Here is a 230,686-nt window from a genome sequence, read left to right on the forward strand (position 1 = left end):
AGTCGATGCACATCGGATGCCTCCATGCCGCCGTACTTTGACTTCCAGGCGTAGTACGTCGCCTCGGAAATGCCCAGCTCCCGGCACATATCTTTGACCTGCCTGCCGCCTTCGACCTGCTTCAGCGTCGCGACGATCTGGCTCTCGGTGAACTTGCTCTTGCGCATCGTGGGTCTCCTTGGGGATATTTTGCCCGGAGACCTCGGTTTATGTCTGGAGTAAGTTTACGGGGAGTCGACAATATCGCTGTCGTATCACGACCAGTTCGCCGCCATCGCTCAAAAACCGTCGGGTGGAACCATGGGTACTGCATCGGCACCGACCATTGACATTGCGAGATCCACTGCGCTGACCCAATGCCGCGATTCATCTTGCCGAGTTGCCTATACTGGCTGCAGCATGTCGGAACTAGTGAACTGACCGGGAGCTTTTGCAGGCATCGGCAACAACGACAGGACGACAGCGTACCCCTGCAACTGGGTTGCATCGGCCTTGACACCGATGCTGATTGCCATAGCACCGCCGATGGCCGCCGCATGCTTCCAGGGCATGCTGGGTCACGTTGCGTCGTACTCGTCGTTCAGTGGCGTCGGATCCCAGCTTGGTGGGCAGGATCAGGCGGCCATTGCTCACGGTAAGCAGGCTGCGGTGACTACGCCGCCACCTCAGCCTGCAAATACCATTGTGGAAAATAGGCACGATGGGCAGTCTAGCTATGATTCGCTCGATTCCGCCGCATGTTCCGGAGCGAGTAGCTCCCGATTCGTCCAGGACGGCAGTAAATTTACGTCACTCACCGGAACCGGAAAGACTCCACAATGATGAAACAGCTCCTGGCATTCGTTAGCGCGACACTGATGACTTGCGCGGTGTGGGCGCAGTGTGCTCCTGGAATCCCAGGCGCTGGCAACCCGGGCTGCGTACCTCCTACCCAACAGGGATCGCCTTATTATCAGGGGAGCGATCAGCTTCCGGCCCAACCTGCTCCGACTGCCAGATGGGAAGACAGATGGGGGGCGGTCTCGGTCGACCCACGGGGACACGTAGGTATCGTTACCGGGGCAGTGAGTAAGTCTTCCGCCGAACACGACGCGCTCCAGAAGTGCAGTTCAAGTGGCGGGACGTCGTGCGACATCGCAGTGTCGTATTACAACCAGTGCGCGGCGATCGCGCAGAAGCCATCCGGCGGAATCATGGGCACATCAACTGCGCCAACCGTCAGCATGGCAAAATCGAACGCACTGACCGAATGCGGCGATTCATCTTGCCGCGTTGTTTATAGTGACTGCAGCATGCCGGAACGAGTGAACTAACCGACTGCGTTCGCGTCACAGCTTTGCCTGGTAAGTCGTCGCAGCCGACAGTTCGTGCCCATGCGTATCGACGTGGATATGAACGTCAAGATATTGGTTTTTCGGGTGGCGAACGCTTGTTACGCAGAATTCGGAAGCACTCGGGGACTCGGGGACTCGGATCAAGCATGAACAAGCACTTCTTGCACGCTCCACACGACGGATCGTGGTCAAACCGACGGCCAACGGACGAACACATCCGATGGGACATCGAATGATTCCGAACGGTTGCCAAGCCGCGCTGTTACTCGTACTGCTTTCACCTCTGGCACCATGGGCACAGTGCGACGCCGGCATTCCTGGCGCTGGCAATCCAGGATGCATCCCTCCAACAGTACCGGGTTCTCCGCAAATCAGGAACGACTGCCACGTGATCTATAGCAAGTGCAGCGCCCCCACCCCGTACGCTAAAAGCGCGAGATCCAGGTCGGATAAGTATCGTCGAAGCACTACAGCAGGTCGGCGTCGGTCTCTTGCTTTCCACTTTCATCGTCATGGCGCCGCCGATGGCTGCCGCACTCTTCCAGGGTAAGCTGGGGCCATTTGCAGCGTACTCGTCGTTTGATACCGTGAGCAATCCTAGCTCGGTGGCAAGATCAAGTGCCAATGCTCAGCGTCGGCCGGATGCAATGAGTACGCGTGCGCCGGGTTTGAGCGGTAACACGCAGCCCGCGCAGCGGGATCAAGCGCGGCCGGTGACTCACGTTGGGTCATGTGGGAATAATCGACCCACCAATTCAGATACGGTGAAAACCGGCAGCTCCACGTAATTTGGGAAATCGCGTGATGAAACAGGCTCTGCCCTTCTTGCTATTTGCTTGCGCCTATGCCTCGTCAGCCTGGTCGCAATGCGCGCCAGGAATCCCGGGCGCTGGTAACCCAGGCTGCATTCCGCCAACGGCGCCGAATTCGCCGTATTCACAAGGTTCTGACAGCGGTGCGTCAGGTATCCAGTCCGTCGGCCCCCAACCGGTATGGGAGGAGACATGGGGGGCGTTCGCTATGGATGACGTCACCGGTGAAGCGGGAACTGTAGAAAACAGGCAATCCCGCAGTGAAGCTGAGCGATTGGCCGTTGAAACGTGCGCCCGCGGAGGCGGCGTAAAGTGCGAAGTGATATTTGCTTTTCACAACCAATGCGCGGCGTTGACCCAAAAGATAAACGGGGGCGGCCTGAACTGGGACACTGGTGAATCCACCGGAGTTGCGGAACAGCGAGCACTTTCTGCCTGCCGGGGGACCTGCCAGGTTATTTACAGTAAATGCACGGTACCCCGGCGAGTATACTAATAGCGTAACCGTCTGGACCAGTGGATTTTCTCGCGCGGCCGGGGCGCCGCGCATTGCGTGGTTGCAGATCAGAAAATACTTTCCACGTGCTCTATAGCAAGTGCAGTACCCCTAGAACCTACGCTAACGTCGTACGATGTGTTCGGATCACTGTCGTCGATTATCAGGATAGGAACCATGTTCGCGCTCGTCGTACGGTCCAAGATAGTCACTACAGAGATGCAATTGATGAAGGCCATCGCCGCCGCGAGATACCTCGCGACGTTCGCTGGGTTCGGCAGCACTGACGGCCCGCCCCCGAATGGGTGGCCAGGATGTAGCACGCAACCCAGGCGGGTCGACTCGCACCATCCACGTTAGCCCATTAGAGCTTGGGGGCGGGATCCCCACCGCGAACACCTCGGAGATGGGCACTCAGAACTCCGACTGAGCTTAAAGTGTGAAGTCCAAGACCCTACTATGGTTTCTGATGGTGGCTTACACCCCGTTTGGGTCGGCACAGTGCGGTGCCGGCAATCCCGGATGCATCCCTCCAACGGCACCCGGCTCTCCGTACGAGCAATCAGGCAATCCGAATCTTCCGCGTACCAACGCAGGTCCTGCTCCCGTGTGGGAGGACCGTTGGGGTGCGATCGCCATCGACTACCAAGCGACGGACTGGCCTATCCGGCCACCACGACAGATACGAATGAGGCATCCACGCGGGCTCCTCGTCATTGCGGTAACGGCAAGGATTGCGAAGTGACGTCTACGCTATGTGCACATCCTGTACGCGTTCGATAAGCGCCTTCGCTGATAATGGCGTTAACTTGTTTCCCAGCGTTTGACCAATCACGTTCTGCGTCCGACTTCATGCGGCGCGATTGCTAAAAGCTTCAAAGCAAGCGCTCAAGGCGCTGCCGACGAGCGCGCAAACCGAAGAAAGTCGTCCGCACCGCACCCGCGTGGGGCTTTTATGTTTCAGAACGAGTGAACTGACCTAAAGCCTGCGCTAGCATCGGTAACACCGACGACATCAGCAGCATGGTTCTGCAACCCTCGAGGGCAATTTCAGCCCTTATAATGCGCTTGCGGAAACTGCCCCTACTCAAGGAATACCAACAGGGTGAGGCGGTGCCGACCGAAGCTTATGAAAGCCCTGCTACTGACAATCACACTATTTGCCTCGCAGCGCCCGCGCTAAGCTCGCCACCAACCCGAAATTGCGGGGGGCGCACGGTTTTAGCCTCCAAAAAAATCTATACTCGGTAAGCGCTAGGCCTGAATCGCGGGCCCCTGAGGCATCGATCGGCATGGACTGGCGCCATGGGGAAATACGGCAAGACGCTGAAGACAGCAGCGTACCTGTGCTAAAAAGGCACAGGGTACTTCGCTGAGGCGCCCCGCGACATCCCATCAGGACGGCGGGATCGGCCAGCAGGAGGCAAAGCCAGGCGATCATCAAACAGGAGTTACACGTGACGATTGACCGTTCCAGGCCGGTGCACACCGGCACTGCGCCCGTGCGCGCGCTTCTTCTCCGCTTGAGCATGCCGATGCTCGCGGGCGCCTTTGCTGCGCCAAGTTCACCTCAAGCCGTTTCAGCCCGCATTTGCCGGCACCGTTATCCGTCCTACGGATAGGCGCGGTTCCTCGTGCCAACCACTTACCCGTTCGTCAAACAGGAGCTACACATGACAATCGATCGTTCAGGCAAGCGCGTACGCACCATGGCCCTCGCGGCTGCTCTGGTCGCCCAACTGGTTTGGGTCCCGATGCTCGCGCACGCTTACGATGCAGCCCCAGCCGCGGCCACGGCAGCTTCGGTTGTGACGGTGCCCAAGTCCTTCAGTGCTTACGGATCGACCCCGTTCAACGGCGGCGAATGCGTGGCAGGCGCCGTCACAAAGGAAGGCATGAATGGGCGTGCCACCGTCTATGTAGACGACCCGACGTCCCATCAGGTCAAGTGGATCAAGTCGATTCCGTTGCCGCCCCGGCGCTACCAGAACCGCGCGACACACTGCGTCGCCATCGGTGACTCATTGTTCGTGCTGGTTCAGACGGACATGCACCAGCAGACCTCGCTGAACCAGACCCTGCTCAGCGTTGTCGAGCTTTCGGCCACCGACGGCACGATCAAGACCACGCGGGATGAAGAACTCCCGGGTGTGGAGGACGCGTACTCGGCGTGGGTCGACAAGGGCACCGAAGGCTTTCACGAGGTATCCGGCCAGCTGAAGATTTCAGGCCAGTACTTCCTCATGAACGATGCGAACAAGCGCATCCCGTTCACGATGTCCGTGCCCGCGCACGAATCCCATTGATCGCCGGACACAAGGAGCCACGTGATGTCGACACCACAGCAGCAGTTCATCGCCGAAATCTATCCCTCGATTCATAAAATCGCGCAGGAAACCGGTGTTTCCGAGCGACTTCTTCTTGCCCAGGCCGCCGCGGAAACGGGCTGGGGCCAGAAGACCCTGCACGGCACCCACAATCTGTACAACATCAAGGCCGACTCCAGCTGGCACGGCGAGTCGAAGTCGGTGACCGCCTGGGAGCACAAGAACGGCAAGGACGTCATGGAGACGTCGAAGTTCCGGGTGTACGGCTCGTATGAAGAGTCGATCAAGGACCGCATCAAGTTCGTCCAGGAAAACCCCACTTACGCGAAGCATGGCCTGTTCGATCCCGGCGTAAAGGGCAACCTCGAGGGTGAAGCAAAAGCACTACAGGCGGCCGGCTACGCCACCGATCCTAAGTACGCCGCCAACCTGATCGAGATCGCCAACGGCCCCACCATGCGCAAGGGCATCGCGCTCGCGACGGGTCAGGCCGAACCCGACCATGCGCAGGGCAAGAGCCACGCGCAGCCGAAGGACGACTACCTGCGGATGCATAGCGTCGGCACCCCCGTCACCGAGCTTCAGACGTCGCTGAAAAACCTCGGCTATACCAACCCCAACGGTACGCCGCTCGGTACGGACGGCAAGTTCGGCGGCAACACCGATCTTGCCCTGAAAGCCTTCCAACGCGACCATCACCTGAAGGACGATGGCGTCGCCGGCCCCAGGACGCTGGAAGCGATCAAGGAAGCGCAGCAGAAGGCGCCGGCCACAACCATGGCCGATCCGAAGCACGAGGCTCATGGCATGTTCAAGCAGGCGGAAACCGGCGTGAACAAGATCGACCGCGAGCATGGTCGCGAACCGTCGCTGCAGAGTGGCCAGCTCGCGGGCTCGCTCGTGGCCTCCGCTGCGGCCGCCAACATGTGCCGAATCGACCACGTCATGCTCAACGACAACGCCAGCAAGCTGTACGGCGTTCAGGGCGATCTGAACTCGCCGTTCAAGATGGTCGCCGAGGTGGATGTGATGCGCGGCCTCAATACACCACTCGCCCAGAGCACCCAGGTCGCGGACGAGCACCTCTTCCGCAACGCGGCACAGGGCCAGACCCAGCAGGCCGCGCAACAGAACCAGGGGCAGGCACAGCAGGCTGCGCCGGCACCGCATCACGGCCCGTAGCTCCTGATCCATCGCTCATGGCTTCCGCCACGGACGGCGGAGTTGCCAGGCCCCAAGGAGCACGACGGCATAGGAGCTAACCAGGAGTTGTAGATGCCGCTTGACCGCGAAACCCAGGTGCTGACGGATGCGACGGCCGCAGGGATCACCCACCCGAGGGAACTGGCCAACTTCATGGCCCAGGTCACTCACGAATCCAACGGGCTGAACCGGCTCGAGGAGAGTTTTCGCTATACGCGAAACATCTCCCAGATCCCGGTGCCCGAAGCATGGCGCGAGGGCAACGACGCCCTGGACGCCGCGCGCAAACAGGCCCTGATGGGCAAGCCAGAGCAATTGGCCGAACTGATGTACGGCGGACGGCTCGGCAACGACGAGCCGGGCGACGGATGGAAGTATCACGGCCGCGGCTACGTCCCCCTCATCGGTAAGGACAACTACCGCGCCGCTGGCGAAGCGCTGGACCTCGATCTGGTCAGGCAGCCGGACCTCGCGGCCGACCCGCAGCACGCCTCGAAGATCGCCGCGTGGTACTGGGAGAAGCAGGTGCCGCAGGACGCCCGAGAGGATGTCCGCGCCGCTACCCAGGCACTCAACGGCCGACCAGCCGGGCTGGACGACCGCGAGAACCGCTTCGAGGACTGGCAGCGACGACTGACGCCCGAAGTGATGCAGCGTCTCGCGGACGGGAACGTGGGCCAGCCCCAGGAGACGCCACCTGCCTCGCAGACCCAGATCAGCCCTGCCCGCCTGGACAACCCCGCTCACCCCGACCATGCACTCTTCGAAACGACGCGCGCCGCCGTCCATCGCCTCGATGCTCACTACGGACGCACACCGGATACGCAGAGCGATCAGCTCGCCGGTTCCGTCGTGCTCGAAGCAAAGAAACAGGGCCTGACGAAGATCGACCACGTCGTACTCAGTGACGATGGCAGCCGTGCGTATGGCGTGCAGGGCGACCTCAATTCACCGCTTAAACGCATGGTGGAGGTGGATACGGCGAAGGCCGTCAATACGCCCGTTGAGCAGAGCAGTGCCGAGGTGGCAAAGCTGAGCTCCCCGACGGCTGACGAACAACGTCCGAAGCAAACGCCAGACGCCCCAACACCCGGTCGCTGAGAGCGCCCCCTTCCTCCATTGACGGAACTTCCCGGAAATCCATGATGCTAAATCGCAACCCCGACCACGCCACCGCACCATCCGTCCCGAGGTCGGCATTGACCTTCCTCCTGGCCCTGCTTGTGCCGATGGCGCAGACCATGGCTTCCGGCGCTCCTGCGGCTCCAGAGCTTACGCCCGCCGCGCTCCAGGCACGCTTGGCAAAAATGGACAACTCGTCCACTGTGGAATGTCACACGGATAAGTACGGCAATCCCGCCTGCACAGCCGGTGGCTATGACGTCGATGTGACCGGGTGCGACGATCGCGGCGACAGCTTCTTCGGTCAGGTGCTTCGTAAGCCGGGAGCGACCCTCGGCGACGCGATTGCTCCCGACAAGGCAAAACCGGTGGCGCAACTCGCTGACGGGCAATTCCTGTGCATTGCTGCGACCGCGGAGAAGGAGGGAGCCACTACTCGCCTCTACGTTGAGGCGCTTCCCATCGAGCGTGTCGCGGCGTGCAAGGGCAACCATCTGTGCGCCTCGCATGCCGTGCAATGGATCGCGCCGAAGCCAGCCGACGAATGCAAGTGGATCGGCCACGATGGCGATTTTTCGGGTGGTTGCGCCGCAGGATGGGTAGACGAAGACAAAGTCGAACAGTTCTCCATGGGCATGCATTGACGCATAAGGAAGACCGCAATGAGCAAAGACATCCTCGACGCCGCCGAAGAACATTTTTTCCGCTCCGGGCTCAAGTTCGAGTACGGACGACCGGATATGCGCCACAGCAACAGCCGCGGCAACCATCTGATCGACTCCAGCCGCACGGAACAGGATCTCGATGGCGACGGATACCGTGGCGTCGACTGCTCCTCCTTCGTCTGGCGAGGAATGAAGAACGCGGGTTACGACGTGGGTGATCAGCCTTTTAGTACGCACACGCTGTACAACGGTAAACACACGACCGCGTATGCGGAAAAGCATTTCGATGTGATCTCGAAGACCGACGCGGGAAAGACGCCGGGCGACCTGCAGCCCGGCGACGTCCTCATGCTGAAGAGCAAGCATGGCTCTGACCAGCACGTCGCCATATTCAAGGGCTACGACGCCGAGGGCCACATCCAGTTTATCGGCTCCCAGACCTCGACCGGCCCCGCTCCCGTCACGATCATGCCGGACAAGTTCTGGGGCAAGGACATGGAGATCGTCGGCGCCCTGCGCGCCAAGCCTGAATTCCGTACCCATGAACCGGTTCACGGCAAAGCCCGGGCCGACACAGCCGCCCCGGTCGCAACGCACGCAAAGGCGGAGCCCTCCCACGCGGTCGCAAAGGCTGCAAACACTCCGACTGATCATCCCGACACCCTGAGCAAGGGTGACGAGAGCACCAAGGTCACGGCTCTGCAGGAATCGCTGAGCCGCCTCGGTTACAAGGACGAGAACGGCCACGCGATCAAACCCGATGGTCACTTCGGCGAACACACCAAGGCAGCGGTGGAGAAGTTCCAGCGTGCGCACGGCCTCGAAGCCGATGGCATCGTCGGCAAAGCCACGATGCAAGCCTTGCACACGGCGACGCCACGACTAGATAGCGCGGCGCACCCCGCCCACCCCGTCTTCCAGACGGCGCGTGACGCAGTACATCGTCTCGACGCGCAGCATCAGCGCACGCCCGATGTACAGAGCGACCAGATCGCTGGCGTCCTTACCGGCAAAGCCATCGCACAGGGCATGACCCGGGTCGACCATGCCGTCCTCAACGAAGACGCCAGCAAGGTCTACGCCGTCCAGGGCGAGCTGAACTCGCCGTTCAAGCAGGTTGCCGAAGCGTCGACACAGCAAGCGGCAAACACGTCTCTTGAAGAAAGCGGCAAGCAGGCATTGCAAGCTTCGGCTCAGCAGTCGCAGCTCGCAACTAACGTCCCGACGCAGGCGACGCCCTCCCATGCGCCGAGCCAGACCGCCTGAGGCCTTCCGGCCGTCAGCAAGGATGTAACTATGACTATCGCCAGGCATCGCCTCGCCCTCCTCCTCTGCGTCGCCGCACCACTGCTAGTGACGGCCGCACCGGCTTTCGCCGCCAAGGCCGATGCACAGAACTACCAATCGCTGCTGCAGTCGTCTTCAAACGGTTCCAAGGTGGCATGCGGCAAGGATTCGTACGGCAACGTCGCCTGCACTATCGATGGCGAGGCTGTCGACGTCGGCGATGACTGCACGTCGAACCTGGCCTTCGGTGGCATCGCTAACGATAAGGGAACGATGCTGCAGGACAACTTCAGGAGCGCCGGAGCCAGACCGGTCGCGCACGTCGGCAAGAACCAGCTCGTATGCCTCCTCGCGTCTCAGCGCAAAGAAGGCGAACTCATCCGCGCATTGGTAAAGGTGGGCCCCACGGCCACCGTGAAGAACTGCAAGGGCAACGACGCCTGCAAGGACGCGGATACGCATGTGGAGTGGAAACGCCCGGTGAGCGGCACCGCTTGCACGCTCAAACCTGATGGCCACTACGCGGGCGATTGCGCGACAGGATGGATCGACGGCAAGGATCTCGAGGAATACTCGATGGGGCTGAAACCCGAAGATACGGGCGCGTGATCGCGCCCGTCCTATGAACAGCATTCGCATCAACCGTTTCGCGCGATTCGTCCCTGGCGCGTTTACCTGGGCTACCCCCGCAAGGGTGGCCCGGAAAATCGTGCAGGTCGCCGTCCCCGGCCTGTTTCTCTTGCTGACTGCATGTGGTGGAAACATGGAAGAGCCAAAGATCGAACTAAATCCGCATCCGGCGATGCATTACGCCCTGGCCGTGGTCATCGACGGCGCGCCTGGGGCGTTCGATAGCGTCGACGCGTCCGCAGACTATGGAGTGACAGACTACGGTTGTGTGCCGGAGCAGCCCATATCGGGTGCACGGCATCTTCCCGGCAAGCACGTCCCGCTGCGGCTCGTTAAGGCAAGCGATACCACTTACACCACGGAAATATATGTCGACTTACTCAAAGACGAAGACTATTTCGGCAAGGGTGTGTGTCACTGGAAGCTGGCAGGCATTACTGCTGAGGCCGCCAAAGGACGCATGAGATTTATCACCCCGGTGTCCGCAAGAACCTTTGCGGAACGGAAGAGCGAGACCCGATATTTCTCGTTCGATGCCTACCAGAACGACGAGTTCGAAACTCGAAACATGGGTAACAGGGATCGTCACGCGTACCCGTATTCTCATAAAACGTTTTCAATTAGTGTCACTGCAAAGGAAATGCAGCCGTGAACCTATCGACCAGTGATTATGCTTTTCTTGCGAACAACGTTTACTCGACAGGCCCGATGGAGCGGACCATCACAAATGGCGACCGAACGTTCTCCATAGAAGACACGGCGATGGATGGAGCATCGGGCTTCTTCGCGACCGCGTATCGCGACGTCGACACAGGGCAGGTCGTCATTGCCTACCGCGGAACGGATGATCCGCTGGACGGCATCGTCGATATAACCATGGCGTCATCGCGTCTGGATATCCAACAGCTGGAGTCCGAGCTCTTCACACGGGACGTACTGGCTCGCGCTGCACGGGATGCCAAAGCCGCAGGGAAACAACCCGACGTCACCCTGACCGGTCACTCCCTGGGCGGTGGCCTGGCCGAACTCAACGCAGCAAAGTTCGGCCTCAAAGGCGAGACCTTCAACGCATACGGCGCCGCAGGCCTGATAGGTGGCGCACCTGAGGGAGGCACCCAGGTCATCAACCATGTTCGCGCCGGCGACCCCGTCAGCGCCGCGAACCGTCATTTTGGCGAAGTGCGCGTCTACGCGACAGCCGATGACATCAGCACGCTGCAGCGGGCTGGTTACGGCCGTGAGAACACCACCTTGGGCGGCACGGTAAGCGCGATAGCGCTCAAGTCGCATTCCATGAGCAACTTCGTTCCGAGGGAGGGAGAAACGGCGTTGATCGGCCCTGAGGGTGAAGCGCGTTACCGGGCCAACAGCGGGATGGTCGACCGTTACCGGTCCGATGTCCTTCGTGCGCGCGAGGCGTACACGCACGCCTTGGAGAACCCGGCCATCGTCGGCCCGTCCCTTGCCGTGCACGCCGCGGCGTTGTACGCCAACCGCGTCGAACGGGATCTCCACGAACTCGCCGACCGCTCCGCGCTAGCGGCACGAGCGGCTGGACAGGGGGCCATCGAAGCCTCCCGGGCGATTGACGCAGCTGCAAGCCACGTCGCTGCCGCAAGCGTACACGGCGCCCGCGCGTTCGACATGATCCCCGAGTCAGTTGCACGGAGCGTGTGGGGTTCAGACACGGGCTCAGCCGAGCTCGATCGCCTGCTCCATCCCCCAAGGCTTACCGACGCGAGTCACCCAGACCATGCCATGTATACCGATGCACTCAAGCGAGTGCATGCGATCGACGCCAGCACCGGCCGTAAGCCCGATCACATGAGCGAAAACCTGGCCGGTGCGCTGACAGCCGAAGCACGCCTGCACGAGCTTAGCCGGATTGACCATGTCGTGATGAACGACGACTTCAGCCGTACGTTCGCCGTCCAGGGCGATATGAACTCCCCTTTCAAAAAGATGGTGGAGGTGCCGACAGAAACAGGCATATCCACGTCCATCGATCGAAGCACCGCCGTGCTTCAGTCCGTCGCCGCGCAGGTGCCCCAAGTAGCGCACCACAACCCGCCGACAATGCAGCAAACCGCGCAGACCGAAACGCCGACGATTCATTACGGCTCCGCCATGGGCCGATAGGAGCACGAGCCAACCATGAACCGACGACTCGCCCTACCCTTTCTTTCTTTATTCGCCATCCATCTCAACGCTTACGGTGCCAACATGACCCAGCCCGACATCAAGCAGAATCCGGCCCCCAAAATGCGGTACGAGATCACCGCGACGATCGATGGCGCGCCGGGTCCGTTCGACCGAATCCACGGCATCGCCGACTATCGCGTCACGAACGAGCTGTGCGTCCCGCCGACGCCGGTCATGGGCGCGCGCATCGTCCCTGAAAAACGCGCCGACATCGAATTCCGTCACGATCACGACAACATCTATCGCGCGACGGTATATCTCGATTTGCTCCAGGATGAAGATTACTTTGGCAAGGGCACCTGTCACTGGGCGCTGATGGCGGCAGGTATCGAACTCACCCATGCGACGGTAACGTTCAGCGCATCGTTGTTCCATGACGATCTCCTTGCCGGAAATGCCATCCCTCGCTACTTCGCGGAAGGTTCGTACACGAAGTCGCAGACGGTCCGAGTCGACACCGGTATTGCCGACCGCAGCCAGTTCCACGGAGCCGGCCGTTTGTTCTCGGTCACGATGAAGGCTGAGGAGCGCAAGCCATGACATTCAAGTCGACCGATTACGCCTTACTCGCACAGGACGCATATAACGACCCGGTGCTCGACAAGAGCACCATCCTGGACGGCGTCGAGTACAAGGCCATCGACACCATGAACAATCCGCGGACCGGCTTCCAGGCCACCGCGTACGAGCGCGTGGACACCGGCGAGGTCGTGATTGCTTATCGAGGCACCGAGTTCGATCGCGAACCGGTCCAGGATGGTGGTGTCGATGCCGCCATGGTGCTTACGGGCATCAACCTTCAAACCGCGGACTCCGAAGCATTTACGAAGCGCGTACTTGCGGCGGCGAAGGAAAAGTCAGAGACCTATGGCACGCCTCTGAATGTCACCGTCACCGGCCATTCGCTGGGCGGCACGCTGGCCGAGATCAACGCGTCGCGGTTCGGCCTGCACGGCGAAACGTTCAATGCTTACGGCGCGGCCGGCCTGAATCAGGGCATTCCGTCAGGTGGCTCGCAGGTCATCGACCATGTTCGCGCCGGCGACGTTGTCGCCGCAGCGAGTCCGCACTTTGGGGAAGTGCGTGTCTACGCGACCGAGAAGGACATCGACACCCTAAGCAAGGCGGGATACCGCGACGACAGCACGCTGCTGAGTCCTCGCAACCCGGTCAAGGCCATCGATTTCGATGCGCATGCCATCGACAACTTCACGCCGATCAATCCGCGCCTCGGTCACTCCATCATGGATGCGGAAAGCCAGGCTCGGTATCGCGCCCACGAAGGCATGGTCGACCGCTATCGCAACGACGTCCGCGACATCCGCATGGGCTTGTCGGCCGCGTGGGAAATTCCCAAGGCGATCGGCGAGTTCAAGGACGCCGTTGAGCACCGCGTCGTCGACGCCGTTGGCGCAGGCGTATTGGCTGTCGAACACGGCTTCGAGCACCTGAAGGAAGGTGTCCAACACGTTGGCCACGAAATCTCCCAGGGCATCCACGCTGTCGAGGAAAAAGCCCACAGCGCCTGGAACACCCTCACCCACCCCGGTTCCTGGTTCGCGCACGACAAGCCGAGCGTGCCCCTGAACGACCCGGATCACCCCGACCATCCGATGTTCAGGCAGGCGCGCAGCGCCGTTCACGAACTGGACCGTGCCCAGGGACGTCAGCCGGACGGCATCAGCGAGAACATCGCCGGCAGCATGGTGGTCAAGGCGCGGCAGGACGGGCTTGAGCGGATCGACAAGGCGGTGCTCAGCGACGACGCCTCGCGCATCTATGGCGTGCAGGGCGCGATGGAGTCGCCGCTCAAGCGCGTCGCCGAGTTGCCGACGGAGCAGGCTGCCCGCACCAGCGTGGCCGAGAGCAGCGACGCCTGGGTCGCCGCGGCACAAGCCGCGCAGGGGCGGCAGAACGCGCAGGTGGCGCAGCAACAACCGCCGTCGCGCGATCCCTCCCAACCGAGCCATGGACTTTGAGATGAGCCCATGCCAAAAACCAATCGCAACGTTACACTTCCGCCCGCAATCCAACCGTGCCAGGAAGGTAGATAGAGCATGAGTAAGACCAGGGGATATTGGGCCGCCGGCCTGTTCGTCATCGCGCTCCTCGCAGGTGAGGTGCTCTCGGGGTACCTGACCCTGCTGTTTCTCGGCCTTGGGCAGATTCCGCTGAGGTTCGCCACCTACTACGAATACGTCCGGGCACTGGGCCTGCCGCAGGTCGCGCCCTATGCGTGGAAGATCAAGACCGCAGGTGGCCTGGGCTTCGGCCTGCCGCTGATCCTGTGGTTCGTGGCGCTTTATTTCCTCATGAAGAAGAAGCAGCAAGCCATGCACGGCGACGCACGCTTCGCCCATGCGTCGGACCTGCGCAAGCAAAAGATGCTCTCCCCCGCGGACAACGGCATTCTCGTCGGCAAGTTCAAGGGAGACCTCGTCCGCCTGCCGGGGCAGCAGTTCGTCATCCTCGCCGCCCCGACCCGTTCGGGCAAGGGCGTGGGCGTGGTCATCCCCAACCTGCTCGACTACCAGGAATCCATCGTGGTCCTGGACATCAAGCAGGAAAACTTCGACCTGACCAGCGGATGGCGTAAATCCCAGGGACAGGAAATCTACCTGTTCAACCCGTTTGCGGAAGACCGTCGCACGCACCGCTGGAATCCTTTGAGTTATGTCTCAAAGGACCCCGCCTTCCGCGTGTCCGATCTGATGAGCATCGCCACGATGCTGTACCCGGACGGCTCCGATGACCAGAAGTTCTGGGTCAGTCAGGCGCGTAACGCCTTCATGGCCTTCTCGCTTTACCTCTGCGAGAAGTGGGAGTTCGACGAGAAGAACAACCTGCCCTTGATGCTGCGCAGCAAGCCCACGCTCGGCATGATCTATCGCCTGTCGTCGGGCGACGGTACCGACCTGCGGGAGCTGTACACCACTCTGTCGAAGCAGCCGTTCCTGAGTTCGAATGCCCAGTCGGCCTTCGCCAACATGCTTTCGCAGGCGGCCGAAACGTTCGCCTCGATCCTCGGTACCTTCAAGGAGCCGCTGAACGCCTGGATCAACCCGGTGCTGGACGCGGCCACCAGCGAAGACGACTTCCTGCTGACCGATGTCCGCAAGAAGAAGATGACGATCTATATCGGCATCCAGCCCAACAAGCTGTCCGAAAGCCGACTGATCGTAAACCTGTTCTTCAGCCAGCTGATCAACCTCAACACGAAGGAACTGCCACAGAACAACAAGGAGCTGAAGCATCAGTGCCTGTTGCTCATGGACGAGTTCACTTCTATCGGCAAGGTCGAAATCATCGCCTCGGCCGTTTCGTACATGGCCGGCTATAACATCCGTCTGCTACCGATCATCCAGAGCATGGCGCAGCTGGACGCGACCTACGGCAAGGACGTCTCACGCACGGTCATCACCAACCATGCCTTGCAGATCGTCTTCGCCCCGCGCGAGCAGCAGGACGCCAACGACTACTCCGACATGCTGGGCTACACCACGGTGCGTCGCGAGAACATCACCAAGAGCAAGAAGGGTGACGTCTCGACCAGCCATACCGAAGAGAAGCGCGCGCTCATGCTGCCGCAGGAACTCAAGGCGATGGGCACGGACAAGGAAGTATTCCTCTACGAAGGCATTCCGCATCCGGTCCTCTGCGAGAAGATCCGTTACTACGAAGACAAGTACTTCACCTCGCGGCTGATGGAAAAAGCCAAGGTCGAGCCACTTAACATCTGAGGTCGGCGCGAACTTCCCGCCACCACGTCATCCAGGAGTCGAGTTCCACCATGAAGACCTATGCAAACGCGTTTCTGCTCGCCGCCGCACTCATCGCCCCCGCTATCGGCGCTGCCGCGCCCGCGCCGACGATGTGCGCCAAGGGCGACAAACCGGTGTTTTCGTGCCCGCTTGCCGGAGGCGGCAAGACGGTCTCCATGTGCGCGGCGGGCGACGTTACGCACGGCAGCGGCCATTTCTACTACGCCTACGGACGCGATGCGGCAAAGCCGGAGCTCACCTATCCCGCTGCCAATGCTCCGGCCGAATTCACGCGTACTCACCTCGGCTTCGGTGGTAATACCGGCGGTTATGCGTATTCGTTCACCAACGCTGGGTTCAAATACCTCGTTTATTCGGTTTCAGGCTCGAACAACCTGCAAGAGGGCGGGTTGGTGGTACTCAAGGACGGCCAGGACAAACCGGTGAAACAGAGCGCTTGCCAGGCGGGCAAGGTCACCGACACGGATGACGATGCACTGATCGACGCGACGCTCAAGCTCAAGAGCGATCCGGCGATCGAGAAGAACGGCGTCCCGGGGCAATAAGCCGCGGACGACCTTCCCTTTTAAGTCAACCAGGAGTTACACCATGTCCGCGAAAGAAAACGCCGACTATCTGATGGACGCCGCCACGAAGGCGGGCATTAACGACCCCAGGGAACTGGCCAATTTCATGGGCCAGATGCAGGTGGAGTGCGGAGGCTACTCGAGCATGAACGAAGGCCTGGGGTACTCCGGCAGTCGCCTGCTCGAAGTCTTCCCGGGCCGCAACGGGATGAACACACTCGCCGAAGCCAACAAGGTCGCCGCGGGTGGTCAGGAAGCGATCGCCAACGAAATCTACGGCGGTGCCTGGGGCAAGAAGAACCTCGGGAACACCGAGCCGGGCGACGGCTGGAAATTCCACGGTCGCGGCTATGTGCAGCTGACCGGCCGTGCCAACTACGAAGCCGTCGGCAAGGAGCTGGGACTCGATCTGGTCAACCATCCCGAGCTGGCCGCCGATCGCGACGTCGCCGCAAAGATCGCCATCCACTACTGGAAGGATCGCGTCCAGCCCCACGGTCATCAGACCGATGTCACCGGTGCCTGCAAGGACATCAATGGCGGCCACAACGGCCTTGCCGAGCGTAAGAACGCCGCTCAGGCGTGGGAAGGCGCGCTCGACAAGGGATACAAGCCCGGCGGTCCGGATCCGATCCCGCTGGCCGGTGGCGGCGGCCACCGGATGAGCAAAGAGAAAGCCGAGCACGTCCAGACCCTCCTCAACGCCCATGGCTACACCGACACCAACGGCAAGCCACTGGTCGTGGACGGCCACGCCGGCAAGGAAACCAAGCTCGCCATCGAGCGGTTCCAGACAGACCATCATCTCAAGGCCGACGGCATCGTCGGACCGGCCACGCTGAAGGCGCTCGAACAGAACCCGCAGCATGACAAGGCGCAGCCCGCCGCAACGCCGGCAGCACCGGCACCGGCACCGGCAACACCCTCCGCAACACACTCGCCGACGGCAGCTTCGCTGCGCGAAGGCGCCACGGGCGCGTCGGTCGAAGCGTTGCAAGCCCACCTGCGCGATCAGGGCCTCTCCGGCTCGAACGGTCGCCCGCTTGCCGCCGACGGACACTTCGGCACGCAGACCAAGGAAGCGCTGCAGTCTTTCCAGCGTGCGCATGGCCTCGAGGCCGACGGCATAGCAGGCCCGAAGACCTTCCAGGCGATCGATAGCGCGCAACGCCAGGCGGGCGTACCGTCACTCGCCGACGCAAGCCATCCCGCCAACGGTATGTTCCGTCAGGCGCTCGACCGTGTGCAGGGGCTCGATGCACAGCATGGCCGCGAGCCCGGCCCGCACACCACCAACATCGCGGGCTCGCTCACGTCGGCGGCGACCGTCGCCGGGATGAGGAGCATCGATCAGGTCGTGCTCAACCAGGACGCAACCAAGGTGTACGCCATGCAGGGCGCCGAAAACTCGCCCTTCAAGCAGCATGCGGAGGTCGATGTGATGAAAGCGGCGAACACACCCCTCGCGCAAAGCAGTGCCGAGGCATTCGTTGCCAGCGACCTGGCGCGCCAGCAGCCTCAGCCTTCGCAGACGATTACGCAGAGCCAGGAAGCCGTGCAGAGCGCGCCCTCCCGGACATGACGGGGCGGCAGCGGCGAGGGACGGCTTTCAATAAGCGGATGCCGTTCACAGCAGGTCGTCCGTGCGTACCTCACAATGCACATAAATGGCACGACTGGGTTGACCAGTCGTGCCAGCTGGTCGCGCATAGCGAACAAAACCAGACGCCCCCTCCGGGGGCGTCTTCACATGTGCGGCCTAAAGCCGAGCCGAAGTCGGCCGTCAATGAGCACTGCATCACACTTAAGTAGTAAAATTCGGCAAAATCACCTAAATCGATCCAATCGCACGCCGGACAGGGGTTACGCGACTCATGGACTATCTGGAAGCAGAAAACGCGCTTCTTCGTGAGGGAATACGAGCCACCCGGCTCGGCCTCTGCATCACCGACGCATCGGGTCGGGTCGTACAGACCGCCGGTGATTTCGCTGATCGGCTGGGTATCCAAGAGAAGGACCTGCTCGGCGCGGAGCTGCGCCTTCGCATGCCGGCCACCCTCATGCTGCCCCAGGCTGCCCCCTTGCTGGACATCGACAGTGCGGAGCTGAGCACCGAAGGCCAGCTTCGCCGCGATGGCGCGATTGAGAAATTTCTTCTTTTCCAGGCACGTACCGTCACTCAGCGGGGCGAGCGCTTCCGCGTCATCAGCGTCATGGATGTCAGTCTTTTCGGCGTCAGCCGCGGGCGTCTCAGCGATCTGCAGAGCACGCTCGAGGCGATCGGTGCGGGCGTCATCATGGTCGACGCACAGGCGGTCGATCAGCCCATCGCTTTCGTCAACCGTCGCTTCGAACAGCTGACCGGCTACACAGCCGCGGAGTGCATCGGGCGCAACTGCCGCTTCCTGCAGGGTCCGGATTCGGATCCCCAGGCGATTTCGGCGCTGCGTCGTGCGATCGCACTCAAGCAGGCCACCCAGGTCGTGGTCCGCAATTACCGCAAGAATGGCGAAGCGTTCGACAACGAGCTTTACGTCTCGCCGGTGTCGGACGATCACAACGAGGTGCGCTGGCTCGTGGGAATCGTCCGCGAGCGTCGCGACCGCACTCTGGTCGGGACGGGGGCCGCATGAGCAAGGCCGCCCTCGCCATCGCCTTTGGCCCCATGCCGCTGAGCGACGCCATGTTGCTACGTGCCGGGCTCCGTCTGGCGGGCATCACGTGGCACACCGCGCCACGTGAGAAATGCGACGTGTTCTTCGCGGTAAGCCTGGGCGACCTCCCCCCCGCCGTCCGTGGCGGCCCGCGCTGTGTCATCGCGGGTCCGCGTCGCGCCTCGTCGGTTCCCGCCATCTTTCTGGATCGCTGGCCCAACATCAGCCAGATGTCCGATGTGATGTCGCTGCTACGCGCGCCCACGCGCGAGCTGCCCGCCGCCGCGAATTCGCCCCACATGACCGCGGCCCTCCCACCCAGCCCGCTCGACCGCTGGCTGGACGAAGTGGCGCGCGCGGAAACCCGCGATCGCATGATCCACGTGTCAACGGCATCGGGCCCGACCGCGCTGCTCGACCCGGCCAATCGCTGCGCCTGGCTGGCGCCGTCGGCCGTAGGTCGCCTCGCCGAAGTACTTGGCGAGGGTCAGGTGATGCTGTCCAGCGTGCCACGCGGCATTCCGCCGTCGACGGCCGTACGCTCATCGCTCGCGCACGTGTTGTGGGCGCTGGCGCTGACCGGCAACTGGCAACCCGACGCGCTGGGCATCCCCGGCGACCGCCGCCTCAAGCTGCGTCGCTGGCCGGACTTCGGTTCGCTCGAGCGACGCGACACCTTTCTTCATGTAGCGTCCCGCCTGACCCGTCAGCCGACCTCGCTGCATGCCCTGCTCACGACCTTTTCGAAAGATCGCGACGATCTCCTCGTTTTCCTCGCCGGCTGCCGACTGTGCGGATGGCTGGAGGTCACCGCCGACATCGACGACACACCACCCCCGGTCGTCGCTGCCGCACCGAGCCGCCTGTATGCGGCGGTCGGTGCGATCCGCCGCGCCCTGGGCATGAAGGAAGCGAGCCGATGAGCAAGGATTACAAGCTCGTCTTCATCGGTCCCATGGGGGCTGGCAAGACGACCGCGATTACCGCGATCAGCAGCAAGCCACCGGTCGTCACCGAGGTGCGCAATACGGACCGGGAGGCGCACGCCAAGGCGTCGACCACGGTCGCTCTGGACTACGGCGAAGTGGTGATCGAAGGCGGCGGTCTGTTGCGCCTCTATGGCGTGCCCGGACAGACCCGCTTCTCCTTCATGTGGCCCATGGTCGGCAAGGGCGCGCTGGGGGCGGTCCTGCTGGCCGACGCCGCAGCGCCCGACGCACTGGCCGCCCTCGACCCGTTCCTTGAGGCTTTCGGGCACCTGCTGCGCGATCAGCGAGCCGTGCTCGGTGTGGGTCGTGGTGACGTGCCCGGTGCCGTCCCGACGGACGACTTCATCGAACATCTCGCCTCCCGCGGTTACACCACCCCGGTTTTTTCCGTAGACGTGCGCCAGCGCGCAGACGTCCACCTGCTTCTCGACGTACTGTTCGTGCAGTTGGAAGGCCGCACGGACGGCGCTGCCCTGGAACTCGCCCCATGAACACCTCATTTGCTGCGCCGATGTCTTCGTTGTCCCGCACTCAGCGTTTCGTGCTCGAGCAGTTCCTGTCGGGGATGATCGAACGGATCAATGGGGCCGAAGGGGCGATGCTGGCCACGGCTGACGGGTTTCCATCGGCCTTCTCGGGTGCGCTGGACGAGACCATGCAGAACCGTGTCGCGGCCGTGATGAGCTCGCTTTGCGCGCTGGGTGAAGCGGCCGGCGCGCAGATCGATGCGGGCGGGCTGGAAATCATCAGCCTCCAGTTCAGCGACCGGCAGATGCAGGTCGTTTCCATCCGTGGCGAACGAAGCGACTACGTACTCGCACTCGTCGCCCGCGCGGACGTGCTCCTGGGCAGCAGCCTGTGGGCTATCCGCGAATGCGCCACCCAGATCCGCGAATCGCTCCGGCCCTGACCGGAACAACCTACGAACACAAACAAGGGGAAACACCATGGCTACTCTGCAAGAATCGCTCGCCGAACTGATGACCACCGATGGCGCCGTCTGCGCCGCGCTGGTCGACTCCAACAGCGGCATGTGCCTCGGCACCGCCGGCAACACCGGCACCTTCGACCTCGACATCGCTGCCGCCGGTAACACCGAAGTGGTCCGCGCGAAGATGAAGACGATGGCGTCGCTGGGCATCAAGGAAGCGATCGAAGACATGCTGATCACGCTGGAAAAGCAGTACCACGTGATCAATCCGGTCGCGAAGTACCCGGGCCTGTTCCTGTACGTGGTGCTCGACCGCGCCAAGTCGAACCTGGCGCTGGCGCGTCGCCGTACGGCTGACGTGTCGGCGGCTGTCGCGATCTGATCGAATCCACTCGGATCGATGAAAAAACGGCCGCCCAAGGGCGGCCGTTTTTTGTCAGCGCTGCGGACCGGAAGGTGCCGCGGGCTGATTTTGCTGCTGGGCCTGCTGCTGGGCCTGCCCTTGCTGCGACTGACCCTGCTGTTGGCCCTGTTGAGCCTGCTGGGCGGCCTGCTGATGCGGTTGCTGCCACTCCGCACTGCTCTGTGCCAGCGGCTTGGCCACCGCCTGCGCGACGTCTACCTCGGCAATTTTCTTGAACGGCGAATTCAGCTCACCCTGCACCGCATAAGCACGCTTGGCGTCATCGCTGAGCACCACATGGTCGATACGGGTAAGGCCTTGCTCGTGCGCCTTGTTTGCGAGTGAACCGGCGATGTTTCCACTCAGCGCATCCGGCACTCGTCCCTGCTGCGAATCGACCGTGTGCACGCCTTCCAGTGCCTGCTTGTACATCGTGTTGCCGGGATGCCTCGCATCCGCCAGGCCGGGGGCCGCAGGATGCTGCGCGGTCTTCAACGCATCCATCGTCTTCGAGCCGGCGATGCCATCGTCGGTCAATTGATGGTCGCGCTGGAACGACTGCAGCGCGTGCCTTGTGTTGCCACCAAAATCGCCGTCCGGATGCAACGCCTTTCCGTTCGCGCCTTTGTAACCGAGCGTCGCCAGCTGGGTCTGCAGAGCCTGTACCTCGGGCGCGTGATCGTGCTCTCGAAGCGTACCCGCACGCTGAACGTGGTCACCTGTCGCCTGTGCCGGGGTGGCATGCGCGGCAGGAGCATGCGCAGCGGGAGCCGGGGTAGCATGCGCCGCCGGCTGGCTACGCACGTTGCCGGCATGCGTGACATGCAACAGCCGCTCGTCGGCACCGTTGCGATGCACGTTCACGTCGAGCGACTTGTCGGCGTTGACGTGCGTGGAGATGTCGCGGGTGTTGAGCGTGTTCCACTGACCGTTGACCAGGGCCTGGGCATGGCCGGAGCGGTCCCATGTTACGAGGTCATGGCCTTCGGCGACAAAGCCGCGGTGGTTGTTGGTGTTGGCGTAGGAGCCGCCATTGCCCAGCGCCTGCACCATGCCACGCGCATGCCCCGGATCCGTGAACGCGTCGCGGATCGCCGCGTACTCGTGCGGCAGGTTGGGATGCGTCGGGTCGTTGCCCAGCTGTGTCGGGTTGACCGTCGGGTTGGCGACCACGTTATCCCAGGCGGGACGCAACGGATGAGTCGCACCGGTGGCGCGCATATCGTTGAAGAGCGCCGTGCCTGCAAGCGCATGATCGCGACCGTCACGCACGTAGTCGGCATAACGGTCGATGGAACGACTGACGTCATCGACGCTGTGGTGCTGGTTGTGCTGCAGCTGGTCGACCAGGCGGCCACCGTAGACTTCGCTCTGGTTGTAGAGCTTGGCGGTCATGGTGATCAGCTTGGCCTGATCCTGCTCGGACGCATGCTGGTAAAGCGAGGTCTGCTGTAGCGGTCCGATGGCCCGGGTCATCAGCCGGTCCACCTGCGCCGTATCGCGCTTGTGGACGAAGTTGACGCCGGCATCGCTGGCCATGAACGAGTCGAGATGCGACTTCACCGTGGCGTCCATCGGACGACCGTGCTGGGCCGTGATTTCGTGGCCGTTGCGTCCCAGATCGGCGATCGTCTGTGTGCGCTGTGCGGCATTGAGCGTCCAGTCCGGATGCTCGGTACGCGCCCACGTCTGGTACGCATCGGTGAGCTGGGTGGCCACTTCCGGATGCTGACCCAGATCGGTCTGCAGCGTGCCGATGGAGAAGCCGCTGTTACCGATGGGGTGCATCACGGGGTTGCCGTGGGCATCATTGCGGACATTGCCCGCGAAACTCAGCTTATAGGCGACATCGCCGCCTTCGGAACTCACACCAATGGCGAAGTACGACAACGCCCTGGCTTCGTTATCAGTCAATCCTGGCATTTTCTAACTCCTGGTTAATGGTCGGTCTTACTGGCCGTCCTTGCACGGCTTGTCGAGTGGCGCCCTGCCACCCTTCGGCACGCGATCCAGCGTGACGTATTTCGAAAACGTGCCTTCGCTTGCGGGGCCGTCCACCTGGAACCATGCCAGGCGCTTGCCTTCGGGTGCGACATAGGCGGCCACATCGCTGAAGGCCGGGCAGACAGGGTAACCTCCGCGCTCGGCGTCTTCCGCGCAGAATCGGAGGTACAGCTTGCCCTGGCGCCATTCGCCCTTGAACTTCCCCTGGTTGCCGGAAACGCGCGTGCCATCCGACCAAGTGCCCTCAGCGGCTGTCGCCGACGATGCCGTGACGCCCAGCTGGGCCGAGTGTCCGAGGTTGCAGTCGCTGCGGTAACCCCAGTCACCGGTGATGGACGTACCGGCGGCAGACGAGGCCGTTGCCGAACTGGCGGGTGTGGCTTGTTTCAGTCGCGAGGTGAGCTCGTCAGCACGGAAGCTGGTCTGCGTCGTCGTGCATTCGTTCTTGACCGCCGTGCCTGCGGGGACGCCGCACGACTGATCGCGGCCGGCGATCCACTGGCGCTCTTCAGCGCGCAGGGCCTGACGACCCGCGTCGTCCAGCGACTGGGACAGCGCCTTGTAAGCCGTGTTGAGCCGCGCGTCCTGGGCGTCATACGCCTGCGCCGCGGCATCCTGAGGTGCCGGTGCTGCGCCAGCCATCTGGCAAGACGCCAGGGCCACCGCAGCCGCCAAACCGATGTGGACGCAACGCGCCCGGGTCATATCCTTCCGCCTGCCAAGCATTGTAGCTCCTGTCGTCGGGTCACCCTGCTTCCCCGCGCGGGAGGGTAGCAGCAGATCGCAAAAAATTCGTGCATTGGGTCGCGTTGCGGAGCGGCGGTGCCTGGCGCAGGCTCCCTATGCGCCTGCCGGTTGCACTAACACCCTTCTCTGCTTGATAGCCTCGCGGAACGAGTGCGTAGTCACAGCCCAGTCGACGACATCCACTTTCCAAGGCAGGTCCGACTCGGAAAATCGATCTGCCAGTTCCGCCCTTACGTCCAGCGACAGCGGCTCCTGGGTAACGACCGCCAGATCCAGATCGGAATATGTCTTTGCTGTACGTTTTGCCCGCGAACCGAAAGCCCAGACTTCGTACTGAGGGACACAGGTGTGGAGAATCTCCCGGACGATAGCCCAGTGCTCGGGGCGGATATCGATATCGGGGATGCCTCCGCCAGTCATGCCTGGGCTTCTTGCAGTTGCCGTAGCAGGTGGGCGGCTTCTTCCAGGAAATCGGGAATACCGGAGACGACCTGTAACGCCACGTCTTCCGAATACGTATGGCTCGTACGTGCACGCATATCCCGATACTTACGCCAGGCAGGCCAGTCACTACGCAGCAAACCGCGCTCATTACCCGTACGAATCTGGTCCTGAAAACTCATGGCATCCAGTTCGACCGGGTTCGCCGAGGTCATCTCCAGGAATCGCTTGAGCATCTTGTGGCTGATTTCATACGTGAACTCGAAGCGCTGGATCAGACCATCACGGATCTGCGTATCGGTAATGTCCTGATGATAGCGAACCCAGCCTTCCCGCAGGCGAGCCACCGCCCGCTCCAACGGCGTCAGGTCCAATGCTTCGGTAGTCATTCCTGCCATCCTCCATCAGCTTACGATCACTCGCCTCATAGTGTCAGGCATCCGTCACCAGATGTCATAGGTTGACGCCTCTTCTGAAGGAACCGCGCGGCAGCGGTATCATGCACGGCCAGCGCGCCGTCACAGGCGCCCTGCCCCATCGCAACCCCTCGGAAAATCATGGCTTTACCAGACGACGACCGCTCGGCCGCCGGGCATACGCCCTTCATGCGCCAGTACCTCGGGGCGAAGGCGGAGTATCCGGACATCCTGCTGTTCTTCCGGATGGGCGACTTCTACGAGCTGTTCTACGACGACGCCCGCAAGGCGGCGCGGCTGCTCGATATCACCCTGACGCAGCGCGGCCAGTCGGCGGGCGCCCCCATTCCGATGGCCGGCGTGCCCTATCACGCGGTCGAGAATTACCTGGCGCGCCTGGTCAGGCTGGGTGAGTCCGTGGCGCTGTGCGAACAGATCGGCGATCCGGCCACCTCCAAGGGGCCCGTGAAGCGCGAGGTCGTCCGCATCGTCACCCCGGGTACCGTGACCGATGCGGCGTTGATGGAAGAGCGCCGCGACAATCTGCTGCTGTCCATCGCCGCTGGCCAGACAGGCTATGGCCTGGCATGGGTCGACCTGTCGACCGGGCGTTTTCTGCTGACCGAAGTAGGCAGCGCCGAAGGTCTTGCCGCCGAACTCGCACGCCTGCAGCCGGCCGAAACGCTGGTCGGTGAGGACGTCGCATGGCCGAAGCTGGTCTCCTCGCTGCCGGGCCTGCGCAAGCGGCAGCCGTGGCATTTCGACGGGGATGCCGCCACGCGTGAGCTCTGCCGCTTCTTCAGAACGCGCGACCTGCGTGGCTTCGGTGTCGACGGTATGCCGCTTGCCGTTGCCGCCGCGGGTTGTCTGCTTGGCTACGTCGAAGAAACCCAGAAGGCCGCCCTGCCCCATCTCACCGGCATGGCCGTGGAGAACGCGGGCGAGACGATCGCGATGGACGCCGCCACGCGCCGTAACCTGGAAATCGACACGCACCAGAGCGGCCGCGTCGAGAACACGCTGCTCGGCGTGCTCGACGAGACGGTGACGCCGATGGGTGCGCGTCTGCTGCGTCGCTGGCTCAATCGTCCGCTGCGCGATCGCACCGTCCTGCGCGGACGCCATCAGGCGATCGGTAGCCTGATCGATACGCGCCGTCATGCGACGCTGCGCGAACGCCTTCGCGGCATCGGCGACCTCGAGCGCATCCTGGCGCGCGTGGCACTGCGCTCCGCGCGTCCGCGCGATCTGTCCACCTTACGCGACGGCCTGGCTGCCGCGCCGGCATTGCGCGAAGACATCGCCGGCCTGGACAGCCCCTTGCTGCACAGTCTGGTTGAGCGTATCGGCGACCACGCGGACACCGCCGCCCTGCTCGCCCGTGCAGTGATCGCGCAACCGCCGGTGCTTCTGCGCGACGGCGGCGTGCTCGCCGAAGGCTATGACGACGAGCTCGACGAACTGCGCCAGCTGTCCACCAATGCCGACCAGTTCCTCGTCGATATGGAGGAGCGCGAAAAGGCGGCCAGCGGCATCGCCACGCTGAAGGTCGGCTACAACCGCGTACACGGCTATTACATCGAAATCTCCAAGGCGCAGTCCGAGAAGGCGCCACAGCACTACACGCGGCGGCAGACGACAAAGAACGCCGAGCGCTACATCACCGAAGAACTGAAGCAGTTCGAAGACAAGGTGCTGTCGGCAAAGGAACGGTCGCTGATGCGCGAGCGAGCCCTGTACGAACTGCTGCTCGACAAGCTCACCGAACGCCTGCCGGAACTGAAGATCGCCGCCTCGGCGATGGCTGAACTGGACGTACTGGCGGACCTCGCCGATCGTGCGGAGACGCTCGACTGGGCCGCGCCCGAACTCACCGACGTGCCCGGCATCCGCATCGACCGCGGCCGCCATCCCGTCGTGGAGAAGGTGCGCGACGAGCCTTTCGAGCCGAATGACCTCGCACTGGACAGCGATCGTCGCATGCTCGTGATCACCGGTCCGAACATGGGCGGTAAGTCGACCTACATGCGCCAGAACGCGTTGATCGTCCTGCTCGCGCACGTCGGCAGTTACGTGCCCGCGTCGGGCGCGACGATCGGACCGATCGATCGCATCTTTACCCGTATCGGCGCGGGTGACGACCTGTCGCGAGGCCAGTCGACCTTCATGGTCGAGATGAGCGAGACCGCGAACATCCTGCATAACGCGACCGAGTGCAGCCTCGTACTGATGGACGAAGTGGGTCGCGGTACCAGCACGTACGACGGCTTGTCGCTCGCGCGCGCTGCAGCGGTGCATCTTGCGGCGACGAGTTGTGCGTACACGCTGTTCGCCACGCACTACTTCGAGCTCACGGAACTGGCCGGCGATTACCGCACGATCGCCAACGTGCATCTCGACGCGGTCGAATACGGCGAGCAGCTGGTCTTCATGCACACGGTGAAAGATGGCCCGGCCAATCGAAGTTTCGGATTGCAGGTGGCCGCGCTGGCAGGTTTGCCCAAGGCCGTGATCGCGGACGCGCGTCGCTACCTGGCCGCGCTCGAGCAGGGCCACGAGGTCACGGCGGCCGTCGCGACGCCGCCTGCCGCGGCGCCGCAGATGGGGTTGTTCGCGCCTCCGTTGCCATCGCCGGTCGAGGAGGCACTGCGGGCGGTCGATCCGGATGACCTCACACCCAGGGAGGCGCTGGACCAGCTTTACAGGCTGCGGAAAATGCTGCGCTGAACCATTGAAGCACCCTATGGGATCGATCTGAACAATCGAATTCCACTGAGCGACGTCTGTTCTTATAGTGGGATCGTTCCATTTCACGGAGTCTTACGACTCTCCATCTTCGGCTCCGTGACGCCCCCCGCTCCCATCCCGAGTCAGCAGCCCGGGGTTGGAATTCGGGGGGCGGTTTTTATCTACCTGCCTTTCAGAGCGTAGCGCGTCGCCCAACCGGACTCGAACGTACCTGGCTTCTGAGGCAGGGCGCTAACGCCGGCACCGAGCGTCAGCCTGGCAGGCTTCGCCGCGCGGAGCAGGTCAGCCAGCGATGGAGCAAGCAAACCGCTTCGCTGCCATTCCGCAACGTGCTCAGCCGTGGCGGGGATACGCAACAGGTTGAACGACTTCAGGGCGCAGGTCGCCATGTCGCCATCGGACTGCCTGCATGCGTCGTGATCGATGACGACACTGGCGCCGTCCACGACAAAGCCATCGACATAAACCACATCGCCCTTGCCGACCCGGAACGACGCAAACGGATGCAACAGCTGCGTCGTGACCAGCAACCCGCTGACTTGCTTGTCGCGCAGCACGGTCTGGTATCCCCCTGCGGTCACCTGCTTCGAATAGCTTCGGGTGCCGACGTCGAAGCCGGCGCATCCGCCCGTCGTGGCATCCATGAGGGCGCAATAGGTGCCGGTATAACTACCGTTTTGATACGTGGCGCTCTGCCACACCTGGGTTTTGTAGTACTCGGTATCCTGCGTGGACACAAACGATGCCGTGCCCAACGGCGACTTCGCCGAGGCAGCCTTCCCCGACATGTCCGGCATGGGCGAACGGCGAAACTCTGCGCTGGTGCCTTTCAGGTCATAGGTGCCGGGATCCACGATAAAGAGGCCATACTCCGAGTTGCCGCTGCCGCCCGGGTATCTGTACGCAAACCCATGTAAGCCCTGCTCGATCATGCTCGACATGGAGCCCGTACGCAGTACATCGGCCGGATCATCCGTACGACGCCACTCAGTCGTAGCCGTGAGGTCGATCCAGTAATTGACCAGTTGTTCCTCCCTGAGCTTGTCGACTCCCATGGCCTGGTATTTCTTGGATACGAACAGGGATGGCACAGCGACAAACGCCTTGCCGGCATGGATCGCACGCACGAACAGCGCTTCGATACCATCGTTTCGGCGTTTCAGGTCATCCGTGCGTTTCGCCATCGCAGGATCTTCGGCCTGCTTGAACGGGTTTCGGAACCGCGAGGCACTCCCAGTGCGGCTGGGTGATGACGGGGCGGCGCCAGCCACTGCGGCTGCCACCATGGCGCAAGCCGCAGTGCGAAGCACGTCGCGCGACCCTTGCTGCTTCGAGAACGTACGAAGCACGAGAGATGCCGCCCCCATGTCGCCATCGAACTCCACTCGCACGGGAAACGGCCTGACATCGGGCACATCCATGATCGTCGAGCGAACGTAGGCGGCACTAGTGAGCGCAATGTCCATGGCGCCCTTCTTGCCGCGATACTCCTCCCGAACCATGCGCGCGTCCGGGGTCTTGGCGAGGAACGCCTTGAGACGAGCCAGAGCTTGCCGCGCGTCTTCTCCGGACGAGGTCAATGTCCACGTACCGAAGACGGAACGGGTTCCACCGACCACATCGGTTTCGTCTGTGAAGTTCGCCTCGCAGAGGCGTGTGGAATCCTCTGGGGAAAGGGGGTTGGGTAACGCGCCCGATCCACTTTGTAGCGCCGGTGCGCCGGAAATGCCTGCAGCCGCGACGGACGGCTGTGATCCGCCGGACTTTACTCGCGCAAGAATGCCGCACATCGACGCGCGCATGTCCTTTTCACTGGCCCCCATCCCGGCGGGCAGACTGGCCTTCAGTACGAGTTGCCCGTTGTCATCAGCTGAAAACTCGACAGGAAATCCTCGCGCATTGGCCTGCGCCTTGTTAATGAGAGCAAGCGTGGCAGTCGATCCGGTCAGCGTGTCCTGGCCGACTTCAAAGTCCTCGCCCGGTGCGATGGCCTTCATCTGCGCGACTGCGCCCTGCGCCGTGACGCCAGGAGCGATCGAATGTGCCTCGAAAACCTTCCCGGAAAACAGACTTCCGGAGGACTTGAACGTGGACTCACACGTGTCCGCAGCCCGAACGGCAGGACAGAGTGACAGAAAAACTAGCGCCGCCACGCCCGATAGGCACGTTGAAGCGATGGATCGAGGGGATCGCTCGCGTAGACCGTAAAACATCATGCTGTCCTTGTTCCCTGAAAATGATCCTGCCAGCCGGCATCCGCCGATTGGACACTGAAAGGGTCACGGGAACAAGCGGCGCCGATCCCAGAGGTCAGTCAAGGCTCATCGAAGTTTTTTCCGCCGCCCTATCACCCTGCCATGACCGATGGGAACGGTTTTTACAGGGTTTTCTTCAGGTCCTGGATCAGGCGCCGTGCGTGCTTGTCAGGGCGCGAGTCCGGGCGCAGCAACGCACCGCCGGTGAGGCGGCGATCCTCGCGCTGACGTTCGCGTTCGGCAACGCTTTCGTCGGTTTCCGTATAGAGCTTGCGCGCCTCTGGTGCGGGTCCGCGTTTGCCCGACAACGCGGCGACGATGCAGGTCAGGCGTTCTTCCCCGCGGGTGATCTTGAACGTGTCGCCGACGGCCACTAGCTTGGCGGGCTTGCAGGTGCCCTCGTTGAGCTCAACCTTCCCGCCTTCAATCGCCTGCTTGGCCAGGCTGCGCGTCTTGAAAAAACGCGCGGCCCACAGCCACACATCGGCACGCACACCTGCGGAACTGGTCTGATCGGTCATGCGAAGAGTGTGCGGACGCCCCGCCCGAAATCCAAGCGGTCAGCCGGCGGGGAGAAACAGGTTGCCCAGCGGAATGGTCACGAGTGACAGCAGAATGCCTGCGCCCAGGACGGTATTCGCCAGACGCGGCTCCAGTCCGTGCTGGTCGGCGAGAATCGCCGCCGAAATCATCGGAGCCATGGCTGCCTGCAGCACGCCCACGGTGAGTATCAGACCGCTTACGCCGACGGCGAGGCCGATACCCAGGACGATTAACGGCGCCAGCAGCAGCTTCCAGCCGAGGCTGGCGGCGAGAGGCCCGGCCTCCTCCCTTCGCAGGTGCAGCTTGAACTGCAGGCCGACGGAGAAAAGCGCCAGCGGCGTCAGGGTCTGACCGACTTGCAGAAGAACCTTCTCGATCGCCGACGGCCAGCCCCCAGACACGCTCACGACGATACCCACGAGCAAGGCCAGAAAGGCCGGAAAAGTCAGTACCCGCCGGACGATGGTCGGAACACTCGCACCCTTGCCGGAGTAGATCGACGCGACCACGATGCCGCCCGCCGCCAGCAAGGGGAAGCAGCCCAACTGATCGGCGATGACCGCGATCGACAGACCCGGCTTACCGTGCAGGGCTTCCATCAACGGATAGCCCATGAACGAGGTGTTGCCCAGGCCGCTCACCAGCGTGAGGCAGCCGATGCGCTGCGCCGACCAGCCCAGGACCCGGCCAAGCAGCGCGAAAAGCGCCCATGCACCGAAGAAGGTGACGTACATCCCGACCACCGGGAACCACAGGTGCGCATCGACCGTCACATGCGGCACCAGCGCGAGAACCAGCGCTGGCAGCGCGACGTTCAGCACCCACCAGTTGATACCGGGAACCATCCCCTCGGGCAGGCTGGCGTAACGCCGGCAAAGGATGCCGAGCGCCAGACAGACGAAGAGGATGAGCAAGGCTGACATGGGGCGAACGATAGCAGCCCACCCCGTCAGATGTAGGAGCGCCTCGCGCGCGACACGTCTCACCATCGGCACGTGGTCGCCAGGTGTGTCGCGCGCAGGCGCGCTCCTACATTTTTCGGCGCGTTTAGCCCAGCAGCACCCGGTTCATCCGCTGCACGAAGGCGGCGGGGTCGGACAGCTGCGCACCGGCGGTGATCTCGGCCTGCTCGAGCAGCAACCCGGCGAGATCGGCCGCCCTGGTGTCATCGGCTTCCGCGGCGAGACGCTTCACCAGCGGATGCTCGGGGTTGAGCTCGAGCACCGGCTTGGATTCCGGTACGTCCTGCCCTGCTTCGCGAAGCAGACGAGCCAGATGCGGGGCGAGGTCGAAGTCGGCGAGCGCGAGGCACGACGGCGAATCGGTAAGACGAGCGGACACACGCACATCACCGACGCGGTCGCCGAGCAGCGCCCTGGCGCGATCGATCAGCGGCGCGGCGGCTTCGCTGGCGGCTTCCTGCTTGGCCTTGTCGGCTTCGTCCAGCGGGAACTCGCCCTTGGCCACGTTACGCAGGCGCTTGCCGTCGTACTCGGTGAGGTAGCCGAGCATCCATTCGTCGACGCGGTCGAACATCAGCAGGACTTCGATGTCCTTCGACTTCAGCGCTTCCAGCTGCGGGCTGCCGGCGGCGGCCGCGTAGCTATCGGCAGTGACGTACCAGATGGTGTCCTGACCGACAGCGGCACGGTTGATGTACTCATCGAACGACACCGTCTTGGCCGAGCCCTCGCCCTTGGTGGACGCAAAGCGCAGCAGCTTGGCGATGCGGTCGCGGTTGGCGGTGTCTTCGACGATGCCTTCCTTGAGCGTGTTGCCGAAGCCGGCGAGGAACGTGGCGAACTTCTCCGGCTCGTCGCGCGAGATCTTTTCGAGCAGGTCGAGTACGCGCTTGGTGCAGGCCGCCTTGATGCGCTCCAGCTGACGGTTCTGCTGCAGGATCTCGCGGCTGACGTTCAGTGGCAGATCGTCGGCGTCGACCACGCCGCGCACGAAGCGCAGGTAGTTGGGCAGGAGTTCTTTCGCGGCGTCCATGATGAAGACGCGCTTGATGTACAGCTTGAGGCCTTTGGGCTCTTCGCGGCTGCCACCGCCCATCAGGTCGAACGGCGGCTGTTCCGGCACGTACAGCAGCGTGGTGAAGCTCTGGCTGCCCTCGACGCGGTTATGCGTCCAGGCCAGCGCGTCGTTGAAGTCGTGGCCCAGCGCCTTGTAGAAGTTCTGGTATTCCTCGTCCGTGATCTCGCTCTTCGAACGCGACCACAGCGCGGACGCCGAGTTGATCGTGGTCCACTCGGTCGGATCCGGCTTGCCGTCCCTCTCGACGGGCATCTTGATCGGGAACGCCACGTGGTCGGAATACTTGGTGACCAGCGAGCGCAGCTGCCAGGCCTTCAGGAATTCGTCTTCGTCGGCCTTGAGGTGCAGCACGACGGTGGTGCCGCGCTCGGTGACGTTGGTGTCCTCGAGCACGTACTCGCCCTTGCCGTCACTCTCCCAGCGCACGCCTTCCACGTCCGGGGCGCCGGCACGGCGGGTGATCACGGTGACCTTGTCGGCGACGACGAAGGCGGAGTAGAAGCCCACACCGAACTGGCCGATCAGACGCGCGTCGGCCTTCTGCTCGCCGGACATGGCTTCGAGGTAGCGACGGGTGCCGGAGCTGGCGATGGTGCCGATATTGGCGACCACTTCGTCCTTGCTCATGCCGACGCCGTTGTCGCGGATGCTGATCGTCCGCGCATCCGGATCCCAGGTGATCTGGATGCGCAGGTCGGCATCGTCGGCGGTCAGCTCGGGATGCGACACCGCCTCGAAACGCAGCTTGTCGCAGGCGTCCGAGGCGTTGGAGATCAGCTCGCGCAGGAAGATTTCCTTGTGCGAGTAAAGGGAGTGGGTGACCAGATGCAGGACCTGGGCGACCTCGGCTTCGAACTTACGGGTTTCCTGGCTCACGATGCCGTTCCTTCATGGGATGGACTGGCAGCGGATTATGGGGGCGGCTCCGTGAGGAAAAAAGGTTAGGCCGCCTTCTGAAGCGCCGCGATCCGCTCCTCGATCGGCGGGTGGCTCATGAACAGCCGCTTGAAGCCCGAGGCCAGGTGGCCGGAGATGCCGAAGGCCTGGATCGTCTGCGGCAGGGAGGTATCGCCATGGTTGCCCGACAGGCGCTGCAAGGCCGAAACCATCGACGCGCGCCCCGCCAGGCTGGCGCCAGCGGCGTCGGCGCGGAATTCGCGCCAGCGGGAGAACCACATGACGATCATCGAGGCGAACAGGCCGAAGACGATCTGCAGCACCATGACCACGACGAAATACCCGATGCCGCCCTCCCCGTCGCGCTCGCGGCCGCCGCTCATCCAGCTGTCGACCACGCGGCCGACGATCCGGGCCAGCACGATCACGAGCGTATTCAGGACGCCCTGGATCAGGGTGAGGGTAACCATGTCACCGTTGGCGACGTGCCCGATCTCGTGGCCGAGCACGGCGGAGACCTGCTCGCGGTCCATCTGCTGGAGCAGACCGCTGCTGACCGCCACCAGGGCGTTGTTGCGGCTCATGCCCGTGGCGAAGGCGTTCATCTCCGGGGCGTCGTAGACCGCCACCTCCGGCATGCCGATACCGGCTTTCTCGGCGTGACGGCGGACGGTCTCGACGAGCCAGCGCTCGGTCTCGTTGGCTGGCTGCGTGATCACCCTGGCACCGGTGCTCATCTTCGCCGTCCACTTGGAGATGGCCAGCGAAATGAAGGCGCCGCCCATGCCGAAGACGGAGGCGAAGACGATCAGGCCGCCGATACCCATGCCGCGCTGCGCGGCCAACTGGTCGATACCCAGCACATGGGTCACGCACATCAGCAGAAGGATGACGGCGAGGTTGGTGGCAACGAAAAGAGCGATGCGTTTGAACATGGGTTTCTCTCTTATGACGGCTGGCTGTATGGCGCCGCCCTGGCGAAGTTTTCGGGGCAGACGCTGAACGATTCAATGCCCGCGTGCGCCGCGTTCAGCCGGGCCGCGCCCCGACGCGGGTCCGTCGGCGGCGTCATCGCCTACACTGAGTCATCCGCGTCCCGCACGCCTTGAGAAACTGCTCAACTTTTCGTGTCATCGAACCCTCCACGCTACCGGGGACGCTTCGCTCCCTCTCCCACCGGCGCCCTGCATTTCGGCTCGCTGGTGGCAGCCGTGGGTAGCTGGCTGATGGCGCGGCGCGCGGGTGGTGACTGGCTGGTGCGCTTGGAGGACATCGATCCGCCACGCGAGGTTCCCGGATCGGCCAGGTCGATCCTCGCCACGCTGGAGGCGTTCGGCCTGATCGCCGACGAAGCCCCGGCGTACCAGTCGCGCCGGAACGACTTCTATGAGTCCGCCTTCGCACGCCTGCAGGCGGCCGATCGGGTCTTCCCCTGCTGGTGCAGCCGTGCCGACCTGGCCACCCACGGAGGCATTCATCGGGACGGACGTTGCATCGCGCCACCGGACCGGGCGCGCCCGCCCGCATGGCGCCTGCGCACGCCCGACCGGACCGTCACGTGGCACGACGAACTCCAGGGACCTCAGCGCGAAAACCTCCGGGAAACGGCGGGCGACTTCGTGGTCCGCCGTGTGGAGGGGCTCTGGTCATATCAGCTGGCCTGCGTCGTGGACGACGGCGACCAGGGCATCACCCAGGTCGTGCGTGGCGCCGATCTGCTCGACTCGACGGCCCGGCAGATTCATCTCCAGGGCCTGCTGGGCCTGCCCACACCGGCTTATCTGCATTTGCCCCTGGTGCTCGACGCGGAAGGCCGCAAACTGTCGAAGTCGGCTGCGTCCCTTCCGGTCGATGCCGGAGATCCGTTGCCCGCCCTCCGCAGCGCCCTGGCGTGGCTGGGCGTGGACATCCGCTCCGCAGCGACCCGTCCGGAGCGGATCCTGCGCGATGCGCTCGATGGATTTTCGCCTGCGTCGCTTCGCCGCAGTAGTCTTACCCCCGCCCCGACGCTATAAAAGTCGTTTGCCCGCAAAACGGGCCACCATCGAAACAGGTCAGAAATGAAGCAAGGGATCACGCAACGCACGGCCCTGGTCACCGGAGGCACCGGCGGCATCGGTACGGCGCTCGTGCGCTACCTTGCCCGCCAGGGTCATCGCGTGGCGACCAATTACCGCGACGAAGCCCGTGCCGCCGCCTGGCGCGAGGACATGATCCGCGACGGCATCGACGTGGTCATGGTGCCCGGGGACGTCTCCGAGCCGCACACCGCCGAAGCCATGGTCCGCGAGGTCGAGGCGCTGGCCGGTCCGGTCGAGATCCTGATCAACAATGCCGGCATTACCCGCGACACCACCTTCCACAAGATGGACTACCAGCAGTGGACCGAGGTGGTGAACACCAACCTCAATGCCTGCTTCAACGTCACCCGCCCGGTGATCGAAGGCATGCGCTCGCGTCAGTGGGGCCGTATCGTGCAGATCAGCTCGATCAACGGCCAGAAAGGCCAGTACGGCCAGGCCAACTACGCCGCGGCCAAGGCCGGCATGCACGGTTTCACCATCTCGCTGGCTCAGGAAAACGCGCGCTTCGGCATCACGGTCAACACGGTGTCGCCGGGCTACGTGGGCACCGACATGGTCATGGCCGTGCCGGAAGACATCCGCGCCAAGATCGTTGCGCAGATCCCCGTAGGACGGCTGGGCCGTCCCGAGGAGATCGCCCATGCCGTGGCGTTTCTCACCTCGGAAGAATCCGGCTGGATCACCGGATCCAATCTCGCGATCAACGGCGGCCACTACATGGGTTGGTAAGGCCTAGAGCCTGAGGTCGTCCAGCGAGTTCGGCTCACCGATCGTGCGGTGATTGTGGTGAGCGCGAAACTTCGCCATCACCATGTACGCCACGCGCCGCGCACGCATCACCGAACCGAGTGGGCGATGTGCGGCCACGCCGTGCCACGGACTGAAGGACAGGCCATCGTCGATCGCCTGCTGGCGCACTTCGTTCCATGCCTCCTGCGGCTGAAGCACGATGCGCGCCACGTCGATGTACGGGCTCTTTTCTTCCGACCAGGCCACCGAGGCGTCCTCGATCGGCATGCTCTCGGCATCGGTACAGAACTGGACGCGCAGATCCCACTCACCGCCTTCGCGGGCGAAGTGCTCGACCATCGCGTCACGCAGGCCGTTGGGCTTGCCGTTGACGTTGAGCTCCGCACCCGTGAGCGCGGTCAGGTTCGGTGAGTGCGGCGCGACCGACACCTTCACCACGTAGTCGCCGAAACGAATCGGCGCCTGGCTGTAGTAGGTGTCGCCCAGCGGGTGGGTTTCCGGCTGACCGCCCAGGGCAAGCAGCGTGGAACTCTTGCCGCCAAAGGCCTCGATCACGCGCTCGGTACCGCGCAACACGGCTGACAAGGCTTTTTTCGCGCCCTCGGCACGATCGGTCGTGGCAGCCACGAGCTTCAGCGTGCCGGCGAACTTCTTCGCGTTTGGCGCGGAGAACGCCGGGCCATTGACCATGACGAAGTCCTGCGTGGCGTCGCCGACACTGCCGGGAAGACGTTCGCCTTCGACACCCAGGATCTTGATCGCCATGCCGCGGGGCGTCGAAACGCTGTCGTCGAGGATGTCGCCCGGCACCGTGGAAAGGCGCATGACCAGCGGATACCGTCCGGGCTTCGAAAAAATGCCCTGCGCCAGTTCCACGGGGAGATCGTCCGGGACGATCAGCTCACCGGTGAGCAACCCATGGCTTTTCGCGTGCACCGAGCGGAAAGCGTGCTTCTTGTGCTCCAGCGTGGTCTGGTTGATCTTCGTCAGTGTCTCGACGAGCTGCTCCGCGGTCTCCGGCTCATCCGCCTCGATGTGCTCGAGCGATTCGTCGAAAAGGATCGGCGGCGGGGTCAACGAGAGGGGCATAGGGCGGCTTCCGGTCAGGTGGCGTCGGTGGATCGTGCCGCCGCCGCTGTGAACGTCCGGTCGGCACGAGGCACGCCACGTGAAGGCGCATCGCCGCCGCTACATCAGCTTGTAGCTGAAGGTGAGGTTCCACCGGGTCTTGCGGTCGTCGCTTTCCGGGGGACGGTCGCCCGTCGGCCTGGCCAGAGCGAAATCCAGGGAGTAGTGCTTGTTGTCCGACACGCGCACGCCAACGGCCGCCGAATCCAGCTTGTCGATCAGCGGACGTGAGCCATTGAGGTAGACGCGAGCGGTCTGGTAGACCAGATAAGGCACCACGGACTTGATCCACTTCGTACCGGAGACAAAGCCGCGATTGACCTCGGCCGACGCCGCCCAGCCGCTGTCCCCCGCGGCATCGCCCGGGTCGTAGGCATAGGCGTAACTCGGGCCGCCGAAGTTGATCTGCTCGGTCGAGGGCAAGGCGTTGTCGCTGTACTGGCCGGTCCCGCGAACCACGGTACCGAACTTGTGTTTCCACTGCTCCGACCAGGCGAAGTTCATGGTGTAGTGGGTGAAGCTGACGTCGGGGGTGGATATCGCCAGCGGTCCGTTGTTGCTTACCGCACGCGAGTACGCACCCATGCCGGCGAAGCCATGCGCCGCCGCAATGCTGAACTGCCCGGTGCGCTGCGTGCCTGCCTGAAGCCATGCCAGTTCCGCGTTGAGTACCCGGATGCTGGACTGCAGCGCCACCATCGCACCATTGTCCGTGTTGCGATAACGATCGTCCTGTCTGGACGCATAAATGCCCATCGTGAGGCTCAGCCGCCGGGTATTGGTCAGCACGATGGGGTAGACGGTGGAGAGCGCCAGACGATCCTGCGTCAGCCGGTGATCGAGATACGCCGGCAACTGGTTATCGGTGTCGGGGGAGCCCCAATAGCGGGTCGCATCGATCTTGCCCTGCCAGCCTTCCGAGCCGAACGGCTCCATATAACCGAGCGAATAGAGTCGCTGCCCTCCCCCGTTCGGGAACAGCGTGGACAGGCTGAGCTGCTCACCGAGCGGTGTCGCTCCGTTTTCCAGCAGGGTGAAGACACCCTGCGCGCCAGGATGGTTGAAGTCCATACCGTAGTTGACGTCGTAGCGCTGGCGTTTGGCGACGAGCTCGAGCTTCGTCGCGCCATCCGTCGTCGTCGGCGGGGGGACGTTGGCACCGACCGTGAGCCCGGGCAGTTGCCCGAGCAACTGGGTATAGCGCTCGAAGGTCTCCTGCCGCAGCGGACGCTCGCCGACGACGTGCGATGCGATGGCGCGGACGCGTGAATCCATGTTGCCGGTGTCGCCGGTCACGCTGACCTCGGAGACGTAGCCTTCGACCACCGCGATGTGCACGACGCCGCCGGCGAAGCTCTGGTCCGGCACGAAGGCGAACGACAACGCGTAGCCGGCCTGCTTGTACATCGCCGTGACACGGTCGGCCGCGGCGATCAGTTCGCGCACCGAGGTGTCCTTGCCACGCATGGGTGCGAATTCCGCCGCGACTTTCGCGAACGGAATGGACCTGACACCGGTCACGTCGAAACGCGTCGGTGTCAGGTGGCTGGCGAGCAGAGCTTCCATAGCCTGCGTGGGCGCTTCCACGTTGACCTTCACGGGCGCCTGCTTCGGCGCTTCCGTTCGGGGAAGGGTCTGCAACGGATTGGCAGGGGCGCGGACCTGCCCTTGCGCGGAACACACGACGGTCATGCCAAGAAGGCACCCGAACCATCGATTCATGGACTTTCCCCTGATTTTTTTCCATGTTGCTACGACAACGGGCGGCGCGTGTGCGCCGCCCGTTTTTCCCACGCTTTCAGTTTTCAGCGGTTGCCACCACCCAGCAGGCCTCTGAGGCCGAGCTTCGGGTTGTCGTTGTTGTTCTGCAACGCACCGCCGGTGAGGCCACCGACCAGACCGCCGACCGAGCTGCCCACGGTATTGGTCACACCGGCCAGCGCATTGCCGAGGCCTGCCGAACCCGTCGAGCCGCCACCTGCGGTGGCACCCACGCCAGTGGCGGCGGCCACGGTGTTGACGACCGTGCTGACGCCGCTTGTCACGCCTGACAATGCGCCGCCGCCAGAGACCGCCGCCGTGGCGCCGTTGCCGACGGTGGTGACCGTATTGCCCAGACCCGTGGTAACGGGCGCCAGCGGAGCGAGCGCGCCGGTGCCGAGACCGGAGACCGTGGCGCCCACGCCGGATACGCCACTGGTCACACCCGCGAGCGTCGTGCCGACCGTGTCGCCTGCGCCAGTGCCCGCCTTGCCCAGGCCGTTGGAAAGCCCGCTGCCGATCGGAGCCAGCGCCGCTCCCACGTTCTGTACCGCCGTTCCCGCTGTCGTGGTGAGGCCACCGGCCGCGCCCGGTGCCTGCACCGCGGCGATACTGGCGCCCAGGGCACTGACGCCCGTGCTCGTGCCACTGACAAGATTGCCGCCGCCCGTACCGACCGCCGCGACCAGGTTGCCCGAGTTGATCGGCGACGCGCTGTCACCCAAAGCCATCGCAACCGGCGTGACGACATTGCTGAGCGTTTGCGTCAGCCCATTGGCCGAGTTGGAATTGAGCGCGCCACCCAGCGACGAACCGAGCTGCTCGACGCCCGTGCCGACCATCGAGACCGCCGTGCCGACCGCCGCCGTGATCGGGGTGATCGGCGTGCCCGCGCCCACCGTGCTGACACCGCCACCCAGATCGTTCACCGCGCCGCCCACCTGGGTCACGACGTTGCCCAGCGTATCCGTGGTGGTACCGACCGGATCCGAGGTATTGCCGATCTGACCGAGACCGCTGGTCACGCCGTTGCCCAAAGTGGTAACCGCTCCACCAAGGCCATCGACAGCGTTACCCAGACCGTCCGTGAGGCCCGTGGTGCCACCCAGGACGCTCACGCCGGGAATGGTCGAACCGACGTCCGACACCGTGTTGCCGATGGCGGCAATGATGCCGCCAAGCCCCGACGCCGCGGTGCCCGCGGTGGTGCGAACGACCGGAGGAGGAACCGTACCGCCGCCACCGGTTCCGCCGCCGGTGCCACCGCCGGTACCGCCACCATCGCCGCCGCCGGTGCCGCCGGTGCCGCCGGTGCCACCCGCTCCGCCGCCGCCCGCTCCACCACCGCCGGTACCCCCGGTGCCTGCGCCACCCGTACCGCCGCCGTTGTCGCCGGTGCCGCCGGTACCTCCCGTGCCGCCACCGTTATCGCCGCCACCGCCGGTTCCACCTTGCCCGCTCGGATTGACACTGGTACCCGACCCGCCGCCGGAACGCGTCGAACCATGACCGCTGCATGCCGTCATCGACACCGCGCCTGCAAGCAGGCAGCTGACGAAGAAAGTACGGGTGAGAACCTTGCTGAATTTGTGCTCGCTCATGATTCACTCCTCGAGCGCACGGCGCTCTGGGTAGTGCCCCCTGCCATGTGGGAGCTGAACATCGAATGTGACCCACGTCACAGCCGGTGAATTCATGAGACTCGCAGGCCCGGTGCCGAAATACGCAAAATTGGCGGATAAATGGGCATCTTCGACGCGATTTCGGCCAAATGTCGACGGGTGCCAAAGCCACGACGCGCTGGATCGAGCGAAACGCTAAATTCGTGTAAGCGGCGTTTTTTCCGTCGGAAAATCGGCTGGCGGATGGGGGAAGCGACGTGTTCTTCGTCGGGCTCGGCTTCGCCGTCGCAATTCACCGGGCCACAAAAAAACGCCCCGGCAAGCCAGGGCGTTTCCGTGAAACCGAAGCCGGTCTTTGAGCCGCTTTTAGTGCACGGTGAAAAGCTTATCGAAGCCAGCGATGCGCAGCGTATTACGCAGGTCGGCACCGGCGTTGACGATGCGGATCTCGGCGCGGTCGCCGCCGGCGTGCTCGCGCAGAAGCATCAGCATGCCCAGCGCGGAGCTGTCCATGCTGGTGACCTGCTCGAGGTCCAGCACGTAGCTGCGGGCCGCTGCCACGTCGCCCAGGCAGGCATCGTGGAAGGCACGATGGATGGAGAAGTCGAAGCGCTCGCCCAGGTGCAGGGTCAGGCAGCCGTGATCGGTATCGTTGTGGACGTTGATGGCCATGGTGTCTTCCCTCAGAACAGGTCGATGTCGCCGGCAGCCATCGACTGCTGGAGGGCGGGGCCGCGGGCACGCAGGCGGGCGCGTTCACGCTGTTCGGCCAGTCGCGAGCGGACGCGCTGGGCGCGGGCGCCGAGCTCGGACGGATCGGACGGCGCGCAGGCGAGTTCTTCGATGTCACGCGTGCAGTCGGCGGTGATTTCCTGCAGCTCGACAAGACGCGAGCGCGTCTGGTGCAGCAGCTGGCTGAGGATATCCTCGAACTGCAGCGAGCGGATGGTGGTCGAGACGTCCGTGCCGAGGCCGCGGTTGATCATGGCCGCCTCGTCCGCCGCGGCGCTGGTGCGCTGGTTGGACTCGGTGATGGTCGACATCATCTGGTCGATGTCGCCCTTGGCGGACAGCGCCACGTTCATGTCCTGCGAGGCCATGTGGCCGACCAGCTCGCGCAGCTGTTCCATCGCGGTGCGCGAACGCTCCACGTGGGTACCGATCTTTTCGTTGAACTGGTTGCTGTGCTGGGCGAGGTTGCGGATCTCGCCGGCCACCACCGCGAAGCCGCGGCCGGACTCACCGGCACGTGCCGCTTCGATGGCCGCGTTCAGCGCCAGCAGGTTGGTCTCTTCGGCGATCGTGTTGACGTTCTTCAGTAGCGCGAACACGGCGTCCATTTCCTTCGCCATGCCGTCGATGCGGTAGACGATGCGCAGGCTCTCGCGCGACAGCTGGACGATCAGGCCGACGAAATGCTCGAGCAGTCCGGCGGTGCGATCGGCGAAGTCCTGCACCGAGATGCCCTGGCCGCCGCTTTCGATGATCTGGCTGAGCAGCTTCTGCTGCTTGCCGGTCTTGTGCGACAGGCCGTTGAAGCCGCCGCCCAGTTCGGCGACCGCGTCGCGGACCAGGTCGAGTGCCTGATGGAGTTCGCGGCTGGCGTGACCGAGCTCGTCGACGATGGCGCTGCGAACGTCTTCCATCGCTTCGCGCACGGACGCTTCGTCGTTGGATGCCGTCGAGCTGAGCACGACCTCGACGTCGGGCAGCGGTGCGGGCACGAGGCTGATCGCGATCCAGGTGGCCGTCAGCAGCGCCACGACGACCGGGGCGACCCAGGCGGCGTGGAACACCAGGACGGTGACCAGGGCGATGGCACTGGCGATGAAGCCGATGCTGCGTTCGTTCTTGGGATTGACCATGATGACGTCTCGTTCTTCAGGTGCCGACGCGCGCGGCGGCGGAAACGGGGGTTTGGGCGAGCGCGAGCAAGCGCGCGGCGATGGCGTCCAGCGGCAGCATCTCGCTGGCGGCACCGGCTTTCCAGGCGGCACCCGGCATGCCCCAGACGACCGAACTGGCTTCGTCCTGGACCAGCGTGGGTGCGCCGATTTCTTTGAGTTCACCGAGGCCGCGTGCACCGTCATCGCCCATGCCGGTCAGCAGCACGCCGATGGTGGCGGCGCCGACGCTGGCGGCCATGGAGCGGAACAGCACGTCGACCGCCGGCTTGTGGCGATTGACCGGGGGGCCGTCGTGCAGACGACACACGTGCCTGGCTCCGTCCCACATCACGAGGAGGTGCTGGCTGCCCGGCGCGATGTACGCGTGGCCAGGCTGGATCGGCTGCCCGTCGCGGGCCTCGCACACGCGCATCGCCGAGCAGGTATCCATGCGCGCGGCGAACGGACCGCTGAACGCTGCCGGGATGTGCTGGGTAATGACGATGGGTGGTGCGGTCGGCGGCATGGCCGCGAGCACCACACGAATGGCTTCGGTACCGCCGGTGGAGGCACCGATGGCGATGATGCGCGTGCCGCCACGGCTGCCGGCGGTCTGTGCGCGCGGCAGCACCGCGTCGGCGGAAAGGCGCGGCGGCACTTCGAGGCGAGCGGCGTCGTGACGCGGTTCGTGGCGCGGATGATCCAGCTGCATCACCTCGGAGCGCTCGCGCGGCTTGGCGCCGGCGGCAAGACGAACCTTGGCGCAGATCTCCGGCGCGTGCTCCATGAAGGTGTTGGCGAGGTCCGCCGACGGCTTGGTGAAGAAGTCGATGGCACCGAGTTCGAGCGCGCGCAGCGTGACGTCCGCGCCCTTCTCGGTCAGCGTCGACACCATCACCACCGGCATCGGACGCAGGCGCATCAGGTTTTCGAGGAAGGTCAGGCCATCCATGCGCGGCATCTCGACGTCGAGCGTGAGCACGTCGGGATTGAGCTGCTTGATCTTCTCACGCGCGATCAGCGGGTCCGCGGCGGTACCGACCACCTCGATGCCCGGATCGGACTCGAGCATGGTCGACAGCACCTTACGCACCAGGGCCGAATCGTCGACGATGAGAACGCGTACTTTCTGCATGGGCTCTGGCAACTCGGGTGGCGTAACGTCCCTGTCGGTGGACCGACCGGCACTGAATGTCTTGAGGAAAGCTTTCCGCGCGGCGCGTCAGAAAAGCTCCACCTCTCCCTTTATCGGATCGTCAGCCAATCGCTTGAGGTATCGTTTCTCGCGATCGGCAAGATTGTTGTCGTGTGCGGCACGCAGCTGGCGCACACGCACCTTGCCGCTGACCGGGAAGAACTGCACCTGACGCGGGTAGATGTCGCCGACGTCGGCCGCGCAGAGGCGCAGCTTCTCGGTGGCGATATAGCGCTGCACGAAGGCGATATTGCGCTGACCGATATCGGTCATGGTCGCCAGCACACGCCCGCCGCCGAAGATCTTCACTTCGAGATCGTCACGACGGCCGCCGGCTTTCAGGATCGAGTTGATCAGCTGCTCCATCGCGTCGTTGCCGTAACGCGCGGCACGACCGACGGTGGAACTCCAGCTGTCACGCTCGCCCGCGGGCTCGGGCAGCATGAAATGGTTCATGCCGCCGATGCGCTGTTTCGTGTCGCGCACGCAGGCCGACACGCACGACCCCAGTACGGTGGAGATCATTTCTTCCTGCGTGCTGACGTAGTATTCGCCAGGCAGAATCTTGACCGTCACCACTTCCTGCGCGGGATCCCAGAACCGGCGGACGTGTTCGAACCCCGGCAGCACACTCTTTGGATCGAAGCCGACGAACGTGCGTGGCAGGGTCGCGAACGCGTCTGTCATGTGCGTTTCCGATAAACGGTTCGACCGATGAGGTCGAAGTCTTCGGACAGTCCGTACATGGATTCCGAGTGACCGAGGAAAAGGTAGCCGCGGCTTTCCAGCATGCCGGCATAACGGGAGAACAGGCGCTGCTTGGTCGGCTTATCGAAATAGATGACGACGTTGCGGCAGAAAATGGCGTCGAACTTGCCCTGCATGGGCCAGTCGTGAAGCAGGTTGAGCGGCTGGATGGTGACGAGCTCGCGCAGGCGCGGGTGCACCTGGGCGAAACCGTCGAACGAACCCTCGCCGCGCAGGAACCAGCGCTTGCGACGCGCTTCGCTCACGCCCGTCAGGCGGTCGACCGGGTAGACGCCCTTGCGTCCGAATTCCAGCGCCTGCGGTGACAGGTCGGTCGCGAGAATCTTCGCGTCGATGTTGACGCCCATCCGCTCCATGGCCTCGGCCAGCACCATGGCGATGGCGTACGGTTCTTCGCCCGTGGAGCAACCGGCCGACCAGATGCGCAGGCGTCCACCGTTGCGCTTTTCTTCAAGCCAGCGTGGCAGGAGCTCGTCCACGAGCAGGTCGTAATGGTGCATCTCACGGAAGAACGAGGTGACGTTGGTGCTGATGCAGCTGGCCAGTTCACCCAGTTCGCCGTCCGGATCGCGACGAAGCAGATCGCAGTACGCCGAGAAACCGTCGAGGCGAAGCGTGCGCAGCCGGCGGAGCAGACGCCCCTGGACCAGCTGGCGCTTATGCTCACCGAGCGAGATACCGCAATGCTGAAGCACGAAGTCGCGGAGGAAGGCGAAGTCCGCGTCGCCCAGGCTCGGGCCCGCTGCGCTCGCCGGTACGACGCTGTCGCCGTTGTTGACGAGCGCGTTCATCGATCAGAACTCCTTCCACACGCCGGAGTCGGCCGACTCGGCGGGACGCGACGGTCGCGCGGGGGCGGCCGGCGTGCTGCGCACCGCGGCGAACACCGTTTCCATCTCTTCCTGCGTGGCGTCCTTGCGCGGCGCCCTGGCGGCCGGCGCGGAAGCCACGGTACCGGTGACCTGGAAGAACGACACCTGACGGCTGAGCTCGGTCGCCTGCTCGTGCATGGCGCGGGCGGCAGCGGCGGATTCTTCCACCAGCGCGGCGTTCTGCTGGGTCATTTCGTCCATCTGCAGCACGGCGTGGTTGACCTGGTCGATACCGGCCGACTGCTCGGAGCTGGCGGCGGCGATCTCGGCGACGATGTCGGTCACCTTCTTCACGCTCTCGACGATCTCGGCGAGCGCCTTGCCCGACTGGTCGACCAGCTCGGAACCGGCCTTGACCTTGCTCGCGCTGTCGTTGATGAGGCCCTTGATCTCCTTGGCCGCGCCCGCCGAACGCTGGGCGAGGTTACGCACTTCCGTAGCGACCACGGCGAAGCCGCGACCCTGCTCACCCGCACGCGCGGCTTCCACCGCGGCGTTGAGCGCCAGCAGATTGGTCTGGAACGCGATTTCGTCGATGAGGCTGACGATGTCGGAAATCTTCTTACTGGAGCTGTTGATCTCGCGCATGGCGACAACGGTCTGGGCAACGACTTCGCCGCCCTTCTCCGCCTGCTCGCGTGCACCGCGGGCCAGCTGGTTGGCGTGGCTGGCGTTCTCGGCGTTCTGCTTGACAGTCGAGGTCATTTCTTCCATCGACGAAGCGGTTTCTTCCAGGCTGGACGCCTGTTCCTGCGTGCGCTGCGAGAGGTCGTCGTTACCGCGCGAGATCTGCTGCGCGGCGGTGCTGACCGACGAGGAACCGTGACGCACTTCGGTGACGATGGCGCTGAGGCGCTCGTCCATCGCGCGGAACGCGCCCTGCAGCTGGCCGAGTTCGTCCTGACGGGTGACCTGCACGTCGTGACCCAGCTTGCCTTCGGCGATCTGGTTGGCGACGTTCACGGTGACCGACAGCGTGCGGAGGATCGAGCGGATCACCAGCACGCCGATCAGCAGGCTGACGATCAGGCCGAGCGACAGCGCAATGATGCAGAAGGCACGGATCGTCTTGTACTGGGCTGCCTGCTTTTCGTAGATCGCCGCGGCTTCGTCGCGCTTGGCGGTGACCAGCTTGGCCAGCTGCGCCTGGCGATCCATGAGGATCGGGCGGACGGACATCTCCATGACGTCGAGCGCGCCCTCGTCACCCTGCTTGAGGGCGTCGAGCATGTCGTTCTTGGCCGAGTTGTACTCGTCGTTGGACGACTGCCAGCGGTCGTAGAGCTTCTTGATCTCCGGCGACATCGGCATCTTTTTGTAATCGTCCTTCAGCTTGGCCATCTCGTCCTGGAGCTTCTGGAACTCGGCAAGCTTCTGGTTGACCTGATCCTTCTCGGACACCTTCGCCGCAGCTTCACCCATGACCACGAAGGCCATCAGGGCGCGCGTGCTCACCTGGCTGAGCATCTCGGACGGAACGAGTTCTTCTTCGTAGACCTTGCGCAGGCCTTCGTTCTGAAAGTACATGGCGCCGAGGCCGACGGCGGCGCCGCCGATCAGCATGACGCCCAAAAGACCGAGCACGCCGTAAAGGCGTCCACGGACGGTCAGGGCGGGCATCTTGAACTTGAACTTATTCATTGCGATTCCAATCGGCAAAGTGCGGCAGTGGCAAACCGGGCATCTCACGCCACGGCGACCGAAGCCGCCACGGCGCCTCTACGCTCAGGCGACGGCTTTGACGTCGGTGGAAGCCAGCGCGGCTTCCAGCATCTGGGCGTCCTGCGGCTGCAGGAGACGGTCGACGTCGAGCAGCAACACCATGCGCTCGCCGACGGACGTGAGGCCCTTCAGGTATTCGGTATCGACGGTGGTGCCCATGTCGGGAACCGGACGGATGCCGCCGGGAGCGACCTCCACCACGTCGGAGACGGCATCGACCACCACGCCGAACTGGCGGCCGTTGACCATGACGATGACGGTCACGGTGGTGGCGGTGTATTCCTCGCGCGCCAGATTGAAGCGCAGGCGGAGATCGAGCACCGGCACGATCGCGCCGCGCAGGTTCAGCACACCCAGCACATAGGACGGTGCCTGCGGGATGCGCGTCACCGGTGTCCAGCCGCGGATTTCGCGGACGGCGAGAATATCCACCGCGTATTCCTCGTTACCGAGGTTGACGGTCAGGTACTGCGCGGCCTCGTCGGACGCGTCGATGGCGGTATTGGCTGCTTGATTCATGTCGTTCCCACGGCGGATCGGATCGGCGGTTCGGGACCCCTTCCCTTGGGGTATCGGCTATTCCGGTGGGGACTTGAGGGGGAATTTTGCGGTGCCGCATCCGGTGGGGAGTGCGGCGGGATGGGGAGCCGGAGGGTGCCGCTTCATCGCTTTGTGGGTTTTTCGCGCGCAGGGCGCGCTCCTACCAAGGGGGGTACCGCATGGGGCACCGCGCGGGGAGACCGGGCGGGGGTAACGCATGGGGCCGGACGGGGGCACCGCGCATGGGGTACAGCACGGGGGCACCCCGCGAGGTTGCCGAACGGGGTACCGCGCGGCGGGGATGGCCGGCTGTTGTAGGAGCGCGCCTTGCGCGCGACCCCGTTCAACCCACGGCGATCAGGCCGCCTTGCGACGCGCCTGCAGACGCACCAGCCCGGCCACGTCGGCGATCAGCGCGACGGAGCCGTCGGCCAGAATCGTCGCGCCGGAGATGCCGGTAACCCGGCGATAGTTGGCTTCCAGCGACTTCACCACCGCCTGCTGCTGGCCGATGAGTTCGTCGACGAACAGACCGATGCGACTGCCCTCGCCTTCCACCACGATGACGATACCGTCGTCGATGGCACGGCGCTGACCGGCGCAGCCGAACGCGTCGAACAGCCGCACGATGGGCAGCCAGTGATCGCGGAAGCGGAACAGCTCGCCGCCGCCCGCCACGCTGCGAATCGCATCCGGCTTCACCTGCACGGATTCGACGATGGAAACCAGCGGCACGATGTAGGTTTCTTCACCCACCGCGGCCGTCAGGCCGTCGATGATCGCGAGCGTCAGCGGCAGCGTGATGGTGAAGGTGGTGCCTTTGCCCTGCACGCTGCGGATACTGACCGTACCGCCCAGGTCCATGACGTTGCGACGGACCACGTCCATGCCCACGCCACGGCCCGAGAGGTCGGTCGTGGCGGCGGCGGTGGAGAAGCCCGCTTCGAAGATGAGGTCGGCCACGGCGTCGTCGGACATGTGATCGCCCGAGGCGATGATGCCGCGCGAGACCGCCTTGGCGACGATGGCGTCGCGGTTCAGACCCGCACCGTCATCGGCCACTTCGACCACGATGGAACCGCCGCGGTGGAAGGCTTCCATGCGCAGCGTGCCCGTATCGCCCTTACCAGCGGCCTGGCGTTTAGCCGGTACTTCGAGGCCATGGTCGATCGCGTTGCGGACCAGATGCACCAGCGGGTCGCCGATCTTCTCCAGCACCGTCTTGTCGAGTTCGGTAGTTTCGCCGCGCATGTCGAGCACGACTTTCTTGTCCAGCTTCTGCGCGAGGTCGCGGACCAGACGCGGGAAGCGGTTGAACACCGTGCTGATCGGCAGCATGCGGATGCTCATGACGCTTTCCTGCAGTTCGCGCGTATGGCGACCCAGCTGGGCCAGCCCCTGGCGGAACATTTCCAGCTGCGAGGCGTCCACACCGTCGTTGAACTGGGTCAGCATCGACTGCGTGATGACCAGTTCGCCGACGAGGTTGATCAGGGTGTCGATCTTTTCGATGCCGACGCGAACCGAGCTGGCCTCGCTGTTGACGGCGGGCTCGCGCACGGCACGGGAGGCGGCCGGGACCGCGGCCACGGCGGCAACCGGTGCGGCGGCGACCGGAGCGGCCGCCGCGATGCGCGGCGTCGCCGTCAGCTCGCAGTCGCCATCGACCCAGTCGAATACACCTTCGACGGCGGCACGCTTGGCACCGGCGGCGAGATGGAGTGTCCAGCCGAGGTAGGACGATTCGGCGTCCATATCGGCCAGCGCGGGAAGCTTGCTCGCGTCGCAGGTGACCGAGAGCGGGCCCATGGCCTCGAGCTCACGGAACATGCGCGCGGGATCGTTACCGGTCTTGAGCAGGTAATCGAACGGACGGAACGCGATATCCCAGCCTTCGATCGCCTCGACCGGCGCGGCGGCCTTGACCGCCACCGGTGCCGCCACAGGCGCACCGGAGACCATCGCCGAGAGCTCGGCCAGCAGGGCCTGGCTCTCCGCCGTGGCGGCCGGCTGGCCCGCCATCGACAGCGACAGCATGTCGCGCACGGTATCGCCCGAGCGCAGCAGCAGTTCCACGACGGCCTTTTCCATCGGACGGCGGCCGCTGCGGACCTCGTCCATCAGGTTTTCGGCCACGTGGGTAAACGCCGCCACATCGGTGAAACCGAACGTGGCCGCGCCGCCCTTGATCGAGTGGGCGGCACGGAACACGACATTGATCAGTTCCGGATCCTCGGCGCCTTCGTCCAGCGCGAGGAGCGCCTGCTCCATGGCGTCGAGACCGTCGAGGCTCTCTTCGTGAAACGCCTTGTGGAATTGCGCCAGATCGACTTTGGACATGGAAGTAACCCTGGATTACCGGAACTTGAGGAAGAGCCGTTTACGAAGAATCAGCCGAGCACGCGGCCGACGGTGGCCAGCAGCTGCTCCGGATCGAACGGCTTGACCAGCCAGCCGGTCGCGCCGGCCGCCTTGCCTTCCATCTTCTTTTCCGGATTGGACTCGGTGGTCAGCATGAGGATCGGCACGCCACGGTAGTCCGGACGGGTGCGGATCTCGCGGACCATCGTGATGCCGTCCATCACCGGCATGTTCACGTCGGCCAGGATCAGGTCGAACTTGTGCACGGCAGCCGAATCGAGCGCCGCCTGGCCGTTATCGGCCTCTTCGACGTCGTGGCCGGCGCCACGCAGGGTGAAAGCAACCATGCTGCGCATGGAGGCCGAGTCGTCTACCGCAAGAATCTTAGCCATCGAAGCACCTTCAGTTCACGCCGGCGCGAGCCGGCAGTTCAATCAAACCGTTGAGACCCAGCACGGCTACGCCGCGCTGGAGGGGGTCGCTGACGCCCGTCCAGGTGACCGCATGCCCCGCCGCCTTTGCGTCGCGGGAAAACGCGGCGAGCAGCTGCAGGGCGGCGGTGTCCACCTGGGCCACCGCGCCGCCGTCGATGTCGACCGAGCCGCCGGTGGCGAGCGCCGCCAACAGGGTATCGCGCAGCGCAGGCGCCGCGGCGATGCGCAGGTCGGCATCGAGCGTGAGCGGCGCGCTGGTCGCGTCTTTGGAGGATTTCTTCGCCATCGTCCGTACCGTGGGTGGGTCGTTCGATGGGCTTATCGGCCCAGCCGGGCAAAGCTTTAGGCCAGGGCGGCTGCCTTGCCGCTTATGCGGGCGTCGCTGCCGGGTAGATCAGCATCGCGTCGCCGTAGGAGAAAAACCGGTACCGCTGGAGCACCGCATAGCGATAGGCGTCGAGGATCGTTTCCTTGCCGGCCAGCGCCGAGACCAGCATCAGCAAGGTCGACTGCGGCAGGTGGAAATTGGTGATCAGCGCGTCGACGCTGGTGATCTTGTAGCCGGGGAAGATGAAGATCTGGGTCTCACCGGCGAAGGGGCGAAGCACCCCTTCCACCGTCGCGCTCTCCAGTGCGCGGACTACCGTCGTCCCCACCGCGATGACCCGACCGCCCGCGGCGCGCGTCGCACGAATCTTCTCGACCAGCGCCGCGCCCACGTTCAGCCACTCGCGGTGCATCACGTGGTCACGCACGTCGTCGGCGCGCATGGGCTGAAACGTGCCGGCGCCCACGTGCAGCGTCACGTAACCCATATCGACGCCCACGTCGCGCAGGCGCTGTAACAGGTGCTCGTCGAAATGCAGGCCTGCGGTAGGTGCCGCGACCGCACCGGGCTCACGAGCGAACACGGTCTGGTAACGCTCCATATCCGACTGATCGGCGGTGCGCTCGATGTAGGGCGGCAGCGGCATCTCACCCAGACGCGACAGCAGGCGCTCCAGCGGTTCTTCGGACTCGAAGCGCAGCAGGAAGAATTCGCCTTCCCGGCCGAGCACCGTGATCATGCTGCCGTCGGCCAGTTCGATCCTGCCGCCTTCCTTCGGTTTCTTGCTGACACCCAGCTGCGCCCGGGCCTCATGGGCTCCGGTGACACGCTCGATCAGGATCTCCACCGCGCCGCCGGACTCCTTGCGGCCATAAAGGCGTGCCGGCAGGACACGGGTATCGTTGAACACCAACAGGTCGCCCGGGCGCACCATTTCCGGGAGTTCGTCGAACTTACGGTCCTTTTTGCTGCGCGCGGCGACATCGACCACGAGCAGCCGACTGCCTGAGCGCCTGGCCAGCGGGGCCTGGGCGATCAGGTCGGGCGGGAGTTCGAAGTCGAAATCGGATTTCTTCACGGCAAGGGCAGCATCGGGTAACGGGTGGGGATTATCGCCCACACCCGCCTCGGGGGCGACCTCGTCAGACGCGGGGCTTCCGTCGACGCCGGACGATGACCCAGCCGAAGCCTGCGGCAACGAGCGCCAACACGATGATTTCGGTGATCAGATGCTTACGAATGAAGTGTTTGACCGCCCTCACCTGCTGCGCACGCTTGAGTTCCCGAGCCCGATCGAAATCCGGCTGCTCGCACGTCCGACCGAAGTCGTCGGCCCATTCGACGTACGGGCCCTGCTTCACGTAACGCGCGTAGTAAGCCTCGGCGCGACGCTGACGTTCGCTGACCGGTTTGCCTGCCTCGCCCTCTTCCGGCTCGTCGTAACCGGGCGGACCGTCGAGCATCCATTCTGCGGCGACGCACAGGCTCGCGGCGAAGGCCTGGGAGCGCGGCGGCAGCAGGTCGGCGGCGGATACGGCTTCATCGGCCGCGACGTAACGGTAATGGAAGCGCTGGTCGGGTTGCGCCGTGCTATCCGCGAAGCGCTGACGCTCCCCGCCGGTTACCAGGTCGCCCTTCAGCGTCGCCGCCGTCTGGCCGCTGCCGCCCGGGTAGCTGCCGCCTTCGTCGCGATAGTCCGGGCCCTGCTCGTAACCGAGCAGTTCCATGCCGTGCTCGCGGGCGATCCTCGCCGCCGCGAAACGCGCCTCGGCCTTGCCGATATCGGTCCAGCGGTGATCGCCATCATGCAGGTCGCCGGCGTAGGCCTTCGCGGTGGCGCGCAGGTCGACCTCCGCGTAACGCTTGTCCACACCGCTGGGGAAATACGTATAAGCATCGTCGAAACGACCGGCACGCATCAGGCGACGCGCGAGCATCCAGCGCAGGCGATCGCCCAGCGTGAGCGAGTACGGCGACGCGAGCGCAGCATCTTTCTCGTCGGCCTTCGGCGCGGGCGTCGCCGTGGGCGCGTTCGTATCCACGAAGCTCTTCAGTTCATCGACGGTGAGAACGCGCTCGCCGATGTACATCGTGTCGTTGCCGTAGCCTGCGCCGACGCCCTCGCCATCTTCGCCATAAACGTTGCCGTCGCCACCGACGGCGGTGGAAGCCTCGTACATGCGCGTCATCGCTTCGACGTAGTCGCCGCGGGCCAGCGCGAGCACGCCGCGTTCGCCCATCAGCTGGTGCACGCTGGCGGGCTCGAGCGCGGCCTTGGGATCGTCGGCGCGAGGGAAGGCCTTCGCCGCCTCCGCATAGGCCCCGGCGGCCGCGTTGCGATCGCCGGAGCGCAATGCCAGCTTGGCGCGAACCCAGGCGGCGAGCGGACCGTCCGCGTGCGCAACGAGTTTCCCGGCGTCGTCGTACCTGCCCAGCGAGTACGTCAGCGAGGCCAGGCGATCCGCCGCGGCGACCTTATCCGGCGCCACCTTGCCGATGGCATCGATGAGCGCGCCGAGTGTGGGGTCGGGCTGGCCGTCGGTCGTCTGAGGGGTGACCCGAGCCAGCGCGTAGGTAACGAGCAGGCGCTGTGAGATCGGACCGTCGACGAGTGCCTGCGCCTGCTCCGGCACGGCGAGGACCGCGCCGGCCAGGGCGGCAAGCGATTCGACCGCGATGCCGGAGCCGTGACCGGCTTGCGCTGCGTACAGCGCGATCGCGTGTTTGAGATCGGCGGCCGGGATATCGGCGATGCAGCCGTCGCCGCTGACCATCTCGGCCCAGAGGCAAGGTTTCCCACCGGCATACAGGCTCTGGCGTGCCTCTTCACCGAAACTGGCGACCGCCAGGCCCTGAGCATCCGAGGCGCCGGCGAGCACGCGGGCACGCGTGTCCTGGAAGGCCTTCACCGCCGCCGCGCGTTCGGCGGCGAACGCGGGCGTACCGAACGCCTTGCCAGCGCGCAGCGCGTGAACCTCGCCGAGCATGTAAGCCGCCCACGCGCCGCGCGCTTTTGCCTGGTCCGGTGCCAGTGCCGCCACCGCTTCGAACTGGCCCTGAGCCTTGGCGAGCGCGTCGCCGTCGAAGTCGGTGCAGAGCGGCCGGCCGGCGACGTCCGGATAGTTGACCTCCGGAGCCTCCGGGCAGTCGGCCACCGCGTGCTTCCAGTCGACGGCGCCGGCCACGTAGCCGCGCACGTCCTGAGGGAGACCCTCTCCCGCGACGAAGGCGTCCGCGCCGCTCGCCGATGCCATGAGCGTTTTCACCCGCTCGGCCTGATCCGGCGGAAGATCGGGCTTCGTATCCGGTTCGCCGTAGCGGCTGGCTTCGACCGCGACCAGCGAATCGGTCGACGGCAGCAGATGGGCGGCCTCGAACGCGAACGTGTTCTGCGGCACGGCCGCCAGAGTGGCGGCGCGGTCGTCCAGCATCTGGGACGGGAACCACGGGCCGCAGGCCAGGGCGACCGCGCCTGCCAGAGCCAGCGCCGTGCCGACGGCCAGCGAATGGGACTTCATCATGAAAGCGGCGCTCCTTCAGCGCGGATGGATAAGGTGACGGGCGAACCGGCCGGGCAGCGCGCCCAGCCGATCGGCCGCTGAACGTGTGCGGGCAGTGGACGGGCTTGCCGTGAAACGAGTTCGAGGCCGTCGTCGGTGCGACGTACGACATATCCGTCGACACCATCGGCGACATCGCAGCCATGCGGAAGCCGCACGGCGACGGGCGCGACGGCGTCGATACCGCCGGGGTTGTCGATGAGCACGTCGGCGGCCGCGTCGCCGGTGCCGGGACGAAGCGTGGCGCGCAGCGCCGGTGCGTCCAGTTTTCCCGTCACCACGCCGCGCCATGTGGCGAGGCTCCAGGCACGCGTGTCCTCCGGTGTCGGAAGGCGGAACCACGTCACGCCGACCAGACCTGCCGGCCGGGCGCGAGCGAGTCGGTCGACCACCCCGCGCACCGCGACGGGTGAGGCGTAGAGTTCGGAAGCGATGGCACCCGCGGCGCGTGCACCCTGCTCGCTTTCGACCGCGAGCAAGGTGCCGTCGGCGTTCCAGCTCACCCGGGACCCATACGTGGGCAGGGCGACCCGGAACGGCTTATGGGTATGTCGGGCGAAGTCGTCGATCCATCCCATCGCCACATCCGGATCGAACAGACCCGCTTGCGGTGCCTGCACGGCGTGGACCTGCAGGACGGACTCGTCGGGCACCGCGAGCACGGTGTCGAGCTCGGGTGACCCTATCCAGGTGGGAAGTGCGGTGATCGATAGTGGCACGCCGCCAAGTTCGCCTTTCAGATGGCGCAGAAAGCTGGCATAGGCCGGCAGGCGCGCCGTGGGGCAGTCGTAGTCGATCTCGACGCCCGCCGCTGTCGCCGTCGTTTCGCGCACGAGCGTGACCACCCGGGACACCAGAGACGCCTCGTCGAAACGCGAAAGACGGCCGTCGATACGCACCACGAACACCACCGGCCGTCCGGTGGCGGCCAGCGCGGCGCGATCCGGGGTGAAAACATGAAAGCTGCCGTCGTTGTCGGCCTGTGCGACCAGTACGCGCCAGTCGCGAACCAGATCCGCCGAGGAGGCCACGGACTCACGCAGCGAAGGGGTCCACTGACGCTGCCAGATGTAGGCGTCGTGGGTGAGTGGCGCGGACGGGTGGGTGCAGGCGGACAGAAGCGTCCACAGCGCCAGAGCGATCGCCGGACGAAGACGCGCAGACCTCGACCTGTTCATGCGTGTGTTCGCGAGCAGGCTCGCTCCTACATTGGGCCCTGAGTGCCGCCGCATGCGAGTGGATCTCCGTGACGCCGGCTGGCGTGGGCAGGTGCATTCTACCCGGCGGATCGCCTCTCAGAGCCACCCTTTTTGGCGGGCCAGGCGGTAGGCCTCGATCCGGTTCGCGGCGCCGAGTTTACCGATAGCTTCTGACAGGTAATTCCGAACCGTGCCGTGGGACAGGTTCAGCTGCGTACCGATGTCGCTGGCCGACTGCCCCTCCCCGGCGAGGCGAAGGACCTGCCGTTCGCGATCGTTCAGCGGGTCGGCATCGGACCAGGCTTCCAGCGCGAGCTGGGGATCGATGGCGCGACCGCCGCGATGCACGGTGCGCAAGGCATCGGCCAGGTTCTCCGCCGGTGCGTCCTTGAGCAGATAGCCACTGACGCCCGCGTCGAGGGCACGACGGAGGAAGCCCGGACGAGCGAACGTCGTCACGATGACGACCTTGATCGGCAGCTCATGCCGGTGCACCCGCTGCGCGATCTCCAGCCCGGTCAGCCCGGGCATCTCGATGTCGGTGACCAGCACATCGGGCTTCAGACGCTGGAGCTCGCGCCAGGCCGTCTCACCATCGGCGGCGGTACCGAGCATTTCGATATCGGATTCCAGGTTGAGCAGCGCCGACAACGCGCCACGTACCATCGCCTGATCTTCCGCAAGGAGTACCCGGATCATGCGGAGCGCTCCAGCAGGCTACGGGCGCGTGGCAGGTCGATCGCGAGCAGCGTGCCCTGGCGCGCCGGGGACTCGATGGCCAGCCGGCCACCGATCCGCCGGATGCGTTCGCGCATGCCCGATACGCCGTTGCCATGGGCCGCCAGTCCTCCGCAGCCGTTGTCCGTGATGCGCATCGAAAATTCCTCTCCATTCCGGGTAATGACGACACGTGCCTCGGTGGCACTCGAATGTCGGTGAATATTGGTGACGGCCTCGCGCAGGACGAGGGCCAGTTCGGCCTCCGCCGTGGGCGCGAGATCGAAGCGATCGGGTAGCTCGGCGGACAAGGCGATACCGGACGCCTCCAGCATGACGCGTGCGGAAACGATTTCCCCGGCGAGATCGCCGGCACGAAGACCGGTCACCGCGCTGCGAACCTCGGCCAGTGTATGCCGCGCGACGCGCTCGACTTCCTCCATTTCCTGCTGCGCCCGCACCGGATCGGCCAGCGCGAGACGCTTCGCCAGCTCGGACTTGAGGGTGATCAGCGACAACGTATGGCCCAGCAGATCGTGGAGGTCGCGCCCGATGCGCTCGCGCTCGGCCAGCGTGGCGAGACGCTGCACCTCGTCCTGCGAAAGCCGCAGCGCCGCATCGCGGCGGGCGCCGCGCACGTAGAGGTAGTTGCCGCAACCTGAGATCAACCCGGCGGCGAACACGATCGATACATGGAGAAAAGGGATGCCGAAGGCGAACGCCCAGGTCAGGGTCATCGCCGTGGCGGCCAGCGTGCCCACCAGCCAGAACCACGGTCGACGGGCGTACGCCAACAGGGACACGCCGAGCACGACGTAGCCCAACGAGATGGGATTGACCAGCCACAGGACGAAACCGAGTGCGACGATGGCAGCGGCGTAAAACGGCAACCGGCACAACGGGCCGATGAAAACGCCCACCGTACAAGCCACGTAGACCACGATCGAGGCAAGTGTCGGCGCCATCCACGACCACTGAAAACCGTGGACGGCCAATGGCCCCTGGACCAGGCCGATCAGCCAGAACATCTGCACGCCCGCCTGCCAGCGCAAGTAGGTCGGGGAACGGAAACTCGCCAGCAGCGAATCCGGGTGGGTAGCCGGCCAGTACTTCATGACGCGAGACGCTGGTTACCGGGCAGCGCGCCCGGCAGTTCGCCACGAGGCGGCGTCACCAGACGGTCGCCGGGGTTCAACGGGACCGTGATGCGCACGCGCGTGCCGGCACCGCGAGCCGACTCGAACGAAAGCGTGCCCCCCAGCTTGCGCACGCGCTCGCGCATGCCGCAGATACCGTTGCCTTCATCCGATACGCCACCCTTACCGTCATCGATGACGGTGAGTACCAGTTCCTTGCCGTGCACCTCGACGCGCGCTTCGGCGATCGACGCACGCGCGTGACGATGCACGTTGGTGACCGCCTCGCGCAGGACGAGAGCCAGCTCGGCTTCGATCCGCTCGGAAAGGACGGGCAGTTCGGTGGTGTACTCGAAGCCGACCATCGACGCATTCAGCAGAAGACGCGCCGAGGCCAGTTCGGCGGCGATGCCCGAGGCGCGGATACCGGTGACCGCGGAACGCACCTCGGCGAGGGCATGCCGGGCCACGCGCTCGGCCTCCTCCATCTCGCGGCGCGCCGCCGCTTCGTCCTTGTCGAGCAGCCGGCGCGACAACTCGAGCTTGAGCGTGATGAGCGACAACGTATGACCGAGCAGGTCGTGCAGGTCGCGCCCGATGCGCTCGCGCTCGGCCATGGCGGCAAGGCGGCGGACCTCGTCATGCGACAGCTTGAGTTCCGCGTCACGCTGCGCGTTGTACCGGTAGATCACGTTGATCGAGCCGACACACAACGCAATGAAGGTGATGCCGGCGATGATCGCCGGAGGCCACGAATAGACGTACCAGCCCACGAGGACAAACGCACCGAGCACGCCGCCCATGCCACTGAAGGACCGTTTTGGCGAACCGTCGAAGCCGACCATCGCGCAGGCATAGATGACATAACAGCCCCCGGCGCTCGCATTGACCCCCATGACGGCAAAGCCCAGCAGCGCGGCCGCACCGCCAAGCCAGGGCGACCATCTCAGCGACCGCGTGTAACAGAGCGCATACAGGCCGAGGAACACCGGAAACGAAGTCGCCGTTACGAGCCACCAGTGCGGCGAAAGCGTCCTTGCGAACGCAAGATCGCCGAAGACGTAGACCGTCCAGACCAGATGAAACAGGCTGGCAACGCGCAGGCGCGGCTTGTCGCGGAAGCGATTCCAGAGCGAGTCCGGTGCTGGCGTGAACCACGAGCGGGCCATACGGGTATCCGAGGAAAGGCGTGGCGTCATGCTACTTCAACCGTAGCGGCGCAGGCGGCGCGTCGCGATCAGGAGAAACACCGCGGTGAACCCGACCAGCACAAGCGCGTGGATCGCGTCACCGCCCTCTCCCAGACCCACCACCGAGAGCGCCAGCCGGTCGAGATGATACGCGGGCCACAACGGCGCGATGGACTGCAGGAACGACGGCAGCACCGGCAGCGGAATCCACAGGCCCGACAGGAACGCCATCGGCAGGTAGATCAGGTTGACCACCCCGGGCGCGCCCTGCCCCTTCACCAGCGTACCGATCAGCAGGCCCAGCGCGCAGAACGGCAGGACGCCGAGCACCTGGAGTACGAAAAAGGCGGCGATGCGCGATGCGGGCAACGACACGCCCGCGACGAAGGTCGCCAGGCAAAGCAGGATGATCGAGATGATGGCGGCCACCAGCACGGCCATGCACATCTTACCGATGAGGTATGCGCCGGGAGGCATGGGCAAAGCGCGCTTGAGTGTCAGTAGCCCGGTATCGCGCTCCAGCGCCAGCGACACGCCGAAGCCGAAGAGCCCCGGCGCCATGACACCGAACGTGCCGTATGAGGCAAGAAGATAGCGTGGCGCATCGGCGCTGTTCGAATGCGCGAGGAAGATGCCGAACATCACGTAGAACACCGACGGAAACAGCAGCGTCGGCAGCAGGAACCCGGGATTGCGCAGGTAACGCAGGCATTCCGCCCGGGCTTCCTGGAAATAAGCGTTGATCAGGCGCCCGGCGGTCATCACCGGCACGGCGGTACTTTCGATCGTGTTCATGCGGCCTCCCGGGCGACGTCGCCGGCTTCGGATTCGCGGGTGATTTCAGTGAAGGCCTCCGCCAGACCGGCACGCTGCACTTCCAGTTCGGACAGTGTCGGATCCGCTTCGAGCAGGCGGCGCACGACGCCTTCCGCCAGCGTCGTGGCGATGGTCAGACGCCCCTGATGCGTGTCGACCGAGGTCACCCCGGGCCACTGCGCGATGATGTCCACCGGTGTCGTGGTATCACAGCGAACACGGCGCACAGCCACATGCGCGCGTAGCGCATCGACCGTCCCTTCGGAGATCACCTTGCCTTTGGCGATGACGCAGACGCGGTCCGCCAGCGCTTCGGCTTCTTCCAGATAGTGCGTGGTCAGCACCACGGCACAGCCGCCGGCGACCAGCGTGCGGATAGCGGTCCACAGCGCCTGGCGGGCCGTGATATCCATGCCGACCGTAGGCTCGTCGAGAAAGAGGATTTCGGGACGCCCCGCCAGCGCCATGGCGAACTGCACACGGCGTTGCTGACCGCCCGACAGATCGCTGTACTTCCGGCCCAGCAAGTCGACGATGCCGGCCAGGGCGGCGGACTCCGGGACGGGGCGCGGCTCCGGGTAGTAGCTCGCCGTGAGGGTGAGCAACTCGCGCACCTTCAAGGTGGGCGGCAGACTCGCCGACTGCAACATGACGCCGATACGCCGACGCGCGTCGATGTCCTGCGGATCGCGGCCGAAAAGGCTGGCGGTACCGCTGTCGGCGCGGATGAGACCCAGCAGCAGACCGATGCTCGTGCTCTTACCGGCCCCATTAGGCCCGAGCAGTGCCAGCAACTCGCCGCGGTGGATGGAGAGATCGATGCCGTCGAGCGCGACGAGGTTGCCGTAGCGCTTGCCGACATGGTCCAGACGTGCAATGCAGGTGTCGTTGTTCATGAGTGCCCTCCCTTGCGTCGCACCATATTCGGACGCAACCCGTTGGTGGCAGTCGCTTGCGTCATTGTGCGAGTGTGACAAGCGTCACCCGGGGGTTACGGGGCCAAAAACCGCATGCTATGCTGGTCCATTAAACCCTTTACATATAAACACTTAGCGGTCGAAGGAGTGCGTTATGGACGTTATCGGTCATCTGCGTGAGCTGCGTGAATTCGGTGGCTCGGCGCGTACGCGGGGCCTCCCGGATACGACCATCGCCCGCTTTGCCTCCTCCGACCCCGCGCTGGTCCGTGCCATCGAAGAGGCGGTTGCCTATCACCGCGCGCTGCGTACCGACATGGCCGACTTCCTCCGCCTGGACGAAGCCGAGCAGATCCACCAGCTGCAGTCGAGCCTAGTCAACTTCTATCCCGACGACGGTCTCAACCCGTATGTGCCCGCCGCGGCTCGCGGCCCGTGGGTCGTCACGCTGAAAGGTGCGGTGGTCCACGACAACGGCGGCTACGGCATGCTCGGCTTCGGTCATAACCCGGAGGCGATCATCGAAGCGATGTCGCGTCCGCAGGTCATGGCCAATGTGATGACGGCCAACGTCTCGCAGACGCGCCTCTGCGCCGCGCTGCGCAAGGAACTCGGTCGCACACGCGGCGGCAGCCCGTATACGCATTTCCTCTGTCTCAACTCCGGCTCGGAATCGGTCACGCTGGCCGGCCGCATCGCCGACGTCAACGCACGCCTCATGACCGATCCGGGCGCGCGTCACGCGGGTCGCAGCATCAAGCGTCTCGCCGTGAAGGGGGCCTTCCACGGCCGCACCGAGCGCCCGGCCCTCTACTCCGATTCCTCGCGTCGCAACTACCAGCAGCACCTGGCCAGCTTCCGTAACGAAGACTCGCTGATCACGGTCGAGCCCTATAACGTCGCGGGTCTGAAGGCCGCGTTTGCCGAAGCCGATCGCCAGGGCTGGTTCATCGAGGCGATGTTCCTCGAGCCGGTCATGGGCGAAGGCGATCCGGGCCGTGCGCTCACGCCGGAGTTTTACGCCGCCGCACGCGAACTCACCCGCGAGCACGGCACCCTGCTGCTGGTCGATTCGATCCAGGCTGGCCTGCGTGCGCACGGCGTGCTGTCGATCGTCGATTACCCCGGATTCGAGTCGATGGAAGCGCCGGACATGGAGACCTTTTCCAAGGCGCTCAACGCTGGCCAGTACCCCCTCTCCGTCCTCGCCGTCACCGAGCGCACCGCCGGCCTGTATCGCAAGGGCATCTACGGCAACACGATGACCGCCAACCCGCGTGCCCTCGACGTCGCCGTCGCCACGCTGGCCGAACTGACCGACACGGTGCGCGAAAACATCGTGGCGCGTGGCCGTGAATTCGTGCAGAAGCTCGAGGGTCTCAAGAACGAACTCGGCGGCCTGATCACCAAGGTCCAGGGCACGGGCCTGCTGTTCTCATGCGAGCTGGCGCCCGAGTTCAAGTGCTACGGCGAGGGCTCCACCGAGGAATACATGCGCGAGCGCGGCATCGGCGTCATCCATGGTGGCGCCAACTCGCTGCGCTTCACCCCGCACTTCCAGGTGACCAGCGCCGAGGTGGACCTCATCATCGAGGAGATCCGCCATGCGCTGAAGGAAGGCCCGCGCCGGGCGGAATCGTCAACCAAGGCGGCGTAACCCCCTGTAGGAGCGCGCCCTGCGCGCGACCTCATGCCGCGACTGCGCGGCCCGAAAAATCGCGCGCGAGGCGCGCTCCTACAGGTTAAGCTCGGACCGCCGGATTGGCCCGGCGTCACGTAGGGGTTCGCCATGCGTACGCAGATTCGTGTCCTTGCCGTAGCTTCGCTTCTCGCCTTCGCCACAGGCGCCATCGCGGCCTCGCCGCAGGCGCCCGCCAAAAAGGAGCTCACGCCGCAGCAACAGCGGATGAGCACCTGCAATACGCAAGCCACCGGCAAGAAGGGCGACGAGCGCAAAGCCTTCATGAGCAGCTGCCTGAAGGGTGAGCAGCCGGCCAGGGCGACGCAGCAGGACAAAATGAAATCGTGTAACGCCGACGCATCGGCAAAGAGCCTCAAGGGCGACGAACGCAAGCGCTACATGAGCACCTGTCTCAAGGGCTGATCAACAGACCGGGCGCCGCGTGCGAGAATGGCGCGTCGCCCACTGCCCTGTTTCCGTCCATGAAAATCGTCGAAGTCCGTCACCCCCTCATCCAGCACAAGCTCGGCCTCATGCGCGCCGCGGGCATCAGCACGAAGGAATTCCGTGAGCTGGCCTCCGAGGTCGCCGCGCTGCTGACGTACGAGGCCACGGCCGACATGGAAACCGAGTGCAAGACCATTCAGGGCTGGGCTGGCCCCGTCGAGGTCACCCACATCAAGGGCAAGAAGGTCACCATCGTTCCGATCCTGCGCGCGGGCCTCGGCATGCTCACCGGCGTGCTCGAGATGATCCCGGCGGCGAAGGTCAGCGTGGTCGGTCTTCAGCGCGACGAGGAAACGCTCGAGCCTGTCGCCTACTACGAAAAGCTCAGTGGCGGCATGGACGAGCGCACGGCGATCATCGTCGATCCGATGCTGGCGACCGCGGGCACGCTGGTCGCCACCGTCGACATGCTCAAGGCGGCCGGCGCGAAGCGGATCAAGGGCCTGTTCCTGGTCGCCGCGCCCGAAGGCCTCAAACGCATCGAGGCCGCACATCCGGACATCGAGATCTACGTCGCCTCCATCGACGACCATCTCAATGAACTGGGTTACATCCTGCCCGGCCTCGGCGACGCGGGCGACAAGATCTTCGGCACCAAGCAGAAGACCTGAGTCCTGACGAACGTCGCACCGCGAATCAGCCGGTGACGGCTTCGCGGGCGTCGAGCGCGGCGGCCAGCCGGGAGGCATGCTGCCGCGTCGTGTAAAGCATCTGCCCGAGTCCCGAGTGAGTACCACCGGCGACGCAGACGACGACATCGAGATGCTCGCTGCGCGCCTGGCAAAGCACGACGTGCCCTCCTTCCGCTTCGATGCATACGTGCCGGCACGCCCCCAGATGCGCTTCGTGACTGCCCAGCTCGCCGAGCGCGGCGAGCGAGCCCGCGACGGCGGCCAGCCGGGCTGGATCGTCGCCCGGTTCGACCCGGCATGCCAGCTGCAAGCCATCGCTCGTGGTCACGATCACGGCGCGTACGCCCCGGACGTCACGCAGCAGGCGATCGGCCGTCCGTTCGCATAATGTGCGGGATTCCTCGTCGACCGTCAGCACGCGACCTCCGCATGGGCGGTCAGCTGCCAGAGCAGCAGATCGATCAGCTGCAGGACATCGTCCTTGCGCGTCGCGTTGGCCGCGATCACCGGACAGGTGACGCCGTGGCGTGCCGCCACGCGGACGAAGGCATCGAGACCCGGCAGCGGATGCCCTTCGGTGCGGCCGATGCCCACCACGCAGGGTGCCGTGCGCAACAGATCGGCGAAGCCGGCGAGGTAACGGGAAAAATCCTCAAGCGGGGCCGGCCGGCTGTTGTCGATGAGGATGATCAGACCGAGCGCGCCGCGGCCGATGATCTTCCACATGAAGTCGAAACGTTCCTGGCCCGGCGTACCGTAGAGGCGCAGCGTCTCGCCATCGGCGAGCACCAGTTCGCCGTAATCCATACCGACCGTGGTGGTCGCCTTGGCGAAACCCGCATCCATGTTGCGTGCTTCGGTGGCCATCGGCGCGACGTCACTGACCGCGGCTATCGCGGTGGTCTTGCCGGCGCCGGTCGTGCCCGTGAACACAAGCTTGAATTCAGGCATCGCTATCAGAGCCCCAGTCGTGCACGGATACGCCCGATCACGCCGACGCGCTCACGCACGGTCAGGCTCGACAGAAACGGATTCTGGATATCGCGTTTTCCGGCGGCGAGCGGTTCGCTGGACAGCAACCCCGCGTCATGCAGGTCGGTGAGCAACTGGCGGCATTCGCCGGCGGTGCAGCCGATCATCCGGGTGAGCTCGCCGGCGCTGACGTCCGCACGCAGCAGGACCGCGGACATGCGCATGCGCTCCCGCGTCGCGACCAGTCCGGCTTCGGGCCAGTGACGCAGCCGAAAGCTGTTGGTCGCCATCGCATGACGGTCGATGCGTGAGGGCAGCGCCGGCGATGCCTGCTCGAGCAGGTCGCCCAGGTCGTTCAACGCATCTTCGAGCATGTGATAGTTGAAGGGGAACGCCAGCACCCGGCTGTGTTCGGTCGCATCCGCGTAGGCACCCCGTCCGACAGGCTGCAGTGCGATGCGATTGTCTTCGCTGCGCACCACCAGATCGCCTTCGACCGCCGTAGCGGTCCAGCGCTGACGAAGCCGGCCATCGATCACCCGCATCAGCGAGCGCAGCACCATTTCATGTCGCGTCTCGACGTCCCGGCATTCGAACGTCAGCCCTCGCCGTTCCTGCCGGAAAAGCGCATCACTGTTCACGAAATCCCCCGATAACGCGCTGAAAACGGTGTTTTCGCCACCGTGCTGGGAGTGAGATTAGCCAGCACGGCAGGCGAATAGCGCGACATTCGTCACACATCCGGTGCGTCACATTCCGCTGTCATAAATTTGCGTCAGACTCCCCGGTACGGACCTTCACGGGGGGAACGTCGCGCGAGGACCGGGCGACGCTGTGGGTCGCGTACAACCAACGACTCGAGGGGACATTCGAATGCGTTTGACCACGTCACAGCGCGCCACATGGGCGGCGCTGGCAGGCCTCATGGCCGTCCTTCCGCTGCAGGCGGCGGACCTTTCCATCACCCAGTTCCGCGTACGCGGGCCCGCCGGCGGCAACGACGAATTCGTCGAGGTGCAGAACACCGGCACCGCCGCGCTGGACGTGTCCGGCTACAAGTTCAACGCGTCCAACGCGAGCGGCACGACCGGCACACGCTTCACCTTCCCTGCCGGGACATCGGTCGCTCCGGGCTGCTTCCTGCTGCTTTCCAACAAGGCGGCATCGGGCTATTCGGGCACGGTTACGCCTGACCTGAGCTACTCGACAGGCGTCACCGACGACGGCGGCCTCGCTCTGCTCGACGCTTCGGGATCGGTCATCGATCAGGTCGGCCTCAGCGCGGGTTCGGCGTACAAGCTCGGCACGGCGCTGACGACGCTGGGTACCGGCAATTCGGACCAGGGTTACCAGCGCAAGGTCAACGGCGCGGGCCTGCCGCAGTCCACCGGCGACAACTCGGCGGACTGGGTGAAGGTCGCGCCGACCGCGCCGCGCGCAAGCACGTCGCCGTGTACCGTCCAGGGCACCAGCCTGTCGATCGCCGATGCCACAGTGAGCCTGCGTAACGGCGACGACGTGCCGATGCCGTTCACCGTCACGCTGAGCGAGCCGGCGGACACCGACGTCACCGTGTATGCCCGGACCGCGGACGACACCGCCACCGTGGCGGCCGGCGACTATGACGCCGTGGATACGACGCTGACGATTCCGGCCGGTTCGACCACGACGACCCTCACGGTGAACGTGCACGGGGCCAGGGCCGCCGGTCCGGACAAGGCGCTGCGCGTGAATCTGTCCAACGCGACGGGCGACGTGACGCTGGCGAAGGACACCGCGGTCGGCGCCATCCTCAATCAGATCCCCATCGCCGCTGAAATCTGGCAGGTCACCGGTCGCGGTCAGGTCTCGCCACTGGTCGGCAAGCGTGTCGCCACGACGGGTAACGTGGTGACCGCCGTCGGCCCGGCGGGCTTCACCATCCAGACGCCGGACAACCGTGCGGATGACGACCGCCTCACCTCCAACGGCATCTATGTGTTCACCAGTTCGGCACCGACGGTAAAGATCGGCGACCTGGTGAACGTGGAAGCGACGGTCGACAATTATTACAACCTGCCGGAACTGAAGAGCGCCACGGTCGTCACGACGATGCACGGCGCGAAGCTGCCGGCCGCCGTCGTCTTCGGTGACAAGATCCCGTCGACGGATCCGAACGCCCTCTCCTGCGGCGACACCAACTTCCAGTGCTACGTCGGCATGCGCGTCGCCATCGACAACGGCATGATCACCACCGGCAACCTGCGCTTCAGCAACGAACCGTTCGCCGAGGTGTACATCACCGCCAACGGCCAGCGTTCGCTGCGCAAGCCGGGCGTGCGCTACACGGTAGCCGTGCCCGATGGCGTCAACCTGCCGAACTGGTCGGGCAACCCGGAAGTGTTCAAGATGAACACCGCCGACTACGGTGCCGTGCCAGCCAACACGCCATTCAACGCGGGCACCACGTTCCGCGCGGAAGGCGTCATGTCGTACGCGTTCGGTGCGTATACGCTGATCCCGACCAAGGTCACGGTGAAGAAAGCGGTCGATCTGCCGCGTCCCGTGGACTCGCGTGCGTTTTACGCGGTGCGGGTGGGCGCGCTCAACACCGAGCGTTTCTGCGACACCAACTTCAACACGACCTTTACCTGCAGCGGCGGCGACACCGAGCCGACGGCGGATCAGGTCAAACTGAAGACGCAGCGCCTGTCCGCATACATCGGCGGCGTGCTCAAGCTGCCCGACATCCTCTCTGTGGAAGAAGTGAAGAGCCTCGCCGTGCTGCAGGGCCTCGCCAGGCAACTGGGTGACGACTACCCGGCACAGTACGAAGCGTTCCTGCAGGAAGGCCACGATCCGAGCGGTATCAACGTCGGTTTCCTGGTGCGTACCGACCGCGTACGCGTGCTCGACGTGCGCCAGCTGGGCGCGGATGAAACCTGGCAGGATCAGGGTTCGACCGCCTTCGTGCACGACCATCCGCCGCTGCTGCTGACCGCCGAAGTGCCGTCGATCATCGGCAAGATGCGCATCAACGTGATCTCGGTGCACCCGAAGGCACGCCAGAACGTGGACAAGACCGGCACCACCGCCGATCGCGACCGCGAAAAGCGCTTTCTGCAGGCGAAGTCGCTGGCGACCCAGGTCCAGGCGATTCAAACCGACCGCAAGAACCTCCTCGCGCCGCTGCTGGTCGTCGGTGACTTCAACGCGTATCAGTTCAGCGATGGCTTCACCGACGTGGTCGGGCTGATCTCCGGTCGCTACGACGACAGCCAGAACCTGCTGAAGCTGGGCAAGAACCTGGTCAGGCCGGCACTGTGGAACGCCGTGGATTCGGTACCGGCGAACGATCGCTATTCGTTCCTGTTCACCGAGAACTTCGGCAACATCCAGGGCCAGGCCCCGCGCTCGGTGCCGACGCACCAGGTACTCGACCATGCGCTGCTCAACACGGTGGCCCGTGGCCTGTTCCTCAAGATGCAGTACGGCCGCGGCAACCTCGACGCACCGGTACAGACGCTGGACGATTCCGCGTCGGCGACCGATGTGAAGAAGGCGCTGGGCTCATCGGACCACGATGGTTTCGTGGTCGACATGGTGACGCTGCCACTGGGATTGTTCTAAAACCCTTGTAGGAGCGCGCCTCGCGCGCGAAAGGCTCCGTGCGACGCTCTGTCGCGAACGGGCTTTTCGCGCGCGGGGCGCGCTCCTACCTGTTTTGTCAGCCGGCAAACCGATCCGTAGCCCGTACCAGCTCCTTGATGATCCCCGGCTCGAACGCCGAATGCCCCGCGTCCTGCACGATCTTCAGATCGGCTTCCGGGAACGCGCGATGCAGATCCCATGCGCTACGCACGGGACACACCACGTCGTAACGTCCCTGCACGATCACCGTGGGGATATGGCGAATCTTGCCCACGTCGCGCAACAGCTGGCCGTCGACCTCGAAGAAGCCGGCATTGACGAAGTAGTGGCATTCGATCCGGGCGAACGCGAGCGCGAACTCGTCCTCGCCGCTCGACGCGATATGCCCCTCGTCCTGGTACAGGTAGCTGGTCGCGCCCTCCCACACCGACCACGCCCGTGCCGCGGCCACGCGGACCGCCGGGTCTTCACTGGTCAGCCGGCGATGGTAGGCGCTGATCAGGTCGCCGTGCTCCGCCTGCGAAATGGCCGACAGATACGTCTCCCAGGCATCGGGATAGAGCTGGTCGCAACCACCCTGATAGAACCACTCCAGTTCCGAACGACGCAGCATGAAAATGCCGCGCAGGACGAGTTCGCTCACGCGATCCGGGTGCGTCTCGGCATAGGCCAGCGCCAGCGTGGAGCCCCACGAGCCGCCGAAGACCTGCCACGTGTCGATACCCAGATGCTCGCGAAGGCGCTCGATGTCGGCGACGAGGTCCCAGGTCGTGTTGTCGGTGAGTTCGGCATGCGGTGTGGACTTGCCACAGCCACGCTGGTCGAAGAGCACGATGCGGTACTTCTTCGGATCGAAGAAGCGACGGCAACGCGGATTCGTGCCGCCACCCGGGCCGCCGTGGAGAAAGACCACCGGCTTGCCCTGAGGATTGCCGCTTTCCTCGAAATAGAGCGTGTGCAGCGGCGAGACCGCGAGCGTGCCGCTGTTGTAAGGCTCGATCGCGGGGTAGAGGTCGGGGGAATCCTGGGCCATGGGGGCACGTCTCTGGGGTGCGGGGAAAGCCCAAGGCTAATGCCCCTGCCACCGCCTGCCAACCTCCTCCAGCTGAGCTACGACCGCGCCGTGCGCGCGACCAACGAACTACGCGCGCGCCAGGGTGCCACTGCGTCACCGCGTTGTTGGCTTTTCGCGCGCAGGGCGCGCTCCTACCGGCTCGCTAAAGTAGCTTGCCCGGATTCATGACGTTATTCGGGTCCCACACCGACTTGATCCCGCGCATCAGGGCGATCTCGGCTTCGCTGCGGACACTACCCAGCCAGGGCTTCTTGACCAGGCCGATACCGTGCTCAGCGGAAATACTGCCCCCGTGGCGCTGCAGCGTGTCGACCAGCAGCGAGGTGACGTGCTCGCACTGTTCGACAAAGGCCGCATTGTCGAGATCGGCCGGCTTCAGCACGTTGATATGCAGATTGCCGTCACCGATGTGGCCGAACCAGACGACATCGAAGTGGGGGTATTCAGCGGACAGCAACGCCTGCATCTCCGCCATGAACGCCGGGACCGCGGAGATCCGCACCGAGACGTCGTTTTTATACGGTTTATGCGGCGCCAGCGACTCGGTAATCCCTTCGCGCAGACGCCACAACGACGCCGCCTGAGCATCGCTGGAGCTGATCGCGCCATCGACCACCCAGCCTTCGCCCAGACAGAACTCGAAGAACGCCAGTGCCGCGGCTTCGGCGGCCTCGTCCGGGGTGTCGAATTCGGTGACGACGTAGAACGGATATTCCCCGTCGAATGGACGCTGCGCGCCGTGCGCCGTCACGTGCAGCAATGCACGATCGGTAAAGAATTCGAACGCGCCGAGTGTTAGACGGTGACGTGCCTCGGCGAAGACTTTCATCAACGCATCCATCGCCGGAACCGCGAGCAGCATCACTTGCGAGGGCGGCGGCGGTGACGTGAGGCTCAGGGTGGCTTCGACGACGATGCCGAGCGTGCCTTCCGAGCCGATCACCAGATGGCGCAGGTCGTAGCCGGACGCGTTCTTGATCAGGCCCCGGTTGAGATCCAGCAGCTCGCCGGTCCCGGTGACGACCTTCAGACCCGCGACCCATTGTCGCGTGTTGCCGTAACGGATCACGCGGATGCCGCCGGCGTTGGTCGCGATATTGCCGCCGATCTGGCAGGAGCCCCGCGCGGCGAAATCCACCGGGTAAAGCAATCCGCGTTCCTTCGCCGCGTTGTGCACGGCCTCCAGGGCGATGCCCGGCTGGACGGTCAGGGTGCGGTCGATCGGGTCGAAGTCGAGCACGCGGTTCATCCGGTCGAGGGTCACCACCAGCTCGCCGTTGGCCGCCACGGCACCGCCGGAAAGGCCCGTCCGGCCGCCCGAAGGCACCAGGGCCACGCCCTGCCCGCTCGCCCAGCGGACGATGCCCTGCACCTCTTCCACGGTCGCCGGGTAGGCAATGGCGAGCGGCGCGGGCGTCCAGCGACGGGTCCAGTCGCGGCCATGGTGCTCGAGGTCGCCCGGATCGGTCGACAGCCTGAGTTCGGGAAGGAGGCGGGCCAGTTCGGCCAGGCGCGGGTCGGTCATGGGAGTCTCGCTCGGGTATCCACCGAGGGTGCCAGTCCGCCGGGTGCGCTGCAACATGGGCGTCACGATCTGGCATAGTGGTCAGCCCTGAATCCGCGAAGCAGAAGCGTCAGCCATGAAGCGCACGTCGTACCCGAAAGAAGACATCAAGGTGCTGCTCCTCGAAGGCGTCAGCCGCAGCGCGCTCGACACCTTCCGCCAGGCCGGCTACTCGCAGATCGAGTTTCACGAGAAGTCACTGCCCGAGGACGAGCTGAAAGAGCGCATCGCCGATGCGCACATCGTCGGCATCCGCTCGCGCACGCATCTCTCCGCCGACGTGCTGGCCGAAGCGCGCCGCCTGATCGCGGTGGGGTGCTTCTGCATCGGTACCAATCAGGTCGATACGGTCGACGCCGAGCGACTGGGCGTGCCGGTCTTCAACGCGCCCTACTCCAACACGCGCAGCGTGGCGGAGCTGGTGATCGCCGAAACGATCATGCTGGTCCGCCGCATCCCGGAAAAGAACGCCGAGTGCCACCGCGGCGGCTGGTCCAAGTCGGCCGCCGGCAGCTTCGAGGTCCGCGACAAGGTGCTCGGCATCGTCGGTTACGGCCACATCGGTACCCAGGTCGGCGTGCTCGCCGAATCGCTGGGCATGCGCGTGATTTTCCACGACGTCGAGCCGAAGCTTTCGCTGGGCAATGCACGCCCCGCGGCCAGCCTGGACGACCTGCTCGAGCGCGCCGACGTCATCACGCTGCACGTGCCGGAAACACCGCAGACGAAGAACCTCATCGGCGCCGCCGAGATCGCCCGCATGCGTCCCGGCTCGATGCTGATCAACGCCTCGCGCGGCACCGTGGTGGATATCGACGCACTGGCCGACGCCCTGCGTACGAAGCACCTCGCCGGTGCCGCGATCGACGTGTTCCCGGTGGAGCCTAAAGGCAATACCGATCCGTTCGTCTCGCCACTGGTCGGCATGGACAACGTCATCCTGACCCCGCACGTCGGCGGCAGTACGGCCGAGGCGCAGGAGAACATCGGTATCGAGGTGGCGTCCAAGCTGGTGCGTTACAGCGACAACGGCAGCACGCTCTCGGCGGTGAATTTCCCCGAAGTGTCCCTGCCCGGCCACCCGACCAGCCGCCGCCTGCTGCACATCCATCGGAACATTCCGGGTGTGCTGTCGCGGGTCAACGAGGTGTTCTCCAAAGCGGCGGTCAACATCGACGGCCAGTATCTGCAGACCTCGCCGCAAGTCGGTTATGTCGTGATCGACGTGACCTTCAGCGAGGAGCATGCCGTGGCGCTGCGTAACGAGCTGGCGGCGATCGAGGGTACGCTTCGGGCACGCGTGCTTTACTGAAGGCACGACGCCATGCCGGAACCCAGGAGACGACAGGCACGCGTCAGGTGGCTGGGCATCGCCACCTGCTGTTTGGCCGGCATGGCGCAGGCCCACGTTCAGCCTGCACAGGAAGCACCCCAAACCGATGACACCACCCTGCGCTGCAAGGATGCAGGCAAAGTCGTCAATGACTACTACGGTTTCACCGCCCTGTTTCCAGGGTCGCTGCACGCCTACCCGGATTCACCCATCGACATGACTGACCACGGCTGCGTGGTCAGTCTGGACGACAACGCAGGCAGCGACCGCAGCATTGACTTGTTCGCTGCCTATAACGCGGCGCTCGACGATACCGTGCGGCAGGCCACCGACGAGCGCATCGACGGCATGACCCACGACGAGACGATCGATCATGTGATCCTTGTCTCGCGTCGGGGGATGTCGCTTGGTGGTCTGAAAGCGGAGCGCAGCGTCATCCGTTACCGTGAAAAGTCGACGGGTCGGCCGCACGTTTCCGACGTGGTGACCGCCTTACGTCATGTCGTGAAACCGTCCGACGGATTTTCACACACCTATACGGTATCCCTGACCACGACTGAGGAGGCTTATCAAGGCGACCGGGTCACCTTCGAGGCCATCCTTGCCAGCTGGCGGACCATTCGCGCGGAAGACAGTCCCTGACAGTGCGGTGATCAGCAGCCGTCGGCGACGACACGGGCGCGGCCACGCTCTTTAGCGCTGTACAGACGCTGGTCCGCCCGACGAATGAAGGCCGACAGCTCATCGCCCTCCTTAGGCACGATGCTGTTGACGCCCGCGCTCATGGTGATGCGCTTGCCCGAACCGATGCCCGCATGCGGGATCAGTGCCTTGTCGACCAGATCGAGGCAGCGCCATCCCAGCGCCAGCGCTTCGGCCTCGTCGGTATCCGGTAACAACAGCACGAACTCCTCACCACCGAAGCGGCACAGGAGGTCGGCGGGTCGACGCACGATGCCGGACAGCGCCGAAGCGACGCGTTTCAGGCACTCGTCGCCTTCCAGATGCCCGTAGTGATCGTTGTACTGCTTGAAGAAATCGATATCGAGGACGACGAGCGAAATGGGCTTGTGAGTGTCTTTGGCGTCGCGCCATTCCGTCTCCATCATCGTGTCGAAACGACGACGGTTGGGCACGCCGGTCAGGCCATCCTTGAAGGAAAGCTCTTCGAGCTCGCGCTGCATGTTGAGCAGCTTTTCTTCAGTGCGCTTGCGCTCGCTGATGTCGAACATGAAGCCGACCAGCGCATTCGGGGTGCCGTCCTCATTGCGCACCACATGCACGACATCGCGAATCCAGACGAAGGTGCCGTCCTTGCGCAGCGCGCGATAATCGGCCTCGTGATCGATGCCCGCCATCGACTGCGAGACACAGAAGTCGAAAACCCACGCGCGGTCCTCGGGGTGCATGCGATCGACCCAGTCCTGCACGGTCATCCAGGATTCCGGTGCCCAGCCGAGCAGTTCCTCGATCTGCGGTCCCACATAGGCAAAACGCAGCGTCGCCCAGTCGATCTTCCATGGAATGGCGCGCGTCGATTCGAGCAGCGTCTTGTAGACCGCGACGTCGTCGTCGCGAACGATGTCCTGGATACTCATGCATTCCCCCCATGCGGCAGGCTCGCCGCGGACGGAATGATCGCCTGCCGTCGACGTGGGCGCTAGTGGATCCTTCACTCGACGCCCCGCAGGCACCTCAGCCAGATCATCTATGCCATCTGGCCGGGGTAGAGCCGCTTCAGGACGCCACGGAATCAGGCGCCGGAAGCTCGGCCTTCCGCGCGAAGTCGCGCAAGGCGAACGCACCGCGGACGCCGTTGAGGAAAGCCATCCAGATGATGATGGCCATGATCAGACCCGCGACGGCTTTGGGCTGGGTCGCGAACTGATACACCTTCTCCAGTGTGAACAGACCCAGACCTGCAAAGGCGGCAATCATCGAATAACGCCAGATGCGCCAGCCCACTAGGGCAAAGACGGCGCCATCAATCACCGCGGCACCGGTCAAGCCCAGCGCATGCGCGCCCGGCCCGGAAAAGAGGAGGAACAGACCTAAGGCCAGGTTAACGAAGGCGACGAACCATGAGGCGATGGCGGCCCCTTTCATAGCCTGCTGCGCGTCGGCGCGGTTACCAAACGTGGGCCAGTACCAGTTGGAAGTGTTGTCCTTTCTTGCCACGAGCCATGTCTCCTTTCCATTGGATACGGACGATAAACTCCCACGCTTCAGCGCAGGCAGGTGGATGTCCGGTATTTCCCCCTGAGCGCCGTGATCTGCGCTCGTGGACGAAGGATAGAAGGGAATCGCGGGGGCTACCAGAGTGACCAACTGTTCAACGCCCTGCCGCCCATGGGGGGGGGTGAACCGCTCACGAAATAAAACGCGGTACGCGCGGCACATGTGTGCTGCGGCGCAATCTAGCGCGTATGCCTCACTGCGAAGGCTCTCATGCAATTATTTCCGCATTGCAGCATAAGGACCCGCCACGAGCGCCTGCCTGACAGGAAATTATTTCGTTCAGGCGCAGCGACCGCCTGCCTAGCATCCGGCAGGTTTTTCGTTTCGATGGTCCAGCATGCCCACTCCGATCACCTGCGTCGCCGACCTTCGGGATCTCGCCCGCAAACGTGTGCCTCGCGCGTTTTTCGACTACGACGATCGCGGCTCCTATGAAGAGGTGACGCTGCGCGACAACCGCGCCGTCTTCGACCGCATCCACCTGCGCCAGCGCGTCATGATCGATGTCGATCGCCGTGATCTGACCACCGAAGTGATCGGCCAGCCGCTGTCCGTGCCGCTGGCGATCGCGCCGACCGGCCTCACCGGGCTGACGCACGGCTCGGGTGAGATCCTCGCCGCCCGCGCCGCGGCGGCCGCGGGCATTCCCTTCTGCCTGAGCACCATGTCGATCTGCTCGGTCGAACAGGTCGCCGCGGCGGTGAAGGACCCGTTCTGGTTTCAGATCTACGTGATGCGCGACCGGGGCTTTACCAGGTCGCTCATCACCCGCGCCCGCGAGGCGGGCTGCTCCGCGCTGATGGTGACCGCCGACCTGCAGATCCAGGGTCAGCGCCATCGCGAGATCAAGAACGGCATGACGGTGCCGCCCAAGCTGACGATGCGCAACCTCGTCGACATCCTGGGCAAGCCACGCTGGGTGAGCGGCGTCCTGTCCGCGCCGAGTCGCTCGTTCGGCAATCTGGCCGGGCAGATCGACGGGGCGGATGGCCTCACTACCCTCGCGCAGTGGATCGGCAACCAGTTCGATCCGCGACTGACCTGGGACGACATCGGCTGGATCCGCGACCTGTGGCCGGGCAAGCTGATCCTCAAAGGAATCATGGAGCCCGATGACGCACGCTCAGCGGTCAAGGCGGGCGTCGACGCGATCGTCGTCTCCAACCATGGCGGGCGGCAGCTCGATGGCGCCGTCGCTTCCGCTTACGCCCTGCCCCGTGTCGTCGACGCCGTCGGCAACGACATCGAGGTCCTTTTCGACGGTGGCATCCAGACCGGCCAGGCGCTTCTGAAATCGCTGGCCCTCGGCGCGCGTGCCGGCCTCATCGGCAAGGCCTTCCTCTACGGCCTCGGTGCCATGGGCCAGGAAGGCGTGACCAGGGTGATCGAGATCCTGCGGCGCGAGCTGGATGTCAGCATGGCGCTGACCGGCAACACCTCGGTGCGCGCCCTCGATCGTTCGATTCTTCTCGACGAACGCGGTGAGCCCTGGCTCCCGCTTCGCCCCACCGCTTGAACACCCCGCGCCGCAAGGCGCGCGTACCCAAGGAAACGACATGAGCAGCAGCTACCAGAATTACATCGGCGGACGGTTCGTCAGCGACTCGTCCGATGGCAGCGTCGAGGTCACCAACCCGGCGACGCAGGCCGTGCTCGGCCATGTGCCGGAAGCCTCCGCCGGTACCGTGGCCTCCGCCGTGGACGCCGCGCGCAAGGCGCAGCCGGCGTGGTCGAAGCTGCCCGCCATCCAGCGCGCCAATGCACTGCGCGCGATCTCGGCCAAGGTGCGCCAGCATCGCGAGCGCCTGGCCGCGCTGATCGTCGCCGAACAAGGCAAGACGCAGGGTCTCGCCGCGGTCGAGGTCGACTTCACCGCCGACTACATCGATTACATGGCCGAATGGGCGCGCCGTCTCGAAGGCGAGGTGCTCACCAGCGACCGCCCGGGCGAAAGCATCTTCCTGCTGCGCAAGCCGATCGGCGTCGTCGCCGGCATCCTGCCGTGGAACTTCCCGTTCTTCCTGATCGCCCGCAAGATGGCTCCCGCACTGGTCACCGGCAATACCGTGGTGATCAAGCCCAGCGAAGAGACGCCGCTCAATGCGTTCGAATTCGCGAAGCTGGTCGCGGAGACCGACCTGCCCGAGGGCGTGTTCAACCTCATCGGCGGCACCGGTGCCAAGGCCGGTGCGGCACTGACCGACAACCCGGGCGTCGGCCTGATCAGCTTCACCGGCAGCGTCGAGACCGGCAGCCGCATCATGCAGACGGCGGGCAAGCACCTCACCCGCGTGAACCTGGAACTGGGCGGCAAGGCGCCGGCGATCGTGCTGGCCGATGCCGACCTCGACCTCGCCGCGAAGGCCATCACCGATTCGCGCGTGATCAACACCGGGCAGGTGTGCAACTGCGCCGAGCGCGTCTACGTCGACCGCAAGGTCGCCGACGAATTCGTCGAGAAGCTTCGCCGGAACATGGCCGCCACGACCTATGGCGATCCCGGCGCGGATGCATCCGTCGGCATGGGCCCGCTGATCAACAAGGCAGGCCTGGACAAGGTACGCGGTGCCGTCGAGCGAGCCGTCGCCGCCGGCAACGAAGTGATCACGGGCGGCAAGGTCGCCGATCTCGGCCAGGGCTTTCATTACGAGCCGACCGTGCTGATCGCCAAAGACAACGATCAGGAAATCATCCGTAAGGAGACCTTCGGTCCGGTCCTGCCGATCGTGCTGGTCGACGGTCTGGAACAGGCGGTCGCCTACTCCAACGACTCCGACTACGGCCTTACCTCGTCGCTGTATACGCGCGATCTCAACAGCGCCTTCCGTGGTGTGCGCGATCTCGAATTCGGCGAAACGTACGTCAACCGCGAAAACTTCGAAGCCATGCAGGGCTTCCACGCCGGTCGTCGCAAGTCGGGCATCGGCGGCGCCGACGGCAAGCACGGCCTTTACGAATACACCGAAACGCACGTCGTCTACATCCAGCACGACTGATGGCGCGACACACGAGGGGAGACACCATGAAACCAGCAAGCGGAAAGCCAGCCCGGTTCCTGACGATGACGACGGCACTCGCCCTCGTCCTCGCCGGCGGGTCCACCACTTTTGCCCAGGATGCCGCCAGGGGACCGGCCGCCGTCGACGGCGCGCGCATCGTCAATGCCGACAAGGAACCCGGCAACTGGATGACCACCGGACGCACGTACGACGAGCAGCGCTATAGCCCGTTGAAGCAGATCACCGACAAGAACGTCGACAAGCTCGGCCTGGCATGGACGTACAAGATCGACATCGATCGCGGCGTCGAAGCGACACCCATCGTCGTCGACGGTGTGATGTACACCACGGGCCCCTTCTCCATCGTTTACGCACTGGACGCGAAGACCGGCCAGCTGAAATGGAAGTACGACCCGAAGTCGGACCGTGCACGCGCAGGCGAAGCCTGCTGCGACGCGGTGAACCGCGGCGTGGCCGTGTGGAATGGCAAGGTCTACGTGGGCGTGCTCGACGGCCGCCTCGAGGCGATCGACGCGAAGACCGGCACGAAGGTCTGGTCGGTCGATACGCGCTACGACACCACGCGCAGTATCTCGATCACCGGCGCGCCACGCATCGTCGAAGGCAAGGTGATCATCGGCAACGGTGGCGCCGAGTACGGGACGCGCGGCTACATCACCGCGTACGACGCCGAGACCGGCAAGCAGGACTGGCGCTTCTGGACGGTACCGGGCGATCCGGACAAGCCGGCCGAGAACAAGGCGATGGAAATCGCCCGTCCGACGTGGACCGGTCGTGCGTTCGTCACGCAGGGTGGCGGTGGTACCGTATGGGATTCGATGTCGTACGACCCCGAGCTGAAGCTGCTCTACATCGGCGTGGGCAACGCATCGTCGTGGAATCCGAAGTTCCGCAGCGAAGGCAAGGGCGACAACCTGTTCCTGTCGTCCATCGTGGCGATCCATGTGGACACCGGCGAGTACGCCTGGCACTACCAGACTACCCCGGGCGACGCCTGGGACTTCACGGCGACCGCGCACATCATCCTTGCCGACATAAAGATCGACGGCAAGGTGCGCAAGGTAGCCATGCAGTCGCCGAAGAACGGCTACTTCTACGTCATCGATCGCACCAACGGCAAGCTGCTGTCGGCGAAGAACATCATCCCGCTCAGCTGGTCCAGTGGCGTCGACATGAAGACCGGTCGTCCGAAGGTCAATGAAAGCGCCGAATACTGGAAGGATCCGGAACACAAGCCGCACCTGGTACAGCCTGCGTTCTGGGGCGCGCACGACTGGCAGCCGATGTCGTACAGCCCGGATACGGGTCTGGTCTACATCCCGACGCACATCATGTCGGCGTACTACCAGGATCTGGCCAAGGAACCGCCGCGTCGCAAGTTCAAGAGCGCCTATCAGCTCGGTGCGGATGCCGGCATGGTGCCCGAGGCGGAGAAGGAGCTGCGCGAACTGGCCAACACCTGGAGCGGCAAGCTCACCGCCTGGGACCCGAAGACCCAGAAGAAGGTCTGGGAAGTCCCGTACAAGACGATCTTCAACGGTGGCGTGCTGTCCACCGCGGGCAACCTCGTCTTCGAGGGCACCGCCGACGGTCGCGTCGTGGCGTACTCCGCCGACAAGGGTAAAAAGCTCTGGGAGCAGCCGGCCAACACGGGCGTCATGGCCGCACCGATCACCTATACGGTGGACGGCGAGCAGTACGTGACCTTCATGGTCGGCTGGGGCGGCGCGTTCTCGACGTTCGAGGGCGGTATCTCGCTCAATGCCGGCGTGCTGCCTAATTCACAGGTTCTCACCTATAAGCTCGGCGGCACCGCCAAGCTGCCGGACTTCAAGTACAAGTACGCCGACCACAAGCTCGATCCGCCGCCGCTCACCGGTACGCCGGAACAGATCGCCGAAGGCCAGAAAGCGTTCGGTGCCAACTGCTCGCAGTGCCACGGCATCAACGCGGTCTCCGGCGGCGTGCTGCCCGACCTGCGCCTGCTGTCGAAGGAAAACCACGCGCGCTTCGCCGCCATCGTCTACGGCGCCCGCGTCATGGACGGCATGCCCTCGTTCGCCGACGGCCTCACCATGCAGCAGGTGGAAGAGGTGCATCAGTACCTGATCAAGCGGGCCCACGACCTGAAGGACTCGCCGACCAGGGAACCGCGCGCCGCCCAACAGCCGTAACAGCGACGTAGGAGCGCGCCTTGCGCGCGATGCTTTTCCACACGGAACGGTGTCGCGCGCGGGGCGCGCTCCTACATTTGGGTCATCGCGCTCACGGCCTTTGCGCCTCCACGCAGACCTCCCGCAACCACGCGATAAACGCACCTCGCGCCTCGTCGGGCTCCGCCACGCGGTGCCAGCAAAGATGATAGGCATACGCCGGTTCCGCTTCGATCGCGAACAGCTTGATCAGCTTGCCGTTCTGCAGATGACGCCGCGCAAGACTCCGCCGCACGAGCGCCACCCCATGACCATTCAGCGCCGCCTCCATCAGCATGCCGAGGTCCATCAGCCGATGGCCGTCCGTCGGTTCGGCGGTATCGCCCTGCCCCGTCTCGGTGCGGGCGGCACGCATCCATGGGCCCCACGGCTCGAGCGGACAACGTAGCAGGATGGCGCGACGGATCATGTCGGCAGGCGAGTCGAAGCGAATCTGCGCCAGATAAGCCGGACTCGCCACGGGAAAGACGGTCTCGCTTGTGAGGCGCTCACTGTCCACGCCCTCGAAGCGCCCATCCCCGAAGCGTACTTCCACGTCCCAACCCGGCGCCGTGATGTCGAGATACGGGATGGACGGCATCAGCTCGAGTTCGATGTCCGGATACCGCTGAGTGAAAGCATGCAGGTGCGGGACGAGAAGATCGCGCCCGAACGTCGGTGGCGTGGCGACACGCAGCCGTCGACGTGATGATGAATCGCGGCGGTGATACGCGGAGCGTGTCAGCAGACCGAGCGCGACGTTGACCTGCTCGAGGTATTCGCGGCCGATAGCGGTGGGCTCGACGCCGCGGCCTGTGCGCGAAAGCATCTTTACACCGAGGAGAGACTCGAGTCCGGCGACGCGTTTGGCGACGGCGCTGGGCGTGACTGCCAGCTCGTAACTCGCGCGTTCGAAAGAGCCTAATCGCGCAGCGGCTTCCAGCGCCCGCAGATGCGCCGTCGAAGGCAGACGTACGTTGTTCTGCTCGAGCGAGTGCAGCCGGTGATCGAGCCCGTCGTTCGACGGACGGCGTGGAAAATTCATCCGCGGGCCTCTGTTTTTCAGGGCTCTAGATTAGCAGCCGGGCGCAAGTTCTGACGCATCAGGACGCGACTCGTCAACCTATCCGCCTAGCCGACGTTGGAGATCCATGCCCAACGTGAGGACGACCTCGATGCCCGATTCCCTACCTGCCCTCGCCATGCGTGGTGTGACCCTTGCATGCGCCATCGCACTCGCGTCATGCGCAAGTAGCGGCGTTCGTCTCGCTACCGCGCCTGTCCACCCCTACTCGTTCGATGGCCACTGGGTGGTGGATCCCTCGCGAAGCGAAGACCCCGATGCTGCCGGCGCTGCGGCAGGTGGCGGCCGAGGTGGCATGGGCGGCGGTCACGGCCATGGTGGCGGGATGGGTGGCGGAGGGATGGGAGGTGGTGGTGGCATGGGCGGAGGCCGACATGGTGGCGGCGGTGCAGGCTCCGGAAGCAGCCCGGGAGGTAGCCCTGACAGTGGCGGTAACGGGAACACGATGCGTCGCGCCCTTCTGCTGCCAGACACGCTGGACATCGCCCTGCGGCCTGACACGCTTTCGCTAACCGCCGACGGGCATCCGCGTAGCGTTCCCATGATCACGACTCAGGACGCGCATGCGAATGCCACACGCGCAGGCTGGGACGGCGACAGTCTCGTAATCGTGATTCACGCCGATCCGAAGCGCGGGGACATCGTGCAGCGCTATGAGGTCGCGCCGGATCATTCGCGTCTCGTGGTGACAACGGAATTCAAGGGCAAGTCGAAGAAGGTTTCTGTGGTCCGGGAGTTTACGGCTGCGCCTGCCGCCACTAAGGACTAACGAGAAGCCCGGCATTGCCGGGCTTCGTTTCGTCGTACGGGCAGCAGTGCTTCTTCAGGCAGCAAACGTCTTGTCGTTCTTCGTCAGGCTCCACGCGCCAAGCGTCATGCCACCCTGCCCGCCATCGAACGTTTGCTTCACATATTTCCACTGGATCGCGGCATATCTGAGCGCGAGCGTTTCCATCGGTAGCGGCCTGTCGTCGATGCCGAGACCGATCTGCGCGATCAGAACATGTTTGAGTTGAATCTCAAGATATTTGACGCGTCGTCCGTCACCCGCGTCCCGATACATGTCGATCTGCGCGGACTGAAACGTCGTTCCGCCTGAGAGCGCCTGATAGAGCGCCGGACTCGACGAGTCGATCTCCTTCCTCACCCCGATATCGCCATGCACGGTGCGCCCGACCGCGTGGCCACCCGCCGTCGACGAAGCCAGGGATGTGGGTTGGTGCATCTGATGGTGCAAGGAGTTCAGCTCGATCCACTGCCCATGATCCTTATCCGCGGATTCGCCTTTCAGGTCGGGGCCGTTCAACTTCAGGTAAATGCTTTTCATCGAAATCCTTGATGTGGTCATACAGGCTGTCGCTGCCTATCGGAGGCGAACGACGAGGCTTTCTACCGGATTCGAAAAAGATATGTTTGAGAACGAAGGACACCGTTTTTCTTGGCTTCAATTGCGTTCATCTACCCACGTAATTTCATGAACGCGTGACTTACATGACGGGGTAAGTGGTCGCTCCGACAACTACACTGCGCGCCGCATCGGTCGGGTCGCATACGACTCGACTACACAGGAGCGCAACGCGATGGAGACGTTCGACATTGTCTGCATGGAGACGTAGGCGCGTTTACGTAGCAAAGGAGCAGGTCTATGAATGGAAATCCAGCCGCACTGGAAGACGCGACGTCGGCGATAGATAAAGTTGAATCGATCCCGCGTGCCATGCGACATGTGGGATGGATGGTCGCCGCCGACCTGATGGAACGGTGGCTTCATTCGTCGGCGTGGGTGCTTCCCGACGTGTGGAAATCACCAGATGCGCCGGATCCGCGAACGCTTCCGGCTTCTTCGCTCGACGAACGCATCGTGCGCATGAGCTGGGCGATGGCGAATCCGCGTGTCCGCATTGGCATGGAGAGGCTGAGGGAAAAAATGGCGAATGGACCTGCCAAGAAGCTGCTTCAACGAAGGGCGACGAAGCTATCCTGGGGGGCAAACGGACGCGCCGATTTTGGCAGTCAACACGATAGCGCCGTCCAGTTGGACTGGAAGTGCCAGTCCAATTACGAAGTAATCGGCGGGAAGCTCGACACGATGGACGACCTCTACGGAGCCCTCGGCTCAGCTGCGCTGAAAGTTGCGTTGGTTGGCGAGGCCACCCGGGACGCACAGAACGGAAAGATCAGCCTCCGAGTTACACACGCTGGCTTCTACATTCGCGACACGTACGACTTCAACGGCCCTCAGACACTGGGAACCTGGACCAAGGATGGCGTCCTCAACAAGAAGCAGATATTCGCGAATGCGGTGATGAACGGACTATCGTTCCAGTGGGGCATACCGTCTGGACATGTATCGAACGCCGACTTCGAACAGTATCGGATCGAGACCGGGCTGGGCGGCGATTTCGTCATCTACTCCGACGTCTACTGGGAGCGCACGGATTTCGTGCTTGATCTGGGCTGATGGATATCAAAGCCCTCATCGGGGTCATCCTGGTCGTTGCTGGAGCCGCGACTTATCAAGCTTCGGAGTGGTGGGAGCGTGCTTATGCGACGTACATCTCGTCGCAGACAAGCCCTGACGGCTGCCTGCGTGTAGACACCTACAAGGCGTTTTGGGTGCTCCCATCATTCCTCCATCGCATACCGGATCCCGATCCCGAAAACAGAAACGATTTGGGTAGAGACTGGGACGGCGCCTTCTTCAAACGAGCTTACGAAGTCAGCACAGGCGATTTTCTGGGTGAAACGGTCGTGTTCGACGCATCCGCTTCGTTCAACATGATGTTCTGGAACGACTCGAAAGAGGCGGGCCGACGCATCGTCCTGGCTAACGGATTCCCGATGGTCGATACCGATCGGTGTGCCGACAAGGCGACGCTGGCGACGCTCGAAGCGTTCTATGAAAAGGAGCGTGAGGAATTTCGACCGATTCAGGAGCGCTGGGAGCGAGATCGAGAACGGGATCGCGAAGAGGAAAGGCTACGGGAGCAAAATCAGCCGGATGAACGCCAGGCTTCGGGGGCGGCGGCAAGCCCACCGGGTGGCGGAAGGTTGGCGGGGCGGTAACGAAAAAAGGCGCCCCGTGAGGGACGCCTTTTCGAATAATGGTCGGGGTGGCGAGATTCGAACTCGCGACCACTACACCCCCAGCGTAGTGCGCTACCAGGCTGCGCTACACCCCGACGAGCAAACGATTGTAACAGCAACGCCGCGATCTGCGGAAGCGGGTCAGCGACGAAGCAGGGTCAGGACTTCTTCGAGCTCCAGGCGGACCTGGCGGACGATCTGGTGCGACATGCTCGCTTCCATACGGGCCTGGGGGCCCTCGAGGCGTGCGCGCGCACCCGTAATGGTGAAACCCTCGTCGTACAGCAGCGAACGGATCTGGCGGATCATCAGCACGTCGTGACGCTGGTAGTAGCGGCGGTTGCCACGGCGCTTGACGGGCTTCAGGGCCGGAAATTCCTGCTCCCAGTAGCGAAGGACATGCGGCTTGACGCCGCAAAGCTCGCTTACTTCACCGATGGTGAAGTAGCGCTTCGCCGGGATCGCCGGAAGTTCGGTGTTATTCCCTGGATCCAGCATAGCCCTCGACTCTTACCTTGAGTTTCTGGCCAGGACGGAAGGTGACGACCCGCCGGGCAGAGATGGGAATTTCTTCGCCGGTCTTGGGATTGCGACCCGGCCGCTGATTTTTCTGACGCAGATCGAAATTGCCGAAGCCCGACAACTTGACCTGCTCGCCCCGCTCGAGAGCTTCACGAACGACTTCGAAGTACGCGTCAACGAACTCTTTGGCCTCACGCTTGTTGAGACCTACGTCGAGGAAAAGCCGCTCGGCCATTTCCGCCTTGGTCAGCGCCATCTTATCCTCGCAATCTTGCCTTGCATGTCTTCTCCAATGCCCCCACCGCTTCTGCCACACGAGCGTCGGCATCTTCGTCGGTAAGGGTGCGTGAAGCGTCCTGTAAAATCAAGCCCATAGCGAGACTCTTTCGCCCTTCGTCGATCCCTTTCCCGGCGTATCGGTCGAACAGGCGGATCTCACGCAGGACCTCGCCGAGGGCGCCACGAACGGCTGCCTCGACGGCCGACCAGGAGACGTCCTCAGGCAGTTCGACCGCGATATCGCGACGCACGGCGGGGAACCGGGCCACGCGCGCCGCGCTGGGCAGGCGTCGGGCCAGTACCGGCTCGAGGGCCAGCTCCATCACATGAACATCCGGACCGAGATCCAGGGCTTTCGCGAGTGCCGGGTGCAGGGCACCTAAGTAACCGGCCGGCAGTCCGTCGCGGAGTACGCGTGCGCCACGACCGGGATGCAGCCAGGACGGCAGATCGTCGGTGTCGACCGACCAGCGGGCCGGCTCACCCGTGTGAGCGATCAGCGCGTCGAGGTCGCCCTTGAGGTCGAAGAAGTCGACCGTGCGGGACGCTTCGCCCCACTGCTCCGCCCGTGCATTGCCTGAAGCGACGACGGCCACCCGGCCGATCTCGTCCGGGGCACCGCCCGTCGCGTGGAAGCTGCGCGCCAATTCGAACAGACGAACGCGCTCCTGCTGGCGGGCACGATTGTGACGCAGCGCTTCGACCAGGCCCGGCAACAGCGAGGTACGCATGACGGCGAGGTCGGCCGACAGGGGGTTGGCGAGCGGTACCCAGGCGTGATCCACGCCCCAGGTTTTCAGGAGGTCGGCGCTGAGGAACGAGAGCGTGACCGCCTCGAAATAGCCACGCGCGGCCAGCTGGTCGCGCAGCGCCATCTCGCTCAGGCGCGCCTCCGGCTCCGACCGCAGGGCGATCTGACCGGCGGGGATATGGGTCGGGATGCGCTCGTAACCATGAATACGGGCGACCTCTTCGATCAGGTCCTCCTCGCGCTCGATGTCGAAGCGGCTGCTCGGTGGCGTGACTTTCCAGCCGTCCGCGATTTCCTCGACGCCCATGCCCAGCGCGGTGAAGATGCGGGTCACTTCGGCGGCGGCGACATCGATACCGAGGATGCGACGCAGACGCGCATGACGGAGAACGACAGGCGCGTGCTCGCGCAGGTCTTCGAGTCGCTCGGCGACCGTCACCGGACCGGCCTGGCCGCCGGCAATCTGCAGCAGCAGTTCGGTGGCGCGTTCCATCGCACGCTTCGGCAGGGCCGGGTCGACACCGCGTTCGTAGCGATGCGAGGCATCCGTATGGAGGCCGAGCTTGCGTGCGCGACCCATGATGGCCGACGGCGCGAAGTGCGCAGCCTCGAGAAAAATATTGCGCGTGGCATCGGTGACGCGCGAGTCGAAGCCGCCCATGACACCGGCGACGGCAAGCGGCGCCGCCTCGTCGGCGATGACGACGAACGACGGGTCGAGCTTCGCGTCGCTGCCATCCAGCAGCTTCAGGGTCTCGCCCTGCCCCGCATGACGGACGACGATCGAGCCCGTCAGCTTGTCGTTGTCGAACGCATGCATCGGATGACCGAGTTCGAGCATCACGTACTGAGTGACGTCGACCACCGCGCTGATCGGCCGGATACCCGCGCGGCGCAGACGCTCCGCCATCCACAACGGCGACGCCGTGCTCGCGTCGATACCTTCGATGATGCGACCGAGGTAGCGCGGCGCGTCGGCACCGGCTTCGAGACGGACCGGACGCGTGGCGCTGGCGGTGACGGCGACGTCGCCCACACCGATCGCTTTGACGCGGCTGCCGAAAAGCGCCGCCACATCGTGCGCCAGACCGTTGAGGCCGAGTACGTCCGGACGGTTCGGAGTGATCTTCAGCTCGATGCTGGCGTCGGGCAGACCGAGGTATTCCGCCAGCGGCTTGCCGACCGGCGCATCGGCCGGCAGTTCGAGCAGACCGGAGGCATCCGCATCGAGGCGAAGCTCTTTCGCCGAGCAGAGCATGCCGAACGACTCGACGCCGCGCAGCGTGGCCGCCTTGATGTGCACGTCGCCGGGCAGCGTGCTGCCGACGGTGGCCAGCGGTACGCGGATACCCACGCGTGCGTTAGGCGCGCCACAGACGATCTGCACCAGCTCACCCGTGCCGGCGTCGACCTTGCACACCTGCAGGCGATCGGCTTCGGGATGTTTGGTGGCTTCGACGATCCTGGCGACGACCACGCCGTCGAGACCATCACCCAACTCGGTGACTTCCTCGACTTCCAGGCCGGACATGGTGAGTGCGTGAACCAGCGCCGCGCGATCCGCGTCGATGTCGACCAGCTCGCGCAGCCAGTTTTCGGAGAATTTCATGGGAGCGACTCTCTAATCCGGAGGGCTATCAGGCGAACTGACGGAGGAAGCGCAGGTCGTTCTCGAAGAACGCGCGCAGATCGCCCACGCCGTAACGCAGCATCGCGAAACGCTCGACGCCGAGACCGAAAGCGAAACCCGTGTAACGCTCAGGATCGATGCCGCAGTTCTTCAGCACGGTCGGGTGGACCATGCCGCAGCCCAGCACTTCGAGCCAGCGCGTGGAGCCGTCTTCGGCGTCCCAGCGGATGTCCACTTCGGCCGAGGGCTCGGTGAAGGGGAAGTAGCTAGGACGGAAGCGCATCTCGAAATCGCGCTCGAAGAACGCGCGGATGAATTCGGCCAGGGTGCCCTTCAGGTCGGCGAAGCTTGAGGTCTCATCGACCAGCAGGCCTTCGATCTGATGGAACATCGGCGAATGGGTCTGGTCGGAATCGCTGCGATAGACCTTGCCCGGGGCGATGATGCGGATCGGCGGCTGGCGCCCCTGCATCGAACGGATCTGCACCGGCGAGGTATGCGTACGCAGCAGGCGACCGTCACCGAAATAGAAGGTGTCGTGCATCGCGCGCGCGGGATGGTGCGGCGGGAAGTTCAGCGCCTCGAAGTTATGCCAGTCGTCCTCGATCTCGGGACCGTCGGCACGCTGGTAACCGAGACGACCGAAGATATCGGCGATGCGCTCGAGCGCGCGGGTGATCGGGTGGATGCCACCGTACTCGCCGTCGCGGCCCGGGAGGCTGACGTCGATTCGCTCGGAGGCGAGGCGGCGATCCAGTTCGGCCTGTTCCAGCGCCTGCTTGCGGGCGGCAATGGCGTCCGTGAGACGCTCCTTGACCCGGTTGACTTCGGCGCCACGCGCCTTGCGCTCGTCACCCGACAACTGACCCAGGGCTTTCAGCGCGGCGGTCACCGCACCGTTCTTTCCCAGCAGGGCGACACGCACGGCATCCAGCGCCTCGAGGGAGGCCGCCGACTCGATGTCGCGCAGGGAGGCGTCGATATGCTCGATCGATTCCATCGGTTTTCCTGACTTTTTCGAGGCACACAAAAAAGTGTGGGGAGAAGGCAAGGCCTTCTCCCCACGTCATCCATCTTCGCGCGATAAGACTACCGCGCGTTTAAAGCGGATTACGCAGCCAGACTGGCCTTGGCCTTCTCTGCGATCGCGCCAAATGCCTTGATGTCGTGCACGGCGAGGTCGGCGAGGACCTTACGGTCGACGGCGATCTCAGCCTTGGCCAGACCGTTGATCAGGCGGCTGTAGGACAGACCGAACTGACGGGCGGCGGCGTTGATACGCACGATCCACAGCGCGCGGAACTGACGCTTACGCTGCTTGCGGCCGATGTAGGCGTACTGACCAGCCTTGATGACGGCCTGGTTGGCTACGCGGAAGACCTTGCGACGGGCGTTGTAATAACCCTTTGCACGGCCGAGGATTTTCTTGTGACGACGACGGGCGGTAACGCCACGCTTAACACGAGCCATGGTTCAACCCTCCCTTAGAGATACGGCAACATGCGAGCTACACCCTTGGTGTCGCACGCTTTGACGTGGTTGGGAGCGCGCAGGCCGCGCTTACGCTTGGTCGACTTCTTCGTCAGGATATGCGACTTGAAGGCGTGACCGGCTTTGAACTTGCCGGATGCGGTCTTGCGAAAACGCTTCGCTGCCGCCCGGTTGGTCTTGATCTTGGGCATCGGAATGCTCCGTATTCGGTGACTGACTGATCCGGCGGCAAGCCCTTGCGGGACAAGCACTTTCCTTCCTGCCGGGTACGGTGATTCGGCCCATCCATACGGGCCGAGCCGGCGATCATACATGAATTCAAACGAAAAAGGGCGCCGGAGCGCCCTTCTCGTTCGATCAGATCTTTTTCTTCGGTCCGATCATCATGACCATCTGGCGGCCTTCGAGGCGGGGGAAGGACTCCACCACACCGTCTTCGCCGATGTCCGTCTGAACCCGGCGGGCCAGATTCTGGCCGAGGTCCTGATGGGACATTTCACGACCGCGGAAGCGGATCGTGACCTTGACCTTGTCGCCTTCTTCCAGAAATTCGCGCATCTTGCGCAGCTTGATCTGGTAGTCGCCCTCGTCGGTGACGGGACGGAACTTCACTTCCTTGATCTCTACCTGCTTCTGCTTCTTCTTGGCAGCCGAGGCCTTCTTCTGGGCTTCGAACTTGAACTTGCCGTAATCCATGATCTTGCAGACCGGCGGATCGCCGTTCGGCTGGATTTCGACGAGATCCATGCCCAGCTCTTCAGCGGCCTTGATGGCGTCATCAGTCCGCATGATTCCGAGCTGCTCGCCTTCCGCGCCAAGCACGCGGACCTGCGGGACACGGATGTCTCTGTTCTTGCGATTGCCCTTGTTATCGGTCGTAGCGATACCGCTATCCTCCAGAAGAATGATCCAAATACCGGGCCCCCGCTCAGCGGCGGGTCTCGGCTTCCAAACGTTCGACGAACTGGGCCACGGTCATGCTGCCGAGGTCCTCGCCGCCGCGGGTACGTACGGAGATGGTACCCGTTTCTTTCTCGCGATCACCGACCACGATCAGATAAGGCACCTTCTGCAACGTGTGCTCGCGGATTTTATATCCGACTTTTTCGTTGCGCAAATCGGAGTTTACCCTGAACCCTTGTCCGACAACGGCTTGGGCCACGTCCTGCACGTAATCGGCCTGAGCGTCCGTAATGCTGAACGCAACTGCCTGAATGGGGGCGAGCCAGGTCGGAAGCAAGCCCGCGTGGTGCTCGATCAGGATGCCGATGAATCGCTCCATCGAGCCGACGATGGCCCGGTGCAGCATGACCGGGTGCTGGCGCTGGCTGTTCTCGTCCACGTACTCGGCGCCCAGACGCTCGGGCATCATGAAATCGACCTGCATCGTGCCCACCTGCCAGGCGCGGCCGATGGAGTCCTTCATGTGGTACTCGATCTTGGGACCGTAGAAGGCGCCCTCACCCGGCAGTTCCTCCCACTCGACGCCAGCCGCCTGCAGGGCCGCCCGCAGGGCGTGCTCGGCCTTGTCCCAGACCTCGTCGGCACCGATGCGCTTGTCGGGACGCAGGGCGATCTTCATGGCGATGTCGCTGAACCCGAAGTCCTCGTAGACCTTCATGGCCTGGGCGTGGAAGGCCGCGACTTCGCCCTCGATTTGCGCCGGGGTGCAGAAGATGTGGCCGTCGTCCTGCGTGAAGGCACGCACGCGCATGATGCCGTGCAGCGCGCCCGAGGGCTCATTGCGGTGACAGCCGCCGAACTCGCCGTAGCGGATCGGCAGGTCGCGGTAGCTGTGCAGGTTGGTGTTGAAGATCTGGATGTGGCCCGGGCAGTTCATGGGCTTCAGGGCGTACGTGCGCTTCTCCGACTCGGTGAAGAACATGTTTTCCTGGTAGTTGTCCCAGTGGCCGGACTTCTTCCACAGGCTGACGTCCATGATCTGCGGACCACGGACCTCCTGGTAACCGCTCTTCTTGTACACGCCGCGGACGTACTGCTCGACGGCCTGCCAGATCGCCCACCCCTTCGGGTGCCAGAAGATCATGCCCGGCGCCTCTTCCTGCATGTGGAAGAGGTCGAGCTGCTTGCCGATGCGGCGGTGGTCGCGCTTTTCGGCTTCCTCCAGTTGCAGCAGGTAGGCCTTGAGGTCCTTGTCGTTCAGCCACGACGTACCGTAGATGCGCGTCAGCATCTCGTTGTTGGAATCGCCGCGCCAGTAGGCGCCGGCGACCTTCATCAGCTTGAACGCGCGGAGCTTGCCCGTGTTGGACACGTGCGGCCCGCGGCAGAGATCGGTGAACTCACCCTGCGTGTAGAGCGAAAGCTCTTCGTTCGCCGGGATGCTCTCGATGATCTGGGCTTTGTACTCTTCACCCAGACCGCGGAAGAACGTGATCGCCTCGTCGCGGCTCTTGACCGAGCGCGTGACCGGAATCTGTTCCTTGACGATCTTCTCCATCTCGGCCTGGATGGTCTCCAGGTCGTCCGGCGTAAACGGGCGCTCGTAGGCGAAATCGTAGAAGAAGCCGTTGTCGATGACCGGGCCGATCGTGACCTGCGCGCCGGGGAACAGGCGCTGCACGGCCTGACCCAGAAGGTGGGCCGTGGAGTGACGCAGGATATCCAGCGCCTCGGGGCTCTTTTCAGTGACGATCTCGAGGGCGGCGTCGTGATCGATCGTGAAGCTGGCATCGACCAGCTTGCCGTCGACCTTGCCCGCGAGGGTGGCCTTGGCGAGGCCGGCACCGATCGAGGCGGCGACGTCCTGCACGGATACGGGGTGATCGAACGGGCGCTGGCTGCCGTCGGGTAGCGTGATCTGGATCATGAATGCGAATTCCGGACAAACAAAAAGGGCGCCATGCGCCCTTCGACAATGACGAAGACGTGGCGGGGGGTCAGATTGAAGAGCGCGTAGTCCGCATGTCGCACACTCGGCCAGCGTTGCCGCGGGCCACCTTCGTCGGTTGGATACCCGTAAAAGCTAGATCAGGGGCGCTGCCGTGTCAATCCGGGCGTCCGCTACAATGGGCGACTCGCTCCACTGGCAGGACATCCCCATGCGCATCCTGGTCACCGGCACTGCCGGCTTCGTCGGCTCGGCCCTCGCCGAGCGCCTCCTTGCGCGCGGCGATACCGTGCTGGGATTCGACAATCACAACGATTACTACGACCCGGGCCTGAAAGAGGCACGCGTCGCCCGTTTCGTGGATCACCCGAATTACACCCATGTCCGCGCCGACCTCGCCGGGCAGGCGGCCGTGGATAAGGCTTTCGCGGAGTTCCAGCCCGAGCGCGTGGTCAACCTGGCCGCGCAGGCCGGCGTGCGTTATTCGCTGACCCACCCGCATGCTTACGTGCAGAGCAACCTGGTCGGCTTCGTCAACATCCTCGAGGCCTGCCGTCGCCACGCCGTGGGGCATCTTGTCTATGCCTCGTCCAGTTCGGTGTACGGCGCGAACCGGAAGATGCCGTTCGCCGTCGAGGATGCCGTGGACCATCCGGTCAGCCTTTACGCCGCCACCAAAAAATCCAACGAGCTGATGGCGCATACCTATAGCCATCTCTTCGGATTGCCCACGACGGGCCTGCGCTTCTTCACCGTGTATGGCCCATGGGGTCGTCCGGACATGTCGCCGATCCTCTTCGCCAACCGCATCGTGCGCGGCGAGGCGATCGACGTGTTCAATCACGGAAATCACAGCCGCGATTTCACTTACATCGACGATATCGTCGAGGGGGTGATCCGTACGCTGGACCATCCGGCGCAGCCTGACCCCACCTACGATCCCGTGGATCCGCATGCGGGAAGTTCGGCGGCTCCGTATCGCGTCTACAACCTGGGCAACGATGAGCCCGTGCAGCTGCTCGATTTCATCGGCCTGCTGGAGAAGCACCTCGGGCGGACGGTGGAGAAGCGACTGTTGCCGATGCAGCCGGGCGATGTACCGGATACCTGGGCCGACGTATCGGCGATTCGCCGGGATGTGGGTTACGCACCATCGACGTCGATCGACGAGGGGCTGCGGAAGTTCGCCGAGTGGTACAAGGACTTTTACAAGGTCGGATGATCAGATAAGACGACGCAACAGTCCGGAAGCGCGGCGGGTCTTGCGAGCGATGGCATAGCCGAGGATGTCGGCCGATGCCAGCAGGGTGAATGCCTTCCGCGCCCGCGTCACACCGGTGTAGACGAGTTCGCGCGTGAGCACGGGAGACGGTTCTGGCGGCAAAGCGAGCGCGGTGTGCTCGAATTCCGAGCCCTGCGATTTGTGCACGGTCATGGCGAATACCGTATCGACGGCGGAGAGCCTGCTCGGAACCACGAAACGGATGCGCTCGCCCGCCTGCTCGTCCGCGACGGAGAACGCCACGCGCAACGCCATGGCGCCCTGCCCGTCCGGCACCCACAGCGTCACACCCACGTCGCCGTTCATGAGACCCAGCGCGTAGTCGTTGCGCGTCACCATGACGGGACGGCCTTCGTACCAGCCCGTGACGGCATCGATCAGGCCACGCTCGAGCAGTCCTCTGGCGATACGTTCGTTTTGTGCGTCGACGCCGGTGTCGCCATGGCGGGTAGCGCACAGCAGCTGAAAGCGCGCGTACGCCGCGAGTGCCCCGGCGCCCCACGCCTCGAAATCACCGAACGCCGCATCGAGCGCAGGCCGTCGCTTTTCGATCCAGTCCAGATAATGCCGGTATCCCGGTGCCTGCCCGCGCCCCTCGATGGCCAGGCTGGCGATGGCGGACGTCGATGGCGGAAGCATCGCGAGATCACCCGACGCGGCTGAAAAACTGGCCATCGCGCCGGCCATCTCACCCCGATTTATCCCGAGCGCCAGTGCGCCGATGCCACTGTCGGCACCAAAGCGGCGACTGCGACGAAGCATGGTGACCTGCTGGTCGAGCGGCCGGGCGTCGTCTTCGACGGTCCAGGCGGTGACGTCCACACCGGCCACCTCGCTCAGCCACTCGCGCGTACGCTCGTCGTAGTGCCCGCGGTCGGCGCGCGCGCAGAGGTCGCCGAGGACGGCGCCCGCCTCCACCGACGAGAGCTGATCCTTGTCGCCCAGGAGAATGAGGCGCGCCTGCGGAGGCAAGGCATCGAGCGTCGCGGCCATCATTTCGAGGTCGATCATCGACGCCTCGTCGATGACGAGCACATCGAGGTGAAGCGGATTATCGGCATCGTGGCGGAACCGCCGACTGTCCGGACGACTGCCCAGCAGACGATGCAAGGTCGTCACTTCCGCGGGGATCGCCTGCTTCACCGCCTCATCGACCCGCAACTGCTCGATCTGCAGGGCAATGGACGCGTTCAGTCGCGCCGCCGCCTTGCCTGTCGGCGCCGCCAGACGAATACGCAGGCGAGGCTGACCGGCGCGATGCGCGATCGTCTGGAGCAGCCCGAGCAAGCGGATGACCGTCGTGGTCTTGCCGGTGCCCGGCCCACCCGTGATGACGGCAAATGCGGCGCGCGCCGCGATGGCACACGCGATTTTCTGCCAGTCGGGACCGTCGTCACCGGCGGGGAACAGCCGGTCCAGTTCCCCGGCCAGATCGTCCGGGACCGCCACACGCGTCAGACGACTCATGATCGATTCGGCCACCCGCGCTTCGTCACGCCAGAAACGGCGCAGGTAGAGCAGGTGTCCATCGAGCACCAGCGGTGCGGCCGGATCGCCTTCGGGCCCCGCCACCAGCGGAGACATGGCGAGCGCGGCGTCGACGCCCGTCAGCGCATCGCCGCCTTCCGCCCAGTCGCGTACGTCGACGCAGATATGTCCGTCGCCGAGCTCGCGACTCAGCAGCGCAGCCGCCAGGAGAACCCGGCGGTCACCCTCCGGGTCCAGCGTGAGGAGAAAACGGGCGAAAGCACGGTCGACCGCCCGGAGGCGGCCTTCCGCCACCCCGGTGTCGAGCCAGCCGATGGCGTCGACCAGACTGACCTCGGTCGTCATGCGACGCCTCCTTCGAAAAGCGCATCCAGTGCGTCGATCATGGCCCGGGGCGGCCGTTCGACGTGCACACCGTGACCTCGGCCATCCACGCCCCGCAGGTACAGGTAGACCGCTCCGCCGATGTGGGTGTCGTAGTCGTAGACGTCGCCGAGGCGCGCACGCAGCTGGCGATGCAGGGCAAGGAGATAGAGCGCGTATTGCAGTTCGTAGCGCGCGTCGAGGATGGAGCGACGCATGGCCTCGGGCGTGTACGACGCCTCATCCGGCCCCAGCCAGTTGGATTTGTAATCGGCGACGTACCAGCGCCCCTCGTGTTCGACGATGAGATCGATAAAGCCCTTGAGCATGCCATTGACGCGGTCGGCGGCGAGCGCGGGACGGGCCGCGCCTTCCAGCGTATGCGTCCGGACGATACGGTCCAGTGCGAGGGTATCGACACTCTTCGCCTCGAAAAGGAACTCGAGTTCCGCGCGATAACGGGCGGGGTCGTCAAGCGCACTCAGTGTCAGTGAACCCCCGTCCGGCAGCGGAAGCGGCGTGGCCAGCAACACGAGCAACCAGTCGGTCAGAAGGTCGATGGCATGCGACCAGCCACGCCGTTCGCAACGACGCGCGACCATGTCGCGCAGGCGCGCGGGATCGGCGGCAATCGTGGCGAATCCTTCTTCAGCGATCCATTCCAGCAGGTCGTGGAGAAAGGTACCGGCTTCCGCGCCGCGCTCGAACCCGTGAATGCCTCCGCCCGCGACCGGGGCGGGCACCGCCATCGGCTCGGCCGTGTATTCGACGATGACGTCGTCGGTGGCCGTTTCCGGAGCGACGATCTCATCTTCCGCGTGTCGCAGCGCGCTGTAGCTTGCGATCCACCAGCGCTCCGCGCGCGAGGCGCGCGCCGTCCGTGCAGGCAGGGGACGCTCGATCCGCGAGGGCGGTGTGTAAGGACGGTCCTCGGGCGCGGGCATATAATCGACGTTGATGAAGGGCTTGCCGTCGGCAAGGCGGCGCAACAGCCCCTCGATGGCGCCGTTGTCGATTTCAGCGCCGCCCGTCAGCAGGTGCCCCAGCGCCGCCTTGTGCAGCTGAGGCTTCTTCGCCGCCTGATGACTGACCGGCGCGACGCCGACCCAGCAGGCGTGGCGGGCACGCGTCAGGGCGACGTAGAGCAGGCGAAGGTCTTCCTGCAGCGCGGCGCGCTCGGCGGCGTCCTTCGCATCACGCACGGAATCACCGGCCCCTTCCTGACTGGCCGAGAGCAACTCGAGCTGCGCGCCGGTGCCGTCGTGATAGCGGTAGCCCTGCCCGGCCCGGACGCCCGCGGCGGCGGCGGCGAAAGGCAGGAATACCAGGGGGTACTCGAGACCTTTCGACTTGTGAATGGTGACGACCTTGACCAGATCGTCGTCGCTTTCCAGCCGGACGATCTGATCGTCCCCGGAGTGCGTCGAGGTATCGGCGATACGTTCGGCCAGATGGCGAATCAGTGCCTGCTCGCCGTCGATGGTCGACGACGCCTGCTGGAGCAACTCCGCCAGGTGGAGCAGATTGGTCAGACTTCGCTCGCCGCCCCGTTTTGAAAGCAGTCGTGCCGGCAGGTCGAAGACGTGCAGGAACCGGTGCAGCATGGCAAGCACGCCGCCACGTCGCCACGTCTCCCGCAACTCGAACAGTTGCTGGCCGCGATGCTCCCAGTGCCGCTCGTCGACGTTGAGCCGCTCCAGTTCGCCATAGCCCAGGTCGAGGCTGCGCGTGGCCAGCGCGGCGCGCATGGCCGTGTCCGATGACGGCTCCGCCACAGCCCTCAACCAGAGCACGACGTCATGGGCTTCGATGCCTTCGAGGACGGAATCGCGATCGGAAAGGAACACGCTGCGAACGTTACGCGCGGACAGCGCATCGCGGATTTCGGCCGCTTCGTTGTGACTGCGCACGAGGACGGCGATATCGGCCGGCTTCAAGGGCGTGAGCACACCCTCGCCACCGACGAACCCGCAGTCGCCGCGCTCCGCGGCCGTCAGCAGATCGACGATACGGGTAGCGCACGCGCCAGCCATCTGCTCGCGATAGATCCGGACGCCTACCGGTTGTTCGTCGTCGAGCAGCCAGACCTGGAGTGCGGCGGGTGTCGCACCATCGACGACGAAGCGCTCCGCACGGCCACGCGCCCGCACCGGCACAAAGGGCAGACCCCGGTCGGCGAAGTGGAAAGCGCCCGTCGCGTGCGCTTCCGCGTGGCCGAACACGGCGTTGACCGCCGCCACCATGCCCTCGCTGGAACGGTGGTTCGTATCCAGGCTGTAGTGTGGCGCGATCGCCTCCGCACGCGCGGCCAGATACGTCTGGATGTCGGCGCCGCGGAATGCGTAGATCGCCTGTTTGGGGTCGCCGATGAGCAGCAGACCCGTCTCTTCCCGGACAGCGTAAATGCCGCGGAATATCCGGTATTGCAGCGGGTCGGTATCCTGAAACTCGTCGATCAGCGCCAGGGGAAACTGGCGGGCGATGGTGTCGGCGACACCGGCGCCGGCGTCCGATGCGAGTGCCTGATCGAGGCGCAGCAGCAGGTCGTCGAATCCGATCTGCGCGCGACGGCGCTTCTGCGCGGCGAAGCGCTCGCGCACCCAGACGAGGGCATCCGCCAGTACGAGGTGTCTGATGCTGACCTTGCCGGCCTGCCACTCCTGCCAGTGCTCCAGCGCCGCGAAAGCCGGGTGTTCCGGCCGGCTCTTGCCCTTGCCGGTGGCGCGGCCCAGGCGCGTTACCGAATAACGGGCGATATCGAAGTCGGCCCGCTCCGCGCCTTCGGCCCAGCGCCGCATGGCGGCGAGGTCGGCAGGCATGCGGTCGGGCTTGTACCAGCCGTTATGCAGAATCTTGTCGCGCACGGCATCGACGATGATGGATTCGATGCGTTCGCGATCCGCCAGCCAGCTGCGCGCGGCCTCCTCGTTCCGACGCCGGTCTTCCTCGTCCCACGCCGCGCGCTCGGCCAGCGCGGCATCGGTATCGCCACCAGGCGCGAGCACCTCACCATTGACGCGCAAGGTCGCCTCGCCACCGAACAACAGCGGTCGCAGCGCACGGGCGAGCGCATCGGGGGTACGCCACTCTTCCAGAATCGGCGCGAGCCGGGCCTCGTCGAGAGGATAGAACGCCTTGCGCCAGTAATCGCGAACGCACTCGGCGAGCAGCTCGCTTTCGTCAGGTTCGAGCGTCTGCGCGAAGGCGTGACCGCTGCCGAACGCGTGCTGCACCAGCATGCGCTGGCTCCAGCCGTGGATGGTGAAGATCGCCGCCTCGTCCATCCACTGGGCCGCGAGGTCGAGCCGACGCGCGCATGCGCCGTGCAGATCCGGCGCGTACGCCTCCAGCAATTCGCCGAGAAAAGGCTCCGCCGCGTGTCCCGTGCGGAACGCGGCCGCGGCCTCGACGAGACGCGCCCGGATACGCTCACGCAGTTCCTGCGTCGCGGCCTCGGTAAAGGTGACGACCAGAATCTGTGGTGGAAGCAAAGGCTGCGCCAGCCCGTGACCGAGCACCGCGCGCACGTAAAGCGCAGCGATCGTCCAGGTCTTGCCGGTGCCGGCGCTCGCCTCGATCAGGCGTACCCCGTCCAGGGGCATCGAGAGGGGCCGCAGGGGCTGAATATCGATGCTCACGACCGGTCCACCCGCAACAGACCGAGAAGATCGCGGTAGGGCTGCAACCAGCCAGAGAAGCCCGCCTGCGCCAGGGCATCGAAGTTCGGCCAGGCACGTGTCAGATAGGGGTCGCCGTCGACTTCGCCACGCGCGCGATCGTGTACGCCGTCATAGGCGGTTCGTGCCGCCTGCAGGGCACCGTCCTCCGGCGCGGAAAGCGCCGCGATCGCCGTGCGCGCGGCGACCGGCAAGGGCGTGCGCATGCCTTCGCGCCAGGCCTTCACCAGGGTGTGCAGCATCGCGGTGGCGGGATCGAGCGGGACGGGAGCGAGGACGATCGTCGCGTCCGGTCCGACATACCGCGTCTCGACGGCCAGACCCGCTGCCTGCGCCACGAGGTGATCGATCCAGGGCATGACCAGCCGGTGCGCACGCGGGCTGCCGTCCACATCCAGCACGTTCGACGGCGACAGGAGAAACGACGCGAGGTCGCCCTGCTCGTTCGCGCGCAGATCGGCGAGCCAGTCCTCGATGATCACGCCATCCACTTCGACACGAATCTCGCGTTTACCGGCATCGACCGGCCATGCGCGGCGCTCGGTGACGAACCTGCCGAATACCGCGGAAGCCGCCGCCGTCAGATCCCTGCGCACGGGGGCGGCAAAGGCCCCCATCGGCAACAGGCCGCTGCGTTGAAGACGCGACGCGGTCGCATCGATCGCACCCGTGGCGTCACGCTCGTCGTGAAGGGCTGCACGCAGCAACGTATCGGTCATGCCGAAGCGACCGAGCGCATCGACCGCAAATGGCTCCAGGTCATCGCCCGCGACGTCCGCCAGTTCGAACCGCACGCCCAGCCTTGCCTGGAAAAACTCTCTGACGGGGTGACGAAGAAACCGGCGAAGCACCGCCAGGCCGACCGGACGCTCGACCGCCAGAGCGGGAAGTTCGACGTGGTCCGCATGCGGCGCCGCGTCGTGCGCCTGACGCCATTCGCTGGCGTAGGTGAACAACCGCGCATCGCCCTCGCGAAAGTAGGCGCGACTGAACGGCTGCAGCGGGTGCTCGACGGAGAGCCGGTTCAGCAGGGTCTCCCCGACGGACGACGCGCGCCAGGCCGTGGCCAGGTAGTCGCGCAGCTGGCCCACCAGCACCGAAGGCGCGCGCTCGCTGTTGTCGCGGGCGCTGCGCGCCACCCAACCGATGTGCAACGCATCGCGTGCCGAAAGCAACGCTTCGAGGAACAGGTAACGATCGTCCTCGCGCCGCGATCGGTCGCCGGGGCGCCAGGCGCCGGCGCGCGACATCAGGTCGAAGTCCATCGGCGGCCGCGCGCGCGGGTAGTCGCCGTCGTTCATGCCGAGCAGACAGACCACGCGGAACGGAATGGCGCGCATCGGCATCAGGGTGCCGAAGCTCACCGCGCCAGCGAGGAATCGCTTCGACAGGCCGGCGTCGTCGAATTGCCCGAGCCAGGCCTCGCGAACGACGTCCACCGGGAGCGCCTCGTCGAAAGCGGCTTCGGCGCAGGCACCCTCCCATACGTCCAGGGCGTCGAGCAGGCGCTCGACCAGCTTTGCATCGTCGGCATCCGAACGGTCGAAGAAGTCGTCCAGAAGCTGGCGCAGGCGTGTGGCCCACACCGTCGGCGGTGCGGGATCCGCCATGTGACGCCAGTGACGGCCGAGCGCGTCGAGCAGGTCGGCGAGCGGGCCCACGAGCGCCGCGTCGAGACCGCCCACCTCGTCGAACGGCTCGATGTCGCCCCATGCCTCGCCGGCACCGACCGCGTAGCCCAGGAGCATGCGACGCAGCCCGAACGTCCACGTGTTCTGCCCGAGCGCCGGCAAACCCAGTGAACCGCGCTGGGCGGCGTCCAGTCCCCAGCGAATCCCCGCGCCCTCGATCCAGCGGTGAAGCAACGGCAGGTGATCTTCCTTCAATCCGAAACGGCGACGCACCGACGGAACGTCGAGCAGGTCGGCCATCTCCCCTGCCGCGAAGCGCGACTCGGTCATGCCCATGAGCATGTCGAGCGCCATGACGAGGGGAACGGTGCCGCGCGCCGCCCGATCGGCGACGCTGAAGGGTATGAAGCGCGGATCGTCGCGCGGCACGCGCCCGAAGACCGCATCGATATGCGGGCCATAGGTTTCGATGTCGGGCACCATCACGATGACGTCGCGGGGCAGAATGGGATCGCCCCGGTCCGCCGACGCCTCGAAACGCGCGAGCAGCTGATCGTGAAGGATCTCCACTTCGCGCTGGGGACCGTGAGCGAGATGGAAAACGATGGACGTGTCGTCCGTCGCGACGGGTCGCGGTTCGGCCGGTAGCGGCTCGAGGTCGAGAATCGCTGCCTGCACCTGGCCGAGCAAGCTGTCGGAGGCAGGCTCGGCGAACAGGTCGATCCGCTGATCCCACGCCGTGAAGCGCTCACGGTAACTTTCGGGATGATCGAATTCATCAAGGAGACGAATGTAATCCCGGCCCTGCTTGCCCCAGGCGGCCAGCAGCGGATTGGCGTAGAGATGCATGTCGGCGTCGGACGGCAGAGCCGGCATGCCCGGCTTCGCTTCCTGCCGGCGACGCTCGGCGCGAAGGAGCTCGCGGTCGTCGACGATATCGGCCCAGTAGTGCCGACAGGGGTTCATGACCACGAGAACGACCTGCGACCAGCGCGCCAGTGCGGAAAGCGCTTCGAGCGTCTGTCGCGGCAGCGTGGACATGCCGAATACGACGATGCGCCGCGGAAGCGCCGGGGGCCTCTCGCTCGCGGCGGCCACGGCGCGCAGGAATCGCTCATGCACCGCGGCGCGATGACCGTCGGCCTCCCCGGGCCCTACATCGTCGAGCAGGCGACGCCAGAGCAGGGCCTGCCACCGATCGCCATCGGCCATTGCCGGCGCCGCGCCACGCGCGTCACGCAGCACATCGCGTCCAGCGGCCCAGTCGTCGAGCCAGTCGGCGCGATACACCTGATAGCCGTCATAGAGATCGGCGAGTCGCTCGGCGAGCTGGTGGCATTTGCGCGCGTCGCCATCCGAACCAAGGAATGCGGCCAGGGGCGCGAACCCGTCCTCGCCCGCCAGCGACGGCAGCAGCCGCATCAGTCGCCAGACGAGCCGCGACTTGTCGAACGGCGATTCGGGCGGTACCGCGTCCTTGCCGAGCACGGCGCGATACGCCACCCATAGGAAACGACCCGGCAACTGCACGTTGACGGCGGCGGCGATTCCGAGGCCACCGTCTTCGACCGCGCGCGCCAGCGCCAGACGGAACCACTGCGCGATACCGTTGGACTGGACGAGGACCCACTCGTCTTCCAGCGGGCGCAACGGCGCACGGCGAAGCCACGCGACCAGAACGTCACGTAGCTCTTCCAGTCGGTTGCCATGCAGGACCATGAGGCCCGGGGCGACGTCGTTCCCTGCGCTCAAGGTCGGACTCCGGTGAACAAGGGGGCGGCACGAAAGCTCAGAACGGTTTCCCGACCACGAGGTAGACGATGCCGAGCAGGACGAGCACAGGCAGTTCGTTGAAGATGCGCAGCGTTCTGGACGGCGGCAGCGCCCCGCCCGCCATGCTCCGCTTCAGGAGACGCCCCGACCAGATGTAATACGCCAGCATGACGGCGACCAGCGCGAGCTTGGCGTGCAGCCAGGCGCCGTAGATATGAAAATAGAACCACAGCACGAGCCCGAAGAGAACGGCCATGCCAAACATGCCGTGGCCGAACTTATAGAGCCGCCGACCCATCAGTTCGAGCCGCGCTTTTACGGCCGGCTCGTTGCCCGCCTCGACGATGTTGATCAGGATTCGGGGCAGGTAGAACACCGTCGCCATCCAGGCGATGACGAAGACGATGTGCAGGGATTTGATCAGCAGGTAGCCCACGGATGCCGCTCCACTGGAAATAGCGTGAGTGTAGCGACTCTCCGTCGCGGCGACCGGCGGCGTGAGGACGCATCGATGCCACGACACTTACGCCCATAAGCCCGGGAACCGACGGGCCGCGCCGGGAACTGCCGCAGGCGTCGCACGCGATAGGGAGAATCCGGAAAACAGGCACAAAAAAAGGAGCCTCAGGCTCCTTTTTTCAGCTTCTTCGTGCCACTTCCACAAAAAAGAAAGTGGTGGGCGGTACAAGGATCGAACTTGTGACCCCTACCATGTCAAGGTAGTGCTCTACCGCTGAGCTAACCGCCCGAAGAGCTGCGCAGTTTACCGACGCCCGCACGCGTCTGCAAGAGGTTCGGGTGAAATATTTCACCCGAAGCTTTCCGGCGGCTCAGCGCAGGGCGCGCTCACGCAGCTTGTGGATCTCATCGCGGAGCTTACCCGCCTCCTCGAACTCGAGGTTCTGAGCGTGCTTGTACATGCGGGTCTCCAGCTTCTTGATCGTGGAGCCCACCTGCTCCGGCGTCAGCGAGCTGTAGTCGGCCTGTTCCTCGGCGACCTTCTTCGCTTCCTTGCCCTTGCGCCCCTTACCGCCTCGCGAGCCCAGATCCGAGCGAGCCCCCTCCATGATGTCCGCGATGCGGCGGACGACGGTCGTCGGGGTGATGCCGTTGGCCGTGTTGTACTCGATCTGCTTTTCCCGGCGGCGGGCCGTTTCTTCCATCGCCTCCTTCATCGACCCCGTGATGGTGTCGCCATAAAGGATGGCCTTGCCACGCACGTTACGGGCTGCCCGGCCGATGGTCTGAATCAGCGAACGGTTCGAGCGCAGGAAACCTTCCTTGTCCGCATCCAGAATCGCCACCAGCGAGACCTCGGGCATGTCGAGGCCCTCACGAAGCAGGTTGATGCCTACCAGCACATCGAACTCACCCAGACGCAGGTCACGGATGATCTCCGTGCGCTCGACCGTATCGATATCGGCATGCAGGTAGCGCACGCGCACGTCGTGCTCGGACAGGTAGTCGGTCAGGTTTTCCGCCATGCGCTTGGTCAGGGTGGTCACCAGCACCCGGTCGCCCATCGCCACGCGCTTGTGAATCTCACCAAGCAGATCGTCGACCTGGGTGCGCACCGGGCGCACTTCGACCTCGGGATCGATCAGGCCCGTCGGACGGACGACCAGCTCGACGATGTTGTCGTCGGAGCGATCGAGCTCGTACTTCGCGGGTGTCGCCGATACGTAGATCGCACGCGGCGCCCTGCGCTCCCACTCCTCGAAACGCAGCGGACGGTTGTCCATCGCCGACGGCAGACGGAAGCCGAATTCCACAAGGGTTTCCTTCCGCGAGCGGTCGCCCTTGTACATGGCGCCCAGCTGCGGCACGGTGACGTGCGACTCGTCCACGACCATCAGCGCGTCCGGCGGCAGGTAGTCGAACAGGGTCGGCGGCGGCTCGCCGGCACCCCGACGCGTCATATGCCTGGAATAGTTCTCGATGCCCTGACAGAACCCGACCTCCGCCATCATTTCGAGGTCGAACCGCGTGCGCTGCTCCAGCCGCTGCGCCTCGACGAGCTTGTTGTCCCGATACAACTGCTCCAGACGTTCCGATAGCTCGATCTTGATCGTCTCCATCGCGTTGAGCACGCTCTGGCGGGTGCTGGCGTAATGCGTCTTCGGATAGACGGTGTAGCGAGGCACCTTGCGCAGCACTTCACCCGTCAGAGGGTCGAAAAGCGAGAGGTTCTCCACGTCGCCATCGAACAGCTCGATGCGCAGTGCCTCCGCTTCCGATTCCGCCGGAAACACATCGATCACCTCGCCCCGCACGCGATACGTACCGCGCCGCAACTCCATTTCATTGCGCACGTACTGCAGCTCGGTCAGCTGCTTGATGAGCGCACGCTGGGCGATATGCTCACCACGCGACAGGATCAACCGGAGGCTCATGTAGTCCTCGGGGTCACCCAGACCGTAGATCGCCGACACCGTCGCCACGATCAGTGAATCGCGGCGTGAAAGCAGCGCCTTCGTCGCGGCCAGCCGCATCTGCTCGATGTGGTCATTGATGCTCGAGTCCTTCTCGATGAAGGTGTCCGAGGCAACCACGTAGGCTTCCGGCTGGTAGTAGTCGTAGTAGCTGACGAAATACTCCACGGCGTTATGCGGGAAGAACTCCTTGAACTCACCGTACAGCTGCGCCGCCAGCGTCTTGTTCGGCGCCAGCACGATGGTCGGCTTCTGAATCTGCTCGACCACGTTGGCGATCGTGTAGGTCTTGCCTGAGCCCGTCACGCCGAGCAGGGTCTGCGCGGCCAGGCCGGACTCGAAACCCTCGGTCAGGCGACGAATGGCCTCGGGCTGGTCGCCGGAGGGCTTGTACGGGGAAACGAGCTGAAAGCGATCGGTCATGGCTGACGATATGCTGGTTCGGAGGTCGAGTTTAAAGCTCCAGCGCCTACACGACGTGACGTCTTCCCCCTACAGCTGACAGCAGGTGTCAGCAGTCACGATCAGGCGCCCCCTCCCGGACGCGAGCCGCCATGCCTCCCTGGCCCCCAAAGGGTTTCACCCTGCCGGAACTGATGACCGTCCTGGCCGTGACCGCCGTGCTTGCCGTGGCCGCGATATGCGGTGCCGGGGAGGCCATCGGGCGATATCAGCTCAGGGCGACCGGGGATGCCCTTTTCGGTTCTCTGGAGCGGGCCAGGGCCACCGCCATCCGCCGCGGACATTCCACCCGTGTGTGCGCCAGTGCGGATGGGCGGACCTGTTCGTCCGCTTCGGGCTGGAATCATGGCTGGATTTCACGCGACCGGGATGTCCTCGCTCTTTTCGACGCGTCCGACGTTGTCCCAGCGCGCATCGCATCCGCCCGACACGGCAAGCCGCCCGTGATCGACTTTCAGCCGGATGGAAGCGCTGGCGGCGGCAACCAGCGGATCACCCTCTGCCTGCGCGGCAAGCCGCAGACAGCGCTCAGCATCGTCATATCCAATGCGGGTCGCGTCCGGCGCGACACCGCTCCGTCGGACGATGCCACCGCCTGCTCCCGCCGTCCTTCACGAAATGCTTAGAGACGCTTGACAGCCCCCACCGTTATCAACAAAATACGTGGCTCCCCGCCCGAATAGCTCAGCCGGTTAGAGCACTTGACTGTTAATCAGGGGGTCGTTGGTTCGAGTCCAACTTCGGGCGCCAGGTTTTGAAAGGGTCTGCAGCGATGCAGGCCCTTTTCTTTTGGCGGCACGATGTTCGCCTACGGACAAGCGAAAACTGCGCACCTATAATCGGGTCTCGCACACACACAAGGAGAGCGCGCGGACATGGACACTTTTGCCAACGACCGGAATGCAGCCGCGAATGGCGAGTCGACCACCTCCCGAGGTCCATTCCTGACCGACAACACCGCGGCGTCCATCCTGCTTCAGATCAAGGATGCGATTCCGCGCATCGAGACCGAGCTCAGATACCTGAAAGACCTGGCAGCGGCGACGAAAAAAGACGTTGACGATCTGAAAACGTGGAAATCGCTGATTTTGGGTGGCGCCGGACTTCTGGCCATGCTGTTCGGGCTCTACAAAGCAGCATCCGGCTCCATCCACGTCACATTCGGAGATACGCCACCGGTCGCCGCGATGGTCCGAAACGTCTCTTAAGCGTCGGCGCGCCCGACGCCGACTTCGATAAGGCGATCGCACAGGGCGCTTCGGCCATTCGTCCCATGGAGGAAAAGCCCTGGGGTCAGCGCGTCGGCCATCTGCGTGACCTCAACGGCGTGATCGTCGAGATCTGCTCGCCCATGGGCGCCTGACCGGGCACGACGCGCTTAGAGCGCCATCCCGCCAGCTACCTCGATGCGCTGCCCGTTGACCCAGCGATTCTCGTCACCGAGCAGCGCGGCGATCATCTCGCCGATATCGTCCGGCTGCCCGATCCGCGCAAGCGCCGTGTTCGCGATCACCATCTTCTGCACCTCGGGGTTGTCGCGAACCATGCCGCCGCTGAAGTCTGTCGCGATGGCGCCGGGAGCCACCGCGTTCACGGTTATACCGCGCGGACCCAGCTCCTTGGCCATGTACCGTGTCAGTGACTCGACAGCGGCCTTCATTGCACCGTAGGCGGCCGTCGGTGCCGCCGAGACGCGTGCCAGACCGGACGACAGGTTGACGATGCGTCCACCGTCGCGAATCAGCGGCAGCAAGGTCTGCGAGAGCAGGAACGTACCTTTGAAGTGGACGTTGAACACCGCATCCAGTTCGGCCTCCGTGGTCTCGGCAAACGCCTTGTGCAACGAGATGCCCGCGTTGTTGACGAGGTAATCGAAGCGATCGGCGCCCAGGGACGACAGCGTCGAAGCCAGCTCGGTTGCGAAGGCGCCGAAGGACGACGCCACTCCCACGTCGAGCGGGAGCGCCATGGCCCGCGAACCGAGGTCGGCGACAGCGGCGACCACGGCCTCGGCATCCGCCCGACGGCTCTGGTAGGTGAACACGCTGTCGACGCCGCGCCTGGCAAGGGCGAGCACGGTCGCACGACCCAGGCCACGGCTGCCGCCGGTCACCACCGCGATACGGCGGGCACTGTTATTGTCTTTTGAAGTCATGACGCCATGTCCATCAGGGAAAGAGTCATCACAGCTTAGGCAGACGGGGCGTTGCCCTGAATGCCGGAACCCACCCGCTTCCTGCCCGATCCTGCACGACGATTCCGGAGCCCCCATGCTTGCAGCCCTGCGCGACGCGATTCTTCACCAGACCGATCGCGCCATCGGGCAAAGCCCTCTGTCGACGGGCGTACCGGGCCTAACGTTGCTACGCTCGCATCGCGAGAAGATGCCCGCCCTGCTGATCTACAAGCCCGCGCTCTGCATCGTCGCCCAGGGGTCCAAATGGGCGCTGTTCGGCGACCGCCACATCGAGTACGGCGCGGGACAGGCGCTGGTGGTCAGTGTGGAAACACCCGCTCTCGGGCGCGTTACTGCCGCCAGTCCGGACGAGCCGTATCTGGGCGCCATCGTGGAATTCGATCTGGGGATCCTGCGCGACGTCCTCGTGGCCATCCAGCCGCCGGATGACGGCGACGAGGAAGCAGGCGTCTTCGTTGCCGACCTGGACCGCGGAATCGGCGACTGCGTCACCCGGCTCATCCGCCTCATGGACACCCCCGCAGCCATCCCCGTGCTCTATCCGGCCATCATGCGCGAGCTCAGTTACTGGCTGCTCGCAGGGCCACAGGGTGGTGCCATCGCACGACTCGCATTGGCCAACGAGCATCAGGCCTCGATCATCGGCGCGATCCACGCACTGCGCGACCGCTACGCGGAAACGGTAAGTGTCGACGACCTCGCCGATATCGCGCGAATGAGCGCGTCCGCGTTCCATCGGCAGTTCAAGCGCATGACCTCGATGACGCCGTTGCAGTACCAGAAGCAGCTGCGGTTGTTCGAGGCGCGACGGCTGATGCTCGCCGAAAACAGCAATGTGGAAACCACCGCGTACCGTGTCGGCTACGAAAGCGCTTCGCAGTTCAGCCGCGAGTACGCGCGCATGTTCGGGGCACCGCCGCGGCGCGACGTCGAGCAGCTTCGTAGCAGCGCCGCCTGACCGGCGCGACGATCAGCTGTCGATCTGCGTGATCGAGCAACGGCCGTTGACGGTCTCGATCTGCACGGACTTACGGCCGTTGAAATACTCGAGACGATAGCCTTCGAGCCCGCCGGAAGACGATTCGATCGGCGTTTCGCGATCAGGCTTACCCGCGACACTGCGAAGGGAAGCTCATTCGCTGCGCTCAGGCACGCGAGACGTTGACATTCCCCGCGACGAACCAGCGCCATAACAGATCCGTACCCTCACGGATGCCGATGCGCGCGGAGCCGGGCACCTCATCGGGAGGCGGCGTGCCGTCGTCCAGGATCGTGTAACCGTCTCGCGCCGCGACAAGGTCGATACCGTTCTGCTCGCCGGTAATGCCCATCGCCTGGGTCAGTCGTGCGGGGCCGCTGCACAGTTCGCGATCCTTGCGTATGCGCGGGCGCGCGGCACGCATGCGTTCGATGCCGTCGATGGGTTCCAGCGCGCGAATCAGCACGCCCGAGCCCTCGCCTTCGTCGCCACACACCGTGTTGCAGCACCAGTGCATGCCATAGGTGAAGTACACATACATGTGGCCCGGGGGGCCGAACATCACCGCATTGCGCCGGGTCTTGCCACGAAAGGTATGCGCGGCGGGATCAATCGCTCCGACATAAGCCTCGACCTCGACGATGCGCCCGGCGCGCCCGTCGTCGCTGGCGAGAAGTTTGTTCAGAAGTTGAGGCCCTACCTCGCGTGCATCGCGATGGAAGAAGGATCGCGGAACGATATCCCCAGGCCAACGATGGCGACGAGCCAACTTTAAGGCTCCACCGGCGCGCCGTCGGTATCCGGATCGGGCCCTGGACGCCTTACAGGCTCAGGGTCGTAGGGAGGCGGCGCGGTTCGCGGTGGCACGCTGTCGGTGTCGGGAACGGGTCGATGAGGTCGATGCATGACATTCTCCGGTGGTCGGTGCCCGCGTCTGGCGGGCACCGACGACGCGAAGCCCGATCAGAATACGCCGAGCAACCAGCAAATGAGGACGATGGCGAGAATGACGCCGATACCGCCGCTGGGACCGTAGCCCCACGAGCTCGAATAACCCCAGGTCGGAAGACCACCGATGAGGGCGAGAACCAGAACGATGAGCAGGATGGTGACAAGCATGGTGACTCTCCGGGCAGTGGTGCGTGGGAGCCATCGTCGCTTGTGGAACCGTCTAGAACATGTGACGCGGAAGCCGCGCTCCCACGTCACGTTCAGCTAACGGCAGGCCGGATCGCCGCGGGCGAATCCGGCCTGAAAGTACTTAAGTAGCGACTTCAGGTACGCACTACGTAGCACGGCTCGTACGCCGTACCGCCGGGCAGCTTCATACGGTGCTGCTCGACGAACGCCTTCAGCATCTCGTCGAGTGCGCGCATGATTTCCGGCTCGCCGTCGATCACGAACGGACCGAACTGTTCGATCGCACGCACGCCCTCTTCCTTGACGTTACCGGCGACGATGCCCGAGAACGCGCGACGCAGATCCGCCGCGAGTTCATGCTTCGGCCGGTCGCGATGCAGGGCCAGACCGGCCATCGCCTCATGCGTCGGACGGAACGGCTGCTGGAACGGCAGCGGGATGTCGAGCGCCCAGTTGAAGAAGAACGCGTCCTTGTTGTCGAGACGATGGTTACGCACCTTCTCGATACCCGACACCATGGCATGCGCGACCGCCGCCGGATCGTCGACGATGATCTTGTACAACCGGGACACGTCGTCGCCGAGCGTCAGACGAAGGAAGCGATCGATCTGCTCGAAGTAAGCGGCGGAATTCTTCGGGCCGGTGAAGATCAGCGGGAACGGAATGCCCTTGTTCTTCGGCAGCAACAGAATGCCGAGCATGTAGAGGATCTCTTCCGCCGTACCCACGCCACCCGGGAACACGATGATGCCGTGACCCAGACGCACGAACGCTTCGAGACGCTTCTCGATGTCCGGCATGATCACCAGGTTGTTGACGATCGGGTTGGGTGACTCGGCCGCGATGATGCCTGGCTCGGTCACACCGATGTAGCGGTTGCCCTTGCGACGCTGCTTGGCATGCGCGATGGTCGCGCCTTTCATCGGGCCCTTCATCGCGCCCGGGCCGCAACCCGTGCAGATGTCCATGCCACGCAGGCCGAGCTGGTAGCCCACGCGCTTGGTGTACTCGTACTCATCGCGCGAGATCGAGTGACCGCCCCAGCAGACGACGAGATTGGGATCGACCTGTGGACGCAGGATGCGCGAGTTGCGCAGGATCTCGAACACCGCGTGCGTGATGCCCACGGTGTCGTCGAGATCGAACGCACCTGTTTCGAGCTGGGTCGACACGTAGACGATGTCGCGCACGACGGCGACCAGCAACTCGTTGATGCCGCGGATGATGCGGCCATCGACAAACGCCTGTTCCGGTGCGTTCTTCAGTTCGATCTTGATGCCGCGGTCTTCCTGCAGCACCTGGATGTCGAAATCGGGGTACTGCTCGAACAGCGTGCCGGGATCGTCCGACAGGTTGCCCGAGGTCAGCACGGCCAGTGCGCAACGGCGCAGCAGCTGATGCAGGCCGGAGCCGCTGGCGTCGCGCAGGCGCGCGACCTCATTACGGGACAGGATATCGAGGCCGCCGGCCGGGGACACCCGCGCGCTGACTGTCCTGCCGTTGACCGGATCCCCGAAATGGATGGCATTCATGGAGTTACTCGTCCTTCTGACCGCGAATTAGCGGCGAACCCCGCTCCGGATCGGGAGCGGACCGCCTAGGATCACCGTCCGGCGGCGGAGGGTCAAGACCGGGCCCGGGCGGCGCAAAAAAAGGCCGGCACCCTCACGGGTACCGGCCTCGGGATCGAGCAGCGAATCCTTCGCTTAGAACGTGTACTTGACGGTCAGCATGGCGGACCAACGCGAGACCGGGTTGACCTTGGTCGCGCTGTTGTCGGTCGGGGCGTCATACACCGCCTTCGTGCCCGGCTGGTAGTTGCCGTTGGCGTCGGTCGGCAGGTTGTAGATGTACTTGCCCGTGGCCGGATCCACGCCGCCGAAGGCCGCGAAGTTACGGGTGTACGGGAAGCCGACGTACGACTGCTGGCCCCAGTCCTTGTTCACCAGGTTCAGGAAGTTGTAGACGTCGAGACGGATCTCGCCCTTGTTGCCCTTGAAGATGCCCGGGATTTCCTGGCTGATGCCGAGGTCGATCTGGTTGACCCAGGCGGCCTTGGTGGCATTACGGCCGGCGATCTTGCCCTGACGCTTACGCAGGTAGTTGTCGTCCTGGATGTACTGGTAGAACTGGTCCTGCAGCTGCTGCGAGGCGCCCGCCGTGCCGGCCGCGTTACGCAGAATCACGTCGCCACGGTTCGGGATGTACGCCAGGTCACGCGAGTAGCTGTCGCCGTTGGCATCGTTCGAGAACACCCAGCTGTACGGCACGCCGTCATGACCGTCGTAGAACGCGCTGATGGTCGTGGCGTAGTCGCCGAAGAACTTGTGCTGCCACGTCAGCGACGCGTTGAGGCGCTTGCCGATGTTCGTGTTCGACGTCGACGCGATGTCTTCGTTCGGGTTGGTCCACGCGTTGTTCGAGTAGTTCGAGCTGGCCTGGCTGGAGGTGCCCGGATTGACTTCCGTGGCGTGGCCGCCGGTGGCCGACACGCTCCACGCCCACCCGTTCTCCATCGCCTTGCTGAACGACAGGGTGACCGAGTCCGCCTTGCCCTTCGAGGTGTTGGTCAGGTAGGTAACGGCCTGGGCGAAGCGGTTATCCGAACGCGAGCGAGCCGTGTTGGTCGTGCTCCCCGCGGAAGGCGCGCCCGCCGGGAACGCCGCACAGTTACGGCCGGTGGCGCCGCCGACGGCCTGCGCACCGCCGATGCAACCGAAGTACGTGTTGCGACCGTCCGGCAGGATACCCGTCGGATTACCGATGTTGAGGTTCTGATAGAAGATGCCGTCGCGCGTATCGAGATGCTGCCATTCGATGCTCGCGATGATGCCATCCCACGGCAGTTCACGATCGAACGCCAGCGACGACTTCCACACGCTCGGAAGCTGGAAGTCCTTGTCGACGGTATCGACCGCCATCTGCGGAACCGTGCCCGCGCCGCTCGTGTTCTGAGCGAGCGGATTCGCGCTGAACGCCGGGCAGGGAATGGCCGGGCCATTGCCGAGCGTGCAGTTGTTACCCTGACGGTTGTACGAATAGGTAACGATATTGATACCGTTGTTCTGGTACGGGTTGGTCATCCACACGGTCGGCGGATCGGACTGGAACAGGCCGACGCCACCGCGCAGCTGAGTCTTGTATTCGCTGTCGAAGGTGTAGTTGAACGACAGACGCGGCTCGACGAGCTGGCTGCCATTGATGGTGCTGGCATTGCTGAAGCCGTACTTCGACGCGAACGTCGCGTTGTAGAGCGGCTTGTCGTCGGTCAGGTACTTGTTGACGCGCACACCGAACTGCACCGAGAGGTTGTCGCTCGCCTGCCAGGTATCCTGCAGGAAGAACGTGTTGCGACGCAGTTCCCACTGAGCGGCGATGTCGTTGAGCGAATAGCCCGGCGCCGGCTGGTACAGCGAATAGTTGGTGTAGCGACCGGCGGCGAGGTTGGCGTAACCGTCGTAGAGGTACGAACCGAACTCGGTACGACCGAACAGGTTGTAGATACGGTTACGTTCCCACTCGAAACCACCCTTGATCGTGTGGTCGCCGAGGTACAGGGTGCCCGCCCACATGGCGTTCAGCGTCTTCACCGACGCCGAGTTGTAGTGGCTGAACTGGTCTTCGCCGAGGTAGACCGACGGACCCGACGTGCCGACGCCCTGGTTCAGGCGAACCTGGACCATCGGCTGCTGCTGATCGACCGAACGGTTCAGCGAGTAATCGCTGTAGCCGACCTTGGCCTCCGACGAGAACACGTCGTTCCAGTCGTCGAACGACTGCAGCGTGTAATTCTTGATGTCGGTGTTGACGGTGTACCAGTAGCTCGAGAGACCGACGCTGTTGGTCGAGTTGCCCTGAGGATTGGGCTTCACTTCCTTGGTACGCGAGTACGCAAGGTTCATGCGGTGACCGTCGGTGATGTTCCAGTCGATCTTGGCGATGTAACGCTTGTCGGTCAGCGTACCGGCGTTCGCGCCGGTCGTGCCGGGCGAAAGACCGCGACCGGTGGCGGCGGCGATGGTGCGATCGAGATCCGTCTGCGAGATCTTGTTGGCCGTGGAAAAGCCCGTCAGCGTCGGGTCGAGGCCGGTGACGGCGCCCGAGCTGAGGCCCGTGACTTCTTCCTTCTCATAGCCGGCGAAGAAGAAGAGCTTGTCCTTGATGATCGGACCGCCGACGGTGGCACCCGCCGTCCAGTTGCGGTCGAACTCGGTGTAGTCCTTGCCGCGGTCGAGCCAGCCGGCTTCGCCGACCATGCTGCTCGCGTTCTTGAAGCCGTAGTAGGCCGAACCGTGGAAGTCGTTGGTACCCGACTTGGTGACGGCGTTGATTTCCGCACCGATGGTGTCGGAGCCGACGTCATAGTTGGCGGTGGAGATGTTGAACGAGTCGATCGTGTCCATCGACACCGGCGAGCCGACGGTCGGCATGCCGGTGGAGTTCAGACCGAACGGGTCGCCGACGCCCAGACCGTCGACCTTGATCGAGTTCAGGCGGGTGTTCTGGCCGTTGGCCGAGATCGCGCCGGTGCCGTGGTCGACATTGACGCGCGGATCGAGACGCGCGATGTCCGCGATGTTGCGGCTCGGCGACGGGGTGTTCTTCAGCTGCTGCTGCGAGATGTTCGTGCCCAGACCCTTGTTCTCCGAAGAGAACTGGCCCGACACGGCCGACACGGTGACCGCATCCAACGCGGTCGCGTCAGCCGCGCTGGCGGCGGTGCCGGCGCTCAGGTTGACCGAGGTGTCCGAACCCAGCTGCAGGTAGACGTTGTCCTGGCGAGCCGACGGCGTGCCGTCCTTCGTGGCGGTGACGTCGAACGGGCCGCCGACGCGCAGACCCTGGGCCGAATAACGGCCGCTCGCGTCCGTGGTGGTGGTCTTCGTCGTGCCCGACGGCTCGTGGACGATGACGACGGTAGCGTTGGCCACCGGCTGACCGGCGGCGTCGAGCACGCGACCGCTGATCGTGGAGGACGTTTCCTGCGCAAATGCAGGTGCCGCGAAGAGCGAGGCGATCGCCAGCGGCAGGAGTTTGGCGCGGATTCGGCTATTCATCTAATGGTCGACCCTGTGGCTTGCAACGAAAAAAGTTTTTGCCAAACGAAGGGCGGCTCGGCCGGAGCCGGGCGGTGCGATTCGCTTGAGCTTTCCCCAATCTGTGGCTGTGTCGTCTCGTGTGACCCGGTTCACATCCTTGCGACCGGTGGCGACAGTTGTTAAGCCAACTTTAACGGCATTGTATGACAGATTTGTAACGTTTTCACGCCAGTTTGATAAATACCACTTTTTCCTAGGCAGGCCGTTTTGTTGTCTAACTTGCCGTTTTTGGTCGATATTTATTTTTCAAAGGCAGGTTACGCGAGCTTCGTGTAAGAACCACTACAGCCGGTCGCAACGAATCGCGGTCATGTGAGTCGCAACAACACATGGGCGCGTCGTGGATTGTCACGATCCAAATCGCGAAACGCTGCGGTATCCGGCCCAACACGAATCCAACCGGCTCTTGTAGGAGCGCGCCCTGCGCGCGATCGAGGGTCCCGCTAGCACCGGTCGCGCGCAGGGCGCGCTCCTACCAAAAGCCGAATCCGGCGCACGGGGAAAAGCCGACTCGGGCGATCGGGCCAAAGCCGCATCGGGCAAGCGGGGAGAGGCCGGAACGGCGCAAACGCCACGCAAAAAAAAATCGCCCCTCTTTCGAAGGGCGATCGTCGTGTCGCTGAGAAGGGAGGGCGGTATCGCCCTCCCCCGGCTTTCGTCAGAAGAACGAAGCGCCGACCGTGACCATGAACGTGCGGTCCTGCAGCACCGAGTAGTACGGAGCCGAGGTGAACAGCGTGGTGCCGTTCGCGTCCTTGATCTTGTTCGGGTTGCTGGCGAGGAAGGCGCCGGCGTTGCTGGCATACGTAAGCGCCTGACGGTTGGTCAGGTTGTACACGTTGATCTTGATGAACGGCTTGCGGAACGTGGTCGAGAAGTCCGGGAAATCCCAGCCCGCGTTGAGGTTGAGGGTGGTGTAACCACCGACCTTTTCGGTGTTCGACCAGTCACCCCAGATCGCGCCCTGGTACTTCGCGTTCAGCGCAGCCCAGAACGGGCCATTCTTGTAGTTCAGCGCGACGTAGGCCGCATTGCGCGGGGCATTCAGCAGGGTCTTGCCCTTGGTGTAATAGATGCCGTCGCCCAGCGAGTCGAGGTTGTCTTCCATGCGCGACTGCAGGTAAGTGTAGTTGGCGTACACCGACCAGTTTTCGTCGAACTTGAAGCTACCCTCGAGGCTCATGCCGCGGTTGTGCACCTTGCCCAGCTGCGTGTAAACGCTGAGGCCGGTGACCTCGTCGTAGCCCGACACCTGCTTGTTGTTGAAGTTGGCCGCGAACGCGTCGACGCTGAGCGACGCGCGCTCACCGTAATAACGCCAGCCGAGGTCGGCGCTGGTCGACGACTCCGGCTTGTTCGGCAGCGCGCCAGCGTTGGCCGTGCCATAGCCGTACAGCGAGTTGCTCAGCACCGCGCCGTTGATCGGCGCACGGAAGGTCTTGCCGATGCCGAAATACAGCTGGTTCTCGTCGTTGAGCTGGTACTTGGCGCCCGCCGTCGGCGTCCACTTGTGGAACGTGTCCACCGGTGACGAACCGTAACCGACGTTGGTCGGGGTGACGGTGACCTTGCCGGCGGCATTGATCGCACCGGCCGAGCCGGGGAATTCCGCCACTTCGCCATCACGCTTGGACCAGATGTACGCCACGCTGCCGGTCAGGGTCAGCTTGTCGGTCGGGTTCCAGTTGTCGGTCACGAACGCCTTGGCGTTGGTGGTCGTCGTGTACTGGCTGTACGCCTTCTGCGTGCTGCCGTCCGGGTACTTGATGCGCGAGCCCTTCTCGGCCCACGTATCGATCGGCACGCCGGTGGCATAGTCGACCGGGACGAAGACCTGACCCTGGCTCTGACGCGGACGCTCGGCCCACACGCCGTATTCCAGGCTGTTGCTGTCCGACAGATCCTGGTTGAACTTGGCGATGATGCCGGGACGGTAGGTCGTCGAGTAGCTGTACGAGTTGACCAGCTGCGTGCCGCTGATCTTGCCGTCGCCGTTCAGATCGTACGGCACCGACTTGTAGTAGTTGCCGGTGGCGAGCGGGTTCTCGGTGAAGGTGGAGCCGGAACCGCCGCCGCCCAGGCCGTACTGGAAGTACGGGACCACGGACAGGCGCAGGTTGTCGGACAGGGTGAACTCACCGTCCAGGCTGGCCAGGTAGTTACGGAACGGGTTCTGGTGCAGCGCGTAATAGTTGCTGCTGGTGCTGCCCGGGGTGTAGGTGCCGAGGTAGCTCTGCTTGTAATCGGCGGCGGCCTGAGCCTTGGTCAGCGACTCGTAGTTGGTCTTCACTTCGCGGTTGTACTGCACCGAGAAGGTCACCGAGTTCTTGTCGTCGATGCGCCAGACCGACTTCTCGTCGACCTTGGTCACCTTCGACTTGCCGCGGCCACGCCACAGGTTGGTCTCGTTGTCCGAGTACGACAACCACGAACGCACCGGACCGATGTCACCGGTGTTCAGACGAATGAAGGTGCGGTGGTAGCTGTTGCTGCCGCCCGACTGTGCGACGTCCAGACCGGCCGTGTGCGACGGATCGACCGTCACCCACGCGATCGAGCCACCGGCCGCGCCGGAGATCGGGGTGCTGTTGTCTGGAAAGCCCTGCTGTACGGTCACGTCGCCCATGTTCTCGGCGTCGCCGTACTCCGAGGCGTAGATCTTGTAGTTGCCGCTGTCGTTGATCGGCGCACCGTTGACGGTGACGCCCACTTCGTCGAGACCGAAGCCGCGAACCGAGGCGTTACCGTCGTTCAGACCGGTGTAGTCATCGGTGGACGACACGACGCCCGGGATCGAGTCGATCGCCTGGGTGAAGTTGACGCCGGGAGCCGCCTGAATGATGGCATCGCGGGAAACCGTGGACACGGCCTTCGGTGCGTCCTGTATCGACATCAGACCACCGCCGAGCGACAGCGAGTCGGCCTTCACCTGCACGGCTTCCATCGCCTGCGAGGCGCGACGGGTCGCGTTGTCATTGGAGGTGTTGGACGTGCTGGTGGCCGTGGCGCGCTGGCTCTGCGTGCTGCTGGCCTGGGTGCTCTGGGCGTCCTGGGCCGAAGCGGCGCCGGTAGCCACAAGAAGGGTCAAGGCGATCGCGGCCGAGAGTGAGTTACGGGTCATCGCAGTTTCCTGAAAGAACGTGGTTTTGAGGGTGAAATCGTGAGTTCGCGCCGCGCACCCCTCGTGCGCGTCGCGGCAGTCAAGCCAAAAGCCTTCCCTGACGAGCCTCTCGCGAGGCCGTTATTTAATTTCCGCGTTTATGCAATTAATACCCTGATCGTAATTAAGTTCGATTATTTCTTTTCGATATTTATTACGATCACCGCAAGAAAAAACGTTTTGACCGGCCACAGCGAATCGCCCACTTCAACGAGCGGGACGAAAGGAAACGACCGGATTGGGGAGCCTTCAGAGCCGTTGCGCACCAAGCGCAGCGACCGGAGCGCTAAGCCTCACCTTAGCCTCACATAATGACAGTTTAGCGATTATCTGACCTTTTTTTACAGATCGGGAATAGGCATTTTTCCAGCGCGGCAAATCAGCGCGGCCATCACCCCGTAACCCCGGCTAATTATTACCCCGCGCCGCTCTGTAGGAGCCAGCCCTGCTGGCGACCGCCAACGCAGCGAAGAATCAGCGACAAAAAAAACCGCCCAGTCTCCCAAGCGGTTCTCCAGGCGACGTTCGCAAGAGGACCCAGTCAGCCCTTCCCCAGATACCTCGACCGCTTCGCCGGCTTCAGCGACGCCAGATCCAGCATCACCAGTCCATCCACGCAACCGGCGAAGTCCGGGTCTTCACCGAACGCGAGGAACTGCACGCCCGTCGGCTCCACCAGATCGACGTACTGTCGGTAGAGCACCGGCAAGGTGACACCCAGGGCATCGAGGCGATGCTTGAGGCGGCCCAGGCCGCTCGCCGGATCCAGTCCCTCGAGCTCCGCGCGCACCGATTCGATGGTGGACTGCGGAATCACGAACGGCTGGCGGGCCGCCGCGAGCCCCTGCACACCGAAGAAATGCTGGTGGGCGGCAGCGATCCACTCACGCGCCTCGCGCGGCATGCTGACCGACATGCTCACCGGACCGAACAGGTAACGCACGTCGGCATGGCGCTGCAGGTACAGGCCGATGCCCTGCCACAGCTGATCCAGCGCACGTGAGCGCCAGTAAGCGGGAGCGATGAAACTGCGGCCAAGCTCGAGGCCCTGCGCCAGACGCGACTCCAGCGCCGGGGAGTAATCGAACAGGCTCGACGTATAGAGCGAGGTCATGCCGCGCTCGGCGATCAGGCGACCGCCGTGACCGAAGCGATACGCACCCACGATGCGCAACGCCTTGGCGTCCCACAACACCAGGTGCTCGTAGTACGGATCGTAGGCATCGAGGTCACGGCGCTTGCCGGTGCCCTCGCCCACGCGACGGAAGGTGAGTTCGCGGAGACGCCCGATCTCACGCAGCGCGTAGCTGTCCGACGAGCCCTGCATCAGCAGGATGCGCTTGCCATCGGCCAGTTCGGCCAGCAATTCGGCCTTGTCCAGCTCCGCAGCGACACGCTCGACGGGCTCCGGATGCGCCAGCGGGGTCTGCCCGCCGAAGACCAGATCGCGGCCGCGGCCGACACGGTAAACGTGGCGGCGCATGAGTTTGGCGGCCTGCTCGGCCGACCCACCACTGACCTGCTTGAGTTCATCGGCATCGACCAGCTTGCCGATGCGGAAGGTCACGCGCTGGTGGCCCGACGTGGCTTCGCGCGGAAGCATGGCGGTGCTCAGCGGCTTGGCCAGCATCGACAGGCCGTAAAAGGCGACGGAGTTGCGCGCTGCGATGTGCACCGGCAGCACGGGCACGCCGGACTTCATCGCGATGCGCGCGAAGCCATCCGACCATTTGCCGTCACGCACGCCGGAGGGACCGACACGCGACACTTCGCCCGCCGGGAACATGACCAGCACTTCGCCGGCCTGGATGGCGCGGAACACGTTGCGCATGCGCGACGCCGAGCCCTTGCCGAAGACGTCGACCGGCAGCAGCAGCGGGCCCAGCTGCGGTACGGCAGCCAGTACGTCGTTGCCGAGAATGCGGACATCGCGGCGCACCGAGCCGATCATCTGCAGCAGCGCGATCGCGTCCACCATGCCCAGCGGGTGGTTGGCGACGACGATCAGCGGGCCTTCGACGGGAATGTTCTCGCGCTCTCGCTCCGTGATGCGACAGCTGACCCCGAGGTAGTCGAGGGTGCGTTCGCAGAAGTCGAAGCCCAGGGCGGCGCCGGCGTGATCCAGCGTCTTGTTGAAGCGGGTCTCGTGCGCCAGCTTTTCCAGCATGCCGACGAGCGGCTTGCGGATCAGCGGGTGCTGGGCCAGCCAGGGCAGACGTTCCTGGAGGGTCTGATCGATGCTCAGCATGACTTAGGCTCCCTTGACGTCGAACGGATCAAACCGAACGGGGCCGGTGCGCAGTCGTGGTTTCTCATAAGCCTTCGAACGTCCTCAGCTGCCCCTCGTCAGGGCCATCGACGCATGCCCCGGACGGACCGCGCCCGTCCCGTGCATGCTCGCGGGCAATTATGACAGCAACCCTACCGCCGCGTACGTTCCTGCGACAATGGGCGGAAGGTCACACGGCAATGTGCAGGTAGGCGGACAGCCCGGTCAGGAACATCTGCACCGACAAGGCGATCAGCAGCATGCCCATCAGCCGCTCCAGCGCGGTCAGGACGCTCTCGCCCAGCCACTTGAACAGGAAGGTGGAGCTGAGCAGGATCACCGAGGTGGCGAGCCAGGCCAGGAACAGGGCGATGCCCCACTCCGCCGTACGGCCCGGCTGGGAATTGGTCAGCAACAACAGCGCCGCCATGGCCGACGGACCCGCGACACCGGGGATCGCCATCGGCACGATGAAGGGCTCACCTTCGCCCGGCTTGCCGAATACGCCACCTTCCACGGGCGGGAAGACCATGCGGATGCCGATCAGAAACAGCACGATACCGCCGCCGATGCTCACTGACTCCTGGCGCAGCTGCAGCACCTTGAGGATGTACTGACCGCCCAACAGGAAGCCGATCAGCACGCCGAGGGCAATGAGCAGTTCGCGCACCATCACCTTGCGGCGGCGCTGGGGGGGCACATCCTTGAGCAGGGCCAGGAACAACGGGATGTTGCCCAGGGGGTCCATGATCAGGAAAAGCAGGATGCCCGCGGACAACGTCGTCATCTGCGCTTCCATGGGGTAACTCCTATAACGCGGTCAGTGGGTCGGGCGAAGATCGAGTACGGTGCCGCGGGTTTCCGCGCTGGCACCGGACAGAAGATAGACGATGGCCTCCGCCGACGCGGTCGGCATCGGCTTGTCGAGGGTGTTTTCGCCGAAGTACGCGGCGCGGCGCAGGGCCGTACGCATCGGCGGCGGCAGCACGGCATGCACGCGCAGGGCGCCACGCGCGTTCTCCGCATGGAGCACCGACGCCATGCGCTCGACCGCCGCCTTGGACACGCCGTAGCCGCCCCAATGGGCGCGGGAAAGCAGGTCCGGGTCGTCGAGCACGAAGACCACCGCGCTGTCCCCGGCCTTGCCCAGCAGGGGCATGCAGGCCTGGGTCAGCGCGAACGGCGCCGAGACATTGACCTGCATCGCGCGCAGCCAGTCGTCCGGCTTGTGCATGGCGATCGGCGTCAGTTCATTGAAGTGCGCGGCGGCATGCACGATGCCGTCCAGGCGACCGAATTCCTTTTCGATACCCTCGGCCAGCGACGCGTAGTCGGCCGGCGTGGCGCTTTCGAGATCCAGCGGATGGATCACCGGCTCAGTACCGCCGAGCGCGACCAGCTCGTCATAAAGCTTCTCGAGCGCACGCACCTTGCGGCCCGTGATCACGACGGAGGCGCCAGCGCGGATCGCCGCCTTCGCCGTCTCGCCGCCAAGGCCGCCCGTGGCACCGGTGATCACCAGCACACGACCCGCGAGCAGGCCCGGCGCGGGAGACCAGTCGTCAGGAAGACGCGTTGACGGCAACGAACTCACGAATCGGCTCCGGCGACGTCGGCCGCCATCCGCTTGAGTTCACCGGCCGAATGCAGGTCTTCCACGATGTCGCAGCCGCCGATGAATTCGCCCAGCAGGAACAGCTGCGGGAAGGTCGGCCAGTTCGAGTAATGCGGCAGGCCGGCACGGATGCGCGGATCGGCCAGGACGTTGACCGGAAAGAAGACCGCACCCGCGGCGTCGAGCGCTTTCACGGCGCGATCGGAGAAGCCGCAGGTAGGGAATTCCGGCGTGCCTTTCATGAAAAGCACGATCGGATGGGCCGCCACGATGGCCTTGATCTCGTCTACGACGTCCATAGGTCGGGTTTCATCATTAGAATGCGATTAGTTGCGTAGTGTAGCAGTGTGGGCCCCGCGCCCCTCGCCACGCCCTTCCCCCCCAGCCACCGCTAAGGAGTCCCGCTATGGCGTTCGAACTTCCCCCGCTCCCGTATGAAAAGAATGCCCTGGAGCCGCACATTTCCGCTGAAACGCTGGAGTTCCATTACGGCAAGCACCACCAGACCTATGTCACGAACCTCAACAACCTGATCAAGGGCACCGAGTTCGAAGGCAAGAGCCTGGAAGAGATCGTCAAGTCGTCCTCGGGCGGCATCTTCAACAACGCCGCCCAGGTGTGGAACCACACCTTCTATTGGAACTCGATGCGCGCCCCCGGCGGCGCCGAGCCGCCGGCCAAGCTCGCCGACGCGCTGACCAAGGCCTTCGGTGGCGTCGACAAGTTCAAGGAAGAGTTCGCCAAGCAGGCCGCCGGCAACTTCGGTTCGGGCTGGACCTGGCTGGTGCAGCGTCCGGATGGCTCGCTGGCCATCGTCAACACGTCCAACGCCGCTACCCCGATCACCGGCAGCGACAAGCCGCTGTTCACGGCGGACGTTTGGGAGCACGCCTATTACATCGATTACCGCAACGCGCGTCCGAAGTACCTGGAAGCGTTCTGGAATCTGGTGAACTGGGACTTCGCGGCCAAGAACCTCGCCTGAGGTTTATCCTGCTGCGATGAAAAGGCCAGGTCGTTTAGACCTGGCCTTTTTTGTTTGCCGGGAGCGGGGCTCCGATGGTTTTGCTTCCGGGGCTCGGCTCGCGCCACCGCTCGACCGGTTAGCCGAGCAGCTCGACCGCCGGGGCCACCTGGCTCTCCCGTCCAAGGCCGACACCGACCTCGGCCAGCTTCGCCCGCAGGCTGCCGGCATCCGCGGCGCACAGCGTCGCGTGGCCCACCTTACGGCCCGGACGGGCCTCCTTGCCATAGTCGTGCCAATGGCCATCGGCCACGGAAAGCACCGGCGCGGGATCCGGCATGTCGCCGATCCAGTTGAGCATCGCACTCGCGCCGCGTACACCGGTGTCACCCAGCGGGAGGCCGAGCACCGCACGGATGTGGTTTTCGAACTGGCTCGTGTGCGCGCCTTCGATCGTCCAGTGGCCGGAGTTGTGCACGCGGGGCGCCATCTCGTTGCCAAGCAGGTCGCCGCCGCGGACGAACAGCTCCAGCGCGAAGACTCCGACGTAATCGAGCTTCTCGGCGATGGCGCGGGCATGCGCCGTGGCCGCCTGCTCCAGCTCGTCGGACGTACCCGGCGCGGGAGCGAGGCTCAGCGAGAGCACGCCGTCGACATGCCAGTTGCGCGTCAGCGGCCATGCGCGGAACGAGCCATCGCGGCCACGCACCGCCACCACCGACAGCTCGCGATCGAACGGAACGAAGGCTTCCAGAATCAGCCCGTGCTTACCCGCCGCGTCGCCCAGGGCGGCCCAGGCCGCGTCGATGTCGTCGGCCGTCTTCAGACGGAACTGGCCCTTGCCGTCGTAACCGAGCCGACGGGTCTTGAGAATGGCCGGGGCGCCGATACGGGCCACCGCGCGAACCAGGTCCTCTCGGGTGTCGACCGTTTCGAACTCGGGCGTGTCCAGGCCGGTCTCACGGAACAGCGTCTTCTCGCTGAGACGATCCTGCGCCACGGCGAGCGCACGCGGATTGGGGAAGACGTCGACCAGCCCGGCCAGACGCTCGGCGGCGGCGGCGGGAACGTTCTCGAAATCGAAGGTGACGACGTCGACCCGCCGGGCGAAATCAGCCAGCGCGGCGTCGTCGGACCAGTCGGCGACGATCAGTTCGGCCACCTGGCCGGCGCAGGCGTCGGACGTACCGTCGACCACCAGCGTGCGGATGCCGAGGGGTGCCGCGGCAAGGGTCAGCATGCGCGCCAGCTGCCCGCCGCCGAGGATACCCACCGTGGGGAGCTTGCGGCTCACGAGCGCGGATCCGGGTTATCGAGGACGGTGCGGGTCTGGTCGCTGCGGAACGTGTCGAGGGCCGTGGCGACGGACGGGTCGTGCAGCGCCAGGACCGAGGCGGCCAGCAGGGCGGCATTGGTCGCGCCGGCACGGCCGATCGCCAGGGTACCGACCGGGATACCGGCCGGCATCTGCGCGATCGAAAGCAGGGAATCCATACCGTTCAGCGCTTTGGACTGTACAGGCACCCCGAACACCGGCAGCGCGGTCTTGGCGGCGATCATGCCCGGCAGATGGGCGGCGCCACCGGCACCGGCGATGATTACCTGGATGCCACGGCCACGGGCCGCTTCGGCGTAGCTGAAAAGCAGGTCGGGGGTGCGGTGGGCGGAGACCACCTGGACCTCGTGGACGATGCCCAGACGGGACAGCGTGGCGGAGGCATGCTCCATCGTTTCCCAGTCCGATCGCGAGCCCATCACCACGCCCACGCGCGGCGCGCTCGCTTCGTTACCTTCGTTGGAAATCATGGCCCGGGCACCCAAAAGTCGCTATTGTAAGTGCATTCCCGATCTACAGGTTGGCCTCCGCGGCCGCTCTCATGGACAAGCGTCTCCTCGATATCCTCTGCTGCCCGGTCAGCAAGCGCCCCCTGCGTCCGCTGACGGCCGCCGAGCGCGACAACCTCAACGGCGCCATCCGCGCCGGCTCGGTCGACACCGTCGCCGGGGAAAAAGTGGCCGAGCCACTGACCGAAGGCCTGATCACCACCGACGGCCAGCTCGTCTACCGGGTCGAGGACGGCATCCCCGTCATGCTCCCCGAAGCGGGTATCGGCACCCTCCAGTTGACGGGCTTTACTCCGGAATCCGGTCTCGCGCAGAATCCGTGACGTCCGTCACAATTTAAAGCATTCGTTCCCGCACAATGGCCCCTCAGGCGGGGGCCGTTGAATCCAGAGATGCGCGATGAGTAACGCGAGCGAGCCGTCCAATGTGATCGATCTCAGCCAGCGCCTGGATCCGCGCAGCGAGAGTGTGGGCGCGCTTCTGGTCACCGTGCGCGGCCTGGCGACCAAGCGCCTGCACGCGCTGGCCACCAACATGTTCGAGAACATCGACGACGCCCTGTTCGATCTGGCCGAAAAGGCCGAGAACAACGCCGCGCAGACTCAGTTTTTCGATGGCATGCGCGAGGTCCGCAAGAAGCGCGCCATTGTCGAGCGCACGTTTCTGGGCCAGGTCGCCCGGGATCTGGCCGATTTTTCCGCCGGGCGCACGCGCGCGCCGGACGCCGACGCCCACGCCCGCCCTCTCGCCAATATCGAGCTCAGCCTCGTTGGCGAGAACGAACTCGAAGAATCCCTCGCGATCACCAGCATGATCGGCAAGAACGAGCAGCGTCTTGCGCGCGCCCTCTTCGCCGTCAATCAGCGCCTGTCGGTGATCTGCGGCGGCGCCCGGATGGACGACGCGTCCAACCCCGTAGGCCCCGCCTCGCTGGCCGCCGCGTTCCGCCAGGCCATGCGCGAGCTGATGGTCGAGGTCCGGGTCAAGCTGATCATCTACAAGCTGTTCGATCGCTATGTGCTGGCCGGCATCGACGAACTCTACGAAGACATCAATAACGAGCTGGCCGCCGCGGGCGTTCTGCCGCAGCTGCGCCATGAGATCGTCACCCGTCGCAGCGATGCGCCCGCGCCGACAGGCCCAGCCTCGTCTGTGGTCGCTCCACAGACGGCCGCGCCGGTGACCGACGCCGCGGCGGCGGAGTTCATGCAGTCGCTGCACGCCATGTTCTCGGCGCGTCGCGGCACCACGGTGGGTACAGAGGGCTTCGCCGGAGGCGCTCCGCTGCCTACCGGCCCGCTGCCCAGCGCGACGGAGCTGCTCGGTGCGCTGACCCTGCTGCAGAGCCAGATCGCCGGCATGCCCGGGACCGCCGTACCGATGGCGAGCCAGGCCGATGTCACGCGCGACGTCGCCCAGCTGAAGGAACAGCTGCTCGCGCAGATCGGCCAGTTGCGCGGTCAGCAGACCGCACACGTGTCCGGCGTGGACGAGGACACCATCGACCTTGTCGGCATGCTGTTCGAGTTCATCCTCGAAGATCACAACCTGCCGGCCGAGATGCAGGTCATGCTCGCGCGCCTGCAGATCCCTTACCTCAAGGTCGCGCTGCTCGACCGCCGGATGTTCGCGCAAAAATCGCACCCGGCGCGTCAGTTGCTCGACGCGCTCGCCGATGCGGCCAAGGGGTGGTCCGCCGAAGCCGATCGCGACGGTCGCCTGTTCGACAAGATCAAATCCATCGTCGAGCGGCTGCTGCACGACTTCGACGACGATGTCGCCGTCTTCAACCGCCTCGCGGCCGAGCTGCAGGACTTCCTCGACATCAGCCGCAAGCGTGCGGAACTCGCCGAGCAGCGTGTCGCCGAATCCACCCGCGGTCGCGAAAAGCTCGAGCACGCGCGCCGGCGCGCCGCCCAGGAAATCGTCGGCCGCGTCGACGGTGCCGCCCTGCCGCCCCTGATCTACGGCGTGCTGACGAGGGCCTGGGCCAACTATATCGTGCTCACCCTGCTGCGTCAGGGCGAAGAAGCCCAGGAATTCCGCGACTCGCTGCGCTTCATCGACGATTTCATCGCCAGCGCGCGTCCCGTTTACGACCTCAACGGCCGACGCGACCTTCGGGCCATTCTGCCGTCGATCGAACGCTCGCTGCGTCGCGGTCTCGCCGCCGTCGCCTTTCAGGAGGCCGACACCGAGCAACTGCTCGCCCAGCTGCACGCGTTCTATCGCCAGCAGCTCGGCGAGTCCGTGCCGGAGACGGAATCGGGCACGCTCGTCACCAGCGTGATGCCCTTGCCCGAGGCCATCCAGGCGATCGAAGAACCAACGGTCGAACCGGAGCCCGAGGACGAATCGCTCCCTGACGAAGCCTTCGACGAGCGCAATCTCGCTCAGGCCCGTGAACTGAAAGTCGGCCAGTGGCTCGAGTTCACCGCCGAAGACGGCAGCACCGATCGCGCGAAGCTTTCGTGGGTCAGCCCGATCAGCGGCCGCTATCTCTTCGTCAACCGTCGTGGCCTGAAGGTCGCCGATCACAGCCTCGGCGGTCTTGCGCAGGCCTTCGCCAGCGGCCATGCCCGCGTACTGGATTCGTCGATGCTGTTCGATCGTGCGATGGACGCGATCGTCGAGCGGCTGCGTACGCCCGAGGCCGAAGCCAGGCCCTGACCCGACCCGCGCGGGTTACACCGCGCACGGGTGAGTCTTGATAAGGTAGCGCCCTCTTCCACGGGCGCATCCTTCCGATGACCTCCACCGCTTCGCCATCGCTGACCGACGCACTGCCGCCGGCGGCCGACATCCTTGCCGATATCGATCGCGCCTTCGCCGAAGACATCGGCCCCGGCGACGCCACGGCCGACCTGCTCGATCCCAAGGCCACCGCCACAGCCGTCCTGACCTGTCGCGAGAATGCCGTGATCTGCGGCACCGCCTGGTTCGACGCCGCGTTCCGCAAGCTCGACCCGGATGTGCGCATCGAGTGGCTGGCCCACGACGGCGATCGCGTGACCGCCGGCTCGCCCATCTGCCGTCTCGCCGGGCAGGCACGTGCCCTGGTCACCGCCGAGCGGACGGCGCTCAACTTCCTGCAGCTGCTCTCGTCGACGGCGACGGTGACCTCGCGCTATGTCGACGCGCTGGCCGGCACGCCAACTCGTATCCTCGACACCCGCAAGACGCTGCCGGGCCTGCGTCGCGCGCAGAAGTACGCCGTTCGCTGTGGCGGCGGTACCAACCACCGCATCGGCCTGTTCGACGCGATGATGCTCAAGGAAAACCACATCATCGCGGCGGGCGGCATCCGGCCGGCGGTCAACGCGGCGCGCCTCATTCACCCCACGCTGCCGCTGATCGTCGAGGTGGAGACCATGGACGAGCTGGCGGAAGCCATCGCGGCGGGTGCCGATCGCGCGCTGCTCGATAACTTCACCCCGGCAATGCTGACCGAGGCCGTGGCGTATACCGCCGGGCGGATTCCCCTCGAGGTGTCGGGTAACGTGGAGCTGGACACGATTCACGCGATCGCGCGGACCGGCGTGGATTTCATCTCCAGCGGCGCGTTGACCAAGCATGTGCGGGCGATCGATCTGTCGCTGCGGCTGGATGTGAAGCATCCGGGGGATTGAGTTGGCTTTTCGCGCGCAGGGCGCGCTCCTGCGACGGAGCGCCCTGTCGTGCGCTCCTGCGGCAAGCTTCCAGCTCAGGGACTTGTAGACACGCGGAATCGGCCACACACTGACGCCATGGCATCTTTCAGCGATCTTTTCTGGCTTCTCGTCCTCGCAGGCGGTATCGCGAGCTGGTACCGACTGACGCGAGCCAGGGAAGTCGCCGTACGCGCCGCGACGGGGCTATGCAAACGCTACGGCCTGCAGCTGCTCGATCAGTCGGTCGGGCTGCGCGGCGTGCGGCTCCAGGGGGTCGATGGCGTCCGCCGCCTCGAGCGCTGCTACGGCTTTGAAGTAAGTATTGACGGCCAGTCGCGGCAGATGGCGCGTCTCTGGATGGCGGGGAACGAGATCGCCAGCTATTCGCTGCCGGGAACCGATTCGCCCGAGCTGGAGACCGTGGTGGCTACCGATTCGATCGTGCATGGGGCGAACGTGATTTCGCTGGCGGACCGGCGGCGGTTGCACTGACGGGTTCGGAATCGCCAGCAGGGCTGGCTCCTACCGGAGCTGGCCTGTCGCCCGGCACAAAAAACCCGCCTCCCGGCGGGTTTCTTTTATTTGACGACCCGAAGGTGCGGCGCGCCGCGCTTGGGCCGGTCATCGTCACCACCGGTGGGCGGTGGGGCGTCGGTGTCGTCGACCGCTTCGATCGCCGTGGCCGGCGCGGTGTCGTTCTCGTCGACCGGGAACATCATGCCCTGGCCGTTCTCCTGCGCGTAAAGCGCCAATACGGCCTGCACGGGGATGACGATCTGCTGGCTGACGCCTGAAAAACGGGCCTGGAAGCCGATCCGGTCGTTGCCCAGATCCAGATTGGCCACCGCGCGCATGGCGAGGTTCAGCACCACCTGGCCGTTCTTCACGACGTGGGCGGGCACTTTGACGCCCGGCTGCCCGGCGTCGACGAGGACGTACGGGGTCAGACCGTTGTCGCTGATCCAGTCGTAGATGGCACGCAGCAGGTAAGGCCGATTGGAGGTCATGCCTGCGGTTTCATTGGTATCCATGACGACAGTTTAAGGGATACGCGGCGAAAGACGCTAACCGGGCAGGAAATTGAAGTCCGGGCGCATGTCGCGCTCTTCCGGGGTGAGACTGCGGGCGAATCCCTGGCTGTGGAACAGACGCTCGCCGTAGTCCACGATCGCCTTGCCTTCCTTGCCCAGGTCCACACCCAGGTGCGGCAGACGCCAGACCACGGGGGCGACGAGGCAGTCGATCAGGCTCATTTCCGGATTGAGGAAGAACCGCGAGGCGCGGAACAAGGGTTCCGACAGCAGCAGATGCTCGCGCAACCGCTTGCGCGCGCCCTCCGCCGCCTTACCGCCCTCCCCGATCGTCTCGATCTCGGGCAGCCAGTCGTTCTCGATCCGCCACGTAGCCAGGCGCAGACGCGCCCGGGACAAGGGGTCGATCGGCATCAGCGGCGGGTGCGGATAGCGTTCGTCGAGGTATTCGACCACGACCAGCGTGTCGTAAAGGGTCAGGTCGCGGTCGACGAGGGTCGGCAGCGTGCCATAAGGGTTGAGATCGAGCAGGTCGGGCGTGGGCTCGTCCGCCTTGAGGATGATCCGGTCATAGGCCACCCCCTTCGCGGCCAGGACCAGGCGCGTCCGGTGACAATGGATGTCGTCGGCGCTGGTGTACAGAGTCAGCGCCGCACGCGAACGAGCATTCTGGACCATGCATCGACCTCCCTAACTTAATGTTCTTCGTGAACGTCTTTCCAGTACTCGTGCTTCACCAGGTACAGGAGAAACGTGAGGCCAGCCAGGAAGAGGATCACCCACACACCGACCGACTGGCGCTCGAGTGCGGCGGGCTCGGCCGTGTACTCAAGGAAGGTAGCGAGATCGCGCGTGGCGCCCCTGAATTCGTCCGGCGTCATGCGACCCGGACGTTGCAGCTCGAGCTTCTCGACCGTGGCTTCCTGTCCGGGCTTCGCTTCACCGTGCACCGCGACCTGCAGGCCCTGCAATTCCCACAGGGGATTGGGCATGGAGGCATTCGGGAACACCGTGTTGTTCCAGCCCACCGGTCGGCTCGGATCGAGGTAGAACGCGTTGAGGTAGTTGAAGATGAAGTCCACGCCCTTGGCGCGCGCCTCGAGCGAGAGATCCGGCGGCTCCTTGCCGAACCAGGCCTTGGCGCCGTCGGCAGGCATGTGCGAGAGGACCGGTTCGCCGAACTTCGCACCGGTGAAGTTGAGGTTGGACATCACCTCGTCTTCGGACAGGCCGAGGTCGGTCGCCAGGCGCGAGTAGCGCACATACTTCAGCGAGTGGCAGCCCACGCAGTAGTTGAAGAAGAGCCTGGCACCGCGCTGTAGCGCGGCCCTGTCGTTGACGTTGGTGCCGGCGGACGGCAGGTCCTCGCCACCTTCGGCGGCAAGGACAGGCAGCGTGGCGACAAAGAGACCCAGAGCAAGAGCGACTGAGAAAACATAGCGCTTAATCATGCATCGTCACCCGTTCCGGAACCGGCTTGGTCTTCTCGAAACCGAAGCGCGTGTAGACCCATACGAAGAGGAAGAAGCCGAAGTAACCCAGCGCCATCAGGCGACCGAAGGCGTTCTCCCACGTGGTGACGTCGGCATGCGGGAACCAGGCGGGAATCAGCTCCGCCGTGACGCCCGCACCCACCGCGCCCAGGGACAGGAAGGACACCACGAGCACGCCCAGGGCGATGCGGAAACCGAGGCCGCGGTAGCGCACAGAGCGCACCGCTCCCTTATCGATCCATGGCAGCAGCGCCAGCAGCAGGATCGAGCCGAACATGCCGATGACGCCCCAGATCGCCGTGCCGAAGAAGGACGGGATCATGCGGAGGATCGCGTAGAACGGCGTGAAGTACCACGACGGTTTGATGTGGCTCGGCGTCACCAGGTTGTTGGCCGGCGTGAAGTTGTCATGCTCCAGGAACCAGCCACCGAAGGTCGGCGCGAAGAAGATGATGAACGCCGCGATGGTGAGGAAGAAGCCGACGCCGAAGAGGTCTTTCACCGTGTAGTACGGATGGAACGGCACGGCGTCCTTCGGCTTGTCGGCGTCCCAGCGATTGCCCTTCGGGCCATGCTTGACGTCGACGCCGTCCGGGTTGTTCGAACCCACCTCGTGCAGCGCGGCGAGATGCAGCACCACCAGCAGCAGGAGCACCAGCGGCAGCGCGATGACGTGCAGCGCGAAGAAGCGGTTCAGCGTGGCGTCGGCGGGCAGGAAATCGCCCATGATCCATTCCACCAGCGACGAGCCGATATAAGGAATGGTGCCGAACAGCGAGATGATGACCTTCGCGCCCCAGAACGACATGTTGCCCCAAGGCAGCACGTAGCCCATGAAGGCCTCGGCCATCAGCACGAGGAAGATCAGCATGCCCAGGATCCACACCAGCTCGCGGGGTCGCTTGAACGAGCCGTACATGATCCCGCGGAACATGTGCAGGAACACCACCACGAAGAACAGCGACGCACCGGTGGAATGCATGTAGCGGATGAGCCAGCCCCACTCCACGTCACGCATGATGTACTCGACCGAGTTGAACGCTTCGAGCGCACTCGTCTTGTAGTTCATGGTGAGGAAGATGCCGGTCACGATCTGGTTGACCAGGACGAGCATGGCGAGCGAACCGAAGTAGTACCAGAGATTGAAGTTCTTCGGCGCGTAGTACTCGGTCATGTGCTTGCGGAACGTCGGCGCCAGGTTCGGCGCGCGTTCGTTGACCCAATCGAAAAGGCTGGCCATCAGCTTTTGCCCTCCGGGTCGACACCGATCTGGATGTGCGAGTCATCCACGAAGTGATAAGGGGGCACCGGGAGGTTCTTCGGGGCGGGAACGCCGGCGAAGACGCGGCCCGACAAGTCATAGCGTGACTTATGGCAGGGGCAGTAGAAGCCGCCCTTCCAGTTCGCGTCGAACGGCTCAGGCTTGATGTCGGGCACGAAGTCCGGCACGCAGCCCAGGTGGGTGCACAGGCCGATGACGACCAGCCACTCGGGCTTGATGGAACGGTTCTCGTTGGTCGCGTACTTCGGCTGCTGCGCCGAATCGGACGACTGCGGGTCCAGCAGACGGGGCTCGAGGCCCTTCAGCTGGGCCAGCTGTTCCTTGCTGCGATTGACGACGAAGACCGGAAGGCTGCGCCAGGCGAAGGTGACCTTCTGGCCCGCCTCGATGGCACTGATGTCGACCGTAACAGGCGCTCCTGCTGCCTTTGCCCTTGCGCTTGGTTCCCACGACTTAATGAAGGGCACGATCGCCGCGACTACCCCGACTCCGCCAACGACCGCGGTCGTTGTGGTGAGGAAGCGACGGCGGCCGTGATCGACGAATTCGTTCGCCATCAGGCTCTCCGGAACTTATGCCATTGAGAATGCGGACCCCTATCGCCGGCTCGTATCGGAAATCGGCTTCCGCTAAATCGAGTCAGTGTAACGGCAGCACCAGCCACGTACAATAAACTGAACCTTCCCCTGTCCCCCATGACGGATGGGGCTGCCAAGTGCCCGCCAGGATGCGGAAAATTCGGCAAAACCGGACGACAGGACCCCTCGCTACTCCATGAACCACGCCGCTCGTACGCTTGCCTTCGTCGCCCGTTTCGTCGTGCTCGGCCTTGCCGTCGCCTTCGTCATCGGCCTGTTCTGGCCAGGCAGCGGCGCTTTTCTTCGTGAGCGTTTCACGCCGCCGGTCATCGAACACGAGCCTGCCGCGGTCGAGCCGGCCGCTCCCGGGGCGGGCACGGGTCCCGTGTCGTATGCCGATGCCGTGGCCAAGGCCGCGCCGTCGGTCGTCAACATCTATGCGAACAAGCTGGTGACCGAGCAGCCGCGCGAGCTCTACTCCGATCCCGTGTTGCAGCGCATCTTCAGCGTGCCCACCGGCCCGGCGCGTACGCGGCGTCAGCAGAACCTCGGCTCGGGCGTCATCGTCAGGGAAGATGGCTACGTCCTGACCAACAACCACGTGATCGCCAACGCCGACGACATCCAGCTGCTGCTCTACGACGGCCGGGTGGCCAAGGCCCGGGTCGTGGGCTCGGACGATGAGACGGACCTTGCGGTACTCAAGGTGGACGCGGGCAACCTGCCGGCGATCCACATGACCGACGCCGAGAGCCGTCCACGGGTCGGCGACGTGGTGCTGGCCATCGGCAACCCCTTCGGTATCGGCCAGACGGTGACCATGGGCATCGTCAGTGCCATCGGCCGCCAGCTCAATCTGTCCAGCCTGGAAAACTTCATCCAGACCGACGCGGCGATCAACTTCGGTAACTCGGGCGGCGCGCTCGTCAATGCGCATGGCGAGCTCGTCGGTATCAATACATCACTGATCGGTCAGGCGGTCGGCGCCGAAGGCATCGGCTTCGCCATCCCCGTGCAGAGCGCACGCGAGGTACTGGACCAGATCATACAAACGGGCCACGTCGTGCGTGGCTGGATCGGTGCCGACTACGGCGCCGTGCCGGTCTCCGCCGACAGCGGTCTGCCTTCGGCGGCGCGCGGTGTCGTGGTCAACGACGTATCCCCGGGCGGCCCCGCCGCGCTCGCGGGCATCCAGCAACGCGACGTGCTGCTGCGCATCGGCGATGAGGACATCCTCGACCCGTCGGATCTGCGCCGGCACGAGGCCTCGCTGAAACCGGGCGATCCGGTGCAGGTCTCCGGGCTGCGCAACGGTGCGGCGTTCAACACGACCGTGACGCCGGCGCAGAGGCCGCCCACGGCGCCGATGCAGGCGCTCCAGGGCGCGGCCCGGTAGGAGCGCGCCTTGCGCGCGATGTCTTTTCGCGGCGGGGGATGGGGGGAGGTGGGGGATAGCGGCTTCTGGGCTTCGTTGGCTTTTCGCGCGCGGGGCGCGCTCCTACCACGCGCGGGGCGCGCTCCTACCACGCGCGGGGCGCGCTCCTACAACGCGCCGGGCGCTTCTACAACGCGCGGGGCGCGCTGCTACATTCGGTTGTCGGCCAGGGGGACGCCGGTGCTGGGGCGGCTTTTCAACATGTCGCCGTAGCGCTTGCGCAGCACGCCGACGCGCTCGACATAGACCTGCGTTTCGTCATAAGGCGGCACGCCGTTGTACTTCTGCACCGCACCGGGTCCGGCGTTATACGCCGCCGCGGCCAGGCGCTCGTTGCCGTTGAAGGTCTTCAGCAACAGCGCGAGATAACGCGCGCCGCCGCGAATATTCTGATTGGCGTCGAAGGCATCCAGCACGCCCATGTCGCGCGCGGTACCCGGAATCAGCTGCATCAGGCCCTGCGCGCCAGCCACCGACAGCGCGCGCGGGTTGAACGCGCTTTCGGCGTGAATGATCGCGCGCAGCAGCGCCTCGTCCACGCTGAACTCGCTGCTCGCCGAGCGGATCGCGTCGCCGTACGCGACCAGATTCAGACCGACGTTGTTCCAGTCGACCTTCGAATGCACGTCGCAGGCGGCGCAGGTGGCGATATAGGTAAAGAGCATCTTGATGCTCGATCCCTGACCGCCGCCGCCCGGCGGAATATTGGTGTACTCGACGCCGCCGTCCGCCCGGGTGATCCGGTAGACCGCGCCACGCAAGACCCGGGAGCCCTGAGGTGCGGCAGGCGCAGCCGCCGCCGTTAAATCGGTACTCGCCGACTCCTTATAGTCCCACTGCCCTTTCGGCGCGGTCACGGGAGGCAGGGCCAGCGGTTCGCGCTCGGTACCATCCGCTCCGCCGACCACACCGCCGGTCACGCCGGCCAGCGAAGGCACGGCGGCGGCGGGCGCCAGCACCACGGAGCCGATCACACCTTTGAGCGACGGGGGGCCGGCGACCGGTTCGAAGACGGCCTTCTGCGGCGCGGCGGGCAATGCGACGGGCCGCGCCGGACGCGAGGGGGCCGTGCTGCCGATGCGCTTACAGTCCTTGTAGCCCGCGGTGCCGCCGGAGAAAACCGTCTCGCCCGTACTACCGATGCAACGGTAAAGCGCACCCGCCGACGCCGGCCCGGCCAGCAGTCCCAGCAGCAGGACGCAGGCGCCCGCGACCCTTCGCAGGGCCGTCCGGGAGGTCAGGAAACGGCGGGCGTGATGGCCGGCGCTTTCCCCTGGCGTCGCGTCGTCAACCATGGGCGCGAGTTTGCCCGAGCACCCCAGCGCTGCCAAGGGCCGCAAACGTGACGTTCTTCACGCAAGTCATTGATCCACGGCGGCCAACTGGCAACGGAACCGGGGGCAGAGTAAACTGCGCGGTTCGGAAACTCCCCACGAAACACGGTAACCCGGCTCATGAGCGGCAAGCTTTTCATCAAGACCCACGGCTGCCAGATGAACGAGTACGACTCGGCCAAGATGGCCGACGTGCTCGCGGCGTCCCATGGACTGGAACTGACGCAGAACGAGGACGAGGCCGACGTCATCCTCGTCAACACGTGTTCCATCCGCGAAAAGGCGCAGGAGAAGGTCTTCAGCCAGCTTGGCCGCTGGAAGGCGCACAAGGCCAACGGCAAGCCCGTACTGATCGGAGTCGGCGGTTGCGTCGCCTCGCAGGAAGGCGACGCCATCCTCAAGCGCGCGCCGCACGTCGACCTCGTCTTCGGCCCGCAGACCCTGCACCGCCTGCCGCAGATGATCGAAGCCCAGCGCGCCACCGGCAAGTCGCAGGTCGACATCAGCTTCCCGGAAATCGAGAAGTTCGACCGCATGCCGGAACCTCGCGCCGAAGGCCCGACGGCGTTCGTCTCGATCATGGAAGGGTGCTCGAAGTACTGCTCGTATTGCGTGGTGCCTTACACGCGCGGCGAAGAAATCAGCCGACCGTTCGACGATGTGATCGTCGAGGTGGCCCAGCTCGCCGAACAGGGCGTACGCGAGGTCAACCTGCTCGGCCAGAACGTCAACGCGTATCGGGGCCCGATGCACGACGGAGACGTCGCCGACCTGTCGGTGCTGATCCACGCCATCGCGCAGATCGACGGTATCGGCCGCATTCGTTTCACGACATCGCATCCGCTGGAGTTCTCGGACTCGCTGATCGAGGCCTACGCCAACGTGCCGCAGCTGGCCAACTATCTGCACCTTCCGGTGCAGGCGGGCTCGGACCGCATCCTCGCGGCCATGAAGCGCGGCTACACGGCGCTGGAATTCAAGCAGCGCATCCGCAAGCTGCGCGCGGTGCGACCGGATATCTGCGTGTCGTCGGACTTCATCGTCGGCTTCCCCGGCGAGACGGACGACGACTTCGAGAAGACGATGAAGCTGATCGACGATATCGGCTTCGACCAGAGCTTCTCGTTCGTCTTCTCGTCGCGACCCGGCACGCCGGCGGCAAACCTCGCCGACGAGACTCCGGCCGAGGTGAAGCACGCGCGCCTGAGCCGGCTGCAGGCGGCCATCAACGAGAACGCGCGCAAGATCAACGAGGCCATGGTCGGCACCGTGCAGCGGGTGCTGGTCGAGAAGCCCAGCCGCCGCGATCCCAACGAACTCAGCGGGCGGACGGAAAACATGCGCTATGTGAACTTCCCGGGACATCCGCGGATGATCGGCCAGTTCGTGGACGTCACGATCACCGAGGCGATGAGCAACTCGCTGCGTGGCCGGGTGCTGCTGGCGGACGAGGTTGCGGTCGCATGAATCCTGGTCTTTCGCAACGCGATTTCACCCTCGATCCCGAAGACAACACCCGCCTGGCGAACCTGTGTGGCCCGCTGGATGAACACGTGCGCCAGATCGAACTGCGCCTGGGCGTCGAGGTGGACCATCGCGGCGCCATCTTCCGTGTCATCGGTGACGAAGGCTCGGCCCGCGCGGGCGAGAAAGTCATTCGCGCGCTGTACGCCGCGACCGAAACCGAGGTGCTCAACGGTGCCGCGATCAATCTGCACCTGGCCGAGTCGGGCATCGACGCGATCAACGACGAGTCGGCGGAGTCCTCGCAGGAAGTCGTCATCAAGGTCAAGCGCGGCGTCATCAAAGGCCGTGGCGCCAACCAGGCGCGCTACCTGCACGCCATCACCACGCACGACATCAACTTCGGCGTAGGTCCGGCCGGTACCGGCAAGACCTATCTGGCCGTGGCCAGCGCCATCGAGGCACTGGAAGCCAACCGCGTACAGCGCGTGCTGCTGGTGCGCCCCGCGGTCGAGGCCGGCGAAAAGCTCGGCTTTCTGCCCGGCGACCTCAGCCAGAAGATCGATCCCTACCTGCGCCCTCTGTATGACGCGCTGTACGAGATGGTCGGCTTCGAGAAGGTCGGCAAGCTGATCGAGCGCAACGTGATCGAGATCGCGCCGCTGGCGTATATGCGTGGCCGCACGCTCAACGATTCCTACGTCATCCTCGACGAAGCGCAAAACACCACCGTCGAACAGATGAAGATGTTCCTCACCCGTATCGGCTTCGGCTCGGTCGCGGTGATCACGGGCGACGTCTCCCAGGTCGACCTGCCCCGCCACATCCGCTCGGGTCTTCGTCACGCGGTCGAAGTGCTGCGCGGCGTGGACGGCATCAGCTTCACGTTCTTCACCTCGCGCGACGTGGTCCGCCATCCGCTGGTGGCCAAGATCGTCCGTGCTTACGAGGCGTTCGAAGACAAGCAGGACGCCGCGAAGTGAGTCAGCTGGACGTGGCCGTCGGCTATGCCACCGCGCGCAAGGGTGTGCCGGCTCCGGCCAGCTTCCGGCGCTGGGTCGAGGCGGCGTTGAAGGGCGCGCGCCGTCGTAAGGGCACCGAGCTATCGATCCGCATCGTCGATGCGGAGGAAGGCCAGTCGCTGAATCTGCAGTACCGCGGCAAGGACTACGCGACCAACGTGCTGTCGTTCCCGGTGGAGCTACCCCCGGGCGTCGACCTGCCGCTGATCGGCGATCTGGTCATCTGCGCGCCCGTGGTGACGCGCGAGGCGGCCGAGCAGGGAAAGAAGGCGACGGATCACTGGGCGCACCTGACGGTGCACGGGACACTGCATCTGCTGGGGTACGACCACATCGACGAGGCCGAGGCCGAGACGATGGAAGCGCTGGAGACCCGCGTGCTGGCGGGTCTGGGAATTGCGGACCCCTACGAGACCGTGTAGGACCCCGCCCTGAATCGTCACAGGAATTCCGTTAGACTGACCGTTCCGCTCATTTCGGGCAGAAACGCAAAGAGTGATGAACGAGGAACCTGGTAGTACCCATGGCCCGACTCACCGATCCTGGTGGGACCGTCTGGGCCATATGTTTTCCGGCGAGCCACGCAACCGCGACGAACTGATCGAGGAACTGCGTACCGCCCAGGCCAACGGCCTGCTTTCCAACGACACCCTGACCATGGTCGAGGGTGCCATCAAGGTGACCGAGCTCAGCGTCGACGATGTCATGGTGCCCCGCGCCCAGATCGTCAGCCTCGCCGCCGATGCCTCCCTCCCCGAGATCCTTTCCGCCGTCGTCGAGTCCGGGCACTCCCGCTTCCCGGTCCACGGTGAAGACAAGGACGAAGTGCTGGGCATCCTGCTGGCGAAAGACCTGCTGAAATATTATGGACAGAGCGAAGGCGGCGATGTGCGCGCCCTGCTCCGTCCGGCCGTGCTCATTCCCGAATCGATGCGCCTGAACGTGCTGCTGGCTGAGTTCCGCCTGACGCGCAATCACATGGCGCTGGTGGTGGACGAATACGGCGGCGTCGCCGGCCTGATCACGATCGAGGACGTTCTGGAGCAGATCGTCGGCGAGATCGACGACGAGCACGACGACGAGGAAGATCCGGTCCTGGTCCAGGCACTGGAAGAAGGCGGCTTCGCGGTGAGCGCCCTCACCCCCATCGCCGACTTCAACGAGATAGCGGGTGCACGGTTCTCCGATGAGGAGTTCGATACCATCGGCGGCATGATCACCTCGGAGTTCGGCCACCTCCCGGCGGCCGGCGAAGAAATCGCCATGGGCGACTTCCTCTTCCGGGTTACCGAAGCCGACGACCGTCGCGTCCAGCAGTTCCACGTCGCGCACGCCAACGGCGGCGCATGACGTCACCGCCGGCCGTATGGCCGGCGGCCCCTGACAGCCATGCCTGCGGGCAAGGATCCAAGCCCGACCATGCGCCACGCCCTGCTCTTCCTGCTCGCCCTCTGTGTCGTTCCCATGGCCCGCGCCGGCATCGTCGATGCACCGGCCTCGGATCTCGATATCTCCCTGATGACCTACGGGCCGGGCGACATCTACTGGGAACGGTTCGGACACGACGCACTGGAGATCCGTGACCGCGTCAGCGGCGAAGCGATCGCATTCAACTACGGCGTATTCGACTTCGATCAGAAGGGCTTCATCCTCAACTTCGCGCGCGGCATCATGGCCTACCGCATGGATGCCGAGACCACGCAGTCCGATGTTGAGTTCTACGCGGGCGAAGGGCGCTATGTGCACCGCCAGCACCTGAGCCTGGATATCGCACAGAAAGACGCACTGCGCCGTTTCATGCTGTGGAACATCCGCCCGGAGAACGCGGGCTATCACTACGACTACTACACGGACAACTGCACGACACGCGTGCGCGACGCACTCGACACGGCACTCGGCGGCGCGCTTGGCCGCCAGCTGGGCTCCTGGGGCGGCGACATGACCTACCGCGAGCACACCTCGCGGCTGATGAGCAACCAGACCTGGCTGATGCTTGGCATGGACCTGGGCCTCGGGCCGTACGCCGACCAGCCGATGACCGCCTGGAAGGAAGCTTTCCTGCCGATGGAGCTCGAAGCCGAACTGCGTCGTGTGCGCATCGGCGACGGCGCGAACGAACGTCCTCTCGTCGACGGCGAGGAAATCCTCGTGACGGGCCGACTGCTGCCGCCGCCATTCGAGGCCCCGGACCTCCGCTGGCCCCTGCTGATCGCAGGGCTGCTCCTCGCGATTCCGCTGGCGCTGCCCGCGTTCACGCGGCATCGCGAGGCACGGTTCACGTTCGTGATCGCCGGCACTTTGTTCAGCGTCTTCGCTGGCCTGGCCGGTCTGTTCATGATCGGACTGTGGGCCTTCACATTGCACCGCTCGGCCTGGGGCAATTTCAATCTGCTTGCCTACCAGCCGCTGGCGTTTCTACTGATACCCGGCATCTGGCGCCTGCGTCGCGCCGGTCGCCCGATGGGGCGTTTCAGCACACGCATCGCAGCAATCTCGTTCGCCGCCTGCATCATCGGTCTGCTGCTACATCTATGGCCCGATTTCCCGCAGCGCAACATGCCGTGGCTGCTTTTCGCACTGCCCTGCTGGGCCGCATTGTTCGCCACATTCGGCCGTCGCCACGACTGACCCTCCCTCTTTCGGGTAATTGACGCCACCGCGTCAAAGCACGCAAATAGACGGCTAATTCCAGACGAAGCCCAGGGCATGAACGCAGCCTGACGAGGCTTCGCCGCACGCGGTTGTGCGACGCAGGTCACGGACATCCCCCTCCCTGACTCTGACGGCCGTCGGTCACCGACTTCGTGCATGGCGAAAACGCGAAGTCCATCGCAAGAACGCATTCCATTCGACACGGACGGCTGCGTATGGTCGGTCATGACTGTCAGGATGTCACAGTTGCCCGTCACGCTCGGGCCAGGTTTACGCAACTGCGGGTGGACGATGTCATGACCGATGTATCCACGTATAAACCCCGGCACGGAAGGAATTTGCGTTAGCGATGACGTGACCCACTTCACGCATCGAATTGACTGACAAATAGCCGCAGCGCAACCCCAGGGTGCGTTTGCTCTCCCGCCACCTGCGCGCTTCCCCGACGCGTTTGACCAGCGGTATCCATGAATCTCAAACCGAGCGACCTGCCCCTACTCGTCTCTCTCGACATGCTGCTGGAGGAACGTAACGTCACCCGCGCGGCGTCGAAGCTTCACGTGAGCCAGCCTGCGCTTTCCGCGCAACTGGCGAGGCTTCGCCGCCTGTTCAACGATCCACTGCTCGTTCCGTCCGAAACGGGGCGCGGCATGGTGCCCACGCCCAAAGCCGAAGAAATGGCTGCGCCGCTGCGCGACGCGCTTTCACAACTCGGCACGCTGGCCGACCCCGGCGGTGTCTTCGATCCCGTGCGGGATGCGGCCACGTTTCGAATCGCCGGCTCGACCAGCGCCGTGGGGACCTTCGCGCTTCCCCTCATTCAGTCCTTTCAGGAAAAAGGCAACCGTGCCCTCAAAGTGGCGTTCCGCGCGGGATACGAAGACCAGGACGTGCTTGGCCTGTTTGAAAGCGGCGAGATCGACATCCTGCTCGTTCCGAACGAGGACGTACCCAGCTCCCTGAAAATGCGCCAGCTGATGGCCGACGAGTTCGTCATGGTGCAGCGTGCGGGGCACCCGCGTGGCACGCACCGTCTCTCCGTCGAGGAATACTGCTCGCTAAGCCATATGGTGGTTTCCTCCTCGGGCCGCCTCGAAGGTCTGCTGGACCAGCACCTGAAGCAACGGGGCCTGACGCGCGACGTCCTGGTGTCCGCATCCAACGGCGAAAGCATCGGCCCCATGCTCAATGCGACCGATCTCGTCTGTACGGTGCCCCAGAGCATGTTCGATTCGCTCGGCCCGGGTATCGAAGCTTACGCATTGCCTTTCGACATCCCCGACACCGCGCTGGCGATGGCCTGGCACAGCAGGCTCGACAAGCAACCGGCCCACCGATGGCTACGCGAGGAGCTCACGCGCATCAGCCGTGGACTGCATCCCACGCGGCATACGGGCGGCCAGATCTACCCCTTCCCTCCACTGGAGCATCTCCGTGACGGATACCACTGATCACCTGCTGGAACCGCTGGACGCCGAAGCGCCATGCGGCCCCAATCTCGAATACGACGCCGCCTTCCTCACGCTGGAAAGCCTGGCGGCACCCCGGCCGGAGCGCGCGATCGGCGATACCGTGAAGCAGGCCGAGGAACCCGACTGGCGCGACGTCGCGCGACAGGCCGAACAGGTCGCCGGGCGTACGCACGATCTGCGGGTCGCCGTTCACCTGGGCAACGCGCGGCTGAAGACCGCCGGTGTCGTGGCGTGGGCGGCGAGCATCGGCCTCATCGCCGGGTTGCTTCAGCGCTACTGGGACGACGTGCACCCGCGCCTCGACGGCGACGATCCGACGGAGCGGATCAATGCGCTCGCGTCGCTCTCCGCGGTGGATGGCACCGCCGGTTATCTGCGCGGCACTCCTCTTCTGCGCGCCGAACGCATCGGCGCATTTTCCCTGCGCGACCTGCGCCTGCTCAACGGAACGCTGAAGCCAGGCGACGCACCGACGGTGGACGACGGGGCGGTCTCGCAGGAGATCGTCGACGCCGTCGTGCAGCACGTCGACATCGCGGAACTGCTGGCGACGGACGGTGCGATTGCTGAGGCCGTCTCACAGGTACAGGCGATCGGACACGTGTTCGAGACGCGCACGCCAGGTGCCGGCCCCGACCTCGACACGCTCGAACGCGACCTGCGTGAGTTGCATCTGTTTCTGCGTGCACAGGTCGCGTCGCGTGCACCGGAAGCCCTTGCCAGCCAGGACGCGGAGGCCACGGGAGAAGGCGACGCCATCCGTCCGGAGACGGAGCATGTCGCCGCACGCGGTCCCGTGCGCAACACCGACGACGTACTACGGATGCTCGAAGAGATCTGCGCGTGGTACGCGCGGCACGAGCCCTCGAGTCCCGTACCGCCTTTACTCCGCCGCGCCAGTCGCCTGGTGGGACTGAGTTTCGCGGAATTGCTGCGGACGCTCGCGCCGGGTGGTCTGTCCGAATTCCAGTCGCTGGCGGGGGACGACGAAAACCCGTGACGTGCGTGGACCCGGCGTCAGAATGGCGGAAACAGCAGCAGCCAAACGACCGCTCCAGCACCCACGACCCCCGCGCCCACCCACCAGGCGATGCCGCGCAGACTTCGCCGCGAGTGCACCATCGCGCGGCGCGTCGGCATGTCGCGAACGGCGCGGATGCTCAGGGACGTCGCCGCGGCGGGGCGGCGCAACGTATGCGATGCCGTGCCCTCCTGCCGCAACGTCGCGTTGAGCAGCGCACGGCGCCGACGGCGGTACTCAGGCGTATCGATACGCGCCGCGCTATGGGCGTCGTTGAGCTCGCTCAGCTCGCGATTGACGCTCCGCTCCCATGCCGTCATTTGATGTCCCTCACCAGCCGGAAGCCGACATCCCGTTCCGGCGAGCCGTTGCTCGGGCGCACGCTGGCGACGGAACAGACCGCCGGACCGCTTCGGAAACTGCCACCATGCACCACCAGCGCGTCGCCGCGGGTCACCCATTCCCAGACACTACCGGTCATATCGATCAGTCCCCATGGATTGACGATGCCCTTGCTGGTCAGTTCGTCGCTGCGCATCAGCCGTCCCAGGCCCGATGACGAAGCGCCGCAGTTGGATTCCTTCGCATCCCAGTTCTCGCCCGCACGCGCGGCCAGCAGCCACTCGTCTTCGCTAGGCAGGCGATACACGTGCCCGCTGACCTGCGACAGCCACGCCGCATAGCGGCGGGCGAAGGCCGCGTCGATCGAGCGCGCGGGATCGGTCAGCGGGTTGTCCTTCTTGATCGCGCACGTCCGCGTGGCACGGCAGAACTGGTCGAGATCGGCGATGTGTACCTCGGTACGCATCATCGCGAACGGCTTGCGGCCACGAGGTACGACGACCATGGCCGGGCCGTGGGCGCCAGCGGAAAACGTGTCGAAACATTCGCGCCCGCTGCCTGCCAGCCCGCGCAGTGCGCACGGATCGGCGACCGGCGCCACCGTCCGCAGTTTCTTCACCACATTGGCCAGCGAGCCGTCCGGAAGCGCTTTCGACGCGGCCATGGCCGCTTCCAGATCCTTAAGGCCTTCCGGATCCTCCTTGCCCATCGCTTCGACCCGCTTACGCAATCCGTCCTGATCGGCCGCCGTGACGGTCGGCGCTCTGGCAGCCGTCATCACCGCGAGCGCCAGCTGGTAGCGATTGTTCGCGGCGACCAGGTCGGCGCGCCCCGAAAGCTGGGTAACGCCCGCGGCGATACGATCGGCGGCTTCTTTCCAGTGGCCGGCGGCGCAGGCGGCACGGGCCGCCCCCAGATAGGCATGCGCCAGCAGATCGGCGGCTTCGTCTTTGACGCTTCCCGTGCCGTCCTGCGTCGCGCGGAGCTGGTGAAAGCTGTCGCTGGCCTTGTCGAGATCGCCCGCCGCCGAAGCGCGTCGCAGCGACTCCAGCCTCGACGCCTGCTCCGCGGCGCGGATATCAGGCGACGTGGGCGTTGGCGCCGCGGTCGACGCCGGTGCGACCGCGGCGAGTTTCAGTTTCAGCTCCGGGCTGGAAAGCAAGGGGCTCGCGGGATCGATGGCGCGGATTCTGCTCAGGATGGCCGGTACCGCGTCGTCGCTCGTGCCGGTAAGCCGATTGGCCAGCATGGCCTGGCTCAGTGACGTATCCAGTCGATTGAGCGCGTCGTCGCGTTCGTGCGCCACCTCTTCGCGGCGACGGTCCAGACGCGGTGCGAAGGTCTTCAGTTCACCGCGCAGACGGAACGCTTCCTGGGCCCCCGCGTAGTCGTAGCGGCCATGCGCGGGATCCCAGTCGTTCGCCACCAGCCGGACAAGGAAACCGTCGATGGCGTCCGCACCGTCGACCACGACACGCCGACGCTCGTCGCCATCGAGCGCCGCCAGGGCGACGCGTGCATCGTCTTCGTTGCGGAAACCGTCCGCCTGACCGGGACCGAAACGCCGCAATGTGTCGACGACATGCTGCTGGTGGATCCGCATCGCGCCATACCAGGCGAAGCCCACCGCGACCACCGTGAGCAACACCGCCCCGGCGAGCCACGGCGTCGCGCGTTCGCGCCAGCGCCGCTTGCGCAGGCCGGCCAGAAGGTCGCCGATGTCGCGCGTGCGCTTATCCGCCGTAAACGCCAGCCCGTCACAGAGCGCCTTGTACTGGCGCTTGTCCAGTCCCGGTACCGCGGGCGGACGACGCCCCGCGTTCATGGCTTCTTCCGCGCTTTCCTTGTCGAAAGGGTGGCGCCCGGTGAGCAGTTCGACCACGACACAGGCGAACGCATACACATCGTCGCCGGGGGTCGGCGACCTGCCCTGGAGCATCTCCAGGCTGGCGTATGCGGGGGTCATCGCACCCAGCGTGCCAGCATCGAAAACGGTGCGGTCGTCGGCCGCTTCGAGGCCGATCTGACCCGCGCGCGCGATGCCGAAGTCGAACACCTTGGCAACGCCGGATGGCGTGATCATCACGTTACCCGGCTTGAAATCCGAATGCACGATACCCGCCGCGTGCGCGCGGGACAGCGCTTCGCCCATACCGTCGATCAGGGGCCACGCCTGATCGAACGGCATACCGTCACGCGCGCGCGAGCGGATGACCGTGCGCAGGTCGTCGCCCTCGACGTACTCCATCGTCATGAAGACGTTACTGCCGTCCTTGTCGAAGTCGTACACACGGACGATGTGGTCGTTGCCCAGATGCTGCGCACGGCGCGACTCGCGTTGCAAGGCGATCAGTGCGTCCGGATGCTTGCGGAATTCGTCGTTGAGCACCTTGATCGCGACATACGGATCGCGGTCGCGTGCTTCGACCTTGCGCTCATCGCGCGCCAGGTACACCACGCCCATCCCGCCACGCCCGAGTTCGCGCTCCATGAGGAAGCGACCCTTGAGCAGGCTGCCGACGGCGATGCGCTCGCCTTCGGCCATGCCGGACATGCGGCGCCAGGTATCGCCGGTGCCCTGCGATGCGGATGCCGTCGTGGCCACGGACGATGCCGCGCCGTCACCGGCCTGGGTATGCAGCGGCTTGAACACCGTCGCGTCATCGTCATCGTCCGCACGGGACGGTGTCGACGGCGACAGCGGGAGCACGCGGGTTTCGTCGTCGCCAGGATGCTGCGTCATGGGTGCGACTCCTCGTAATCGTCCAGTCGTATCGCCACGGCGGATACGTTGTCCCTGCCGGCGCGATTCAATGCCGTACCGACCAGCGCATCGATCAGGCCGGCCGGGTCGGAATGACGCCGACAGTGCACCTCGATCTCCGCATCGGTCAGCTCCTTGTTGATGCCGTCCGAACACAGCACGAAACACGTGCCCGGACGCCGTGGATGGACCACCCAGTCCACAAACAGGTGATCTTCCGCGCCGACCGCGCGCGTCAGTGCACCGGCGTTTTTCTGCGCCGTCTGTGCGCCGAACCGTGTCTCGTCGGCGCGGTCGCCGTGCACGTGGTCGTGGGTCACCTGCCACAGACGTCCGTCTTCAAACGCGTACGCCCGGCTGTCGCCTACCCAGCCGACCACCACCAGATCGCGCGTATGTACGAGCACCACCACCGTCGAGGCGACGGCGTCCACGCGCCTGTCGCTGGCGAGCGCGCGCAGACGCTGATTGATGCGCAGCAGTTCGTCTTCGACCGCGTCCATCGTGTCGGTCACGTCGTGCGCGAGAGGCAACGCGCGCAGCCGCTCGGTGATCAGCGAACTGGCGACGTCGCCGGCGCTGTGGCCGCCCAGTCCATCGGCGACGGCCCAGAGGCCACGTTCTTCGGCGACGAGGATCGCGTCCTCGTTATGACGACGCACATGGCCGGTCTCCGTCCGGCCGGCGGATACATAGGGCATGCTCACGCGAAAGGCTCCAGGCGGTCGACGCCGAGCAGGCGCAGGTAATCGGGAACACCGGGAAGACCCGACATGGCGATGCCGTCACCAGGGACGTCGTCGCGCCACCAGAGACTTCGCGCGTGGTCGGGCATGCGGGGCAGATCGTGCGGGCCCGCGACCGGCTCGGGAAGCATGGCGACCACCGCGTCGAAGATCGACACACTGACCGCATCACGCGAGCGCTCCATCGCGGCGTCGAGCGCGTGGAACCACGCGGGACGAGGCGGCCGCGGCCATCCGTTCTGTCCGCGCGGCACGGGGGCGCCGAGCATCAGCGGGAACGGCCGGTCGACGCGGTCGTGCGAAGACGCGATAACACCGGCCCACGCCAGCGGCCCGCATACGTGTGCGGCCAGAACGAATCGCCAGGATGGCGCCGCGCCGAAGCGGTCCTTCCAGCCCTCGCCCAGCGCCTCGACGATACCGGCCAGTGCCGCCTGCATCGCGGTATCCCAGCGATCCACGAAGCCGACCGGCAGACGGCGCTGCACGAAATCTCCCGCGCAGGGCAGCTTGCCGTGGAAACCTACAAGTACCCGCGTCATGTCGGACACCGGAAGCGGCGCACGCTGGTGTCGCCGAACGGATTGCGCAAGCTGGACGCCTCGATGTCGACATTGGCCCGCACGCTGCCGAAGCCGAAGCTGGCACCGAAGCGGGTCTCCGTACGCCGCTGGAGCGACGCGGCATCGAGTGCGTGGAACCAGCCCCACTCGCCGGGGTACTCGAGGACCGGCAGCGGATTGCCGGCGGTATCCCAGGCGCTGACGCGCGTGCTTCCCGGCGTCGGTCCCGGCCAGCGCATCGCGACCGGCGCGCTGTCCTCGCCCGCCTTGTACTCGAACTTCTGGCCGTCGATCTCCACCAGCAGGCGACCGATACCGGCCGGCGGCGTCGTGATCGACAGCGTGAAGCCGACCTGTGGCGCGGGGCCGTCGCGGAAATACGCCTGCCGGATCGCGTCGGCGAGCTGCGCCTGCGCCAGCACGGCACCGCCGGAGCGGGCACCATCCGCGTCGCGGAACGTCCATGTGCCGCCACTGCTGTCGACCGCGCGCGAGAGCGTCTGCTTGAAGAAGGTGTCGAAGCGCCCCCCGTTACCGAACAGCTCGGCAAAGTTCTGCACCGGGATGTCGGATCGGCTCTCTGCCGAGAACGGATAGCGCCCCTGCACGAAGCGGGAGCAATCCCCGCCCGCCGCCTGACGGAACCCATCGGCGAGCGCGCCGTCGGCGCCTTTGCTCACCAGGTTCTGGCTCGAACCAACGAGACTGCCCAGCCACGCCGAGAGCGGCGGAGGCAACTGACCGGCCTCCTGCCGCGCCACCGCCAGAGCGGGGTCGGGTTGTCCGAAGGTGTCCACACCCGGCCGCAGCGTCAGCAACGTCTTGCTCATCTGGTCCAGCACACCGAGCACGCGATCCACCGGCATGCTGCCGGGCGTGCCATCGGTCAGCTGATTGAGCGTGGCGAAATGATCGGAAATGGTCGCGTCGGGACGTTGAACGGTCGCGCGCTCGGCCGGTGCGCTGCCTTCGGCGATCACACGCGCAATCTCGCTGCGACTCTTCACCCGGTCGACCACCCGGCGTTCGGCCACCGTCGCCACCTTGCCGCCGCCGTCCGGTGCGGCCTGGCGCAGCAGATCGCTGGTATTGTCGCGGACCAGCATCAGCAAGGCCTTCAGCGGCGATCCCGGCCCGGCCAGACGTGCCGCCACACCACTGGCTTCCTGTACGTTGGCCACCGGCTGCAACTGCAGGTCGCCGATGAGTTCGTCCCACGCACGGATGTAGTCGGCGACGTATAGCGTCTGCACCTGAGCGACGAGCGAGGCACGACGCAGGGGATCCGCCGTCGTCGCACCGAACACCCAGTCATCCTTCACGAAACGATCCACCGCTTTCGCGATCCCGCCCTGCGTGCCCAGCGCGGCACTGCCGCCCTCCTGCACGAGGTTGGCGAACACGGGGCGCGTGTAGAGCGCCGGCAGCGGCCTGGCCAGGGGCGCACCGCTACGGCGACGAAATACATTGCCAAGCAGCCCGAGTGTGCGATCCAGGCGTACCGGCATGTCCTGACGCGTCTCACTGTCGAGCTTCAGACCGCCGTAGATCAGCGTCGCCAGGTCCGCCGCGCGCAACGAGGCACGCGCCGCTTCCACCAGCGCGGCGTCGACAGGCAAGCTGCGCAGCCCGTCGTACCCGTCGAACAGCAGACGGAAGTGTCCTTCGAGCGCATCCGCCAGCCCGTCCTCATCCGGGAATACCTCACGCCAGCGCTCGCGTGCCAGCAACGACAGCGCTTCGCCATCGCGGTGCTCCGGCTGGCCCAGCATGAGGTAGCCCTTCAGCACGTAATAGAGTCGCTGCGGATCGCCCGCCGCATCGCGCAGGCCGTCACGGAACTGCAGCGCCAGCCCCGGTACGACGCTCGCATTGATCTCGCGCACGTGCGCGGCACGCACTTCATCGAACAACGCGTCGCCCTGGAACAGGCCGAAGCGCATCGACCACGGCCGTTCCGTGCGTACCTGCGCCGCCACCTGTTCGGTGCGGCCAAGTGGATCGAGCCGCTGCAACGCCTGCGCATCGTACTGACGCAACGACGACGGCACCGGCACGCGCGAGTCGTCCGGATAATCACGTAAGGCCTCGTCGACACGGGCGATAAAATCCGCGTTGCGCGCGGCGCTCGTGAACATGCCGATCAGCAAGCCGGCCGTCAGCACGGCAATCGCCGCGATGGCGCCGGCTTCTGCCAGGCGGCGACGGCGCAGCCGCTGCGGGTCCGACCCCGCGAAACCCGCCTCGGGAAGAATCACGTCGTTGAGCAGTCGTTCGACGAAGAAGGTGCGCCGTGGCGAACGCGTGGTGCCCTGAACCGACGAACGAATACCGAACGAATGACCGACCACCGAAAGCACGCGATCGATCGGCGTGCCCTCCTGGGTGCCGGACGTCAGGTACATGCCACGTAGCACGGGCGCACGCCCGTATGCATGACTGCCGAAGATGGCGGCGGCCAGCGGCACGGCCAGTTCGCGCAGGTGACGCAACTGCTGCGGGAAGGAAAGGATCCTCGCGCGACGGCGCACGTCGCGTTCGGCGTGCATGCGTTCGATCGTCCCCGCATCGATGCGCTCCAGCAGCGCATCGAACTCGCCGCCGAGCAGCGACGAGGCACCGCCGTCGAGGCTGCGCTCCGGCGTGAACGTCACGCCCCACACCTGTGCGCGTCCCGCGGCATCGAGCGTGTCGACCGCTTCGAGGAAACCGGCGACCAGATCGACCTTGGTGAAGACCAGATAGACCGGCAAGGTCACGCCCAGCCAGGTGCCCAGTTCGTCGAGACGCTCGCGCAGCGTGTCGGCGAGACGTTGCCGCCCCGCCACGTCCATCGTCAGCAGTTCGGTGACACTGACGGTGAGCAGTACGCCGTTGACCGGGCGTCGACGACGGTACCGGCTCAGCAGCCGCAGGAAATCGTGCCATGCCGGTGCATCCACGCCGGGATCGGAATCCTGTGTGGTGTAGCGGCCGGCGGTGTCGAGGAACACCGCCTGATCGGTGAACCACCAGTCGCACTGGCGTGTGCCGCCGACGCCGGCCAGGGACTGCTTGCCCGCCGTGCTGGCCAGGGGAAAGTCGAGCCCGGAATGCTCGAGCAAGGTGCTCTTGCCGGAGCCCGGCGCGCCGATCACGACGTACCAGGGCAGGTCTTCCAGCTTGCCGCCACCCTCGCGGCGCTTGCGCAGTACGGCGAGTGCGTCGAGGAAGCGCGCACGCAGACCGTCCCGCTCCGCCTGGATGCGGGCGTCGACGTCCTTGCGTCGCGCGTCGTCTTCGCCGGCCAGCGCATCGCCCATGCGCCGGTCGCGACGCCGCGCCAGCCATTGGCGCAGCAACACCGCGCCGATCCACACCGCCGCCACCGCGACGATCGCGATGACGCGTGCGGCCACGCTGGCGAGCGGCTGGCGATCGCCGATTCCCAGATAGGGTCCGCCGAAGGCGATCAACAGCGCGCAGAGCAGGATGCCGATCGCCGTGCGCAGCCACACGTGACGGAACATGTCGTTGAAACGTTTCATCCGGCCTCCGGAACGAACAGGATCTCGACCCGGCGATTGCGCGCGCGGTTGGCCGGCAGGTTCGCCGGCGTGGCGATGGGCTGCGAGGCGCCCGCCCCACTGGCCTCCACGCGTCGCGGATCGTCCAGCTGCTTCGTCAGCAGCGCGCTGACGTTGCGTGCGCGTGCCGCGGAGAGTTCGAAGTTGTCCTTGAATCGCAGCGAGCGGATGGGCTGGTCGTCGGTGTGCCCCACCACGATGACCCGTCCATGCACCTGGTTCAGCGCCCTGGCGACGCGCTCCAGCATCGCCGCGTGTGTGGGCGCCACATCGGCGCCTCCCGAGGGGAACATTTCCGAGGCGGCCAGGCGGATCGTCGCCTGGCCGTCGGGTTTCTCTTCGACGGAAAGCGCACCACTGCGCGCGTCATCGGCCAGCAACTGACGCAGGCTCACCGCCTGCGGCTTCGGTGGCGCGGCCGCCACGGGCAACGGCACACCACGCAGGCCGATCGCAGCGAGCTTCGCGCTGACCGGCTCGGTACGTCCGTTGAGCCGTGCATGCAGGTAGATCCACGTCCCGCAAAGCAGACACACCGCCACCAGCGCGGCCATCCAGATGGGGATGCCACGCCGTGGCTTCAGTGGACGATCGACACCTTCCCAGCGCGGCGACAGCGCGACGGGCGTCGCCGCGCGATAAGCCATGATCCGCCGGTAGACGTCTTCGCGGCGATCGGCGAGGCGCGCCACACCGCCGGGCTCGACGAGGTACTTGCCGCCGAAACCCAGGGCCAGGCACAGATACATCAGCTCCACCAGATCGGCATGCCGGACCATGTCCTGGCACAGCCGGTCGAGGATGGCGAAGAACTTCTCGCCGCCGTAGGTCTCACCGTGAAAGGTCACGAGCAAGGTCTGCCGGCTCCAGCCGGTCTGCTCCCCCCAGGGCGAATCGAGCACCGCCTCGTCGATCATCGTGCACAGCACATAGCGCGCGGCGACCGAGGTCTGCGCGTCGGCACCGGCGCGTGTGGCGATCTCTTCGAAACGCCGGATATAGGCGATGGCGCGATCCCTCAGCAGGCCGGGATCGGGCGCTTCCGCGCTGTTGCGCAGCTGCGCGGCCAGCAGCAGTAACGGATTGGCGGCACGAACGAGCGGATTTCCGCCCGCCGACGGCAGGTCCTGCACGCTGCGCGCAAGGTCACGCTCCGGCTCGCGCTCACGTACCGGTGGGTGGGCGGGCACGTCCTGGCGCGCGGCACTGGCCCGTACCACGGTGGCGTCCGCGTCGCGTTTCGCGTTGCTCTCGTCGTAGTTCATCGGCTCAGGTCCTCACGGCCCACAACTCGAGCTCCAGTCCCTCGAAGCCGTTGCCGAAATGCAGGGCCACGCCGCCGGAGGTACGCAGCGTCTTCCACATCGGCGAGGCCGTATCCAGTTCGAAATACTGGTAGCCCGCGTGATACGGAATCTGCCGCGGTGCCACGGCGAGCGACGCCACCGATACGCCGGGCAACTGCAGGTTGACCAGGTCGCGAATCTTTTCGACCGGCCCGATCTTCGACTGCGTGGGCAGACGCCGGCGCATGTCCGCAGCGGCGATATCGGCCTTCGCCGCCAGCACGAACGAGGCGCCATCAAGCAGTGTCGTGTCCGCCACCGTACCCACCCACACGCCATATTTGCGCTGTTGCAGCGGGACGGGCACGGCCGTCTGCTCGAGCACCGCGCTGAGGCTCAGTCGCAACGCGGCGATCACGGGCTCGAAGCTTTCGCGCAGGCGGTCGTGACGGTACGGAGGAAACGTCACGCTGCGTTTGCCCGGCGTGGTGAACGTAGCGAGTTCACCCGCCATGCCCAGCAGAAGGCGATACAGATCCTCCGGGTGCAGAAGCGGCGCCTCGGCGAGATGCGCGAGCTGCGGCTGGTAGCGGTTGACCACCTGCAACATGAGGAAGTCCGTGAGTTCCGCCGTGCTCGCACGGTCCGCACCGCCGACACGCCCGGCGAGCGCTTCGCCACGCTGGTGAAGCAGACCGAGCAGCTCGGTCAGGAACAGGGTCAGACGCTCCGAGGCGCGGCACGCGAGCGCGCTGGGCATGAAGCCGTCGTCGAGCACCACGCGCCGGTCGGCGCGACATTCGACCAGATGCGCCAGCGGCAGCTCGACCAGACCTTCGCGCGCCTGCGCGGTAGCGATCACCCGCGTACTGAGGCCACCGACTTCGAGCACCACCGTCCCCGTCGTGCTGCCCGAGGCATCGACCACCTCGGCCTCACGCACGGCGAAACGGGCAAGCTGGCCCGGCGCCTGCGTATCGGGCCACAGGCTTTCGGCCTGTGCGGGCGACCGCAGCGGCAAGGTCAGGTAGATCACCTGGTCACGCCAGTTGGCGTCGATCTCCAGCGGCGGTGGCAACGGATCGCGGTCGGGCATCGAGAACGGCGTGCCATCCGGAAACACGCCGCGTGCGCGACGAATGCCGAGCTTGCCGATCGCGAGCAGGTCGCGCTCGAGTTCCAGTTCGTCGAACCCCCAAGGGTACGAACGCAGGGTGGCGGCCCGCAACTCCACGTAGCGTTCGGTGTAGCGATCCTGCTGTTGCATGTGCTGCGGGCGAAGGAACAGACCTTCGCTCCACACCACCTTGTTGAATGCGGTCATCGTCGGTTCCGGTCAGCGGTTGTCGCGCTTGGCGCGCACGAGCTGGTCTTCATAGGCGCGGGCGAATTCGTCACCGAACAGGCGACGGAAACGTTCTTCGGGGTCGGTGGCCAGCTTCTGGAAATGCGCGCGGTAGCGTTCCCACGGGCCGCTGGCCGGCGCAAAACCGAACCGGGAGCGGCGCGTGTCCCCCTCTTCGAAACGCGCCGGGTCGAACTGCGCGATCAGATCGTCGAAGGCGGCCCTCACGCCCGCGAGCAAGGCCACCTGGTGTTCGCGGATGTCGTCCATGGCGTCGACGATCGCCGCCTCGCCCGAGAGAAAGGCCTCGTTGGGCGCGGCGAGCACACGTGCCAGTGCTTCGGTGCCGGTGGGGGCGAACTTCAGCGGGTTGTTCTCGCGTCGCTGAATCAGGGTCGCGGGAAGGCGGAACCCGTTCTTCAGTTCGGCGCGTGCGCGCAGAACGTCCATGACGCCGTCGAGGACGAGGGCGAACAGGGGTTCGATGCCGGTGGTGGGGCTGGGTGGTGGCGGTGTTGGAGCGGGGGTGGATGTGACCGGATCGGCGGTGGGGTCGCGCGCGGGGCGCGCTCCTACAGGGGGGGGTGCGGGTTGGGCGGGTGCTGCTGCCATGGGCGCTTCGGGCGTCGCGTCGGCGGTCGCGACGTCGGGGGGCATCTGGAACAGGCTTCGGGTGCGGTCCCAGTGCTCGGGCAGCACGGGTGCCACGCGCGGGGGGGCAGAGTCGACCGTGGGTGCATCGAAGCGGTCCGTCATCGGCGATGCATGGTTCCAGTGCCCGGAAGCCTCGACGGCGGCCGGCGCATGATCCACCACGGGCATCACGGTCTGGAACCACGCCATCGGGTCCAGCGGTGCCGCGGCGGTCCCGGGAATCAGCGACGACCCGCCGTGGGCATCGCCGGTGATCAGCGATGGTGCCGTGCCCAGCGGCAACGGCGAGTCGTGATATGCCGGCGACGTGTGCGGCACACGAAGCGTCTGCAGGCTACGGTCGTGCTCGCGTCGCGCCGTCGCCTGCTCGTCGACGGTTGACTCCAGCGCCACGAGAATCTCGAAGGTGTCCAGCTGCAGGCGGTCGCCGTCGCCAAGCGATACCGGCTCGCCACCGCGCAACGGCGCGCCGTTCAACAGCATGCCGTTGGTGCTGCGGTCCTCAATGAAATACAGCCCGTTGAGATGGCGGACGAAAGCGTGCTGACGGGAGACACCCTGCGCCTGCAGGACCCAGTCGCAATGTTCGGCGCGGCCGATGCTCAGATCGTGAGCCTCGGCACGTACGGAGGTGCGCTCGGCGATGTCGCCCGCGTGGTCGCCCAGGATGGAGAGCACGAGGCTCGGTCCGGTGGAACGGTTCATGCGAAATCCTCCGGTGGTAGCAGCTCCATCGCCGAGCCGACGAACGCGCGGCAATGGACATCGAAATCGGGAGACGACGAAGCCAGGGTCAGCAGCGCGGCCGCCGCGACCACGGCCATCAGGGGTACGGCGACAGGCGCCACGTCCCTGCCCTCGCCATCGAGCAGGAAGCCCTCCGACCAGCCCGCACTGGCCGCGATCAGCGCACCGGCCCCGACGTAGTGGCGGGCCGCCGCATAGGCCAGTGCGGCGCGGCGACGTGTCTCGCTGCGCTCATCGAGCCATGCCTGGGCCAGCGTCAGACCCTCGCGTGTGGCGTCATCGGGCGCGCTGTCGCGCACGCATTGGCACAGCCATGGCACGACGTAGCCGCGGGGCATGAGGCGCATCGCGAGGCGGAGCGCGGCGGGAACGTCGCCATGCGCAAGCAGCGTCCGGACCGCGGCGCGCTCGTTCATGTCGTCGCGCAGCAACGGCAGCAGCGAGGGATCGAGACCCATCTCCCGCGCGGCGGTTCCGATCGTGAGGGACGGGCCGTTCATAGCAGCAGCGGCGGCATGCCTTTCAGCACGGCCGGTCCCAGCGTGGAAGAAAGCATCAGCGCAGCACCCGAGGTGACCGCGATCGCCGCGGTCGCATTGATCGTCACCGTGGCGCCGGCCGTCACCGAAACCGCCGCGCCGGACGTGAGAGACGTCGCGCCGCCGGACATCAGGTTGATCGCCGCCATGGCGTTGACTCGCAGTGTGCTGCCGACGATCTGGATCTCGCCGGTCCGCTTCATCACGATGCGCGCCAGGCCGGTGACCAGTTCGATCTCCTCGCCCGCCTCGATACGCAGACGGCGACCGACCTTCAGCGTGTCGTCGCGACCGACCTCATGCGAACGATCGCGTTTCACTTCTTCGGTCTCGTCGCGATCGATCGTCGAAAAGTGGTCGTTCTCGGCCTCGTGCCGCAGGTCGCGCTGCGCGTGAAACAGCAGTTCCTCGGCGCCCTTGCGATCCTCGAAGCGAATCTCGTTGGCCTCCCCCGCCGCCCCGCGCAGACTCCGGCTGACCACGCCGCTGCGCGTCTTGTCCCCGGGCAGCGCGTAAGGCGGCATATGCTCCTGGTTGTACACGCTGCCCAGAAGCAACGGCCGGTCGGGGTCGCCTTCATGGAAGCCCACCACCACCTCCTGGCCGACACGCGGGATGAACTGCGCACCCCAGCGCTTGCCGGCCCAGCCCGACGCGACGCGGACCGGACACGACTGATCCGCCTTCGGCTTGGACGGCGCGTTCCAGAAGAAGGTGACCTGCACGCGCCCCTGGCTGTCGACCTCGATGTCCTCATCGGTCTGGCCATACACCACGGCGGTCTGTATACCGGCAATGGAAGGGCGCGGCGTGACCTGCGCGGAACGAAACGGCTGGCGACTGCGGATCACGCGGAAATGGCAGGCAAACGGCGACTCGTCCTTGTCCGGTTCGACGCCGCCGCCCTGGTAATCGACCTCCACCAGACGCGTCGTGGCGCCGATCACGAGGTATTCCTGATTGGCCTGGGCCAGCGGAAAGTCCTTCAGGCGGAACAGCGCGCCCGTGGCCAGACCCACCGCATCCGTGAATCCCGACGAGGTCGCCTGCGGCACGCTGAGCGCATCGACGCGCACCTGGGCGAATCGCTGACCGTCGGCATTCTTCTGCGCGTAGCCCACGGAACCGTAGGGATAGTCGTAGATCTCCAACCCCGAAACATTGTGAGTGTCGGCACTGTCGCTGACCTGCTCATTGGCCAGCAGCGAGAGTCGCGGTCGCTGGTAATCGTAGTCGTCCAGACGGACACGGGTGGGATTGACCGAACGGGCGGATGTCCAGTCGCTGATCGACGACTTCATCCGGTGGCCGCGCTCGGTAGGCGGTGCGTAAGGAATGGTTTCGAAGCCCGGCACCGTGGTATGCGCACCGAGCGCATCGGCGAGCACCATGGTGTGCGCGCCACTGGTGTGGGTGAAGAAATAATAGATGCCCTCCTGCTCCATCAGCCGGCTGATGAAGTCGAAGTAGCTCTCCCGGTACTGCACGCAGTACTCGCGGGCCGGGTAATTCGCACTGAGGCTCAGCCGCACGTCGCCATAGCCGAACTCCGAGAGCACGTCGCGGACGATCTGCGGTACCGTCTTGTTCTTGTAGATACGGCAGTCGGACGTGTTGCGCAGCAACCACGGCCTGGGCACCAGGGTGAACGTATACACCGCGTAGCGCACGTTATCGATGTTGATGAAGGCACCCTGCGCCGCTTCCGATACGATGCCGTTGAAGTAGCGCACGTAACCCTGCGGCGTCGTCACCGTGACCGTCATCGACGTCCCCAGAAGCGCGCGCAGGTCCACGCCGGGATCCTTGCTGATCGCTTCCAGCTCCCAAGAAAACAGGCGGCCGAGCTCTTCCCCGGCCGTCATGTTGGCGAAGAGCAACGTCTTGCCCAGGCTGGACTTCAGCGTGATCGCGTGCGCCATGAATTCAGCCGCCTCCCTCGAAGAAGCCGAGGATCGGATTCAGCAAGTGGCGACGCACCGACGTTTCGGCCTCGCGCTGGCTCGGCTTGACCCATTCCATGATCAGGCCGTCGGTGCTGTGCAGGTGATAGCCGGATTCCTCGATGTAACTCGAGCTCCAGTTCTTCAGGCCGGCGATGTGCACGGCACCCGCGTCGTACTGTGCCTGGTTGATCGGTGCCTTGCCGTCGGGGAACATCTGCAGAAAGTGCATCTTGTTGCAGATGCCGCTGTTCAGCGCGAGGGCGGCGATCATCGGCGTACCGAGCGCGTACCCGCGGAACCAGCGATTGAAGGCGATGGGATGCGTATGCAGCTGCTCGGTATCGCGGCTTTCCCACTTCTGCTGCGCTTCGGCGAAGAACTTGCGCAGGCGGTGGATCTCGAACAAGCGCCATGCGGTCTTGATCAGGATCTCGATGATGGAGCTGACCAGGTTGACCAGGGTGGACGCGCCGACCGAGGCAATCTGCATGCCCAGCTGCGCGCCGCTCTTGAGGGTCGCGTAGAGGTCGCTGGCCACGGCCAGGTCGATCGCACGCTTGATGCCATCCACGATCGCGGTAGGCGTGCCCAGCAAGACCTGCGTCTTCTTGCCCGTTGCCCAGACGCGATAACGCTCGAAGCTCGATTCGATGAGCTTGATCAGATTGGACGCCACTCCGAACGACCCGCCGATGGTGCCGGCGATCGCCTCCGACAGATAGCGCCCGGTGAGAAAGTCGCAAAGCTGCCGCAGGGCGGATCCCGCGTGCTCATCCCACACGCCAACCGTGAACTCCCACGCACGACGGAACTGCTCGTACAAGGCGTCGCTGGTCCGCTTGTCGTTGGGATTGAGTGACGGCTTGGGCGCGCCCAGCAGGCGGCGCGCATCGACCGTGCGCATCTGCTCCATCTCCATGATGCCCACATCACGACTGCCGCTTGGCAACGTCCTGCGCGTCGCGCTTCCTTTCCGGGCGTCGTCGAGGCGTTCGGCGGCACTGTCGAATCCGGGACGGACCACACCCATGCCGGTCTTCACGTTGCCGATGACTTCCTTGGCACCGTCGCTACCGACGTCGTTGCCGTAGTCCAGGCCTGCGCCGGCCATGTCCAGTACGCCGGTGGTGACGATCTTGAAATAGTCCCTGTCGCATTCGAGCCGGCCGAACATGTACAGCAGGCCCAGACGCGTACTCACCAGGTCCGCCTGCATGAAGGACGGCACGTTGAGCGCGGCATCGGTATCGCCGTCCTTGTTGAGCGCCGCGTTGAGTGAAACGTACGGCAGGCTGGCGGGGTCGTTGCGCTTCGCCTTCATCCACGCGTCGCCGGCGCCCTGCGCTTCACACCAGTTCCTGAAACCGTTTTTCAGGTAACGCAGGTTGTTTCCGCTGGGCGTGCGGATATAGGCGTCGACCAGGATATCCAGCGCGACCTGTCGCGGACTGCGGGGACGCAGCGTCTTCGAGGTCTGCTGCAACCATTGCTGATACGTGAAGGGCAGCTTGGGAAGACTGGGGTAGAGATCCGGCATGTCGGTTTCCTTGAAGTCAAGCGGCCGTGGCGGAGGTGTGCGTCGCTATCGTGTCGCGCGGGATAGGTGTGAGGAACATGACCTCGCGGGTGTCACCTCCCTTGACGTTCCACACGGCGATCGTCGTCGCGTCGTCGAGCGAACGGGCGTCCCTGTTGAGCAGGAGCTGAGGCCAGAACGACGTCTGCCGCTGCGCCATGCCGGGCACCGCTTCGCTCCACGGCACCACGCGCAGATGGCTCGTGTCGATGCGGTAGATCTGCCGCCCGCTCGCGTAACCGCCACAGGCGACGTCGGGGTCGGTCGAAACGGCGGGACCCGGAATCCGGCTCGCAATGATCAGCCGGACCAGATCGACCGGCGTATGCACGGCGGTGGGACTGTCACTCTCGAGAGTGATCCGGCGCTTCCTGACGTCCTCGGCGAATGCGCAGTCTTTCAGCTGCTTCACACCCGTATAGAGCCGTATGAAATCGCGCGCCGCCTCCAGTTCCAGCGGTACCCGTGCCTCGAAGCCACGCGGCAGGTCCGTCAACAGACGCGAGTCGCCGCGATAGACCACCCGTGGCGCGTCGCTCCCCCCTGCCGGAGCCACAGTGGCGGGGGGCGTGACGGGCGCGGGCCTACCGGTCGCACCAGGGCCACCGACCGGTGCGGGGGTGCCTGCGCGCGGGGGCGGCGCGGCGGGTGAGACGGCCGCAGGCACAGCCGCCGGGGTGATCGCGGGGCGGATGGTCGCATTCGTTATGGACGCCGGACCGCCGACGGGCCGCGGCGCAAGCGCCGCCTTCTGGCAGTCGAGGCACCGGTGCCCGGTGCTCGCCGGACCCTGACAGAACCCGCGACCCGAAAGACAGGCTGTCATGCGGCCACCACCGTCGTTGCCAACGATGCGTCGGCGGCTGCGTCGGCCGTGACTGCATCGAATCTATAGACAAAACCGTCCTGCCCGGCGTCAACGACGACACGGCCCACAGGTTCGCCACCGATCGTGCGCATCAGCAGCTCGCGGCTGATTTCAGGCAGCATCGTGTTGGTCAGGATGGCGTCGATCATGCGGCCGCCGCTCTCGCTTTCCGTGCAGCGACCGACGACCAGCGCGGTCGCCGCTTCCGTGCACTCGAAAGGCACGCGATACCGCTCCTCGACACGGCGTTTGATCCGCGCGACCTGCAACCGCACGATTTCCCCAAGCATGCGCCGACTCAGCGGGTAGTACGGCACGGCGACGAGGCGCCCCAGTAACGCGGGCGGGAACACGTCGAGCAACGGCGCGTGCAGGGCCGTGGCCATCGCCTCGACCTCCGGCACGTGCGAGGCGTCCGCGCAAAGGCGCTCGATCGTCTCCGTACCGGCATTAGTCGTAAGAAGAATCAGCGTATTGCGGAAGTCGATGCGGCGGCCCTCGCCGTCTTCCATCACGCCTTTATCGAACACCTGGAAGAACAGTTCGTGCACGTCCGGATGCGCCTTCTCGACTTCGTCGAGCAACACCACCGAATAGGGCCGGCGCCTGACCGCTTCCGTGAGCACGCCGCCTTCGCCATAACCGACGTAGCCGGGAGGCGCGCCCTTGAGCGTGGAGACCGTGTGTGCCTCCTGAAACTCGCTCATGTTGATGGTGATCAGGTTGTGCTCGCCGCCGTAAAGGGTCTCGGCCAGCGCCAGCGCGGTTTCGGTCTTGCCGACACCGGAGGTTCCCGCCAGGAGGAACACGCCGATCGGTTTACCGGGATTGTCCAGGCCCGCACGCGAGGTCTGCACGCGCCGGGCGATCATCTCCATGGCATGGTCCTGACCGATGACGCGCTGTCCCATCAGCGACGCGAGGTTCATCACCGTCTCGAGTTCGCTGCGGACCATGCGACCCACGGGGATGCCGGTCCAGTCGGCGACGACCGCCGCGACGGCCTGCTGATCGACCGCCGGCAGGATCATGGGGTTCTCGCCTTGCCGTTCCGCCAGCGTCGCCTGCAGGGCGCGCAACTCGGCGAGGACCGCGTCACGTCCGTCGTCATCGACAACGATCGCCGCGGCTTCTTCCCGCGCCGCCCGTTCCAGCGGCGTACCGGTGCCTTCCACGGGTTCGCCCGTCCCACGCAGCCGGGCGCGCAGTGCCAGGATTTCCTCGACCAGCCGGCGTTCCTCGTGCCACGCCGCCTCGAGTCCCGTCTGCCGGGACGTCTCGGTCGACAGCGCGGCATCGACGGCCGCCTGCCGCTCCGTCACATCGATGCCCACCGCTCGCTCACGTCGGACGATCTCGCGCTCCACTTCCAGCGCCTCGATACGACGGCGGCTATCGGCCACCTGCGCAGGAACCGCATGGTGACTCACGGCGACGCGGGCGCAGGCCGTATCGAGCAGACTCACCGCCTTGTCGGGCAGCTGGCGTGCGGGAATGTAACGGTGGGACAACCGGACCGCCGCCTCGATCGCCTCGTCCAGCACCTGCACACCGTGGTGCGTCTCCATCACGCCCGCCACAGTGCGCAGCATCAGCACCGCTTTCGCTTCATCCGGCTCACCGACCTGCACCGTCTGGAAGCGCCGGGTCAGTGCGGGATCCTTCTCGATGTGTTTCTTGTATTCCGCCCAGGTCGTGGCACCGATCGTGCGCAGGCTGCCACGCGCGAGCGCTGGCTTGAGCAGGTTGGCGGCATCGCCGGTACCCGCGGCGCCACCGGCACCGACCAGCGTATGCGCTTCGTCGATGAACAGGATCACCGGGGTCGCGGAAGCCTGCACCTCGTCGATGACCTGACGCAGTCGGCTTTCGAACTCGCCTTTCATGCTCGCACCGGCCTGCAGCAGGCCGACGTCGAGCACGCGCAGTTCCACCTCGCGCAATGACGGTGGCACGTCGCCCGCGACGATGCGCTGCGCGAAGCCTTCGACGACGGCCGTCTTGCCGACGCCAGCCTCGCCCACCAGCATCGGATTGTTCTGCCGGCGGCGCATGAGGATATCGACGACCTGGCGAATTTCGTCGTCACGACCGACGACCGGATCGATCCTGCCTTCGCGGGCCTGTGCCGTGAGATCGACGGTATAGCGCTTCAACGCGTCGCGCTTTCCCATCGCCGCCGGCGCGGGCGTATCGCCTGAATCGGTGGCGCCTTCGCCCATGCGAAACCCATCGGTCGCGCCGAGACGCTCTTCCGGCGAGCCGGCGATCATCGCGGGAAGGTCCTCGACCAGTCCCTCCACACGGACCTTGGCGAACTCTTTGGAGATATCCATCAGCACGTGCCGCAGGCGCCGCGTACGCACGATGCCCGCCATGAGGTAGCCGGTGCGCACCTGTGATTCGCCGAAGCTGAGCGTCGCGTAGACCCAGCCGCGTTCCACCGCTTCCTCGATGTCCGCCGACAGGTCGCTGACAGACGACGCGCCGCCCGGCAGCCGGTCCAGCGCTTCGGTGACATCGCGCGCGAGACGCGACGGATCGATGCCGGCATGACGAATGAGACGATGAAGATCCGAATCTCCCAGTCCCAGGATCTGCTGCAGCCAGTGGACCAGCTCGACGTCGCGATGGCCGCGCAACCGGCAGGCCACGGTCGCGCTTTCGATGGTCTTGTAGGCCACGCTGTTGAGCTTTCCGAACAGGGCGGTACGACGAATGTCGGTCACGATGGTTTCCTTGATCGATTCGGCAGAGTCATGGGTTGCACGACGAGGTCCCCGGCATCGCCGGGGCCGGCGAAGCGACCCATCCACGACGACATGCCGAGGCGACCCGCGCGCCCCATGTGAGTGAGCGGTACTTCTTCACGACGCAGGACCAGTTGCGCGTCCCAGTCGACGGCGTCGCCCGCGTAGAAGCGCAGCGCGGCGATCAGCTCGTCCAGCGCGTCGCCGCCCGGGAGGAAACGGCGGTAGTCGGCGAAACGCATCGGCCCCAGGCGCAGGCGAACACGGTGCTGTGCGTCACGCACCCGCTCGCCCAACACGGCGGTGGTGCCCATCCCGGCCATCGCGACGCCCATGCGCAGGCGACCCTCGTCCGGCAGCGTGAGCCACGCCACGGCGAACTCCTCCACGTGGACCGGCACCTCGAAGAACGCGCCGAGAAAGGCCGTAAGCCCTTCGGCATTGCGGGCCTGGCTGAGCACGCGGCCGGCCATATAGCGCTTGAAGCGATCAGGCAGAGCATCGCGTCCGGCCAGCGCCGGGCTGTCGATGCCCACCAGCGCGCCGAGGAAATGCGCAAAGGCGTCCTCATCGGGACGATCCATCTGCACGGTCGGTTGCGCGTCCGCCCAGGCCCGGTAGAACAGGCTGAGCATACGGTGATGGAAGACGTCCGCGAACGCGGTAAACGTACCGTCGCGTGCCACGCGCTCGCGTTCCAGCGTGTACTCAGTCAGATGCAATGGCAGCGCGCCGTTGGGGCCCCACAGCCCCAGCATCAGGCTGTGAATACGCGGCGGGCGTCCGGCCGCGATTTCCACGCGATCGATCGAACGGGGTGCGAAGTCGAGCGACGGCGTGTGCGCCAGACGCACCGGATCGTCCGCCGGTCGCACGGAGCGACCCAGCCGCGGACGGTCGGCGTGCACACACTCCACGCGGCGCAGCGCTTCGAACCAGTCGAACGACGACGGGTCCCCGCGCAACGCTTCGAAGAGCGTCAGAGGATCGGGCGCGTGCCGGAGCGAGCCGTCCACCGGGCCACCTCGTTGCGTTCGTGGGTGTGCAGCACGGTCTCGGTGAACGAGTTCAGCGAGACGTACCGGGCGAAGAAGTGCTGCATGACCGACCCGAACAGGTAGGTACCCGTACCTTCGAAGGCGCGGTCCTCGCAGGTGAGCGTGATCTGGAGTCCGCGGCCATACGTCACCGGACCGGGAATCGGCAGGCGACGCACGATCGGTGCCGAGCGCACGTCGCGCACGCCTTCGATCAAGCGTCGTGAGGCGGCGTCGTACTCGTCGCTGTAGAGCAACAGCATCTCGCGAAGGGCGGCGGCGCCGTCACTGTGCTCCAGCAACGACAGATAGTTGAGCTGCAGATGACTGATGACCTTCCAGGCCGCCTGCCCTTCGGCCATCGCCGCACGCGGACGCGTCGGGCCCGCGACACAACGGATCGACCGGACCGGCGCATCCGTATCGAGCAGAAAATCGGTCGCGCCCTTCCCCACCGGCATGTGCAGCGGCAGGTCGCGGTTACTGCACAGCAGCCGCATGCCCAGCTGACGCAGGCTGCTCGCGTACGGCGCCTCGCGCCCGTCCACCAGCGAAAGGAACACTTCGCCGCCGACGTAGCTCGAACGCGGCCCGTCGCGGCGTTGCCGCTGCGAGGAAACGCGTGGTTCGCGCCTCAGCGTGTAGAACGCGGACGCCGGCTGGTGCCACGTGCGCGCGTTGCCGCCGTAAAACGGGAAAAACGTCTGCTCGGGATCCTGGCTGTCACCGAAGCCCTGTACATCCTCGACATCCACCACCTCGAAATCCATGGGGCGCGTTCGGTCGGCCAGCACGTGGTACTCCGCCGCCCCCTCACGCAGATGGATGCGATCCGAGCGGCGCGGGAAAAGGTTGATGGCCGGCGTGCAGTGCAGGCGCACATAGGAGGCGTCCACCGCGTTGTCCAGTCTTGCGACCGCGCGATCCAGCCAGACGACGATGTCGAAGGTATGGCCCGTGGAGCGAGGCAGTGCCCGGCGAAGCCCCGTGAACGCCGCAAACTGAAAGCGCTGCGGACAGGCGAAGTATTCCTGCAGCAAGCGGTAACCGCTGAACGAACGGTCGCTCAGCGGCAGCAGGGCTTCGCCATCGCTGAAGCCGCGCGCTTCGATCTGCGACGGCTCGAGATGCCGGATGTGCTCGCCGGCCACGACGGAAAAACCGATGCCGTTACCCAGTACCTGCTCGTGAAGCAGGCTCGCCAGATCGCCGGACCCCGCGAAGAACACGGGCAGTTCGTCGCATGACAAGGCATCCAGAGTCACCCCCGGGCTCAATGAGAAGCGCAGGCGCAGGGCCGCGCGGGGCTGTTTGCCCGCCGGAACGGCGAGGCCCGCCGCGGCGATCGCCGCGGGCGTCGAGAAGTAACGGGCGTCACTCAGCGAAAGCGGCAGCAGCGTGACCGGATGAGCCGTGCGGTATTCGCAGGCGGTGCGCTCGCCGAAGCCGATCTGGCTGCGCAGCGCGGTGCCACGTGGCACCCGATGCCCTTCACCCGGCACGCTCTCGGTATGGTCCGGCGTCATCTCGACCACCGCCATCGAGGGCACCGGTGCCAGGTATTGCGGGTACAGCATGCGCAGCAAGTGCTGGGTAAACACCGGGTGCTGCGCGTCGAGTTTCATCTGCACGCGCGCGGAGAGAAACGCGAAGCCTTCGAGCAGACGTTCCACATAAGGATCCGCACACTCCATCCCCTCCATGCCAAGACGGCCGGCGATCTTGGGATAGGCGCTGGCAAACTCCGCACCCGTCTCGCGGACGTGCTGGAGTTCCTGGCTGTAGTAGCGGAGAAGTCGGGGGTCCATGATCTCAGCCGAGGCCTTCGAAAACACTGAAACGCGCGGTTTCCAGATCGACCTCGGTCTTCAGGTAAAGGTTGAGGGGCAACGGTTGCGCCCACATCGTCGACTCGATGCTGAAGGACAGCGTCAGGCGGTCCATCCGCGCGGTGTCGGCATGCACATCGACATGCAGCGTGGCCGGATCAAGCCGGGGCTCGAACGTGGCGATCGCGGCGCGGATGCGCTGGCGAAGTACCTCGATATCCATGCCCGCGATGGCCGCGCCGGTGAGATCCGGGATGCCGTAGTCGAGAACGGAAGCCTCGACGTACGGCAGTCCCGCCAGTTCCTCGGATGACCAATGCCGCGTGCAGTTGAACAGCCAGGCCAGGTCGCGCACCACGTACTCGCGAAGGCGTGCCGCGGTCATGACACGCTTCTCCCGGCTCTCCTGCGCGACGTGTGGCTCGTCGTCGCGCAGGCGATCCAGCAACGACGGCTGGAGACGCTCCTGGTTGGTCAGCTCGGCCATGCGGCGATCAGGCCTGACCCTTCACCTGCTGCATGTCGTACGTGAAGTCCTTGGTGCCGCCCGTCGCCTTGCCCTTGTCGTCCTGCGGCTGGAACGAGTACTTGAACTTGCCGAAGTGCAGCGTGACGTTCTCGGTCAGACGCTCGTCGCCGCCGCTACCACCGGTGGATACCGAAGTGATCATCACGCCTTCGGTGAGCTCGATGGTGACGAAGTCGGTCTGCTCACCCGTGGCGTTGGTGACGTACAGCGTGGCGCTGTCGACGCGCGCGCCGGTGCACACCGCGTTGAGCAGCGCGTTGGAGCACGAGTCGACGTACTTGGTGATCACGATGTCCTGCACGTTGGCCTTACCGCCGGACGCGTAGCCCGCACCGGTGTGCAGGTTGCCGGCGTTGCTGGCGCCCCACGACCAGGCGATGATCGGCACCTGATCCTTATGCTTGGCGTGATTGGACGCGCCCTCGATCTTGACCTGACCGGGGCCGAACTTGATGTGCATGTCGAATGCCATGAACGCTTTTCCTTGTGTGTCGCGTGAAGAGGGAGAGACTCAGGGTCAGCCGGTCTTGCCGGACGGCAGGCGTGCCACCAGACGCAGGGAGACGGTGAGGCCTTCCAGCTGGTAGTGCGGCTTGAGGTAGAACTTGGAGGTGTAGTAACCGGGGTTACCTTCCACTTCCTCGACCACTACCTGCGCCGCGGCGAGCGGTTTGCGCGCCTTGGTCTCTTCGTTGGAGTTGATCGGGTCGCCGTCGACGTAGTTGAGGACCCAGCGGGTTAGCCAGTCCTGCATCTGCTCACGCGTGCTGAACGAACCGATCTTGTCCCGCACGATGCACTTCAGGTAATGCGCGAAGCGCGAGCAGGCGAACATGTACGGCAGGCGTGCGCTGAGCGCCGCGTTGGCCGTGGCATCCGGATCGTCGTACTCCTCCGGACGCGCCAGCGACTGCGCACCGATGAAGGCGGCCATGTCGGAGTTCTTGCGGTGCACGACAGGCATGAGGCCCATCTTGTCCAGCTCCGCCGAGCGACGATCGGTGATCGCGATCTCGGTCGGGCACTTCATGTCCACGCCGCCGTCGTCGGTCGGGAAGACGTGCGCCGGGAGGTTGTCCACCGTACCGCCCGATTCCACACCACGAATACGCGTGCACCAGCCGTACTGCTTGAACGAGCGGTTGATGTTCACACCCATCGCGTACGCGGCGTTCTGCCAGGTGTACTTCGACGAGTCGGCACCGCTGGTGTCTTCTTCGAAATCGAACTCTTCCACCGGGTCGGTCTTGGCGCCGTAAGGCAGACGCGACAGCGTGCGCGGCATGGTCAGCGCGACGTATTTCGCATCCTCACCGTCACGCAGCGAGCGCCAGGCGGCGTAGTCGGGCGTCGAGTAGATCTTGGCCAGATCGCGCGGGTTGGCGAGTTCGCCCCAGCTGTCCATACCGAGCAGGCCCGGCGCGGCGGCGGCGATGAACGGGGCATGCGACGCGGCAGCCACCTGGGCCATGCCGCGCAGCAGTTCGACGTCCTGCGGACCGTGGTCGAAGTAGTAATCGCCGATGAGGCAGCCATACGGCTCACCGCCCAGCTGGCCGTATTCCTCTTCGTACACCTTCTTGAAGATCGGGCTCTGGTCCCACGCCGTGCCCTTGTACCGCTTGAGCGTACGACCGAGGTCGTTCTTGGAGAGGTTCATCACACGGATCTTCAGCTGCGGATCCGTCTCGGTGTTGGTCACCAGGTGATGCAGGCCACGCCAAGCCCCTTCCAGTTTCTGGAAGTCCGGGTGGTGAAGAATATGGTTGATCTGCTCGCTGAGCTTGCGGTCGATCTCGGCGATGTACGCGTTGATCGTCTGCGTGACGTCATCGGACACGATATCCGCACGATCGAGCACCTGCTCGGCCAGCGTACGCACGGCGGACTCCACCTCGGTACGAGCGCGCTCGCTCTTCGGGCGGAATTCCTTGGTAAGCAGTGCGGAGAAGTCGCTGCCTTCGGTCGTATCGACGAGGGCCTCGGCGGCCTGGGTCTGCGTGGTCGCCATCGGTCAGTCCTCTTTGGCGTCGTTAGTGGCCGGACGGTTCGCGGCAAGGGCCGCGAGCAATGCCGGATCCTGGATCGCCTGGGCGATCAGCCGCTCGGCACCGAGCTTGCCGTCGAGGTAGGTACCCAGGTTGGCCAGCTGCATCCGCGCCTCGAGCAGCTTCGCGAGCGGTTCGACGTTGCGCGCGATGGCGGCCGGCGAGAAGTCGTCGAGATGGCTGAAGCGCATCTCGATGGCCAGGTTGCCTTCGCCGGTCAGCGTGTTGGGCACATCGAAGGAAACGGTCGGACGCGTCGACTCGAGACGGTCATTGAAGTTGTCGACGTCAATCTCCAGCGCCTTGCGCTCTTCCACCGGAGGCAGGTCGCCTGCGCTGGCACCCGACAGGTCGGTCATCACCCCCATGACGAAGGGAATGCTCACCTTCTTCTGGGCGCCATAAAGCTCGACGTCGTATTCGATCTGCACGCGCGGGGCGCGATTGCGCGCGATGAACTTCTGGCTGCTCGATTTGGCCATCGTGGTTTCCTACGGCTTCAATAGACGCAATGAATGAACATGACGGCTGTATTTCATGCCATCAATCGAAGGGTCATTGTCGGCCAGCCCCGGATTTCGCTGAAATCGTTGCTCGTTATGGGTGGCATAAGCACAGGTGATGGCCCCGGGAGGAACTTTTTGCACGGCTCACGGGGCGTTGAGCCGCAAGTCCCTGCGCTTTTTCGGTGGATCGCCGGGTCGCGATTGCCGCGTCACATCCGGCCCGGCATCATGCCCGCCATGGCTTCCGTCTCGATCCTTCCCGAATCCGCGCCCACCTACGTCCCCTCGGGCGGCATGGTGGTCAACTGCGTCGCTTACCGCACCGATGGCCGCCGTATCGGCGACATCAGCATCGAAGCCATCAGCGATGTCCTCAAGGAACCGGACACCTTCGTCTGGGTCGGACTGCACGAACCCGATGAAACCCTGCTGCTGAAGTTGCAGGAGGAATTCAACCTGCACGACCTCGCCATCGAGGACGCGCAGCTGGCCCACCAGCGCACCAAGATCGAGACGTACGGCGACTCGCTCTTTATCGTCGCGCAGACCGCGCAGCTGGTCGGCGGCAACATCGCCTTCGGCGAAACGCAGATCTTCGTCGGGCAGAGGTACTTCGTGACGGTGCGGCATGGGGCGTCGCTGTCGTATGCACCGGCACGCCGCACGTGCGAGCAGTCGCCCGAGCTGCTGCGCATGGGCCCGAGCTACGCGCTGTATTCGGTGCTCGACTTCATCGTCGACAACTTCCTGCCGATCGTGCGCGACTTCCGGGAAGAGCTGCACGAGCTGGAAAACGACATCTTCGCCGAGACCTACAACCGGCAGACCATCAAGCGCCTGTACGACATGCAGCGCGAACTGATGACGCTGAGGCTGGCGGTCGTACCGTTGCAGGACATCGTGGCGCAGCTGGTACGCCTGCATCCGCACCTCATACACGACGACCTGCGGGCGTACTTCCGCGACATCTACGATCACGTGTTCCGCGTGAACGAGTCGATTTCGGCCATGCGGGAAATGCTCGGGGCCGCCATCAGCGTCAACCTGGCACTGGTGACCTTCGGTCAGAACGAGGTGATGAAAAAGCTCGCCGGCTGGGCGGCCATGCTCGCCGCGCCGACGCTGATCACCAGCTGGTACGGCATGAACTTCACGCACATGCCGGAGCTCGATAAGCCCTGGGCGTATCCCGCCATCACCTGTCTGGTCGCGTGCATCGTCGGCGGCATCTTCATCGCGCTGAAACGGAACAAGTGGTTCTGACCACACGCTTCACCCCCTTTCACCGACAGACCGTCCAGGGCATATCCGATCCAATGTCGCCCGTCCCAATGAAGGGACGCCCCCGACACGGATGCCATGCACCTCAATCCCAAACTCCTGGCCCTCGCCCTGCTCCCATTGCCGGCCATGGCCGCCGACCTTCCTCCGGTCGATTTCCTCAAGGCCTATCTCGCGGAGCGCCACACGCCCGCTGAGGCCTACGATGCCGGCTTCAACGACGCGTACTGGAAAGAGCGCCTGCTCCGCCCGAGCCATCTGCCCTCACACGCTTATACCGAGCCGGCCGCTTTTGACGCCGCCCAGATCGATCCCGCCTTCGCCGCCGCCGCGGCACGGCTCGATCGCCCAGGCCGACCTCTGTACTGGCAGCAGGCGTGGGAGATCCTGCAATGGGACCTCGGCTTCACCAAGGCGCACCCCGAGCACGTAGGCCTGCCCCACGCCTTCCCCGGCTACGGGTCCGAACATTCGGCCCTGAGCGCGATCAAGGCGGGCGTCGAGTCCGACATTTTCAACCAGTCGCTCACGATCTTCGGCAGCGCACACAGCACCTTTGCCGCCAAGTACGCCGTGGCGGCGCAGATCCTGCGCGAACGGATCGCCGCGACACCGGTCGACCAGCAGGAGGTCCGCAACGTCGAGCCCGACGTGCTCGAACGCTTCATGGCCACCCCGGCTGGCGGCTCACTCGACGCCTATGACGCGCAGTATCTGCGCGACGTCCTCGAGAGCGAAGTGAACCGACACACCGTCGCCCGGTCATCGTTTCGCGGCTTGCGCGAGATCGGTACGCCGTTCCGCATCGCGCGCGTCGCCGCCGCGTATCGCGACAATCAGTCGTATGTCGCGCCGCCCTGCACGGAGACCTTCCGCTATCGCGAAGGCGTTGCTAGCCTCGACCCCACGCAGGGCCCGGTGTGCTTCGTCGATGCCAGCGACCGCGCCGTCTACGCCTGGTACAACGAGGAATTCCGCCGGCAGGCCGGCCTGGTCCGCGAACGCCAGCCGGAGAAGTCGCCGCTGGCGAACGTGCTCGCCCTCCTCGTCCCGTTCGGTGTCGTGCTGGACGTCCTTGCCGCCGCGGAATTCGTCGAGACCCTGGCCGCGGAAGATCTAGCCGCTTCCGGTGAGATCGAAGAGGAGGAAGCCCTCGCGCTCGAGGAGCGCTCGTCCGGACTTCTCTGCCGCCGCTTCTGAACCTTCCATCATGGATGACTTACTTATGACATCGTTTCGCTCATTTCGCGCGGCTGCCGCCGTCGCCTTGCTTCTTACCTCGTCCATCACCGTGGCGGGAACGGTGAAGTACATCGAAGTGACATCCCCCGAGGCGATGCTCGCCGCGAAGGAAAATCTGGTCAGCACGTTCAAGTACCACCTTCGCGGTGCGCAGCGCTACGCGGCGGCACACGGGCCGGCGACGACCACGGAGCGCGCCTACACCGGATTCCGCATGGAATGGGCCAAGGCCACCGCGGCGCAGGTCAAGTACAGGTGGATCGACAGCACGGGGCGCCCACGCACGACGCTTTATCACGGTCTGTCCGGGCGCGTGGCCGCGGCGGCCCTGCCGCACGAGGCGGGCGTAGCGGTACCGAGCTTCGATATGCCGGACTGGGCACAGTACTACTCCGACGTGAATCCGAACGTGTATGCGCGGATTCCCGACGGCGAGCACTCCATTCTCGAGGAGTCGATGGCAGGTGACTCGACAGCCCGTCTCGGACGTGGGTATGACGCGGAGATGCGCGCGTTGCGCACGATCGAGCGCGATATTCTGGCGGGAAACATTCCACGGGGCGGGGTTATCGCGGCGTGGGTGTCACAGCCGCCATGTCAGGCTTGCCGGAAGGCGTTTCAGATTTTCTCGGATGCTTACCACGTGAATATCCATGTGATTCATCTGCCTGCGTATGAGCCGGGGGCGACCGGGGATGTGCGGTTGTTTCAGATGACGAAGAACCGGATGTTGCGGGACTTTCATCTTCGGGTGGAGAACGAACGGGCGGGGAAGATTGCGGATAATTTTTGTCCGCGGATGTGATTTCGAGTTAGCCACACTTGGGTGTGGCTAACCACTTAAGTCCTCAGAAGCGTCATCAGCACGCTCTTCGGCGCGAGGCACGACCCATGAGAAAGATTCAACCCTTCAGGAATGAATTCCACAGAATCGCGTTTCCCAGCCCGCACCCCAAGGGGGCTTAACATGAACGTCCGAGGTACCTCGAGCTCAACCCCAGTGATACCTCGGCAAGCTTCGGCGCTGTTTCGGCGGAAGATTAAGCATACTGGTTACCTCGGTCTCACCCGCGACGAAGACGACTCGTTAACCCCCCCGGCAAAACTCATCGATAGTTCTCCAGTTCTTCCTCAAGCAAGCTTGAAAGCGTCTTCGGGGGCACAAGCACGCCATTATCATTCGGGGTGTAGAAGGTCCCGATCAAAATTCCCTTTTCTTCAAAGTCCGGCAGGAAGGAATCCATGAACTCATCCAGTGGGATTGCTGCGGGGACGCATCCTGCCCACTCACCAACGCAGCATAGGCTGGCGTATTCGGCAAAGGGCCATACCTGAAACACCTCTGCTTCGCCCTTAGTACCTGCAAGAACCCACCCGTCGTCCTGAATGGCCCACACCTCCTCAAAATCCGCCACTCTCTTCAAGAAGTGCCGAAGACGCTGATCTCGAGGCAGCAACGATACGGCTGCTATTTCTTTCTCTGTAACCGTCATGCGCTACTCCACGGGTCGCTCTCGATTCTTCCGGCCGCCATTGTCGTACTTGTGCTGAAGGCGATGCAAATCCGCATCCTGAAGATTCGAATGATCGTACCCATAACCCTTCTGTGCTTCGCGCCCTCGTTCATGAGCCATATTCTTACCTGGAGGGACGCGTAGCGTCTTTCGCTCTCCTCGTGCAACGGCATTAGCATCTTGACGCAACCATCCGCGATCTGCGCTCCCGAGCTTGTCGTCATTCATCATTTCTCTGAGACGCGCCTGCTTCCCGGCACGTCCTGCGGCCTGAGCTTCCCTTTTGGCGATTCCCTTCTCAAGATTGCGAAGGTTGGGCGCAAGGGCCGCCATCTTCTCAAGGCTCTCGGCGATATCTCCTACCGCATCCAGACCGAGTGCCGCGCACGGATTTCCTAGCTTCCTTTGAACATCGGCGGATCCATGCACGATGTCTCCGAAGAGTTCGGCACAGAAGGCCGGATCTCGCATGCATGTCCAGTCCACGGACGTCATGAAGCCGGACGGATCGCGCGCGTTTATCGGGTCTCCATCGACATAGGCGAATTCATTCACCCCGCCGTTCATACCAATGGGGTCGGGGCTCACGAAACGCGAGGCTAGCGGTCGATAGTAGCGAGCATTGCTGTAATAGAGCCCGTTACCGTCGTCTATCTGCCCTGCATATTTCGCGTCGTTGTCGAAAGTGTCTCCGTCAGACGCGCTCTGACCATAGGCGTCGTAAGCATAGGTGCCTTCAATCCCACCACTTTCATTCATCACCGCGATGGTGCTGCCCAGCGCATCTGACACGAGATACCGCGTCTGCGCCCCCCTTCTGCGAGCGAGCGCACCGCTACCTCCTGGCCCGGCTATCAACGACGTTGTAGTCAATCCCGAGGTCTGCGCAATGGCGGTCCCGCCGCTGTAAAGGTAAGACTGATCGATCCCAGCGACTTTCCTATGAGTGCGCCTACCTAAACCGTCATAGGAATACATGGTTGCCGTGCCGCCATCCTCGACCGCTACGAGTTGGTTTCTGGCATTCCACGTGAGGGTCAGAACTCCATCGGTCGTAAGATTTCCATTCGCGTCATAGGTAGCTTGTCGGCCATCCATCTCCAGCTGCTGGTTCCCCAGGCCATACACGGAGTCGCTCAGCGACGCCGCTCTTAGCTCCTCGTGGTGCAGGGAGCCAGATGTAGCGCTGATGCGCCCATTCGGTGTGTACTGATAACTGACGGATCCCGCAATCGCGCCGCTTGACTCTCTGACGGTAACACCCAGCATCTGACTGTTCGCGTCATAGGCATACCCGATACTCGCCCCACTCCCAAGCTGAGTTGCTGTGAGATTTCCTGCTGTATCGTAGACGAACGACGTCTCTTCATTCGCAACGACTTGTTTGATCGGACGACCTACAGCGTCGTACGAATATTGGATTGCCTCACCTACGGATGGAACGATCGCGGTCGGTCGATCTGCACCATCGTAATTATAAGACACGCTTCCCGTCTGCGCCGTCTCCTGCGTAATCCGGTCAAGGTTGTCATATACCCACGAGATCGAACCACTTGCCGTGTCCAAAAGCTCGATCTGCCTTCCTGCATCGTCATATACGGACGAAACCGCGGATCCATCGGCGTATGAAAGGGTCAAAACCCGACCGAGCGGATCGTATTCATAAAGATCCGCCTGACCCTTGCGATCGGTGTAAGACGTGAGCAGACCACGAGCGTCGTAGGTCCACTTCTCCGTGCGCCCTCCCTGATCGATGCGACGAACTGGCCGATCCCTCGCATCGTACTCAAAGCCAACTGAGCCACCCTGGGGCAGGGTCACACGTTTCACATTGCCAGTGGCGTCATATTCGTAAGTCGTCCGCGCGCCGAGAGGATCCACCCCCTCGATAATTTCGTCATTCGCATTGTAGGAAACTAGACTTGTAGCACCGACGGAATCCTGGTATGCCACGCGACGACCCAATGCGTCATACACATAGTGGTCGGTCTCGCCGAGCGCATTAGTCGCCGATACGAGATCGCCACCCTGGTATGAGACGGTAGCCCGATGTCCCTGCGGGTCTTCGACAGAGCGCAAGAATCCCGAACTATCACACTCCATCTTCGTCTCGGCCCCGGATGGATCCTTAACCGATGTCAGGCAGCCATTGGAGTACCCGAAGGTTGCGGTATCGCCAAGCGGATCGGTCACGGATGCGAGCTGATGATAATCAGCCGTATAGGACATCTGATATGACGAAGCCTCGGACGTACCGGCGAGCTGCGTCATCGTCGTAACGCTTCCTGCGCCGTCCCGGCTATAGGCCGTGGTGCGTCCGATCGGATCGGTTACGGACAGAATGAAACCCGCTGAACTTCTTTGATAGCGCCATTTCTGCTCGTGCGACGTACCTACGGCATATGTGTCGCTTATCGGATATCGTGTCTCCGGATCGAATTCCACGAGGCGTGCAACGCCAGCCTCGTCGGTAACCGTGGTCGCTGCCACGAGGCCACCGGTTGACAGACGGTACTGAAAGCCCAGAGAGCTTCCATCCGCATATGTCTGTTTGATAACGCGGAAGAATTTGTCGTATTCATTGTCGACCCATAGCCTTCCTTTTCGATCACGCATCGTCTTCACGAGCCAGGTAGCGACCGTCGCATCATCAGATGATAGGTAGGTATATTCCTCAGTAGTTGCATCAGGATAAGTCACCTTTTTAAGCAGCGAGCTTTGAGTGCCGCCCACCTGGAAGGTGAAGTTTTCGTACTCGTAACGTACGGCCCGACCAGTATCGTCAGTTACCGAAGCGACATAGTTCCGTGATGTGTACGCGTAATTAAGGGTTCGACCGGACGGAGAGATAACTCGCGAGAGCAGACCGCCGTCGTACTGATATGTGACCGCGTTACCGAAGCGGTCCATGTGGCGCACCAGGTGATTCGGTACGTGACGATCAAACCAGAACTGCTGACCGTCCTGCAGCGTCATAACCCAGTGTGCCGCCTCCGGTGTCGAGTCGTTCAAAAACTGAAGAGTTGCCCCGTAGAAAGACGATTGCGTGGAAGAATGACGCCATACGGTCCCCACCAGCGGCCAGACGGGCGACCCAGAAACCAGACCGAACTTGATAACTTCGCCACATCCTAGGACCAGCCGGGGTTCACTGAACCCGTTGACTGTGCTAAGAACCAGGTTATCCATGGAGCGACCACTGCCCCACCCAAAAGGCGAAGCTGGGTCTCCAAGAGCGGACAGGCTGCGCTGTACTCCGATTGGAATGATGTCCGAAATCGATAGATCGACCCACCGGTGATAGAAGCGCCCCGATGCAAGGTCGATGGGCTCGCCTGCTGACTCGTTACACGCCTGCTGGTCGCTATCGGGCTGCTCGTCGTTTAATGAAGCACCTGCGCCTAATGCCCAAACCAGCCGCGTGTCCTTATCCGCCACCAGCTGGCTCGCATCGGCCGACACATGCCCCGCGCCATACATCTCCCAGCCCTTCTCCGCCGAGTACACCCAGAAGTCCGCCTTATCCGCCGGCTTCTGCTTGCCATAGTTCGGATAGACGACCTGGATACCCTTCGCGGCTTCCGGCGTCATGCCCTGCACCACCGCGTCACCCGGCTGGATGGTGAAGTACATCGGGAAATTGTCGGGCAGCGGGAACGGCGCATGGTCGACCGGCGTCGGCACGATCGCGATCTCGTTGAGCACCTTGCCGTCGCGGTCCTTGAAGACAGCACCGGCGGGGATACGCAGCTCAAGACCCGGCATGTCCGGATGGGTCAGCACCGTCTCGCGCGTGGTCGGCGACGGCAGCGCGATCTTATCGCGCTCCAGTACCCGCGGCAGGTACATCACGAACGGCATGTGGTTGACCGTCGAGGCGGTGACGTCGGCGCCGACAATGAAGCGGCCGTATTCGGTGTTCGCCGAGCCGGCAGGCCGACCGTCCACGAACAGTTCGCGGCGGCCGGCCAGCAGGTGCTGCAGGACGAACACGCCCTGCCCGTCCGTGCGTACCTTCTGTCCGTCGACACTGATCTCGACGTTGGCCACGGGTGACTCGTCGATCCGGCGCACCTGGCCGATCAGTGCCGTGCTGCCCTTGGGCAGGTTGGCTTCAAGCTGCTTCGTATCCGGGAGGGTCTGGCGGTCCTTGTACAGGCGCCAGTGACCACCGGAGCTGGTGGCCACGTTGTCCTGCCCGGGATAGAACGCGCCGTCCTTGACCTGGCCCTTGTCGCGACACAGATGGAAGGCGTCAGCGGGTTTGCAGGGCACGGCCTTGCCGGCACCGGCCATGACGAAGATCGGCGGTTCGCTCGACTCCGGTGCCTTGGTACCGGGACGCTGGCCTTCACCGGCCAGCACCACGCCACTACGCGCGGCCTTGGTGGTGAAGCCGATGGCCTCATAGGGCACCGCATCGCCCTTAGCGGTACGCAGGCCCTGTACGAAGATGGTGTAACGCGCAGCGGGATACAGCTCATCCGGCAACTGGACGAAGGCCAGACGACCGTCTTCGGCCCCGACCACGCGGGTCTTCACCACGCCATTGGGACCGAGCAACGACACGGTCCCGCCCAACTGGGCCACATCGACCGGCTCACTGAAGCGCAGCGCCAGCGGACCGATCGGCGAGGCACCCCCGTTGTCCCTGGTCGGGTACGAAGCAGCCACACCGTGCGGCTTCGAAGCGGCAATGTTATCGGCGCGGCCAAACCGCCACGCCTCGTGGACCGGCCGGCCGATCTCATCCACGCCATTAGTGACCTGCAAAGTTCCATCAGCCAGCAACGACGCTTCCGACTTCAGCCGCACATGCGCACCATCGCCCGGCAGCAGATCCAGATGCCGATCCAGCGGGCGCCACAGCGCCACATCGTGCGCTGGCACGTTGCCCACGCCCCAGCCACCAGTCATCGCCAACGTGCCGTCGGACAACACGTTAAGCGTATGGCCCGCACGAGGCGGGAGCCCAAGTCGGCCTGTTGTGACAAGGGCGCCGGTTGATGGCTCGAACCATTCCCCCGTCTCAATCAACCTGCCTTCGTCATCGATACCGCCCCAGACCAGCACCTGACCGGTCGGCATCACGGTCAGCGAGGCGAACCGGCGCGGCGACGACAAGGCGATCCGCTTGCCTGCGAGCGAGAGCGCACCGTCATGCAACGACAGCGCGCGGCCGTCGGCCAGCGTCACCTCGGCGCGATCCAGCGCGCTGCTCAGCGCGAACGGCGTGGGCATCGACGCATTCGCTTCGATGGTGAAGCGATGCGCCACCGCCAGCGCCAGTCCGCTGAGCGCTACGACCGAGCCGACGGCCCAGATGCTCGACTTTTCCATGCGATTTCCCTGCTTCCTGTCGCGAATGTAATGGCTCATGGGGTCGTCCCCGACGTCAGCGTCAGCGTGCCCTGGCCGGCGTACAACCGGTCGCTGTTGACCACCACCGTATACGTGCCATCGATCGGCAGGTTCGGCAGGTTCAACGTGTCGTTCCCACTACTACTGCTAAGAAGGGCGTAGCGTCCGTCTGGCGTTATCAGTCCGCCGTCGGGTCGATAGACACGGACGTAGATGTAGCCTGCTGCGGGTGTATTCGTGCCGCCGATGAGCTTCAGCGCCACGGTGTCCTTACGATTCGCCTGGAAGGTGAAACGCACGTCCTCTCCCAACGCATGCGTGATATCCGCTGGCTGATCCTTCACCAACGACCCACGCTCAATGTTGCGAAGGAAGCGCGCATCGAAGCCGAGCAGGTCCGCATTTGTGTTCGGCGTTACGACGATGCGGTACTTCCCTGCGGCAAAATTCCAGAAATCACGTGGGCAATTGTCACTGAGGTAGCAACCGTAACTGTCCACTTGCACACCGTCCGCATTGAACACCGCGACGGAGGCATAACTCTGACTCGCGTCTTGCGTGGGGGCCAGCGTCAGCTCGAAGTTACCCGGCGTCGGCACGTCGACATTCATCGATATGGTCTGGCCCGGTGCATTCGCGTGCGGATGAGCCACCACATCCTGCCCCAGCGTCACGTTGGCGACGCCCGTCACCAGGGTGAGCTGACCCTGCCCGGCGGCAAGATAGTCGGTGCTGACCACAACGGTATATGTGCCACCCACCGGCAAGCTCGGCAGGTTGAGCAACGACGCGGACGACGTACCCATGATGCTGTAGTAGGCGCTCGGCTGAATCCGCCCACCGTCCGGCCGGTATACACGGATATTGGTATTGACGCTGGACGGCGTATTGACGATGCCGGACAGACGCAACGCTACGGTGTCACCCGCGCCCGCCTGGAAGGTGTAGCGCAGCACGTCGCCGACGGTACGGCCGATGTCGACCGGCGTGTCGAAGGCAAGTTCGCCCTTGACCTGGTTGTGCCGGACGACCGTGTCGAAGCTCATACGCGACGAGGCGTAACCGGGCACCACCACGACGTGGTAGATGCCGGGTGCAGCATCCCAATAGTCACGAGGACACGCCGGGTACGACGGGTAGCAGTAATAGTTATCGATGTTGACGCCGGCAGCGTTGTACACATAGACCTGGAAGTAGCTGTCGGCATTGTCGTTCGTCGAGATGCCACTCAACGTCAGATCGACGTTGCCGCCCGCCCCGAAGTCCGCATCGAAATACACGTTCTGACCCGGCGCGTTGCCCTCCAGATGGGTGACGACGCCCTCGGCGATGGTCGACCCCGCGGCGCCATCGATCAGCGTCAGCGTGCCCTTGCCCGCTACCAGATAGTCCGAGGTAATGACGACCGTATAGATGCCGGTCGACGGCAGGTTCTGAAGATTGAGCGTCTGGAAGTCGCGCGTACTGAAACTGCTGTACTGGTTGCTCGGCGTGATGAGACCACCGTCCGGCCGGTAGACGCGCAGGGTGTTGCTCTGACCCGCGGGCGTCGTCGCCATATCCGACAGACGCAGTGCCACCGTGTCGCCCGCGCTGGCCTGGAAGGTATAGCGGAGCACGTCACCCAGGACATGGGTGACATCGACGCCCACACCCTTCTGCAAGACGCCCTTCACCACGTTGCGGCGCATGACCGCGTCGAAGCTCAGGCGTGAGTACGGATAGCCAGGCTGGGCGATGACGTGATATTTGCCTGGCGCAAGATTCCAGAAATCGCGTGCGCAACCCGGATACGATGGGTAGCAGTAGTAGTTGTCGACGTTAACGCCGGCTTCCGTATAGACATAGATCTGGAAATAGCTGTCGTTGTTGTCGTTGGACGAGATGCCGGACAGGGTCAGGTCGTAGTTGCCCGCCGAGCCCACGTCGATGTCGAAGTACACGTTCTGGCCAGGCGTATTCGCCGCCATGTGGGACGTGCTGTCGACCGCCAGCAGAGTGCCCGAGGCACCGGCGAACAGGGTCAGCGTGCCCTCACCGGTGACCAGGTAATCGGTGCTGACCACCACCGTGTAGGTACCCGTAGACGGCAATGCTTCAAGGTTAAGCGTGCCCGCACTGGTGGTGCTGTAGCTCGCATACTGACCACTCGGCGTCACGAGGCCACCATCCGGCCGGTAGACGCGAATCGTTGTGTTGCGACCACCTGGCGTTGTGGTGATGTCGGCGAGGTGCAGGCCCACCGTGTCGCCCTGGTTCGCCTGGAACGTGTAGCGCAGCACGTCGCCAGTGGCGTGACCAATGTTCTGGGCAACGCCCGGCACCAGTGTGCCGCTCACCTTGTTACGGCGAACCACCGCATCGAAGGACATCTTCTCCGTCGCGTAGTAAGGCGAAATGGCGACCCGATAGGTTCCGGGAGCCAGATTCCAGAAGTCCCTAGCACAGCCGGGATCGGACGAGTAGCAGTAGTAGTTGTCGATCTGAGCGCCAGCGGCGTTATAGACGTAGACGTAGTAGAAGTTGTTGTTGTCCTGCGTGGTGACGTTGCTGAGCGTGACGTCAAAGTTGCCGCCACTGCCCGCATCGAAGTCGAACCAGACCACCTCACCCGGCGCGTTGGAGTCGACATGCGACGTCACTCCGTCGGCCAACAAGCCGCCGACGGCACCGGAGGCCAGCGTCAGGCTGCCCCTCCAGGGCAGCAGATAGCTGCTGTTAACCACCACGGTGTACGTGCCGGTTACCGGTAGCGTCGGCAGGTTCAGTGTCGTGTTGTCGCGAGTCGTCGTGCTGCTGTATGGCGAGGCCGGGAGGATACGGCCGCCATCGGGACGGTAGACCCGGATAAAGGCCTCGCTGCCCTGCGGCGTGGTCGCCACCCCGGTCAGGTTGAGCGCGACGGTCTCACCCTGACTCGCATCGAAGGTATAGCGAATCAGGTCGCCCTCGCTCGTATCGATCGCCTTGGCCACGCCACGTGCCAGTACGCCACCCTGCACGTTGCTGCGGGCGATGGCATCGAAGGCGATGGAGCCCCCATTATAGGGCGTTGCGACTACCGTATACGTGCCCGGTACCGTGTTCCAGACATCGCGCGTGCACGCCGGCCAGCTGGCATAACAGTACGAGCCATCGATCAGGTTACCGGCCGGGTCGTAAACGTTGACGTAGTAATAATCCTGACCGTTGTCCTGGGTCACGCCGGTGAGCGCCACTTCGAGGTGGGTACCGCCGCCGGTCGAGAAGACCAGCGACACCGCTTCGCCCGGCGCTGCCGATGCGAAGTGAGCCGCCGCGGCATTGACCTGCAACGTGACGGGCTTGGGCACCGCCGCACCTGCCGCGCGCACGAAGCTTTCGGTCACCTTGAACGACAAAGGCGCGCCCGAGTCTTGCAGGAACAGTACGGTGTACGTCCCGGTGGCGGGAAGGTTCTCCAGCGTCACGATCTGGTTGCCGTTCGGCGCGACCTCAGCGACACGTGTCGTCGACAGCGTGATGGCGCCAGCGTCAGGCGAGTAGACGATCGCACGTACCGAACGGCCCGCGGGAACGGAAACGACATCCTGGAACGCCAATGTCCGGGTATCGCCCGCCGTCGCCTGGAACGTCACTCGTTCGGCCTGCCCGGTTCCCAGAATGATGGTCTGAGCATGGCCGTCCGTGAGCGTCGTACCCGTCTTGTGCGCGCGCACGGCAGCATCGAACTGCGCCGGCCCGGCGTTATTGAGCGTGATGACGGCGCGGTAGTTGCCTTCGGCCAGGTACCAGAGGTGCGACTCGCAGCCGGGATCGCTGTAGTAGCACGTGATCCCCGACACCTGGCGGTTCGCGGCGTCGTAGATGGCCACCTGGTAGTAGCTGCTCGAACCGCTGGCCTGCGTCACATTCGACAGTGAGAACTCCAGGTTATCGAACGGCCGCGCGTGGAAATCGACATACGAGGTCTGTCCCGCCGCTGGCACCTGAACCGTCTGCGCGATGGCATCGGTGGTCAGGGTCGCGGTCGAACCCGGAATGAGGTCCAGACGCACGTGCGCGGGCACGCCGTAGCTGGGGATGACCAGCACGGTGTAATCGCCCGTCACCGGTAGCTTCGGGAGATCCGCCAGCTGGTTACCGCTGCGCGTGAAGTCCAGGTACGCCGGCGTACCGGTCGTAATCGTGCCGGCATCCGGACGATAGACGAGGAAGCGCACATCGCGACCCACGGGCGTGGTGACGATACCGGTCTCCTGCAACGCCAGCGTGTCGCCCGCGTTCGCGTGGAAGGTCAGGCGCTGCACGTCGCCCGTGCCGAGGTCGAAAGACGCGGGTGCGTCGAAGGCCAGAACACGCGAGGCACGATGTGGACGCACCGCCACGTCCACCTTCAGGTCACCGCCCCAGTTGAGCGATAGGGTTACGCGATAGCCGCCTGCCGCCAGGTTCCACAGGTGGTATTCACAACCAGGGTCAGTGCTGTAGCACGTGCCACCGCCGACATAACGTCCCGCCTGGTCGCGAATATCGACGGCATAGGCAGCGTAGCTCGCCCCCGTCTGCACCACGTTGGAGAAGACCACTTCGAGGTTGTCGCCGCTGCTCGCAGCGAAATCCATGTACGAGGTCTGGCTGGCTCCGTTGGTCTGGAAGGTGTGCGTACTGCCGTCGGCGGGCAACGTGCCCGTCGAGCCGCCAATCAGATGAAGATTGACCGTCGCAGGTACACCGTAGTCGGGGATCACCAGCACCGTGTAGTCACCTGTCACCGGCAAATTGGGCAGGTCGAGCAACTGGTTGCCGCTACGCGTGAAGTCGGTGTAGCCCGGCGTTGAGGTTGTCAGCGTCCCCGCATCCGGTCGATACACGATAAAGCGGACGTTCTGACCAACCGGCTCCGTCACGATGTCCGACTCGACCAACGCCAGCGTGTCGCCCGCGTTGGCATGGAACGTCACACGCCCCGCTTCGCCACGCGCCAGCGCGACGGCCACTGGCGCATCGACGCTCAGTGCGGAAAACAGCTTGTGCTCGCGCGCCGTCGCGTCGAAGCGCAGCGTGCCACCCCAGTTGGTGGTGACGGTAGCGCGATAGCTCCCCGCCGCCAGGTTCCACAGATGGAATTCGCAGCCCGGATAATTCGTGTAGCACGTGGTACTGGCTAGATTCCGGCCCGCGGAGTCCCGGATATCCACCGCGAACGCCCCGTAGCCCGCACCCACCTGGGTGAAATTAGAGAAGTTCAGCTCGAGGCTCTCTCCGGCACGCGCGGTGAAGTCGACATAGGTCGACTGACCCGAACCATGTGTTTCGAAGGTCTGCATGGTGCCGTCGGCCGGCAGGCTGCCCACCACACCGCTGAGCAGCTGCACCTGTGTGGTGATGCCCGTACCGTAATCGGAGACCACGGCCAGCGTGTAATCGCCGGTCACGGGCAGGCTCGGCAGATCGATCAGGCGCGGGCCGGTCGTCGAGAACTCGGTATAGCTGGGCGTCGTACCACTGATGGCACCCGCGTCCGGACGATAAAGGATGTAACGGACGTTCTGCCCTACTGGCAGCGTCGCCACACTGTTCACGGCGAAGGCCAGCGTGTCGCCCGCATTCGCGTGGAAGGTGAGGTGCTCGGCCTGGCCGCGAGCCAGCGTGACATTGGTGGGTGCATCTACCGTGAGTGCGCGCCCATTCCTGACGTCGCGCACGCCAACGTTCGAATAGATGGTGCCGCCCCACTGCATGCTGATGGTGACGCGATAGCGCCCTTGCGGCAGGTACCACAGGTGGAATTCACAGCCCGGGTCGTTGGCCGAGCAGGTGCGGCTAGCTACGTTACGGCCGGCGGAGTCACGCACATCCACCTGATACTGGTTGTAGCTGGCACCGGTCAGCACCGCGTCGGTCAAGGTGAACTCGACACTCTCGCCCGCCGCCGCATTGAATTCGACATAGGCCGACTGACCCGGTGCATGTGTGTCGATCGTCGTCGGATCGGCGTTGACCTCCAGCGTCTTCGTTGAACCGCTGAGCACGCTCAACTGCGCCGCGCCGGCCAGACCATAGTCCGGCAACACGATCACCGTATAGCGACCCGATACAGGCAGATCCGGCAGGTCGACCGTACGCGTTCCCGTGGTCGAAAAGTCCGTATAGGCGCGCGTCTGCGTCGAGATGCCACCGGCATCCGGGCGATAGACCAGGAAGCGCAGGTTCTGACCGGTGGGCACGGTGCGCACAGAACTCACGAACAGGGCGACCGTGTCACCCGCGTTGGCGTCGAACGTGAAGCGCTCGGCCTGGCCCGGTTCCAGATCGATGCCGCTGGTGGTGTCACGCGCCAGCGCCGGACCCACGAGATGCTTCTGCAGATACGTATCGAGATGCAGCGTGCCGCCGTAGTAAGGCAGGACCACCACGCGATAGTCACCCTCGGTCAGGTACCAAAGATGCATATTGCAGCTCGCACCTGGCGAATTGATGCTGCAGCCGGCATAGGCGATTTCGTTACCGGCCGCGGCATAGACGTGGACCTCGTAATAGGTCTGCGTCGTATCGGCCAACTGCACGTTGGCGAGCGTCAGTTCCACGCTATCGAACGCATCCGCATGGAAGTCCATGTAGACGTTCTGGCCCGTGGAATGAGCGTCGAGGTGCACCGGATCCGGCCCCGGCACCAGAACACCGGTGGTGCCCTTGATCACCGAGACGATCATGTTGCCGGTCACGCTGACGCCCGGCGCTGCAACCAGCTGCCATGTGCCGGTGGTCGGCAGACTGGGCAGGTTGATCGAACCGGTCGTGGAGGTGACGCCGCTCGTGTAGAACGCGCCGGAAGGCGTATAGACAGAGTAAGTCACCGCCGCGTTGGACGGGCTGGTGGTCGCGCCCGCGATCTTCACGACCAGGGTCTCGCCCATCTGCGCGGCGAACGTGGCACGAACGCTCTGCGAAGGTGCCGACGTGGACAGCGTGGTCGCCTGATCGGTCAACGCGATATTGGAAAGCGCGGACACATCGAACGACGACGAACCACCGTCATTCGTTTTGAAAAGGATGAGGTAGGTACCGTCACCCTGAAGACGATTCAGGTGAATGGACGGCGCGTTGGCCGACACCGAGCCCTGCTGAAGCAGCACATTGCCAGGCGCGTAGACGGAGTATCCGACGTTGCCTGAGCTACCCGACATGTTCGACAGCTGCAGACTGATCCACGACTTACCCTGGCTGTCGAACATCACCGCGCCATAGGTACTGCCGTTGGCCAGATCGACGTGGCCGGAACTGGTGTCCAGCGTCGCTACGCCGCGCGAGGCGACCGCGGCCGGGTCGACGCCTGTTGGGACGACTAACACGGTCTGCACACTTTCCGAGACGCCATAAGGAGTCTGCACGGAAACGCGACCGCTGCTGGCCGAGCCCGGGAGCACGGCATTCAGACCGGCGTTGGTGCTGCCCTGCGCAATGTCGAGCGACCGACCGCCAAGGCGCAGCGAGGTCTTGCCGGGGATTGGATAGAGGTGCGAACCAGAGACCGCCAGCGAATCGCCGACCACGGCGATGTCCGGTGTCACCGTACCGACCGATGGCGGGAGGCCGGTATCGTCGATCGTGAAAGGCGTATCGCTGGTCGCCGTGCGCGCGCCGACGGTCACCGTGACCGGACCGGTCGTCGCGGTATAGGGCACCGTGACCTTCAGCTCATTGGCCGTCGCCGAGGTAACGGTGGCCGCCGACCCGTTGAAGCTCACGGCGTTGTTCGTCAGCGCGCTACTGAAGCCCTGACCACGGATGGAGACCGCGGAATCGATGGTGCCGTGGGTCGGCGTCATCGCGAAGATGCGTAATTCGGAGGCTTCCACCCGCTCGATGCGGACGATATTGCCCATGACGTCGTAAACGTATCGGGCACTCTCGCCATCGTCATTGGTCACCACGACCAGGCGGCCGTTGGCGTCGTAGACGTAGTTAGTGGCCTGGGCGGCCGTGGCGGAAAGCATCAACACCAGCCCCAGGGCCAGCCATGATGCGAGCGTCCTGCACGCGCGGCTAGCACGCGTCCTCTGCGAAATCATGCGCACGTCCCCTACGGCCGGCGCCTACCGGCCTGTCCTTGTACCAGTCGTGTTGGCCCCTGAAGCCTGGCCCCCTTTTACACGCGTAATGTACGGGCGAAATAAATCGCGAAATGAGACGGGGATCACAAAAGATCTTGCTCTCCGTGCCGACAAGTGCGCGACTTCTCACGATCTGCTATTGATACGCCCACGCCGGGAAGCGTATCCGGCGGCTCAACGGTCCGAGGGGGGACCGGAACATGTCCGGAATGACATCATGAACAAATGGACTGCCAGCGCGTGCGCCATCGTCGCCACGCTCGCCCTTGCCGCCTGCGGCGGCTCCAAGGACCAGGCTGAAAGCGCCGCCGCACCCGCCTCGGGCACTGCGGCCAAGAAAGCCACCGTGGCGCGACCCGCCGCAAACGCCGACGACAATACCTGGGGCCTGTACCTCGCCGATCAGGGCAAGGTGCACGCCGATGACATCGGCATGAAGCCGTTTATTTACGTTATCCCCGTGGCAGACAGCCAGATGGGCGATGACCGCCGGAAGAACGAGACGGAGTCCATCGTCAACGGTGCCGGCTCCGTGCTGATTCCCGGTGCGCTGCTGATCATCGGGGGCCCGGACGCGAACGTGACCCGCAGCTTCGTCGAAGGTCTGGGCCAGAAGGTCAAGCCGGATTCGCTCAAGGGCGTCACGGTGCTCGTCGTCAGCGACGCCGCCCATAAGGACGGCCTGTCCAAGGTACTGGCACCCACGGGCGCTCGTGCCCGCGTCGTGTCGATGTAACTCGCGCGTTTTCGGGGACATCCATGCGGGCCGGTCTTGTCGCCACCTGCATCGCACTCGCCCTGATCGTGGCGGGTGCGTTCGTTTCTGCGCGAAACACGGGTGCGTCGAACGCGGCGCCACAAAAGACCGTGGCGCTCGGGCAGAAGATCTTTCTCGATCCGAGACTGAGTGCCGACGGCAAAACCAGCTGTGCGTCATGCCACATCCCCGGGTCAGCGTTCGGCGACGCGAAGCCCGTAGCTATCGGACATGACGGACTGGCCGGCACACGCAACACGCCATCGCTCACGGCGACCATCGCGTCGGGACGGACGACGTTCTTCTGGGACGGTCGACGAGACAAGCTCGAAGACGCTGTGATGGACCCTTTCAGCAACCCTGTGGAGATGGGCCTGCATGATCGGGCCGCCGTGGCTTCGAAAGTCGCATCCCTCAGCGACTACTCGAAGTGGATCGCATCGGGCGAGCCGACCGAGAAGCTCGATCAACAGATTTCCGCAGCGTTAGCGGCTTACTTGCGCGGACTGCCGATGACTCCGACCCGGTTTGAGCGATTCACGCGAGGGGAAGCCAACGCCATCGACGAGCGCGAAAAGCTCGGCATGCGGCTCTTCGCCGGCAAGGGCCAATGTGGCACATGTCACAAGCTACCGGATGCACGCCTGACGGACGATCTGTTTCATCGATCTGGCGTGAGCATGGACGATATCGCGCTCGCCCTGCCCGCTCTCACACAGAGCGTGCTCGACCGGAATCTCTCAGGGAATGCATTGGGCGATCGCGTCGCGACGCATGCAAACGAAGCGCAGCTTGGGCATTTCGCGGTAAGCCATAGAGTGGCTGACCTGGAAACGTTTGCCACGCCGTCACTTCGCGAGGTACGACTCACGGCTCCATACATGCACGACGGAAGCGTCAGAACACTGGATGATGCCGTGGACCGGGAGGTCTACTACCGCGGACTCGATACGGGTTATCCGATCGGGCTGACTGCGCAGGAGCGTGCGGATTTGAAGGCGTTTCTTGAGACGCTTTAAACGAACTTGCGCATGCGTCAACACTTCTCCATTTGGACGTTAATGAGCGGGCGAAGTGCGTCAGAAGTGAGGGTCGCTCAACTGTCGCCTTGCGTCTAGACGACACCAAAAAAAGATTTCCTTCTTGGCGAGTCGGGCAGGTAGGATTCCGTAAAATCCTCAAGTTCTATGGCACCGGGCGAAAGTCGCTGTTCCGCCTGCTTAATGGATAGGCGAGCGGTACTGGGGCCTTTAATCGGGGAACACGCTTACCAGACAATAAGCGCCATCGTTATCTGTTCGCGTACGGGACAGGCTACGACTAACAGCCCGCATCACGATTTCAACCGATATACCGCCCAAAGCGATGCAGATCGTGACTCACTGTTAAAAACGTCAAACAATCGAGATAGATGTAAAAAAATCATGCTGACGATCGCAAGCTTCCTGGATCGGATCTTCGGAACGAAACGGTAGAAACACGTGCATGCCGCGCTGGCAATCGGACCGGTGTTGTAACTATGTTGAACCCGCTCGTACGACGACCCAAGGAGCTCATCAAGCTCGTGGAGATTGAAGCCATCGCGCACGTGTCCAACCGCCTCGTGATAATCGCGTCCGAAAACCTGGGGATATCGATGTGTGGGCACCGAGATCAGCAGGCTTCCACGGGGCTTGAGCATCGTTGTAACGTCGTCCAGCGCCTGAAGGGGTTGATTCAGATGCTCTAGCACGTCGATCAACATCACGTAATCGAAGGATCCTGGCTCTGCACCGCTGACCTGCGCGCGGCTGGCGCAGATAAATTGAAGGTCGCTAAAGCCTTCCCGAAGGCCCGAACGTTGCGCCTGGTCGATAAATGCCTGATCGATATCAACGCCCACGCCAACCATCGCTGGACGGCGAGATCGCAATTCGATCAGGTTATCGCCGATGCCACACCCGAACTCGAAGACTCTGACATCCGCATTCTGGTCGTCTCGCTCAAAGAACCGGACCAACGGCTTCGTTCTGAAATGGTAATGAAGGTCGATCGCGCCGATGTAACGAGTGACGACATCCCATTTACCCTTCCCTTCCGATGCTGCTTCCCGACTTGCTTCATTCATGAATCACTGCTCACGCGTGTGGACGAAAGGCCATATCGTCGACCGGCCTCGCCGATCGACGATCGGTTGCTTACCTTACTTAACGCCGGCCCCCGGAGCCGTCCACTCCTTCAACCACGCATTCACCGTCTCATGCCACTGAACACTGTTCTGCGGCTTCACCACCCAATGATTCTCATCCGGGAAGTGCAACAGCTTGCTCGGAATGCTACGACGCTGCAGTGCCGTGAACGCACCCAGTCCCTGCGTTTCCGGAATGCGGAAGTCCTTACCGCCGTGGATCACCAGCATCGGCACGCGCCAGTCCTTCACGTGATTGATCGGGTTGAAACGCTCGTAGTTCTCGGGATGATCGAACTGCGTACCGCCGTTCTCTTTCTCTTCGAACCAGAGTTCTTCGGTGTCGTAGTACATGGCACGCGCATCGAAGACGCCGTCGTGATCGACGAGGCACTTCCAGGGCTGGTTCCACACACCGGCGATCCAATACACCATGTATCCGCCGTAGCTCGCGCCCAGAGCGCAGGCACGATCGCCATCGAGGAAGCTGTACTTCGACAGCGCGGCACTCCAGCCGAGCTTCAGGTCTTCCAGCGGCTTGCCGCCCCAGTCGCCCGAGATAGCGTTCGTAAAGGCCTGACCGTATCCGGTTGAACCGTGGAAGTTCACCGTCACCACCGCGAAGCCCTGCCCCGCATAAGTCTGGGCGTTCCAGCGATAGCTCCAGCTATTGGTCATCGCGCCCTGCGGGCCGCCATGAATGATGAAGGCGACCGGATAGGTCTTGCCCTTCTTGTAGCCGACCGGCTTGACCACGTAGCCCTGCACGCTGTCGTTGTTCGCACCCTTGAAGGTGAAGAACTCGAAGTCGCCGGTCTGTGCGCCCTTGATGCGCTTGGCGTTGAAGTGCGACACCTGCTTGAGACCCTTTCCTTTGAGGTCGGCGGTGTACAGATCCGCCGGACGTTTGAGGTCGTCGCGCGTCAACAGGATCTTCTTCGTGCCCGCAGAGAAGCCACCCACCGCACCGTCGGTCACCAGGATGGTCGCCTTACCGGTCGCGACGTCCACAGCGAACAGCGGATGCTGGCCTTTGTCGTCGGTCGTGGTGTAAAGCGTCTTGCCGTCCGCCGAAATCTGCAGGCTGCTTGCCGAAGCGTCCCACAACGGATCGATCTCGCGCTTCGCGCCCGTGGCGATATCCAGCGCCCAGATACCGAAGCGGTCCGCTTCCGAGCCCGGATCCTTCATGGCTGTATAGAAAAGCGTCTTTCCGTCCGGCGACACCAGCGGGTTAGCGTCCCACGCGAGGTTGTCCGCCGTCAGGTTTGTCGGCGTGGCCGAACCATCGGCCGGAACGCTGTAGACGTCGAAGTTGGTCGACCATGGCTCGGTCGTGCCGGCGATTCGGGCATCGAAGTAGACGGTCCTGCCGTCGGGCGAGAAGGTGAACTCGTCCTCGCCGCCGAAGGGCTTGCTCGGCACGTCGCCGTCGATACCGCGGCTGAGCAACAAGGGCTGCGAGGGGGCCGACGCATCAGCGATATACAGCTGGTTGCGGCGACCATCGGCCCATGTATCCCAGTGACGCACGAACAGCTTGTCGTAGACCGTGCCAGTGGACTTGTCCTTCTCGCGCCCATCCAGACGCTCCTTGGTGCAGGCCAGGTCGGCGCAGTCGGTGAAGACCTCATAGCTCAGCAGCAGCTTCGTGCCATCGGGCGACAGCTTGAACGAGCCGACGTCCAGCGGACCGTCGGTCACGGCGTCACCGGCGCGGACGGTCAAGGCCAGACCCTTGGTCTTATCCGCCTCGAAGGTACGATGGAAAACCTGGGCCACGCCGTCTTTAGATGTCGTGTAATAGATGGACTGGCCATCCGGCGCCCAACGAGGCGACGAGCCCTTTTCCACCACCTTGACCGGCTGCGGCGGCTTATTGAGGTCCATCAGGTAGATGGAGGTCACCCCCTTGTTCGCGGCGTAGTCCGTGGCTCGCACGGTGAAGAGCGCATAGCGGCCGTCCGGCGAGAGCTGCGGATCACCTACCCGGTCCATCATGACGAGGTCGCGGATGGAGAACGGGTGCGTGGCGGCGCTGTCGGCGTCGGCGGCCAGGACGGGGCCGGACGTGAGGGCGAGGGCCAGCGCGGCGAGGAGTGGTTTCATAAGGGTTCCCTTGGGTTGTGCTGGCTGGGGACGTTACGGCGGTGGCTTGACGTGCGCAAGCGCGATGAGCGCACACCCCAAGCCCGCGCTTTCGCGTATGCTCGCGATTTTTATGGCTGCGCCAATGCCAGGACGGCGCCAAGGGAAGGAAAAGCATCGTGACAAGCCCGATCAGCGAACTCCGTGCGGGCGATGCGCGCCTAGCCCCTAGCGCAAGCGCGGCGCTGGGCATTGCCGCCATCGCAGGCATACTCGCCGTTTTCGTGCGCTGGTACTTTGTCACCCACGCACAGGTCATGCAGCCGCTCAACGAGGACATTAGTTGGGGCGACGCCATGCAGCACTACCGGTATGCATGGAATCTGGTTCACCACGGTGTCTACTCCTCGGATGTTCCAGGGCTATCGCGCCCTCATGCCGATGCATTCCGCGACCCGGGCTACCCGGTTTTTCTCGCCGCACTCATGTGGATCACCGATGACTTCGATAAGTGGTATGCCATCACCCTGTTAAGCCAGGCAGTCATGGGAGGCATGACGGTCGTCTGCGCGACGCTTGGCCTCCGGCACGCCCTCCCGACAAAGCTACTTGCCTTCGCGGCAATAACCATGGCGGTGTGGCCGCATCTTGTCGCCATTCCCGCGTACGTGCTTACCGAAAATCTTAGCGCCTGCCTGTTTGCCGCCACGGCGCTGACACTAGGTGAGGCAGCGAGGCGCCAATCCATCAAGCTACTTGCACTGGCCGGCGCGCTCCTTGCACTGACCGCTCTCACCAATGCCGTGTTGGCGCCACTCTTCGTCCCGCTTGCGTTGGCGTTCGCGTGGAAGGGCACGTTCACACGGCGTCAGTTACTCGTGTTAGCTACCGTGGCAGTCATCCCGCTCGTCGCGTGGAACATTCGTAACTCGACCATCCCTGGTCCGTTCTCATCCTCTTTCCGTGCGAAGGTGAACCTGGTCCAAGGCTCGTGGCCGACCTACCACGCCGCGAGCCAGCTCGCTCTGCGGCACGATCCTATCGGCCTGCAGACAATTAACGCCATAGACGAGGAAATCAACGCGATGCGCCTACGGCCGGCGCTTGGCCTCAAGCTCATGAGTGACCGTATGGCACGAGCACCGGGCACGTACTTCCTCTGGTATCTAGGGAAACCAACCTTGTTGTGGGGATGGGAGATCGCCCTGGGGTCAGGTGACATCTATGCATATCCGACCCGGAACTCGCCCTTCATGACCAATCCGGTCATGAAGGGCATTGAGGCCATCACCTACATCTTCAATGGACTGCTCGCCGTGGTAGCGCTGGTAGGTGTCGCGGTTGTTGTCGCAGAACGCAATCCGTCGGCGATCATGCTGACCTTTGCCGTGACAGCGATATGGGTCACCTTGGTCTACGGTGCGCTGCAGTCGGACGCACGCTACGCGATTCCATTTCGCACAGCCGAAATCGCGCTCGCCTGCACCACTATCGCGGCCGTCATTAAACGTGTCGGCTTGCGCAAAGACGAAGCCGACCCACTGCCTACCGCAAGAGGCAACGCATGATGGACGACCTGACCAACGCCACGATGACTTCGTCCAGGGTGATAACACGCTGGCAGTGGATGGCAATGGCTGGGATAGGCCTTCTTGCACTTCTTATCCGACTGGCTTACGTCCGCACCGCCATCGTCGACCATCCACTGCGGGGCGACACCCTCCAATACTTTGCTTATGCTCTCAATCTGATCGACCATCATACGTTCTCGCTAGCGCCGCCAGGGCAGACGCCTGTGCCCGACAGCTTTCGGGATCCGGGCTATCCGTCGTTTCTCGCCGCACTCAGCGTCTACTTTGGCCGTGAGCAAGCGTTTTATCTGGCAACGCTGGATATCCAGTGTATTCTTTCCGCGGTCACCGTCAGCATCTACTCCCTGCTTGTTCGTCGCTGGGTGAGCATGGCTGCGGCCGTTACGGTAGGGTGCGGCCTCGCGCTCTGGCCACATATGATCAGCATGTGCGGATATGTACTCAGCGAAACCCTGCTCGGCTTCCTTGTCGCCAGTGGATTACTGGCATTGCAGATGGCTTGCGAGCGCTCATCGACCGGAGCAGGGCTGGGTGCAGGCCTGTTATTTGCGGCCGCCGCATTGACGAATGCGGTACTCACACCCCTGCTACCTGTGTTTGCGGCGGTTGCCGCATGGCGCGATAACGGGCGCCGAACGCTATGGGTTGCCGTACTGATCGGCGCCACCCTACCCTCCGCTGCATGGATCGCTCGAAGCGCGACACTCCCCCCGGAGCGTACGGCCTCGGATCGGATGGCCATGAACTTCGCGCAGGGATCTTGGCCCGAATATCACTTGGCTTGGGCACCTGCCATGACAGGCGATCCCAAAGCCAAGGCGGTCATGGCCGCCATCGACAGCGATACGAAACTGTTGACCGATAGTCCCCGTGCCGGCATGTCCGCCATTTTTTCGCGATTGCTCAGCCACCCAGGGCATTACCTCGGATGGTATCTGTCAAAGCCGATCGAACTCTGGGGGTGGTCGATTGGCATCGGCGCAGGTGACCTGTACCCCTACCCCACCTTCAATTCGCCGCTTGCCGGAGTAGGCCCCCTGGGCCTACTAACTCTAGCGATGGCCGCGCTCAATCCACTAATCTTTGTGCTGGCACTTGCTGGCTTCATCGTGATCTTCCGATCGGCGACACGCTGGCCTCCCAGTCTCCTCCTTGCCGCATCCGCCGCCGCGTTTGTCACGATCGTATTTACGTTACTGCAATCCGACGCTCGTTACTCGACCCCATACAGGGGTATCGAATGGAGCCTCAGCGCAATCGGCGCGAGCTCCCTCACTCGCGCAATCAGCCGGATGCGGAACCGAGGTGTGAGGGTTTAAGCAGCCGTTTAGCGGATCTGCGTCACACTTTTTCGGCAGCGCTCAACCATGCCGTCACATTGGTACGAAACGTGCTCCCCGTGGCCGCATAAGGGGGATTCCAACATGCCAATCCGTCGTGCCGCAGCAGGTTTTACCTTGATCGAACTGATGATCGTTGTCGCGATCATTGCCATCCTCTCCACGATCGCTATCCCGGCATATCGGGATTATGTGGTGCGGACACAAGCCTCTGAGGGCTTCGTCATTGCGTCCGGCGCCAAGGCGGCTATCTGGGAATTCCTTACGGATAAGGGCGCGTTTCCATCCTCAAATTTGTCCGCAGGACTACCCTCGGCCACGTCGATGAACGGAAAATATGTGTCGTCGGTCACCATAGAGAACACCGGCGTCGTAACGGTTCGCTATGCGACCGCGGAGAGCAACTCGAACCTTAAAAATTCGACGCTTCAACTATCTCCGATCAATGCGGGCGGGAGCATCGTCTGGGCGTGCAATGGAACTATCAACCCCCGATTCCTGCCCACAACTTGCCGCAAGAGCTGACACAGTTCGTCAGGATGTGACCTACCGCGTCACATAGGAGGTCATCTCCAACTGGCTGAATCCGCGAAATTTTCCAGTTGATCCACAAGCGTGACACGATGCACAATCGCGGCACCGGCAAATATGCGGAAATACGCCGGTCGCGACGCATGGCATGTTCGATGCAGGCTTTGCGGCGAGCTTCCTGGTCGTTCCTGACCAAAGCAAGTGAGGGAGCGTCCGACCCCGGTTTCGGGTGAGGTGCTAGGGCTCAGGGGGCGTCACTTTTTTTTGGTTAGTCAACACAAACGAGGAATTTCCATGAAGAACGTCCAGAAGGGCTTCACGCTCATCGAACTGATGATCGTGGTCGCCATCATCGCGATCCTGGCTGCTATCGCCATCCCGCAGTACCAGAACTACATCATCCGCACCCAGGTGTCGGAAGCGATGAACCTTGCCGACGGCGCCAAGACCGCTGTTGCTGAGTTCTACAACAATAAGGGCACCTACCCGTCGAAGAATGCTTCGGCCGGCCTCGCTGCGGTTGGCTCGATCAACGGCAAGTACGTTTCGGGCGTCAGCGTTGAAACTACCCCTGGCAAGATCGTTGCCACCATGGGTAAGGAAGCCAACACCAAGGTCAGCGGCAAGAAGCTGGTCCTGTCCGCATCCGACCAGGGCGGCACGATTAGCTGGAACTGCAAGTCGGCTGCTGGCACGGACGTGCCGGACGCTTACCTGCCGACCGCCTGCCGCACCTGATCCATCTGCGGTTTGCAAGAAAAGGGGCCGACTATCGGCCCCTTTTTTATACGAACGGCCACATGGCAGGTCATGAAACCGACGCTCCGCTTCCTTCCTGCCTTATGCTTCATGCTTTCGGCACTCGTGCTTGCTTGGCTCGCGTACACTCCCGGCCTTAAGGGGAGTTTCCTGTTCGACGACGCTGCCAACCTGCCCGCACTTGGGGCTTCGGGGCGCGTCGATAACGCGGCCGCACTGCTCCGTTATCTCACATCAGGACATGCCGATCCGACCGGACGCCCCGTAGCTGTCGCCTCGTTCCTGCTCGATGCCCGCGACTGGCCGGCATCGCCGTTACCGTTCAAACGTACCAACCTCCTCATTCACCTGCTCAACGGCGCGCTACTCTTTCTCGTGCTTCGCCGGATGGGGCAGGCCCTGAATCTCGAGGCCGCCCGCATCGTCTGGTCCGCTGCAATCGGCTCAAGCGCGTGGTTGCTGCACCCGTTCTTTGTCTCGACAGTGTTGTACATCGTCCAACGCGAGGCCATGCTGCCCGCGACTTTTGCGCTCCTGGCGCTCCTTTGTTCGTTTCGTTCGCGCACAGCCTGGCAAAACGGCCGGTCGCGCGCTGGCTTGGTGTGGCTGGTACTGGGTGTCGGCGGTTGCTCCCTTCTGGCGTTTCTGGCCAAGGCTAATGGCATGCTCGTGCCATTACTGGTCGTGCTGACGCATGCGCTCCTCGCGCCCAGCGATACGACACCGGGCTTTCGTAAGGCGGTCCTGCTCATCCTCGGTCCGCTCGCCGCCCTGCCTGTCGTCTACGTCACTTGGTTCGCACTCGCGAGCATCGGTGAGCCGCCTATCCCGATCCGTGGCTGGACGGTGACCCAAAGGCTGATGACCGAGCCCGCCATCCTAGTCGACTATGTGCGGCAACTCTGGCTACTGAAGATTACCGACAGCAATCTGCTGCATGACGATGTCCTGGCCGCCACCAGCCTGACAACTCCTTGGTACACAGGACTTTGCGTCGCCGCCGTGCTCGTCGCCGTCCTTGCGGCCTGGCATACCCGTAAGCGCCATCCCGCCGTCTCGCTGACGATTCTGTTCTTCCTGGCCGGGCACCTCATGGAATCCAGCTCGCCCGCGCTGGAGCTGTACTTCGAACACCGCAACTACCTGCCGGCCATGCTGATGTTCTGGCCGCTCGGCATCGTCCTGACCCGGCCCCGCTCGGGGGCTGTCGCACTTATAGGCGGCGGAGCGATCGCCTTCCTTCTAACCTCCCTGAGCTTTGCCAATGCCAGTCTGTGGGGTCGCCCGTTGGACCAGGCCACGGCATGGGCAAACGCGCACCCTGGGTCCGCACGCGCGCAGGCGTATGCCGCGCAGATGGAGCTGTCCGCAGGACGTTATATGGCAGCCAGTCGCCGTATCGAAGCGGCGGCCAACCGATTCAGAGGCGAGCCCCAGATCGCCCTGAATCAGATCGACATCCACTGCGCCCAGGGGCAGATGGCCAGTGGCGACCTGTCGTATGCCCGTGAGGCGCTACGCACGGCCCAGCGCGAGCCGGGGCCGCTCCTGCTGAACTGGTTCGAGCAGGCAACGACGTCAGCTCGTGCCGGAAATTGTGGAGGCCTGACCCGCGCGGCGCTCGAAAGCATCCTTGATGCCGCCGATGCCAATCCGCGTATCGCAGCCATTCCGGGGCGACGCCAAGACGTATTACATGCGCGCGGCGCCATCGCCCTCGCCTGGGCCGAGCCCGACAAGGCCCTGGACCTCTTCAATCGGGCGCTCGCCGCCCTGCCCGTCCCATCCACGGCGCTGGAACAGGCCGCCATGCTGGGACGGTCGGGATTTCCCTCGCACGGAGAGCGCCATCTGGAGTATTTTTCGTCGTTTGCCCCTTCGGGGGTCCATTCCTGGCGGGACGGCATGCCCTGGGTTCACGATCGAGTCCTCTCGATGCAAGGCTACTGGCCGAATGAGATCGCGCACCTGCGCGCCACGTTGGTATCCGCGCAGGCGCGGGACCAGTGAGGATTTCGCTCGCCATGCGGGGATGGATCGCCATCGTCGCGCTCGGTCTATTGGCCGCCGTGATTTATCGCCCGGGACTGGCGGGCGGCTACCTGTTCGACGACTATCCGAACATCGTCGACAACCCGGGCGTGAAGCCTGCTGACGCGTCCCTGGCCAGCCTGGTGCGCGTGGCCATATCGTCACCGTCCAGCGAGTTCAAGCGGCCGCTTTCGTCGCTGACCTTCGGAGCCAACTACTTGGCGACCGGTGACGATCCTTACTGGATGAAAGTCACCAACCTGGTGATTCACCTGCTGAATGGCTTGGTCGCCTTCGTGCTGTCGCGAGCCCTGCTCCGTCGGCTCGCCTCACGCGCCGGAGCGACGAACGCGCACCGAACCGACCTCAGCGCCGCGCTCGTCGCGGGTGCGTGGCTGTTGCTACCTATCAACCTTACCGGTGTGCTGTACGTCGTCCAGCGCATGGAAAGCCTGGCGAATCTCTTCGTTCTGACCGGCCTCGCCGGCTATGTTCTTACCCGGGAGAGGATGCAAAACCGGCGCACGATGCGGGATCTCATCGCCGCGGTACTCTGGATCATCGTGCCCTGCTGCCTGGGTCTGATGGCCAAGGAAACGGCGGTCATGCTGCCCTTGTACGCCTTCGCGACCGACTGGATCGTCTTCGGCCTCCGCTCGTCTCTTCCGACCGTTGAGAACCCGACCCGTGACAGGCGGCTGCACGTGGTTTACATCGCGATCCTCTGGATACCCATGGTCGCCGGTCTCGCCTGGATACTTCCCGGCCTCCTACGTCCTTCGGGCTGGTCGACACGCGACTTCACCCTCGGTACCCGACTGCTGACCGAGGCCCGGGTCGTGCTGGATTACGTAGGCTGGACCCTCATTCCGACACCCGGGGCATTGTCGTTCTATCACGACGATCTAGTGGTCTCGCAGTCGCTGACGTCGCCATGGACCACGCTGCCCAGCATCCTCTGCATCGGTGTACTGATTGCCGCCGCGTGGTTTACCCGCCGGACATTTCCCTCCATCGCCCTTGGCCTGACGTGGTTTCTGGCGTGCCACCTTTTGACAGGCACAATCTTGCCGTTGGAGCTCGTCTACGAGCATCGCAATTACTTCGCCAGTTTGGGACTGGTCTTCGCGCTGACGCCCCTACTTGCGCAGCCGGCCATCTTCGCAAAGGGACGTCGCTGGTCTGCATCGCTACAAAGGCTCGGGCCTGTCCTCATGGTCCTGCTCATCGGTCTTTGGGCAGGCATGACAGGTTTCACCGCCGCAGCTTGGGGAACGCCGCTGACCCTCGCGCGCGAGCTCGCGGCACGTGCGCCGCGGTCGCCGCGCGCCCAGTACGAACTGGGCCGGACCTACATCATCTACGCGAAGTACGACGCCTCATCGCCGTTCTTCGACAAAGCCTATCCGCCACTCGAAACCGCGGCGGCGCTGCCCGATGCCGGAATCCTGCCGGAGCAGGCACTGATCTTCCTGAATGCACGGATGCACCGGCCGATCGAGAAAGCGTGGTGGGACAGCATGGAAACTAAATTGCGCACGCGCAAGGTCACCGTGCAGGATGAGAGCGCGCTTTCATCGCTGGTCCAATGCGACCACACCCAGCAATGCGACTTGCCTGCCGATCAGTTGACCCGAGTCTTTCTGGCCGCCCTGTCGCACCCGGAACGCAGCCCACGGCTCGTCGCTGTGTATGGTGACTTCGCATGGAACGCGCTCGGGGATCATGAGCTCGGTGCACGCATGCTTGCCGATGCCGTCCAGGGCAAGCCGGGCGAGCCGGCCTACCGGATCACCCTGATTCGCATGCTCGTGGTACTTGGCCGCCATGACGAGGCGCGGATGCAACGCGACGCACTGGCCGCTATGAACGTCGGTGGCGAATTGAGCTCCGACATCGCCGACGCCGATAAGCTCCTCGGAGACTGAGGATGTCGAGTCGCCAGATTGCGTCCAATGTCGTGGCGCTCTACGCCATCCAGGGCATGCAGTACGTCTTTCCACTGCTCGTCCTGCCAATCGTGACGCGCGCCATCGGGCCGGACCGATATGGGGTGCTTTCATTCTGGCAGGCTCTGGCGGCATTGCTCACCCTGCTCGTGGAATACGGGTTCAATTACACGTCGGTGCGCGCACTGAACCGCGCCGATTCCGACGAGGATAGATCCGCGATCTTCTGGTCGACGGTCTGGGCCCGAATGCTGCTGCTGATACCTGCGACGGCCATCCTTGTCTGCACTGCGCTAGTCGTATCGGAGAAAGCCACAGGCGTACTCGTTTTCGCCACTTGGTTACCGGTGCTCGCTGCCGCAATATCGCCCGCGTGGTACTACGTGGCGACACGACGCAACGTTGCGGTCGCGGCGATCAGTGCAGGTGCGTCGCTGATCGCGGTCATCGCTACGCTGCTTCTGGTCAGGGATGCATCGGATCTGAACCGAGCCGCGCTTATCCAGATGGGTTTACCGCTGGCGGCAGCGGCAATGATGCTTGTCTGGCAAAAGACAAGGATGGACATACGTCGCCCCCATTTCGCGACAGGAGATGTCCAGACGCGCTTCCGCGAGGGACTGCCACTCTTCGTCATGACACTCAGCGCCGGCGCATATTCGGCCTTCAACCCATTTCTCCTTGGACTGGCGACTACTTCGCCCCAGGTTGCGGACTTCGCACTGGGTGAGCGCCTTGTCCGTGCGGCCAAAAACGCGGTGCAGCCCCTCCTCACTCTTATGTACCCGTACGCCGTCGAGGGCGATCGGAGTTCGAGTGCCACGCGTGCGAACCTTAGGCGAGCCGCCATAGCTACCCTGGGTGCCAGCACGGCGATCGCCCTGCTCCTCGCGGTATGCGCACCACTGGCCGTCTGGCTGATAAGCGGCACCGGATACCCCGGCGCGGTAACGACCACCAGGCTGCTGTCCATCAACGTCGCGGTCATCACCGCGGGGCACCTTATCGGCGTGCAATACTTGGTCGTCAGGGGAAAAGAGCGACTCGTCGCCGTGGTCACGATGACCGCCGCCCCGCTCCACGTGGTCGCTTTCCTGTGGGCAGGCCACCGCTTTGGCGCAACCGGCGGCTCGGTCGCGTACGTCGCGGTGGAGTGTCTGGTTACCCTGTCGTTCGGCCTGCTGGCCGTGAAATTAGCAAGAGCTCCCAAGGCACAATGAATCCAAAATCATTCGCTTCCCGACTGAAACGGAGCCTGTCCACTTACGGGGTGGCCGGCGCGATCGTTCGAGCCGTGTGGGATCTGCTCTCCCCGTATGAAGCGACGTTGCGCCGCTGGCGCGATCATCGCGGCGCGACACGCCTCCACGGCGAGCCAAAGGGTCGGGATATCGGTATTGCCGTCCTCGCTGGCTATAAGCCTGCCTTGTGGCCACTCACCTTGGCGCGCATCCGGCGTTTCGCACCGGCCAATGCCGAAGTCTGTGTCACGACGGCCGGCAAGCACGTTCCAGAGCTGGCCGCCTTGTGCGAGCAGAATGGCTGGACTTACCTCACTACCGCGGCCAACAAGACAGGTCTGGCGCTGAACAAGGTCATCGAAGCCCACCCAGCTGCCACGCGCTGGTTCAAGCTGGACGAAGACATCTTCGTGGCGGAGGGGTTTTTCGAGGATATGATCGCCGGTTACGACGCGTTGATGCGCGAAGGATCGTACCGCCCCGGCTATTGCTCTCCGATGCTCAACGTCAACGGAATCTCCTATGCAGGCTTCCTTGAGCGTCTTGATGCGACGACGGCCTACCGCGAGGCGTTTGGCGAGCTCCGTCAGGCCGCCGGTGCCGTGCATGCCCACTACGATCCCAAAGCGGCCGAGTGGTTGTGGCGGCAAACGTTGCCTCTCGATGAAGTGGCCCAGCGCATCCGCGGCGGCAGCGGCAGCGCACTGCAACATGCCCGGTTGATCGGCACCCGATTCAGTATCGGCGCGATCTACTTCGAGCGTAACTTCTGGGAAGAAATAGGTGGATTTTCCTCTACCTGGAGGCAAGGCATTCTCGGCGTGGATGAAACCGGCCTCTGCGAAGGTTGCATGCTCACATCCCGCCCGATGTTCTACCTCACCAATGTCCTTGCGGGACACTTTTCGTTTTATCCGCAGGAGAAGGCGATGATGGCCCTTATTCCCGAATTCGCGACCATCGATCCGGCCACGTTCGGCCCCGGGGCGAGAGCCATACCGTGACGATCTGCGCCGTAATCGTCACCTTCAACCGGGTGGCGCTCCTCGAGCGCTGCGTGGCGGCCATGCTCGCCCAGACCCGCCTTCCCGATCGCGTCCTGGTGGTCGACAACGCGTCCAGCGATGACACGGAGGCGCGCATGACGAAGATCAGCGCCAGTGAACCCCGCGTCCATTATCACCGCCTTGCGTCGAATACTGGCGGCGCCGGCGGCTTCGCGGAAGGTCTTCGTGTATCGTCCGGCGAGGGCTTCGATTGGGCATGGATCATGGATGACGATGCTGAACCGCACAAGGATGCGCTGGAAGCGCTGGAACGGCACGCTCACGACCCGATGCAGCTCTATGGCTCGGTAGCGGTCCAGGGCGAGCAGACGTCATGGATGCTCACGGTGATGGATGAAGAGCCGAAGCGAAACATTTTCCGCACAGCAGATCTTAGACCCGTCGCGCCGGTACGTTTTCTGCCATTCTTGGGCCTATTGGTACATCGCGACACCGTGTCCCGCATCGGGCTGCCCGATGCGGGATTTTTCATCGCGGCCGACGACGTCGAATACTGCATGCGTGCGCAGCGCGGCGGATCGCAGGTGTTCGCCGTCGCATCCAGCCGCATCGAGCATCCTCGTGCCGACATGTACCTTGCCGTGGGTCCCGGGCGCCACATCCATTGCCTTCGCCTCGCTCCCTGGAAACGGTATTACGACACGCGCAACCGGCTAATCATCGCGCGCGAATACTACGGAAGGCGCCTCTATTCCGAGACAATTCCGGGCACGATACTGCGCTGGATTTCGTGCATGATTCACGAAAAACAGCGTATGCGGCAGACGTGGGCATTCATCGCCGGCACCTGGGACGGGCTGCGCGGTCACAAAGGTGCCCGTCATCATTATTGGAACATCAACGCGTGAGCCAGGACATCCGACCCATGAACTTCCTGATCGCCGGAGCAGGCTTTGCCGGCGCAGTCGTCGCGCGCGAACTGGCGGACGCGGGGCACACGGTGCACGTTATCGATCGCCGTCCGCATATCGCTGGCAATGCCTACGACGAGTACGACAGCCACGGCGTACTTATCCATCGCTACGGACCGCATATCTTCCACACCAACGGCGCCCGCATCGCCGAGTATCTGTCCCGCTTCACCGAGTGGCGACCCTATGAGCACCGCGTGCTCGGCGTGGTCGATGGCAAGACCTATCCGTTCCCCATCAACCGGGACACACTCAATCAACTCTATGGACTCGATCTGGACGAAGCCGCCGCCGCCGCTTTCTTCGAGCGAGTGAGGGAGCCCAGAGATCCCGTCGCCACCAGCGAAGACGTCGTACTCAACAGCGTAGGCCGCGATCTCTACGAAAAGTTTTTTCTCAATTACACGCGAAAGCAATGGGGTATGGACCCCGCCCAGCTGAAGGCGGGAGTGGCCGCGCGCATCCCCGTGCGCACCAACACAGACGATCGCTACTTCACAGACAGTTTCCAGGCTATGCCTGCCGAAGGTTATACGCGCATGTTCGAACGCATGCTCGATCATCCATCCATCTCCGTCGAACTGGAGGTCGAGTTCGACGAGGTCCGTGCGCGGGGTGGCTACGACCACATCATCTACACTGGCCCCATCGATGCCTTTTATGGCTACCGCTTCGGTCGCCTGCCCTACCGCTCACTGCGCTTCGAGCACGAATTCCTCCCCGGCGTTGCGCAATATCAGGCCGTGGGCACGGTCAACTATCCCAACGATCATGCCTTCACGCGGATCACGGAGTTCAAGCACCTTACCGGCCAGCAACACGAGGGCACTTCGCTCGTCCGCGAATACCCCGAAGCCGACGGCGATCCGTACTACCCGGTCCCCAGCAACGACAACGAAGCCCTGTTCAAGCGCTACGAGTCGTTGGCGAAGGACGAAGCGAACGTGACCTTCGTCGGGCGTCTGGCCCAATACCGTTACTACAACATGGACCAGGTCGTGGGTGCTGCGCTTGCGGCGGCCCGGCAACTGATCGGCTGACCGATGCGCATCGCGTTCCTGTGCAAACGCCGCTACATGGGCAAGGACGTCATCGACGACCGTTATGCCCGGCTGTACGAATTTCCGCGACAGCTCGCCGAACGGGGACACGACGTGCTGGTGCTGTGCATCGGCTATCAGGGACAGGCTGACAGCGAAGCGCTACATGATACCGCGAGCGGTCGCTTACGATTCGTGTCGCGGGGCATTCGGGCGCCCTGGCTACCGGCCATGATGAGCTACCCTTTCAGGACGCTCCGTGCGCTCAGGAACTTCGATCCCGAACTTGTGATCGGCGCATCCGATATCCCGAACGTCGCGCTGGCCGCCTGGGCGGCGGCGAGACTGAAACGCCCGTTATCAGTCGACCTCTACGACAACTTCGAGGCGTTCGGGCAGGCTCGAGTCCCTGGCATGGTCGCGACACTACGCCGAGCGACGAGAAGGGCCGCCGTGGTTACCACGACGAGCGAAGCCCTGGCTCGATATGTGCGGGAGGTCTATGGCGTTCGCTCGGACGTCGTCGCCATGCCAAGCACGATCGATAGCGAGATGTTCCGTCCTCGCGACAAGATGCAGTCCCGCGAAGAACTCGGTTTGCCCGTGGATGCACTACTTGTAGGTACGGCAGGTGGATTGCATCGTGCCAAAGGCATTGGCGAACTGTACGCCGCGTGGGACGAACTTAAGAGCGATCCGCGCATGCATCTCGTTCTCGCCGGGCCGACCGACGGGAGCATCGAGATGCCGACGGGTCAACGCGTCCATTATTTGGGCCAGCTTCCCCATCATCGGGTCGCCAGTATGCTGTCCGCGCTCGACGTAGCCACGGTCTGTGTCCTCGACACAGCCTTCGGCCGTTACTGCTTTCCACAGAAAGCCTACGAAATCCTCGCTGCCGGCACCGCCGTGGTCGCTTCGGACGTCGGCGCAATGCGCGATGTCCTAGCCGGTTATCCAACGCTGCTCTATCGCGCAGGAAGCGCCTCGTCGATGGCGGAGTGCATCCGCGCGCAGCTGGCGCATCCCGTCCGGGCCGATCTGCCGATCAAGAACTGGGCAGACCTGATCGCCGACGTCGAACCTCACCTGATCGCTGCGACAACGCCCGGCTGATCAGCGTCGGGTCGCCCACGCGACAAGCCCGTCGCCAAGATCTGTGCGGTAGAAAGCGCGTTGAATCCACGTAAACGGGACAAACATGTTGCCACCGGCGACTTTCAACAGTCGCGTGATGACGGGAGGCTTTGCTTGAGCGCTTCGGATGCTACGCTCCTCCGCGGAAAGCCCGTCAAATCCCTGCTGCGGGCTCCCAATCAAGCGATTGGAGACGGTGCGCGTGAGTTCAGTGATTGGCCAGCCGTAGTTCACCATACCGATATCCCTAAAACCCGCGCGTTCAAACACGTCACACAGCTGTCTCCTTTCGTAACGGCGGACATGGCCGACCATGGCGTCTGAAGCACCAAACTTGCGTTGGTGAGCAGGCACGGAAACAAGAAGACGGCCACCCGGGCGCAGCTTGGATGCCCATCGGCTGAGCACCGCGACATCGTCTTCAATGTGTTCCAGAACCTCGAAGGCGAAGAGGTAGTCGAAACTGGCATCACTCAGTTCATCGACGTCATCCACGACGGCCATGCGCTGCTCATCCCCCTTGAAGCGCGCTCGGATGAGATCGCGGCTCGACGCCCCCAGATCGTGAGCCACGCCGGTGAAGCCGCGATCTAAAAACAGCGAAGCCATGTGTCCCGTGCCGGCGCCCGCCTCAAAGAAGCGGCCAGTGGGCCAGCCGGAAGTCACATCCGCGATACAGGCTTCGCGAAGGACCAGTTTGGGTTGCTTACGCGACATACTCTTTCCTCAGTAACGTGGATGCGCGTGCCATCGCGCTGCCGTGCCCACAATGGTCTCCAGATCGCTCATGACCGGGCGCCACCCGAGTTCATGCATCGCCAGCAAAGGGCTCGCCACCAGCCGGTCGGGATCCCCCTCGCGACGTGGCTCGATGACGACTCGGGGAAGGCTTCCGGTGGCACGTCCGACCACCTTCACGATATCCATTACCGAACAGCCACGCCCCGTCCCCAGATTGAAGCTATAAGCACCCGACTGACGCCCGAGATAGTCGCATGCGAGCAGATGCGCGTCCGCCAGATCGCAAACGTGCACGTAGTCGCGTACACAGGTGCCGTCATCGGTCGCATAGTCGTTACCGAACACGGTCAAAGGCGCCCCTAAAAGCGCGGCGCGAATAGCGTTGGGAACCAGGTGGGTCTCGGGGTCATGCGCTTCGCCAATACGCCCGTCCGGCGCGGCGCCCGCCGCGTTGAAGTAACGCAGACTCACGGAGCGGATGTTGTAGGCACGATAAGCCTGCGCCAGCAACCCCTCAACGATCATCTTGCTGCTGCCGTACGGGTTGATCGGACGCAAGGGCTGCGATTCGTCAATGGTTTCCACCAGAGGCAGCCCATACACGGCCGCTGTCGACGAAAAAATCATCTTGGCGATGTCGTGTCGACGCATAGCTTCAAGCAGGTTGATCGTCCCGGTGACGTTGTTCCGGTAGTAGGCCAAGGGATCCGCGACGGAGTCGCGGACGATGGAAGACGCCGCGAAGTGAAAGACGACGTCGGGTTTCCAGCGCGAAATCGTCTGGTCGATGGCAGCCTGGTCCTGGAGGCTGACCCTAGCGATATCGACACCGTCCAACGACTCGACGTGCCCCGTAGACAGATCGTCTACCACAAGAATCTCGAAACCACGCTGCATCAGGGCGCGCACCATATGCGAGCCAATATACCCCGCGCCACCACATACCAATGCCTTCATGTCCGGGCCCCATGCATACAGCTTGCCAGAAGATCGGCGTAGCGCCTTGCGATGATCGTCCAGTCCACGTAATCACGCGCGACCTTCGCGGCGGCGGTCGCGGCGGCCTTTGCCGCTTCCGGATCCGCCATCGCCCCGAGCACAGCGGATGCCAGCGCCACAGGGTCCCGTGCGTCCACCCGGTAGGCCGCAGCCGCATCGCCAAGGAGATCATCAAGGCCTGCCACGTCGCCCACGACGAAAGAACAACCCATGGACACCGCTTCCATCAACGCAATGGGCAGTCCCTCCTGATCGCCCGACACGTCGCGGACAAAGGGCGCGACGAACAACGCCGCCGAGCCGTAAAAACGGGGAAGTTCCGTCTGGGCCACCGCGCCCGCGAAGACGATCTTGTGTGCCAGCCCGAGCTGGATCGCCTGACGACGGAGCGCATCCGACTCGGGACCGAAGCCTACGATACGAAGTGTGACATCAGGACGGCGCTCGATGATGGCCGGCATGGCGTCGAGCAGGTAATTCAAACCTTTCTTGGGCACGAGCCGTCCTACGAAAAGCAACTCCGAGGTCGACCGCGCAACCGTTTCGTCCGCACCAAAGCGTGCGACGTCCACCCCCATGGGAATCGTCTCGATCCGGGCCACCGGGAGCGCCAAGCGATGCGCCTCTTCGCTCATCGCGGCGCTCACGACACTCATGGCCGCAGCACGAGAGGCGACCCAGCGCTTGATCGACGCGAACATCGATCCGCGGAAACCGAACAGGTCTCCGCCATGTGACGTCACTATATAAGGCACGCCAGGCGAACAGAGCAACCGGGCCACGACGCCAGGCGAGATCAACCAGTGCGCGTGTATGACGGCGACGTTGCGGCGAGACATGAGTCGCCGGGCGCTGACATATTGCATGAGCACGAAGCCGGGCACGAGAACCCACTTCCAGACCGAGCGCCGAAGATTTGCCGCAATCCCGCCGTCATTCACCAGGGTCTGCAGCCGTCGCGGCGCATACCTGTATCGGACGACCTCCACACCATCTAGGAACCCCGACGGATCCGCATCGGGCGCATCCGGGACCACGGCTATTACGTGAAAGCGCTGAGTCAGACGACGGCAGAGCTCATGGACGAAACCCGGCTCATGATCGTCCTTCCAGCGCGGATACGTCGAGGCGAGCACCAGCACCGTGGCCTTCGTCCCCGTGGATGCGGCTTCGGTAGCGAGTCCCTGCGTCATTCGGTATGTCGGTAAGTCAACGCCGTGATCTGTTCGGAGATCAACCCGATCAGGAACACGATGACACCGGCGCTCCACATCAATGCACTGCCGTTGGTGAGCCGCCCGTAGCTCAGGAACGTGTAGAGGTAGTTCGCGAAACCAAGCATGAAGAAAACGAAGCTGACCGGAACAAACAGCTTCAGTGGCGAATACAACGTCGCGATCTTGAAGATGATCAGCAGAAACCGGATTCCGTCCTTGATCGGCTTGATGTGACTTTTGCCCACCCGCTGTGCCGCCTTGATCGGTTCGTAGGCCACCCCGTACGCGCTGCGAAAGAACGCCATGGTGCTCGTCGTCGGATAAGAGAATCCGTTCGGCAACAGGTGAATGAACTCACGGAACCGCTCGGCGCGCGCGACGCGGAAACCGGACGTGAGGTCCGCGACCTTCTGCCCGGTCATGCGGCTGGCCAGCCAGTTATAAAGCGTGTTTGCTAAACCGCGACCCACGCCAGCCTGACTATCCCAGTCCCGGGCGCCCACGACCATGTCGTAGCCCTGGTCGAGCCGCGCAACGAGACGAGCGATGTCTTGCGGATCGTGCTGACCATCGCCGTCCATGAAAACGAGAATGTCCCCTTTCGCTGCACGCGCGCCGCGCTTGATGGCCGCACCATTACCCATGGAATACGGCGAGGAAATGCAGTCTACGCGCGCGCTCGCACAGACCACGCGCGTGGCATCGGTGGAGCCATCGTCCATGACGAGGATTTCGGCATCGGGCTGGACGGCGCGCAAACGAGGCAGCAGGGATTCCAGCGCCGAGGCTTCGTTCTTGGCGGGGATGATGATGCTTAAGCGGCTCAACGCGAACTCCTGATCATGGCTCGTTCCGGACAGGAGGGCGACCCTGTCCGATCCAACCTCGCGTTGCCAGTGTCTCGGCAAGAGCGTGGGTAAAGGGCTCCCGGTCTTTCGCATCCAGATGCGATCCATCGGGACAGCGGAAGGCCGCAAGGGCCGGAATTTCGTCGAAGCGCAAGCTCTTTCCGCCGACCTGCTGCACGAAAGGGCCCCAGAATCGCTTCCGGGGGAACCGGACCTCGTCGGCCCTCAGAACCAGCCCGGACCGCGGAAAGGCGACAAAAATGACGTGCCCACCGCGGGCTTCGATCCGGGCGACCGCCGAAGCGACAATCCTGACATTATCGTTGAATGCGGCCGCCGGTGCTTCGGGCAACGTTTCGACACGCTGCTTCAGCGACGCTTCGAAAGCTCGTGCGTCGGGGGCCGGTGACATATCCTCGATTCCGGCGTCGCGCATGACCCGCAGATAATAGAAATCGGGCATAGGAACAAGACTGTAATCCGCGATGCGCTCTCGTCCCGGAAGAGTCTGCAAGTACTGTGGCGTCGCATGCGCAGTGAGAAGCCGACGACTCACCGCAAGCATTGGACCCGCACCGTCAGCGTACGTCCGCAGAAACCTTTGACGCAGGGTAGCCAGGAGGGACTCCGACGCGGCAAAGCCGATCGCCTGGGGATGGCGCATACGTTCGCGCCAGAAATTGATGTAGCCCAAGGCCGTGAACTCGTGGTCACGCCAGACGAGGTTGGCGTCCTGGTAGTCGACGAGAACCGTGCCAGTGACGGTGTCGTCGGCTGCCAGATCGGAAAGCACGGGGAGAAACGAACCGCCGTCGATCGCCAGCTGCACCGGTTGCAGTCCGGAATCACGGGCGAGGATCGCAAGGTCCAGGTCGAGCTGGGCACGCGACGCGCCGATTAGCACGATCGCGTGACTACCGAGCGCGCTTGCCCGGTCTCTCTCGCGACTCCACAGTTCCGGTGAGTCGACCACCGTCGGACGAAATCCGCGCCGCGCCAACTCCCACTCCATCCAACCGACCAGAGCCAGAAAGAGAACGAACGCCGCAATGATCGGCAGTAGCCATCGGCCACGCGGAGGTGCCCTGCGCGTGAGGTAGATGTCAAAACTGGAAGTAGATGAACGCACGATCGTCTCCTCCTGATGCCAGGAAAATAGCCATCATGCACACCACGGCGGCCAATGCCCGGAGGGGCACTGGTAAGCGCGATGCCGCCGCCTCCAGTGAGCTGTCGCGCATACGCCACTGCCACGCGATCGAAAGCCCCATTACGGCAAGGGCCATCATCGCCGCAGGCGACGCACCGTGCCATGGGTTGCTTGTGGCCTTCAACACGCTCAGCGCCGCACCGGCGTCCGGCGCCCTGAAAGGTATCCAGGCGAGGCAGACACAGATAAATGTTACAGCGGTCAGTACGCACTCACCCACGCGGCTATTCAGCGACACAGCCCAACATTTACGCGCGAGCCGCTCGATAATAAGAAAACACGCATGCAGCGCGCCCCATGCCACGAACGTCCAGGATGCGCCGTGCCAGAGGCCACCAAGCAGCATGGTCAACGCCAAGTTGCGGCAGCTCACCCATTCGCCGCGACGATTTCCGCCCAGCGGAATGTAGAGATAGTCGCGCAGCCACGTGGACAGCGACATGTGCCAGCGCCGCCAGAAATCTGAAAAACCGCGCGCAGCATAGGGAAACCGAAAATTGTCGGGAAACGCGAAGCCAAAGCAAAGCGCTAAGCCGACGGCGCATAGCGAATAACCACCGAAGTCGAAATAAATCTGGCCTGCAAACGCGAATACGCCTGCGATGGCATCGACGCCCGACTGTGTCGCCGGTGACCGGAACAGTTCGTCAGCAACAGGCGCCAGGACACCGTCAGCTAGCGCACTCTTGCAGGCGAGGCCCAGCATAGTGAGGGTCAGACCCCAGCCCACCTGCTCGCCTGTGATGGGCACGGGCTTGGCAATCTGCGGCAAGAGCGCGCGTGCGCGAACGATGGGGCCCGCCACGAGATGCGGGAAGAATGCGACAAACAGCGCGTAATCGGGGAGCGTCGTATCCGCATCGATCTCACGCCGGTAGACGTCGATCGTGTAAGACAGGGACGCAAATGTGTAGAACGAAATGCCCACTGGCAGAACGATGTCCCAATGCGGCGGCATGTACTGCACACCAAGCAGGGAGAGGAGCCATTGGGCGTTGGTAAGGGCGAAGGCGCCGTACTTGAAAAAACCCAGCAACGAGAGGTTCGCTACCAGACTGACCACGAGCAGCGCACGTCGGTAGGCCGGTCGGTCCTCTTTCCAGATCCGCCGAGCCAGCCACCAATCCAGCGCCGTCGAAAAGGCCAGGATCAAAACGTAAGGAGGGTTCCAGGCTGCGTAGAAAACGTAGCTCGCCACCAGCAGCAGAGCCTTCCGCGCAGGCCACGGACGGATCAGCAGGTAGAGCGAAAAAACCAGTCCAAAGAAGACCAGAAAACTCAATGAGTTGAAGAGCACGCTGACGTCCTGGGAGTCGACCTGCCGTCCCCCTCGGGCGGCCCCTCGTCACCCCGGAATGCGAGCGACGCCGCATCCTACCGGAAATCTCCCAGTCGCTGAGAGTTGCTGCCGATTTCACGATGGCACGCGTGACCAAACCCACAATCTAGAGTAGATTCAGTCGCGTATCTCGGGGAAACGGGACCCAACATGGCTTCACAAATGCATTCGCCCATGCTGGCGGGTCTTACGGGCATGGCCCGGCGCCTCGTCACCGAGGGCGTCATGGCCGAGGCCGACGTTCGCAAGGCCGTCCAGGACGCCGCCGAAAAGCGCTCGTCCCTGTCCGCATGGCTGGTGGACCACAACCTGGTGGACAGCGCCAAGCTGTCCCAGGTGGCGTCTTCCGAGTTCGGCATGCCGCTGATGGACATCGGCGCGATGGTCCCGGGCAATATGCCCCTGGACCTCGTGACGGAGGCGCTCATCTCCAAGCACCAGGCGCTACCGCTGTTCAAGCGCGGCAAGCGCCTGTTCGTCGGCATCGCCGATCCCATGCAGTCGCATGCGCTGGACGAAATCAAGTTCCACTCGAACCACATGGTCGAGCCGGTACTGGTCGACCGGTCGCAGCTGCGCCGGGTGATCGACAGTGCCCTGTCGGCGATGAACAACTCGGTGCCGGCCTTCGGTGAGGGCGACCTCGACGACCTGGCGCTCGAGGGGGCTGACGAGGACGGCGATGTCACCACTGGCATCGACGCCAACGCCAACGACGATGCCCCGATCGTCAAGTTCGTCAACAAGGTCCTGGTCGACGCGATCAAACGCGGAGCGTCGGATATTCACTTCGAACCGTTCGAAACGGTCTACCGCGTACGCCTGCGCATGGACGGTATCCTGCGCGTCGTCGCCACGGCGCCGATCAAGCTGGGCAACCGCATCGCCTCGCGCCTGAAGGTCATGAGCGGCCTGGACATCGCCGAGCGCCGCGTCCCGCAGGACGGTCGCATCAAACTCAACCTGACCAAGACCCGCGCCATCGACTTCCGCGTCAGCACCCTGCCGACCCTGTTCGGCGAGAAGATCGTGCTGCGTATCCTCGATGGTTCGTCCGCCAAGCTGGGCATCGACAAGCTCGGCTACGAGGAGGTCCAGAAGAATCTCTACCTCGACGCCATCGAAAAGCCCTACGGCATGGTCCTGGTGACAGGCCCCACCGGTTCCGGTAAGACGGTGTCGCTGTATACGGCCCTGAACATCCTCAACACCGAGGGGCGCAACATCTCCACGGTGGAAGACCCGGTCGAAATCCGCGTCGAGGGCATCAACCAGGTCCAGCAGAACGTCAAGCGCGGCATGACCTTCGCGGCCGCTCTGCGCTCCTTCCTGCGCCAGGATCCGGACGTGATCATGGTCGGCGAAATCCGTGACCTGGAAACCGCAGAAATCGCGGTCAAGGCCGCGCAGACCGGTCACATGGTCCTGTCCACCCTGCATACCAACGACGCGCCGCAGACCATCGCGCGCCTGATGAACATGGGCATCGCCCCGTACAACATCATTTCGTCGGTCACCCTGATCATCGCCCAGCGCCTGGCCCGCCGGCTGCACGATTGCAAGAGGGAAATCAGCCTGCCACCGGCCGCATTGCTTGCCGAGGGTTTTACCCAGGAAGAAATCGACGCCGGCATCACCGTGTACGAGGCCGTCGGCTGCGACAGCTGTAACGAGGGGTACAAGGGCCGCGTAGGTATCTATCAGGTCATGCCGATGGTCGAGGACATCCAGAAGATCGTTCTGGAGGGCGGCAACGCCATGCAGATCGCCGAGGTGGCCAAAAAAGCCGGCATCAACGATCTGCGGGCATCAGCCTTGTTGAAGGTCCGCAACGGCGTCACCAGTCTGGCCGAGATCAACCGCGTCACCAAGGACTGACGTCTCGTCAGGGGACGAGACGTGTGAAGATGTGCGCTGGATGGCAGAAAGCCACCTGGCGTTACGTTCACACTAGAATAAGAACAGGGGCCTGCCGCCAGGCGGGGGCCACCTGATGTATCAACCCGGGGGGAACACCGCGTCATGGCTATCGCCACCGCCAGCAAGAACATGCGCGCCGCAGGTGCCGCGCGCGCCGCTGTAAGCACACTCGTCATGTACGACTGGACCGCGCTCGACAAGCGCGGTAAGCGCATGAAGGGCGAGATGCAGGCGAAGAACGCCTCACTCGTGAAGGCGGAACTGCGTCGTCAGGGGATGAATCCGCAGACCGTGCGCGAGCGCTCCAAGCCGCTGTTTGGCGCGTCCGGCAAGAAGGTAAAGCCACAGGACGTCGCCATCTTCAGCCGCCAGATCGCCACGATGATGGCCTCGGGCGTGCCGATGGTCCAGGCCTTCGACATCATCGCCAACGGCCAGAAGAATGTCCGTTTCAAGAACATGCTGATCGACGTCAAAACCGATATCGAGGGCGGTGCCGCGTTGCACGAAGCGCTTGGCCGGTACCCCGTTCAGTTCGACGAGCTCTATCGCAATCTGGTCCACGCCGGTGAGTCTGCCGGTGTGCTCGATACGGTGCTCGACACCGTGGCGACCTATAAGGAGCGGATGGAGGGCATCAAGAAGAAGATCAAGAAGGCCCTCTTCTATCCGATCATGGTGCTTGTGGTCGCCCTGCTCGTCTCAATGATCCTGCTGCTGTTCGTGGTGCCGGTGTTCCAGCAGACCTTTGCCGAGGCAAAGGCCGAACTGCCTGCACCCACGCAGTTCGTCGTAAGCGCCTCGCAGTTCATGCAGTCGTACTGGTGGCTGGTCATTGGCATGATCGTGGGATCAATCGCGGCCATCATCTTCGCCAAGAACCGCTCGGAAAAATTTGCCCATTTCCTGGACCGCTTGTCGCTGAAGATTCCAGTCATCGGAGATTTGCTTCACAAGTCGGCCATCGCCCGTTTCTCACGTACGCTAGGCGTCACGTTCCACGCGGGTGTGCCCCTGGTCGAAGCCCTCGACGCCGTCGCAGGCGCCACCGGTAGCGTCGTCTACGGCGAGGCGGTCAAGCAGATGCGCGACGACATCGCCGTCGGCCATCAGCTCCAGCTCTCGATGCGCCAGGTCAACCTGTTCCCCAATATGGTGGTGCAGATGACCGCGATCGGCGAAGAATCCGGCTCGCTGGACTCGATGCTATTCAAGGTGGCCGAGTTCTACGAGGAAGAGGTGAACACGGCGGTCGACACGCTGAGCAGCCTCCTCGAGCCCTTCATCATGGTCATCCTAGGCGTCCTCGTCGGCGGCATGGTCATCTCGCTCTACCTGCCCATCTTCAAGCTCGCCGGCACGGTCTGACCGAACACCCGCCGAGCCATGCACAATAGGAACCCTTCGCCCTCGCGGGCGGAGGGTTTTTTCTTGACCACGGATATTCCATGCCCGACTTGCCCCTCGCACTCTGGATCGGCCTCGCCGGTGTCTTCGGCCTGCTGTTCGGCAGCTTCCTCAACGTCGTGATCCTCCGCGTCCCTGCGCGTATGCAGGCGGAATGGCGCAAGCAGGCGCGTGAAGTCCTCGAACTGGACGCCGTGGACGAGGCGCTGCCACCCGGCGTGGTGAAAGAGTCGTCGCACTGCCCGAAGTGCAAGCATCCGCTGGCCGCCCGGGACAACATCCCGCTGTTCGGCTGGCTCATGCTGCGCGGCCGCTGCCGCTATTGCCACGAGCCGATCTCGATCCAGTACCCGCTGGTGGAACTGCTGGCGGGCCTGGCGAGTGCCGCGGTGGTCTGGCGTTTCGGGCCGACGCCGGGAGCCCTGGCCGGGCTGGTGCTGACGTATTTCCTGATCGCGCTGTCCGGCATCGATGCGCGCACGCAGCTGTTGCCGGACGAGCTCAACTACCCACTGCTGTGGATCGGTCTCGGCCTGTGTCTGATCCCCTCCTGGCAGCCGCTGCCGATCGCGCCGACCTCCGCCATCCTCGCCGCCCTGCTCGGCTACCTCAGCCTCTGGAGCGTCTACTGGCTGTTCAAGCTGCTGACCGGGAAGGAAGGCATGGGTCACGGCGACTTCAAGCTGCTCGCTGCGCTGGGCGCCTGGATGGGCCCGGTCGCGCTGCTGCCGATCGTCATGCTGTCGTCGCTGATCGGCGCCATCGTCGGCGGCGCGCTCATTCTGTTTCGTCGCCACGGACGCGAGGTGCCGATTCCTTTCGGGCCCTATCTCGCCGCGGCGGGCTGGGTCTGGTTTCTGGTGGGCGATCGCCTGCTCGCCCTCTACATGCAGGTCAGCGGCATCCGATGAGCGGCTTCGTCGTCGCGCTTACCGGCGGGATCGCATCGGGCAAGAGCGCGGTGGAGCGCCGCTTCGAAGCGCGCGGTGTGCACGCCTATGACGCGGATGCGGCGTCGCGCGCCGTGGTTGAGCCGGGATCCGAGGCGCTTGCCGAGGTAGCGCGTGTGTTCGGGCCCGGGGCGCTGGACGACGAGGGCCGCCTGGACCGCGCTGCCATGCGCCGGCGCGTGTTCGACGATCCGTCGGCCCGGACGACACTGGAGGGCATCCTCCATCCGCGCATTCGTGACTGGTTGCGGGAGGCTGTCGCAGCCGATACGGGCGCCTACTGCATCTTGTCCATTCCACTGCTCGTGGAGAACCACCGCCATTACGCGTGGGTCGACCGGGTGCTGGTGGTGGATGCGCCGGAGGCGGTGCGGATCGACCGGCTGGTACGTCGGGATGGTATCGACGAGGCACTGGCGAGGAAGATGATCGCGGCGCAGGCGAGCCGGGAAGACCGGCTGGCGATCGCGGATGATGTGCTGGTCAACGATGGCGACGAGGCGAACCTGGACGCGCAGGTTGAGATGCTCGACCGCCGCTACCGCACCCTGTCGTTGTAGAAGCGCGCCCCGCGCGCGAAACGATTTCGCGAAACCTTGTCGCGCGCAGGCGCGCTCCTAAACCATTGATGCGGCGGTCAGCCTCTCGCTGACGAACGACTCCGCCGGGGTGGGTCGGCCGATGTGATAGCCCTGCACCAGATCGCAGTCCATCTCGACGAGGCGACGCAGCGTGGCCTCGTCCTCGACGCCCTCGGCGATCGCTTCCAGCCCCAGGCGGTGGGCGACGTCGATCATTGCCTGCACCAGCAGTTCAGTGCGGCTGTCGCCGGTCATCGCGTCGACGAAGCTGCGGTCGATCTTCAGCTCGGTCGCCGGGAAGTGACGCAGGTAGGCGAACGACGCGTACCCCGTGCCGAAGTCGTCGATGGCGACGCGTACACCGCAGTCGCGCAGGCGACGCAGGACGCGCACGCTCATGTCCAGATCGGTGAGCAGCGCCGTCTCGGTAATTTCCACGATCACGGACTGGGGCGGCACGCCCCAGATCTCGATGGCGCCCAGCACCTGTTCGGCGAAGCCCTGCTCGACGAACACACGCGGCGACAGGTTGATCGCCACGTCGAGCGCGCAGCCACCCCGATGCAGGGCCGCCGCATGCCGCAGCGAGGCGTTGATGCTCCAGCGGGTCAGCGGCACGATGAGGTCGCTTCGCTCGGCAAAGGGGATGAAATCGCTGGGCGGGACGATGATGTTGGCCGCGGTGGTCCAGCGCGCCAGCGACTCCACGCGGTTCATTTCACCCGAGCGCAGATCGTGCAGCGGCTGGAAGGCGACCTGCAGGCGGTTGGCTTCGATGTCCTCGCGTAACTCGCCGTAGAGGATTTCTACCGGTGTCACGTCGGGCTTGTAGATGGCGAAGGCCTCGCCGATACGCAGGGCTTCGTCGTGCGCCAGTTCCGCGCGGCGGTACAACCAATCGGCGGTCACACCATGTTCGGGATGGATGGCCACACCGACGACGGCGCGACCGTGCCAGGGACGCTCACCCTGCATCAGCGGACCATCGAACGCGCCGACGATGCGGGTCGCCGCAAGCAGCGCATGGGTGCGGTTGCGCACCATCGGAAGCACCACCACGAACGTGTCATCTCCCGCCACGAAAACGGTATCGACATGGCGCAAGGCATCGACGATGCGTTCGCGCGAGGCGAGCATGATGTCGCTGCCGAAGTCATAACCGAAACGCAGTTGCGCCTCGCGCATACCTTGCAGACGCACGATCAGAACGGCGCACGGGCCGGCATCCGGTGACGACCGGTCGAGGATCGACTGGACCGCCGGCAGGATGTAAGCCCGGTCGCTCATGCGACGAAGTACTCGCGCGGATCGATACCGTGCGAACCGGCTGGCAAGGTGCGGAGAATCTCACGGCGCACCAGATCCACCTGGCGCATGAGATCGACGATCAGGAAATCGTCGAGCGCGCTCTTGTCGGGCCGGGAGAGAATCGCGACGCGCGGCTGCAGGCGGCGCGACTGGTTCTGCACCATCACGATGGCCACCTCACCGGTGTTGAGTTCGACCAGCGTGCCCGTGGGATAGACCCCCAGGCAGGCCTGAAACTGTTCGACCAGCTCGCCCTGAAATTCGCGGTCGCGTCCGGCGTACAGCTCGCGTAAGGCGACGTGCTGCGACACGGCCGAACGGTACGGACGCGGCGTCGACATCGCGTGGTAGGTGTCGATGATCGCGGCCATACGTCCGGCGAGCGGAATGGCGGTGCCGGCCAGTCCTGAGGGATAGCCGGTACCGTCGTAACGTTCGTGGTGTGTGAGCACCATGTCGCGCACTTCGTTGTCGATGACACCGGAGTGATCGAGGATGGCGACGCCTTCATTGACGTGCTGACGTGCGAGGCCCCATTCGTCGTCGTTCAGCGGCCCGTCGCGACTAAGCAGTTCCTCAGGCAGCTGCGACTTGCCGACATCCATCAGCAGGCCGCCGGCGGCGAGACTGACGATGGCGTCGCTTTCGAAGCCCATGTGCCGCCCGAACGCCGCGGCGAGCGTGCTGCAGCCGATCGCGTGCTGATAGGTGTAGCCATCGCGCCGCCGCAGGCTTTCGATCCAGAAGAACGCGTCACCGCTGCGCAGCACACTCTCGACCATGGGGCGCACCGCGTTCTCGACAGCCTGCGGCTCGACCGGCCGACCATGCCGCAAGTCGTCGACCATGCGCGTGGCGAACTCGGCGACGGTGTCGAAGGCTTCTCTGGCGCGCGGCATCTCATCGTCGAACGAGGCCGTGTCGGTATACGCGTGTCGACTGACCAGACGCAGGCTTGCCGCAGCACGCGGTGCGGGGGTGGCAACGGCTTTCGGCGCGATGCGCTGCGGAGTGAACCGGCTGTCGGGGACGACCTGACGGTGCATGTCCACGAAGACGTATTTGCAGAAACGACTGAGCGACTCGATGTCCTCACGGGACTCGATGGGCAGCCCCTGCAACGGAAAGGGCGTGTCGGACCAGTCACAGTCCAGGCGACTGACATACATGCCGACCTCCAGGTCGGACACGAAGACACGTCGCTCCACTAAATCGTACGCCACGTTTCCCCTCGCTCCTTTAGCCACGCTGGCCGAATACGCGCACGACTCTAGCGTGTTGCGCGTGTCGATGGCTTATCGGCCCTGCACCCCGATTCTGTAGGTACAGAGTTGTGAAGGCCGCCTTCACGCCGTGTGAGGTTTTCCCGGGTACACCGGTCTGGTGTATCAGGTCATGTCGACCGGGAGAAACTCATGCCTCGCCTTTCCCTGATCCCCGCTCTGCTTCTCGCCCTTACCGCCTGCTCGGCCGCTTCGGCGCGCGACGAGGGTGTCCGCCTGCCCGCCCCCACCGTCGATGCCGCACCGGCCGCTGGCGACGCCACCGCCGTCTTCGCCGGCGGGTGCTTCTGGGGCGTCGAGGGCGTGTTCCAGCACGTCCGCGGCGTGAAAAGCGTCCGCACCGGCTACTCGGGCGGTGACGCCGCCCACGCCAATTACGACGATGTCAGCGACGGTGATACCGGACACGCCGAATCGGTGAAGGTCGATTACGATCCGGCACAGGTGTCGTACGGGCAGCTGCTGCAGGTGTTCTTCTCCGTGGCGCAGGATCCGACGCTGCTGAACCGGCAGGGGCCCGACTCGGGCACGCAGTACCGGTCGGCGATTTTCTATGCGACGCCGGAGCAGAAGAAGGTGGCGGAGGCGTATATCGCCCAGCTGACCGCGGCGCACGCGTTTTCGTCGAAAATCGTGACGGAGGTAACGCCTTTTAAGGGTTTCTACCTCGCGGAGGACGAGCACCAGGACTATATGCGTCTGAATCCGGACGCGATGTACATCGCGATCAACGACCGGCCGAAGGTACTGGCCCTGCAACGCATTTATCCGGAGCGGTACGTGGCCGGCTGGGCCAACGGCCGCTGAGAACCCGCAATCTCGTGTAGGAGCGCGCCCTGCGCGCGATAGCCGGGTCGCGCGCGTGGCCATATCCGGGTCGCGCAGGGCGATACCTGGGTCGCGCGCAGGCGCGCTCCTACATGGGTCAGATCATGGGCAGGTTCAGACCCTGCTCCTTCGCGCAGGCCACGGCATCCTCGTAGCCCGCATCGGCGTGACGCATCACGCCGGTGCCGGGGTCGTTCCACAGCACGCGGGCCAGCCGCTTGTCCGCCGCCTCGCTGCCGTCGGCCACGATCACCACGCCGCTGTGCTGGCTGTAACCCATGCCGACACCGCCGCCGTGGTGCAGGCTGACCCAGGTCGCCCCGCCCGCCACGTTGAGCATCGCGTTGAGCAACGGCCAGTCGCTGACCGCGTCGCTGCCGTCGCGCATGGCTTCGGTTTCCCGGTTCGGGCTGGCGACCGAGCCGGAATCGAGATGGTCGCGGCCGATCACGATGGGCGCCTTCAGTTCGCCGTTGCGCACCATCTCGTTGAAGGCGAGCGCCAGCCGGTGCCGCTGCCCCAGACCCACCCAGCAGATACGCGCCGGCAGGCCCTGGAAGCTGATCCGCTCGCGCGCCATGTCCAGCCAGCGGTGCAGATGCGGATCGTCGGGAATCAGCTCCTTCACCTTGGCGTCGGTCTTGTAGATGTCTTCCGGATCGCCTGACAGCGCGACCCAGCGGAACGGCCCGACGCCGCGACAGAACAGCGGTCGCACGAAGGCGGGCACGAAGCCGGGGAACGCGAACGCCTCGCTCAGCCCCTCGTCCTTGGCCATCTGACGGATATTGTTGCCGTAGTCGAAGGTCGGCACACCCTGCCGATGGAAGGCGAGCATGGCCTCGACATGACGGCGCATGGAGGCCTTGGCGGCATGGGCGGTGCCAGTCGGATCGGCCTTGCGGCGCTCGAACCATTCCTCGACGGTCCAGCCGGACGGCAGGTAGCCGTTGACGGGGTCGTGGGCGCTGGTCTGGTCGGTGACGGCATCGGGACGGACGCCCCGGCGCACGAGCTCCGGCAACACGTCGGCCGCGTTGCCTAGCAACGCCACGGACACGGCGCGGCCTTCCTTCGCGTAGCGATCCAGCCGCGCGAGCGCGTCGTCCAGGTCGCTGGCCTGCTCGTCCACGTAGCGCGTCTTCAGGCGGAAATCGATGCGGCTCTGCTGGCATTCGATGGTCAGCGACGAGGCGCCGGCCAGCGAGGCGGCGAGCGGCTGGGCGCCGCCCATGCCGCCGAGGCCCGCCGTCAGAATCCAGCGACCGGCCAGCGATCCGCCGTAATGCTGACGCCCCATCTCGACGAACGTCTCGTAGGTACCCTGCACGATGCCCTGCGAGCCGATGTAGATCCATGAGCCGGCGGTCATCTGGCCGTACATCATGAGGCCCTTGCGGTCGAGCTCGTTGAAGTGCTCCCAATCGGCCCACGCCGGCACCAGATTGGAATTGGCAAGCAGCACGCGGGGAGCATCGGGGTGCGACGGAAACACACCGACCGGCTTACCCGACTGAATCAGCAGGGTTTCGTCGTCGCGAAGTTCGCGCAGGCTGCGCAGGATGGCGTCGAAGCATTCCCAGTTACGCGCGGCACGACCGATACCGCCGTAGACCACCAGTTCCGCCGGGTTTTCCGCCACCTCGGGATCGAGATTGTTCTGCAGCATGCGAAAAGGCGCTTCCGTCAGCCAGCTGCGGCAGGTCAGTTCGGTGCCGCGCGGAGCGCGGACGGTACGGGTGGTGTCGATGCGCGTGACAGCCGTCATCGGGATGCTCCGGAGCTCGGGAATTCCGGATTATGGCCGCGCCGCGCCGCCACCCGCCAGCGGCGGCGCAGCAAAGGCGGCGATTACTGGCCGCTGGTGGACGGTCGCGACGGGGCGACGGCGCCGCGGTTGGAGGGCGTGGTCTCGTACTGGCGCGCGGCCGAATCCTGCTGCGCGCGGTTCAGTTGCTGCTGGCTGCGCTGTGCGTTGTCCAGCTGATTGCGCATGGCCGGGTCGGTCGTATTGGTCCGCTGGATCGCCGTGTTGTTCTGCTGCAGCTGCTGGCGCACATTGCTCTGGTTCTGCGCGTTCTGCAGCTGCTGACGATCGACCTGGCGCTGGAACTGCGCCGTCTGCGACGGCGTGGACACCACCGCGCGGGGACGCGGTGTCGCAGCCGGAGCGGCCGCGGCGGGCCGGGCGGGCTGGGCGGGCGGGGTTTGCGCGACCGCAAGCGCGGGCACGGCGACGAACAGCACCGACAGCAAGATGTTGCGTGATGAATTGGTCATGAGAGTCCGCCATGATGGTGGGTATTGATTAGCTCAGAGCCTACGTTTTCCGTCATGAACGTCACGTTTTCCCGCCTCGCCGCGATCTTCACACTGATCGCCACGCTGGCCGTCACCGCTTGCGCCACGCGTCCGGTTACCGCTCCCGCCCATCCCCCCGTCCTGCTGGTCTCCATCGACGCCTTCCGCCCCGACTATCTGGACCGCGGACTGACCCCGAACCTAATCGCCATGGCGAAGGACGGCGCCCGTGCGCCTTACATGCTGCCGTCGTTTCCGTCCCTGACCTTCCCCAACCACTACACGCTGGTGACGGGACGCGTGCCGGACCACCACGGCATCGTCAACAACACGATGAGCGATCCGGCGCTGGGCAGCTTCAGCCTGGCCAACCGCGCGGCGACGAGCGACGGCCGCTGGTGGGCCGATGCCGAACCGATCTGGGTGACGGCGCAGAAGCAGGGTCTGCATACGGCGACGATGTTCTGGCCAGGTACCGAGGCCGCGATTCACGGCGTGCGCCCGGACCATTGGATTCCCTTCGACGATTCGCTCACCTCACGCGCCCGTGTCGACAAGCTGCTCTCATGGATCGACGAGGCGGGTCCGAAGCCGGTGTTCGACACGCTGTACTTCGACGCGGTGGATCACGCGGGGCATGAGTTCGGGCCGGATTCGCCGGAGGTGAACGCCGCACTGCGCGAGGTGGACGACGCGATGGGCTACCTGATTGCGCAGCTGCGCCAGCGCGGGCTCTACGACCGGATGAACCTGATCGTGCTGTCCGACCACGGCATGGCCGACGTGCCGAGGGGCAACATCGTCTTCGCCGACCAGGAGACCGACCTCGACGCGCTCGACGCGGTGTCGTTCGGTGTCATGGCCACCTTCAACCCGAAGCCGGATCGTGACTCGACCGCCGCCGTAGCACGGCTGCTCGGTCCGCACGAGCACATGCATTGCTATCGGAAGGAAGACCTGCCGGCGCGGCTGAACTACGGCACCCACCGCCGCGTACCGGCGCTGCTGTGCCTCGCCGACACCGGCTGGGCGATCACCAGCCACGAGCAGCTGGCGAAGCGGAACGGGCCGATGTCGCGCGGCGAGCACGGTTACGACAATCTCGACCCGACCATGCGCGCGCTGTTCGTCGCCCACGGTCCGTCGATCGGCCATGGCGTCACCATCGCGCCGTTCCCTAACGTCGACGTCTACCCGCTGCTCGCCCACCTGATCGGCATCGAACCGCTGCCGAACGACGGGCACCTGAAGGATGTCGAGGGCGTGCTGGCGACACCGGCTCACTGAACGGCGGACGGGGCGGCAATCCCGTAGAATCGGGCCATGCGCCAGATCTATACCTCCCCCCGCCCCGAAAACATCGACCGGATCGTCGCGTTGCTCGCCGAGCACGCGATCGAGACGACCGTCACCAACCGTTCGACCTGGAATCGCCCGACCTACCAGCGCTTCAGCTATTCGCAGCGCCAGTCCGACCGCGATACCTGGCCGCAGGTGTGGGTAAAGAGCGCCGACGATTTTCCGCAGGCCCGCGCCTTGCTGAAGGACATCGGCATCGAACCGGTCGTGCGTTTCCAGGAGGAACTCCAGCTGCACCGCACGCCCGACCGCCGTCCGGTCGCGCAGCGCACCGCGTCCCGCGTGCGCCTGATGGTGCTGACCATCGTCGCCGGGGTGATGCTGGTGGTATTCCTCAAGGCCACCCAGGTCCTCTGAGTGGACGACATCGTGGCGCCGCGCCCCGCCCATCTACTGCTGCGCGAGGAAACCCGCGAAGCGCACGAGGACACCGAAGCCTCGGGCGGCATTCGCCGGCTGATGGACGGTGAGCTGGACGTGGCGGGGTATGAGGCGTTGCTGCGTGCGCAGCTGGCGTTGTTCGAGGAGTGGGAGGCGGATCGTGCCGGGTGGCTGGCTGCCGACGTGCCTCGGGCGGGTTGGAGCTATGTGTCGCGGGCGTCGTTGCTGCGGGGCGATCTGGCTGTCGCGAGCGGGGCTCGCTCCTACACGAGCCGCCCCGTCGAAGGCCACGCCCCCCCTGTAGGAGCGAGCCCCGCTCGCGATGCCCCTGCCCCTGCCCCTGCCCCCGTAGGAGCGAGCCCCGCTCGCGATGCTCTTGTCTCCGTAGGAGCCAGCCCTTCCGGCGATTCGACCCACGACTCCGCGACCTGCTGGGGCGAACTCTACGTCATCGAAGGCTCCGCCCTCGGCGGCCGCCTGATCGTCCGCCGCCTGCGCGAGCTCTACCCGGGCCGCGACCACCGGTTCTACGCCATCGGCGAGGAAGCTCCCTCGGCCTGGCGCCGTTTCCAGCACATCCTCGACACCCAGCTGCATGACGACGCCTCGCGTCGCGCCGCCGTTGACGGTGCGCGACGCATGTTCGCCCGCTTTCGACAGACCCTGATGGAGCCTGCCGCGCATGTCTGACCTGCCCGACCTCAACGCCTGCGACCGCGAGCCGATCCACATCCCCGGCTCGATCCAGCCCCATGGGGTATTGATCGTGGCAGACGCGGCGACGCGGACGATCCTGCAGATCAGCGAAAACGCGGCCGACGTGCTCGGCCTCGACCTCGACGCCGTGCTGGACGCGCCGCTCCACGAAGTGATCGGCCTCCCCGACGACCTGTTCATCGACGATGAGCGGCCTGCGCACAGCTCCTGGGTCCCGGTGGTGTTCCCGCACGACGTGGACAAGTCGGGCTGGTATGCCACCGTGCATGCCTACGACACACGCTGGATGATCGAGATCGAGCCGCGCGAAGACTACTTCGAGGACGATCCGCTCCGCGTCGCCTACGACCTCACGCACAAGCTGGAAATCGACGGCAACGTCCAGCGCGCGGCGACGCGTGTCGCGCGCACCATCCGTGGCCTGCTCGGCTACGACCGCGTCATGGTCTACCGCTTCGATCACGACTGGCACGGCGAAGTCGTCGCGGAGTCGCGCAAGGACGAGCTGGAGCCCTATCTGGGACTGCACTATCCCGCCACCGACATTCCGGTGCAGGCGCGCGCGCTGTACCTGCGTAACCGGGTCCGCCAGATCAGCGACTGCAAGTACATCCCGTCGCGCATTCTCCCGCCCTACGATCCGCAGACGTCCGAAGCGACCGACCTCAGCGATGTCTCACTGCGCAGCGTGTCGCCGGTGCATCTGGAATACCTCGGCAACATGGGCGTCACCGCCACACTGGTGGCCTCGATCATCGCGAACGGCCGCCTCTGGGGCCTGATCGCCTGCCATCACTACAGTCCGTTCTTCTGCGACCACCGCATGCGTCAGGTGGCCGATTCCGTCGCGCGCGCGTTCGCCACGCGCGTCGCCGCGATCGAGGAGATGGACAAGATCGAGGTCGAGAGCACCCTGCTCACGGTTCGCGAAAAGCTGATCACCGCGTTCAACGAAAGCGATCGTATCGATCCCGAACTGCTGGCGACGCTCGCACCGGAATTGCTCGAAGTCGTCGACGCCGATGGCGTGGCGATCTTCGCCGGCAACCACGTCATCCGCCATGGCCATCTGCCCGACGAAGCCGCGCTGCTGCGAATCCGCGACGTCGTCGGCACCTCCGATACACCGAGGATCGCCGACAGCATCACCGGCGTGCTCAATACCGATGAGATCGGCAAACACTACCCCGAACTGGCCGGACCCGAATTCGCGGGTCTCGCGGCGGGCGTGATCTTCATGCCGCTGCAGGCCGACTCGCATAACGCGGTGGTCTGGACGCGCGCGGAGCAGGTGCGCAACGTACGCTGGGCGGGCAACCCCTCGCTGGCCAAGCTCGAGGTCATCCCCGGCGCGCGCCTGTCGCCCCGGCAAAGTTTTTCGTCGTGGCAGGAAACCGTGCGCGGTCGCTCGCGGCCGTGGTCGCGCCAGCACCTCGACTCCGCCCGCGGCCTGCGCGTGCTGATCGAGATGATGGAGCGCAAGCATTACCAGCAGAGCTTCGCGCTGATGCGCGCGTCGCTCTCCCGCCTGCCCGACGCCATCGTCATCACCGACGCGAGCCATGCCGACTGGCGCCAGTGCCAGATCGTCTTCGTCAACGACGCCTTCGTCCGCGCCACCGGGCATCGCGTCGAGAGCCTGGCGGGCCTGCATATCGGCAGCATTCTGGTGGGCGATGACGCCATGTTCGCCCGTCGCGCGGGTACGCTGGACGCCGCCGAAGCCGCGCGCATCGATGTCGCCCTGCGCAAGGCCGACGGCGGCGTGCTGCAGGGCCGCCTGGAACTCGAACCGGTCACCGATGCCACCGGCACCATCACGCACTGGATGTCCGTCCACCACCGGGCGTAATAAGATCGGTCCATGACCGATCGAGTCCGCCTGTTTCAGACATTGCCGCATTCCTGCGGTTATTTCGCCGAGCGGACGGCACAGAATCTGGTGGTCGATCCCGGCGCGCCGCATCTGGACAAGCTCTACGGGCCCGCGCTGGCCAAGGGCTTTCGCCGCGCCGGCGGGCACCTTTACCTGCCGCAGTGCGCCGCCTGCCAGGCCTGCGTGCCCTGCCGCATCGACGCCGATCGGTTCACGCCGGACCGCACCCAGCGCCGTTGCGCCTCGCGTAACGCCGATATCAGCGTGACCGAGACGCTGCCGGGCTTCACCAGCGAACGCCACGAACTCTACGAGCGCTATCTTCGCGCGCGACACCCTGGCGGCGGCATGGACACGGCGGATGCGGAGGATTTCCAGCGCTTTCTCGCCGCGCCCTGGAGCCCGACCGTGTTTCTGGAAATGCGCCAAGGCGAACGTCTGCTCGGCGTCGCGGTGACCGACATCGCGCTGGCCGGTGTCTCGGCCGTCTATACGTTTTTCGATCCGGATGAATCGGCGCGAAGCCTGGGCACCTTCGGCATCCTGCAGCAGGTCGCGCTCGCAAAGCGCCGCGGCATTCCGTACGTGTACCTCGGGTTCTGGATCGCCGGGCATCCCAAGATGGATTACAAGCGGCGCTTCCATCCGCTGGAAATCCGCAAGCATGGGCGCTGGATCGAGACGCCCTGAGCGGCGATCATGCGTGCATGACATCCCTGCCCCTGATCCGCGCGGCGTGCTTCGCCCTCGCCTTCGCCTTAGCCGACGCAGCCACGGCATCGCCTCCTTCTCCGACCGACATCGCGCCCTCGTTCGAGCTGGTCGCGCTCGGCGTCGAAGGCGGCATCCGCACCGACAACCTCTCGGCGTACCTGCTCAAGGCCATCGGTGACGACAGGTACCTCGGCCTCGACGCCGGAACGCTGGTCTCGGGTATCCAGGTCGCCCTGGCGCATGGCGCGCTACCGGAGGCCGATGGCAGCGATCTCGCGGCGGCCGGCCGCGTGTTGCGCACCGGCGTCGCGGGCTATTTCGTCAGCCATGCGCATCTGGACCATGTGGCCGGCCTCGTCATCGCATCGCCCGACGATCGCGGCAGCAAGCCGCTGTACGGGCTCGCCTCGACCACCGAACGCCTCAGCGCAGATTACTTCAACTGGGACGCCTGGCCCAACCTGGCCAACACCGGCAAGGCACCCGCCCTCGGCCGATATACGCTCACCGCCGAACCGCCCGGTCGCTGGTTCGAGGTCGCCGGTACCTCGATGCAGGCGGCCATCTATCCGCTGTGGCACGACAGCGCCGTGTCGTCGATGATCCTGCTGCGGCATGGCGATGCGTATTACGCGTACTTCGGCGATACCGGCCCGGACGCGCTTTCGAAAGGGCAGCATCGGCTTGCCGACATCTGGCAGGTGCTGGCGCCACTGGTGCGCGGGCATCGGCTGAAAGGACTGCAGATTGAGGTGTCGTCGCCCGGCGACGTACCCGACGCGCAGCTGTTCGGACACATGACGCCCGCCTGGCTTCATCGCGAGCTGGCCGCCCTGGCTACGCAGGCGGGCGACCCGCATGCTTTGCGCGGGCTTCCCGTCATCGTCGACCACATCAAACCCAGCCTGGAACCGGGGCGCGACCCACGCGCCCTGATCGCCCGCGAGCTGTCCGAAGGCGACACCACGGGTGTCCGCTATGTCGTCATCGGCCAGGGCGACCGGGTAAAGCTTTGACGCAGGCTGCCGATCTGTGAAAAGCCCCGCGTTGGCTCCCGGCTCCACGAGCGACGACAATCGGGGTCTGTCCCGCACCGGAACCGCCATGGGCCCGCGCCGCATCGTCTGCCTCACCGAGGAACCCACCGAAACGCTTTACCGTCTCGGTGAGCAGGACCGTATTGTCGGGATCAGCGGTTTTACCGTGCGCCCGCCGGAAGCGCGCCGCGACAAACCGAAGGTCAGCGCGTTCACCAGCGCCAAGGTCGACCGGATCCTGGCACTGCAGCCCGACCTCGCCATCGGCTTCTCCGATATCCAGGCGGACATCGCCCAGGCGCTGATCAAGGCCGGCGTCGAGGTCTGGATTTCCAACCACCGCAGTGTGGAAGGCATCCTCGATTACATCCGCCGACTCGGCGCGCTCGTCGGTGCGGCCACCCGCGCAAACCAGCTCGCCGACGAGCTCGAGCGCGGTCTCGACGCCACGCGCGAAGCCTCCGCGCGTCTGCCACGACGGCCGCGGGTGTATTTCGAGGAATGGGACGAGCCCTTTATTTCAGGCATTCGGTGGGTCTCCGAGCTGGTGACGCTGGCCGGCGGGGACGACGTGCTTCCACATCGCGCCGTGCAGCCGCTGGCGAAGGACCGGATCATCGGCGACGCGCAGGAGATCGTCTCGACGGCACCGGAGATCATCATCGGCTCGTGGTGCGGCAAGCGCTTCCGCCCCGAACACGTCGCCGCACGCGCGGGATGGGAGAACGTCCCGGCGATCCGTGACGGCGAACTCCACGAGGTGAAATCGCCGCTGATCCTGCAGCCGGGTCCGGCGGCACTGACCGACGGCCTGGCCGAACTGCGCCGGATCATCCACGGCTGGAGCGACCGGCATGCCTGACGCGCCCATGCCAAGCTGGTATCGTCGCGGCGCGCCGGGCCCTGGCCCGGCTCCGTGGACGTATCGGGAGGGCCTGTGCCGCAGAGCATGAAACGCGCGACGGGCAGCACCGCCCTGTGGTGCAGCGGTGTCCTTGTCGGCACGGCGGGCGCGCAGCTCCTGTCGGCCGCGCTCTGGAGTGAGCAGGGCGGCACGCACATCGTCTGGTTCCCGGGCGCCGTGCTGCTGGGTGCCCTGCTCGCCTCGCCGCTGTGTCGCTGGCCGTGGCTGACGGCATCGGCGCTGGCCGGGCTGATCGGCGCCTGCGTCGGCCTGTTTCACCTGCCCGTGCTCGATACCGCCATGGTACTGATCGCGGCGACGGCGCTCGTCCCTCCGACGGCCTGGCTGCTGTTGCAGGTGCGGGGTGGCTCGCCGCTGCTGCAGGACTTCGGCAAGCTGATGGCCTTCGGCGCGATCGTCATTGTGGCCCTGCCGGCCGGGGCCGCCACCCTGATCGGACTGGTCGCCCCGTATACCACCTTCCCCGGCTACATCCTCAGCGACTGGCCCAACGTCGCGCTGGCCCATTCGCTGGGCTACGTGTTGTACATCCCCGCCTGGATCAGCGTGCGCAGTTCCGACGCCGCGGTGCGTCATTCGGGGCCTGTATCGGTTCTCTTCCTGATCGGGATGGCCGCCTCGATCGCTCTCCTCGGTACCGTCTGGTACACCTTCGGCGACCGGCCGGGCCTGCTGCCGCTGCTTTGTCTGGCGCCGGCGCCGATCCTCACGGCGGCCTGCCTGCGTGCCCAGATGGCCGGCAGCGCCGCGGCGATGTTCGTCATCGTGGTGATGGCCGCCCATATGAGCGTCGACCGGCACGGCCCTTTCGTCTCGGACAGCCTGCAAAGCACGACGCTCGGCGTACAGCTGTGGACGCTCGGCGCCACCGTGTGCGCCCTCGTCGTCAGCGCGATCGTGGAGCAGCGCCACGCCAGCCAGCGCGCTCTCGACCTCGCGCGGATCGACATGCGCGAGCTGGCCGGCCATCTCATCGCCACCCAGGAGCAGGAGCGCGCGCGCCTGGCACGCGACATTCACGACGATATCAATCAACGACTTGCAGCGACATCCATCGGCCTGAGCGCCTTGCGCCGCCGCCTTCCGCAGCCCGCCTCCACCGACGTGGGCACCTTGCAGACCCAGGTGATCGAGCTGTCGGAGGACCTCCGGCTGATGTCGCACCAGCTTCATCCGGGCTGGCTGAGCCATGCCGGACTGCGGGAAGCGCTGCAGGCGTTATGCGCCTCGCCGCGGCACGCCGGCGAACCCGATGTAAGCTTGTCGGTGCCTCCCGAGGTTGGCGCACTATCCGGCGAGGTCGCTCTGTGTTTCTATCGGGTCGCCCAGGAAGCCCTGCGGAACGCGCTGCGTCATGCCGAGGCCTCCCGCGTCGACATCGCGGTGGCGGTTTCGGACAGCCAGGCGGTATTGAGGATCGCGGACGACGGTCAGGGTTTCGACCCGGACGATCTTCGGTTTCACCCCTCCGGCATCGGTCTCATCAGCATGAGTGAACGGGCGAAGCTGCTCGGTGGCAGCTTCGACCTCCGCAGTGCGCCAGGCAAAGGAGTCGAACTATGCATACGCATACCGTTGAAAGACCACTGAACCACGATGGGCCGCCGCGCATCGTCTTCGCGGACGACCATCGCATGGTCGCCCAGGGTATCGAGCGTCTGCTGGAGGACACCTACGATCTGGTCGCCCTGGTCGAGGACGGTGGAACGCTGATGGAAGCGATCGCCCGCGAGGCGCCCGACCTCGTGTTGTCCGACGTGAACATGCCACGCGGCAACGGGCTTGAAGTGCTCAAGGCGCTGCGCGCACGCGGCGACAATACGCCGTTCGTCTTCCTCACCATGCATGCCGAGCCGGCGCTCGCCGCGATGGCGATGAAGGCCGGCGCCAACGGCTACGTGCTGAAGATGGCCGCGGGCGAAGAACTGTTGCTGGCCCTGCGCGAAGTGCTGGCGGGAAGCACGTATGTCACGCCTTCGCTCGGCGTGCACTCCACCAGCCGGCCACCGAACGAGTTGCGCGAACTCACGCCCAAACAGCGCGAAGTGCTGCGTCTGGTCGGAACGGGCCTGCGCTCGCGGCAGATCGCCGAACAGCTGGGTCTGTCGGCACGAACGGTCGAGGCGCACAAATACATGATCATGCAGATCCTCGGCGTACACAGCACGGTGGAACTCGTGCGTCGCGCCGAAGACCTGGGTTTGCTGCTCTAACTCAGGGGTACAACATGCGCGTGGACCAACGCGCGTCGTCTTCGTCATGCACGATGCGCTCGTGCAGACGGAAGGTGGCCCCGTACCAGAACTCCACGCGGTCGGGCTTCACCAGATAGCCACCCCAGTGCGGCGGGCGCGGAACGTCACGCCCGGCAAACTCCTGCTCGAAATGCGCGACGCGCTCCTCGAAGGTGTGGCGGTCCGGAAGCGTCTGGCTCTGCTTCGACGCCCACGCACCGATCTGGCTGCCACGCGGACGGCTGGCGAAATAAGCGTCCGATTCCGCGTCGTCGAGCCGTTGCACACGGCCTTCGAAACGCACCTGCACACCCTCGCGGATCTGTTTCCAGTGGAAGCACAGCGCGACCTGCGGATGCTCGGCGATCTCGCGGCCCTTCGCGCTCTCGCGGTTGGTGTGAAAACGCAGGCCGTGCTCATCGATGCCCTTGAGCAGCACGATGCGCGAATGCACCCGGCCACTGGCATCGGACGTGGCGAGATTCATCGCCGTCGGCTCGCGATCGCCGCTGGCTTTCGCCTCGTCGAGCAGGCCGCGGAAGGTATCGAGGATGTCGGAAGTCAGCATAGTGTCCGGATGCTAGCACGCCCGGTCGAGGCGTCTCCGGACGTTTCGTCGCGCCCACCGGACCCGCGGAGCGTGCCGGCGCAGGAGTCGGCGCCGTGGGCGATACGCCTCTCAGATCAGAGCCGCATACCCATCCCGGGCATCCTCCCAGCGACACCGGAATCCCGCTTCCCGCAACAACCCGTTCGACAAGCGCTTGTTCCCGATGCCCACGGGCCCCGGCCCCTCGCCCGGCAACGCCACACCGAGCAATCCCGCCAGATGGTCATACAACACGTCGATCGGCAGGGGCGTGTCGTCCACCCCCACGTACACCGGCGCGGGCTGCTCCAGCGAAAGCACCAGCGCCAGCGCGGCCGCGGCATCATC

General features: G+C 64.5%; 187 protein-coding genes and 3 tRNA genes (1 of these 190 cut by a window edge). 81 read left to right on the forward strand and 109 right to left on the reverse strand.

Annotated elements, in window-relative coordinates:
* Positions 1–167, reverse strand: a 167-nt coding sequence (locus BLT40_RS16400; RefSeq protein WP_143025902.1) for a transposase, incomplete at its 3' end; no start/stop codon positions are given.
* 4,148 nt (positions 168–4,315) lie between these two features.
* Between BLT40_RS16400 and BLT40_RS16420 the strand changes: the two genes are divergently transcribed.
* The 18 genes from BLT40_RS16420 (at position 4,316) to BLT40_RS16505 (ending at position 21,382) form a co-directional block, all read left to right on the forward strand.
* Entirely contained in the window at positions 4,316–4,948 is a 633-nt protein-coding gene (locus tag BLT40_RS16420) for a hypothetical protein (RefSeq protein WP_079520916.1), read from the forward strand.
* Positions 4,949–4,972: 24 nt separating this feature from the next.
* Positions 4,973–6,151, forward strand: a complete 1,179-nt coding sequence (locus tag BLT40_RS16425) for a glucosaminidase domain-containing protein (RefSeq protein WP_079520915.1) — start codon at positions 4,973–4,975, stop codon at positions 6,149–6,151.
* Positions 6,152–6,244: 93 nt separating this feature from the next.
* Positions 6,245–7,273 carry an XVIPCD domain-containing protein gene (locus BLT40_RS16430; protein ID WP_079520914.1) on the forward strand — a complete coding sequence of 343 codons (1,029 nt, stop codon included), beginning with the start codon at positions 6,245–6,247 and terminating at the stop codon, positions 7,271–7,273.
* A 41-nt stretch (positions 7,274–7,314) separates the two neighbouring features.
* Positions 7,315–7,938: a hypothetical protein gene (locus BLT40_RS16435; protein WP_052191173.1), complete on the forward strand. Its 624-nt coding sequence runs from the start codon at positions 7,315–7,317 to the stop codon at positions 7,936–7,938.
* 18 nt (positions 7,939–7,956) lie between these two features.
* Positions 7,957–9,225 carry a peptidoglycan-binding domain-containing protein gene (locus tag BLT40_RS16440; RefSeq protein ID WP_079520913.1) on the forward strand — a complete coding sequence of 423 codons (1,269 nt, stop codon included), beginning with the start codon at positions 7,957–7,959 and terminating at the stop codon, positions 9,223–9,225.
* A gap of 30 nt (positions 9,226–9,255) precedes the next feature.
* The gene (locus BLT40_RS16445) at positions 9,256–9,855 is read left to right on the forward strand and encodes a hypothetical protein (RefSeq protein ID WP_079520912.1); all 600 of its coding nucleotides are present in this window, start codon (positions 9,256–9,258) and stop codon (positions 9,853–9,855) included.
* A 13-nt stretch (positions 9,856–9,868) separates the two neighbouring features.
* Positions 9,869–10,528 (forward strand): hypothetical protein, encoded by a 660-nt coding sequence (locus BLT40_RS16450; protein ID WP_079520911.1) that lies wholly within the window; start codon positions 9,869–9,871, stop codon positions 10,526–10,528.
* On the forward strand, positions 10,525–12,015 hold the full coding sequence (locus tag BLT40_RS16455; RefSeq protein WP_079520910.1) for an XVIPCD domain-containing protein: 1,491 nt from the start codon (positions 10,525–10,527) through the stop codon (positions 12,013–12,015). The genes BLT40_RS16450 and BLT40_RS16455 overlap by 4 nt, the downstream gene beginning before the upstream one ends.
* 15 nt (positions 12,016–12,030) lie before the next feature.
* Entirely contained in the window at positions 12,031–12,618 is a 588-nt protein-coding gene (locus BLT40_RS16460; RefSeq protein WP_090354991.1) for a hypothetical protein, read from the forward strand.
* Complete coding sequence (locus tag BLT40_RS16465) at positions 12,615–14,057, forward strand: XVIPCD domain-containing protein (protein ID WP_090354993.1); 1,443 nt, start codon at positions 12,615–12,617, stop codon at positions 14,055–14,057. Before BLT40_RS16460 ends, BLT40_RS16465 begins: the two co-directional genes overlap by 4 nt.
* 78 nt (positions 14,058–14,135) lie before the next feature.
* Positions 14,136–15,818, forward strand: a complete 1,683-nt coding sequence (locus BLT40_RS16470; RefSeq protein ID WP_036114784.1) for a type IV secretory system conjugative DNA transfer family protein — start codon at positions 14,136–14,138, stop codon at positions 15,816–15,818.
* Positions 15,819–15,868: 50 nt separating this feature from the next.
* The gene (locus BLT40_RS16475; RefSeq protein WP_090354995.1) at positions 15,869–16,405 is read left to right on the forward strand and encodes a hypothetical protein; all 537 of its coding nucleotides are present in this window, start codon (positions 15,869–15,871) and stop codon (positions 16,403–16,405) included.
* 43 nt (positions 16,406–16,448) lie between these two features.
* A complete protein-coding gene (locus BLT40_RS20735) occupies positions 16,449–18,008 on the forward strand; it encodes a peptidoglycan-binding protein (protein WP_090354997.1) in 1,560 nt (519 codons plus the stop codon).
* A gap of 292 nt (positions 18,009–18,300) precedes the next feature.
* On the forward strand, positions 18,301–19,059 hold the full coding sequence (locus BLT40_RS16485) for a PAS domain-containing protein (RefSeq protein ID WP_079520902.1): 759 nt from the start codon (positions 18,301–18,303) through the stop codon (positions 19,057–19,059).
* Positions 19,056–20,003 carry a hypothetical protein gene (locus tag BLT40_RS16490; RefSeq protein WP_090354999.1) on the forward strand — a complete coding sequence of 316 codons (948 nt, stop codon included), beginning with the start codon at positions 19,056–19,058 and terminating at the stop codon, positions 20,001–20,003. The genes BLT40_RS16485 and BLT40_RS16490 overlap by 4 nt, the downstream gene beginning before the upstream one ends.
* On the forward strand, positions 20,000–20,560 hold the full coding sequence (locus tag BLT40_RS16495; protein WP_036114803.1) for a GTP-binding protein: 561 nt from the start codon (positions 20,000–20,002) through the stop codon (positions 20,558–20,560). The genes BLT40_RS16490 and BLT40_RS16495 overlap by 4 nt, the downstream gene beginning before the upstream one ends.
* Positions 20,557–20,979, forward strand: coding sequence for a roadblock/LC7 domain-containing protein (locus BLT40_RS16500; protein WP_036114805.1), 423 nt, complete (start codon positions 20,557–20,559; stop codon positions 20,977–20,979). The genes BLT40_RS16495 and BLT40_RS16500 overlap by 4 nt, the downstream gene beginning before the upstream one ends.
* Positions 20,980–21,016: 37 nt before the next feature.
* A complete protein-coding gene (locus tag BLT40_RS16505; RefSeq protein WP_079520899.1) occupies positions 21,017–21,382 on the forward strand; it encodes a hypothetical protein in 366 nt (121 codons plus the stop codon).
* Between the two features lie 54 nt (positions 21,383–21,436).
* Here BLT40_RS16505 and BLT40_RS16510 read toward each other — a convergent pair whose 3' ends face one another.
* The 4 genes from BLT40_RS16510 to BLT40_RS16525 all read right to left on the reverse strand — a co-directional run bounded on the left by BLT40_RS16510 (position 21,437) and on the right by BLT40_RS16525 (position 24,984).
* The gene (locus tag BLT40_RS16510; protein ID WP_090355001.1) at positions 21,437–23,326 is read right to left on the reverse strand and encodes a peptidoglycan-binding domain-containing protein; all 1,890 of its coding nucleotides are present in this window, start codon (positions 23,324–23,326) and stop codon (positions 21,437–21,439) included.
* A gap of 27 nt (positions 23,327–23,353) precedes the next feature.
* Positions 23,354–24,049, reverse strand: a complete 696-nt coding sequence (locus BLT40_RS16515; RefSeq protein ID WP_176809203.1) for a lysozyme inhibitor LprI family protein — start codon at positions 24,047–24,049, stop codon at positions 23,354–23,356.
* 198 nt (positions 24,050–24,247) lie between these two features.
* On the reverse strand, positions 24,248–24,574 hold the full coding sequence (locus BLT40_RS16520) for a nucleotidyltransferase family protein (RefSeq protein ID WP_079520896.1): 327 nt from the start codon (positions 24,572–24,574) through the stop codon (positions 24,248–24,250).
* On the reverse strand, positions 24,571–24,984 hold the full coding sequence (locus BLT40_RS16525; RefSeq protein WP_090355005.1) for a nucleotidyltransferase substrate binding protein: 414 nt from the start codon (positions 24,982–24,984) through the stop codon (positions 24,571–24,573). The genes BLT40_RS16520 and BLT40_RS16525 overlap by 4 nt, the downstream gene beginning before the upstream one ends.
* Before the next feature lie 168 nt (positions 24,985–25,152).
* Between BLT40_RS16525 and mutS the strand changes: the two genes are divergently transcribed.
* Positions 25,153–27,738 carry a DNA mismatch repair protein MutS gene (gene mutS, locus BLT40_RS16530; RefSeq protein ID WP_043693013.1) on the forward strand — a complete coding sequence of 862 codons (2,586 nt, stop codon included), beginning with the start codon at positions 25,153–25,155 and terminating at the stop codon, positions 27,736–27,738.
* A 182-nt stretch (positions 27,739–27,920) separates the two neighbouring features.
* Here the strand turns inward: mutS and BLT40_RS16535 are convergent, their stop codons facing one another.
* The 5 genes from BLT40_RS16535 to htpX form a co-directional block, all read right to left on the reverse strand.
* Positions 27,921–29,756, reverse strand: a complete 1,836-nt coding sequence (locus tag BLT40_RS16535) for a hypothetical protein (protein ID WP_143025904.1) — start codon at positions 29,754–29,756, stop codon at positions 27,921–27,923.
* A 380-nt stretch (positions 29,757–30,136) separates the two neighbouring features.
* A complete protein-coding gene (locus BLT40_RS16540; RefSeq protein WP_036114816.1) occupies positions 30,137–30,535 on the reverse strand; it encodes an RNA-binding S4 domain-containing protein in 399 nt (132 codons plus the stop codon).
* 39 nt (positions 30,536–30,574) lie between these two features.
* Positions 30,575–31,480, reverse strand: a complete 906-nt coding sequence (locus BLT40_RS16545; RefSeq protein WP_176809204.1) for an AEC family transporter — start codon at positions 31,478–31,480, stop codon at positions 30,575–30,577.
* Positions 31,481–31,604: 124 nt separating this feature from the next.
* The gene (gene htpG / locus BLT40_RS16550; protein WP_255364046.1) at positions 31,605–33,473 is read right to left on the reverse strand and encodes a molecular chaperone HtpG; all 1,869 of its coding nucleotides are present in this window, start codon (positions 33,471–33,473) and stop codon (positions 31,605–31,607) included.
* A 65-nt stretch (positions 33,474–33,538) separates the two neighbouring features.
* Positions 33,539–34,429 (reverse strand): protease HtpX, encoded by an 891-nt coding sequence (gene htpX, locus BLT40_RS16555; protein WP_090355010.1) that lies wholly within the window; start codon positions 34,427–34,429, stop codon positions 33,539–33,541.
* A gap of 192 nt (positions 34,430–34,621) precedes the next feature.
* Between htpX and gluQRS the strand changes: the two genes are divergently transcribed.
* Together gluQRS and phbB are read left to right on the forward strand one after the other, a co-directional pair.
* Positions 34,622–35,509, forward strand: a complete 888-nt coding sequence (gluQRS, locus tag BLT40_RS16560; protein WP_090355012.1) for a tRNA glutamyl-Q(34) synthetase GluQRS — start codon at positions 34,622–34,624, stop codon at positions 35,507–35,509.
* 57 nt (positions 35,510–35,566) lie between these two features.
* Complete coding sequence (phbB, locus tag BLT40_RS16565; protein WP_036118085.1) at positions 35,567–36,307, forward strand: acetoacetyl-CoA reductase; 741 nt, start codon at positions 35,567–35,569, stop codon at positions 36,305–36,307.
* A 3-nt stretch (positions 36,308–36,310) separates the two neighbouring features.
* Here the strand turns inward: phbB and BLT40_RS16570 are convergent, their stop codons facing one another.
* The 21 genes from BLT40_RS16570 to BLT40_RS16670 all read right to left on the reverse strand — a co-directional run bounded on the left by BLT40_RS16570 (position 36,311) and on the right by BLT40_RS16670 (position 60,459).
* On the reverse strand, positions 36,311–37,417 hold the full coding sequence (locus BLT40_RS16570; RefSeq protein ID WP_090355014.1) for a catalase family protein: 1,107 nt from the start codon (positions 37,415–37,417) through the stop codon (positions 36,311–36,313).
* Positions 37,418–37,516: 99 nt separating this feature from the next.
* A complete protein-coding gene (locus BLT40_RS16575) occupies positions 37,517–39,178 on the reverse strand; it encodes a ShlB/FhaC/HecB family hemolysin secretion/activation protein (protein WP_090355016.1) in 1,662 nt (553 codons plus the stop codon).
* 83 nt (positions 39,179–39,261) lie between these two features.
* Positions 39,262–40,818, reverse strand: coding sequence for a collagen-like triple helix repeat-containing protein (locus BLT40_RS16580; protein WP_090355017.1), 1,557 nt, complete (start codon positions 40,816–40,818; stop codon positions 39,262–39,264).
* Positions 40,819–41,205: 387 nt separating this feature from the next.
* A complete protein-coding gene (locus tag BLT40_RS16585; RefSeq protein ID WP_176167735.1) occupies positions 41,206–41,511 on the reverse strand; it encodes an STAS domain-containing protein in 306 nt (101 codons plus the stop codon).
* Between the two features lie 11 nt (positions 41,512–41,522).
* Positions 41,523–42,704 (reverse strand): methyl-accepting chemotaxis protein, encoded by a 1,182-nt coding sequence (locus tag BLT40_RS16590; RefSeq protein ID WP_036114832.1) that lies wholly within the window; start codon positions 42,702–42,704, stop codon positions 41,523–41,525.
* A 16-nt stretch (positions 42,705–42,720) separates the two neighbouring features.
* A complete protein-coding gene (locus BLT40_RS16595; protein ID WP_036114835.1) occupies positions 42,721–43,860 on the reverse strand; it encodes a protein-glutamate methylesterase/protein-glutamine glutaminase in 1,140 nt (379 codons plus the stop codon).
* Positions 43,861–43,947: 87 nt separating this feature from the next.
* On the reverse strand, positions 43,948–44,607 hold the full coding sequence (cheD, locus tag BLT40_RS16600; RefSeq protein ID WP_051943858.1) for a chemoreceptor glutamine deamidase CheD: 660 nt from the start codon (positions 44,605–44,607) through the stop codon (positions 43,948–43,950).
* Complete coding sequence (locus BLT40_RS16605) at positions 44,604–45,479, reverse strand: CheR family methyltransferase (RefSeq protein ID WP_036114839.1); 876 nt, start codon at positions 45,477–45,479, stop codon at positions 44,604–44,606. Before BLT40_RS16605 ends, cheD begins: the two co-directional genes overlap by 4 nt.
* 3 nt (positions 45,480–45,482) lie before the next feature.
* Entirely contained in the window at positions 45,483–47,201 is a 1,719-nt protein-coding gene (locus tag BLT40_RS16610) for a methyl-accepting chemotaxis protein (protein WP_090355020.1), read from the reverse strand.
* 84 nt (positions 47,202–47,285) lie between these two features.
* Positions 47,286–47,801, reverse strand: a complete 516-nt coding sequence (locus BLT40_RS16615) for a chemotaxis protein CheW (protein WP_036114845.1) — start codon at positions 47,799–47,801, stop codon at positions 47,286–47,288.
* A 378-nt stretch (positions 47,802–48,179) separates the two neighbouring features.
* On the reverse strand, positions 48,180–50,162 hold the full coding sequence (locus BLT40_RS16620) for a chemotaxis protein CheA (protein ID WP_090355022.1): 1,983 nt from the start codon (positions 50,160–50,162) through the stop codon (positions 48,180–48,182).
* 50 nt (positions 50,163–50,212) lie between these two features.
* Positions 50,213–50,575: a response regulator gene (locus BLT40_RS16625; protein ID WP_036114852.1), complete on the reverse strand. Its 363-nt coding sequence runs from the start codon at positions 50,573–50,575 to the stop codon at positions 50,213–50,215.
* 10 nt (positions 50,576–50,585) lie between these two features.
* A complete protein-coding gene (locus tag BLT40_RS16630) occupies positions 50,586–50,903 on the reverse strand; it encodes an STAS domain-containing protein (RefSeq protein WP_090355025.1) in 318 nt (105 codons plus the stop codon).
* An 82-nt stretch (positions 50,904–50,985) separates the two neighbouring features.
* Entirely contained in the window at positions 50,986–52,023 is a 1,038-nt protein-coding gene (queA, locus tag BLT40_RS16635; RefSeq protein ID WP_090355027.1) for a tRNA preQ1(34) S-adenosylmethionine ribosyltransferase-isomerase QueA, read from the reverse strand.
* 64 nt (positions 52,024–52,087) lie between these two features.
* On the reverse strand, positions 52,088–54,466 hold the full coding sequence (locus BLT40_RS16640; protein ID WP_090355029.1) for a hypothetical protein: 2,379 nt from the start codon (positions 54,464–54,466) through the stop codon (positions 52,088–52,090).
* Complete coding sequence (locus tag BLT40_RS16645) at positions 54,463–55,683, reverse strand: DUF3142 domain-containing protein (protein WP_090355031.1); 1,221 nt, start codon at positions 55,681–55,683, stop codon at positions 54,463–54,465. Before BLT40_RS16645 ends, BLT40_RS16640 begins: the two co-directional genes overlap by 4 nt.
* Positions 55,684–55,800: 117 nt before the next feature.
* Complete coding sequence (locus tag BLT40_RS16650) at positions 55,801–56,403, reverse strand: response regulator transcription factor (protein WP_036114856.1); 603 nt, start codon at positions 56,401–56,403, stop codon at positions 55,801–55,803.
* Entirely contained in the window at positions 56,400–57,536 is a 1,137-nt protein-coding gene (locus BLT40_RS16655; protein WP_090355033.1) for a sensor histidine kinase, read from the reverse strand. Before BLT40_RS16655 ends, BLT40_RS16650 begins: the two co-directional genes overlap by 4 nt.
* On the reverse strand, positions 57,533–58,756 hold the full coding sequence (locus tag BLT40_RS16660) for a sensor histidine kinase (RefSeq protein WP_081996477.1): 1,224 nt from the start codon (positions 58,754–58,756) through the stop codon (positions 57,533–57,535). The genes BLT40_RS16655 and BLT40_RS16660 overlap by 4 nt, the downstream gene beginning before the upstream one ends.
* A 6-nt stretch (positions 58,757–58,762) precedes the next feature.
* On the reverse strand, positions 58,763–59,542 hold the full coding sequence (locus tag BLT40_RS16665) for an ABC transporter permease (protein WP_079520880.1): 780 nt from the start codon (positions 59,540–59,542) through the stop codon (positions 58,763–58,765).
* Positions 59,539–60,459, reverse strand: coding sequence for an ABC transporter ATP-binding protein (locus BLT40_RS16670; RefSeq protein ID WP_090355035.1), 921 nt, complete (start codon positions 60,457–60,459; stop codon positions 59,539–59,541). The genes BLT40_RS16665 and BLT40_RS16670 overlap by 4 nt, the downstream gene beginning before the upstream one ends.
* 175 nt (positions 60,460–60,634) lie before the next feature.
* On the opposite strand from BLT40_RS16670, the gene BLT40_RS16675 reads away from it, so the two are divergent.
* The 3 genes from BLT40_RS16675 to upp all read left to right on the forward strand — a co-directional run bounded on the left by BLT40_RS16675 (position 60,635) and on the right by upp (position 63,279).
* The gene (locus BLT40_RS16675) at positions 60,635–62,137 is read left to right on the forward strand and encodes an aminotransferase class III-fold pyridoxal phosphate-dependent enzyme (protein WP_090355037.1); all 1,503 of its coding nucleotides are present in this window, start codon (positions 60,635–60,637) and stop codon (positions 62,135–62,137) included.
* A gap of 132 nt (positions 62,138–62,269) precedes the next feature.
* Complete coding sequence (locus tag BLT40_RS16680; RefSeq protein WP_090355039.1) at positions 62,270–62,584, forward strand: PsiF family protein; 315 nt, start codon at positions 62,270–62,272, stop codon at positions 62,582–62,584.
* 59 nt (positions 62,585–62,643) lie between these two features.
* On the forward strand, positions 62,644–63,279 hold the full coding sequence (gene upp, locus BLT40_RS16685) for a uracil phosphoribosyltransferase (protein WP_036114872.1): 636 nt from the start codon (positions 62,644–62,646) through the stop codon (positions 63,277–63,279).
* A 25-nt stretch (positions 63,280–63,304) separates the two neighbouring features.
* Here upp and BLT40_RS16690 read toward each other — a convergent pair whose 3' ends face one another.
* From BLT40_RS16690 to BLT40_RS16700, 3 genes are read right to left on the reverse strand one after another with little or no spacing between them, the layout of a single operon-like run.
* Positions 63,305–63,718 (reverse strand): roadblock/LC7 domain-containing protein, encoded by a 414-nt coding sequence (locus BLT40_RS16690; protein WP_176167733.1) that lies wholly within the window; start codon positions 63,716–63,718, stop codon positions 63,305–63,307.
* Positions 63,712–64,251 carry a GTP-binding protein gene (locus BLT40_RS16695; RefSeq protein WP_036114875.1) on the reverse strand — a complete coding sequence of 180 codons (540 nt, stop codon included), beginning with the start codon at positions 64,249–64,251 and terminating at the stop codon, positions 63,712–63,714. The genes BLT40_RS16690 and BLT40_RS16695 overlap by 7 nt, the downstream gene beginning before the upstream one ends.
* Positions 64,252–64,256: 5 nt before the next feature.
* Positions 64,257–64,913 carry a hypothetical protein gene (locus BLT40_RS16700; protein WP_139382657.1) on the reverse strand — a complete coding sequence of 219 codons (657 nt, stop codon included), beginning with the start codon at positions 64,911–64,913 and terminating at the stop codon, positions 64,257–64,259.
* 232 nt (positions 64,914–65,145) lie between these two features.
* On the opposite strand from BLT40_RS16700, the gene BLT40_RS16705 reads away from it, so the two are divergent.
* Positions 65,146–67,881 carry a lamin tail domain-containing protein gene (locus tag BLT40_RS16705; RefSeq protein ID WP_090355041.1) on the forward strand — a complete coding sequence of 912 codons (2,736 nt, stop codon included), beginning with the start codon at positions 65,146–65,148 and terminating at the stop codon, positions 67,879–67,881.
* Positions 67,882–67,978: 97 nt separating this feature from the next.
* On the opposite strand, the gene pip is transcribed toward BLT40_RS16705, so the two are convergent.
* Positions 67,979–68,935, reverse strand: a complete 957-nt coding sequence (gene pip, locus BLT40_RS16710; RefSeq protein ID WP_090355043.1) for a prolyl aminopeptidase — start codon at positions 68,933–68,935, stop codon at positions 67,979–67,981.
* Between the two features lie 184 nt (positions 68,936–69,119).
* On the reverse strand, positions 69,120–70,502 hold the full coding sequence (locus tag BLT40_RS16715; protein WP_090355045.1) for an FAD-binding oxidoreductase: 1,383 nt from the start codon (positions 70,500–70,502) through the stop codon (positions 69,120–69,122).
* A gap of 115 nt (positions 70,503–70,617) precedes the next feature.
* On the opposite strand from BLT40_RS16715, the gene serA reads away from it, so the two are divergent.
* Complete coding sequence (gene serA / locus BLT40_RS16720; RefSeq protein WP_090355047.1) at positions 70,618–71,853, forward strand: phosphoglycerate dehydrogenase; 1,236 nt, start codon at positions 70,618–70,620, stop codon at positions 71,851–71,853.
* A gap of 12 nt (positions 71,854–71,865) precedes the next feature.
* On the forward strand, positions 71,866–72,516 hold the full coding sequence (locus BLT40_RS16725; protein ID WP_143025905.1) for a hypothetical protein: 651 nt from the start codon (positions 71,866–71,868) through the stop codon (positions 72,514–72,516).
* An 11-nt stretch (positions 72,517–72,527) separates the two neighbouring features.
* Here the strand turns inward: BLT40_RS16725 and BLT40_RS16730 are convergent, their stop codons facing one another.
* Positions 72,528–73,472, reverse strand: a complete 945-nt coding sequence (locus tag BLT40_RS16730; protein WP_090355052.1) for a GGDEF domain-containing protein — start codon at positions 73,470–73,472, stop codon at positions 72,528–72,530.
* 139 nt (positions 73,473–73,611) lie between these two features.
* A complete protein-coding gene (locus BLT40_RS16735) occupies positions 73,612–74,052 on the reverse strand; it encodes a hypothetical protein (protein WP_090355055.1) in 441 nt (146 codons plus the stop codon).
* 397 nt (positions 74,053–74,449) lie between these two features.
* On the opposite strand from BLT40_RS16735, the gene BLT40_RS16740 reads away from it, so the two are divergent.
* Genes BLT40_RS16740 through BLT40_RS16750 form a run of 3 tightly spaced genes read left to right on the forward strand, consistent with a single transcriptional unit; the run spans position 74,450 to position 79,306 of the window.
* Positions 74,450–75,628: an alpha-hydroxy acid oxidase gene (locus BLT40_RS16740; protein WP_090355057.1), complete on the forward strand. Its 1,179-nt coding sequence runs from the start codon at positions 74,450–74,452 to the stop codon at positions 75,626–75,628.
* Between the two features lie 40 nt (positions 75,629–75,668).
* Positions 75,669–77,108 (forward strand): aldehyde dehydrogenase, encoded by a 1,440-nt coding sequence (gene aldA / locus BLT40_RS16745; protein WP_090355059.1) that lies wholly within the window; start codon positions 75,669–75,671, stop codon positions 77,106–77,108.
* Between the two features lie 26 nt (positions 77,109–77,134).
* Positions 77,135–79,306, forward strand: coding sequence for a PQQ-dependent dehydrogenase, methanol/ethanol family (locus BLT40_RS16750; RefSeq protein WP_090355061.1), 2,172 nt, complete (start codon positions 77,135–77,137; stop codon positions 79,304–79,306).
* Positions 79,307–79,397: 91 nt separating this feature from the next.
* Here BLT40_RS16750 and BLT40_RS16755 read toward each other — a convergent pair whose 3' ends face one another.
* On the reverse strand, positions 79,398–80,369 hold the full coding sequence (locus tag BLT40_RS16755) for a LysR substrate-binding domain-containing protein (RefSeq protein ID WP_081996472.1): 972 nt from the start codon (positions 80,367–80,369) through the stop codon (positions 79,398–79,400).
* Positions 80,370–80,853: 484 nt separating this feature from the next.
* Here BLT40_RS16755 and BLT40_RS16760 point away from each other — a divergent pair, with 484 nt between their 5' ends.
* Positions 80,854–81,177 carry a hypothetical protein gene (locus BLT40_RS16760; protein WP_079520865.1) on the forward strand — a complete coding sequence of 108 codons (324 nt, stop codon included), beginning with the start codon at positions 80,854–80,856 and terminating at the stop codon, positions 81,175–81,177.
* A gap of 54 nt (positions 81,178–81,231) precedes the next feature.
* On the opposite strand, the gene BLT40_RS16765 is transcribed toward BLT40_RS16760, so the two are convergent.
* Positions 81,232–81,735: an Hcp family type VI secretion system effector gene (locus tag BLT40_RS16765; RefSeq protein WP_079520864.1), complete on the reverse strand. Its 504-nt coding sequence runs from the start codon at positions 81,733–81,735 to the stop codon at positions 81,232–81,234.
* Positions 81,736–82,053: 318 nt separating this feature from the next.
* Between BLT40_RS16765 and BLT40_RS16770 the strand changes: the two genes are divergently transcribed.
* Together BLT40_RS16770 and BLT40_RS16775 are read left to right on the forward strand one after the other, a co-directional pair.
* Positions 82,054–82,869 (forward strand): DUF6402 family protein, encoded by an 816-nt coding sequence (locus tag BLT40_RS16770; RefSeq protein ID WP_090355064.1) that lies wholly within the window; start codon positions 82,054–82,056, stop codon positions 82,867–82,869.
* The gene (locus tag BLT40_RS16775; protein ID WP_090355066.1) at positions 82,869–83,474 is read left to right on the forward strand and encodes a hypothetical protein; all 606 of its coding nucleotides are present in this window, start codon (positions 82,869–82,871) and stop codon (positions 83,472–83,474) included. Before BLT40_RS16770 ends, BLT40_RS16775 begins: the two co-directional genes overlap by 1 nt.
* Positions 83,475–83,513: 39 nt before the next feature.
* On the opposite strand, the gene BLT40_RS16780 is transcribed toward BLT40_RS16775, so the two are convergent.
* The 9 genes from BLT40_RS16780 to thrS all read right to left on the reverse strand — a co-directional run bounded on the left by BLT40_RS16780 (position 83,514) and on the right by thrS (position 90,998).
* Positions 83,514–83,590: transfer RNA gene (locus BLT40_RS16780), tRNA-Pro, on the reverse strand.
* A gap of 46 nt (positions 83,591–83,636) precedes the next feature.
* Positions 83,637–83,993: a MerR family transcriptional regulator gene (locus tag BLT40_RS16785; protein ID WP_036114913.1), complete on the reverse strand. Its 357-nt coding sequence runs from the start codon at positions 83,991–83,993 to the stop codon at positions 83,637–83,639.
* Complete coding sequence (gene ihfA / locus BLT40_RS16790; RefSeq protein ID WP_036114917.1) at positions 83,974–84,273, reverse strand: integration host factor subunit alpha; 300 nt, start codon at positions 84,271–84,273, stop codon at positions 83,974–83,976. The genes BLT40_RS16785 and ihfA overlap by 20 nt, the downstream gene beginning before the upstream one ends.
* A 1-nt stretch (position 84,274) precedes the next feature.
* A complete protein-coding gene (pheT, locus tag BLT40_RS16795) occupies positions 84,275–86,656 on the reverse strand; it encodes a phenylalanine--tRNA ligase subunit beta (protein ID WP_090355068.1) in 2,382 nt (793 codons plus the stop codon).
* A 28-nt stretch (positions 86,657–86,684) separates the two neighbouring features.
* Complete coding sequence (gene pheS / locus BLT40_RS16800; RefSeq protein ID WP_079520860.1) at positions 86,685–87,677, reverse strand: phenylalanine--tRNA ligase subunit alpha; 993 nt, start codon at positions 87,675–87,677, stop codon at positions 86,685–86,687.
* Between the two features lie 110 nt (positions 87,678–87,787).
* Complete coding sequence (gene rplT, locus BLT40_RS16805; protein ID WP_036114926.1) at positions 87,788–88,147, reverse strand: 50S ribosomal protein L20; 360 nt, start codon at positions 88,145–88,147, stop codon at positions 87,788–87,790.
* 14 nt (positions 88,148–88,161) lie between these two features.
* Positions 88,162–88,359, reverse strand: a complete 198-nt coding sequence (gene rpmI, locus BLT40_RS16810) for a 50S ribosomal protein L35 (protein WP_036114929.1) — start codon at positions 88,357–88,359, stop codon at positions 88,162–88,164.
* 166 nt (positions 88,360–88,525) lie between these two features.
* Entirely contained in the window at positions 88,526–89,053 is a 528-nt protein-coding gene (gene infC / locus BLT40_RS16815; RefSeq protein WP_303048752.1) for a translation initiation factor IF-3, read from the reverse strand.
* Positions 89,054–89,096: 43 nt separating this feature from the next.
* On the reverse strand, positions 89,097–90,998 hold the full coding sequence (gene thrS / locus BLT40_RS16820; RefSeq protein WP_090355072.1) for a threonine--tRNA ligase: 1,902 nt from the start codon (positions 90,996–90,998) through the stop codon (positions 89,097–89,099).
* Between the two features lie 232 nt (positions 90,999–91,230).
* Here thrS and BLT40_RS16825 point away from each other — a divergent pair, with 232 nt between their 5' ends.
* The gene (locus BLT40_RS16825; protein ID WP_079520924.1) at positions 91,231–92,241 is read left to right on the forward strand and encodes an NAD-dependent epimerase; all 1,011 of its coding nucleotides are present in this window, start codon (positions 91,231–91,233) and stop codon (positions 92,239–92,241) included.
* Here BLT40_RS16825 and recD read toward each other — a convergent pair whose 3' ends face one another.
* The 6 genes from recD to uvrB all read right to left on the reverse strand — a co-directional run bounded on the left by recD (position 92,242) and on the right by uvrB (position 104,088).
* Positions 92,242–94,134 (reverse strand): exodeoxyribonuclease V subunit alpha, encoded by a 1,893-nt coding sequence (gene recD / locus BLT40_RS16830; protein ID WP_090355074.1) that lies wholly within the window; start codon positions 94,132–94,134, stop codon positions 92,242–92,244. It lies immediately after the preceding gene.
* Positions 94,131–97,790 (reverse strand): exodeoxyribonuclease V subunit beta, encoded by a 3,660-nt coding sequence (recB, locus tag BLT40_RS16835; RefSeq protein ID WP_255364049.1) that lies wholly within the window; start codon positions 97,788–97,790, stop codon positions 94,131–94,133. The genes recD and recB overlap by 4 nt, the downstream gene beginning before the upstream one ends.
* On the reverse strand, positions 97,787–101,212 hold the full coding sequence (recC, locus tag BLT40_RS16840; RefSeq protein ID WP_255364050.1) for an exodeoxyribonuclease V subunit gamma: 3,426 nt from the start codon (positions 101,210–101,212) through the stop codon (positions 97,787–97,789). Before recC ends, recB begins: the two co-directional genes overlap by 4 nt.
* 37 nt (positions 101,213–101,249) lie before the next feature.
* Complete coding sequence (locus tag BLT40_RS16845) at positions 101,250–101,669, reverse strand: CopD family protein (protein ID WP_036114943.1); 420 nt, start codon at positions 101,667–101,669, stop codon at positions 101,250–101,252.
* Between the two features lie 237 nt (positions 101,670–101,906).
* Positions 101,907–101,981 (reverse strand) — tRNA-Val (locus BLT40_RS16850).
* An 82-nt stretch (positions 101,982–102,063) separates the two neighbouring features.
* Positions 102,064–104,088: an excinuclease ABC subunit UvrB gene (gene uvrB, locus BLT40_RS16855; RefSeq protein ID WP_036114946.1), complete on the reverse strand. Its 2,025-nt coding sequence runs from the start codon at positions 104,086–104,088 to the stop codon at positions 102,064–102,066.
* Between the two features lie 131 nt (positions 104,089–104,219).
* Here uvrB and BLT40_RS16860 point away from each other — a divergent pair, with 131 nt between their 5' ends.
* The 3 genes from BLT40_RS16860 to BLT40_RS16870 all read left to right on the forward strand — a co-directional run bounded on the left by BLT40_RS16860 (position 104,220) and on the right by BLT40_RS16870 (position 105,335).
* The gene (locus BLT40_RS16860; protein WP_081996471.1) at positions 104,220–104,753 is read left to right on the forward strand and encodes a GspH/FimT family pseudopilin; all 534 of its coding nucleotides are present in this window, start codon (positions 104,220–104,222) and stop codon (positions 104,751–104,753) included.
* A gap of 47 nt (positions 104,754–104,800) precedes the next feature.
* Positions 104,801–104,877, forward strand: a tRNA-Asn gene (locus BLT40_RS16865).
* 125 nt (positions 104,878–105,002) lie between these two features.
* Positions 105,003–105,335, forward strand: coding sequence for a hypothetical protein (locus BLT40_RS16870; protein WP_090355079.1), 333 nt, complete (start codon positions 105,003–105,005; stop codon positions 105,333–105,335).
* A gap of 170 nt (positions 105,336–105,505) precedes the next feature.
* Here BLT40_RS16870 and BLT40_RS16875 read toward each other — a convergent pair whose 3' ends face one another.
* Positions 105,506–106,282 carry an SDR family NAD(P)-dependent oxidoreductase gene (locus BLT40_RS16875; protein WP_036114954.1) on the reverse strand — a complete coding sequence of 259 codons (777 nt, stop codon included), beginning with the start codon at positions 106,280–106,282 and terminating at the stop codon, positions 105,506–105,508.
* 115 nt (positions 106,283–106,397) lie between these two features.
* On the opposite strand from BLT40_RS16875, the gene BLT40_RS16880 reads away from it, so the two are divergent.
* Entirely contained in the window at positions 106,398–107,282 is an 885-nt protein-coding gene (locus tag BLT40_RS16880; protein WP_090355081.1) for an AraC family transcriptional regulator, read from the forward strand.
* Positions 107,283–107,469: 187 nt separating this feature from the next.
* Here the strand turns inward: BLT40_RS16880 and BLT40_RS16885 are convergent, their stop codons facing one another.
* The 9 genes from BLT40_RS16885 to grxD all read right to left on the reverse strand — a co-directional run bounded on the left by BLT40_RS16885 (position 107,470) and on the right by grxD (position 120,885).
* A complete protein-coding gene (locus BLT40_RS16885; RefSeq protein ID WP_090355083.1) occupies positions 107,470–108,072 on the reverse strand; it encodes a DNA-3-methyladenine glycosylase in 603 nt (200 codons plus the stop codon).
* A gap of 194 nt (positions 108,073–108,266) precedes the next feature.
* Positions 108,267–108,422, reverse strand: a complete 156-nt coding sequence (locus tag BLT40_RS16890) for a DUF3309 family protein (protein ID WP_079520847.1) — start codon at positions 108,420–108,422, stop codon at positions 108,267–108,269.
* A 155-nt stretch (positions 108,423–108,577) separates the two neighbouring features.
* Entirely contained in the window at positions 108,578–109,975 is a 1,398-nt protein-coding gene (gene ppnN, locus BLT40_RS16895; protein ID WP_051943872.1) for a nucleotide 5'-monophosphate nucleosidase PpnN, read from the reverse strand.
* A 174-nt stretch (positions 109,976–110,149) separates the two neighbouring features.
* Complete coding sequence (locus BLT40_RS16900; RefSeq protein WP_090355085.1) at positions 110,150–113,500, reverse strand: TonB-dependent receptor; 3,351 nt, start codon at positions 113,498–113,500, stop codon at positions 110,150–110,152.
* 700 nt (positions 113,501–114,200) lie between these two features.
* On the reverse strand, positions 114,201–116,663 hold the full coding sequence (locus BLT40_RS16905) for a TonB-dependent receptor (protein ID WP_036114967.1): 2,463 nt from the start codon (positions 116,661–116,663) through the stop codon (positions 114,201–114,203).
* Between the two features lie 580 nt (positions 116,664–117,243).
* The gene (locus BLT40_RS16910) at positions 117,244–118,950 is read right to left on the reverse strand and encodes a bifunctional ornithine lipid synthase OlsF (protein ID WP_043692923.1); all 1,707 of its coding nucleotides are present in this window, start codon (positions 118,948–118,950) and stop codon (positions 117,244–117,246) included.
* 211 nt (positions 118,951–119,161) lie between these two features.
* Positions 119,162–119,758, reverse strand: a complete 597-nt coding sequence (locus BLT40_RS16915) for a YhgN family NAAT transporter (protein WP_036118129.1) — start codon at positions 119,756–119,758, stop codon at positions 119,162–119,164.
* Positions 119,759–119,791: 33 nt separating this feature from the next.
* Positions 119,792–120,565: an SDR family NAD(P)-dependent oxidoreductase gene (locus tag BLT40_RS16920; RefSeq protein ID WP_090355087.1), complete on the reverse strand. Its 774-nt coding sequence runs from the start codon at positions 120,563–120,565 to the stop codon at positions 119,792–119,794.
* On the reverse strand, positions 120,562–120,885 hold the full coding sequence (gene grxD / locus BLT40_RS16925) for a Grx4 family monothiol glutaredoxin (RefSeq protein ID WP_036114973.1): 324 nt from the start codon (positions 120,883–120,885) through the stop codon (positions 120,562–120,564). Before grxD ends, BLT40_RS16920 begins: the two co-directional genes overlap by 4 nt.
* A gap of 107 nt (positions 120,886–120,992) precedes the next feature.
* Here grxD and BLT40_RS16930 point away from each other — a divergent pair, with 107 nt between their 5' ends.
* Entirely contained in the window at positions 120,993–121,571 is a 579-nt protein-coding gene (locus BLT40_RS16930) for a superoxide dismutase (RefSeq protein WP_036114975.1), read from the forward strand.
* A gap of 118 nt (positions 121,572–121,689) precedes the next feature.
* On the opposite strand, the gene BLT40_RS16935 is transcribed toward BLT40_RS16930, so the two are convergent.
* Entirely contained in the window at positions 121,690–122,844 is a 1,155-nt protein-coding gene (locus tag BLT40_RS16935) for a 5-(carboxyamino)imidazole ribonucleotide synthase (protein WP_255364051.1), read from the reverse strand.
* A complete protein-coding gene (gene purE / locus BLT40_RS16940; protein WP_036114980.1) occupies positions 122,841–123,356 on the reverse strand; it encodes a 5-(carboxyamino)imidazole ribonucleotide mutase in 516 nt (171 codons plus the stop codon). Before purE ends, BLT40_RS16935 begins: the two co-directional genes overlap by 4 nt.
* Positions 123,357–123,427: 71 nt before the next feature.
* Between purE and BLT40_RS16945 the strand changes: the two genes are divergently transcribed.
* The 4 genes from BLT40_RS16945 to BLT40_RS16960 all read left to right on the forward strand — a co-directional run bounded on the left by BLT40_RS16945 (position 123,428) and on the right by BLT40_RS16960 (position 127,537).
* Positions 123,428–123,718, forward strand: a complete 291-nt coding sequence (locus BLT40_RS16945; RefSeq protein ID WP_036114983.1) for a Trm112 family protein — start codon at positions 123,428–123,430, stop codon at positions 123,716–123,718.
* Between the two features lie 76 nt (positions 123,719–123,794).
* Positions 123,795–126,065, forward strand: a complete 2,271-nt coding sequence (locus tag BLT40_RS16950) for a DUF1631 domain-containing protein (RefSeq protein ID WP_090355089.1) — start codon at positions 123,795–123,797, stop codon at positions 126,063–126,065.
* A 77-nt stretch (positions 126,066–126,142) separates the two neighbouring features.
* A complete protein-coding gene (gene nadC, locus BLT40_RS16955) occupies positions 126,143–127,024 on the forward strand; it encodes a carboxylating nicotinate-nucleotide diphosphorylase (protein WP_036114988.1) in 882 nt (293 codons plus the stop codon).
* Between the two features lie 117 nt (positions 127,025–127,141).
* On the forward strand, positions 127,142–127,537 hold the full coding sequence (locus BLT40_RS16960) for a DUF3301 domain-containing protein (protein ID WP_036114991.1): 396 nt from the start codon (positions 127,142–127,144) through the stop codon (positions 127,535–127,537).
* A gap of 86 nt (positions 127,538–127,623) precedes the next feature.
* Here BLT40_RS16960 and BLT40_RS16965 read toward each other — a convergent pair whose 3' ends face one another.
* Genes BLT40_RS16965 through petA form a run of 5 tightly spaced genes read right to left on the reverse strand, consistent with a single transcriptional unit; the run spans position 127,624 to position 131,408 of the window.
* A complete protein-coding gene (locus BLT40_RS16965; RefSeq protein ID WP_079520840.1) occupies positions 127,624–128,052 on the reverse strand; it encodes a ClpXP protease specificity-enhancing factor in 429 nt (142 codons plus the stop codon).
* A gap of 57 nt (positions 128,053–128,109) precedes the next feature.
* Positions 128,110–128,754 carry a glutathione S-transferase N-terminal domain-containing protein gene (locus BLT40_RS16970; protein ID WP_079520839.1) on the reverse strand — a complete coding sequence of 215 codons (645 nt, stop codon included), beginning with the start codon at positions 128,752–128,754 and terminating at the stop codon, positions 128,110–128,112.
* A gap of 17 nt (positions 128,755–128,771) precedes the next feature.
* Positions 128,772–129,527 carry a cytochrome c1 gene (locus BLT40_RS16975; RefSeq protein ID WP_176167731.1) on the reverse strand — a complete coding sequence of 252 codons (756 nt, stop codon included), beginning with the start codon at positions 129,525–129,527 and terminating at the stop codon, positions 128,772–128,774.
* Positions 129,520–130,809, reverse strand: a complete 1,290-nt coding sequence (locus BLT40_RS16980; protein ID WP_036115002.1) for a cytochrome b — start codon at positions 130,807–130,809, stop codon at positions 129,520–129,522. The genes BLT40_RS16975 and BLT40_RS16980 overlap by 8 nt, the downstream gene beginning before the upstream one ends.
* A complete protein-coding gene (gene petA, locus BLT40_RS16985) occupies positions 130,809–131,408 on the reverse strand; it encodes a ubiquinol-cytochrome c reductase iron-sulfur subunit (RefSeq protein WP_043692912.1) in 600 nt (199 codons plus the stop codon). The genes BLT40_RS16980 and petA overlap by 1 nt, the downstream gene beginning before the upstream one ends.
* A gap of 217 nt (positions 131,409–131,625) precedes the next feature.
* On the opposite strand from petA, the gene BLT40_RS16990 reads away from it, so the two are divergent.
* Positions 131,626–132,825, forward strand: a complete 1,200-nt coding sequence (locus tag BLT40_RS16990) for a S1C family serine protease (protein ID WP_090355091.1) — start codon at positions 131,626–131,628, stop codon at positions 132,823–132,825.
* Positions 132,826–133,013: 188 nt separating this feature from the next.
* Here the strand turns inward: BLT40_RS16990 and BLT40_RS16995 are convergent, their stop codons facing one another.
* Entirely contained in the window at positions 133,014–134,159 is a 1,146-nt protein-coding gene (locus tag BLT40_RS16995; protein WP_090355093.1) for a lytic transglycosylase domain-containing protein, read from the reverse strand.
* Positions 134,160–134,318: 159 nt separating this feature from the next.
* Here BLT40_RS16995 and miaB point away from each other — a divergent pair, with 159 nt between their 5' ends.
* The 7 genes from miaB to tssA all read left to right on the forward strand — a co-directional run bounded on the left by miaB (position 134,319) and on the right by tssA (position 141,808).
* Complete coding sequence (gene miaB / locus BLT40_RS17000) at positions 134,319–135,665, forward strand: tRNA (N6-isopentenyl adenosine(37)-C2)-methylthiotransferase MiaB (RefSeq protein ID WP_036115011.1); 1,347 nt, start codon at positions 134,319–134,321, stop codon at positions 135,663–135,665.
* Entirely contained in the window at positions 135,662–136,645 is a 984-nt protein-coding gene (locus BLT40_RS17005) for a PhoH family protein (RefSeq protein WP_036115013.1), read from the forward strand. Before miaB ends, BLT40_RS17005 begins: the two co-directional genes overlap by 4 nt.
* A complete protein-coding gene (ybeY, locus tag BLT40_RS17010) occupies positions 136,642–137,106 on the forward strand; it encodes an rRNA maturation RNase YbeY (RefSeq protein ID WP_090355094.1) in 465 nt (154 codons plus the stop codon). Before BLT40_RS17005 ends, ybeY begins: the two co-directional genes overlap by 4 nt.
* 76 nt (positions 137,107–137,182) lie before the next feature.
* Complete coding sequence (locus BLT40_RS17015) at positions 137,183–138,034, forward strand: HlyC/CorC family transporter (RefSeq protein WP_036115017.1); 852 nt, start codon at positions 137,183–137,185, stop codon at positions 138,032–138,034.
* Positions 138,035–138,103: 69 nt separating this feature from the next.
* Positions 138,104–139,312, forward strand: coding sequence for a lipoprotein N-acyltransferase Lnb domain-containing protein (locus tag BLT40_RS17020; protein ID WP_090355096.1), 1,209 nt, complete (start codon positions 138,104–138,106; stop codon positions 139,310–139,312).
* A gap of 491 nt (positions 139,313–139,803) precedes the next feature.
* A complete protein-coding gene (locus tag BLT40_RS17025; RefSeq protein WP_090355098.1) occupies positions 139,804–140,787 on the forward strand; it encodes a LysR family transcriptional regulator in 984 nt (327 codons plus the stop codon).
* Complete coding sequence (gene tssA, locus BLT40_RS17030; protein WP_176809205.1) at positions 140,771–141,808, forward strand: type VI secretion system protein TssA; 1,038 nt, start codon at positions 140,771–140,773, stop codon at positions 141,806–141,808. Before BLT40_RS17025 ends, tssA begins: the two co-directional genes overlap by 17 nt.
* A 17-nt stretch (positions 141,809–141,825) precedes the next feature.
* Here the strand turns inward: tssA and BLT40_RS17035 are convergent, their stop codons facing one another.
* The 19 genes from BLT40_RS17035 to tssB form a co-directional block, all read right to left on the reverse strand.
* Entirely contained in the window at positions 141,826–142,149 is a 324-nt protein-coding gene (locus tag BLT40_RS17035; RefSeq protein ID WP_090355102.1) for a hypothetical protein, read from the reverse strand.
* Entirely contained in the window at positions 142,146–144,914 is a 2,769-nt protein-coding gene (locus BLT40_RS17040; protein ID WP_090355104.1) for a bifunctional serine/threonine-protein kinase/formylglycine-generating enzyme family protein, read from the reverse strand. The genes BLT40_RS17035 and BLT40_RS17040 overlap by 4 nt, the downstream gene beginning before the upstream one ends.
* The gene (locus BLT40_RS17045) at positions 144,911–145,642 is read right to left on the reverse strand and encodes a PP2C family protein-serine/threonine phosphatase (protein WP_036115027.1); all 732 of its coding nucleotides are present in this window, start codon (positions 145,640–145,642) and stop codon (positions 144,911–144,913) included. Before BLT40_RS17045 ends, BLT40_RS17040 begins: the two co-directional genes overlap by 4 nt.
* A complete protein-coding gene (gene tagF / locus BLT40_RS17050; protein WP_090355105.1) occupies positions 145,639–146,223 on the reverse strand; it encodes a type VI secretion system-associated protein TagF in 585 nt (194 codons plus the stop codon). The genes BLT40_RS17045 and tagF overlap by 4 nt, the downstream gene beginning before the upstream one ends.
* Complete coding sequence (gene tssM, locus BLT40_RS17055) at positions 146,220–149,771, reverse strand: type VI secretion system membrane subunit TssM (protein ID WP_090355106.1); 3,552 nt, start codon at positions 149,769–149,771, stop codon at positions 146,220–146,222. The genes tagF and tssM overlap by 4 nt, the downstream gene beginning before the upstream one ends.
* The gene (icmH, locus tag BLT40_RS17060) at positions 149,768–151,075 is read right to left on the reverse strand and encodes a type IVB secretion system protein IcmH/DotU (protein ID WP_090355108.1); all 1,308 of its coding nucleotides are present in this window, start codon (positions 151,073–151,075) and stop codon (positions 149,768–149,770) included. The genes tssM and icmH overlap by 4 nt, the downstream gene beginning before the upstream one ends.
* Positions 151,076–151,079: 4 nt before the next feature.
* Positions 151,080–152,420: a type VI secretion system baseplate subunit TssK gene (tssK, locus tag BLT40_RS17065; RefSeq protein WP_036115031.1), complete on the reverse strand. Its 1,341-nt coding sequence runs from the start codon at positions 152,418–152,420 to the stop codon at positions 151,080–151,082.
* A gap of 12 nt (positions 152,421–152,432) precedes the next feature.
* Positions 152,433–153,800, reverse strand: coding sequence for a type VI secretion system-associated FHA domain protein TagH (gene tagH / locus BLT40_RS17070; RefSeq protein ID WP_090355110.1), 1,368 nt, complete (start codon positions 153,798–153,800; stop codon positions 152,433–152,435).
* Positions 153,797–154,342, reverse strand: a complete 546-nt coding sequence (locus BLT40_RS17075; protein ID WP_090355112.1) for a DUF6931 family protein — start codon at positions 154,340–154,342, stop codon at positions 153,797–153,799. The genes tagH and BLT40_RS17075 overlap by 4 nt, the downstream gene beginning before the upstream one ends.
* Complete coding sequence (tssI, locus tag BLT40_RS17080) at positions 154,339–156,303, reverse strand: type VI secretion system Vgr family protein (protein ID WP_090355114.1); 1,965 nt, start codon at positions 156,301–156,303, stop codon at positions 154,339–154,341. Before tssI ends, BLT40_RS17075 begins: the two co-directional genes overlap by 4 nt.
* A gap of 4 nt (positions 156,304–156,307) precedes the next feature.
* Positions 156,308–157,864 (reverse strand): hypothetical protein, encoded by a 1,557-nt coding sequence (locus tag BLT40_RS20685; protein ID WP_255364052.1) that lies wholly within the window; start codon positions 157,862–157,864, stop codon positions 156,308–156,310.
* Between the two features lie 16 nt (positions 157,865–157,880).
* Positions 157,881–158,426, reverse strand: a complete 546-nt coding sequence (locus BLT40_RS17090; protein ID WP_043692895.1) for a hypothetical protein — start codon at positions 158,424–158,426, stop codon at positions 157,881–157,883.
* A gap of 299 nt (positions 158,427–158,725) precedes the next feature.
* Positions 158,726–161,500 (reverse strand): type VI secretion system ATPase TssH, encoded by a 2,775-nt coding sequence (gene tssH / locus BLT40_RS17095; protein WP_090355117.1) that lies wholly within the window; start codon positions 161,498–161,500, stop codon positions 158,726–158,728.
* On the reverse strand, positions 161,497–162,537 hold the full coding sequence (gene tssG, locus BLT40_RS17100) for a type VI secretion system baseplate subunit TssG (protein ID WP_090355119.1): 1,041 nt from the start codon (positions 162,535–162,537) through the stop codon (positions 161,497–161,499). The genes tssH and tssG overlap by 4 nt, the downstream gene beginning before the upstream one ends.
* Positions 162,501–164,366, reverse strand: a complete 1,866-nt coding sequence (tssF, locus tag BLT40_RS17105) for a type VI secretion system baseplate subunit TssF (RefSeq protein WP_043697432.1) — start codon at positions 164,364–164,366, stop codon at positions 162,501–162,503. The genes tssG and tssF overlap by 37 nt, the downstream gene beginning before the upstream one ends.
* A 4-nt stretch (positions 164,367–164,370) precedes the next feature.
* The gene (gene tssE, locus BLT40_RS17110) at positions 164,371–164,874 is read right to left on the reverse strand and encodes a type VI secretion system baseplate subunit TssE (RefSeq protein ID WP_090355124.1); all 504 of its coding nucleotides are present in this window, start codon (positions 164,872–164,874) and stop codon (positions 164,371–164,373) included.
* Between the two features lie 7 nt (positions 164,875–164,881).
* The gene (locus BLT40_RS17115; protein ID WP_036115052.1) at positions 164,882–165,388 is read right to left on the reverse strand and encodes an Hcp family type VI secretion system effector; all 507 of its coding nucleotides are present in this window, start codon (positions 165,386–165,388) and stop codon (positions 164,882–164,884) included.
* 45 nt (positions 165,389–165,433) lie between these two features.
* Positions 165,434–166,927, reverse strand: coding sequence for a type VI secretion system contractile sheath large subunit (gene tssC, locus BLT40_RS17120; protein ID WP_036115055.1), 1,494 nt, complete (start codon positions 166,925–166,927; stop codon positions 165,434–165,436).
* Positions 166,928–166,930: 3 nt separating this feature from the next.
* Complete coding sequence (tssB, locus tag BLT40_RS17125; protein ID WP_036115058.1) at positions 166,931–167,446, reverse strand: type VI secretion system contractile sheath small subunit; 516 nt, start codon at positions 167,444–167,446, stop codon at positions 166,931–166,933.
* Positions 167,447–167,707: 261 nt separating this feature from the next.
* On the opposite strand from tssB, the gene BLT40_RS17130 reads away from it, so the two are divergent.
* The 3 genes from BLT40_RS17130 to BLT40_RS17140 all read left to right on the forward strand — a co-directional run bounded on the left by BLT40_RS17130 (position 167,708) and on the right by BLT40_RS17140 (position 170,798).
* Positions 167,708–168,733: a magnesium and cobalt transport protein CorA gene (locus tag BLT40_RS17130; RefSeq protein WP_036115060.1), complete on the forward strand. Its 1,026-nt coding sequence runs from the start codon at positions 167,708–167,710 to the stop codon at positions 168,731–168,733.
* Between the two features lie 96 nt (positions 168,734–168,829).
* Positions 168,830–169,951 (forward strand): hypothetical protein, encoded by a 1,122-nt coding sequence (locus BLT40_RS17135; RefSeq protein WP_090355126.1) that lies wholly within the window; start codon positions 168,830–168,832, stop codon positions 169,949–169,951.
* A 25-nt stretch (positions 169,952–169,976) separates the two neighbouring features.
* Positions 169,977–170,798, forward strand: coding sequence for a hypothetical protein (locus BLT40_RS17140; protein ID WP_090355128.1), 822 nt, complete (start codon positions 169,977–169,979; stop codon positions 170,796–170,798).
* Positions 170,799–171,099: 301 nt separating this feature from the next.
* Here BLT40_RS17140 and BLT40_RS17145 read toward each other — a convergent pair whose 3' ends face one another.
* Genes BLT40_RS17145 through BLT40_RS17155 form a run of 3 tightly spaced genes read right to left on the reverse strand, consistent with a single transcriptional unit; the run spans position 171,100 to position 184,922 of the window.
* Positions 171,100–171,486, reverse strand: a complete 387-nt coding sequence (locus BLT40_RS17145) for a DUF2750 domain-containing protein (protein ID WP_090355130.1) — start codon at positions 171,484–171,486, stop codon at positions 171,100–171,102.
* Between the two features lie 3 nt (positions 171,487–171,489).
* Complete coding sequence (locus tag BLT40_RS17150; protein WP_090355131.1) at positions 171,490–176,886, reverse strand: RHS repeat-associated core domain-containing protein; 5,397 nt, start codon at positions 176,884–176,886, stop codon at positions 171,490–171,492.
* Positions 176,883–184,922, reverse strand: a complete 8,040-nt coding sequence (locus BLT40_RS17155; RefSeq protein WP_090355132.1) for an IPT/TIG domain-containing protein — start codon at positions 184,920–184,922, stop codon at positions 176,883–176,885. The genes BLT40_RS17150 and BLT40_RS17155 overlap by 4 nt, the downstream gene beginning before the upstream one ends.
* Positions 184,923–185,181: 259 nt before the next feature.
* On the opposite strand from BLT40_RS17155, the gene BLT40_RS17160 reads away from it, so the two are divergent.
* Together BLT40_RS17160 and BLT40_RS17165 are read left to right on the forward strand one after the other, a co-directional pair.
* Positions 185,182–185,700, forward strand: coding sequence for a hypothetical protein (locus BLT40_RS17160; protein WP_090355133.1), 519 nt, complete (start codon positions 185,182–185,184; stop codon positions 185,698–185,700).
* 131 nt (positions 185,701–185,831) lie between these two features.
* On the forward strand, positions 185,832–186,740 hold the full coding sequence (locus tag BLT40_RS17165) for a cytochrome-c peroxidase (protein WP_176809206.1): 909 nt from the start codon (positions 185,832–185,834) through the stop codon (positions 186,738–186,740).
* 314 nt (positions 186,741–187,054) lie between these two features.
* On the opposite strand, the gene BLT40_RS17170 is transcribed toward BLT40_RS17165, so the two are convergent.
* Positions 187,055–187,828, reverse strand: coding sequence for a class I SAM-dependent methyltransferase (locus tag BLT40_RS17170; RefSeq protein WP_090355136.1), 774 nt, complete (start codon positions 187,826–187,828; stop codon positions 187,055–187,057).
* Between the two features lie 75 nt (positions 187,829–187,903).
* On the reverse strand, positions 187,904–189,997 hold the full coding sequence (locus tag BLT40_RS17175) for a S9 family peptidase (RefSeq protein WP_090355137.1): 2,094 nt from the start codon (positions 189,995–189,997) through the stop codon (positions 187,904–187,906).
* Positions 189,998–190,155: 158 nt separating this feature from the next.
* On the opposite strand from BLT40_RS17175, the gene BLT40_RS17180 reads away from it, so the two are divergent.
* From BLT40_RS17180 to BLT40_RS17230, 11 genes are all read left to right on the forward strand, one after another.
* Positions 190,156–191,544 (forward strand): glycosyltransferase family 39 protein, encoded by a 1,389-nt coding sequence (locus BLT40_RS17180; RefSeq protein ID WP_090355138.1) that lies wholly within the window; start codon positions 190,156–190,158, stop codon positions 191,542–191,544.
* A complete protein-coding gene (locus tag BLT40_RS17185) occupies positions 191,541–192,887 on the forward strand; it encodes a hypothetical protein (protein WP_090355145.1) in 1,347 nt (448 codons plus the stop codon). The genes BLT40_RS17180 and BLT40_RS17185 overlap by 4 nt, the downstream gene beginning before the upstream one ends.
* A 105-nt stretch (positions 192,888–192,992) precedes the next feature.
* Positions 192,993–193,433 carry a pilin gene (locus tag BLT40_RS17190; protein WP_090355148.1) on the forward strand — a complete coding sequence of 147 codons (441 nt, stop codon included), beginning with the start codon at positions 192,993–192,995 and terminating at the stop codon, positions 193,431–193,433.
* 300 nt (positions 193,434–193,733) lie between these two features.
* Positions 193,734–194,177 carry a pilin gene (locus tag BLT40_RS17195; RefSeq protein WP_090355151.1) on the forward strand — a complete coding sequence of 148 codons (444 nt, stop codon included), beginning with the start codon at positions 193,734–193,736 and terminating at the stop codon, positions 194,175–194,177.
* Positions 194,178–194,249: 72 nt separating this feature from the next.
* Complete coding sequence (locus tag BLT40_RS17200; RefSeq protein ID WP_143025907.1) at positions 194,250–196,208, forward strand: tetratricopeptide repeat protein; 1,959 nt, start codon at positions 194,250–194,252, stop codon at positions 196,206–196,208.
* Positions 196,209–196,222: 14 nt separating this feature from the next.
* Positions 196,223–198,157: a hypothetical protein gene (locus tag BLT40_RS17205; RefSeq protein ID WP_090355158.1), complete on the forward strand. Its 1,935-nt coding sequence runs from the start codon at positions 196,223–196,225 to the stop codon at positions 198,155–198,157.
* A gap of 2 nt (positions 198,158–198,159) precedes the next feature.
* Positions 198,160–199,398, forward strand: coding sequence for a lipopolysaccharide biosynthesis protein (locus BLT40_RS17210; protein WP_090355162.1), 1,239 nt, complete (start codon positions 198,160–198,162; stop codon positions 199,396–199,398).
* Complete coding sequence (locus tag BLT40_RS20690; protein ID WP_255364053.1) at positions 199,395–200,423, forward strand: hypothetical protein; 1,029 nt, start codon at positions 199,395–199,397, stop codon at positions 200,421–200,423. Before BLT40_RS17210 ends, BLT40_RS20690 begins: the two co-directional genes overlap by 4 nt.
* Complete coding sequence (locus BLT40_RS17220; RefSeq protein WP_255364057.1) at positions 200,420–201,334, forward strand: glycosyltransferase family 2 protein; 915 nt, start codon at positions 200,420–200,422, stop codon at positions 201,332–201,334. The genes BLT40_RS20690 and BLT40_RS17220 overlap by 4 nt, the downstream gene beginning before the upstream one ends.
* A gap of 17 nt (positions 201,335–201,351) precedes the next feature.
* Positions 201,352–202,437 carry a UDP-galactopyranose mutase gene (gene glf, locus BLT40_RS17225; RefSeq protein ID WP_090355171.1) on the forward strand — a complete coding sequence of 362 codons (1,086 nt, stop codon included), beginning with the start codon at positions 201,352–201,354 and terminating at the stop codon, positions 202,435–202,437.
* A gap of 3 nt (positions 202,438–202,440) precedes the next feature.
* Entirely contained in the window at positions 202,441–203,553 is a 1,113-nt protein-coding gene (locus tag BLT40_RS17230) for a glycosyltransferase family 4 protein (protein ID WP_090355175.1), read from the forward strand.
* On the opposite strand, the gene BLT40_RS17235 is transcribed toward BLT40_RS17230, so the two are convergent.
* From BLT40_RS17235 to BLT40_RS17260, 6 genes are all read right to left on the reverse strand, one after another.
* Positions 203,554–204,291 carry a class I SAM-dependent methyltransferase gene (locus BLT40_RS17235; RefSeq protein WP_090355178.1) on the reverse strand — a complete coding sequence of 246 codons (738 nt, stop codon included), beginning with the start codon at positions 204,289–204,291 and terminating at the stop codon, positions 203,554–203,556. It lies immediately after the preceding gene.
* Between the two features lie 9 nt (positions 204,292–204,300).
* Entirely contained in the window at positions 204,301–205,272 is a 972-nt protein-coding gene (galE, locus tag BLT40_RS17240; protein WP_090355181.1) for a UDP-glucose 4-epimerase GalE, read from the reverse strand.
* Positions 205,269–206,456, reverse strand: coding sequence for a glycosyltransferase (locus tag BLT40_RS17245; RefSeq protein WP_090355325.1), 1,188 nt, complete (start codon positions 206,454–206,456; stop codon positions 205,269–205,271). Before BLT40_RS17245 ends, galE begins: the two co-directional genes overlap by 4 nt.
* A 47-nt stretch (positions 206,457–206,503) precedes the next feature.
* Positions 206,504–207,358 carry a glycosyltransferase family 2 protein gene (locus BLT40_RS17250; RefSeq protein WP_090355184.1) on the reverse strand — a complete coding sequence of 285 codons (855 nt, stop codon included), beginning with the start codon at positions 207,356–207,358 and terminating at the stop codon, positions 206,504–206,506.
* Between the two features lie 13 nt (positions 207,359–207,371).
* Complete coding sequence (locus tag BLT40_RS17255) at positions 207,372–208,352, reverse strand: hypothetical protein (protein ID WP_143025908.1); 981 nt, start codon at positions 208,350–208,352, stop codon at positions 207,372–207,374.
* A gap of 130 nt (positions 208,353–208,482) precedes the next feature.
* The gene (locus BLT40_RS17260) at positions 208,483–209,886 is read right to left on the reverse strand and encodes an MBOAT family O-acyltransferase (RefSeq protein WP_218124574.1); all 1,404 of its coding nucleotides are present in this window, start codon (positions 209,884–209,886) and stop codon (positions 208,483–208,485) included.
* A gap of 192 nt (positions 209,887–210,078) precedes the next feature.
* On the opposite strand from BLT40_RS17260, the gene pilB reads away from it, so the two are divergent.
* The 4 genes from pilB to coaE all read left to right on the forward strand — a co-directional run bounded on the left by pilB (position 210,079) and on the right by coaE (position 214,765).
* A complete protein-coding gene (gene pilB / locus BLT40_RS17265; RefSeq protein WP_090355190.1) occupies positions 210,079–211,806 on the forward strand; it encodes a type IV-A pilus assembly ATPase PilB in 1,728 nt (575 codons plus the stop codon).
* Positions 211,807–211,950: 144 nt separating this feature from the next.
* Positions 211,951–213,216, forward strand: coding sequence for a type II secretion system F family protein (locus tag BLT40_RS17270; protein WP_090355193.1), 1,266 nt, complete (start codon positions 211,951–211,953; stop codon positions 213,214–213,216).
* A gap of 80 nt (positions 213,217–213,296) precedes the next feature.
* The gene (locus tag BLT40_RS17275) at positions 213,297–214,166 is read left to right on the forward strand and encodes a prepilin peptidase (protein WP_036115119.1); all 870 of its coding nucleotides are present in this window, start codon (positions 213,297–213,299) and stop codon (positions 214,164–214,166) included.
* Entirely contained in the window at positions 214,163–214,765 is a 603-nt protein-coding gene (gene coaE / locus BLT40_RS17280) for a dephospho-CoA kinase (RefSeq protein ID WP_079520800.1), read from the forward strand. Before BLT40_RS17275 ends, coaE begins: the two co-directional genes overlap by 4 nt.
* A 57-nt stretch (positions 214,766–214,822) precedes the next feature.
* On the opposite strand, the gene BLT40_RS17285 is transcribed toward coaE, so the two are convergent.
* Together BLT40_RS17285 and BLT40_RS17290 are read right to left on the reverse strand one after the other, a co-directional pair.
* Positions 214,823–216,073 carry a putative bifunctional diguanylate cyclase/phosphodiesterase gene (locus BLT40_RS17285; RefSeq protein ID WP_090355194.1) on the reverse strand — a complete coding sequence of 417 codons (1,251 nt, stop codon included), beginning with the start codon at positions 216,071–216,073 and terminating at the stop codon, positions 214,823–214,825.
* Positions 216,070–217,317: an HD-GYP domain-containing protein gene (locus BLT40_RS17290; protein WP_143025909.1), complete on the reverse strand. Its 1,248-nt coding sequence runs from the start codon at positions 217,315–217,317 to the stop codon at positions 216,070–216,072. Before BLT40_RS17290 ends, BLT40_RS17285 begins: the two co-directional genes overlap by 4 nt.
* A gap of 192 nt (positions 217,318–217,509) precedes the next feature.
* Here BLT40_RS17290 and msrA point away from each other — a divergent pair, with 192 nt between their 5' ends.
* Positions 217,510–218,184 (forward strand): peptide-methionine (S)-S-oxide reductase MsrA, encoded by a 675-nt coding sequence (gene msrA, locus BLT40_RS17295; protein ID WP_090355199.1) that lies wholly within the window; start codon positions 217,510–217,512, stop codon positions 218,182–218,184.
* Between the two features lie 118 nt (positions 218,185–218,302).
* On the opposite strand, the gene hutU is transcribed toward msrA, so the two are convergent.
* Entirely contained in the window at positions 218,303–219,973 is a 1,671-nt protein-coding gene (hutU, locus tag BLT40_RS17300; RefSeq protein ID WP_090355202.1) for a urocanate hydratase, read from the reverse strand.
* 83 nt (positions 219,974–220,056) lie between these two features.
* Complete coding sequence (locus tag BLT40_RS17305) at positions 220,057–220,485, reverse strand: hypothetical protein (RefSeq protein WP_090355206.1); 429 nt, start codon at positions 220,483–220,485, stop codon at positions 220,057–220,059.
* A gap of 54 nt (positions 220,486–220,539) precedes the next feature.
* On the opposite strand from BLT40_RS17305, the gene BLT40_RS17310 reads away from it, so the two are divergent.
* The 9 genes from BLT40_RS17310 (at position 220,540) to BLT40_RS17350 (ending at position 229,728) form a co-directional block, all read left to right on the forward strand.
* On the forward strand, positions 220,540–221,793 hold the full coding sequence (locus BLT40_RS17310) for an alkaline phosphatase family protein (protein WP_090355209.1): 1,254 nt from the start codon (positions 220,540–220,542) through the stop codon (positions 221,791–221,793).
* Positions 221,794–221,829: 36 nt separating this feature from the next.
* Positions 221,830–222,222: a putative signal transducing protein gene (locus BLT40_RS17315; protein ID WP_036115141.1), complete on the forward strand. Its 393-nt coding sequence runs from the start codon at positions 221,830–221,832 to the stop codon at positions 222,220–222,222.
* Complete coding sequence (locus BLT40_RS17320) at positions 222,223–222,936, forward strand: biliverdin-producing heme oxygenase (RefSeq protein WP_090355212.1); 714 nt, start codon at positions 222,223–222,225, stop codon at positions 222,934–222,936.
* On the forward strand, positions 222,929–224,815 hold the full coding sequence (locus BLT40_RS17325) for a PAS domain-containing sensor histidine kinase (protein WP_090355215.1): 1,887 nt from the start codon (positions 222,929–222,931) through the stop codon (positions 224,813–224,815). Before BLT40_RS17320 ends, BLT40_RS17325 begins: the two co-directional genes overlap by 8 nt.
* A gap of 12 nt (positions 224,816–224,827) precedes the next feature.
* A complete protein-coding gene (locus BLT40_RS17330; RefSeq protein ID WP_036115146.1) occupies positions 224,828–225,529 on the forward strand; it encodes an arginyltransferase in 702 nt (233 codons plus the stop codon).
* Positions 225,530–225,546: 17 nt separating this feature from the next.
* Positions 225,547–226,569 (forward strand): 3',5'-cyclic-nucleotide phosphodiesterase, encoded by a 1,023-nt coding sequence (locus BLT40_RS17335; protein WP_090355220.1) that lies wholly within the window; start codon positions 225,547–225,549, stop codon positions 226,567–226,569.
* A gap of 88 nt (positions 226,570–226,657) precedes the next feature.
* Positions 226,658–227,452: a cobalamin-binding protein gene (locus tag BLT40_RS17340; RefSeq protein ID WP_090355223.1), complete on the forward strand. Its 795-nt coding sequence runs from the start codon at positions 226,658–226,660 to the stop codon at positions 227,450–227,452.
* An 87-nt stretch (positions 227,453–227,539) separates the two neighbouring features.
* Positions 227,540–229,105 carry a sensor histidine kinase gene (locus BLT40_RS17345; RefSeq protein WP_143025910.1) on the forward strand — a complete coding sequence of 522 codons (1,566 nt, stop codon included), beginning with the start codon at positions 227,540–227,542 and terminating at the stop codon, positions 229,103–229,105.
* On the forward strand, positions 229,075–229,728 hold the full coding sequence (locus BLT40_RS17350) for a response regulator (protein WP_090355330.1): 654 nt from the start codon (positions 229,075–229,077) through the stop codon (positions 229,726–229,728). Before BLT40_RS17345 ends, BLT40_RS17350 begins: the two co-directional genes overlap by 31 nt.
* 1 nt (position 229,729) lies before the next feature.
* Here BLT40_RS17350 and pdxH read toward each other — a convergent pair whose 3' ends face one another.
* Both pdxH and BLT40_RS17360 read right to left on the reverse strand, forming a co-directional pair.
* Positions 229,730–230,317 (reverse strand): pyridoxamine 5'-phosphate oxidase, encoded by a 588-nt coding sequence (pdxH, locus tag BLT40_RS17355; RefSeq protein ID WP_079520789.1) that lies wholly within the window; start codon positions 230,315–230,317, stop codon positions 229,730–229,732.
* Positions 230,318–230,428: 111 nt separating this feature from the next.
* Positions 230,429–230,686, reverse strand: partial view of an NAD-dependent epimerase/dehydratase family protein gene (locus BLT40_RS17360; RefSeq protein WP_090355229.1) — the end only. It continues 585 nt past the right edge of the window; the window shows 258 of its 843 coding nt (coding positions 586–843); the start codon falls outside the window, past its right edge; the stop codon is at positions 230,429–230,431.

Origin of the sequence: Dyella sp. 333MFSha, from assembly GCF_900102405.1 — a bacterium.
Lineage (GTDB): Bacteria > Pseudomonadota > Gammaproteobacteria > Xanthomonadales > Rhodanobacteraceae > Luteibacter > Luteibacter mycovicinus.

Excerpts from the sequence above, each read along its gene's own strand:
- BLT40_RS16755 (WP_081996472.1), bottom strand. The coding sequence starts at position 80,369 with ATGAATTTTCCACGCCGTCCGTCGAACGACGGGCTCGATCACCGGCTG.
- BLT40_RS17190 (WP_090355148.1), top strand. The coding sequence starts at position 192,993 with ATGCCAATCCGTCGTGCCGCAGCAGGTTTTACCTTGATCGAACTGATG.
- htpX (WP_090355010.1), bottom strand. The coding sequence starts at position 34,429 with ATGTTCAAACGCATCGCTCTTTTCGTTGCCACCAACCTCGCCGTCATC.
- BLT40_RS16535 (WP_143025904.1), bottom strand. The coding sequence starts at position 29,756 with ATGAAGGCCATCGCACCGGGCGAGGACTTTGAAGTCGGCCAGGACACG.
- BLT40_RS16900 (WP_090355085.1), bottom strand. The coding sequence starts at position 113,500 with ATGAATAGCCGAATCCGCGCCAAACTCCTGCCGCTGGCGATCGCCTCG.
- BLT40_RS17075 (WP_090355112.1), bottom strand. The coding sequence starts at position 154,342 with ATGAACGGCCCGTCCCTCACGATCGGAACCGCCGCGCGGGAGATGGGT.
- tssC (WP_036115055.1), bottom strand. The coding sequence starts at position 166,927 with ATGGCGACCACGCAGACCCAGGCCGCCGAGGCCCTCGTCGATACGACC.
- BLT40_RS16785 (WP_036114913.1), bottom strand. The coding sequence starts at position 83,993 with ATGCTGGATCCAGGGAATAACACCGAACTTCCGGCGATCCCGGCGAAG.
- BLT40_RS17310 (WP_090355209.1), top strand. The coding sequence starts at position 220,540 with ATGAACGTCACGTTTTCCCGCCTCGCCGCGATCTTCACACTGATCGCC.
- BLT40_RS16975 (WP_176167731.1), bottom strand. The coding sequence starts at position 129,527 with ATGATTAAGCGCTATGTTTTCTCAGTCGCTCTTGCTCTGGGTCTCTTT.
- BLT40_RS17170 (WP_090355136.1), bottom strand. The coding sequence starts at position 187,828 with ATGAATGAAGCAAGTCGGGAAGCAGCATCGGAAGGGAAGGGTAAATGG.
- BLT40_RS16620 (WP_090355022.1), bottom strand. The coding sequence starts at position 50,162 with ATGTCCAAAGTCGATCTGGCGCAATTCCACAAGGCGTTTCACGAAGAG.
- BLT40_RS16870 (WP_090355079.1), top strand. The coding sequence starts at position 105,003 with ATGGACACTTTTGCCAACGACCGGAATGCAGCCGCGAATGGCGAGTCG.
- BLT40_RS16485 (WP_079520902.1), top strand. The coding sequence starts at position 18,301 with ATGGACTATCTGGAAGCAGAAAACGCGCTTCTTCGTGAGGGAATACGA.
- uvrB (WP_036114946.1), bottom strand. The coding sequence starts at position 104,088 with ATGACCGATCGCTTTCAGCTCGTTTCCCCGTACAAGCCCTCCGGCGAC.
- BLT40_RS17305 (WP_090355206.1), bottom strand. The coding sequence starts at position 220,485 with ATGACCAATTCATCACGCAACATCTTGCTGTCGGTGCTGTTCGTCGCC.
- BLT40_RS17210 (WP_090355162.1), top strand. The coding sequence starts at position 198,160 with ATGTCGAGTCGCCAGATTGCGTCCAATGTCGTGGCGCTCTACGCCATC.
- rpmI (WP_036114929.1), bottom strand. The coding sequence starts at position 88,359 with ATGCCCAAGATCAAGACCAACCGGGCGGCAGCGAAGCGTTTTCGCAAG.
- BLT40_RS16525 (WP_090355005.1), bottom strand. The coding sequence starts at position 24,984 with ATGACTACCGAAGCATTGGACCTGACGCCGTTGGAGCGGGCGGTGGCT.
- BLT40_RS17140 (WP_090355128.1), top strand. The coding sequence starts at position 169,977 with ATGACATCGTTTCGCTCATTTCGCGCGGCTGCCGCCGTCGCCTTGCTT.
- BLT40_RS16595 (WP_036114835.1), bottom strand. The coding sequence starts at position 43,860 with ATGCAGAAAGTACGCGTTCTCATCGTCGACGATTCGGCCCTGGTGCGT.
- pip (WP_090355043.1), bottom strand. The coding sequence starts at position 68,935 with ATGGCCCAGGATTCCCCCGACCTCTACCCCGCGATCGAGCCTTACAAC.
- BLT40_RS17145 (WP_090355130.1), bottom strand. The coding sequence starts at position 171,486 with ATGACGGTTACAGAGAAAGAAATAGCAGCCGTATCGTTGCTGCCTCGA.
- serA (WP_090355047.1), top strand. The coding sequence starts at position 70,618 with ATGAAGCGCACGTCGTACCCGAAAGAAGACATCAAGGTGCTGCTCCTC.
- BLT40_RS16505 (WP_079520899.1), top strand. The coding sequence starts at position 21,017 with ATGGCTACTCTGCAAGAATCGCTCGCCGAACTGATGACCACCGATGGC.
- BLT40_RS17175 (WP_090355137.1), bottom strand. The coding sequence starts at position 189,997 with ATGAAACCACTCCTCGCCGCGCTGGCCCTCGCCCTCACGTCCGGCCCC.
- BLT40_RS16730 (WP_090355052.1), bottom strand. The coding sequence starts at position 73,472 with ATGAGTATCCAGGACATCGTTCGCGACGACGACGTCGCGGTCTACAAG.
- BLT40_RS16495 (WP_036114803.1), top strand. The coding sequence starts at position 20,000 with ATGAGCAAGGATTACAAGCTCGTCTTCATCGGTCCCATGGGGGCTGGC.
- BLT40_RS16945 (WP_036114983.1), top strand. The coding sequence starts at position 123,428 with ATGGACAAGCGTCTCCTCGATATCCTCTGCTGCCCGGTCAGCAAGCGC.
- BLT40_RS17020 (WP_090355096.1), top strand. The coding sequence starts at position 138,104 with ATGCGCCACGCCCTGCTCTTCCTGCTCGCCCTCTGTGTCGTTCCCATG.
- BLT40_RS17275 (WP_036115119.1), top strand. The coding sequence starts at position 213,297 with ATGCCCGACTTGCCCCTCGCACTCTGGATCGGCCTCGCCGGTGTCTTC.
- BLT40_RS17340 (WP_090355223.1), top strand. The coding sequence starts at position 226,658 with ATGGGCCCGCGCCGCATCGTCTGCCTCACCGAGGAACCCACCGAAACG.
- galE (WP_090355181.1), bottom strand. The coding sequence starts at position 205,272 with ATGAAGGCATTGGTATGTGGTGGCGCGGGGTATATTGGCTCGCATATG.
- pheS (WP_079520860.1), bottom strand. The coding sequence starts at position 87,677 with ATGGAATCGATCGAGCATATCGACGCCTCCCTGCGCGACATCGAGTCG.
- BLT40_RS17235 (WP_090355178.1), bottom strand. The coding sequence starts at position 204,291 with ATGTCGCGTAAGCAACCCAAACTGGTCCTTCGCGAAGCCTGTATCGCG.
- BLT40_RS17345 (WP_143025910.1), top strand. The coding sequence starts at position 227,540 with ATGAAACGCGCGACGGGCAGCACCGCCCTGTGGTGCAGCGGTGTCCTT.
- miaB (WP_036115011.1), top strand. The coding sequence starts at position 134,319 with ATGAGCGGCAAGCTTTTCATCAAGACCCACGGCTGCCAGATGAACGAG.
- BLT40_RS16430 (WP_079520914.1), top strand. The coding sequence starts at position 6,245 with ATGCCGCTTGACCGCGAAACCCAGGTGCTGACGGATGCGACGGCCGCA.
- BLT40_RS17230 (WP_090355175.1), top strand. The coding sequence starts at position 202,441 with ATGCGCATCGCGTTCCTGTGCAAACGCCGCTACATGGGCAAGGACGTC.
- BLT40_RS20685 (WP_255364052.1), bottom strand. The coding sequence starts at position 157,864 with ATGCCGGATCTCTACCCCAGTCTTCCCAAGCTGCCCTTCACGTATCAG.
- BLT40_RS16515 (WP_176809203.1), bottom strand. The coding sequence starts at position 24,049 with ATGGCTGGCGCAGCACCGGCACCTCAGGATGCCGCGGCGCAGGCGTAT.
- thrS (WP_090355072.1), bottom strand. The coding sequence starts at position 90,998 with ATGATCCAGATCACGCTACCCGACGGCAGCCAGCGCCCGTTCGATCAC.
- purE (WP_036114980.1), bottom strand. The coding sequence starts at position 123,356 with ATGATTTCCAACGAAGGTAACGAAGCGAGCGCGCCGCGCGTGGGCGTG.
- BLT40_RS16470 (WP_036114784.1), top strand. The coding sequence starts at position 14,136 with ATGAGTAAGACCAGGGGATATTGGGCCGCCGGCCTGTTCGTCATCGCG.
- BLT40_RS17270 (WP_090355193.1), top strand. The coding sequence starts at position 211,951 with ATGGCTATCGCCACCGCCAGCAAGAACATGCGCGCCGCAGGTGCCGCG.
- BLT40_RS16995 (WP_090355093.1), bottom strand. The coding sequence starts at position 134,159 with ATGGTTGACGACGCGACGCCAGGGGAAAGCGCCGGCCATCACGCCCGC.
- icmH (WP_090355108.1), bottom strand. The coding sequence starts at position 151,075 with ATGAACTACGACGAGAGCAACGCGAAACGCGACGCGGACGCCACCGTG.
- BLT40_RS16605 (WP_036114839.1), bottom strand. The coding sequence starts at position 45,479 with ATGAACGCGCTCGTCAACAACGGCGACAGCGTCGTACCGGCGAGCGCA.
- BLT40_RS16670 (WP_090355035.1), bottom strand. The coding sequence starts at position 60,459 with ATGAACAACGACACCTGCATTGCACGTCTGGACCATGTCGGCAAGCGC.
- BLT40_RS16765 (WP_079520864.1), bottom strand. The coding sequence starts at position 81,735 with ATGAAAAGCATTTACCTGAAGTTGAACGGCCCCGACCTGAAAGGCGAA.
- BLT40_RS16715 (WP_090355045.1), bottom strand. The coding sequence starts at position 70,502 with ATGACCGACCCGCGCCTGGCCGAACTGGCCCGCCTCCTTCCCGAACTC.
- BLT40_RS16520 (WP_079520896.1), bottom strand. The coding sequence starts at position 24,574 with ATGACTGGCGGAGGCATCCCCGATATCGATATCCGCCCCGAGCACTGG.
- pilB (WP_090355190.1), top strand. The coding sequence starts at position 210,079 with ATGGCTTCACAAATGCATTCGCCCATGCTGGCGGGTCTTACGGGCATG.
- BLT40_RS16875 (WP_036114954.1), bottom strand. The coding sequence starts at position 106,282 with ATGACTTCAAAAGACAATAACAGTGCCCGCCGTATCGCGGTGGTGACC.
- BLT40_RS16545 (WP_176809204.1), bottom strand. The coding sequence starts at position 31,480 with ATGTCAGCCTTGCTCATCCTCTTCGTCTGTCTGGCGCTCGGCATCCTT.
- petA (WP_043692912.1), bottom strand. The coding sequence starts at position 131,408 with ATGGCGAACGAATTCGTCGATCACGGCCGCCGTCGCTTCCTCACCACA.
- BLT40_RS16910 (WP_043692923.1), bottom strand. The coding sequence starts at position 118,950 with ATGCTGAGCATCGATCAGACCCTCCAGGAACGTCTGCCCTGGCTGGCC.
- BLT40_RS17200 (WP_143025907.1), top strand. The coding sequence starts at position 194,250 with ATGAAACCGACGCTCCGCTTCCTTCCTGCCTTATGCTTCATGCTTTCG.
- BLT40_RS16905 (WP_036114967.1), bottom strand. The coding sequence starts at position 116,663 with ATGACCCGTAACTCACTCTCGGCCGCGATCGCCTTGACCCTTCTTGTG.
- BLT40_RS16650 (WP_036114856.1), bottom strand. The coding sequence starts at position 56,403 with ATGATCCGGGTACTCCTTGCGGAAGATCAGGCGATGGTACGTGGCGCG.
- BLT40_RS17335 (WP_090355220.1), top strand. The coding sequence starts at position 225,547 with ATGACATCCCTGCCCCTGATCCGCGCGGCGTGCTTCGCCCTCGCCTTC.
- BLT40_RS16740 (WP_090355057.1), top strand. The coding sequence starts at position 74,450 with ATGCCCACTCCGATCACCTGCGTCGCCGACCTTCGGGATCTCGCCCGC.
- upp (WP_036114872.1), top strand. The coding sequence starts at position 62,644 with ATGAAAATCGTCGAAGTCCGTCACCCCCTCATCCAGCACAAGCTCGGC.
- ppnN (WP_051943872.1), bottom strand. The coding sequence starts at position 109,975 with ATGAATGCCATCCATTTCGGGGATCCGGTCAACGGCAGGACAGTCAGC.
- BLT40_RS16980 (WP_036115002.1), bottom strand. The coding sequence starts at position 130,809 with ATGGCCAGCCTTTTCGATTGGGTCAACGAACGCGCGCCGAACCTGGCG.
- BLT40_RS16725 (WP_143025905.1), top strand. The coding sequence starts at position 71,866 with ATGCCGGAACCCAGGAGACGACAGGCACGCGTCAGGTGGCTGGGCATC.
- pdxH (WP_079520789.1), bottom strand. The coding sequence starts at position 230,317 with ATGCTGACTTCCGACATCCTCGATACCTTCCGCGGCCTGCTCGACGAG.
- BLT40_RS17130 (WP_036115060.1), top strand. The coding sequence starts at position 167,708 with ATGGCTTCCGTCTCGATCCTTCCCGAATCCGCGCCCACCTACGTCCCC.
- BLT40_RS16440 (WP_079520913.1), top strand. The coding sequence starts at position 7,957 with ATGAGCAAAGACATCCTCGACGCCGCCGAAGAACATTTTTTCCGCTCC.
- BLT40_RS16860 (WP_081996471.1), top strand. The coding sequence starts at position 104,220 with ATGCCTCCCTGGCCCCCAAAGGGTTTCACCCTGCCGGAACTGATGACC.
- BLT40_RS16695 (WP_036114875.1), bottom strand. The coding sequence starts at position 64,251 with ATGCCTGAATTCAAGCTTGTGTTCACGGGCACGACCGGCGCCGGCAAG.
- BLT40_RS16585 (WP_176167735.1), bottom strand. The coding sequence starts at position 41,511 with ATGGCCATCAACGTCCACAACGATACCGATCACGGCTGCCTGACCCTG.
- cheD (WP_051943858.1), bottom strand. The coding sequence starts at position 44,607 with ATGACAGACGCGTTCGCGACCCTGCCACGCACGTTCGTCGGCTTCGAT.
- hutU (WP_090355202.1), bottom strand. The coding sequence starts at position 219,973 with ATGACGGCTGTCACGCGCATCGACACCACCCGTACCGTCCGCGCTCCG.
- BLT40_RS16915 (WP_036118129.1), bottom strand. The coding sequence starts at position 119,758 with ATGACGACGTTGTCCGCGGGCATCCTGCTTTTCCTGATCATGGACCCC.
- BLT40_RS17155 (WP_090355132.1), bottom strand. The coding sequence starts at position 184,922 with ATGATTTCGCAGAGGACGCGTGCTAGCCGCGCGTGCAGGACGCTCGCA.
- BLT40_RS16960 (WP_036114991.1), top strand. The coding sequence starts at position 127,142 with ATGGCATCTTTCAGCGATCTTTTCTGGCTTCTCGTCCTCGCAGGCGGT.
- BLT40_RS17150 (WP_090355131.1), bottom strand. The coding sequence starts at position 176,886 with ATGAGCCATTACATTCGCGACAGGAAGCAGGGAAATCGCATGGAAAAG.
- BLT40_RS17040 (WP_090355104.1), bottom strand. The coding sequence starts at position 144,914 with ATGACGCAGCATCCTGGCGACGACGAAACCCGCGTGCTCCCGCTGTCG.
- BLT40_RS16490 (WP_090354999.1), top strand. The coding sequence starts at position 19,056 with ATGAGCAAGGCCGCCCTCGCCATCGCCTTTGGCCCCATGCCGCTGAGC.
- BLT40_RS16655 (WP_090355033.1), bottom strand. The coding sequence starts at position 57,536 with ATGAAGTACTGGCCGGCTACCCACCCGGATTCGCTGCTGGCGAGTTTC.
- BLT40_RS17185 (WP_090355145.1), top strand. The coding sequence starts at position 191,541 with ATGATGGACGACCTGACCAACGCCACGATGACTTCGTCCAGGGTGATA.
- BLT40_RS17315 (WP_036115141.1), top strand. The coding sequence starts at position 221,830 with ATGCGCCAGATCTATACCTCCCCCCGCCCCGAAAACATCGACCGGATC.
- BLT40_RS20690 (WP_255364053.1), top strand. The coding sequence starts at position 199,395 with ATGAATCCAAAATCATTCGCTTCCCGACTGAAACGGAGCCTGTCCACT.
- BLT40_RS16640 (WP_090355029.1), bottom strand. The coding sequence starts at position 54,466 with ATGATGAAGTCCCATTCGCTGGCCGTCGGCACGGCGCTGGCTCTGGCA.
- BLT40_RS16425 (WP_079520915.1), top strand. The coding sequence starts at position 4,973 with ATGTCGACACCACAGCAGCAGTTCATCGCCGAAATCTATCCCTCGATT.
- BLT40_RS16675 (WP_090355037.1), top strand. The coding sequence starts at position 60,635 with ATGGACGTTATCGGTCATCTGCGTGAGCTGCGTGAATTCGGTGGCTCG.
- BLT40_RS16615 (WP_036114845.1), bottom strand. The coding sequence starts at position 47,801 with ATGAATCAAGCAGCCAATACCGCCATCGACGCGTCCGACGAGGCCGCG.
- BLT40_RS16540 (WP_036114816.1), bottom strand. The coding sequence starts at position 30,535 with ATGACCGATCAGACCAGTTCCGCAGGTGTGCGTGCCGATGTGTGGCTG.
- BLT40_RS17025 (WP_090355098.1), top strand. The coding sequence starts at position 139,804 with ATGAATCTCAAACCGAGCGACCTGCCCCTACTCGTCTCTCTCGACATG.
- BLT40_RS16575 (WP_090355016.1), bottom strand. The coding sequence starts at position 39,178 with ATGAATCGATGGTTCGGGTGCCTTCTTGGCATGACCGTCGTGTGTTCC.
- BLT40_RS16420 (WP_079520916.1), top strand. The coding sequence starts at position 4,316 with ATGACAATCGATCGTTCAGGCAAGCGCGTACGCACCATGGCCCTCGCG.
- rplT (WP_036114926.1), bottom strand. The coding sequence starts at position 88,147 with ATGGCTCGTGTTAAGCGTGGCGTTACCGCCCGTCGTCGTCACAAGAAA.
- BLT40_RS16435 (WP_052191173.1), top strand. The coding sequence starts at position 7,315 with ATGATGCTAAATCGCAACCCCGACCACGCCACCGCACCATCCGTCCCG.
- BLT40_RS16965 (WP_079520840.1), bottom strand. The coding sequence starts at position 128,052 with ATGACCTCCAATCGGCCTTACCTGCTGCGTGCCATCTACGACTGGATC.
- tssE (WP_090355124.1), bottom strand. The coding sequence starts at position 164,874 with ATGGCCGAGCTGACCAACCAGGAGCGTCTCCAGCCGTCGTTGCTGGAT.
- BLT40_RS16665 (WP_079520880.1), bottom strand. The coding sequence starts at position 59,542 with ATGAACACGATCGAAAGTACCGCCGTGCCGGTGATGACCGCCGGGCGC.
- BLT40_RS16775 (WP_090355066.1), top strand. The coding sequence starts at position 82,869 with ATGGATATCAAAGCCCTCATCGGGGTCATCCTGGTCGTTGCTGGAGCC.
- tagF (WP_090355105.1), bottom strand. The coding sequence starts at position 146,223 with ATGACGCGGGTACTTGTAGGTTTCCACGGCAAGCTGCCCTGCGCGGGA.
- BLT40_RS16680 (WP_090355039.1), top strand. The coding sequence starts at position 62,270 with ATGCGTACGCAGATTCGTGTCCTTGCCGTAGCTTCGCTTCTCGCCTTC.
- BLT40_RS16880 (WP_090355081.1), top strand. The coding sequence starts at position 106,398 with ATGCTTGCAGCCCTGCGCGACGCGATTCTTCACCAGACCGATCGCGCC.
- BLT40_RS16970 (WP_079520839.1), bottom strand. The coding sequence starts at position 128,754 with ATGGTCCAGAATGCTCGTTCGCGTGCGGCGCTGACTCTGTACACCAGC.
- aldA (WP_090355059.1), top strand. The coding sequence starts at position 75,669 with ATGAGCAGCAGCTACCAGAATTACATCGGCGGACGGTTCGTCAGCGAC.
- BLT40_RS16630 (WP_090355025.1), bottom strand. The coding sequence starts at position 50,903 with ATGGCGAAGAAATCCTCCAAAGACGCGACCAGCGCGCCGCTCACGCTC.
- BLT40_RS17005 (WP_036115013.1), top strand. The coding sequence starts at position 135,662 with ATGAATCCTGGTCTTTCGCAACGCGATTTCACCCTCGATCCCGAAGAC.
- BLT40_RS16645 (WP_090355031.1), bottom strand. The coding sequence starts at position 55,683 with ATGAACAGGTCGAGGTCTGCGCGTCTTCGTCCGGCGATCGCTCTGGCG.
- BLT40_RS16825 (WP_079520924.1), top strand. The coding sequence starts at position 91,231 with ATGCGCATCCTGGTCACCGGCACTGCCGGCTTCGTCGGCTCGGCCCTC.
- BLT40_RS16450 (WP_079520911.1), top strand. The coding sequence starts at position 9,869 with ATGAACAGCATTCGCATCAACCGTTTCGCGCGATTCGTCCCTGGCGCG.
- nadC (WP_036114988.1), top strand. The coding sequence starts at position 126,143 with ATGACCTCCACCGCTTCGCCATCGCTGACCGACGCACTGCCGCCGGCG.
- BLT40_RS20735 (WP_090354997.1), top strand. The coding sequence starts at position 16,449 with ATGTCCGCGAAAGAAAACGCCGACTATCTGATGGACGCCGCCACGAAG.
- recD (WP_090355074.1), bottom strand. The coding sequence starts at position 94,134 with ATGACGACCGAGGTCAGTCTGGTCGACGCCATCGGCTGGCTCGACACC.
- BLT40_RS16705 (WP_090355041.1), top strand. The coding sequence starts at position 65,146 with ATGCGTTTGACCACGTCACAGCGCGCCACATGGGCGGCGCTGGCAGGC.
- BLT40_RS16510 (WP_090355001.1), bottom strand. The coding sequence starts at position 23,326 with ATGCCAGGATTGACTGATAACGAAGCCAGGGCGTTGTCGTACTTCGCC.
- msrA (WP_090355199.1), top strand. The coding sequence starts at position 217,510 with ATGCCTCGCCTTTCCCTGATCCCCGCTCTGCTTCTCGCCCTTACCGCC.
- coaE (WP_079520800.1), top strand. The coding sequence starts at position 214,163 with ATGAGCGGCTTCGTCGTCGCGCTTACCGGCGGGATCGCATCGGGCAAG.
- glf (WP_090355171.1), top strand. The coding sequence starts at position 201,352 with ATGAACTTCCTGATCGCCGGAGCAGGCTTTGCCGGCGCAGTCGTCGCG.
- BLT40_RS17195 (WP_090355151.1), top strand. The coding sequence starts at position 193,734 with ATGAAGAACGTCCAGAAGGGCTTCACGCTCATCGAACTGATGATCGTG.
- BLT40_RS16625 (WP_036114852.1), bottom strand. The coding sequence starts at position 50,575 with ATGGCTAAGATTCTTGCGGTAGACGACTCGGCCTCCATGCGCAGCATG.
- BLT40_RS16500 (WP_036114805.1), top strand. The coding sequence starts at position 20,557 with ATGAACACCTCATTTGCTGCGCCGATGTCTTCGTTGTCCCGCACTCAG.
- BLT40_RS17035 (WP_090355102.1), bottom strand. The coding sequence starts at position 142,149 with ATGACGGCATGGGAGCGGAGCGTCAATCGCGAGCTGAGCGAGCTCAAC.
- grxD (WP_036114973.1), bottom strand. The coding sequence starts at position 120,885 with ATGGACGTCGTAGACGAGATCAAGGCCATCGTGGCGGCCCATCCGATC.
- BLT40_RS16930 (WP_036114975.1), top strand. The coding sequence starts at position 120,993 with ATGGCGTTCGAACTTCCCCCGCTCCCGTATGAAAAGAATGCCCTGGAG.
- BLT40_RS16760 (WP_079520865.1), top strand. The coding sequence starts at position 80,854 with ATGCGTCGCGCCCTTCTGCTGCCAGACACGCTGGACATCGCCCTGCGG.
- tssB (WP_036115058.1), bottom strand. The coding sequence starts at position 167,446 with ATGGCCAAATCGAGCAGCCAGAAGTTCATCGCGCGCAATCGCGCCCCG.
- ihfA (WP_036114917.1), bottom strand. The coding sequence starts at position 84,273 with ATGGCGCTGACCAAGGCGGAAATGGCCGAGCGGCTTTTCCTCGACGTA.
- tagH (WP_090355110.1), bottom strand. The coding sequence starts at position 153,800 with ATGAACCGTTCCACCGGACCGAGCCTCGTGCTCTCCATCCTGGGCGAC.
- pheT (WP_090355068.1), bottom strand. The coding sequence starts at position 86,656 with ATGAAATTCTCCGAAAACTGGCTGCGCGAGCTGGTCGACATCGACGCG.
- BLT40_RS16890 (WP_079520847.1), bottom strand. The coding sequence starts at position 108,422 with ATGCTTGTCACCATCCTGCTCATCGTTCTGGTTCTCGCCCTCATCGGT.
- BLT40_RS16445 (WP_079520912.1), top strand. The coding sequence starts at position 9,256 with ATGACTATCGCCAGGCATCGCCTCGCCCTCCTCCTCTGCGTCGCCGCA.
- BLT40_RS16570 (WP_090355014.1), bottom strand. The coding sequence starts at position 37,417 with ATGCCCCTCTCGTTGACCCCGCCGCCGATCCTTTTCGACGAATCGCTC.
- BLT40_RS16610 (WP_090355020.1), bottom strand. The coding sequence starts at position 47,201 with ATGAATAAGTTCAAGTTCAAGATGCCCGCCCTGACCGTCCGTGGACGC.
- BLT40_RS16990 (WP_090355091.1), top strand. The coding sequence starts at position 131,626 with ATGAACCACGCCGCTCGTACGCTTGCCTTCGTCGCCCGTTTCGTCGTG.
- BLT40_RS17205 (WP_090355158.1), top strand. The coding sequence starts at position 196,223 with ATGCGGGGATGGATCGCCATCGTCGCGCTCGGTCTATTGGCCGCCGTG.
- tssM (WP_090355106.1), bottom strand. The coding sequence starts at position 149,771 with ATGAAACGTTTCAACGACATGTTCCGTCACGTGTGGCTGCGCACGGCG.
- BLT40_RS16770 (WP_090355064.1), top strand. The coding sequence starts at position 82,054 with ATGAATGGAAATCCAGCCGCACTGGAAGACGCGACGTCGGCGATAGAT.
- mutS (WP_043693013.1), top strand. The coding sequence starts at position 25,153 with ATGGCTTTACCAGACGACGACCGCTCGGCCGCCGGGCATACGCCCTTC.
- BLT40_RS16750 (WP_090355061.1), top strand. The coding sequence starts at position 77,135 with ATGAAACCAGCAAGCGGAAAGCCAGCCCGGTTCCTGACGATGACGACG.
- BLT40_RS17160 (WP_090355133.1), top strand. The coding sequence starts at position 185,182 with ATGAACAAATGGACTGCCAGCGCGTGCGCCATCGTCGCCACGCTCGCC.
- tssK (WP_036115031.1), bottom strand. The coding sequence starts at position 152,420 with ATGACCGCATTCAACAAGGTGGTGTGGAGCGAAGGTCTGTTCCTTCGC.
- BLT40_RS16580 (WP_090355017.1), bottom strand. The coding sequence starts at position 40,818 with ATGAGCGAGCACAAATTCAGCAAGGTTCTCACCCGTACTTTCTTCGTC.
- BLT40_RS17135 (WP_090355126.1), top strand. The coding sequence starts at position 168,830 with ATGCACCTCAATCCCAAACTCCTGGCCCTCGCCCTGCTCCCATTGCCG.
- BLT40_RS16950 (WP_090355089.1), top strand. The coding sequence starts at position 123,795 with ATGAGTAACGCGAGCGAGCCGTCCAATGTGATCGATCTCAGCCAGCGC.
- BLT40_RS16465 (WP_090354993.1), top strand. The coding sequence starts at position 12,615 with ATGACATTCAAGTCGACCGATTACGCCTTACTCGCACAGGACGCATAT.
- tssF (WP_043697432.1), bottom strand. The coding sequence starts at position 164,366 with ATGGACCCCCGACTTCTCCGCTACTACAGCCAGGAACTCCAGCACGTC.
- BLT40_RS16475 (WP_090354995.1), top strand. The coding sequence starts at position 15,869 with ATGAAGACCTATGCAAACGCGTTTCTGCTCGCCGCCGCACTCATCGCC.
- tssI (WP_090355114.1), bottom strand. The coding sequence starts at position 156,303 with ATGGCGCACGCGATCACGCTGAAGTCCAGCCTGGGCAAGACGTTGCTC.
- BLT40_RS16460 (WP_090354991.1), top strand. The coding sequence starts at position 12,031 with ATGAACCGACGACTCGCCCTACCCTTTCTTTCTTTATTCGCCATCCAT.
- BLT40_RS17325 (WP_090355215.1), top strand. The coding sequence starts at position 222,929 with ATGTCTGACCTGCCCGACCTCAACGCCTGCGACCGCGAGCCGATCCAC.
- BLT40_RS16660 (WP_081996477.1), bottom strand. The coding sequence starts at position 58,756 with ATGACGCCACGCCTTTCCTCGGATACCCGTATGGCCCGCTCGTGGTTC.
- BLT40_RS17330 (WP_036115146.1), top strand. The coding sequence starts at position 224,828 with ATGACCGATCGAGTCCGCCTGTTTCAGACATTGCCGCATTCCTGCGGT.
- BLT40_RS17350 (WP_090355330.1), top strand. The coding sequence starts at position 229,075 with ATGCATACGCATACCGTTGAAAGACCACTGAACCACGATGGGCCGCCG.
- BLT40_RS17015 (WP_036115017.1), top strand. The coding sequence starts at position 137,183 with ATGAACGAGGAACCTGGTAGTACCCATGGCCCGACTCACCGATCCTGG.
- BLT40_RS17115 (WP_036115052.1), bottom strand. The coding sequence starts at position 165,388 with ATGGCATTCGACATGCACATCAAGTTCGGCCCCGGTCAGGTCAAGATC.
- BLT40_RS16590 (WP_036114832.1), bottom strand. The coding sequence starts at position 42,704 with ATGGTCAATCCCAAGAACGAACGCAGCATCGGCTTCATCGCCAGTGCC.
- BLT40_RS17285 (WP_090355194.1), bottom strand. The coding sequence starts at position 216,073 with ATGAGCGACCGGGCTTACATCCTGCCGGCGGTCCAGTCGATCCTCGAC.